The following is a 230,686-nucleotide window of genomic DNA, read 5'->3' as shown; positions in this document are numbered from 1 at the left end:
CGGAATACCTTCTTGGGTTTCTGCCACCTGAATATTTCCGATATCTTCGGTACTTCCAAGAAGCCCTTCGCTGCGAATAAAAAGAACAGTTTCTTTCTTCTCAATATAAGCACCTCCGGTATTTTGGTTATTCTTTTCCAACGCCCCAAAAACATCGTTGATATTGATATTGAATGCCTGAAGCTTGTTGGGATTAATGGCAATTTCATATTGTTTCAATTTTCCACCGAAACTGCTGACATCTGCTACTCCTTTCGTTCCCAGAAGCTGTCTTCTGACCACCCAATCCTGAATGGTTCTGAGTTCAGTTTCATCATAGACATTTTCATACCCTTTTTTGGCTCTTACCACATATTGGAAAATTTCCCCCAATCCGGTAGAAATAGGTCCCAGCTCTGGTTTGCCAATTCCGGCAGGAATATTGTCCTGAACAAGCTGTAAACGCTCCTGAACCTGTTGGCGTGCCCAGTAGACATCCGTTTTATCATCAAAAACTACAGTTACTAATGAGAGTCCGAAGCGAGAGAAACTTCTAAGCTCCGTAATTCCGCTAATGTTGCTGGTGGCCTGTTCGATAGGAAATGTAACAAGGCGTTCTATATCTGCTGCACCGTAAGAAGGAGCAGTTGTAATGATCTGAACCTGATTATTTGTGATATCCGGTTGGGCATCTATGGGTAGTTTGGTGGTTTCATAGACGCCAAAAAGGATGAGAGCCACTGTAAACAGAGCAATGATGAGTTTATTCTTTACAGAAAACTCAATAATTTTATTTAACATGGAAAAAACTATTAATTGATAACCCGGAGTGTCTTAAAAAAGCTGTATAGTCTTTATTTTTTACAATTGCAAGAGCTACATGATATCTAAGAATGTTTACCTGAAACTCATGTCCTTTATTGTAAACTTATCATCCTGAAAAATTTAAATAAAGTGTAGTAAAGACATCATAAGCAGAGTTATAATGCACGATAGGTTAAATTGATATGTAATAATAAATGGACTGCTTTAAGGTTAAAGCAATGTCAGTATAAAATCAATTAAGAAAGTCGTGGAGGCTGAAAAATTGGAGAAAGGGAATGATTGGAGAAATCTTTTTCCTTGTAGATACTGTTTTTCTTGGAAACAGTAATTTCTTTAGGTTTTTTTATTTCGAATGTAAGTTCCGGAAGCTGGGCATGTACAGTCAATACGATGGGCGGATTGATAAACGGCAGCTTCTGATCGGTATCCCAGTCAGAATCCTGTTTGTGATTATCATAATGTTCCATGACAAATTCTGATAAGCTTCCTTGGTATTCCATAAAATGTTCCACAAACATAGGTACCTTCAGTACTTCCCCCGCATTGGTGGTAGCCAGCACATACATCATCGAGCATAATATGGAGAACCATTTTAACATGAGTGCAAATATAAGGCTTAAATTTTTCTTAAACAGGCGCTGGTATTAATTTTTTGATAATTTTAGCCAGTTTAAAAGTAGTTTAAATAAATACTAGCTATTCTAATTAATGTTAGATTTATCAAACAAAAAATCATAGTTTTGACTTCAGTCTGCTTAGCGTTTCTTGGGAAATATTAAGATAGGAAGCCACCATCTTATTAGATAGCCGGCGTACAATAATTGGATTCTCTTCCAGTAATTGTTTGTATTTTTCAAGAGCATCCTGCACCATAAAAGACATCAGCCTTTTAGTGTTGGCAATACAGGCAATTTCAATATAAATTCTGTAAAACTTTTCCCATTGAGGGATAATGTCTAATAAATGATAAAAATCCTGATGGGTAATATAATATACCTCCGAATCTTCTACAGCCTGAAGAAGTTCATCAGAAGGTTCCGAAGTAATAAAGGTATGAAGCGCTGTAGCAAACTGATTTTCAAAAGCAAAATATCTTGTAGAATCCTGCCCCTCCTTATTAATATAAAATATCCGTAAACAGCCTTTTACAACAAAAAATGTTTTTTTTGGAGAATGAACATTGGTAACGAGAAGCTCGTTCTTTTTTAATTTGACAGGTTTGAAATAAGAAAGAATAACTTTCAATTCTTCATCTGTTATTGATATTTTGCTTTTAATATATGAAACTAATACGTCTTCCATTTATTTAAATCAGTCGCAGCAAATGTAGTAATAAATATGTTAAAAACTTACTGCAGTTCAAGCTTCTTAGGTGCTTTCAGATGATTTCCCTTCCGATTGCCCCGCTCTCCAATAGGAACATGCATATATTGCACAGGGATCCCATTGCAGGGTTGTTTTAAAATAAGTACGAAGTTCATCTACCGTTGTATATTCTGCGGCGATATACACATATTTTTTCAAATCTACGGGCGGAAATTGAACGGATTTTACAGCTTCTGCGAGCCGGCTTCCCCCTTCCGGATGAGGATTGTGTAACCATTCAACCGAAATATCTGCCGCGGAACACAGAATAAGCTCGTCTTCTTTATCTGCCACTTCCAATATTATTTTTGCTCTTACATACGAGGGAAGCTGTTCTGCTATGGCACAAATAACAGGCAGTGCAGTTGCATCTCCTGCAATCAGATAGAGATCTGCATCAGGAATTAAGGGCCTGGTGCTTTCTTTCATTGCTACTTCTAATACATCACCAGGACTGGCTTTTAATGCCCAGGCAGAAGCCGGACCGTTATCACCATGGGCGACAAAATCAATACTTAATTCCCGGTTTTCCAGATCAATCTTCCTGTTGGTATAGGTTCTGACAAGAGGAGTACTTTCTTCTTCAGCCGGAATAAAAATTTTATTATTAGAACCGGAGCGGACATTGGCGAGCAGTTCAGCCTGATTTTTATCGATTTCAAATACCACACGGATAAGGTGTGGAGTAATAAATTGTTTGTTTTTAACGATAAATGCAGAACGAATTTTTTTCGTTTTCTCTGCCTGAGTAATTATAGAATTTTCCATTTTTATTTTTTATTACATAGTAGAATAATCATAGACACAATACAGCTGATGCCCCCGAAAAGATAGACAGCCTGATAATCAAACCAACCGGCTATCAGTCCGGCAATTGGTCCTGCTAACCCTAATGAAAGGTCAACGAATGCTACATACGCTCCCAATGCTGTGCCTCTCATTTGTGGTTTTACTTTTTGAATGGCAAGAACTCCTAAAGCCGGAAAGACCAATGAAAATCCAACCCCTGTTAATCCACATCCGATAATGGCTAATGTTTTGGAAACAGATATCCAGATCAGCAGCTGTCCTGCCACTTCGATGATCAGAGAGATCAGAGCAATCTTAAAACCTCCGTATTTATCAGGAAATGAGGCAAATAAAATTCGGGTAAGAACGTAACATATTCCGAAAACCATAAAGGCAAGTGAAACATCACCCCAATTCTTTTGTGAGAAAAATAGAGCAATAAAAGAAGCAATACATCCAAAAGCCATTGATGAAAAAGCAAGACTCAGTCCTTGGCCTGATATTGCACCTATCACCTTGTAAAATGGCGTTCGCACATGATCTTTATCTACAGGAATGGAAGGGAGTTTTGCGGTAGAAATCCAGCTTACAAGCGGAAGTAAGGCTATAAGGATAAAAGCAGGCAGCAAATTATATTCTTTACTTAGCCAGATGCTGATAGGTGCTCCGATTGCAATTCCTGCATACATGGCAATACCGTTCCACGTCATTACTTTCCCTGATTTGGACTGTCCTGTCAGGCCTATTCCCCACGTCAATGCTCCGGTAACCAGGAAACTTTCACCCACACCATGGATGATCCTTGCTATTAATAGAAAGACAAGTGCCATCAGCGGATGAGTTTGAAATAGTAACGCTAGCACATAAACAATTCCGGCAATAACAGCCAATACCACACCGGACATTTTACTTTTCTTGGCTCCTTTTGTATCTGTAATTTTTCCGGAATATGCCCGGGTTAAAAGTGTTGACAGTGACTGGAGGCCGATGACAAGCCCCACAATAATGCTGTCAAAACCTAATGTGTTCTGAACAAACCCGGGAAGTACTCCCAATGCAACTCCTATCGTAAGGTAAACTCCAAATACCGAAGTAATAATGGGAGCGGTGGCCTGATAGAAATTAATAGTCTGCCCTTTTTCTAATGTTGTACTCATAAATTTTGTTTAAAATATTCGGGTGCAAATGTCTCTGTACAACAAATACTAAACTTTGATCTAGATCAAAAAAGGCAGAAAAAGGTTATTCAAAATCCAATAAACCGTCGGTAAGCTGTTTCCATTGTATTTTAGCGGCTCCCATCATTCCTCCGGCAGCGATAAGTAGATTTCTGATGGCATCAATGAGCTTGGCATTCAGATTAGGTCTTTCATTTCGTCCGTACACTGCGGCTTTTAAATGAGCGGGACTTTTTGATATCATAAAGGTAGAGCTTGCTCCGGAACTGTAAAAATGAGCAATATGGCGGTTTTTTTTATCTTCCGGATTTCTGGATGGTCTGCAAGTCATTGTTATACTTTCAGCAAAGCTGTTCTCGTAGAAGCAGATATCTGTAATCTCTACCCAATCATATCCTTTGGCCTCAGGTTCTCCCGGGCCCGGAATATCAATTCTGATAAAATCTCCTTTTTGTGGTTCACGATCTACAGGATGTCCGCTGAAATCATAAAGTTTAAATGCTGCGAATGCTTCCCCGCAGTAACTTTGCCATTTATTGACTGAGAAAAACCTCTCTTTTAATGTTTCAAATTTTAGCGACATGGAATCCTGATCAAATAGTTTTCTGGTTTCTGTATCATGGAAACCTCCGAATTTTTGTTTAGGAACTCCCTTAAATTTTTTTGGACTCATGCAATATGTTTTGGAGAAATTACGGCAAAAATTCTTTATATTTTTATGAGTAGAGTCACAAAAAAGTTAAACTATTGTTTGAACATTGTTTTAGAAAAGCTTTATTTTTATAATAATTCACTTCTTGCAGCTTCTCTGTTTGTCATAAAATACAGCATACAATTCATCAGGACGCGAATTATATTTAGCAGGATATGTTTTTGTATAAAGAATTTCGGAATCTTAAAGAAAACTAAAATCATTTAGAGAATAGTTATTTTTGCTTAAAATAAATAATTTTTAAAAAAAATGAGCTTATAATGTTTTGCATAATATGATTTTTGCTTATATTTGTGAATCGAAATAATTTTTTTTCATCATTTGTGTTTTTTTAAGGTCTCCATTCGTGGAGACCTTTTTGTATTCAATAATGTCATAATTGAATATTGGCTGTTGAAGTGGAAAATGATTTGAAATGTGAATTATATCATTTTTAAAATAACTTAATTGCTTTTCTATAAAGGAATACTCAAAGTTTTAAGATCTCGATAAGTCTCTTTTTCTCTATATTTCACCCGCCTCTGTAATTGCTTTAAACGGCTATTGAATTGTTTTAATAAAATCAGTTGGCCTGAACTGCATCACAGATTGAAAGCTTCTTGTATAGGACTGAACACTCTTGTACCCTACTTCATAAGCTGTTTCTGAAATCGTAAGATTCCCAGAACTTAAATGCTCCAGACTCTTGATGATACGAAGCATTTGCTGGTATTTGCTTAGGGTAAGACCTGTTTCTTTTTTGAAAATTCGCTCCAGTGTACGGAAAGATAAAAGGGCTTTATCACTTAGGTCTTCCATTTTGATTTCATTGCGGTAATGATTGTGCAGATGCTCTATGACTTTAGCAAGACGTTTATCTTTAGGAAGGCTGATATGAAATGTCAGAGAATGTTCTACAAACTGCGGAAGTTCGTTGAACAGTGCTTTCAGGAATAGGTTCTCATTATGATCCGAAGTCATCAGTTTAGACCATTTCTCTGCATATTTTATCATTTCCTTCAAAACTGGAGGAACAGAGAATACATTCACTTCATGGTAGAAAGGTTCTTTGGTACTGATCTCCGCAAACATGATCATCAGTTTGATCTTTTCAGAATGGGAATTTGTTTTGTGGACGGCATTTGGAGGTATCCATACAGCATGATTTTGAGGAAGGAGATAGATTTTTTCTTCAATAGTAATATACTGAAAACCATTCTCAACGTACACAAGCTGGCCTTTCTGATGGTGATGAAGAACATTATCATGAACCCAGTTTTCTTCAAACCATACGAAATAAGGCTTTTTCAGTTCATCTATTTTTATGCTGTCGTTAGCATTCATGTCGTTTCAGGTTAAAACTTTGGCAAAATTAAACAAAATTACTATGTTAATTTTGTTCAAAAGTTTTTATTATGATGAAGAGTGAAGTAAAAAAGAATGCTTCGTATGTTTTATTAATCATTAATGTTCTGGTAGTTATATTGATTTCCAGTAACCTCCGTTCTCCGATTGTGGCAGTTGCCCCTGTATTGGGCGAAGTAAGAGATGCATTGAAGCTGGATAATTTTCAGGTAAGTCTGCTTACCTCTATTCCACTGTTTATGTTTGCTGCATGTTCTGTGCTGGTGAGTAAGTTTTCTAATAAACTTGGAATCAGTAAACTTCTAATGTATTCTCTTATTATTTTAAGTTTTGGCTTATTTTTAAGAATCAGCGGATCTCTCTGGCTGTTGTTTTTAGGGTCTATATTCATTGGCTTAGGAATATGTATTGGAAATGTGGTCACTCCGGGATATGTTAAAAATAATTTTCCGAAGCAGATTGGTCTCATGACTGGGATTTTTGCAGTATCCATGAATCTTACTGCAGCTTTGGCTTCTGGTTTCAGTGTGAAAATCGGGGAACTGACTGGGTTTGGATGGAAAGGTTCTCTAGGGATTTGGTTGGTTATTGCTGCATTGGGTTTCCTTGTTTTAGCATTGGAGTTTATATTTAATAAAAGAAATCCGAGTCAGCCCAAAACGGCACTCAGTACTTCTGATTTTAATATGTTTAAATCTGCCCAGGCATGGAATATCAGTATTTTCATGGGGCTTCAGTCTTTATTCTATTATTGTCTGGTGGCCTGGCTGCCTTCATTTCTTGCAGATTTTCATATGCAGGGGGAAAGTTCCGGATGGGTTTTCTTTGTAATCCAGATTACGATGATTCCTGTGACATTCTGCTGTCCGATTATTGCCAGCAAGATGAAAGACCAGAGACTGATGATCCTTTTTATCTGCGCCCTGATGTTTGGAAGTACGATGATGTTTGTTTTCATGAAATCTCAGTGGATTTATGCGAATGCTGTGATCATAGGAATTTCCAACGGTTTATCTTTCAGTTTATCTATTCTGTTTTTTTCTACGAGAACGAAAAGCAGTATTAATGCTGTTAAGATCTCCGGAATGGCCCAGTCTGTAGGATATATGATTGCAGCTTTTGGTCCTCCGTTGTTTGGAAAGCTTCATGATTGGGATATTTCCTGGAACAGCTCATTTTATTTGTTAAGCTTTGCGGTATTATTGATGTTGTATTTTGGAATGAAGGCTGCAAGAAATAAATGTGTAGAAGATTAAAAATAATTATTAAATACAATAAAAAAGGATAGATTTTCGGTTCTATCCTTTTTTATTCTTGCTCTTTAAATTTTAACAGCATTATACAAAAGCAACCTTTCTTCGTGGGTTAATTATATAAAAATTCCGCCCAATCATTTTAACCAGAAGTTATTGGATTTCAATAAAGATGAATTGAAAGAACTGATTCATATTTTGAAGAAGGCGGAACAGGAGCTTTAAAGAGGATTAATACCAATTAGTAATCATTTGAATAAAAACCTTATAGGTTCCCAGAACCTATAAGGTACATTTAAAAAAATTAAAAATAATTATTACCAGAAGGGATCATTTATTCTATAAACTGATCCAGAACTTCAATAATATTCTGATATACAAAATCCAATTCTTCGGAGGTAATACAATATGGCGGAACCAGATAGATTACATTTCCTAACGGCCTCATAATAATCCCTCTCTGTAAGAATTCATTGTAAAGCTTCTTCCCTATTTCATTGAAATAAGAAGTACCATTCCCGGTTTTAAAATCGAAAGCTAAAATAGTTCCGATCTGACGAACCTTTTCTACATGAGGATGAAAAGCAAGTGCTTTCACAAACTCCGAATGTTGATGAGTGATGCGGTTGATATTCATTTGAGTTTCGTTTGTAAGTAATAGTTCCATACTGGCAAGAGCCGCTGTACAGGCTAAAGGATTAGCTGTAAACGAATGCCCGTGAAATAAGGTTTTATGACGATCATCGGAAAGAAAGGCATTGTAAATTTCATCAGAACAGGTCGTGATTCCCATTGGCATGGTTCCTCCTGTAAGTCCTTTTGAAAAACACATAATGTCCGGTTTTTCCGTAAGGTAATCAGCCGCGAAAAGCTTACCTGTTCTACCAAATCCTGTAAAAACTTCATCCTGAATCATAAGAATACCTTCTTCCCTGCAGTATTTCATCAGCTGGTTAAGATCTTCAGATTTATACATCAACATTCCTGCAGCGCCCTGAACTAACGGCTCATAGATAAAGCAGGCTACTTCAGCAGCCAGTTCTTTAATCTGTTTGCGCAGACTTTCCAGGTTTTCTGCATTGGGTGTGTCAATAAAAATAACTTCAAACAGCATGCTTTCAAAAGGTCTTGTCCAGAAGCTTTTTCCACTTACAGACATCGCTCCGAAAGTATCCCCGTGATACGCATTTTTAAAAGCTAAAATCTTCGTTTTCTTTTTCTCTTTATTGTATGCATATTGAATGCACATTTTTAAAGCAACTTCTACTGCTGTAGAGCCATTATCCGAATAAAAGACTTTCTCCTGACCAGCCGGAAGAAGCTTGAGTAAATTTTCCGAAAGTTTTACAGCGGGTTCATGCGTAAATCCTGCAAAAATAACCTGTTCCAGTGTATTTAACTGTTCAAAAACACGTTGTGCAATGTAAGGGTGAGAATGTCCATGTAACGTCACCCACCATGATGAAACGACATCCATATATTTTTTTCCTTCATTGTCATACAGGTAAATTCCTTTTCCTTTTACAATAGGAATAATATCATCAGCTGTTTTCATCTGCGTATAGGGATGCCAGTTGACCATTTTGTCTCTTTGCTGCAGGCTGATTTCTTTTGTTATTGTATTCATATATTGATGTAAAAAGTAATAATGAGTGATGAAATTGGATTTAACAATAATTTAGTTGAATAGGTTGAAATGTTGGATTGATACAAAGGCGCAAATTCATCATAGATTGCGAATATTTTAAGGCGCAAGGATTTAACATTGCAAATTTTAGCCTCTCACAGATTATGTAAATTAAGCAGATAACTATAAAAAAAATCTGCACTATCTCTTAAATCTTTGATTTTCTTGCGCCTTAAAAATATTTACATCTTTGCATTTTCGAACTTACATCTGCTTAAAGCAGTTTATAAAAATTCAAAAACAAATTTTATAATAAGTGCTATAATACCAGCAATCCAACTCATCACTCATTATTTTATCATTCATAATTTTCTAACAGCAAGTTTCTTTTTTCATCATTGGTTTCAATCCTAATGTCTGAAGCATCTGCATATCCTCAGAAACTCCCGGATTAGGCGTTACCAATAAAGTTTCTCTTTCTCCTGTAAAAATAGAATTAGCTCCTGCCATAAAGCACCATGCCTGCTCTGTTTCTGACATTTCTATACGGCCGGCGCTTAATCTTACCATAGAAGAAGGCATTACAATTCTTGCTGTAGCGATCATTCTTACCATTTCCCAGGTGTCTACTTTTTCATTATCCGCTAATGGGGTACCTGCTACTCTGGCTAAAGCATTGATAGGAACAGATTCCGGATGTTTTGGCATTGTTGCCAAAGTTAGAAGCATTGAAATTCTGTCTCTGTGGGTTTCACCAAGTCCGATAATTCCTCCTGTACACACTGTGATCCCTGCTTTTCTTACGTTATTTATTGTGTTAATCCTGTTATCAAAAGTTCTGGTAGAGATGATTTCTTCATAATACTGCTCAGAAGTATCCAGATTGTGATTGTAGGCATATAATCCTGCTTCCTGTAGTCTGACAGCCTGTTCTTCGGTAAGCATTCCCAGTGTGCAGCATACTTCAAGACCAAGATCGTTTACCCCTTTTACCATGTCAATTACCCTGTCAAAATCACGATTATTACGCACTTCACGCCATGCTGCAGCCATACAGAATCTTGAAGATCCGGAATCTTTTGCTTTCTGAGCGTGGGCAATTACGGTTTCTGTAGGTAATAAGGCCTGTACTTTGATATTCGTGTGATAACGGGCAGCCTGTCCACAGTATGAGCAGTCTTCAGGACATCCGCCGGTTTTGATGGATAATAAAGTGGATATCTGTACTTCGGAAGGATCATGCCATTCGCGGTGTATGGTGGCTGCTTTATAGATCAGTTCCATCAGGGGAAGATGATAAATTTCTTCAATTTCTTCTTTAGTCCAGTTGTTTCTCAATGTTGTTTTTGTATCCATTATCTTATTTTTGTTATTGTTAATTGCTTTGCAGCATGTTGTATAGATTCTTTATCCGTATTTTTGATTTCGGGAATCTTTATAATTTTTGCTTCTTTTTCGATAAAACTGCAGATTACTCTTTCTGTATCTTCCGGAAAATCTCCGTTAAGAATTAAATATTCCAACTGAATTCCTCTCTGTTGTAAAGCCAGGATTGAGAGCAAGCTATGATTGATGCAGCCTAAATAATTTCTGATTACCAATGCTGCCGGAAGACTTAATTCTTCAATCAGATCAATCATAAAAGTAGTGTCGGATATGGGTACCATAAGACCTCCGGCTCCTTCTACAATCAATGGATTTTCTGTTTCTGGTAATTGGAAATCATTCAGATTGATGGTAATATTTTCTTCTCTAGCGGACTGATGTGGTGATGCAGCCAGCTGTAAACGGTAAGTTTCCGAATGGCACACATTAGTATCTGTCCATTCTTCAATTTTATGCCTGTCCGTATAATGCAGATCTCCGGACTGTATTGGTTTCCAGTATTCTGCTTTAAAATGCTGAACCAAAACGGCTGAGCAAACTGTTTTTCCTATTTCGGTTCCTATTCCTGTTATAAATAATTTCATGGGTTTCGAGATTCGTGATTCGTGGTTTGAAAGTTTTTCGAGAAAATTGCTGTATTTCCCTTTTTTACCTTAAACAAATTCTTTAATAATTCCTGCCAGTTTCCTAATTTCCTCTTCTGTATTAAAGCTGTGAAGGCATATTCTCAACCGTTCACTTCCTTCTTTTACTGTGGGGCTATATATGGAGTAGGTTAAAAATCCTTCTTCAGATAAAGTGTCCTGTAATTCTTTTAATCTTTGGTTATCCGGGATTAGAATAGCCTGAACCGGACTTGTTTCTGCTGATGGAGATCGTAAATTTCGACTTCGGAAAATTTTAATATTATCCTGAAGTTTTACCACCAGTTCATGATGCTGATCTAAAAATTCATATCCTGTTTTTATACTCATCCACTGGAAATCCTGTGCGGAAGTAGTATAGATGAACGGACTTGCAAAATTGATCAGGTAAGATTTCACCGTTTCATTACAGAGAATTACCGCACCATGAGCTCCTAGAGCTTTTCCATAGGTCACAACTGCAGCTGAAACCTGATGTTGTAATTGATATTTTTCAATCAGTCCATATCCAAAAACTCCGAATGCGTGGGCTTCATCTACAATCAGAGAGGCTTTATATCTGTCGGCAAGTGCAGCGATTTCCTGAATAGGAGCAAAATCTCCTTCCATAGAATAAAGGCTTTCTATAGCGATATAACAATGTCCTTCCTGTCTTTTTAAAATATTCTCAAGATCTTCAAAATCATTATGCTTGAATTTCAATTTTTTAGCATTCGAAAGTTTGCAGGCATCGTGTACCGACCGGTGAATCTGTTCATCCACAATAACTACATCATGACGATTTGGAAGTGTGGAAAACAAAGCCAGATTTGCGTTATATCCGGACGGAAAAAGTAATGCAGATTCAAACTGATGCTTTTGAGCAATTTCATTTTCAACAGAAACTGCAATTTCACTATTCCCGCTGATTAACCTTGAACCAGTACTTCCGGAAAGCAGTTGAGGATTATTCATAACCTTTTGCAGCAGTAAATATTGAAGTTCTTTACTTTTTGCAAATCCCAGATAATCATTGGAATAAAAATCAATTCCATCAGATTGAAGCCGTAACCGTCTTAATGTTCCTTCCTCTTTTCTTTTGTCAAGAGATTCCTGAAAGCTAGAGCTATTGTTAAGCATAATTCAACTGAGCTACTTCCTGAGTAATAGCATTAATCCATTCTTCATGAAGTTCTTTTTCTATGGTCAGAATATGGTCTGCATGGTGTTTCCAGTCTGGAGAAAATTCATTGAGCTGATGGATCATTTCTTCCAGATGCCCTTCTTCTTCAAGAATAATAGATTTTACCATAATTTTGGAAGAAGCTTCAGTAAGTACCTGCTGATAAACGGGATAAAGCTCATCTGCACGAACCTCAATAGCATAAGTTACAAAAAGATAGGCTGCATATTTAATATCTATTTCATTAAGATTGAATGCTTTCTGAAGATAACGGCAGGCTTTAATATCCAATGAGTGAAGATATTGACTTGTTGCGATAGGTGCCAGAAGCTCTGTGCTTTCGTAGGTTTTGCAGAGTTCAGTATTTATTTTCCCGATCTGCTTTTTTAAATAATAAGCGTGGCGGTGCTCTTCAGCAGCATGTTTCAACTGGATCTGAGAAACCAGAGTAGGATGTTCACATTTTGATATTTTTCTTGCACCGGCATTTTCCATAAAAGAAAGTGTATTCAGCCATTTGGCGTGGGTACTTCCTTCCTGTACAATTTTTTTTAACAGCTGATGAAATTCCATAGATTTTTATTTTGATGTCAAAAGTAGTATATTGCCGGATGGTTACATGGTGCCAGTTTTGATATTATGGATAGTCCGGTTAAAATTCCTTACGAAAGTTTTATTAAGATTGATAGAAAATCAGAGACATCTATCTATTTACAGATTGCCAATCAGCTGATCAATGCGATTCAGAGAGGCTTTTTACCTTTCGGAACGAAGCTTCCCGGGACTAGAACCTTCAGTGAAATGTTGGAAATCCACAGAAATACAGCTGTTGCGGTGTACGATGAATTGTCGGCCCAGGGCTGGACGGAGAGTTTACCAAACAAAGGAACTTTTGTGATCGGAAAAGATCAGGAAAAACCTGTTAAATTGAACGATTTTGAGCAAAACAACCTTCAAAACTATCCAATTTCGACTGGTTTTTCATTTAAAACATCCAATATTCTAGATAATCCTTTTGAACATTCGGACTGTGAGTATGTATTTAATGATGGTGTGCCGGATATCCGTTTAACCCAAATCGGACAGCATTCACGGTTTTACAGTTCTATCCTGAAGCGTAAATCCAATCAGAAAGCTTTTGGGCATTATAATCATGACGGAAGTGAATTTTTTAAAGAACATTTATCCCAGTATCTGAATCTTTCCCGTGGACTTCCTATTTCTAAAAACAATCTGCTCATCACCCGAAGTACGGAAATGAGTATTTATATTGTTTCCGAAATTCTTCTTTCTGCTGGTGATACCGTATTGGTGGGAGCTTTGAGCTATTTTTCCGTCAATATGATCTTTATGAAAGCTGGAGTTGATATTGTTTCGATTCCCATTGATGAAGAAGGAATTATGGTAGAAAGCGTGCGGGATGCCTGTAAAAAGCAGAAAATACGGATGCTTTATCTGACACCTCATCACCACTATCCTACTACCGTTGCTTTGAGTGCTCAGAGAAGATTTGAGCTGTTAGAGCTTGCCAACGAATACGGATTTATTATTCTGGAAGACGATTATGATTATGAATTCCATTACGACAAAAGTCCTATTCTTCCCTTAGCCAGCGCCGATACGAATGGAATGGTGATCTATATCGGTTCTTTCGGGAAGTCTTTGGCTCCGGGGTTCAGGACGGGATTTATTGTTGCTCCTGAGAATCTGATGACAGAAATGCGTAAATATCTTGGAATTATAGACCGTCAGGGAGATATTCTGATGGAAAGAGCGCTTGGAGAGATGATTGCAGAAGGGGAAATTAACCGTTATCTGAAAAAGTCTTTAAAAGTCTATCAGGAAAGGCGTGATCATTTTTCTGCGTTGCTGGAAGAGAATCTTGGGGATCTTATTACTTTTCAAAAGCCTTCCGGAGGGCTTGCAATATGGCTGGAATGGAATATTCCGCTGAATCTAATGCAGTTGAGCCGGAATTGTGCGAAAGACAATCTTTTTATTCCAAAAACATTGCTGTATCAGAATAAAGGGCTTACGGCTATGCGTCTGGGATTTGGAGATCTTAATTTTGAAGAGATGAACAAAGGAATTGAAGTATTTTCAAAAAATGTAAAGGGATTGGTTGGGTGATTATAGTAGATTGCTTATTTCTTGGTTGGAAAACGTAAAGGCGCAAATAAGACCCAAAACAATATGTTTTAAGGCGTGAGGATTTTATCTGAGATAAAATTGATATTGTATATTTTTACTTTTGAAATCTTTTAAAAAGCCCCTTTACAGAGGCTTTTATTAATGATGAGAAGGAAAAATTACTTTGTTTTTCTTGTGTTTTGGTTTCTTCTTTTTCTTATTCAAATAAATAATAAAACCGGTAATCGGGAGTGATAGCGCGATTATGGCTGCCAGAAAATAAATAATTCTGGTCGTCAGTCCCAGGATACTTCCGGTGTGAAGATCATAATTTCTTTCTCTTAATGCGGTTCCATATCCGATATTTTTGTTTTTATACGATTGAGATTTTAAAATTTCTCCTGAATATTGATCAAAATTAAACTGTTCATTTCTATATTGCCTTCCATCGTAAGTCAGTTCAACATAATAAGTTCCTTCTTCCGATCTTGGGAAATTGACAAGTGCTGATCTTTTATCTTTCAATCCTTTTTCCATCGTACTTCCAATCAGATTGAGAATATCTTTACGGTTTGAAAATTCTTCGGAAGGGATAGTACTTTTGGCTTTCTTTTCTGTGGTAGTATTTCCGTTCAGTGTATTCTTTACCCATTTATCTACATCTTCAAAGCTCCATATCAATGCGGAATAAGAGATTAAAAGTAAAGGAATCACAGCGTAGAATCCCAACACATTATGAATATCATAGTTAATCCTTTTCCAATTGGCTGATGTTTTAATGAAAAACATTCCTTTTAGCATGCTTTTACTCATTTTTCGGGGATACCATATCACAAGCCCCGACAAAAGGATGACAGCAAATATCAATGTGGAATAACCGGTAATCATTTTTCCGATTTTTTCACCCAGCAGAAGTCTTCGGTGAAGATCCAGTACAATTTCAAAGAAGTCTTTTTTGGCATCTTCTACTTCCTGTACTTTTCCGGTGTAAGGATCTACATAGATCCGGTAATAATAAAGATAAGTTCCCCAATAGGTCCATGCTTCATCATTCATTTTCAGGGTACGGAATACATAGGTTCGTGAGGGATCAGAAGGCATCACTACTCTTTTAACTTTTAAACCTTCCGGAAGTACTTTTTCTGCTTTTTCCGTAAGTCCGGACAAGGAAAGTTTTTTTCTTCCAATGTTTTCAACGAAATATCTGTTGGGGTGAACAATATGTTTTAATTCTTCTTCAAAAGCCAGGATACATCCCGTAGCGGCCATGATAACAACTATAAGCCCGGACGTTAGTCCGAGCCATAGATGTAACTGATAGGCAATTTTTCTAAACTTCAGCTTCATTCTTAAAATTTAAAGCTTACCTCAGCAACAAAATTACGAGGCATCTGAGCAACTACCACTCCCTGCCCTGCAAAATATTGTGCATTACCCAGATTATTCATTTTAAATCCTAATCTGTATCTTTCTTTTTCAAGGGAGATGGAAGCATTTACTAAAGTATAGGCAGGGAATGCAAACTGTCCGGTAACGGTTTTATTTCCGGTAATCTGTTTTCCAACACGGTTTACTCCGAAACCAACTCCAAGTCCCTGAAGTCCTTTAATGGGAAGAATATAACTAATCCAAGAATTGAATACATTTGCAGGACCTGCAGATTCCGGACGGCGCCCATCTACAGCTGGATCTGCTTTTTCATATCTGCTGTGGTTGTAGGTATATCCGGCCATGATGTTTAATCCCTGAACAGGATTCATGATGGTTTCAATCTCAATTCCTTTACTTCTTTGTGTTCCATCCTGAACAACAATATTGTATTCTTTTCCGTCGCGGATTACGCCACTTCCTCTCTGGATGTTATCTACAAGAATATCGTAGTATCCAACGGTGAAATTAATTTTATTTCTCCAAAGATTTCCTTTAATTCCTACTTCCCACTGATTCGCCATCTGAGGTTTCATTTCTCCGCTATAGTCTGGCAACTGCTGTGCAACAGGTGCTGTATAACTAAAGCCGTTCATGTAGTTACCATAAGCAGATAACTGATCTTTAAGGATCTGGTATACAATTCCCACTTTTGGAGACCATGCGGTCTGATTGAAATCACCGGTACGTTTGTTATCATTCAAATTCAATTGTCCTATACTTTCATAATGATCCATACGTAAGCTTAAAAGCGTTATCAAACGGTCAGTAATATAAGTGACATTTGAAATATAAGCTCCATAAAGGTTGGATGCAGAATTATTTCTTACCAAAGGTGTTTTACCTGCCTGAATGGCTGTCTGGGTAAATGCCTGGATTTTTTGAAGGGCAAGATCCTTAGAAATATTTGGATAGCCTTCTAAGCTTTGTCCGTTGACATTATCAAAGACTACAATCGGGGAATGGTTATTATTGATCGTTTGATTCAGATAATCTAGTCCGATCAACACTTTATTTTTAATTTTCCCGATATTAAACTGTCCATTAAAGTTCTGCTGAATACTGGTAGAAGACGCTTCTGAGTTCTGCCACTGTACATTACGTTCCAGCATAGCATCACTGGTATTTCCTCTGATGAACTGATATTGGTACAGACCTTCTGTTTTTCTAAAGTTTCTTGAGAGTAAAGTCTGTGAAGTCCATTTATCTGCAATTTTGTAGACAGCCTCAGCTTTTACATTAATAGATGGAGCTTTTAAGGTCATATCATTGTTGGAGTAAGACCTTTTCCAGTCGAAGCCAAGTTCATCCGGATTGTGAGCGAAATAAGCTCTTGTTCTTGGAAGGAAAATAATCGGAGTGTTTGTTCCTTCATAATTGTAGATTTGAGCTCCTAAGTTGAACTTCAGCCTGTCATTAACCTGATAGCTTACAGTAGGAGCCACAAAGAATGACTTTCTGAATTCAGAATCTCTGAATCCGTTCTGATACTGATAAGCGGCATTTAAACGAAACAGCATATTTCTGGATTCTGTAATCGGACCGTAAACATCAGCCGTTACACGGTTCAGATTATAGCTTCCCATAAGATAAGAAGCCTCTCCACCGAAATAATCCTTAGGTTTTTTGGTTATCGCATTAATCAAGCCTCCAAAGGAAGTTACGGCACCTCCGTACAATGTTCCTGACGGTCCTTTGATCACTTCCAGACGTTCAAGATCGGCAGGATCAACTTCTCCGTTGGTGTTCGCAGGAACACCGTCTACCATAGATACTTTGGTAGGGAATCCTCTAAGGCTGTAGTAGAAACTTCCGTCTCCTGAGCCTCTTCCCGGGCTTCCCTGCATTTTTACCATACCCGGAACGTTTTTCAATACCTCTGAAATATCGTAAGTAAGCTGTTCCTTCATGATCTGCTGGTTGATGCTTGTGTAAGTCTGTGGATTTTCAAGAACTTTCAAAGGCATTTTAGCCACTGAAGTACTGTCTCTGTCCAAAAATTTATTTCTGCTCACTGCATATACGGTAATTCCCTCAATCACATTATTGTGCAACGGGGCATAGATCGCAGGGATTTCGTGGACATCTTTCTGAATGTGGATAGACTCTCTCATCAGTTCGATATCATTTAAAACCACCTGAAGCATATATTCTCCAGGTGGCACATTTTCAAAGTAATATTCTCCTAAATTATTGGTTTTTGCCTGATAAGACGTGTTGACAAGTCTTAAAACAGCATTTTTTACTGGTGCCTGTTCAGTCAGCATGATCTTGCCATGAATTCTGTCGCCCTGTTGTGCAGAAAGCGAGTTTGAAGATAAAGCAAGACCAAGAAGTAATATAAGGGTTTTAGATGTTTTCATGCTGTAATTTTTGTAACAGGGGATAGTTTATTTTACCGTTTTGTGATAATGGGAATGATTCTATAAATTCGGTGCGAACATATTGCGGGTTGATGCGTAGTTTATTTTTAATGGTTTCGGTGATGATCTGAGGATCAATATCCGGATTGGCATACAACACAACGATTTTTTTATCATTGGCATTCAGACATACGAAGGTATTGCCCTGCATTTCATTTTTAAGAATAAATTCTACCTCATCCAGATTAAGACGTATTCCGAAAAGCTTCATGATACGTTTTATTCTTCCGGTGATGTAATAAATTCCGTTTTCACCTTTTCTGGCGGTATCTCCGGTATGCAGTACGGAAGGCTGCTCATAAGTAGCAAGATCTTCCAGCTTATTGGCATAGCCTCCGAAAATACTAACATGAGAAAACAGCAATTCATCCGTTTCAGGATCAATTTTGAAGCTCCCTCTTTCTACCACATTTCCGATTGATGTTTCTTCTTCCAGCAATCCTTCTGTAGTAAGGTAAGCCATTCTTCCTCCTGCTTCCGTTTGTCCGTATTGTGCAAAGAATTCTTTTTTAAATTCATGACAATAAGAGAAAATCGTTTTTCTCAACTCCGCATTAATTACTCCTCCGGTATGGGTAAAATACCTCAGACTTGGCGAATCTTTTCTGAAAAATCCTATTCTGTTCAGGTTTTCATAAAGGAAAGGAACTCCGCCTAAAGTGCTGTATCCGTACTCCTCCATTTCGTCCCAGAATGCTTTCTGCATAATGTCCTTATCTGTACATACGATTCTTCCGGCACGCATACAGTTGGTAGTGAAAATAGAGAATCCGTATACAAAGTTGATCGGAACATTTAAAGGAACCACATCTGTTTCCTGAATCGGCATGTACTGAAGGATGCTCAAAGCATTCTGATAAAGGCTTTCATCAGATAATTTAACCAGCTTCGGTATACCTGTTGTGCCTGAAGTACTCAAAAGGATTTTAATATCAGGGTGAATGGTAACTTCACTCTTATAATCATCCTTTGCAAAGATGCTGATATGGTCTGAGAATGTTTTGAGACTGTATCCTTCAATGGCTTCTCTTTGTGGATCAAAGATGTATTTAGGACGGTATTCTGCCTCAATACGTTCCTTAAATTCCTCATGCAGTTTCTGTCCCAGTACCGCAATGGTGTGTGCTGTTCCATAAAAATTAAGCAGCACTTCAATACTTGACAGCTGATTGTCATTGTACAAAAAGAGCAGCCCTTTTTCTACCGGGTTTAAGCCTAAAGACCGGTACAGTGTTCCCACCGGTATTGTTGTACCGGTGGAAGCATCTGTAAACCCCAAGTTCTTGTTGGCAATTACATTTTCTAAAATTTTCATAGGCTTAGTTTTCTACGAATACTTCGTATTTTTTCATTTTTTCGCGAATCTTTCCGACGGTTCCCATCTCCAGAATATCGTTAAAATCAAACTTGATCTGATAGAACTGTTCAAGCGCTTCTACGATAAGAAGATGAGACATAGAATCCCATTCCGGGATTTCCTGATAGGTTAGTTTTTCATCTACCAATTCTTTTTTTATGGCGATGGCAGAGGCGATAATTTCATAAAATTCTTCTGTAGTGTTCATTTTAAATTTTTATAGTTTTCCATTTTCCATTTTTAAAAATCATTAGGAATAGCACAGCTAAAACAATTTCCGAAGAAACAATAGCGGTAAATATTCCTCTCAGTTCCCACTGAAATCTTACTCCTAAGAGATAAGCCAGAGGAAGCTGAATCACATAAAACATCACGAGGTACAGCAGTGTAACCTGCAGAATGTTTCCGGCCGCATTCAGAGCACGGCTGATCACCATGGTGAATCCTAATAGCAAATAAGCCATAGACACCACATGAATGTATTGCACAGCATATCTTGCTACTTCCGGTTCTGTAGTGAAAAATTTCACCACGTATTCCGCTGCAATCTGCCAGAATAGAGCTACAAGTACCAGATAAGTCATGTTGATGGTTCCTGCTCTCCAAACTGTTTTTTCTGCACGTTCAGGTTCTCCGGCACCAAGATTTTGGCCAGTAAGAACTCCGGCTGCATTTCCTATTCCCCAGGCTGGCATCGTTGCTACGGAAGCAATACGCTGGGCAATGATATATCCTGCAAGTGCTGTAGTTCCGAAAGTGGAGATGATCTTCACCATAATCAGCCAGCTGGATGTTGGAATGATATACTGAACCAATCCGCCAAAGGCTATTTTCAGAATCTTCTGCAATAAGGGTACATCAAGCTGAAGAGGAACTCTGATGCTGATGCTGGTTTTTCCGGACATCAATACGAAAGCCTGATATAAAACCCCTAAAAGCCTCGACAAAACTGTAGCATAAGCCAATCCCATCAATCCAAAAGCAGGAATAAATCCTAATCCGAAAACAAGGATCACTGCAAAAATGATATTGGAAATATGGCAGATCCAAAGTGATTTCATAGCAATATCAGCGTCACCAGCCCCTCTGAAAAGTCCATTTACAGACAAACGAAGAATCACAAGCCCGATACTCAGGAAGACCAGTCGTGAGAAAGAAACTCCCTCAGTTACTGTATTGGCATTGATTCCCAGAAAATCAACAATTTCTGATGCAAAAAAGCAGGAAATCCCACTAATAAGCACTGCAAAAAATAAGGCTAACAAGATGATGTATTGAGCTGTTCTGCCCATTCCTTCTTTATCTTTTTCACCAGCTCTTCTGGCGGTAAGGGTTGCTGCTGCAATCCCCAAACCTACTGCAATGGCATAAGCAAAGTTGATGTAGTTATCTGTAATTCCCACAAGACCAAGAACCTTGTCGCCTAATTTTGCGATAATCAATAGATTAACGCTCACAAAAACAGATTCCATGACAAGTTCCATCACCATAGGAATGGCAAGACTAAAGATGGAACGGTTGATACTTCCGGAAGTCAGTTCAACTTTCTTTCCAGCTATGGCTCCATACGTAAAAACCGCTCCTTCTTTTAGTATATGCAGGAATTTCCTCATACTGCTGCTACTGAATTTTTATTGGCAATCTGATACAGCGGATTAGGCAGTGCTCCGTCTTTTCTCGGTATGGCAAACGCCTTGTTTTCACTGTAACCGTTATTTTTCAGACGCAGACTGTTGATATAGAATCTTTTGAATGCAGGCACATACAGGTCGTACTTTTCGTATCGTTCCTGAAGGTGGGTATTCTCAACTTTATAATTTTCTACACAGTTGTGAACCAGTTCCCAGAATGTTTCTTCATTAAAGTTGGAATAGGTATGCAGAGCATTTGATAGATACCTGAAGAAAGCATCAAAAACTCCAAGCAAAATAAACAACGGGATATTTTCTTTATTGGAAGACTGAATCAAACCATCTGCAAGGTGTGCAGGAAGTTTTTCTCTTGCTTCAGTTGTTAAAACGATATCATCCACAAAATCTTTAATTACAATTCTCTGTGGAATGCCGTTTTTCAGAACAACCATAATGTTTTCTCCATGTGGTGTTACACATAGTGAATGCGTGTAATAAATGTGTAATAATGGAGTAAGATAGGCATCAAGATAGCTTTCAATCCATTCTTTGATGCTCACATCCGCTTTTTCTGCAAATGCCTGTACCAACGGAACTCCACTCTCATCTACATAAAGTAAAGAGGCCATGGTTACCATTTGCTCATCTTCTTTCAGGTAGTTTTCAGCACTTTCTCTCCATAATGCCCCAAGGAATTCATTATATTGATAGGGTACACTGGCAATAGCTCCATATTGTGGATGCAGATAGGTAATTGCAGCCTCTTCTCCTAAGAAAATAGTTTCTTTGTTCTCAAGGTAAGCATCGTCTTTTATCAATCCTTTTACCCAATCTGTAATGGCTGGAGCAATTTTCATCTGTTTAGGTGATAATCCTCTGATATTTCCTGTACTCAGAATAGAAACTGCTGTTTTCAGATATCTCTTTTTAGGATGATCTACATTGAATAAAGTACGGATGCTCTGCTGTGGGCTGTAAGTATCGCTACCCTCTCCTAATTGGATTAAAAGTCCGGAAGCAATATCTCCGGCAAAATGAATCTGAAGCTTGTGCTCCCACTGCCATGGATGTACAGGAATAAAATGATAATCTTCAACAATTTTTCCTTGACTCAATAGCTGCTGCTGAAAATCATTGTACAATAAATCCCCTATTTCGGAACGATAAAACTGCTCTCGGTCAATATGTTCCAAAGCCTGGAATGACGATCTGCTTTTATGAGAAGCCAGCCAGATTACTTTTAAATTTTCATCGGCTTCAGGAGCAAATGTTTTCAGATCACGTGGAGAAAAACCTAATCGGCTTTTGTTCACAATTACCCACGGGTGTCCTGTCATATTGTGCTCTACCGTCTGATAATCTGCATCAGCAAGCTCTTTTGAAGACATCACCCCTTTTGATAAGATTAAAGCATCACAATACAGCGTATGCAGTAGCTCTTCCGTGTATCTTGCAATGGTATATGGATCTAAATCGAATACAGACTGCATTTCAAGGAAAAAAGCAGCTACATCTACAAAAGATAGTGCTTCACCGTTTTCTGTTTTTGTAATACTGTCTTTATCAATATGCCAATAATCCATCATTCTTTCCTGACCACGGAAGCTGTAGGTAATATTTTCAACTCCTGTTTCAAGGGTAAAAACAGTATATCCGTCTTTATTTTCAAAGGTTACTACAGGTTTTAGAAGCTCTTCATGCATCAGTTCTGCGATGGTTTTGGCCATTAGGTTTCTATTGGCCTGATTCCAGTTTTCCTGGCTTACTGTATTTTTTAAGTTGGTGTTCATTGTATGATTAAATTTTGGCAGTTGGTAAATCAGCATATTTTTCTACATCAAAATCCTGGAAAGCAATTTTCTTTTCAATTTTATAATGCTCTCTTCCCAAAATATCATTGATGATGTAGGAATTACGGTACGCAGCCATTCCCAGATCCGTAGAAATATAGCTGTGGGTATGAACTTCAGCATGAAGCACATAGATTTCTCCTCCGTTGTGGTCTATTGAATAATTTCTGTTGATATCAAACAATCCACTGGAATTTCTTTTTATTCTTGACTGAATATTCTTTAAGAATGCAGGCTCGTGATAGCGGTATCCTGTTCCCAGAATCAGATAATCTGCTTCCTGATCATAAGGTACTTCCTGTTCCAGTTGTGTAAATTCAAGATTGATGAAGTCCGGGTTGCTGTTGTCTACTTTATTCAACTGACTGTTAGGAATAATTTTAAGATTAGGGTCAGCGTTGTCAATATTCAGATCATAAATAAAATCATAGATATCATTGATCAGATCGTAATTGATTCCTTTAAACTGAGCTTGCTGTTTGCTTAAAATTGTTTTTCTTGCAGATTCGCTTCTGTTGTAGAAATATTCTACATAGTCAGGTGAAGTAAGTTCCAGTGTCAGTTTGGAATATTCCATAGGGAAAAATCTGTCCGGACGGGAATACCATCCCAGTTGTGTTCCTTCATTCCTGTTTTGAAGAAGGTCATAAAATACCTCTGCTGAACTCTGCCCAGAACCGATAATCGCTATTTTTTTACCTTGAGTCAAAAGCTCTTCTTTTCTGTATAAATAAGAACTTGTATGAATAACACGTGAATCATCCTTCGGAATAAAAGAAGGAATATGAGGCTGTGTTCCTGTTCCTAAAATCAGTCTTTCCGTTCTGAAAACCGTAGTTTCTTTGGTTTTGGTATGAATGGTAGTTACATGATATAAACCACCTTCATAAGTAATATCAACCACCTGAGTAGAAAAACGGCATTGCGGAAGCTGTTCAATTACCCATTGGCAGTAGCGGTTGTATTCTTTTCTCGGAATGAAAAAGCTTTCACGGATAAAGAATTTGTAAAGCCTTCCGGTTTCTTTCAGATAATTCAAAAGACTTAAAGGATTCGTAGGATCAGCCATGGAAACGCAGTCGCATAAAAATGGGGTCTGCAGGGTTACATGATCAATCATCAGTCCCGGATGCCAGTCGAAACCATCTCTCTGATCTAGAAAAAGGGTTTTCAGTTCCGAAATCGGATTGGATAATGCGGCAAGTCCCAGATTAAAAGGGCCTATACCTATGCCTATTACATTGTATACAGCTTCGTTAGTCATTTTTTGTAATGTTTGTGGTGATTTGTACCTCTTTATTCTGTGGGAATTTTTCCCAGTACCATTCTCTGTAACAGAAGTTCAGATTGGCTTTTTTATGAGGCATTTCAATTACTTTTTCTACTTTGAATCCTACATGGGCTTTGTTCATTATAGATGCAAGAGAGTCTACAGATCCTTCTCCTACCATTTTTCCTACCTGTGGCTGTGCAAAAACATAGTCGACCATGGATTGTGTAGATGGGGATACAAATTTCTTTTTAGGATCAATAGGTGCAATGAACTGGTGTGTTCCATAATCTGTAGGCAGTACTTCATAATAATCGCCTACAATATCTCTACAAGCCCAATAAATCTCTATATTACAAGAAGGTTCATCGTTACCTGCGATGATATAACTGTGCGCTTCATCACTTGGAAGCATCAGCCTATAGTAGGTTTCCAGTTCGTCTATCGGCCAGTTCATCTGCCAGATTTTTATGGCATGTTCACGGTTGAACCATTCATGAAGCATTTCAAGGTCATTTTCAAGATCTATAGGACGCATACTCATGGTTACATCTTCTTTCTGGAAATACCTTTTAAAGAAAACTTCTTTCCCTTGAGGATGAATCAGCTGATCCGAGAAGAAATGCTTGTGAAGAAGGTTCGGAACTTTAGCATAAGAAATTGAGGAAGCATTCACTCCGCCGTCTACGTCAGACACTGCCGACTGAAGGTTTGATTTTACAGCCCAATATCTTTGATTCAATGCATAATCTGTCAAAGATGATGGTTCAGATTCATGAAGATTTTCAAACTCCCTGTACAGAATATGGATCAGTCTTCTTTCTTTAACCAATCCTGTTTTACCTATTGAAGCAATCAATGCGCTTAGGTTACTTACCAGAAGATGGTGAGAAATAATGTCCAGAAGACGCTCATCTCTGATGAAAAGATCTTCCACTTCAGGGTAATCTTTAATCAGGGATTCATATTTTCCTTTGAAACTTTCTTTGATCAGATAACCCTGTCCGTCTCTTACATAAACAGACTGAGGAAGAAGCTGATTATCCAACTGAACAAGTAGGTTTTGCTGATGCACTTCCGGCGCCATGCCTAATTGATTGTACAATCTGTTTAAAGGCGAAAGCAATAGATTGACATATTTCTCAAACCAGATAATGGCTGCTTTTTCTGTATCTATGCCTAGTTGATTCGCAACATTTTTAAAGAAATGTGTCGTAAAATTGAACCCTTCTGTAGATTCATCCTGACAAAGTCTTGCCAATAAAATGACTTTATCTTCATTTGAGAAAGGATTTTCACGGAGCAGTATATTCAGGCTGTCCATATTTTTTCCTTCATAATGAACGCTTAGCGTGGAAGGCTCCAGCAATAATTTAAAATTCGGGAAATTTTGTTCAAATGAAGCCTTTATATTTTGCCACCAGATCGCCGAAGCATATCCTCTGTTGAGATCTTTCATGCTGTTTGTTCTGACAGAACCTGTCATTAAAACATGCAGAGAAAATTTCAACATCCAGCAGAAATCCGGATTATATACCGTTCTTATAGAGGATGTTGCATAAAAGTCTTCTCCCAATGGCCCTATGTGAATGATTTTTCCCGAACCAAGCATTTCAGGATATTCTTCTGTTGATAAAAGATACTGTGCTTCCCATGGATGACATGGAACTATATAAAAATCATTTGTGTTTTCAAAATCGTAGCTTTCCGGTAAAGAAGTCCACTTTTCGAAGATTTCTTTTGCAGAAATTCCCGGAAGAGATTTTTCCGTGATGCAGTCTTTGTGAATCAGAAAGTAATCCAGCTGAAATCCTTTCCCGAATTCAGGACCATATAAAAACTGTTCTTCTTCAGAAAATCCCATTCTTGATTTGGTGAAAGGATGCAGATTGTGTCCTGCCGGAAGCATTTGCTCAGATTCAAGGAAAGAATACGTTAAAAGCTGGTCATCCTGAAGACAAGCTTCTGTTGTCTGTTCAAGATTTCTTAAGCTGCTTTGAATTCTTTCCACAAATTGTTGGAATCCTTTTTCATTGGTCGTCTCAGAAAACTCTTTGTAAACCAGCTCAGTCAGTTTTTGATCATTAACTTCAAATACTTCTTGATTTTTATGGTCTACAACCCACAAAACAGGTCCGTATTCATGGAAAAGAGTTTCAGAACGATAGGAAACCGGAGCAAATAAAAACAGTCCGCTTTTCTTCATTTCAAATCTCATAAACAATGAATAATCACTGTTCTGAAGAGCTTTTGCTGTCAGAAGATTATATTTCGGAACGCCCTGATAGAATTTTCCATTTCCTAGTTCTCTCAACATTCCGTTCAGCAGAATTCTGAAAGTAATTTCCCGGGCTTTTTCTCCCGTTTTATTTTTCTGAATTAAAGTCTTTTCCATGTTTTTTGATTGTGGTGAGAATTTGATAAATGTCTTCAGTCGTAGTGATCGGGTTCAGGAATGTAAACTTCAAATAGAAATTTCCATCCACTTTTGTACTCGCTACAAGGATTTCTCCGCTGTAGAATAATTTCATCTTGATGTACTGATTCAGGGCATTCAGATCACTGATTTCCGGATTTACATATCTGAAAACAAGAACACTTAAGTCCGAATCTGAAAGAAGTTCAAAATCTGCATCTTCAGTAATCATTGCAGCTGCATCTTTGGTAAGATCAATCACAGTATCTGTGTATTCTGCCAACTGTTCTTTGCCCATCATTCTTATAGTAAACCAAAGCTTTAAAGCATCAAATCTTCGCGTACTCTGGGTAATAGATTTATTGATCTGTGCCGGAATTTCTTCTTCGTCCATTTCTTTCGGATTCAGATAATCAGCGTGGTGTTTAAGAATCAACAGTTCTTTTTTATTTTTAACAATAAAAGCACTGCTGCTGATGGGCTGGAAGAATGATTTGTGGTAATCTATCGTTACAGAGTCTGCTCTTTCAATACCGTTGATCAGATCACGGTATTTTTCACTTAATAATAAAGCGCAGCCATACGCCGCATCTACGTGCATCCAGATATTATAGTGTTCTGCAATATTGGCGATATCATCCAGTGGATCAATATTTCCAAAGTCTGTAGTTCCTGCGGTAGCCACGATACCAATAGGAATATTTCCTAACTGTTCTTCTCTCTTAATGTATTTTTTCAAAAGAGAGATATCCATACGAAAACGGTCATCGGTAGGCACTTTAACAATGCTTTTCTCACCCAGCCCCATAATGGAAGCATTTTTCAGATTGCTAAAGTGAGATTTATCTGAAACAAATATTCTGAAACGGCTTGCCTCTGCCGGCAGACCATCCATTTTAATATTGTGATTATATCTTTTCTGAGAAAAACAGTCACGCATCATGACCAATCCCATTAAATTGCTCTGTGAGCCCCCTGCAGTGAAAACGCCATCGCTTTCATTCGTATTGTATCCAATATGACCAGCAGTCCAGTCGATCAGTTTTCTTTCCATAAAAGTTCCTCCTGCACTCTGATCGTAAGTATCCTGTGAAGAATTGATTGCACTTACAAGGATTTCTCCTGCCAATGCTGGTATCACTACAGGACAGTTAAGGTGAGCTACATATTGTGGAAGGTGAAAAGCTGTGGCATGTTTTACATAGATTTCATCTACTTCTGCCAGAAGCTCGTTATAATTAGAAAGTTTTTGATTAAGATCGATCTGTTGTACCATTCCTTTCATTGTTTTGGCTTCTATACCACTGAAAGGCTTGTTATTTCTGTAAAGGAATTCCTGAACCAGGTCTAAAGTACTGTTGACAGCATTACGATAATGATCATAATTGTCAGGATGAAAAATATTCCCAAAATTCCCCGAAATGTGAGGTGAAGTTGTGCTTGCGAACTCTTCTAGGGATATTAAATTATTGTTCATAAAAGTTTTGTAATGTGATTTTTTTAATCTGTGAGTTGTTGTGGTTTTTTTGATATACGATTATATATATCTGATAGTCAGGTTTTTAATTTTCGCATTTTTTATTATATTTTATTTGGTGATTACGGAATTATTACTAAATTTGACTCGACTATTGTTATTTAGAATAATTAAAAACAAAGATAAAAATTATTACTTAACACCAAATTTTTTTTAATGAATTCTACAGAAATTTTAGATAAAGACTGTTTAACAGCGGTAAAACTGCTTCCTACGGTCATAGAAGTCACTTCTCAGGAAAGAAGAATGATAAAAGATGCAGCACTGCATCTTCAGAAAAAGTATGACACTTATGAAAACCGTGATTTTATAAAGCATGTACATCAGCTGGCGTCTTATTTTCTACCGGAGAGAATTTTAAATATAGCGGCTGATTTTGCGAGTGACTTTTCAAAAAATCAATATGGTGCACTGATCTTCACAGGATTAATGGATATAGATCAGGAGAATATAGGCTCTACCCCTCCCAATTGGCAGGCAGCTGACTATTCAAAATTTAATTTATATGGTTTTGCGTGCGCACTTATTCACGGGGCACTTCCTTCAAAACCTGTACAATATTATTCACAGCGTAAAGGAGGCGGACTAATCCATGCCATCATTCCTGACGAAAAAATGAAGGAAACGCAGACTGGATCAGGGTCTTCAACAGATTTGTATGTGCATACCGAAGATGCGTTTCTGAAGCATCAGGCCGATTTTTTAAGCTTTATGTATGTAAGAAATGAAGAACAGGTTCCTTCTACTCTTTATTCTATCCGTTCTCATGAGTCTATCGGGGAAAATTACAGACCTCTTTTTGAGCGTATCTATAAAATTCCGAAAGATGCCAACCTGGAAACGGGAGATAATGAAGAAGAGACATTGGATTCTGTACTGTATGGGAATTATAGTCTTCCGTTTATGCGATTTGACGCTGCAGAACAGCTTTTTAATTCCAGCATAAGACAATCGGAGGAAGCACAAAGTACGCTGCATGAGTTCTGGGAAGAAGCCAGGCACTTGATTTACTCAGGATTTACGCCTCAGGCAGGAGATGTTGTCCTGGTAAACAATCACTTATGTGCTCACGGAAGATCAGCTTTTCGTGCGGGAGTAAGAAATATAGATGGCATTGAAGAGCCATGTGAGAGAAGAATCATGCTTCGTATGATGAGTAAAGTGAGCCTTATTGATATGAGAGCACATACACTTACAGAAGATCCGTTCTTTGTGATAGAGGAACATTTGGGTAAAAACTTTCAACACTTTTAATATGCTGATCTGTTAGCATTTTGAATATCAATCAATTGAAATCCTTTTTGAGTACTGCTCAAAAAGGATTTTTTATCTGATTTATCACTTAAAAATTTATTCTTTTTTATTGTTTAAAGAATCTGTCAAACAAAGACAGTTGTTCAGATAATGATCTGCTCCAATATTCAGGAACATGTCCGCCTAAAGATTCTGTGTAGAGATGCTGGAGCTTCATTTCTGTCAGTTTTTTATGAAAATTTCTATTCATGTTGATCATTTGAGTGTCTTCAGTACCGCAATCGAAAATATATTGCTGTTCTGCTCCTGCCATCAGTTTTATTTTACTGTCGGTAAGGAAATTGGGATTGATAGACTCCAGTGGTCCAAGAACTTTATTCACCATATATTTTTGATAGCCTTCTCCGAACGAATTGAAATCCAGCGCTCCGCAAGAACTTCCTACAATACCAAACGTTTTATTATAGGTAACTCCGATATTGATTGCTCCATAACCTCCCATACTCCATCCCAAAATTCCACGGAATTTTTTCTCTGCTTTCACAGGATAATTTTTATCAATAAATTCTACCAATTCTTTCCCAATAAAGGTTTGATATTGTGAATCTTTTACAATCGGACTGTCCACATACCACGAACTGTAGTTTCCATCCGGAAGTACATAGATTGTTTTAAGTTCCTGTGCTTTTTTTACCAGATCCGGAATATCCTGCTTAATGATTCTGTCCGGATTGCCACTGAAACCGTGGAGAATATAAACAGACGGATAGGTTGTATTAGGTTGAAGATTGGGGGTAATGATAACTGTTTTGATCTTTTTATTCATTTTCGGACTGAAAATTTCCTGATGAATAATTTTTTGTGCTGATAACTGAATACATGCAGTCAGTACAAATACAATGTTGATAAGCTTCTTCATGTTGAAAAGTGTTGAATTAATAATAGTCACAAGTTCTTTAATTATAGAACATATAATGTACCAATGATCTTCTGACAAAGCAAAATTCCGGCAGAAAAAGAACAAAAGCCTCAACATATGTTGAAGCTTTTGTTAATTTATTTTCCACTTAGATTTAGAAATATCAGTTGATTTCCTTTTTTATCCTGCTTAGCTGTGTAGGCGTTATTCCAAGATAAGAGGCGATGTGATGCTGTTTTAGTCTATTATAAAGAGATGTATTTTCAAGCAATTGCAGATATCTCTTTTTTGCTGTTTCGTATTTGAGAGAGACTTCCAGTGGTTCTTTTTTTACCACCCAATTTTTTTCCAGATAGTACATATGAAAAAGAGCCAGATCATGATGTTTTTCAAGTAATTCACGGTAGGCTTTTACGGGATACTGTATTACGGAGCAGTCTTCCAGTGCAATGATATTGAAATCACTGGGTTCATTTTTAATAATGGCGGCTGTGGAAGCTACAAAACTGTTTTCTTCAAAGAAAATTTTATAAATATTATTTCCCTGTTCATCCACTGTATAGTACCCTATTAACCCGGATTTGATGAAATAATAATATCTCGCCATAGAACCGGATTCCAGCAGAAGATCATTTTTGTGGTAATATTCTTCCGTACAGATGCCTAATAAGTCTTTAATCGCTTCTCCGGATAAAGGATAATACTGATTAATATGTTTTACAAATTCTGAATGGTTCATTTTTGAAATATTTCACCCTATAATATTACTATCTCTGGCAAAAAAGTTTTAGTCCAGTATTTTTTTCATCATCAGATCAGTCTGTTCTTCTTCTCCAAGTCTAAAAATATGCTTATCAAATTCAACGAATCCATTTTTCCTGTAAAAATTTAAAGCTCTCAGATTTTCCTCCCAAACCCCAAGCCACAGATATGACTTGTGAAGTTGCCGAGCTGTTTCTAAGGCCTGATTATAAAGAAGCTGTCCTACTTTTTTCCCATGATGGCTTTTCTTCACATAGATTCTTTCAATTTCCAGGCTTGTATCATCCTGAAGTTCTGTCTGTGCCTTACCAGAATTAACTTTCAGATAACCTACCGGATTGTCTTCTTCCCAGGCAATAAAGAAAAATGAATCAGGATTATTCAGCTCAGATTTAATCTTTTCAGTATTAAAGCTTTCTTCCAGATACTTTTTCATAGCTTCTTCCGAATTATCTTCTGCAAACGTTTCAGTGAAAGTTTGTATACCAATGTTTTGAAGTATTTCGAGGTCTTTTTCGCCGGATGTATTGATGATTATTGATGACATAACAGGTATTTATTGTTCTAATTTATAAATAAGATTTTTTATTTCAGGTAAGGTTAGTTCTGTTTTTGTTTCTGATGTTATTATATTTTTTAAAATTTTGATGTGAGCCGTCTTTAAAGCATCTTCGCTTTTCACTTGCTGATCGGGGATCACTCCTATATGTTCCCAGTTCTTTTGAGTGTTTAAAGCTGTTATTTTTCCTGCCGGAACAAGTAGTAAGTATTGATTTTGGATGATAAAATGATCTACAGGATTGGCTGCACCTCCTGCCTTTTCACCAATTATTTCGGCAAGTTTATATTGCTGCAAAAAATAGGCTACAGCTTCTCCGGCCGAAAAAGTCTTTTTACTGGTGAGAATATAGATCTTTTTATGAAGATATTTCTGTCCGGAAACTTTGGGTTGAGTACTGTCTACAACCGTTTTCTGATTATGTCTGAAATATGTGGTATAAAGATCTTTTTTTTGATCAAAAAAATAGCTTAAAAATAAAAGAAGCATCCCGTTTTCTCCACCTCCGTTTTCTCTGAGATCAATAATCAGAGAATGGGTATTGGCAACAAAATTCATAGCAGCGGCCAATGTTTTTTCACTGGCTTCAGGAGAGGCAAAACCTTTATAATTGATGTAACCAATATTACCCGGGAGTCTTTGAACTGTTTCAAATCCGAAATTTTCAAGACTATTGTGTTCATTGTTCAATTTCTCTTTTTCTTTCTCACTCATCTGTTTTTCAGGCATGTAGTTTTCGATATATTTAACGAAAAAATGTTCGTCTTTAATGGTTGTTCTTAACTTTTGAGTAAGAAGATCCGCAAAATCTTTTTTATTGAGGTCTTTAAAAGTTCCTTTTTTAAGTTCACTTTGAAATAAAGAGTCCACTTTTTTATAAGTTTCTTTATCAATATAATGACTTTTTACTTTTTCTGTAATATCAGCAAGCACTACTGAAATATCATTTTTCTGGGCACTCGAGAATAAGAAAGTAAAAAGGAAAAGCCCAACGCATAATTTTTTCATTGAAATAAGAATTTAATATTTCAACAAATGTATTTTAATGAGCTCTGTATGAATTGTAAAAATGGAAACTCAGATAAATAACCAAACATTATTTTGCTCAGTATCTACATTTTCAAAGAATTTCCCGGGACTTATTTTGGTGAGTTCTTTAAAATCTTTAATGAGATGGGATTGGTCATAAAATAGATTTTCGTAGGAAAGTTCTGTAAGATTTCTGGATTTTTTATTTGAAATCAAAACCTTGCGAAACCGCTGTATTTTTCTGAATTCTGAAGCTGGTTTAGCCAGATATCGTTGAGATATCTTGTTTACATATTGTCTTGTGATCTTATTTTTTGCAGCAATTTCTTCGATACTTAATTCTGTTTCAAAATCATTCAATATTGTATAAGCCAAATGTAAGTCCCTCTGCCGGAATCTGGAAAGACAATAATTTTCCAGAATTTCAATTTGTTTTTTCCTGTCAGATTCTTTTAAAACAGTATCCATAATATCTGTAAGGTCTGAAAGATTGATTTCCTGTTCCAGATCTTCGCTTTTATCAGCATTAAAAAAATGATAAATGCCTAACGGTTTAAAGTAGATTGTAACTTCATTAACCGATTGCCGATAAAAAATTTCAGTAGGAACAGAACATCTGAATACAAAATCAACCACTATATTCTCAGATGGGGATCTGGTAATTTCTACCCATCCTTTATCCTGAGTAACAGATACATCCTGACATGCTGATACGATAAAGTAATTATCTGGAAATGTAAGATATCTGACAGATTCCTGATCATCATCTTTTTCTATAAAATAATATCCTTGAATATAGTCTTTCAAAACAGAATGTACCGGTTCATAAAAAGTAACTTTCATAATAGGAGTAAAAATACAAATAGAAAACAAAATCCTGAAACTTTGTCCAGGATTATATTATTTATGAAAACAGTATTTTTTTAAAGGCTTCAGATGCCAGATGTACCTGTACGCTCCAGTCGTCTGCTGCGTCACTTCCTGCATCGTCTGAAATATATTTCAGACATAAAAACGGGATGTTTTCCTTTTGAGCAATCAGTGCTAATGGATAGGCTTCCATATCTACAATATTATAATCGGTTTCAGAGTGGTTCATTTCAAAACTATCACCACTTCCGCAGATTCCTTCTTTCAGGGTATCCATTCTAAGACCATATTCCAGTACAGGCGGCACTCCGGACAGTGGCGTTTCATATAGTTTAAATCCAAGTCCTCTTACATCCATATCACGCTGAATAAATTTTGTACAGCATACAACTTCTCCTTTATGGAATCCTTTACTTCCGGCAGAACCTAAATTCACAATCAGTTTAGGTTTTCTTGCGTGAATTTCTTTGGTTAGTTCAATGGCCGCGTTCACCTTTCCGATGCCGGTAATTAATTTATTTTTATCGTCGAAAACTGTTCCTGCTTCGGAATCTAATGCAAAAACAAAAAGGGTATCATCAATTGAATAATGAATTTCGTTGTTAATTTTTATCATTGAGAAATCAGATTTATACAGCTGGTGTCGCTGTAATACAAAGATACAAGACTCTATTAAATTAAAACCCCCAAAATAGTTTTATTTTGGAGGTTGATATCTTAAATACTGCATCCGTCTGCATCGCAGGAAGCTCCGCTCTCACCGGAAAGATCCTTAAACGGACTCACCGTTTCTTTGTAAGTCTGCTGAAGCGCATTCTCAAACGCTTCTACAGGCTGAGCTCCGGAAACAGCATACTTACCATTCAGAACAAAGAAGGGAACTCCGGAAATACCATTGTTTCTCGCCTCCTGAATATCCTGATTCACTTTATTATCCAGTTGATCTGTTGTAACTGCCTGTCTTGCTTCTTCCTTATCAATTCCCAAATTTTCAGCAATAGCCATTAAAACTTCTGTATCTCCAACATTTTTACCGTCAATAAAATGAGCAATAAATAATGCTTCTTCCATTTCATTGGACTTATTGTGCTTTTTAGCCAAATGAAGCAATTTATGAGCACTGAAAGTATTGGTGATCAGAGTTTTTCCAAAATCAAAATCAATTCCAGCTCCTTTTCCCATTTGAGTTACCTGTCCAAGCATTTGGGTAGCCTGAGCTTCGCCAACTCCTTTCTTTTCTCTGAAATACTGAATGGTATCCTGAGTTTTTTGAGGATCTAAAGTAGGATCCAGCTGAAAACTCTTCCACTCCACTTCTACTTCATCTTTGAAAGGCAGTTTACTTAAAGCCTCTTCAAAATTATTTTTTCCGATATAGCAAAACGGACACATTACGTCCGACCAGATTTCTATTTTCATTGTATTTAATTTTAAATCAAATTAATAGTACAAAGATAGTGTATTTATTTAATGTAACAAAAATTATTACAGTTTAATTCTGACAGGTGGAAAGTACCTGACTGCGCTTTTCCAATATGCCTTTTAAGATCATCATCAGAAATGCAAGTAGCCCGAAAACAACACCTATCCATGGAATATATTCTACTCCTTTTGTAACAATCACCCATCCTCCGATTGTAGTCCCCACCGTCACACCCAGATTTCCGAACGATGTGGCAAGACTATTGGCAAACTCCAGTGATTCCGGAGCTGAAGATATCATGTAAGTAGATGCATTCAAAAAACTTGGTGAATACAGAAATCCCCAGATTCCGATAACTGCCATCGTTGCCCATAAATTTCCATCAGAAAAATAAAGAAGAACGGGTACTAGAATGGTTCCGGAAAGAAAAATAGCGGTTGTGCCTGCCACATTTCTATTAAGCATTTTTCCGGCAACTCCATTGGCAAATACTCCAATAATCCCAAATAGCAGGAGCATATAGCTTACCATTGAAGTATCCATTCCTTTGGCCTTATTTAAATAATCTGCAAAATAGCTGTAGGTAGAAAACCATGCAGTAATCATAAAAAAGTTAGTCAGCGTACTCAGAATAAATGGAGGTTGCTTCAATATTCTGATCTGATTTCCATAGGATTTCTTCTCTTTTACAGGCATCGGAGGAAGAAGGAAATAAATGACTGCTATAGCAATCAGACTTACTAAAGTCTGTATCATAAATGAATACTCCCAGGACCAAAGCCCCGCAATCCATGTGGCAAAAGGAACCGTTGTGACCATAGCAATGGCAACTCCGTTAAAAACGATTCCCATAAGTTCATTCTTTTTTCGGTCATCTGCCTGAGATATCGCAACAGATAATGCAGTCGCAATATAGACAGGCTGAAGGAATGCAGGCAAAATTCTCACCAGCATCAGCAGCCAGAAAGGCGGTGAAAAGGAAGATACAAACCCTGTAATCAGAAACATGAAAATAGCAGTGAGCATTATTTTTTTACGATCAAAACCTGATGTAAGTAAAGTCATAAAAGGTCCTGTAAGAGCGATAATTAATGCAAAAGCGCTCAACAGATACCCTGCTTTGTCTATACTGATTTTATAATGTTCTGCAACTTGCGGGAGAATTCCGATCACACCAAATTCTGTTGTAATAACCGCTATAAATCCCAGACATCCAATGTAAGCGTATTTTTTCATGATGCCTTTTTTCTGTCAGAGTCTAAGTTTTGATAGGCAAAAGCAGCCATTTCATTCACCGCTGACTGTACTTCTTCCAACAGTTCTCCCATGTGCATAAATCCGTGAACCATATCTTTGTAAAGACTCGTTGTAAGCGTAATGCCTGCATTTTTCATATTTTCAGAAAGCTGTTTCCCATCATCAAGCAAAGGATCATGCTCTGCCAGAATGATTAATGTAGGCGGTGTTTCTTTAAAATCTTTGATCAAAACAGGAATGGCAAGAGGATTATCTTTTTCTTCTTCCGGAAGATAACCTTCCCATGCTTCTATACCACCTTGTTTATTAAGAACCGGCCCGTTTTCATAAGTTTCCCATGATTTTGAATTGAGCTGATTATCGGCTGCAGGATAAATTAATACCTGAAATTTCAGATGTTTTCCCATTTGGGTAGAAACAGCAGCAGCCAATGCTCCGCCAGCGCTATCTCCTATAATTCCTATTTTATCAGGATCAATTCCTAAAGATTCTGCATTTTCTATTACCCATTTTATACCGTCAAGAGAATCGTTTAAACCTGCCGGAAAAGGATGTTCCGGAGCAAGACGGTAATCTATAAAAATAACCACAGACCCGGTTTTATTAGCCAGTTTACGGACTACAGCATCGTGGGTTTCATATCCTCCAGCTATAAACCAGCCCCCATGAATATAAATAATAGCCGATGAATTCTGAACATCCTTTCCGTTAGGACGATAAATCCGAATGGGTATCTGATGGTTTTCCTGTTGAATCTCCAATTCTTCAATCATTGTAACGGGTTCTTTCTTACCACTGAGCTGAAGAGACATTGTTTCAAGATATTTACGGGCTCCGTCTAAAGAATCTTGTGGATTGAAGGGTTGTATTTTTTCTAAGTGATTTAAAATCTGTGTTATATTAGAGGTTAACTGCATTTTCATTTTTTATTTAAATTACTATTGTTTTTACAGGGAACGTGAGCGCTATTGTTCCTTACTGCCTTATAATTTCTGTTTTCTGTGTGCAAAATTAAATCTCAAACCTTACATTTGCACTGTATACAGCTAAATGTATGGTACTAACAAATTTGTAAGTAATGGGAAAGCTAAAAGAAAATTCAACGAATAATATCAACCGACAGTATATACAGGAATGCGATCTGAGTTATGCAGTATGCAAAATCGGTGGACGATGGAAACTAATTATTTTGAACAAATTAAAGGACGGGAAATTACGTTTTAGTGAGCTTAGAAATTCTATTTCAGGAATAACAGAAAGAATGCTTACCCTTCAACTGAGAGAACTGGAAAAAGAAAGCTTAGTAAAGAGGACGGTATATGCAGAAGTTCCGCCAAGAGTAGATTACGAACTTACAGATATTGCCCGTGAGCTTATCCCTATATGGAAACAGCTTGATGAATGGGGAGGAAAACACAGGGAATTGATGCAGGCACAGGAAGGTGCTGGAGAATAAAAATAAAAAAATTCGGGGATTTTATCATAGATAAAATCCCCGAATCTTAATAAGAATCAGAAATGCAAAACAAATTCTGATCCTAATCATTTCTAACATCTTATGCTTTATTGACTCTTTTACAAAACAGAATATGCGCTATCAAGGCTAATACCCCAAATACCGTTCCTACAAAACATACACCACTCCATTGGGCCTTTTGCCATGCAATAGAAGCCAGCCATGTTCCCAGTGATCCCCCTATGAAATAAGACACCATATAAACGGTATTCAGCCTGTTCACAGCGTTTGATTTAATAAGGAAATAATTGGTCTGATTCATAATATGGCTTGACTGTACACCCAGGTCAACAAGAACTACTCCTACAATCAGTCCCCAATACGTTTCTCCTGCAAAATACGTAAAACCCCAGCTTCCTATAACGATTAATAAAGAATACAATATAATCCGGTTAATATCCAGATACTTTTGCAATTTTCCTACTTTGGCTGCGGCTAAAGCTCCTACAGCACCTGCTAATCCAAAACTTCCCACTACAGATGATCCGGCGTTAAAAGGTGGTTTCTCCATGTGAAAAACCAATGTGGTAAACAATGCACACATAGACCCAAATGCCATAGCTCCACGGAAAGAAGCCAGCTGAAGAACAGGCTGTGTTTTAGCAAGGTGAGCAACAGAACGCATCAGTTCTTTGTACGTACCTTTAAAATTAGGAGACATTTCTGGAAGCATTTTATAGACAGCCAGCCAAACCAGAATCATCAGTCCTGCAGCAATACCAAACATGGCTCTCCAACCCCATACTTCTCCTACAATTCCTCCTATAAAACGGGATAGAAGGATTCCCAGCAATAATCCTGACATTACCAGTCCGATATTGGAGGATTTTTCTTTATCTGATGAAAGTTCTGCGGCAATGGGAACAAACAATTGCGGAATAACTGATGTAGCTCCGATCAGTAAACTGGCAGCATACAACATCCACAGCTCGGTGGCAAAAGTCATCCATAAAAGGGATCCAAAAACGAGAAACAGGTCTATTAAAATCAATTTCTTGCGAAAAAACTTATCACCCAATGGAACAATCAACAAGAGTCCCAATGCATAACCGATCTGGGTAAGTACAGAAATTTTACTCGCTGCACTCTCAGAAACCTGCAGTTCTTCTGAAATAAGTGCCAGTAAAGGCTGATTATAATAATTGTTGGCGACTACCAGCCCTGAAATAATGGCCATAAGCCAGATAACAGTCCGGGAAATACCAAGGGAAGAACTTTCCTGCATTACGTATAAAGTTTTTATTTGAATTGAAAGCTGTTTGACGGAAGATACCGCCGGATTTTTAAAAGATCAAAGATAATCATTAAAAAAAGAATTGATCCAATTCTTTTCTTTACGTTTTCATGAATAACACAGGATTTTGCGGTAAGTAGAATGATTTCAGTATTCTGCCTGTATGATTGTTTTTATTGATAATATATATCGACGAAAAACTTTTTGAATATTAGAAATATTAAGGAAATTTGCAGCATGAAAATTATTCCACTTAAAGAAGGCAATTTTTCGGCAAGCAAAACCAAAGACTTTACTCTTTTAACAGAAGAAAATTTTGATAAGATCGGAGGAATTAAAATGTCTGTTCAGCCGTTTCTTATCATCACTGAAAATGATTATATCCTTTTGGATGCTGGAATTGGGTGGAAAAATGAGTCTGGAAAAACTGTTATTTCAGAATTTCTGGAGAGAGAAAATATCCGTCCTGAGCAAATAACAAAGCTATTATTGTCCCATCTTCACAAAGATCATATTGAAGGAGCTGTAAAACTTACAGAAAATGGCTTTGAGGCTGCTTTTCCGAAAGCTCAGATCTATATACAGAAACGCGAACTTGATTTTGCAATGGAAAAGAAAGGCAATCCTTCTTTTGATTTTGATATGCTGGAAAAGTTGATTCAGCTCCCGAATATTACGTGGATGAATGAAGATCAGGGGAAGATTACTGATGAAATTTCCTATGAAGTGGTAGGCGGACACACTCCTTTCATGCAGGTTTTCTGGATCAGAGAAAATGGAGAAACGGTTTTCTACGGTGCTGATGATCTGCCACAGGCTTCTTATTTAAAGTATCATTTAGCCTATAAAAGTGATTTTGATGGCAGAAAAGCAATGCAGTTGAGGCTTAAATGGGAAAAAGAAGCAAGAGAAAACAATTGGAAAATTCTTTTGTATCATGATCTGGATAAAGCCATAATAAATATTTAAAACAGAAAAAAATGGTTTAAAATTCATTAAACCATTTATAAATATCAAATTCAGAAGGAATATTCAGTTTTTTTCTGATCCTGTTTTTCCTGTTTTGTATTGCTTTTGGGGTTACAAAAATGCAGGTTGCAATCTCTTTAGTTGTCATATTAAGCTTAAGATAAATACAAAAGATCAATTCAGAATTTTTAAGGGAAGGCTGTATATCGGATAACTTTTTAAAAAAATCAGGATAAACCAGTCTGAATTTATTCAGGAGACGAGGGGAATTAGATTTGGCCAATGCCATTATCTCGTCTTGTACAAGAATCTTTTGTTTTAAATCCTCTAAGTTAGTTTCAGGTTTTCTATTTTTCATAATACTTTTTCATCTCTACTTATTTCAGATGCAATAACTTTTGAGCATCAGTATAAAGTTTTTTTATCTGATCAATCTGTTTCCTGATAGTATAATACCGTAAACAAAATGATTTCTACATATTCAAAAATTAATTGTTTTTTTAATGTAATCTGATGATAAACAACATTTAGTTGTATTCAACAATGATTAAGTAAAAAACATTACCTATGAATTTCGGTTTATTTTTATAGTGGCAAAGAAAGAAAAAATGATTAAAATTTTGTTAAAACCGTGTACCACATAGATACCACGTTACATTTTGAGCTAAAATATCATAACTGCTTTTATAAACCCGTTTCTTCATTATCTGCTTTGCCATTTTCTAATTGTAAATGTAATAGGTTCCTATGTTTACTTTTTATGATCTGAATCAATGTTTTCAGCGTATTCATACCGAAAACAAGCAGAATGATAAATAAAAAACCGGGATCGAAACCCGGCTTTTTTATATGATAGTTTTAAAATACTGTCTTTATGCTTCTACTCCTGATTAAGCTGTCTCTGAAACTCTTCCAGATATTTAGCGATGTGAATTCCATCTGCCAATCCATGATGTGCCTCAATAGAAACCGGAAGATATTTTCTCCCCTCTTTGATATTGAATCTTCCAAAGGCAATTTTAGGAACTGATTCTGTGGTATTAAAATCTGTAGGATGCAGTATAGCACTGAACGAATTCCACGGAATGGTAGTATGTCTTACATGATCTTTCCCTAGTCTTTCATTACTTAATCTCAAACCTGAAGTCTCATGAACCCCTTTTATCTCCTCCTGCAAAGAAGCATTGAATGTTTCAAAATCGTCTGAAAAAGGAGTAAATGAAAAACCAAAAGTTCCATCCGGTCTTCCAATTGTACTGCCGGCATGAACAGTGTCAAACTGTATCACCTGCCCATCAATGATTCTGAGTTTTAATTCGTCTACTGTATTGACCGCCACCATAGATTTGTGAAAATAATAAGCAAAAAATGAATATCCTTTCTCTTTTGCTGTGTCGTACGCTTTTGTACAGTCTACTTCCGTTGTAAATCCAAAATAAGGGCTTGCCATATTAGAAAAAAATTCAAAATGTTCTTTTCTGTTCCAGTTGTCTATATCTACAATCTTCATTGATTCTTATTTGCTGCAAATTTCTGAAAGTTTCTCTGGTTTTAAAAACTTATGGATAGAAATATAATTAAAACTTAATTTTGCATAGCAGCTATTTGGTAGATATTTTGCTGCAAAATAGACGTATTCCACAATCTCATAGATATACATTCAAATAACTCCTTTCATTCAGGGGATGGATAACATAAAAACTTAATTAATAATAAAAGATAGACAATGGAAAAAATAGGATTCATCGGATTAGGAAATATGGGCCACCCCATGGCAAAGAATATTGAGACAGCAGGATTTCCACTTTCGGTTTACAACAGATCTTCTGAAAAAGCCAAAGATTTTGAAGAGAAGTCTTCAGTCTATACCCAAATTAAAGACCTGGTACAAAACAGCGATATTATATTCACAATGTTGACCAACGACAGTGCTGTAAAAGCGGTGTATGCAGAAATTCTCCCTTTAAACATTCAAGGAAAACTCTTTATAGATATGAGTACCATTTCTTCTGAAGCCTCAAAAGAAACCGCAGCTGCCCTGAAAATAAAAGAAGCTTCCTTTATTGATGCTCCCGTAGCGGGAAGTACCCAGCCAGCAAAGGAAGGAACACTGATCATTATGGCTGGAGGTGAGGATGAAGATATCCAACGCGCTATGCCTTACTTTTTGAAAATGGGAAAATCTGTAAAACATCTGGGTGAAAACGGAAAAGGAATTGCAGGAAAACTCTCTATCAATTATTTTCTATCCGCTATCTATCAGGGATTGGCAGAAACTGTTTTGCTGGCAGGAAAATTAGGAATTGAACGATCAGATATGTTGGAAATAATTAATGAAAGTGCCAGTGGAAGCGGTGCTACTAAAGTAAAAACACCTATGTTGATTGCCAACCAGTACGCTCCGGCATTTGCTCTTGATCTGATGCTTAAAGATATCCTTCTAGCCAAAAATGCGGGCGCAGACTATCCTTTATCCGAAGCTTTGATTCAAACCTATCAAAATGCCCATGACAAAGACTTTGGTCAGGATGACGTCATTGGGATCATCAATTATTTAAAAACAATAGAATAAATAAGGAGATCATGAATTACAAAGGAAATCATTGGTCTGCAAGAAAGATAGATCAGATTTATATAGTAAGCCTTAACAATCATTCCAATATTGTAGAAGCTTTAACAGACTTTATTCAGAATCAAAATATTCAGGCAGGAGAAGTTACAGGAATAGGAGCTGTGAGTGAAGCCACTCTCCGATTCTTTAATCCGGCAACCAAAAAATATGTGGACAAGACTTTCAAAGAACAGATGGAAGTCACCAATATTTCCGGAAACGTTTCTGAAATAGAAGAAAAACTAACTCTACACCTTCATATCACGTTGGGAAGAGAGGATTATACAGCGCTGGCAGGACATCTTTTGGAGGCGAAAATTCAGGGAGCAGCGGAATTTATTTTTTATCCGTTGAATACCAGAGTCGTGAAAATGAAGAATGAAGAAATAGGAATTAATCTCTATGATTTTGAAAAGTAGAGCTTCAATTGTGGTTGAAAATAGTATTTTTGATAAAATATTTATTTAATGTTTGAGGTCCTGCTTTCCCATATCGAAAATAAGGTTAATATTACGGACGAACAGAAGAATCAGATTCAGTCTTTCTTTACCCTTAAAAAACTTCGTAGAAAACAGTATCTGCTTCAGGAAGGAGATATCTGCAAATCACTGTCTTTTGTAAGCAAAGGTCTGCTGAAATCTTATTTTCTGGATGAAAAAGGAAATGAACACATCAATATGTTTGCTTTTGAAGGATGGTGGATTTCAGACTTCAACAGTTTTATCAATCAGGAAAAATCGGTACTGAATATTGATGCTGTTGAAGAAACTGAAGTCCTGATGATCACGTTGGAAAACTATGAAAAAATGATGTTGGAAATCCCTTTGATGGACCGTTATTTTAGAATTTTATACCAAAACAGCCTCGTTACAAAAGATTACAGACTCATTGTATCCAATAGCTATACCGCTGAAGAAAAATACATTCAATTGGCACAAAAGAACCCTGAAATGATCAAAAGAGTGCCTCACAATCTTATTGCCTCTTATCTTGGTCTTACTCCTGAAACTGTAAGCAGAATCCGTAAAAAGAATTCCTTGAATAACACTTGATCCAAATCAAGCGTAAAAACCTCTATCCAACCATAATTTTGTGCAAGAAATTTTACAATACTTATGGAAAATGTTGCATTGGTAGTAGGCGCTACCGGAATTACAGGAAGTAACCTTGCAGAAGAATTGGTTGCACAGGGCTGGACAACATACGGGTTATCCAGAAACCCAAATACAAATATCCCCGGTCTTCGTCCGATTAAAGCAGATTTGATGATTGAGCAGAACCTTGCTGAATCACTGGAAGGGATCTCTCCTACTCATATTTACTTTACCACATGGATGCGCAATGACACAGAAGAGGAAAACATCCGTGTCAACAGTATGCTGGTGAGAAATCTGTTAAATGTTTTATCCCCTAAAAAATCAGTTCAGCATGTAGCTTTGGTTACAGGATTGAAACATTATCTGGGACCCTTTGAGGCTTATGTTAAAGAAGGAGTTTTACCGGAAACACCTGTCAGGGAAGAACACCCAAGACTTCCCCTTCCCAACTTTTATTATGCACAGGAAGATGAAGTGTACAAAGCTTCAGAAAGAGATGGTTTTACATGGAGTTTTCACAGACCTCACACCGTTGTAGGATATGCAGTAGGGAATCTTATGAATATGGGAACCACATTGGCCATATATGCAAGCATCTGTAAGGAAACGGGAAGAAAATTTATCTGGCCTGGATCAGAAGCCCAGTGGAACGGTGTTTCTGATGTAACGGATGCCAGAATATTGGCTAAGCAATTGATCTGGGCATCCACTACGGAATCAGCAAAGAATCAGGCATTCAATATTGCTAATGGAGATGTTTTCAGATGGAAATGGCTATGGAAAAGGCTCGCAGACTGGTTCGGCGTAGAAACTGAAGGCTTCAGCGGTACGATAAAACCTCTTGAAAAAGAACTGGAAAATGATCAGGAAATTTGGACAGCCATTTCAGAAAAACATAATCTGAAAGAAAGCAATCTTGACCGTCTGTCATCAGCATGGCATACCGATCTGGATCTTGGAAGACCTCTGGAAGTGATGTGTGATATGTCTAAAAGCAGAAAACTTGGATTCACAGCTTATATAAGCACAGAAGATTCTTTTACAGATGTTTTTGAAAGATTGAGATCAGAAAATATAATCCCTTAATATAACATGTAGGAAAACGCAAAGACGCAGGAAAATCATAGATGATTGACAGATTCTCGTAGATTTTGTGATCAATCAACGGGCAATAAAATAATGCTTTGAAATATTCAGGATTAAATAACTTTATCGGAGATAAAATCCTTGCGACTTAAAATCAGCACATTCTACAGCCTTTCTTGCGTCTTTGCGTTTTCCAACAGTTAAATTATGGTATAATTTGTGTTTTTTATGGTTAAAAGTTATACCTCTGTAGTTGTCACCCCAAATTTCTTTTTAAAAGAAGAATAAAAGTGGGATAAATTCTCAAAACCCAGATCAAGATAAATATCTGAAGGTTTTTTATCCCTGTTTTTAATTAAATAATACGCTTCTTTCAATCTTCTTTCTTTCAGCCATTGTTTGGGAGTCATTTCAAAGGTCTTGCTGAAATCTCTTTTAAACCCCGAAAGACTGCGTCCTGTAAGCCTTGCAAAAGCATCTACAGAAACATTGAACATAAAGTTTTTGTTCATAAATTCTTTAAGATCAACTTTATGAGGTTCAGAAAAATCAAAAAGCAGATTTTTAAGATCATGATTACTCAATAACAGTAATTCTATAGCCTCTTTTACCTTTAAAACGGCCAGCTTAGGAGGTATTTCCTGCGTTTTATTAATGTAAGGGATGAGAGATGCAAAATAACTCTTAAAAAAATCACCGGGCTCAAAAAATAACCGCTGATTCCCTGGAAAATTGCTGTCTACGGTTATCTTGTTTTCAGTGGCATACTGTCTCAGTGTTTCATCATCAAGTGTGATTGAGATAAACTGATACTTTTCATGAGCAGAAGGATATTTAATAGTTCTGATCAGTTGATTTTTCCTGACCAGAACTACTGTATTTTCTTTGATCACAGTCTTACCTTGCTCATGAAAAGCATGGGTCTCTCCGGAGATCTGAAATCCCAGAAAATGGTCTGGAATAAATTCTTCATGCCCTCTGTAAGACTCAAAAGCACATGAATAAACCAGTTTGTCGAATATGATCTCAGAAGTATTTTCCATTGTACAAATATCTGAAATTTAAGCAATAGCATGAGCTCCTGCCTCTGCAATTTCTTTATCCTGCTCAGGAGTCCCGCCTGAAGAACCTATTCCACCAATAATCTTTCCCTCTTCATTTTTAAGGACAACACCACCTGCAATGGTTAAAAGTCCCTCATTTGAATTCAGCATTCCATATCCATGGATTCCGGTTTCTGAGATAATACTTCCCATTACATCACTGTCTACCCCGAACATCACAGCTGTTTTTGCTTTTTTAATGGCAAAATCGATCACTCCATAGACACTGTTCAGTCTGGCCAATGCAATAAGATGTCCCCCAGTATCCACCACAGAAATACTTACGGGAATATTCATAGATAACGCCTTTTCTTTGGCTGCTTGTAAAGCTTTTTCTGCTGTGTTATAATTCAATTCCATAGTATTAACTTTTTGCGGTCCATGCATCTGCCTGCAGCTGTTTTACAAACTCTTCGGTTTCTTTTGGATGTACATTTCTGAAATGACTTTCATCATCTAAAGCTACATTCACAATCACCTCCGCCATGGACAGAGGATCCAGTTGATGAGCTAAAGATTCGGCAGCACCGTCAAAAGCAGATTCCGGAGTGAAATTGATTTTCGGGTCATACCAATGGAAAATAGAATCCACACCCCTGTCATTGAAACCCGTTCCAAATACACCCGGATTACAAGTTGCAATCTTGATATTAAATGGAGCCAGTTCTGTTCTCAATCCTTCAGCAATAGATTCCAACGCATGTTTTGATGCACAATAAGCTGCTACATAAGGAACCGTCCATAAACCTCCCATTGAAGAGGTGAAAACAATCTTACCGCTTTTCTTTTCAACAAACTTTTTGATAAATCCCTGTGCAAGATTCAATGCACCAAATACATTCACTTCAAACATAGAGCGGATAATATCTACGGGTTGCTCTGCAATCGGGCCGCCTTCCATAATTCCGGCATTGCTGATGAGAATATCTATATCATCATATTTCTTTAAGATATAGTCTACATCTCTTTGGCTGGTTACATCCAGTTTATCCACTGTAAGATTAATTCCCTGTTCATTAGCTTCACGGATCAAATCACTCATTTGAGGATAGACCTGTGTAGTAGCAATTACTTTATGTCCTTTTTTAGCAAGATCAAAAGCAGCAATCTTTCCGAATCCACTTGCTGCACCTGTAATTAAAATTGTTTTACTCATTGTATTCTTTTTTAATGATGATACAAATTTCAGAGATTTAAGGAAGTTTAATATTGCTGCAGCGTTCAATTTTATATTGCTGAAAAGTTCAGGTGTTGCATTGAGAAAAAGTTTCCCCAAAATCATTCATGCAAAAGAAATTTGATTATTGTATTTCAAATGTCAATAATTAAAAAATAATCAATTTATTGTAAATTGGTTAAGTTTTTGAAGCTTATTCTCTAAACCAGTCACACCATTGAAATTAATCACATTTACCAAAAAAGGCATTTACTGTCCACAAGGGAAATTCTATATAGATCCATGGAGGCCTGTGGATATGGCGGTTATTACTCATGGCCATGCCGATCATGCCCGTTGGGGAATGAAAAAATACCTTTGTCACCATTTTACCAAACCTATTCTTCATCAGAGAATCGGAACGGATATCGAATGCCAGAGCGTAGAATATGGAGAAGTGATTACCATCAATGGAGTAAAACTTTCACTTCACCCTGCCGGACACATTATTGGTTCTGCACAGATCAGACTTGAATATAAAGGATATGTAACCGTCATCTCGGGGGATTATAAAGTTCAGGATGACGGCCTGAGCACTCCTTTCGAGCTGGTAAAATGCAATGAATTTGTTACAGAAAGTACTTTTGGTCTGCCCATTTACAACTGGCTTGAAGTTCCGGATTTAAATAAGAAACTTCAGAATTGGGTACTGAAGAATAAGGAAAACAATAAAACCTCTGTATTCATCGGGTATTCTTTAGGAAAGGCCCAACGTATTATGAAGGCAGTGGAAGAATTGGGAAAAATATACGTCCATTATTCCATCGGAAAACTGAATGAAGCCTTTGAAACAGTAGGAATTAATCTTCCTGAATATACCATTGCAGATTTCAGAGAACGTCCGAAAGAAGTTGAGCATGAAATTGTAATTGTTCCTCCTGCTTTACTCGACAGTAATATCATCAGAAAAATTCCTGATGCAGCTACCGCGATATGCTCCGGCTGGATGCAGGTTCGTGGTGCCAGAAGATGGCGGAGTGCTGATGCAGGCTTTGCAATGAGTGATCATGCAGACTGGAAGGGATTGCTCCAGACCGTAAAAGCAACCGAAGCTGAGATTGTACATGTTACACACGGACAGACGGAAGTTTTTTCAAAATATCTGAATGAAATTGGAGTCCGGGCAGACATTGTGGAAACCCTATTTGGTGAAGATGAAGAAGAATCTGAAAAAGAAACCCCTGAAAATCCGGAATCATGAGACATTTTGCAGAGCTTATCAACGCCTTGGAAACCACCAATAAAACCAATGCTAAAATTGATGCCATCATTGATTATCTGGAACGAGCTCCTGATGAAGATAAAGTATGGTTTATTGCCTTATTTACCGGAAAAAGGCCCAAGAGAAATGTAAATACCAATTACATGAAAGAATGGGCTTTGGAAATCACAAAACTTCCTTACTGGCTGTTTCAGGAATCCTATTCTTCCGTGGGTGATCTTGGGGAAACATTATCATTGATTCTTCCGCCTCCGCAGAAAAAAATAGAACGTTCATTATCAGAATGGATGAATGATATTGTCAGTTTAAAAGGCAAAACAGACTTAGAAAAAAAAGAATTCATACTGCAATCATGGAATGGTTTGGATTATACCGAACGTCTGATTTTTAATAAATTAATTGGTGGAAGCTTCCGGATTGGCGTATCAGATAAAACATTAATTAATGCATTAACCAAATTTTCAGGGCAGGAATCGAGCGCTTTGATGCACAGTTTAATGGGAAAATGGCTGCCGGATGAAGTTTCTTTCAAAGAACTTATTGATGCAGAAAATGTGAATCCTGACAACTCAAAACCCTATCCCTTCTGTCTTGCCTATCCTTTGGAAAAAGAAACTGAAGAATTGGGAAATCCTGATGAATGGCTGGTAGAATATAAATGGGATGGAATACGCGGACAAATCATTCGTAGAAACGATGAAGTCTTCATATGGTCAAGAGGTGAAGAGCTCGTGACAGAACAATTTCCGGAAATTGCAGAAGCAGTAAAAGCCATGAAAGGCAACTTTGTACTGGATGGAGAAATACTTGCAGTAAAAGATGGTAAAGTTTTAAATTTTAATGAATTACAAAAAAGATTAAACAGGAAAACTTTAACTAAAAAAATGCTTTCGGAAATTCCAATAGAAGTCTTTGTCTATGATTTATTGGAACTTGAAGATAATGATCTGAGAGAAAAACCAATTTCCGCAAGAAGAGCGTTGCTTGAAGAATTATTACTGAATGAAAATCCGGAACGCATCAGTATTTCCAAAAGTCTGGATTTTGAAAAATGGGGAGAATTAGATGCTATTCGTGAAAATTCAAGAGCCGTAAACAGCGAAGGATTAATGTTAAAACAAAAAAACTCACCCTACCATTCCGGCCGGAAAAAAGGAGACTGGTGGAAATGGAAAATCAATCCGTTTACCATTGATGCAGTGCTTATTTATGCTCAAAAAGGAAGCGGCAGACGAAGTGCCTACTACACTGATTATACTTTTGCCGTGAAAAACGGAGATAATCTGGTGACCATCGCCAAAGCCTATTCTGGGTTGACAGATAAAGAAATCATGGAAGTGAGCAGATTTGTGACCAAAAATGCTATTGAGAAATTCGGCCCTGTAAGAACCGTAAAAGCAGAACTGGTCTTCGAAATTGCTTTTGAAGGCATAGGTTTCAGCAATCGTCATAAAAGCGGTGTAGCCCTCCGGTTTCCAAGAATTGTAAGGTGGCGGAAAGACAAAACAGTAGATGAAATTGACTCTCTTGAAGAAATCAAAAAATTAATACAATAAAATTGGCAGCTTTTGAACATACCAACGGATTGAAGATCATTCAGCAATGGATGACCGATAAAGGCATTGCTCCTTTTAAATTTCAGTCGGAAACCTGGAAAAAATTTGGAACAGGTTACAGCGGAATGGTAGTTGCCCCGACAGGTTTTGGAAAAACTTTTTCGGTATTTTTGGCCCTAGTTTCAGATTTCCTGAATCATCCTGAACAATACAAAAAAGGTCTGAAAATGATCTGGATCACACCTCTCCGGTCTCTGTCCAAAGATATCGCAAAAGCCATGCAGGAAGCGATTGATGAGATAGGTCTCGATTGGGTCGTAGGAGTAAGAAATGGAGATACTGATCCGAAAGTAAGACAGCAGCAGGTAAAGAAAATGCCCGAAATTCTGGTTGTAACTCCAGAAAGCCTCCATTTGCTTCTCGCTCAGAAGAATCATGAAACCTTTTTCAGGGATATGAAATGTGTCACTGTTGATGAATGGCATGAATTACTGGGTTCAAAACGTGGCATCATGGTAGAACTGGCTATTTCACAGCTTAGAAAGTATGTTCCAAAGATTAAAATCTGGGGAATTACAGCTACCATCGGCAATCTTGATGAAGCCATGGAAGTGCTTATTCCGTATCCTATTAAAAAGACAAAAATCACAGCCAAAGAACACAAAAAAATAGATATTCTCCCGGTTTTTCCGGACGAAATCGAAATATTACCTTGGGCAGGACATCTTGGAAATAAACTTGCAGATAAAGTTGTTCCGATTATTCTGGAGTCAAAATCTACCATAGTATTTACGAATACCAGAAGCCAGAGTGAAATGTGGTATCAGCTTTTACTGGATGCTCATCCTGATTTTGCAGGCCAGATCGCGATTCATCACAGCTCCATTGATGCCCATTTGAGAATCTGGATTGAAGAAAATCTAAGTTCCGGTAAATTAAAAGCAGTTGTTTCCACATCATCGCTGGATCTTGGTATTGATTTTAAACCTGTAGATACCGTTATTCAGGTAGGATCTGCCAAAGGCGTTGCGCGTTTTCTTCAAAGAGCCGGACGCAGCGGTCACTCCCCTTTTGAAACCTCCAGAATCTATTGTGTTCCAACCCATTCTCTTGAACTGATTGAAGTTTCAGCTTTAAAAGAAGCAGTAAAACAGAAAGTTGTTGAGCCCAGAGAACCACAGGTCTTGTGTTTTGATGTGCTGGTTCAGTTTCTTATGACATTGGCGGTTGGAGATGGTTTTTATCCTGATGAACTGTACGAAAGAATTAAAAAAGTATATGCCTTTCAGGAAATAGTGGATGAAGAATGGAAAGCTGTTCTGGAATTTCTTACCATTGGCGGCAGTGTTTTAAAAAGCTATGAAGAATTCCACAAGATTGTTATTATGGAAGACGGCCTTTATAAAGTAACTTCAAGAAAAATAGCCATGCTTCACCGGATGAATATGGGGGTGATTGTGAGTGATGCGATGCTGAAAGTGAAATTTATTTCCGGAGGTTATATCGGAATGATTGAAGAATATTTTATTTCAAAACTGAAAAAAGAAGAAAAATTTATTCTGGCCGGACGTACACTGGAAGTGGTGATCATCAAAGATATGACGGTATACGTGAGAGCGGCCAAAGGTAGAGCTTTAGTTCCGAGTTATCTTGGTGGAAGGCTTCCTTTGAGCTCCAATCTGGGACATTTTTTAAGGGAAAAACTTTCACATGCTTTAAATCCGAAAGCTTCGGAAAAAGAACTTAAATTTCTGCACCCTCTTTTGATCAATCAGGAAAAAAATTCCCATATTCCCAAAGAAGATGAATTTCTTGTCGAAATGATTAAAAACCGCGAAGGATATCATTTGTTTATGTATCCTTTTGAAGGCCGCCTCGTGCATGAAGTAATGGCTGCTTTGATTGCTTATCGTATATCAAAACTAGCTCCTATCTCCTTTTCTATGGCGATGAACGATTATGGTTTTGAGCTGTTCAGTGATAAAGAAATCCCACTTAATGAAGATAATCTGCAGCAGATTTTAACCAGAGATAATCTGATGAATGATGTGATTGCAAGTATCAATTCTGCTGAAATGGCGAGGAGAAAATTTAGGGACATTGCCGTGATTTCAGGAATGGTGATTCAAAACTATGCCGGACAACAACGTTCCAATAAATCATTGCAGAGTTCGGCCGGGCTTATTTTTAAAGTACTGGAAGACCATGATTCCAATCACTTTTTAATAAAACAGGCCTATACGGAAGTCTTTAATATGCAGCTTCAGGAGCAGCGGCTTGTAGAAGCTTTTAAAAGAATTGAAAAATCTGAAATTATTTTAAAATATTCCCGATCCTTTACCCCGCTCAGTTTCCCGATCAAAGTAGACAGCTTAAGGCAGACACTTTCTAGTGAAGGGTTGGATGCGAGGATTAAGAGAATGCTGAAGCTGTCTGATGTAAGTGATCTTTTATAGTCAGTTTAATTACTTACAGCAGATACAAACTTACTTCTGAGAATGCTATAAAATATTTGATCATCGCAAAGATGCAAAGATCTTATCTCCGATAAAATTGAGTACCGTTAATTTTGCTGAAAGTCTTTGATTTTCTTGAACCTTTGCGAGTTTCAAACAACCATAAAATTAAATCTGTGTCTCTCATTTTAATCTTATTCTTAGCTTAATATTCTAAGTTAATTTTCTTGATAAGTTTAAATAATCATCGTAACTTAGAGTATACCTTCTTAGAAGTTGTAAATAAAATTTAAATAATGGAAAAATTGTTCTTGGTCCGTCACGGACAGTCACTGTGGAATCTGGAAAACAGATTTACAGGGTGGAAAGATATCGATATAACTGAAGCCGGCATTGAAGAAGCCAAAAAAGCAGGTCTTGCATTAAAAGGAGAAAGAATAGATATCGCTTTCACTTCGGCGCTCATCAGGGCACAGCATACTCTATCCATCATTCTGAATGAATTAGGAAATCCCAATATACCAATCGTTAAGGATAAAGCCCTAAACGAACGTTCTTATGGAAATCTGGAAGGATTAAACAAAGCAGAAACTGCTTTGAAATACGGTGATGAACAGGTTCATACCTGGCGTAGATCTTTTGATGTTGTGCCTCCCGGAGGAGAAAGTCTTAAAGATACGTACAACAGAGTGATTCCTTATTTTGAAAGTCAGATAAGACCCTTATTAAAAAAAGGTGAAAATGTATTGATTGTCGCTCATGGAAACAGCCTTCGTGCACTGATCATGTATCTTGAACATTTGTCTCCTGAAGAAATTTTAGAAAGAGAAATTGCTACAGGTTTTCCCCTGACTTATGTTTTTGATGAAAAGTTTCATGTAAGTCGGAAGGTCGGCTGATTCAATTAATATAACGTAACTTTAAACATTAAATTTTCTAGTATAAAACGTGTTTATAGCAACTAAAAGTATTTCTGTCCGAAACCATACTTTCATTCTGACCAATCAGCGTGCAGCATTCTGGGAAAAAGAAAAGGCTCTTATCCTTTCTGACCTTCACATTGGAAAAACAGCACATTTCCGCAAAAATGGTATTGCCCTCGCCAATCATATTATGAAAAGCGACCTGGAAAGATTATCAGCATTGATTGAATATTTTCAGCCTGAAAAATTTATTGTGGTTGGTGATTTACTTCATGCCGGAGATAATTCTGATGTGGACGAATTCTGCACATGGAAAAACCAATATTCCGGTATACAGTTTTATCTTATTGAAGGAAATCATGACCGGATATCAGAAGCGCTGGAGAAAAAACTATGCTTTCATCACAAATCTGAGTGGCTGGAAATAGATGGCATTACCTTTATTCACGATTTTGATACAGTAAGATCCGGATTCCAGATTACAGGACACATTCATCCCGGAATAGTGTTGAATTCTACTGTGAAAAATATCAGGCTTCCCTGCTTTGCTCACAGCGATAATCAGTTATTGCTCCCAGCCTTCAGTGAATTTACAGGACTGGATACTAAAAACCTGCCTAAGAATAGTAAATTTTTTGTGTTTACAGATGCAGAGATTTATGAAATTTAATAACCTTAGGTGTTAACTCTGGCAAATTTTGACATTTGAAAATGAGTGTCATTAAACAAAAAAAGGTTGAAATTTTCTTTAAATTGAAATCCATGTCAAGATTTTAAACGTTGACATGGATTGATAATTCAGATAAAATCGACTAGTAAAATCTTAATTTTTCTTGCTTAAACGGATACTGTACACTGTAATCAATACGGTAACTAACAGGAATAAAGCTCCGATCCATGGCGTACTTGCTAGTCCTAAAGAGGATGTTACAATTATTCCTCCCGCATAAGACCCAATCGCAATACCGATATTAAATGCAGCAATATTAATCCCAGAAGCTACATCCTCAGTTCCGGGAAGCTCCTTTTCTGCAATCTGTACCACTAATAACTGAAGTCCAGGCACGGAAGCAAATGATAATGCTCCTAAAAGGAAAAGTGTAATAATGCTTAAAACCGGACTGCTTACCGTGAAATAAAACGCAAGCAATACCAATCCCTGTGCTGCAAACATCCATAGAAGGGCTTTCAGTGGATTTTTATTCGCTACTTTTCCACCAATCAGATTTCCAAGGGCAATGGCAATTCCATAAATCAAAAGGATAAAGGTGACGGTTGACTCCTGAAACCCTGTAATTTTCTGTAAAATAGGTGACAGATAAGTAAAAACTACAAATGTTCCTCCATATCCCATGGCTGTCATTAAAAAGGCGAAAATCAGACGTCTGTTTCCCAGTACTTTAAACTGACTTTTTATAGAAGCTGTTTTTCCATTTTTCAGGTTATTGGGAACTAATAATAAACTGGCCATTAATCCGATAATTCCAAGTAGTGAAACGCCTATAAAAGTTGCTCTCCATCCAAAATGCTGTCCTATGAAAGTTCCTAGCGGAACTCCTGTTACAATGGCGAGTGTAAGCCCGGCAAACATAATGGAAATAGCGGTTGCTCTTTTCTCTTCAGGAACCAGTGAAGCAGCAATGGTAGAACCTATGGAAAAGTAAACACCGTGGGCCAATCCCGTAAGAATTCTTGCCAGAACTAATGTTATAAAGCTGGGAGCAATAGATGCCAGACCATTTCCAATGACAAATAGTATCATAATGGAAACCAAAAGCATTTTACGTGGAACTTTTGCTGTTAATGCCGTTAATATCGGAGCCCCGATAGCTACTCCTATCGCATAAAGGCTTACTAATAGTCCTGCTGAAGGAATCGTGATTCCAAGGTCAGAGGCTACGGTAGGAAGCAGTCCTACAATGACAAACTCTGTAGTTCCTATTCCGAAGGCACTTATCGTTAAAGCCCATAAAGCTGCAGGAAGACCTTTTTTAGCAGTCTGTGCTGCAGTATTCATCTGTATTTCTTTTTGATAATTCATTGTCTTGTATTTTGTTGATATTGACAAGGCAAATTTCCGGCGAATAATTATATTATAAAAATTATTTAAATTGTATCAAAGTATCATAATACTGATAGTTTTATTTTAAATTTAAAATTTGTTCCTTTGTAAAATAATCAGCATTTTTAATGAAGAAATCAGAAGCAACCCGTCTTACTATTCTCCAGAAAGCGTTCGAATTAATCTATGTGAAAGGTTTTCAGACAACAAGCATTGATGAAATTATTGCAACGACTCAGGTGACGAAAGGTGCTTTTTATTATCATTTTAAAACCAAGGATGAAATGGGTCTGGCCATTATCAACGAACTGATGAAGCCCAATTTCAGACGCAATTTTATTGAATCTCTTCAGAATAACAAGAATCCGCTGGACAATATTTATGAGATCATCTACAATCTCCTGATGGAAAATGACTTTTTAAAAGTTGAATATGGCTGCCCTACTTCTAATTTTATACAGCAAATGGCACCATGGCACGTTGCCTTTACTCAGGCTTTACACGAACTTTCAAAAGAATGGGAAAATGCTTTCGCAGAAAGTATTGAGCAAGGTAAGAAAAACGGAATCATCAGGAAAGACGTAAGTGCCAGAGAAGTGAGCGTTTTTGTTATTTCCGGCTATTGGGGCGTCAGAAATCTAGGAAAAGTTGAAAATTCAAAAGAAGTATATCTCATTTATTTAAAAGGACTTAAGTCGTATTTTGAAACTCTTCAATAATTTTTTTGACTAAAAACATACTAGTTAGTATGTTTTTATTATACCTTTGCTGTGTTCAAAAAAATACCCAATGTATCAAACCCTTACTTTTTTACATTCTCAAACCCGCTGGCTGGTTTTAATAAGCCTGATGTATGCCATTTTCCGTTCTTATAAAGGATATTCCTCAGACAGGAAATTTACCGGAACAGATAACTCTGTGAGACATTGGACTGCTACCATAGCTCATGTACAATTAATTATCGGAATGATATTCTATTTTAAAAGTCCTGTAATCCAATATTTCTGGAAAAATTTTGATGAAGCCAAAGAATCTTTTGAACACTTATTTTTCGGACTGATTCATATTTCATTGATGATTACAGCTGTTGTGATGATCACTATCGGTTCAGCTTTAGCCAAAAGAAAGCCTTCAGACAAAGACAAATTCAAAACCATGGGCATCTGGTTTTCTGTTGCACTGATCATTATTTTCATTGCTGTTCCGTGGCCTTTTTCTCCTCTAGCAAACAGACCTTATTTCAGATAATTATGATAGATTTATTGAAAACAAAAATCGGCAGGCTAAGAGTTCTGGCGATTCTGGAAGGCATTTCATTGTTAAGTTTAGTATGCATTGCCGTTCCTATAAAATACTGGATGGGAAACCCTTTATTAGTGAAACTATTGGGTCCCGTTCACGGAACATTATTCCTGCTCTTTCTGTTCAATACGCTGAGCATTGGTGTAGAACAGAACTGGAAGTTTAAAGAAATTACATGGAAGATCATTCTGGCTTGTTTCATCCCGTTCGGAACATTTTATATTGACCGGAAAATTTTAAGCAAGCTATGAAAAGCATTCTGATCATGTGCATCATAGCTATTACAGTATATGGTGCATATAAAATTTATCGTCTTCAGACCTTAGATAACGGATTGTCTGAACTGATAAAAAAAGGAGCAGTTATTCTTGATGTAAGAACTGAAAAAGAATATGAAACGGGACATATAGAAGGTTCAGTTAATATTTCATTAGGAACCATCAGAGAGCGGTATGCAGAATTAGATCCTGAAAAAACATACATCACAGTATGTTCACATGGACTTCGAAGTGTAAAAGCAGAAAATATCCTGAAAGAAAGAGGTTTCAAGCATATTTATAATGGCGGTGCCTGGAGTGATCTTCAAAAAACAATCCATCAATAAAATAAACCCTCCTAAGACTCTGTCGCGGGAGGGTTTTAATTTTTAAACTGTCTTATCGTTCAGCCATACAACTTTTTGCTCAGATGAATGCTCCTGCCCTATGATATCCCTATATAACTCAGGTCTTCGGGCTTTAATATACCTATATCCTCCTGCCTGACTAAGTTTTTCAGAAGTAATAACCACAGATTCAAAACTGTCTTCCCACGAACGGCATTCTGCAATAACATCTCCGAAAGGATCTATAATCATGGAACATCCGTTTTTCAACTGGTCATCATCCATCCCAACAGGGTTTGAAAAAACAATATAAGCTCCGTTATCATAAGCTCTTGACGGAAGCCATTTCATCAGCCAGTCTCTGCCTTTCATTCCTTCAAATTCAAGACGTAAAGACGTAGGATCTGCTACCCTGTTTTCCCAAAGCTGAGGATCTACAAATCCGGCTCCCGGCCTTGTGGAAGGAGTACACATTGTAACATGGGGCATAAAAATAATCTCTGCACCAAGAAGTCTGGTAGCTCTTACGTTTTCAATGATATTGTTATCATAGCAGATGAGAATGCCGCACTTCCAGCCCATGATATCAAATACACAATACTCATTACCGGGTGTAAGATGAGGATTGATAAAAGGATGTAACTTTCTGTACTTAGCCTTCAGTCCGGTTTTATCAACACATACATAAGCTTTAAAAAGATTATCATACTCATCTTTTTCAAACAATCCGGCTAATATGGTGATGTCATTCTGAGCCGCAATCTCCTGCAGTTTTTGAATACTATCCCCTTCCGGAATGTGTTCTGCAATGTCAAGAAGCTGTTCTTTAGAAAGTTTTCGTGCAAAAGTATAACCTGTAATGGAACATTCATGAAAAGCAATGACATGAGATCCCTGAGCAGCGGCCTGGCTGGCCAGTTTTTCTATGACTGACAGATTATAACCCTTATCACCACTTTTGTTTTCAAATTGTGCGGTTGAAATTTTAATATTCATTGATTTTTTTAAGCAAAACTAGATGACTCCGCTTATCAAAAATTGTATAAAACCGACATGATTGTTTTATAACTCAATGAAATTGACAGCCATTTTATTTTCTGTCTTCAAATACTGCTTGGGAGTAAGCCCAATACTGTTTTTAAATTCCCTGATAAGATGAGACTGGTCAGAGTAACCTGCTTCATAAGAAAGCATCGTCATACTTTTATCATCAATACTTTTATTGAGAAGGCTTAAAAAGTAATGGAGACGGGTAATATTGCCATATTTTTTAGGAGATATTCCCATATGAAATTCAAATTTCCTTTCCAGATGGCGTTCAGAATATCCTGTAAATTTTTCTAAGTCTTTAGATGATACAACGCCTTTATTTTGAAGAATATATTGCTGTGTGGCCGCTATGACATTATGATCCATGCTAATTGTTTCGGATAAAAATTCAGTAAAAAAAATATTCAGATCATTGATAACGGTCAAGGGATTCGTTTTCTTAAAAAGTTTTTCCTGAAATACTTCCAGTTTATCCTTTAAAACATCTTCTGCAGAGACAATCTGATTTCTAATTTCTTTGGCAGAAGTTTTTAAAAGGATATTTAAAAAATAGGGTTGAAATACAATGGCAATCAAGGAAAATTTTCCTTTTGAAAAAAAATCTTTATAACCATTTAGAGTTCCATAGAAAAAAGAAAGCGGCATCCGATCTTCTGAAATACCGGAATACAGATTTATATCTCCGGATAAAATAAGCCCGGAACTGCCATCAGTAAACAGCCGTAAATTTCTTATATCTCTTTCAGAATTTTCCAAAAAGATATAATGCCTGATAAAAGGAGCCAAATGTTTAGGCGGCGAAATCTGCATCCATCAAATGTACATAAAAACTTACTGGCAGAAAAAGAAACTATTTTAGTATTCAAATTCTCTCGCTGATCAGGAACGCTTATAAGTTTTTGAAAGAAATCCGTTCCAGATACCACATTTTATTGCCTTTTGGTCAGGTATTTGAATTGTTTAACCTACCCAACCACTTAAATATTATATTATGTCAACACAGAATCTCAGCCACCTTGAGGCAATTAAAAAAATCAAAGAACTGTCAGAAAATGCAAGAATATGTATGTTCTGTACAGAATTAGAAACCGTTCCTGTTAATTCAAGACCTATGACGTTACAGGAAACGGACGATAGCGGAAATCTCTGGTTTATCAGCAATAATACAAGTAATAAGAATTTTGAAATAAAAGAAGACCGCAGGGTACAGTTGTTTTTTATGAATAACGGTGATTCCCAATATCTTTCTATATACGGAGAAGCATCAGTTTATAAAGATAAAGCTACTATAGAAGATAAATGGTCTCCATTAGCTAAAGCATGGTTTGACGGAAAAGATGATCCCAATGTTACCATTATCCGTGTAGAACCTAAAGAAACCTATTACTGGGATACCAAAGCAGGAAAACTGGTCAGTCTTTTCAGTTTTGTAGCGTCAGCTATTACAGGTCATAAAACCAACAATTCTGACGGTGTAGAAGGAAATGCAACGATTTAGAAAATTCAAAATAAGCAATAAAAATCATCCTGTTCCTTATGTTTTCTAACAAAAATAAACGGCTCAAGAAATTGAGCCGTTTATAAGATTAATAATGCTAATTTTTCACATCTTCCATAGACGCTCCAAAATTAATATGAAGTACGTTCCCATTAGGAGTTACTAAAGCTGGCACAGATTTTACCCCTGCCTTTTCAGCATCTTCAATTTTGTTTCTGTCATTTCCTAAGTGGATAATTTCAACATTTTCCAAACCTATAAGGTTAGTAATATCATGTTCTGCACTGATACATACAGGACATCCTGCATGATAAAAAATGGATTTTTTCATAAGATTGTATTAATTAACAAGGGCTTTAATAATATTTTTTAATTCTTCAGTTTCTTTTTTCTGAAGAGGTTTTAAAGGACTTCTCAAATTTCCGCCGTCTTCACCCAGAATTGTAAGACCTGATTTTACAGCTCTTGGCAACCCTTTATTGACAATAAATTTTAAAAGGTCAAACTGTTGATAGAAAATAGTTTTTGCTTTTTCAAGATTTCCTTCCTCAATAGCATTATAAAGGCTGATAGTAAGCTCCGGAATAAGATTCGGAGCAGCGGTACACCAGCCTCTTGCTCCTGCAGAAAAGGCGGCCAGTGCCAAAGGATTAGAGCCGTTATAGAATGCCACTTCTTCTCCCAATTCTCTTCTCAAAGAGTGCATCCTCTGAACATCTCCCGTACTTTCCTTGATCATGGTTACATTAGGAATTTCAAGAAGTCTTTTTAACAAGGCAGGTGACATGTCTACTCCACTCGTTGCCGGATTGTTATAGGCCATAATTGGAATGGAAATTTTCCGGGCAACCGCATCATAATGAGTTACGATCTCATCATCTGTAAGTTTCCAGTAACTCATCGGAATAATCATAACCGCATCAGCGCCTGCTTTTTCTGCAAACTGAGCATGGTGAATCGTTTTTTCCGTGGTAAGATTTGAAACTCCTACAAGAGTCGGAATTCTTCCTTTTACCTGCTGTAAAGTAGCTTCCGTCACTTCTTCTTTTTCTTCATCAGATAAGTAAGGCATTACACCTGTACTCCCCAATGGTGCGATTCCATGGCTTCCGGAAGCGACCAGTCTTTCTACCAAATGTTTAAAAAGAGGAATATTTACTTTTTCATTTTCATCAAAAGGTGTTATGGGATAGGCAATAATCCCTTTAAATGGAACATTTTTCATGTTTTGCTGATTTAAAAATTTTAAATAATTTTAAACCATTAAGAAGACTTAAGTTGTTAAGAATATTTAATTGAGCTTCGCTTTGAAAAAGGAATCATACCTGTATCAATACAGTTTAACAATGACAGTATCTTAATAGTTTACATATTCATTATTAAAGATCTCTGCCTTCCTCTTCTCTCAATGCAACGCCTAGGTTCTGCAATTGAGGAGCATTTTCACAGGCAATATATTTGGCAGACTCTGTGTCGCTTAGATTCTGATGTTTGTGCCATGCCCATGAAGGAATATATACGGCATCTCCTGCTTCCCAATGTACCCTTTCATCTTCTACTTCGGTCCAGCCTTTTCCTTCTATTACAAATAATACTGTTTCATAAGTATGGCGGTGCCTGTTGGTTTGCTGCCCGGGAGTTAGTCCGCCAATCGTCATACTTACATTCTTACTCGGAAGATCTACAAAGAAAACCGGATGTTTCCTTTCTGTTGAAAACTGATTGTGTTCACCTGCATTTTCTACATTTTTATGAATTAAATGGCTTGGTTTTACATACTTTGGTCTTGCAAAAGTTTCGTGGAAATCTTTAGAACTGAATTGTTTCTTATCCATGATTTTTAAATTATTATGGTTTTGTGCTTTATTGCATGACAAAATTATTTTATATTTGGACTATTCAAATGATTCAGTTTTTATATAAATAGATAGTCCAGATGCTGCGCCCTTGGAAATTAGAATTAGAAATTGATAAAAAGCTTGATAAAGCCGTTTATCTACAGATTGCAGATACAATCATCAGCGATATCCGTTCAGGAAGATTGAAACCCGGAGATGCACTTCCTGGCAGCCGGAATCTTGCTCAAACCCTAAAAATCAACAGGAATACCGTAGTGGAAGCCTATCAGGTATTAATCAATGAAGAATGGGTGATTTCGAGAGAAAGGAAAGGTATTTTTGTATCGGAAAGACTGCCTCTTTTGCATGAAAGAAATCCTGAGATCATCCATAGTTCTCAGGATCAACAGGGAGTGACTGGTGGAATTTTAATCAATTTCGATGATGGTCATCCGGACAGCAAGATTGCCCCTGTAACAGAGCTTGCAAGAGCCTACAGGCAGATTTTCAGCATCAAGGCAAAGTGGCAGATGATGGGCTATGGAGATGAACATGGTGATAGAGAATTCCGCAAAATGATTTCCCAGATGCTCAACCATCAGCGTGGAATGCACATTCATGAACATGAGACTTCTATAACACGAGGCAGCCAGATGGGAATGTTTTTAACCGCCCAGACTCTTTTTACTTCCGGTGACAGGGTTATTGTAGAAGAGCCGGGATATCAGCCTGCATGGCGAGCTTTTGAATATGCAGGAGCACAGCTTTTACCTGCGCCTGTGGACAAAGAAGGAATCAGTATAGAAGTCATTGAAAAGCACTTGGCAACGTATGAAAATATAAAAGCAATATACATTACTCCTCACAGACAATATCCTACTACTGTTACTCTGAGTTTATCAAGAAGATTAAGATTAATAGAATTATCAAACCAATACAATATCACCATCATTGAAGATGATTACGATAATGAGTTCCATTTCGGCTATCGCCCTATCCTGCCGATTTCAAGCTTTCCGGAGCTTCAAAATTATGTGTATATCGGAACATTAAGTAAGGTTGTTGCACCAGCTTTGAGAATTGGTTACCTGGCCACGCCAAATCAGGAACTACTGATGAAAATTGGTAATTTGAGAAAGATTATTGATGTGCACGGAGATGTCATTATGGAGCAGGCCGTTCTCCAGCTGATAAAAGAAGGGGCTGTAAAAAAGCATATCAGAAAAGCAACTGTTCATTATAAAAACAAAAGAGATTTCGTTTTTGAATTGCTGAAAAAACATATGAAAGATGTTGCAGATTTCACACTGCCCGAAGGCGGGCTTGCCTTTTGGATTGTTCCTAAAGTACAGCTAGATTGGGATATTGTGACCGCTCAGTTATTGGGAAAAAATATTAAGATCATTCATCCGAAACAATATGGCCAGAATCATGTAAATGGTTTCAGGTTGAGCTATGGAGCTCTTTCTGAAGAACAGCTGGAACAAAGTATTCCTATTATTTCAGAAGTTTTTGCTAAATTTTTCTAATTCTTTTTGAAACGATTTACACAGTATAGATATGAAAAAATCTGTGGCTAAATCAGTAACCACAGATTTTATTATTGAAATCTATTCAACTTCAAAAACCGCCTGAATTTCAACGGAGGAATTAACCGGAATAGAGGATGCACCAAAAGTAGCTCTGGCATGTTTTCCTTTGTCTCCGAAAACTTCAACGGCCAGATCAGAAGCAACATTCATCAAATCTGCATGTTTTGTATAATCGTCTTTTGTATTGAAAATTCCTGTAAGCTGAACACATTGCTTTACTCTGCTCAAATCTCCTCCCACAGCTTCTTTCAATACGGAAATAACATTCAGCATGGTAACTTTTGTAGCGTCTTTTACCTGTTGTTCATTCAGTTCAACACCCAATTTTCCGGGATTGAGGATTTTTCCATCCTTCAAAGCAACCTGATTAATAAATACCAGATTCCCGGAACGGACAAACGGCTGGTAATTTCCTGCAGGTTTAGGAACTTGTGGAAGCATAATATTTTTTTGTTTCAGTATTTCATTAAAGTTCTGACGACTTTCAACAATAGATGCACTTTTTTTCGGACGGGTATCTTTCAGTGCCAATGCTATTTTTGCAAAGTTTTTTCCTTGAAGCTCAGCAATATTCCGTTCTCCTTTGGTAGGTCTCTCAACGTCTTTTAAAGAAGCCATACTTGTTACTCCTAAAACTGTATTTCCCTGTGGAATAGCCTTATTCAGCTCTTCTGTTCCACGAATTCCGTTAGATACCAGTACCATTCCGTGTACAGCAAGACTGTTCCAGAACGCCTGAAGGGCAAGCTCCTTTCCTGCTCCACTTCCTGCTGACATGAAAACCGTGGCTGGAACTCCTTCTAAAGCGTGATTGGTCCACAGTTGAACGGTTTTGGATAAAAACTCGCTCATTCCGGTACTGATATTCCCGAAATAAACAGGTGAGCCAAAGGCTATTCCATCATAACTGGTCAGTTCATCTACAGTTGCCACAGGCAGACTTTTCAAGCTGGGATTTTGTGATGCTCTGACTAATTTAATATAAGGAACTGCATTATTTTCACTTTCAATGCCTTTGGCAATCTCTTTGGCCAGTTCGTAAGTTCCACCATTGTCTGAATGGATAAGAACCAATATTTTAGCTTTATTTTGTGCCATAATCGTGGTATTAGATAATAAAATTAAAATAAAAAAAAGACATAGTTTTTTCATTCTGAATAAGATATAGGTTGTAATTTGTATTAATAATGTAGGTATTACATTGACAGTACAAAATTACTAATGGCGTTTTTATTAAATTTGCCAAAATATACATACAAAACGACAATATGAAATGTGGACTGATTGAAAAAACGGAAAGCCAGTTTGTAGATTCTATCGAAAAAGAAGCTTATGTATGGTGTGAAAAAAACTGGAAACATGATGATTATGAGCACACACACAACCGTGCCCAGGTTACGTTTGTAGAAGAGGGCTACCAGTATTTTCACATCGACCAGAAAATTTATCTTGTTCCACAGCATCATGTCATCTGGATTCCTTCAGAAAAAGCTCACAAGATAACTTCTGAGGCTCAAACGGTAAATCTGATGGTATTTCTGTTCAAATCTGTTTTTGATGATGAATTTTATCAGAATGTTCAGGTGTTTGCCGTTCCTCCTGTACTAAAGGAAATGCTTCTGTATGCCTCAAAATGGAATAAATCTCTGTACGAAGATGAAGAGCAGGATCTATTTTTCAAAGCTATTTTAAAAAGTCTTCCTAATTTCTGTAAGGAAAGCAGCGGCCTGGAAATCCCCGTTCCTACGGATACCAGACTGATTCCCGTATGCAATGATATCAATACCAATTTTAAATATAATCTGGACATCGATGCTCTGGCCGAAAAAGCACAAATGTCTGTGAGAAATCTCCAGAGAATTTTTAAAAATGAAACAGGAATTACCTTACAAAAATACCTGCAGCTTACAAGAATTTTAAAAAGTATTGAACTGATAGATACCAGACAGTACACCTTGAGTGAGGTTGCTTATAAAGTAGGTTATCAAAGTCTCTCCGCATTCACATCATCCTATTTTGCAATCATGCAGGTAAAGCCCAAACTAAATAAAAATCAAGGTGTTTCATCGTGAGGCATATCCACAGGTTTTGATTCAGGAGAACCCTTTTCACGAAGCCATACAGACAAAAGAACCAGAAAAGCTACAGCCAGAAATTCACTCTGCCAGTTCTGGAAGGATTCAAACCAAAACCTTGATTCTGAAATATACTGTATTGCCGTTATGACAGGTTTACTTTTCATCATCTGTCCATTATTAAAATCCTTAAGGCTCCCATAGAAATGTAAAATAAAACTCACCAGAAACAGGAATGCAAAAGCTAGTGACAATGAGTGTTTATAGATTCTCAGCCATATCCCTCCTTTTTTGACAGGCCATGGTGCTTTAGGGTGTGCTACAGGTTCTCGGTCAACATCTTCTTTGCCTGTCATAGATTTTGACTCACTAGAGCCTTTTTGTCTGAGAGAGACCGTTAGCAAAATATAAAGCAACATCTGAAGAAATTCGCTTTCCCAATTTTCAAACGTAGCCTGTATAAAATGACCACTATGGATGTATTCACTGATTTTTAGTGCAGACTGTCCGCTTTCAACAAGTTCTTTGTTCTCGGTCTTCCAGCCTGCAAAAAATTGTCCCGTGAGAAAGATGATCATCAGAGTAATCAGAACAATACTTAAGCTGTTGCGATAAAAGAAAGTGAAACGTGACATATTTCTGGGTTTAAAGGTTAAGATTTAAAGTTTATGAATCGCGCTTTTGATAAGGAAATACTTTCTGTAGATTCTTTGTTGTTGGTCCGGTAAGTATTTTTCCATTGACATTAAATCTGGATCCGTGACATGGACAATCCCAGCTCAATTCTGCACTGTTCCACCGAGTACTTCTAAAATAAATGCTGTTGTTTTCATATTTTAAATATTTGATGGATTCCTTTTTAACCGTTTACAATCAATCCTCCATTGGGATGAAGTACCTGTCCTGTAAACTGTGCGGCTTCAGTACTTGCCAAAAACAGAAAGCTGAAGGCTATTTCTTCCGGAGTAGCATTTCTCTCCAGAGGAGGTTTGTTAGGATTTTCTTCTTTTTCGTCAAATGTTTCTTCAGTAAGAGGAGTCGCAACAGGCCCGGGAGCAACGGCATTGACCCGGATTCCTTTTGGTTTTGCCTGTAATGCAAGTGAACGGGTAAAGGAAACAATAGCTCCTTTTGTTGCTGAATAATCAAGTAGTTCAGGATGTCCCTGATAGGCAGACACTGAGGTCGTATTGATGACAGAGCTGCCTTCTTTTAAATAAGGAAACACTACTTTTGTTAATAAAATCATCCCTACGATATTAGAATTAAAGGTCTGCCTGATATTTTTTTCTTCAAGTTGTTCAATGCTTTCCGCAGGAAACTGAACACCCGCATTATTGATAAGGATATCAATTTTTCCGAATACTGAAATAACGTTTTTCACGGTCTTTTCACAAAATTCGTAATCATTGATATCTCCTTGAAAAATGATGCATTTTTTATTCAGAGTTTCAATTTCTTCTTTTGTTTTTTCAGCATCATTATCGCTTGAATGATAAATAATCGCAATATCCGCTCCTTCCAATGCAAAAAGAAGTGCTACTGCCTTGCCAATTCCGCTGTCTGCTCCGGTAATCAAAACACATTTGCTTTCTAATTTTCCCATTTTATGATTCTTTTATTCTTGGGTTATCATTTTCTGAATTTCCAGTTTTCTTTCGTTTACAATAGATTATTATTTCAGGATTAAAAGCCTGTTAAGTTCACTTTTAAAACACCCTAAAATGAATTCCGTATAATACAGCTGGGCATTCAGAGCTTGTGTTTTGGGATGCAGTTCAAGTTTTTTAGTTAGAATAATTTCCCCTTTATAGGAGAATGAGAAATACGCAAAAATTTTATAACCGGAATTCCGGATGGGTGTGCAGTAGCCGGTTGTAGCAATAGACCAGTCTGATTCGTAAAGCGTGGCAACGTTTAATGCCATGGTTTGTACAATATTTTCTGAGACACAGTCACATTCTTCAGCTTCCTGTTGATTGACTTTTAATAATCTTACTTTCTCCGGTAAAGAATAGGCTGTCATGCCTCCCTTATAGAACATTGAGGCATTCGGCATCTGTGAAAAAGCCAGCTGCAGACATCCTGAAGTGACACTTTCAGCAATTGAAATGGTCTCATCTATAGACATCAGGGACTGGCTTATATATTCCAGGAGGTTTTGTTGAAAATTCATAATATTAATATTTTGAATGAGATTTAAATTAATTTGAGAAAATGAAAAAGAGGTTTAAAAAGCTGCTGAATGATTAGTACAGCAGCTTAACTTAAATATTTAATTGGTGTGAAGGATGTTATGATTAAGTGTTTCTCTCTATTTCAAGATCCCAGACTCTGTGTTTGGCAATAGCATTAATGAATTTATCTGCCGGTTTTCCGTCTTCCCATGTAATGATTCCGGGATCATCATACTGTTTGGCTGATACATTGGAATTCTGATAAAGAGCCTGTGTATCTGTACCAAAATAAATTGCCTTGCAATGTTTATATGCTTCATTGATGAAATGCAGTACCAAATGTTTATTTTCAGCAATTATAAGTTCTTTTACAGAATCTTCTCCCGGACAGATAACAAGAGCATCAAAACAGACACTCGCAGTACTTGTAAGAGAATGTTTAGGGATAAGCTCAGAACCATCTTTCAATCGTACAGGAGCAACACTTGGTGCAATCAGTTCAACTTTGGCACCTTCAGTTTCAAGTTTGGTTTTAAGATCATTGACAGCTCCTCCATCAGCACCGTTAGCCAAAATAAATCCTATTTTTCTGCTTTTAATAGTATTTTTAACGGTATCCTTCATGCTTAAGGCACTAGACACCTTGGTATCAGGCTCTCTTTCTTCACTCTGGAGCTCTACAATATTGCTGTCTGCCGGTAAACTCTGATTAGGCCATTCCAGTTTTTTAACTTCAACGCCTAATTTCTCTGCAACTTTACGGGCCAGAGACATGTCAATATAAGCCAATTGTCCTACCATTCTTTCTCTGATCTCCGGAATAGTTACTTTTGACAATTCAAAAATCAATGCATTCTGAAGGTGCATTTTCTCTGGTGTCGACTGGCTGTTGTAGAACAGTTTAGCCTGTGAATAATGATCCACAAAACTTTTACTCCTTTCTCTGATTTTCTCTCCAGAAATCCTCTCCTGCTGGGATATAAATCCTCCCTCAGACATCATAGCCTGAAAAGGACATCCTCCTCCGATAGAATTGGGCTCATAACTGCTTTTTCCTTTAACGATCTGCTGTCTCATATGACCGTCCCTTTGGTTGTTATGAACAGTATTGATGGATCTGTTGATTGGTATTTCGTGGAAATTGGGAGAACCCAGCCTTGACAGCTGTGTATCAGTATATGAAAATAATCTTCCCTGCAGTAATGGATCGTTCGTGAAATCAATTCCGGGGATAATATGTCCCGGGTGAAAAGCAACCTGTTCGGTTTCTGCAAAGAAATTATCCGGATTTCTGTTAAGTGTTAAAGTCCCTACGATTTCTACAGGAACTTCTTCTTCAGGGACCAATTTTGTGGGATCAAGAAGGTCAAAATCAAATTTGTGTTCATCTTCTTCAGGAATCAGCTGTACTCCGAAATCCCATTCAGGATAATCACCATTTTCGATGGCTTCCCACAGGTCTCTTTTGTGAAAATCAGGATCTACTCCTGAAAGAATCTGGGCTTCATTCCAGGCTACGGAATGTACGCCCAATTTGGGTTTAAAATGGAATTTCACGAAATGTACTTTTCCCTCTTCATTGATGAATTTGAAAGAATGTACTCCAAAACCTTCCATCATCCTCAGGCTTCTCGGTATAGCCCTGTCGCTCATTACCCACATGATCATGTGCATACTTTCGGGCATGAGTGAGATAAAATCCCAAAAGGTATCATGAGCGGAAGCCGCCTGTGGGATTTCATTATCCGGTTCCGGTTTTACAGCGTGTATAAGATCCGGAAATTTAATGGCATCCTGAATAAAAAATACAGGTATATTATTCGCTACAAGGTCATAATTCCCTTCCTCAGTATAAAATTTTATAGCAAATCCACGGGCATCTCTGGCCAGATCTGTACTTCCTTTACTCCCTGCAACGGTTGAAAACCTTACAAAAAGAGGAGTTTCTTTTCCCAGTTCAGTTAAAAATTTTGCTTTGGTGTAACCTGCAAGACTTTTAGTAAGCTTAAAAACGCCGTGCGCTCCGGACCCCCGAGCATGAACTACTCTTTCAGGAATCCTTTCATGGTCAAAATGAGTAATTTTTTCTCTCAGAATAAAATCTTCCAATAATGAAGGTCCACGTTCTCCTGCTTTTAAAGAATCCTGATTGTTATTGATCTTTAAGCCCTGATTGGTAGTCAGCTTTTCATTTTCATTGGAAGTACTGTGTAGGTCCAGCTGTTCTGCTTTTTTATTATGTTCGTTGGTTTTCATATTTATAAACTTTTTTGTGGTTGGTATATTTCAAAAGCAGTCCAATAAAGGAGGTGCTGCGGAATTAATCTTTTCTATTTTCGAGGATTTCAAGAAGCCTGTTGATATATTCTTCTTCCTTCAGAACTTTATAATAAGCCGTTTTAGCATACAAAGTGAAAGCAGGAGATTCAAATCTTATTTCGCTATCCATATCGGCTGTCTCATTTGTATTTTTGGTATGAAACTCACGGATATTAAGGATATATTCTTCCATATAAGTATCTATTACTCCTTTAAGAACTTCACATGTAGCATTATTTTTAATTTTTTCCAAAGACTTAATCAGAAAAGCGGTCACCCCGTAAGAATTGATAATGGGAGGAAATAAAGACTCATTCTCAATTGCATTATTTTTATCATTCAACCCGGAATGTTGTAAAGTGTCGTTTTCAAATGTCATATTCAAAAAATGGTATTAGTTATTAGAAGCTTTCAGATATTGTTCAAAATAATGGAGGTCGTTTTTATCTTTTATGGATAAATAAAACATGATCTTTTCCGGTTCTTTTAATCCAATACTGTTGAAGCAGTCGAAATGGGCAATTAATGCCTGTATATTTTCAATATCAATATCTTTCAGAATGATAAATAAAAGGAAGATATTCTCTCTGATCTCTTTAGCATAGATTGCTGCTCCACCCTCGAAACATTTTCCCGTGTGGTCTACTTTTATAAAATCTTTATGCCTCAGTGTTTTTATTATTTTCTGACAGTCCATATATTTTGATTTCATGATTAAAAAAAACCGTGCAGAATAAGCAACAAGGTTTATTGTATATTTTAATCCTCCTGTTCTGCATCAAAATTGATGGCTGTTTCTGCAATATCAGTAAGATGAGAATCAGTATCTTCTTCTTCCTGAAGTGTTTTTTTAAGAAGATCGGCTGCCTTATCTTGTCCCATAGTAATGGCTAGCTGAGCCAGCCCGCCATAAGTAGCAATTTCGTAATGTTCTACCTTTTGTGCAGCAATAATCAATGCGGCATCTCTAGTCGCAGAACCGTCTTCCGTTGATTTGATCACTTCTTCTCCTTCTTCAATAATTCCTTTGATAGCCTTACATTCTTTCTTTTCAGGCTTTTCGTCAATGAGCCGGAATACTTTTTCAAGACGTTTAACGTGTTTTTGGGTCTGAAGATGATGGTCTTCAAAGGCATCTTTCAGTTCTTCTGTTGTAGCAGCCTCCTGCATTTTTTCCAATGCTTCCAGAATGGCATTTTCCGCATAATAAATATCTTTAAGGGCGCTCACAAAGAACTTGTGAAGCGGTGAATTTTTCATTTCATCCTTGTTGATGATTGACTTCTCTGCTGCTCCTCTTTTGGTGGCAGAAACGGCGCTATTGGTTTCTAATATTTTGTTTGGCATGGTGTGAATGGTGTTTTATTTTGAAATGGATTACCTCTTTATATATGGCCAAAGAGGCAATCCTGGAAAAAGAATTATGAATTACGTCTGCCACCGAATCCGGAAAGACCTGAAAGATCTTCCGCCTCCGTGGGATGCCTGTTCGCCCATTCTGGCAATTCCTGTACGGTCTGCCTTGCTCATCGCTGCAAAACCTCTTTTGGAACTGCCGGAATCGGAACTACGGCCCGAACTATTACTGTTACTATTCTTTACTGATCTTGAATTAAATCTCCTCTTGAACTGCTATCTCTTGAATTTCTAGTATTCATAACTTAATTTTTATTATTAATATTTAGTAATATGGATTACCGCCCGTGACTAGTATTAGACGGCAACAATTGGGTGTTGGTAATTTCAAAATGATTAATAAAAAAAGCAAATGCTTTTTGACTTTCCTTTTACTAAGATTTAAGAATGCTCTTGAAAATTGTTATATCAAATGTACATAAAGAATAACTCACTTTTTTATGATCTGAGTCATGAAAAACTATATTAATATAAAATTTTGCGGTCTTTTAAGGTAAGCATACCCTCCTTTTCCATTTTCTTTAAAACTCTGATCACCGTTTCTACACGCAGTCCTACAAGATTGGCAATCTGCTGCCTTGTAAATGCAATGTGGAAACACTGATGGCAGTCTTCATCATGGTAGCTTTTAAGATAATCAAGTAAGCCTTTCAGTCTCTGCATGGGGTTTTGTGATGCCAGGCTCTGCATCATTTTTAATTTATAAAAAATTTCCTGTGAAAGACAGGCATTCATTTCCAGAGAAAGATCAGGATTTTTACTGATCATTTCAAAGAAATTATTTTTGGGAAGTCTTATAATACGGGAATCTTCAAGACATATGGCATTGATTGGATAGTCCTGATCAAGGAAAAGCATGGCTTCTCCAAAGCTTTGTTTCTTACCTAAAATATTATGAATGAATTCTTTTCCGTTTTCATTATAATTATTTAGTTTTACTTTTCCTTCACTGATCTGAAAATAATAAAGTGCACGATCTTCTTCTCTAAAAACTGATTCCCGTTTTTTATAATCCCTTTCTTCTGCACCAAAAGAGTACAGAAGATTTTCATCAATATTCATGCAGCTTATTGTTTTCATACTTCAGTAGATTTTAAAGGAAAAATTACAATTGTATACCCGAAACTGATTCTAATATAAAATCTTGCGATTTTCAATTCTCACAATTTTATTTCTCTCCATATGTTTAATAGTCCTTATAGCAGTTTCTACACAAAGACCTGTAAGACTCGCCATCTGCTGCCTTGTCAATGGGATTAAAAAAGAATAAGGAGTCAGGTCTTTTTGAGAACTCTTAAGATAGTCCATCAATCCCTTAAGCCGTATAGAAGGATTTTGAGATGATAGACTCTGCATCATAATGAATTTATAATAAAGACGTTCTGAAAGAAAGCTGTTTACCTCCATATACAATTCCGGAGATTGATTCAATAAGTTTAAAAAAAGAGATTTATGAAGCCTTAAAACACTGCATTCTGTGATGGCTTCAGCATTCATAGGATAAGGTTTATCTATGAAGAGTATAGATTCTCCGCAACTTTCCCCATCTGATAAGATATTTTGAATAAACTCTTTTCCTTCCTCATTATAATTATTAAGTTTTATTTCTCCTTTAATAATCTGATAATAATAGTTAGGAATATCCCCTTCAAAGAATATAGTTTCTGAAGGTGCATAGCGTTTCGTTTCTGCTCCCGCTGAAATCAAAATATTTTCGTCGATTACCATAATAGCTGTTTTTGAAATTGTTTTCTTCTTATTCTTAGTAAAAATATTATGGAATTTGTACATCATAATGCAAAAACTGAACCTTAATAATCAACAAAAAGGTTAAATAATGTTAATTTTTTTATTAATTATCATTCCTTTTATTCTTATCAATCTACATTTAATAACAAATCCATTTTATACTTACTATTTCGTAATTAAAAAAGACAAAAATTTATTACAACCTTTTGATTATGAAAGCTAAAAGCCTCATTTCTCTGTGAAATGAGGCTTTCTAAGGCAGTAACAAAAAGATTTATATGCGTTCTGATTTTAATTATTTCGCAAATTTTTTGGTTCCGGCAACACATAAGATTACCCCTACTGTAACACACAGCATTCCTATACTTACCTGCTCATGAAGAAGCCAGGAAGCTAATGCCAACCCAAAGAAAGGTTGAAGCAGCTGCAACTGGCCCACAGTAGCAATACCACCCTGTGCCAATCCTTTATACCAGAATATAAAACCAATAAACATACTGAAAATAGAAATATAAGCCATTCCAAACCAACCCTGAAAACTGACATTCTGAATATCATCAGGAAAATAAATAAAAAATAAAGGAATCATAATAGGAAGCGCCAATACCAATGCCCAGGAAATCACCTGCCAGCCGCCCAGTGTTTTTGATAGTTTGGCACCTTCAGCATAACCCATACCACATAAAATAACAGCAAGCAGCATCAGGATATCGCCAATGGGTGAAGCAGATATCCCTTGTGAAACAGCATAGCCAATCACTAAAAGACTTCCTACAATCGAAAAAAACCAAAATACAGGATGAGGTCTTTCACCACCACGCATTACTCCGAATACGGCTGTTGCCAAAGGAAGCATTCCCAAAAACACAATAGAATGGGCCGAAGTAAGGTATTGAAGAGCTAATGCTGATAAAAGTGGAAACCCTACCACGCAACCAAGAGAAACCAAGAGCAAAGGAGTTAACTGTTCCTTAACAGGGCGCTTTTCTTTACCCAGCCATAATACTATAAGAGCTAATATCCCTGCCACTGCTGCACGCACTATCGTCACAAAGGTTGGACTCATTTCCATTACAGCCAATTTGGTAGCAGGCAAACCTCCGCTAAATAATACTACCCCTATAAAGCCATTGATCCATCCACTTATATTTTCATCTTTTGATATTTGTTTTGTTATCATTTTATCGAAACTTTTAATTGATGGTTCAAAATTAGAAAGGATAAATTGATAAACACAGTATCAGTTTTGTATATTTGCATGAGCACAGTTTGAAATATGAACAAAGAATTTTTATATACAGAAATTGCAGACGGAATTGCAGAACAGATCAGGAATGGTATTTTAAAGGCCGGAGACAAGCTTCCTTCGGTAAGAATGCTATGTCATGAACATCAGGTAAGTATGAACACAGCCAAACGCGTTTTCCTGGAACTGGAATCCCAGTCTTTGGTAGAATCCAAGCCGCAGTCTGGTTATTTTGTGAGCCAGTTATTATCCACAAAACTTCCTTTACCGGAAGTGAGCCGTCCGTCATTGATTGCCAATAATGATGAACCGGATGAACTCATCAGTAAGGTATATGAAAATATGGGAAAAAAGGGCCTTACTTTTTTCTCTATTGGTATTCCGTCAGGAGATCTCCTGCCTCAGGCAAAACTGAAAAAAGAAATCGTAAATGCTATCAGGGAATTAAAAGAAGGAGGTACAGAATATGAAGAGCTCCAGGGAAATCTGAAGTTGAGAAGAATGATTGCCATACGTTCTTTGCAATGGGGTGGAAATCTGAATGAAAACGATCTTATCACTACCAATGGCGGAATGAATGCTTTGTCTTTCTGCTTAATGGCATTAGGCAAACCCGGCGATACCATTGCTATTGAAAGTCCTTGCTACCCTGGAATTCTGCAGCTGGCAAACGGATTGGGTCTAAAAGTACTGGAACTTCCTACCCATCCTACTACCGGAATAGAAATTGAGGCTTTAAAAAAAGTAATTCCAAAAATAGATATCTGCCTCCTCATTCCCAACTTCAATTCGCCTTTGGGAAGCTGTATGCCTGATGAAAATAAAAAAGAAATCGTAAAAATACTTTCAGAAAACAACATTCCGTTGATTGAGGATGACGTCTATGGAGATCTTTATTTCGGTTCTACCCGTCCGAAATGCTGTAAATCTTTTGATAAAGACGGGAGTGTGCTGTATTGCAGTTCTATTTCCAAAACTTTGGCTCCGGGATATCGTGTAGGCTGGATTGCTCCAGGAAAGTATAAAGATAAAATCATGAAGCTTAAGCTCCTGCATTCCACTTCCTCTATTTCAATTGTCAATGAAGCTGTAGCCAATTTTCTGAAATCCGGAAAATATGAAAAACATCTCCAGCAGCTCCGCAGAACCTTGCAAAACAATTATCAGAACTATGTTCAGACCATTGCGGAGTCTTTTCCGGAAGGTACCAAAACCAGCCGTCCACAGGGAGGATTGTCTTTATGGGTAGAATTTGACAAGAAGATACGGACAACAGAGTTATATGATCTGGCCATTAAACAAAACATAAGCATTGCTCCCGGAAGAATGTTTACCCTGCAGGAGCAGTTTGAAAACTGTATGAGACTCTGCATAGGACTTCCCTGGTCGGAAGATACCCAGGCAAAACTCAGACAGATTGGAAATCTTGCAAAAAAGATTTATTTAAAGTAAGGAAGATAGAGGCAGGAAGATGGAAGTTATTATAGTTTTAAGAATAGATGATGTCAATTCTTATTAATAAGGATGTTTAAATAATAACGATCAAGTTCTTTTGTGTTTACAGAACATCAGGCTTCCCTCTCTCATCTTCCAGCCTTTTTTATTTATTATCCGGAACGAAATTTTTTCTTGCCAGTTCTTTTCTTACACGGCTCAAACTCTCAGGAGTAATTCCAAGATAAGATGCAATCATCCATTGAGGAACTCTCAAAAGTAAATCCGGATACATTTTAATGAATTTCATATATCTTTCTTCTGCAGTCTCACCAAGCAAAGAGTTAATCCTGTTTTGAAGGCTTCTGATATGTTTCTGAAGAAGGAAATCACTTCTTTCAATACTGTTCGGAAACTGTTCCACTAATTTATTAAAGAAATCAGGGTGCAGAAACAGAATTTCTGAATCTTCAACCGCTTCTATATAATAAATGGATTTTTCATTAAAATAAAGACTGCTTCGGTCAGAAATCAGCCAGCTTTCAGGAGCAAACTGTATAATATGCTCTTTTCCGTTTTTATCAATGGAATACATCTTCAATAATCCTTTTTCTACAAAGAATATATGCCGGCATATCTCACCGTACTGAAGAAGAAACTGATTTTTAGGAATTTTCTTTACTTCATAGTGCAGGCTACAAGTGTTCACATTTTGAAGGGGAACATTTAAAACTTTGGCTAAATAATCATTTATATTCTTCATGATACAATCTGGCTTAAAGAAATATCCTGGTGTGAAGCATTGTTTAGAGGCTTTCCGTTCTCTATTACAATCAGCTGAGGACTTTCATGTCTGATCTCAAAATCTGCCGCTATTTTATTGGAAACAGATCTGTGGGCCAATAGGTCAAGATAATATACATTGACCGGCTGGTCTGAATTTTCAACTTCTTTTTCAAAGTTCTTCAGTACAGTTCTGCTGATAAAACAGCTTGTTGAATGTTTAAATATAGCAATTCTATTCTGAAAAGAGTCTTCTATAGCTTTTGTAAGATCTTCTTCAGACTCTATCTTTTTCCAGAATGTTTTTTGGTCAGGGGTTTCGTTTTTTCCACCGAATATTTTATCAAAAAAACTCATACATTAAATTGTTTTAGATGGTGATCAAGATGTTTGTATTCTAAAAATGTCCAGTCTTTTTCAGTCATTTTACCGAATAATCTGTGATCATCCGGCAGGTTGCTTTTTTCACAAGCTTCCCGGAATTCTTCCAGCGTTTTCAGCAGATTGGTTTTTGATGCATCAAAATCACACTCAAAATTAACGATTAGTTTTTGAAAAGTAGGCATGTTTCTGGGAATTCCATTATTGAAGACATACATTTCTGCTTTAGTGAATATCCCTATTGTCTTATACACGATGTTGATACGGGGAAGTTCTACTTTTCTCAAAGCTACCTGAAGAACTAGATCACAGTGCTTTAGCATTTGACATACGTTCATTTTCCCCCATCTTCCAGGGGAATTTTCAGATAACATGGAAATTCGGTCTACAATTTCCTTATAGTATATGGGATTATTAAGACGTTTTCTTACCAACCTTTTTCTATCTTCAGATTTTCAATATGAGTAAAATGATGATTACAGTGCCAAACGTATAAAGCAAGACTTTCTCTTAAATTATAATTCTTATTGTGCTCGGGATGATGAAAAGTTCTTTCAAACTGTTTATTCGTAAGACTTTTAAGAAGCACAACCCATCTCTGGTGTGTTCCTTTCAATATTCTCATAGCCGGTTTTACAGGCATATGAAAACTGTCCTGAAGCTCCGCCCATTTGGCTTCATCATAAGGTTTTATAGTAGGGTTATCCTCTGTAAGAGCCAGCTTAAAACGTATAAAACTATTCATATGACTGTCAGAAAGATGATTCACAAGCTGTCTTACTGTCCAGCCTCCTTCCCTGTAAGGAGTATCTAACTGGTCGTCTGTAAAATGTTCAATGAGGTTTTTTAGCCTGCCGGGAAAGTCTTTGATTACGTTGATGTAAGTATCCAATGTGGTATCACAGATATTTTCCGGAGCTTCAAACTGGCCTATTGGAAACTTTTTTTTCTCTAAATCACTCATTGCTCAAGGTTTTTTAATTTTTAAATATTGCCGTTTTGTCCGATCAATACCTTTGGGGACAATTTTTCGAAGATCATTTTGTGTAAATTTATCAAAAATTCAATAATTTAAAGTGAATAAAGCATTAATTGTACTTATAACAATTTATAAAGCTGAATATCACCACCAAATAAAAAGGCTTCAGTTCTATAAAACTGAAGCCTTTGTTATTGTAAAGCAGGTATTAATATCCGTGTAAATCAATACCTTCTGTTCTTTGTAAAGTTACTTTTTTTCCCATTTTCTTTTGAATCACTCTGAAATGCTGCAATTCATCATCTGTGAGAATACTAATTGCTGTTCCTTTCTCATTAGCACGTCCTGTTCTACCGATACGGTGAATATAATCTAAAGGCGAACGCGGCAATTCGTAATTGATCACACATGGAAGTGACTCAATATGAATTCCACGGCCAATCAGGTCTGTTGCAACCAAAATCTGGGCTCCGTTTACTTTAAACTCTTCCAGATTATTCCTGCGGGCTCCCTGTGATTTCTGGCTGTGAATAGCCACCGCCTTAATTTTATTTTTTTTAAGCTTTTCTACCAGGTTATCCGCAGATCTTGTAGACGAAACAAAGATCAAAGCCTTTTCTACCTTTTTTTCTTTAATCAAATAACGCAGGAAAGGGCCTTTATTTTCCGGTGAAACATGATATGCCAGCTGTTCTATATTATCAATTTCAACTTCTTCTTTTTTAATTTCGATAACAGTAGGATTGATAGACAGACGTTCTTTCATTTCCGAAACTTTATCATTTAAAGTCGCTGAAAATAAAGTAGTTTGTTTCACCACAGGCATCATCGCGAAAAGTTTATTCATTTCTTCTCCAAAACCCAGCTGAAACATTTTATCCGCTTCATCAATCACCAAATGCTGAATTCCTGAAATACTCAATGCATTATGGTCAATCAAGTCTAATAAACGTCCGGGAGTGGCAATAAGAACTTCTACCCCAAACATTCCTTTCATCTGCGGGTTGATAGAAACACCTCCATAAACAGCCATTGTACGAACCTCCCGTTTTAGATTTTCTGTAAAAGCTCTGAAAACTTCATCAATCTGAATAGCCAATTCACGTGTAGGAACCAATATTAAAACCTGAACATTACGGTCTTTTTTAACTTCAGCATTCTGTAGTTTTTCTAAAATAGGCATTACAAAACAAGCCGTTTTCCCGGAACCTGTCTGTGCAATCCCCATCAGATCTTTCCCCTGCAAAATAACAGGAACCGCCTGCTCTTGTATTGGAAATGGCTTTAAATATCCTAGTTTATTAACAGAACGAATAATATTGTGTGATAATCCTAACGATTCAAATGACATAAAATACTTATTTACTGCAAAGATAAGCTATTGATATTTGGTTTACACCTCAAAACCTAATACAGTACAGACAAAGTTTAATTATTTTAATTTTAATCCCTTCATTCAGGGGGTATTAAAAATTTACATTGCCGATTTGTCCGATAATTCGGGTTTGGACAAATTTTTGAAGATTAGTTTTGTAAATTTATCAAAAATTCGAGAAATCAAAATATGAAAAAAGCGTTAATAATAGTCGATGTACAGAATGATTTTTGTGAAGGCGGAGCCCTTGCAGTCCCTGGATCCAACGAAATTATCCCGTATATCAATCTTCTGATGGAGGAAAATGCATATGATCAGGTGGTTCTGACACAGGACTGGCATCCTGCAGGCCACAAAAGTTTTGCAAGCAGTAATGGCAGACAGGTTGGAGAAAGTATTATTCTAAATGGTGTTCCACAGTTTATGTGGCCGGATCATTGTATTCAGGGAACTTTCGGGGCAGAATTCCACAAAGATCTGAACAGAGACAAAGTAACCCATATTGTACAAAAAGGAAAAAATATAGAAATTGACAGTTACAGCGGTTTCCAGGATAATAATCACTTTATGAAAACCGGACTGGATGATTTCTTAAAATATCACGATATCCAACTGGTTGAAATCGTAGGATTGGCATTAGACTATTGTGTGAAGTTCACTGCCCAGGATGCTGTGGCCAACGGATATGTTACTTGTCTTCATTTCAACGGAACACGTGCTGTAAACGTAAAACCAGACAACGCCAGAGATGCCATCTACGAGATGATTGAAAAAGGGGTAACAGTTTTGGGGTAATGATTAATTATAAATTATGAGTTATGAATTTTAATATAGAAATTTTAGAACTCATAGTCTGATATATAAAAAGCGCAGAATTACTTTCTGCGCTTTTTTAGTCTTTACACTTAAATGTGCTGTTTAAAAGAATGAAATAAGTTACAAACCCGAATCCGTTATTCATCTATAACTCATAATTCATCATTATATTAAAGCATTTTAAGGTTATTTACTTCCAGTTCTGTAAGGATTCTCCAGTGTCCTCTCTTGATATTCTTCTTCGTCAATCCTGCAAACATTACTCTGTCTAAAGCTTCCACTTCGTACCCTAATCTTTGGAATATTCTTCTGATAACACGGTTCCATCCGATATGAATCTCAATCCCGATCTCATTTTTAGGTTTTCCCTCAATGTACGAAATCTGATCAACAACTGCTACACCTTCATCAAGACGGATTCCTTCTGCGATAAGACGTAGATCTTCCCCCGTAAGCTTTTTATCCAGCGTTACATGATAAATCTTTTTAGCATCAAAAGATGGATGCGTTAATTTTTTAGTCATGTGTCCGTCATTGGTCAATAAAATTACCCCCGTTGTGGAACGGTCTAATCTTCCAACCGGGAAAACTCTGTAAGGAGAAGCATTAGCTACAAGATCCATTACTGTTTTTCTGGCTTTGTCATCTTTCGTGGTAGAAATATAACCTTTTGGCTTATTCAAAAGTACATAAACCGGTTTTTCCGGAGTAATATTTTGTCCGTCAAAAACTACTCTGTCGGTTTTCTGTACCTGATAGCCCATTTCGTTAACTACTTTTCCGTTTACTTCTACCAGCCCCTGAGTAATAAGATCATCAGCTTCTCTCCTACTGCAGATCCCTGAATTGGCAATATACTTATTAAGACGGATAGTGTCTTTATGAACATCTTTGTCAATTTTATTTAACCTTCTTTTTTGTACAAAAGATTTTGCTCTGTCATCTCTTTCATCACCATTAGAGGGTCTTCTGCCATATTTCAGACTACCTCTTTCGTATTTATCTCTTGTATCAAAACTGTTTCCTCCTCTTTTTGGTTTTCCGAAAGATTTTCTCTCAAAACTCTCACTTTTATTCGTGATGTATGGTTTTCTTTCAGATTTTGAACCCATTTCTTCGTTGGAACCTTCAGAGCTGTCTGTATTTCTCTTGAAAGGCTTCTTGTCAAATTTTGAGTTAGACCCTCTATGTTCCGGAGCTGGTTTACCTCCGTCTTTAGAAAAAGGTTTTTTAAAAGGTTTTGATCCTGAAGAATTTCCAGATCTGGAAGCACGAGAATCATCAGAACTTTTCTTGGTTGAAATTCTTGGTCTCTTTGATCTGTCTGAATTATTATTATCTCTGCTCATTCTAAAAATTTCTGCAAAGATAGTAATTTAGTTACGAGTTAAAAATTAAGAATCATAACTTTGCACTATAGTTTACATTTTAACTTTACAAATATTAGAAGATGATAACAATATTAAACGATAATTTTTCTCAGCTTAACGAGTTTCTTCATGAAAAATCTTTCAGTAAAATTTTCATCCTTGTAGATGAAAACACTCATGAATACTGCCTTCCTATTCTTTTAGGAAATATGGAAACAGACCTTGGCTTTGAAATTTTAGAGATTGAAGCCGGAGAAGAAATGAAAAATATCCAGACAGCCAATCAGCTTTGGGAAATTCTTACGGAAATGCAGGCAGACAGAAAAGCACTCGTTATCAATCTTGGTGGTGGTGTGATTACTGATATGGGCGGATTTGTAGCATCTACTTACAAAAGAGGAATACAGTTCATCAATATTCCTACAACCCTTTTATCAATGTGTGACGCTTCCATAGGAGGAAAAACAGGGATTGATCTGATGCATTATAAAAATATGGTAGGAACTTTCGCTTTCCCGGAACAGATTTTTATTTTCCCTAAATTCTTAGAAACATTACCATTTAAAGAATTAAGAAGCGGATTCGCTGAAATGCTTAAACATGGATTAATTGCTGATAAAAATCATTGGAATCAGCTGATCCAGGTTCGTAAACTGGAGGTAGAAACGGTAATTCCGCATATTCAGACTTCTATGAAGATTAAGCAGAATGTTGTAGATAAAGATTTCCATGAACAGAATATCAGAAAAACTTTGAATTTCGGGCATACAATAGGTCATGCTGTGGAAAGTTTATGCCTACAGCAAGGAAATCCTATCCTTCACGGGGAAGCGGTTGCAATGGGAATGATTGCAGAAGCTCATCTGGCTTATCTGGAGAATCTTATTTCTGAAGCAGACGCAAATATGGTCATCGAAAATGTCCAGAGATACTATCCATACCTGGATATCAATGATTTTAAAGATGAAGATATCACGGCATTATTACTGAATGATAAAAAGAACACAGACAGTAAAATCAATTTTTCCCTGCTTTCCGGAATAGGTTCTTGTACTTATGACCATCAGTGCAGCCAGGAAAACATCCTTGGATCTCTGTCTTTTTATAGAAATTTGAATAATGCTTAACTATTTTTTAGAAAAATATAGTCGGTTTAAAAGGTAGTTTTAACAAAATTGTCAATTTAGACCCCTTCTAAACAAATGTTTATTTAAATCCATAATTAATTGATAAACAATTAATTATTTTAAAAATCACTTAAACACTAAGTGATTTTTTTATTGATTTTAGTCATAAAAAATATTTTTGGCAAGCAATTTGAAAGATACTCTGCGTCCAACTGAAAATGTTGAACAAGTAGTAAAATTTAAAATTAAGAAAGAGTAAAATTAAAAAATTAAAGTTATGAAAAAGTTAATTTTAGGATTAGCGTTAACTGCAGGAACATTCGCATTCGCTCAACAGACAGGAAACACATCTTCTAATCCAGTATCATTCGGGGTAAAAGGAGGAATGAACGTTTCTTCACTTTCAAAAGACAGTGGTCTTGATGATCAGAAATCTAAAATAGGATTCAACGCAGGTGTATTTGCAAATATTCCATTAGCAGCTTCTTTCAGCGTTCAGCCGGAGGTGTTATATTCACAATATGGTAATAAATCAGATTTTACCGCACTTGGAACAAAATATTCAGCTTCTACTAAGTTAGATTATATTGCTGTACCAGTGATGTTCCAGTATAATTTAATCCCTAACCTTTATGTTGAGGCAGGACCAGAATTTGGTTTCATGGTAAGCGCTAAAAACAAATTAAAAAATGAATCTAACGGAGATTCTACTACATCAGACAATTACAAAGACAATTTCAATACATTCAATTTTGGAATCGGACTTGGTGCTGGGTATTATTTCACTCCAAACCTAGGACTTACAGCAAGATATGTAGCAGGTTTAACAGATATCGCTAAAAATAGACCTAGCGGATCTGATGCTGTCAGAAACAATGTATTCCAGGTAGGATTAGCTTATAAATTTAAATAAGCTTACATATTCACTAACAAATTTTATATTCAATAGAAAAGATCAGATTATTTTTTTAATCTGGTCTTTTTTTTATCCTAAAACCTTGATCCTTTGATATAACATTAAACATATATCCCACACTGTTGATTTTATATCTGTTAAAAATATGATAAAGTCCCTACAGAAGGGGATTCACGGCATATAGTTTGTTGCTTTCCGAGCGTTAAACAATTTAAAATAAAACTAATCTATGAAAAAGATTTTTCTAGGCCTGGCAATTATCACAGGTACTTTTGCTTTTGCTCAGAACACTTCAACTGATGCTACTACTCCATCAACATCTTCTTCTAAAATCAAGTTCGGTTTAAAAGCAGGTCTGAACGTATCTAACCTTTCTAATATGGATATGAATTCAAAAGCGGGATTTTATGGAGGTGTATTTGCTAATATTCCTATAGCAAAGGATTTTTCAATTCAGCCGGAGGCTTTATATAGTGCAACGGGAGCAAAAGGAAAGGGAGGTGATGAGACCAAACTTAATTTAGAATATCTTTCTGTACCTATAATGTTTCAATACAATGCTCTTCCTAATTTATATGTAGAAGCAGGGCCACAGTTTAATTTCTTAATTGATGCAAGATTAAAGAAAAGTGCTTCTACCGGTGCTTTTAAAAGCGCAACAAATTCTTTTGACTTTGGAATCGGATTAGGAGCAGGCTATTACTTTACCAAAAACATTGGTATAAATGTGAGATATACTGCAGGATTATCTGATATTGTGAAAACAAGATACCAATACGGATATGACAGAACAGGATCTGTGAAGAACAGTGTATTCCAAGTAGGGATAAATTACAAATTCTAAAGCTTATTTAGCTTTTCTCGTTAAGTTTTTATAATTAAAGTAAGGCCGGGCTCAAAATGAGCCCGGCTTTTTTATACAAAAGAAAAAATTAACAGATAGAATAAGCATAAATAATAGATTAACAGTATATTTTGACTTTGGCACAACATTTGATTCTTAATGAAATGTTAAATAAAACTTAAAAACTATTAAAATATAAAACTTATGAAAAAGATTTTTTTAGGTCTTGCCTTAGTAGCAGGTACTTTCACTTTTGCTCAGAAGACTTCAACTTCTACTGCTTCATCTTCTCCAGTTAGATTTGGTGTAAAAGCAGGTCTTAATATTTCTACTATTTCTAACAGTGATTTAAATTCAAAAGCTGGATTTTACGGTGGGGTTTTTGCAAACATTCCAGTAGCACAAGACTTCTCTGTACAGCCGGAAGTATTATACAGCGGTTTGGGTGGTAAATATAAAGGTAACAGTGATCTAAAACTTAACACGGATTATATCGCAGTACCGGTAATGTTACAGTATAACCTGATCCCTAATCTATATGTAGAAGCAGGTCCTCAATTTGGTTTCCTTATCAGTGCTAAAGGAAAAGGTAACGGCGGATCTGTAGATATTAAAGACAATTTGAAAACTTTTGATTTCGGAATTGGTCTTGGAGCTGGATATTATTTCACACAAAATATCGGAGTGAATCTAAGATATACTGCAGGATTATCTGATGTCCCTAAAAACAACCCAGGTGACGCTTCTAGAAACGGAGTATTCCAGGTAGGTTTAGCTTATAAATTCTAAAAAACTGAGGTAAGCTTTTTAAAAGCAGCCTTCTAATCAATACAAAGCCGGATTAAATTTAATCCGGCTTTTTTATTATATTGATGTTTTTTGGCAAGAAATTTGCGTATGAGTAGTGATTGTACTTTATTCCGGAAATTTCCAACTTATGGCTCCTGTTTTTACAATAAAATAGGTGTTGGTTCAATTGATTTATCAATTGAATTTCAATGCTCAAATCTAACTATTACCATTATAAACTTTTTAACGTGAACAGCATTGGGTTGGTTAGCACATAAAATGCAAAGCATCATACAGGAGTGTATTTTGCTCAATAATTAGATACATTTTGATTTCAATAGAAAAAGTCAGGTTTATTAGTTTAAGCCTGACTTTTTCGCATATTGCATGATTTTTATCACTTCTCCCCTTTGTGGCAGATATTTTGCCGCGATGAGGAAAAATCAAGACTTTAAAATCATGAGAAAACTCTTTGTAGTAATGGCAGCGGTTGATGTTTTTTTACAATGCAAAGAGAAATGATAAAGTAAGAAATAATGCACTTCAGATTGGAGTTGCATATAAGTTTAAATAGAGATATTTATTATTTTCAAAATCAATACCGGGCTATAAATGGTCCGGTATTTTTATTTCAGGTCTTGAAAACAGCCCGGATACTTCGATATTTTTATAAGAATAGTTCCTGTTTTTTAATTATTTATCATTTCAATTATCTACAATAAAGCTTTCTGAGTCTTCAACTCTTTTCATAAAATATTCAGTTTGGCAGCATATTTATTCATTAAAAAGGGATAAATGATTGAAAAAAAAATCTCCAAAAGCCCCTTCGAATGCCCTATAAACAGGCATTTTTCAACTTTGGCAAGCAATTTGCAAAATAATTGGAGTCTGATTGAGAAATCATCCGACACACAAATAGTAAAATTAAAAAAATAAAATTATGAAGAAGTTATTTTTAGGATTAGCATTAACTGCTGGTACATTAGCTTTCGCTCAAGAGACAGAAACAAAAACAGTAAATGCATCACCACTAAAAAAAGATGTTCAACCTATTAGATTCGGGATTAAAGCAGGAGGAAACTCCGCTTATTTCAGTCAGCAGAAATTCGGGATCAATACTCAGCAACTAGGTTTTCACGCAGGTGCATTCGTTAATATTCCAATTTCAAAACAATTCAGCTTCCAGCCGGAGGTATTATTCAACCAAATGGGGGCAAAAGATGTAATGTATTCTACAGAAACGGACAATGGAGTTACGAATGTAAAGACTAAAGTACAGAGCAGAGTACAAATGAACTACATTTCAGTTCCATTAATGGTTCAAATGAGACCTATTGACAAGTTTTATATTGAAGCAGGACCTGAGTTCAGTTATTTCCTTAATGGAAAAAACAAAGCAGAATCTACTGTAGCAAGTACTACAGGTGGTGTTACTACCACTACTGCAAGTTCAAATTCTCAAGATATCGACAAAGATATGATCAACAAATTCAATTTCGGATTAGGTCTTGGTTTAGGATATGATATCACTTCCAACATCGGTATCAGTGCAAGATATGTAAACAGCTTAACCAAAATTGATAAAAGCAGACCTGCCGCTGAAAACAATAACAGAGTATTTCAGTTAGGCCTGAACTATAAATTTTAATTAACAGAACCAATTTTTTAACCCTAAGTGCAGTTATCTGCACGCATAAAATAGCCGGAAGAATTTCTTCCGGCTATTTATATTGATAGGTACAATATTTTTTTAGTTATTCGAATATTCTTGGATCATCGCTGATTACTCCGTCAATTCCCATATCCTTTAATTCCTTCAATCTTTCTTTTGTATTTACGGTCCATGGGATTACTTTCATTCCTAATAAATGGCATTCCTTTACCAATTCGGGAGTCACGAGATGATGTTCAGGACTGTAAATAGCTGGAGTAAAACTCAGGAACTTCATATCTCCTGCCACTCCGCTCAAATGATCGGGATACATTTTGAATTTTTCCACAGGAATGTTTTTAAAGTAAGCCTGCTGCTGAGCCAGTTTTTTATCATCCACTTTTTCTACCAGTAAAGCTGTCATGATTTTAGGATATTCTTTGTGAAGGATTTCCAGTGTTCTGGGATCAAAAGACTGAATGATCACTCTATCCTGGATCTTTTTCTCTACAATAACTTTCATCATCAGATCAACAAATTCTTTCGGTTCCGGATGAAATATGTTATCAGAGAAAGGACGCGTCTTTGTTTCTATATTATAAAAAGGCAATGGTCTCTTTAGTTCACGGGCATAAGCTTCACATGCATCTATGACCTCTGAAAAGAGAGGTTTCTGAGCCTTCATTTTCTTTTGATCGGGATAGTTATTAAGTTTTTTAAGGCCTACATCAAATGTCTTAATTTTTGCATAAGGCATTTCATAAATCTTATAATAAAAACCAGAGTCTTTTGGAATATAGGTTCCATCCGGCTTTGTAACCAACTCCGGCGAAAGGAAAGCATCATGGGAAAGAATGACCTTTTTGTCCTTTGTGATGGCCAGATCCATTTCCAGGGTTGTTATATTCATTTTTAAGGCATTCTTCATTGCCGGAATGGTATTTTCCGGATAAAGAGATTTCCCTCCGCGATGTGCCTGTTTATCGAAAGATTGTGATGTGTAAAGTTGGGCAAATACCAGAAAAATACCGGTGAAAAATGCGTTTTTCATATCCTGAAATTTTAATCTGGTAAAATTAAAACTCTACTGTATATTGTATAATACAGGAATATTAAGCTTTTGCTACATTTATAAAACAAAAGAGCCGGGTACAGACCCAGCTCTTCTATTTTTGTTATTTTCAATAAGAGATTAATTGAATAAATCTACCTCCTCTCCTTTTTCTACAGGATATTCTTCAGTAAAACATCCGAAGCAGTGATTTGCAGATCCTAAAATTTCTTTCAGGTTATCTATGCTTAAAAACTCTAAGGAATCTACTCCCAAATAATTTTTAAGCTCTTCTGTCGTCATATTGGCAGAGATCAGATCATCTTTGGACGGAGTATCAATTCCCAGATAACATGGTGCAATGATTGGTGGAGAAACACTTCTGAAGTGGATTTCCTTTACTCCTGCATCTTTTAGAATTTTAACAAGTCTCTTAGATGTTGTTCCTCGAACGATAGAGTCATCAATGATCACAACTCTTTTATCTTTCATTTCAGAAATGATCGGGTTCAGTTTAAGATTCACTACCCTTTCTCTCATTTCCTGTGTAGGAACGATAAAGCTTCTTCCGATATATCTGTTTTTGATCAAAACAGGACGGAAAGGTATTCCTGAAGCTTTAGAGAAACCAATGGCAGCAGGAACTCCGGAATCCGGAACTCCAATAACCAGATCAGCCTCTACAGGAGCCTGTTCCCAGATTTTCTCCCCAGATTTTTCTCTGATCTCGTATACATTGATATTTTCTAAAGTAGAGTCAGGTCTTGCAAAGTATATATATTCAAAAGAGCAGATTCTCTGCTTTCCTTTCGCCTCATCCATCATATAAGAATGAAGTTTTCCAGGTTCATTTTCATTGGTATAAATGATCTCACCAGGAAGGATATTACGTACATATTGAGCTCCTACAGCATCCAATGCCACAGATTCTGAGGCTACTACATAAGATCTCTCGTCTATAGCTCCCAAAACCAACGGACGGATTCCGTTGAAATCTCTGAATGCAAAGAATTTATTTCTGGTCATCCCTACTACGGAATAAGCTCCTTCGATCTTTTCCATGGTTGCTTTAATAGCGCCGCGTAGACCTAAATCAAGGTTTTTCTGGATCAGTCTCAGAATCACCTCAGAATCGGATGTAGCTCTGAAAACTACGCCTTCAGCCTCTAATTCTTGCTTTAATTCTTTGGCATTGGTAAGATTACCGTTGTGTGCTATAGAAAGTATAATCTGGTCATATTCGTTTTTCGCGAAAAATGGCTGGAAGTTATATTTCTTTTTATCTCCTGCAGTGGTATAACGGGTATGCCCAATTGCAGAATTTCCCATAAAAGTTTCAGGTTCCTGAATGTCTTTATAAACATCTAAAACCAGTCCTTCATCTTTCATATTGGTAATTCTTCCGTCTTTTAAAACGGAAATACCGCAAGCTTCCTGGCCTCTGTGCTGTAATGCAAAAAGCCCGAACTGTGAAAGAGAGAAAGTATCCAGATCATTATCCGAATACAAACCGAAGATCCCACATTCTTCATTGGGAGCATCCAGTCTTTCCTCTTCCTGAGTTCTGAAAAGATTTCTTCCGTAAGTCTGGGTTTCAAACTGTTTTAAATATTCACTTTTATGAATGTCTAAACTTTTCATTTCTATTTTTTCTAAATTAAAAGATTTAAAAATTTAATGATTAAAAGATTGCTGACTGCTTCATTTTTTAAATTATTAAATCTTTAAATGAATTAAATCTTATTTCTGTAAAAGATTTTTAAGACGGTTATAGATTTCAACGTAAGCCTCAGTAACTTCTCCTAAGTCTCTTCTGAATCTGTCTTTATCTAATTTCTTCATGGTATCTTTATCCCAAAGTCTGCAGGTATCAGGAGAAATCTCGTCAGCAAGGATGATTTCACCATCTGAAGTTTTACCTAATTCTATTTTGAAATCTACCAGGATTATGTTGATTTTATCAAACAGGTCGATAAGGATTTCATTGATATCCGAAGTCAATTCATACATTTCGTCAAGCTCTTCATAAGTAGCAGCTCCTAAGAAAACAGCATGGTGATCATTGATAAGCGGATCTCCCAATTCGTCTTTTTTGTAGCAGATATCGAAGATTGTTACCGGAGATTTGATACCTTCTTCAACTCCTAATCTTTGTGCCATACTTCCTGCAGAGTAGTTTCTTACCACCATTTCCAAAGGAATGATAGATACTTTTCTTACCAACTGCTCTCTTTCGTCCAATTGTTTGATGAAATGAGTTTTGATTCCTTTTTCATTTAAGTATTCAAAAATAAGGGTTGTGATGGCGTTGTTCATTTCCCCTTTAAGATCAACCTGACCTTTCTTTTGAGCGTTAAATGCTGTAGCATCGTCTTTGAAACGTACTACTACTTCATCAGGATTATCGGTTGCAAATACCTGTTTTGCTTTCCCCTCGTACAACATTTCTTTCTTTTGACTCATAATTTTACTTTCTAAATTGTAGTTAGATTTATTGATTTATTTTATTATTATTCCTGTTAAGACAGCCAGTCCAAAACTCAGCAGTGTACCAATTAATACATATTCTGTAAGCTTTCTCTGTTTTGCCTGTGCAAGGTCGCTGAATCTGAAAACAGATTTGGCAGCCACCATGAAACCTACGCCTTCCCAATGATTCACCATGATAAAAGTGAAGACCAGCAGACGTTCTAAAATTCCGATATATTTTCCGGCACTTGATAAAGATTCGGTTTGAATAGTGTTGGGGCCATCCGGAGCAGGTGTCCATGATGACAATAAGATTTTGATAAAAATAGATGCCGGTGTCGTAAGAAACAATGCTGCCATGATTATCTTTAAAAACTCCTGATTCTGCAAAAAGCTGAAGCTGAATTCCTGGAAATAAAAAGAAACTCCTGCAATCACCAGACCATGCAGTAACTGATCAATGAAAAACCATCTTTTCTTAGTCTTTGCATTTTGAAATGTAAGCTTGGCGGCATCAATAATGAAGTGAGTGATTCCTATCAGAACAGCTACCCACCAAAGTTTCAGATCCCAAAGAAAAATAAGACTTAATATGGTATGAATCAGAATATGAAAGTATAAAAACTTACTTTTTAGTTTATAGTTTTCCTTATCTGCAACCCATGAATTTGGCTGAAGTATAAAATCTCCGAGTAGATGTGCCAATATGAGTCTGATAAAGATCATGCCTATAATTCTGAGATTTTCTTTCTGAAATACTGATTGGTTTCCACGATGAGCTCATAGTTGGCTCGCTTCAGTCTCTGGCTTACAGAAGACTGTGAAATAGCAAATCTTTTAGCAAGATCTTCCTGGGTAATATCCTGATTCATGATCATTTCATGAATAATCTCTGCCGTAGCCATAGTCCAGTTGTCAAAATCTTTGGATGACCATTTCAACAGGATATTAAGATCCCTGTCCACCGGGTCACTGGATGTTTTGATTGCAACGGTATGCCCATCATTTTTAAGGTCATTAAGCAGTCTTCCGGAATGTACATAGGCTGTACCATTGGATTCTGTGATTTTCTCAGAAGAGAAACTTTCTTCACCAATACCGATGGCTATCCTTACATCTAAATTTTCCTGACTTTTAATAAGAGATTTTATGGCTAGAAACCGCCAGAAAACGTCATCAATATTGCATTTGAACTGGAACTCATCTCCTCTGTAGATTTCCCATGTGCCAGGAGCGCTTCCCCATCTTTCGAGAAGATTTTTAAGTCTGGTAATCCAAACTTCAGTGTCCGCATGCTGTGAATTTATAATATCACCGGTAATGACCGCTATCATACTGCAAATATAAGCATAATTACTTATAAATAAAAAATATAAGCAGAAACACTTATAGATATTGATTATTAGTGAATCTGCTTATATCGATTATGCAGTAACCATAAGGTTTTTAAGTCTTTAACAAAAAATATAAAATTATGAAAATGCAAAAAACTGATAAAACTTTTCTTATTACGTTTACTTTAACTCTACATTTCTCACTTGATTTTTAAGTAAGAAGCTGTTCCTGCTATCTGCTCATACCCCTCGTTCTCCTTTTTTCCTTTCATGATATAGGGTAACCACTTCTATCAGGGCTAAACCTGTACTTATCAATAATTTTCATTCTTTTAATAAATAATACCTATAAAAAAACCTCACAGATTTTAAGAACCTGTGAGGTTTGGTTTGTCACAAAAATGATATTATATAAATCCTGAGACTTTTTATTTTTTAATAAACTGATGTGCTTTCTCATCAAGTTTTAAGAAATACAATCCTGTAGGAATCCCTTGCACCGAAATACTTTTCTTATTTCTGAACGGATCTTTTTCTTTGTAGATCACTTTTCCGGAAAGATCTATGATCTGAGCTGTTTTTATCTTTTCCGTTTCTCCGTTTACATAAAGATTATCATAAACTGGGTTTGGATATATTGTAAATTCATTATTGGCAGTAATCAGTTCTGCAGTAGACAGTGTACCACCCAGATTCTGACAGTAATTAGCCGGATAAGAATCCCATTCACTGATATTAAATGTATCTGCAGGCTTATTGATGGTACTTTTTCTATATAAAGATACATTCCCGTTATTATTGGTAGTATATTTTACGCCTACAGCATCTATAGTAACCGTTTTATTATAAGCAAGTTCCACATAGTTTTGTCCTGCAAACAGCATAGGATCAGAAGCCGTTACAAATCTTGCCTGACCATTGGTATAGCATGATAAAGCAGCTTTTGGATTCAAAATAACAAAAGTTTCATTATTTCCAACTTTACCTTCCAGTTCATAGGTGTCCCCATTGTAAATAGCTCCTGAAGAATTGTTTTTAAACTGAATATTAATTCTGTAATTATTTAAATTAACCTCATGTCCGGTTTTATTAACAATTTCCAGAGCGTTATTCTTAACGAAATCTGTATTGGTCCCTGATATATATTTTGTAATCATAAGATCCGGAGCAAATGAATCCGAAGCAATTGTTGAAGCTGTAACTGTATTACTGAATGGAGACTCCAGATATGCTTTATCAAAAGCTTTCACAGTAAAAGCATAAGTTGTTGACGGGCTCAGGTGGTCTATGCTTATAGAATTTCCCTTTGTAACAGCTACGGGTGTTGCCGAACCATTCATATAAACTCTGTATCCTAAAACATCGGTATCGGGAGAAGCCGTCCAGCTCAGATTGACAAAATAAGCATTCTGCTGAGTTGAAACCAATGATCCCGGAGCCGCCGGCGCAACATTATCAGGCGTTTCGGACCAGATCATATCAATCCATTCAGGATGATCAATAAATGGATTTCTGTTTTTCTGTATCGTGTAGATGGCATTATTTCTGTCAATTTCTCTTTGCGAAACAGGATCTGCGGCACTCCATTGCTTCAGCATGGCAACGTAAGGAAGATCAACGGCTCTTTCTTCGGTTCCGTCAAGCGGACACTGATCTGTAGCCGGTGTTATGTTGGCTGATGTAGTATAAGCTGTATTAAATGACCCGAGTTTCCCCTCATACCTTACTGCAAAATACAGCAAAGTCCTTGCGATATCACCCTTAAATTCATTAATAGGTTCGTAAACTCTTCCGGTATAAGGATAATTTGGAATTGCAGCATTGGATATCCTCGAAGTATTGGTGAAAATATAATGATTTGTATTGTTTCCTATTCCATAAGGATAATTATTCCTACGCTGGTTGATGTAAGCATCAGCAGGAATAATAAAGTTCAGATCCGAATACATAGGATAGTCACTAATAGACGAACTTGTACTGAATGTGCTTTGCGGCATCATATGTTCCCTGTTATAACCTAAACCTTCTCCCCCTGCACCCGCTATTAATTGATCTGCTTTGTATTCATAAGCATCCTGTCGCGAAGGTATTTCCGAATAGATATCCAAAAGGTACTGAGTATTGGAAGCATCATGATCATAATATTTGTCAAGATCAGTCTGATTATAGAGCACCTTCAGATCATCATAATGCCAGTTAATCATTTTATCCGAAATAATATCGTGAAGTTTCGATTTCAGAGCATACCCTGTCAATCCAGCTGTTCCATCATAATATCCGGCAGGTGCCTGCGCAGAAATAAAAGAGGAAATTAAAATGATAGGAAGTAAAAATTTTTTCATGCCTTAAAAATTGGGAACCAAAATAGTGAAATAAAAAACGTAAAAGACTGAATATTTTATTAAGAAAACATTAATTCTGAAAATATAAAAAATTGAAAATTAAACGCATTACCGCTTAAATATTATGAATGAAATTATTTATTTTAGCATTCCATCAATTTGGTTATCTTTGAGCACTAACTATTATTATATGAATACAGAGACTATTGACAACATCAAAATGATAGCGGAGACGGCTAGAGAATTTGCAGAAAAGAACATCAGACCGAATATTATGGAGTGGGATGAAAGCCAGACTTTTCCAAAAGACTTATTCCACCAGTTAGGTGAGATGGGTTTTATGGGAATTGTTGTTCCTGAACAATATGGAGGTTCCGGGTTAGGTTATCATGAGTATGTTACTATTCTGGATGAAATTTCTCAGGTTGACCCATCTATCGGTCTTTCTGTAGCAGCACACAACTCACTTTGTACCAACCATATCTATGAATTTGGAAATGAAGAACAAAGACACAAATGGCTTCCTCAGCTGGCTTCCGGAAAAGTAATCGGAGCTTGGGGGCTTACAGAGCACAATACAGGTTCAGATTCAGGAGGAATGTCTACTACTGCTGTAAAAGATGGTGACGAATGGGTTATCAACGGAGCTAAAAACTTTATCACTCACGCTATTTCAGGAGACATTGCTGTAGTAATGACAAGAACAGGAGAAATAGGTGCTAAAAATAACTCTACAGCTTTTGTTTTAGAAAAAGGAATGCCTGGGTTCACTTCCGGGAAAAAAGAAAATAAATTAGGAATGCGTGCTTCCGAAACAGCAGAATTAATTTTTGACAATGTTCGTGTACCGGATTCCCACCGTTTAGGAGAAGTAGGTGAAGGCTTCAAGCAAGCTATGAAAGTATTGGATGGAGGTAGAATTTCTATCGCTGCACTAAGCTTAGGTACTGCGAGAGGAGCTTACAAAGCTGCTTTGAAATATGCAAAAGAAAGACATCAGTTTGGTAAACCTATTGCAGATTTCCAGGCAATCAATTTTATGCTGGCAGATATGGCTACAGAAATTGATGCTGCTGAGCTTCTTATCCAAAGAGCTTCTACCTTGAAAAACGCAAAACAGAAAATGACAAAAGAAGGAGCTATGGCTAAACTGTATGCTTCTGAAGCTTGTGTAAGAATTTCTAATAATGCAGTTCAGATTTTCGGAGGATACGGTTATACAAAAGACTTCCCGGCTGAAAAGTTCTATAGAGACTCTAAGCTTTGTACTATTGGCGAAGGTACTTCTGAGATCCAGAGACTGGTAATTGGAAGAGATATTACAAAATAACTTTAATTTTTAAAACACATACAAATGATTAAGCAAGCCTTATTAGGTGAATTTTTGCATGAAGCAGAAAACACGAGAAAAATTTTAAAAGCTATTCCCGACACTGCCTTAAACTGGAAACCATCTGAAAAAAATTGGACAACAGGCCAATTGGCCTCTCACATTGCTGAAGTATACAATTGGTACGAATCCACTTTCAATCAGGATATTTTTGATATGGGTGCGTACAAGTATGACAAAGGAGATATTTCCAAAGCAGAAAATATACTAGCAAAATTTGAAGAAAATGTTGCTAAAGCACAGAAAGTTCTTGAAAACTCGGATGAAAACACTTATTTTAATGAGTGGAAAATGGAAATGAACGGAAATGTACTTTTCCCTCCTATGCCAAAAGTTCAGGTAGTAAGAGCTTTTCTTTATAATCATTTGTACCATCACAGAGGAGAACTGGTTGTCTATTTAAGATCAACCGGAAATAAAGTTCCCGGACTTTACGGTCCTACTGCTGATGATAAATTCTAATTAAGGATTATATAAATATAGCAAGCTGTTTCATTTTGAAACAGCTTTTTTTATAGACAGGATGTAGAACGTGGTAACAGGTGTTAAAATTCAATTTACTAATATTGTTCGCATATAATTAAATAATTAACAGATTATATTGTCTCATTTTAATAAATTAACTTCAGCACTTTCACTTTTCTTTTATTAATAAGCTTTTTCAATTATATTCAATGTATTGCATAATATTTTAAAGTAACATTCTAAATATCCCTTAAAAAATTTTGTTTTTGATAATATATTTTTCATTAGCTTTGATATTCCACAATCAAATTTAATATTTAATATGAAAAAACAATTAACGCTGATTGGAATGCTCCTTATTTCAGGTATTTCTTTCGCACAGACTGACCGTCTTTGGTCTGAAGGTTCAAGAAAAACTTCATCAGAGGTTTTTGAAAACAAAACCGGCATCAGCAATCCTAAGGTTTACAACCTGGACATCAACGGATTGAAAAATGCTTTGGCAAGAGCTCCCAAAAGACTGGCTGTAGGCGAAAAATCAGAACTCATCATCTCTTTTCCAAATTCTGAAGGCAGAATGGAAAATTTTAAAGTGAGGGAGAATTCCAATTTTGCCCCTGAACTGGCAGCAAAATATCCGGATATCAAATCCTACGTAGGACAAGGTCTGGATGATCCTAATTCAACAGTCTATTTCAGTGTTTCTCCACTTGGACTGTCATCAATGGAAATTTATGGTGATAAATCTGCCGTATTCATTGAACCTTACACCAAAGATCTTTCCACTTATGTAGTGTACAGAAAATCTGACAAAAAAGACGATCTTAACAAATTTGAATGTACGGTAGTAGATGCTGCACAGAAAGGAGTTGCCAACTCTGCTCTTGCTGCAAGACCTAACGCTGATGATGCTAAACTAAGAACATTCAGACTAGCGTTATCCTGTACTGGAGAATACACTACTTATTTCGGAGGTACAAAGGCCCAGGCTTTAGCTGCAATGAACACCACAATGACCCGTGTAAACGGTGTTTTTGAAAAAGACTTCGCAGCAAGAATGGTTCTGATCGCCAATAACGACGCTGTAATCTACACCAATGCTTCTACAGACCCTTATTCCGCAGCTTCCGGAATGAGCAGCTGGAATTCTCAGTTACAAAGCACATTAACTTCTGTAATTGGTGAAGCCAACTATGACATCGGACACTTATTTGGTGCTTCAGGAGGTGGTGGAAATGCAGGCTGTATCGGCTGTATCTGTACAAACGGATCAAAGGGAAGCGGATACACCTCTCCAGCAGATGCTATTCCTTCGGGAGATAATTTTGACATCGATTATGTGGCTCACGAAATGGGACATCAATTCGGTGGAAATCACACATTCTCTATGAACAATGAAGGAACAGGTGTCAATATGGAACCGGGATCAGGATCAACAATCATGGGGTATGCGGGAATTACCAGCCAGGATATTCAGCCCCATTCTGATGCGTTCTTCCACGCAATAAGCATTCAACAGATCACCAATAACATTAAAGCTAAAACCTGCTCTGTTAATACCAATACAGGAAATTCAATTCCTACAGCGAGTGCAGGCTTAGATTATACCATTCCAAAAGGAACTCCATTCGTACTGACAGGTACAGGAACGGATGCTGACGGAGATTCTTTAACCTATATCTGGGAACAAATGGACAATGCTTCTTCTTCTCAAACAGGAGCAAGTTCAGCTGCCAGTGCAACAAAAGCTTCAGGACCGAACTTCAGATCATGGGTCCCAACAACTTCTCCTGCAAGATATTTCCCAAGAATGGCTTCTGTATTAACAGGCGCAACCACTACAGCTGGGTCTGAAATCACAGTAGAAGCTCTTTCTTCAGTGGCAAGAACATTAAACTTCAGATTTACCGTTCGTGATAACAAAGCAGGAGGTTCAGGAAATAATTCTGACGATGCTGTAATCACTGTTAACGGAACTGCCGGACCATTTAATATAACTTCTCAGAACTCAGCCACAACCTATGCTGGAGGAAGCTCTCAAACAGTTACATGGAACGTGGCAGGAACTACAGCTAATGGCGTAAATGCCGCCAATGTAGATATCCTTTGGTCAACAGACAACGGAAATACATGGACTACCCTATTGGCAGGAACCCCGAATGATGGTTCACAGGCCGTGACTATTCCTAATTCTACTACCACTACAGGAAGAATTATGGTAAAAGGATCAAACCACATTTTCTTTGATGTAAACAATGCCAACATTTCTGTAAATGCAGGTTCCGGAACTCCTGACACCGTTGCCCCTACGGCACCTACTCTTGCTGCTTCAGGAACTACTGCTACAACAACTAATCTTTCATGGTCAGGTGCTACTGATAATGTAGGTGTTACCGGATATGATGTATATCAGGGTGCTTCATTAATAGGTTCTACAGCTTCTACTACGTATACCGTAACAGGACTTACTCCATCAACAACGTATTCTTTCTCTGTTAAAGCAAAAGATGCAGCAGGAAATGCTTCTGTTTCCAGCAATACAGTAAGTGTTACCACTCTTGCAGGAGGAACCGTTTCATATTGTTCTTCTTCAGCATCTAATACAGCTGATGAAAGAATCGGAAATGTAACATTCGGATCTATTAATAATACATCTACAGGAACAGCTGGTTATGAAAACTTCACTTCAGTTTCTACCAATGTAACAAGAGGAAGTGCTTATACAATCTCTATTACTCCGGTTTGGACGTCTACAAAATATAGCGAAGCATATGCTGTTTATATTGATTACAACGGTGATGGAGACTTTACAGACAGTGGAGAATTGGCATGGACAAAAGCTGGTTCTACAACAACTCCTGTTACCGGATCTATTACAATTCCATCTACAGCAACTGTTGGATCTACAAGAATGAGAGTAATGATGAAATACAGCTCAATCCCTACTTCATCATGTGAAGCTTTCACTTATGGCCAGGTTGAGGATTACACTCTTAATATCGTTTCCTCAGGAAAAGGAGATCTTCAGAATACAAAAGATTTGATTACAGATATTAAGCTTTATCCAAACCCAGTTAGAGATATTCTTTATGTATCCAATACAACTTCAGAAGAGTATAAAATCTTCGATATGGGTGGGAAACTAATTGACTCAGGAAAACTTCAGAGAGGTTCTGTGAACGTAAGCAATCTAATTAAAGGTGCTTATATGCTTCAAATTGGAGAATCAACTAAAAGATTTATTAAAAATTAATAACTTTTAAAATTAAACGATGTGAAAAAACTGCCCTTTACAGGGCAGTTTTATTTTTATAAAATGTAAGATATTACATCAAATACATTTATGATTGTAATTAATTTCATAAAAATATTTTATTTAAAATAAAATAACTAGTATTTGAGTTTTTTGGTTTAAATTTATCGCACAATAATATTCTTTTATTGTACCGTTTACCCAGTTTGTATTTAAGGGAGCTCCGAAGTCGTTTTTTTGAACGTGTGATACAGTTGCTTCTCTCGACCCTATTTTGGCTGAATTGATCTTTTAACAATTTGATGCCATAAAACTGTTATTAAAGCAAATTCTGATCATTATTTTTTATTGACCGGAAAAACATTAATACAATTCATATCAGTATATCCACTTAAGATTTTTGTAAAGAATGATGTTTCACAAAGGTAGCCCCTTCTAATACCTCTTATTTTAAAATAATTTTAAAATTTTTATATGAAACATTTATTTAAGTACATCTTTTTTTTAACTGTTGCTTCGTTCTCTATTGCCTGTAATTCAGACAGAGATGATGAGCCAGACACCAACCCAGATGTCACCACAGTATTCTACAAAACTGCTGACGAACTGGCAGCAACTTATGACTCCAACAATATGATAAGCCAGACCATCAGAAACCAAGCCTATGATCTTTACAAACGAGGTAAATGGAGTGAGCTGGAATCACTTTTTAAGGCTAATAATTTAAATGGCGGGTGGCCACCTGCAAACGGAGGCTACAATATTGTTGACGATGTTTCATTACAAGTTGGGCAGAAATTTGACAGATATAGTGGAGCTGTAGGCAGTTACAACGGAACAGGGGTTCCTACTTTGGGAGGAAGCTTTACAAGTCCTATCATCAACGGATATACATATACATTTACCCAAAGAGCATTAAACCAGACTGAAGACAAGTACGATTTCTATTATGAGATTGATGTCTTGAACAATTCAATGCAGTTTAAAACTCAGACAGCAGACATCATTCCTTGGTTTAGCCAGGCGGGTAAAGGAAAGCAAACCATGTGGAAAATTCCGATTGACATCAACACAGGCTATCAGAAAACATGGAATAAACTGGCAGAAGAAGGCTACATAAAAGTTACCATCAAGAAAAGTCCAAGCGGAAAATATCCTAACTTAGTAGGCACAGTTATTCAGCCATAAATCAACTCAGATGTATTCAATATCAAAAAAAATAAACATTACAAAAAAGGCTTCTGTTACAAAAAGCACATTCATAAATGATGAAGCTCTTCCAGCAGCCATTACCACTTTTACCTGCTGTAATTGCGGTCATGAAAATAAAGTTGAAATAAAGCCCTACGAATCAGGATTTCCAATCTTCCAGGTGTACGATGAAGATAAAGTTGTATCCAAAGATGAATTATTAAAACACGGAATCGTCAACGAAACCTCTCAAAGAATGCTTCATTTTGGAGAATTAACAGTCAATGATCTTCCTACTTTATATTTTGGTACAGATTGCTCTTCCTGTGATTCAAAATACATCTGTGTATTCAGCTATGGAGAAAAACAACCGGGATTGATGATATTGAGTATCTCAGGCATCTGGAAATATGAAGAATTAAAATAATTGAATAGAATTAAAACACTTCAAAACAGAACCACAATTTTTACAGTTGTGGTTTTTTGATTTTTATAGATTAAGTTTTGTCAGATCAGAAAATATAAATTTTGCCCACAGATGACACAGATTTTTCACAGGTGCTTATGTTTAAAACATGACTATACATTGAATTTTGTTTTGAAAATTAAAATTCTTATGCATAATTATCCGTGAAATCTGTACTATCTGTGGGTTTATAAACATCGGACATTATAATTCTCCCCGCCTCTTTATTCATACATTTCCTGCTGTACATTTCACATTTTACAAATCCTTTTCTATCTTTGTGGGAAATAAAAAAATTCATGGATAAAATTGATAGTCTGAACCAAGTAGCAGAATTCCATACTACTTTCAAAGCCCCTATTTTAGATACCCCTCAAATTCCTTCTCCGGAAAGATGCAATCTTAGAGTAGAACTTTTACAGGAAGAATTGAACGAACTGAAGCAGGCCATTGCAGATAATAATATCGTAGAAATTGCAGACGCATTATGTGATCTTCAGTATGTTTTGAGCGGTGCTGTACTGGAATTCGGACTTGGCAGCAAATTTGTAGAGCTATTCAACGAAGTTCAGCGTTCCAATATGTCGAAGGCGTGTGATAATGAAGAGCAGGCAAAGGAAACCGTTGAATTCTACAAAGAGAAGGAAGTAGAATCTTTTTATGAAAAGTCCGGAGAAAAATTTAACGTTTACAGACAGGCAGATCATAAAGTATTAAAAAACAAATACTACTCTCCTGCTGATTTAAAATCAATTATCGAGAAATAATTATGAAAAAATTTATTACCAATATTGTTGTCTTTTCAAGCTTATTTTTAGCTGCACAACAGCTAAACGCTCAAAAAGTAGTAGTAAACCGCGAGGTTGAAACTCAGAAAGATGGCAAAATGCTTTTAGGAAACCAACTGAAAGAGCAGTTTTTAAAAGCTCCTTATGCAGATTGGTATGTAAAGGAACATGATGAATATGCTCTTGACCAAAAAGCAGTCAGTGAATTAAAAAAAGCGAAAATCGGTACGTATGATATTATTGTTTTTATGGGAACATGGTGTGAAGACAGCCACAGAGATTTTCCGAGACTGATGAAAATATTGGAAGCCGTAAATTATCCGGAAAATAAATTAAACATTATTGCCGTAAACCGTAAGAAAGAATCTCCTACCGGCGATGAAAGTCTTTATAACCTTCAGAAAGTCCCTACCGTTATCCTGAAAAGATACGGAAAAGAGATTGGAAGAATTGTAGAAATGCCTACTACAGGCTACATTGAAAGAGATTTGGTTGAAATTCTTAAAAAGAACGATTCCTCTGTTATTAAAGAAATTTTTAAATAGATTTTGAGAAATTATAGAACAATACTATCCTTTGCAGCCGGTGCCGGCGCTATGGTACTTCTGTTTTTTGGTCTGAAATCCTGTCTGAATTTTGGAACTAAAACTGAGCAGTCGGATTATTATATCCTGACCAATCAGATTTCCAAGATGAATAAAATGGTGGTTATGGAACAGAATACTTCCAGTATGCAGAAAACCAAAATGGGTTATGAAGTATTCGGGAAAGAAGTTTCCAGCAACAGCATTATTACTTATACAAAGACCAATGCACAGGTTTCTTATGATCTTAATAAAATGAAGATTGAAGTAGATTCCATCAATAAAAAACTGGTTATTACAGAACTTCCTGATGCTGAGATCAGAATCACTCCGAGTGTTGAGATTCAATCTTTAGATGATTCTTTTATCAACAGAATTTCGGAAAAAGATATTAAAAACGTTACTCAGAAAGCTAAGGAAACTGCAGAAAAATCAATTGATCAAAATCAGTTGAGAAGTGAAGGGCGTAAACAATTGATGGAAAACCTGAATAATGTTTTCGTTTTGGCAAAAGCTTTAAATTACACTATTGAGGATAAAACCGGAAAAATTGGTATTCTGGGACTTTAGGATAAAATATTTCTGTTTGGCAAACCCTTTGAATGATATTATCCATATTATTTAAAATTCAAAGTCATGGATAAAAAAGGAAAAACCAACAAAAAAGAATCTGCCAACACGGCAGAAACCCAAAAGCAAAACCAGGATTTCCAGAATATTCCTGCAGCATCCAAAAAAACCAATCCACCTGATATTGATAAAGAAGATATTCAGAAATCTTCAAAAAACAAGTCAGGAAAAACGGATAATACGAAATAGTAAAAATAGCTGATAAAGCTTATTAATAAGTAAAAATGAAAAGTTCCGCCTCGTATGAGACGGAACTTTTCTTTCTAACTATCTAAATGAACTTTTGTTTCTATACAATGGTTGATTTTCCGATCTTTATATTTTCAAAATTGTAATATGAATTTTCAGAATATCTGATATGGTCGGCAATAAAGCTTCCCACTTCACTTGTTGAATAATACTGTTTGGTATTAAGATCAATGGTAACATACTTGTTTTCAATAGCATGTTCTACAGATTGTCTTAATTTATCTGCTGCAACCTGTAAATTAAGATGATCCAGCATCATGGCCACACTTAAAATAGAGGCAACAGGATTGGCAATTCCTTTTCCTTTGGCCTGAGGATAAGATCCATGAATAGGCTCAAACAAAGCATTTTTCTCTCCTACCGAAGCAGATGGCAGCAATCCGATAGACCCTCCAATTACACTTGCTTCATCAGAAATAATGTCGCCAAACATATTTTCAGTCAAAATAACATCAAAATGCTTAGGATTAAGAATCAGCTGCATAGCTGCATTATCTACAAACATATAATCAAGCTGCACATCAGGATATTCTGGTGCAATTTCCTGGCATGTTTTTCTCCATAATCTTGAAGTATCCAGCACATTCGCTTTATCAATAAGGGTAAGCTTTTTCTTTCTTTTCTGAGCTTCCTGAAATGCCATATGCGCAATCGGAATAATATCTTCACGGCTGTATTTGCAGACATCATAAGCATACGCTCCGTCGGGATCTGTAAATTTTTCGCCAAAATAGATTCCGCTTACCAGTTCTCTGAAAATCTGGATATCAGCTCCTTCAATAATCTCTCTTTTGAGCGGACTTTTATCAATTAAAGAAGCATAGGTTTTTAGAGGACGAATGTTCGCAAACAACCCCAGCTCTTTGCGAAGTTTCAACAACCCTTGTTCCGGTCTTACTTTTGCTTCAGGATTATTATCAAAAACCGGATCACCAATAGCTCCGAAAAGTACGGCATCAGATTCTTTACAGATTTTTAAAGTCTCTTCAGGCAAAGGATTTCCTGTTTTAAAAATAGCTTCTGCCCCAATTAATCCATAGTCAAAATGGAATTTACATTGAAAAGCTTCAGCAATAACATCTAATATTTTAATGCTTTCACTGATGATTTCCGGGCCAATCCCATCGCCGGGAAGAACCGCGATTTTAAAATAATTGTTGTTCATTTGTTTTTTGTGTCTTTAGTTCAAAATTTGTGATCGTCTGCTTTCTGCTGATTAAAAAATCAATATCGTCATAGCCGTTTAGCAGACATATTTTTTTGTAAGAATCGATTTCAAAGGTTTCAGTAGTGTCTTTGAAGCTGATAGACTGTAGTTCCACATCAATAGCAATTTCATTGTCGGGATTTTCATTGATTCCTTCTAAAATTTCTTTTAAAAATTCTTCAGAAACTTTTACAGGAAGAAGTCCGTTATTCAGAGCATTTCCCTTGAAGATATCAGCGAAATAACTGGAAACAATTACTTTAAAACCATAATCCGTCAAAGACCAGGCTGCATGTTCACGGCTGCTTCCACAACCGAAGTTATTTCCTGCTACCAGAATCTCACCATCGAATTTAGGATTGTTTAAAACAAAGTCTGGATTAGGTTCTCCTGTATGAATATTGAACCTCCAGTCTCTGAACAGGTTTTCTCCGAAACCTTTTCTGTCTATACTTTTCAGGAATCTTGCCGGAATAATCTGGTCTGTATCTATATTTTCTGCCGGCAATGGAACTGCGCGGGATTTTAAAACAACTAATTTTTGCATGTACTCTTAATCTGTTTAGTTTAAACTTTCAAAAGCCGAAATTTTACCTTCTATTGCTGCTTTTGCTGCAGTAAGCGGACTGGCAAGAATCGTCCTTGCACCTTGTCCTTGTCTGCCTTCAAAGTTTCTGTTGGAAGTGGAAACACAATACTCTCCTTCCGGAATTTTATCATCATTCATCGCCAGACATGCTGAACATCCCGGCTGGCGGATCTGAAATCCTGCATCATTGAATATTTTATCTAAACCTTCCTCATAAATCTGTTTTACCACCTGTTGAGAACCGGGAACAATCAGTGCTTTTACAGCATCAGATTTGTTTTTTCCTTTAATATACTGGGCCGCAGAACGGAAATCTTCTATTCTTGCATTGGTACAGCTTCCTATGAAAACATAGTTAACTTTAATACTGTTAACTGCCTGTCCGGCTTCCAGTCCCATATATTTCAATGCTTTTTCTTCAGATTCGTTCTGAGGCGCCGGAATAACTTCACGGATTGAAATACCCATTCCAGGGTTAGTCCCGTAAGTAATCATTGGATAGATATCTGAAGCATCAAAACTTAGTTCTTCATCAAAAACAGCTCCTTCATCTGTTTTCAGGGTTCTCCAATAAGCTACTTTTTCATGCCAGTCTTCTCCTTTTGGAGCGAATTTTCTTCCCTGTACGTACTCAAAAGTGGTTTCATCAGGAGCAATCATTCCGCCTCTGGCACCCATTTCAATACTCATGTTACAGACTGTCATTCTTCCTTCCATTGACATTTCTTCAAATACATTTCCTGCATATTCACAGAAATATCCTGTTCCTCCGTCTGTTCCTATTTTTGAAATGATATAAAGAATCACATCTTTAGGCTGAACATTTTCATTCAATTTGCCATTGACTGTAATCCTCATTGATTTTGGCTTGTTCAACAGCAGACACTGGCTCGCAAATACCTGCGCAACCTGGCTGGTTCCAATACCAAAAGCAATAGATCCAAATGCTCCATGCGTAGATGTATGGCTGTCACCACACACAATACTCATCCCCGGCTGGGTAATTCCTAATTCCGGAGCAATGATATGAACAATTCCCTGATATTGATGCCCTAATCCGAAAAGCTCAATATTATTTTTCTTACAGTTTTCCGTAAGCTGTTCTACCTGATTTCTTGAAAGTTCGTCTCTAATCGGCTGTTCCTGATGCAAAGTAGGAACATTGTGATCTGCAGTAGCTACAATCTGTTCTGGTCTGAATATTTCCAGATTTCTGGATTCCAGTTCTGCAAAGGCCTGAGGACTTGTTACCTCATGGATAAGATGTTTGTCTATATAAATGATCTGAGGTCCGTCAGGAATGGTTTCTACCACGTGAGCGTCCCAAACTTTATCAAAAAGTGTCTTTTTACTGTTGTTCATTGTTTACTTTATCTTGATTTTACATCAAACCTATCCTATTTTTCTACTGAAAGAATCCATCATCATGCTTAGGTCATCGTTGCCTATTTCTTTTTTAAGGTCAGCAATTTTCAAAAATTCCTGATATAAATAATCAAGCTCATTTTTGGTAACCTCGTAACCGATATGCTTAAAACGATAAGCCAATGCCGAACGACCGCTTCTGGCTGTAAGAATAATTGAAGAAGCATTCACTCCTACTTCCGCAGGATCAATGATTTCATATGTTTCTCTGTTTTTAATTACACCATCCTGATGAATTCCTGAGCTGTGAGCAAAGGCATTAGCCCCTACAATAGCTTTATTGGGCTGTACAGACATCCCCATCAGATCAGAGACCATTGCACTCATTTCATTCAGCATTCTGGAATTCACATCGGTATGCAGGTTCAAATCTTTATGCTGTTTTAAAATCATGACGACTTCTTCCAACGCCGTATTACCAGCTCTTTCCCCTAATCCATTGATTGTACATTCAATCTGGCGGGCTCCGTTGATGGCTCCGGCAATAGAATTGGCAGTAGCTAGTCCAAGATCATTGTGGCAATGGCATGAAAGCACCGCTTTTTCAATTCCTTTTACATTTTCTCGCAGGTATTTTATTTTCTGACCATACTCTTCCGGTAGGCAATATCCGGTTGTATCAGGAATATTCAGCACAGTAGCTCCTGCTTTGATAACTGCCTCACAAACCTGTGCCAGGTATTCATTGTCTGTTCTCCCTGCATCTTCAGCATAAAATTCTACGTCTTCCACATAAGTTTTGGCATACCTTACAGCCTCCGTAGCTCTTTCAATAATATCTTCTCTTGTTGAGTTGAATTTATATTTAATGTGAGAATCGGAAGTTCCGATTCCGGTGTGTATTCTTGGTCTCTTTGCATACTTCAGTGCTTCCGCTGCGGTATCAATATCTTTTTTATTTGCTCTTGTCAGCCCGCATACTTTAGCTTTTCTTACCAGTTTTGAAATTTCTGAAACAGATTCAAAATCTCCGGGACTGGAAATTGGAAATCCTGCTTCAATGATATCAATCCCTAGCTCATCAAGCCTTTCAGCTATAATCAGTTTTTGTTCCGTATTTAGTTTACATCCCGGAACCTGCTCCCCATCTCTTAGTGTTGTATCAAAAATTTCAATTTTTTCGGAATCCATAAGTGAAGTTTTTTACTTAATTTTGGTTCAAAACTACTGTTTGCAATATTTTCTCATTTTCAATTTTTTTGAAAATTACAATATTCAACAGTTGAAAAAACAATCGTATCCATTTATTAATCAGTGTTTTAATTTATAAAAATTTACAATGGCAGAATTGCAGAAAGATTTTTTGTTTGTATTGGTAAAGTCATTGACCACCTCTGAAAAACGACAGTTTAAGTTATATGTGAACCGTCTCGGAATTAATGTAGATGCCAAATTTCTGCTGCTCTTTTCCGAAATGGATAAAATGAAGGAATATGATGAAAGTGTAATTATTGAGAAAAAAATCTCTACCAAACAACAGCTTTCCAATCTTAAAGCCCATCTTTACAAACAGATTCTCGTAAGCCTTCGTATGAACCCGAGCCATCAGAACTATAGAATTCAACTTCGTGAACAGTTGGATTTTGCCAATATTCTGTATCAGAAAGGACTTTACAAGCAGGCTCTAAAGATATTGGACAAAACGAAGCAGTCTGCACTGGAACTGGATGAAAAAAGTATCGCTTCTGAAATCATAGACCTTGAAAAAGTAATTGAATCACAATTCATTACCCGAAGTATTGAAGGCCGCGCCGAAGAGCTTATCAAACAATCTCAGGAGATCAGCAAACAGAATCGTTATACCACAAAACTGTCTAATCTTTCTCTAAAATTATATAGTGAAATGCTTACCCACGGCTATGTAAAAAATGATACAGACCGGCAGGAAGTGATGGATGTTTTTAATGCCCAAATTAAAAATATAGACCCTGAAAAGCTAAACTTCACTGAAAAACTTTGGTATTATAAAGCTCATGTCTGGAAAAACCAGCTGTTGCAGGATTATAAATATACCTTGAAATATGCTTATCAGTGGGTTGATCTTTTTCATAAAAAGCCTGAAATGATATACAGCCACCCGGTTTGGTATATTAAAGGGAATACGTATCTATTGAAGATCCTGTTTTTGTATGGAAATATTGATATTCTGGAGGAGCATTTCGCGAATTTTAATAAAATGGTACATGCGGAGAATTTTATCCAGAATGAGAATCTTCAGTCTCTTATTTTTCTTACCCATTATAATACGCTGATGAATATCCACTTTGTAAAAGGGGAATTTTTTACAGGAACCAAGCTTATTCCTGAAGTTGAATTAAAAATGGAAAAACTCAGAGAAAGAATTGATGAACACCATTTTATGATTCTCTATCTGAAAATGGCCGCTATGTTTTTCGGCAGTAAAATGTTCGAAAAATCGATTGAATATTCTATGAGGGTCATAGAGTCTAAGGGAAATGTACAGGAAGATCTACTGTTCCATACCAGGATTCTGATTTTAATGGCAAAATATGAGTCAGGCAATGATGAAGATTATGATGAATTTATCACTTCTACTTTAAAATTTGCTAAAAAAATGAAAAAGCCGGAAGAGTTCCATTTTGAGAGCATTCAGTTTTTTAAGAATCTTAATAATCAGGTTTTGGATCAAAGGCAGAAAGCATTTGAAAGTTTTGATAAAAAGCTGGAAGCGTTTTCTAAAAATGAATATTACAGACGGTCATTATTTTATATTGATATTCATGGATGGATCAAATCTAAAGTACAGAATGTAGATGTAATTGAAATTATCAAACAGAAAGTAAAATATAAAAGAAAGCATTAATTAAAACACACTAAAGAATTATATTTAAAACAATTACACTTATTTATCTAATGTAAAATTGAATACTAAAAACTGTTAGTTTTTTAAAAAATCTTTTGCTGATTCTGCTGTTGTTTTATTGCGTTTGTGCAATCAGCTAAATCAGCAAGAGAATAAAATTATCTTATATTCTGTTTTATTTATATATATTCTCAATAAAATTCAGAGCATTTCTATGGCTTATTTTTTCTAACAGTTCAGCTGAAAATCGTTCTTCAATTTCCTTATTAAGCTGTGGATATACAGATGCATTGGAATGTTCAGGGAAGAAAAAAGGATGACGGGATTTGTCCGGATGATCTTTCCAATAAAAATAGTCTGCTCCATAAGCAATACTGTCTTCTCCGCCAAGATCCAATCCATATTGGATGTGTTCATAAAGCCTCTTGGGATTTTCAAGATCTACATAATCCTTCACAAAATTAAGTCCAATCAAACCTTTTCTTTTAATGACTTCCTTCGCCAGTTCATCAGGAAGGTTCCTGTTGCTTTTATAAACAGATCTATAGTTAGAATGGCTTGCCAGAATAGGAATTGAGTAATTTCTCTGATCAATATAAGTGAAGATATCATAAGCCAGCTGATCACTTGTGTGTGCTAAGTCAATAGCAATTTTCCGGTCTGCAATATAATCGAGTAAAGCTTTTCCGTCATCTTTTAAACCTGCTGTTGCATTATTTCCACCTCCGAAACGGTTTTCAAGATGATGAGTAATGCCAATATAAAGGACTTTTTGGGTATTTTCAATAATAGCTTCCAGGTTTTTGAATCCGGAATCAAGACTTTGATTCTCATCACAGAAAGCAGATGCATTTTCAATAGATGCAATGACTCCTACTCGATTTTTATTTTCCGAAGCTTCATAATTATCATGATTAAAAAGGAAAAAATTCTCGTTTTTAATCAGGCTTGAAAATAATTTACTTTGTTCCAGGCCGTAAACTGTACTATCCGCTCCTGTTCCTGCATACATCGCCATGATCTGAAGTTTTACATTTCCATCCTGTAAATAAGGCAACGAACAGCCCAGTTCTTTATCATCAATTGTAGAACCGGATCCTAACAGGTAATAAAGCAAATCGCAGTGCAAATCAACATTTATAGTATTCATATTGAAGTGTAATTTGTTTGTTTTTAAAGAGTTTCAAAAAGAAAATGAGTCTTAATAGCAAGGAAATAAAAACGGGAAATTCTGAAGTATTTTTCTATGATAAACCGAATATGGAATTCGATGAGACAAAAACCAGCATCTTTTTTTCATTTTTTAATATTAATTCTCATTCTAAATATGTGCTAATATAGTATTTTATCTAAAAAATCCGTATTTTTGCATCTTAAAATTTCTTAGTAAACAATGATAAAAATTACACTTCCAGACAATAGTGTCAAAGAATTCGAGGGAGCAGTGACTCCTCTAGATGTGGCAAAATCTATAAGCGAGGGATTGGCTAGAAACACCATTTCCGCAATTGTTAATGACAAACAAGTAGAAACAACCACACCTATAACCACGGATTCTACGGTACAGCTTTTGACCTGGAATGATGATCTTGGAAAGAAGGCTTTCTGGCACTCTTCTGCCCACCTTTTGGCACAGGCTATCCTTGAGTTTTATCCTAATGCTAAGTTGACGATTGGCCCTGCCATCGAAAGTGGATTCTACTATGATGTAGATTTCGGGGATGAAAGCTTATCTGAAAAAGATTTTGAAAAGATTGAGAAAAAGATCTTAGAAAACGCAAAGAAAGGATCTACATTCTCTCTTTATCCGGTTTCTAAAGAAGATGCTTTAAAAACATATGCAGACAATCCTTACAAAGTAGAACTGATCTCTAATCTTAATGATGGAGAAATCACTTTTGTAACGCATGATAATTTCACAGACTTATGTCGTGGCGGCCATATTCCGAATACGGGAATTGTAAAGGCAGTTAAAATTTTAAATGCAGCAGGAGCTTATTGGAGAGGAAATGAAAAGAACCCTCAATTGACAAGAGTATATGGTATTTCTTTCCCTAAGCAGAAAGATCTTACTGAATATCTTGAAAGATTGGAGGAAGCTAAAAGAAGAGATCACAGAAAATTAGGTAAAGAACTTGGAATTTTTGCATTCTCTGAAAAAGTAGGTGCCGGTTTACCACTTTGGTTACCAAAAGGTACTGCTTTAAGAAGAAAATTGGAAAATTTCCTTTCTGAGGCTCAGAAAAAAGGAGGTTATGAATTCGTAATGTCTCCTCACATCGGAGCAAAAGAATTGTATGTAACTTCAGGACACTGGGATAAATATGGAGCAGACAGCTTCCAGCCGATCAAAACGCCGAATGAAGGAGAAGAATTTTTGCTGAAGCCAATGAACTGCCCTCACCACTGTGAAATTTATAAAACTTCACAATGGAGCTACAGAGATTTGCCTAAGAGATATGCAGAATTCGGTACAGTATACAGATATGAGCAAAGTGGAGAGCTTCACGGTTTAACGAGAGTTCGTGGATTTACTCAGGATGATGCCCACCTTTTCTGTACTCCGGATCAGCTTTCTGAAGAGTTTGAAAAAGTAATTGATTTAACTCTTTATGTTTTCAAATCATTAGGTTTTGAAGACTTTGTAACGCAGGTATCTTTAAGAGATCCTGAAAACAGAGAAAAATATATCGGTTCTGATGAAAATTGGGAGAAAGCAGAAAGCGCAATCATCAATGCAGCTCAGAAGAAAGGATTAAAAACAGTTGTAGAATATGGTGAAGCCGCATTCTATGGTCCTAAACTTGACTTCATGGTGAAAGATGCTTTGGGAAGAAAATGGCAGCTGGGAACCATCCAGGTAGATTATAACCTTCCTGAAAGATTTGATCTTCATTATATCGGAAATGATAATGAAAAACACAGACCGGTAATGATCCACAGAGCACCATTTGGTTCTATGGAGCGTTTCATTGCTATTTTGCTGGAAAATACAGCAGGTGATTTCCCATTATGGCTGAGCCCGGATCAGTTTATTATTCTACCGATCAGTGAAAAATATGTAGATTATTCAAAAAAAGTTTCACAATTTTTGGAAAATCACGATATTAGCGGTCAGATTGATGACAGAAACGAGAAGACGGGTAAGAAGATCCGTGATGCAGAATTGAATAAGATTCCTTTCATGCTTGTAGTGGGAGAAAATGAAGAAAAAGAAGGCACGATTTCTGTAAGAAGACGTGGAGAAGGAGATCTTGGAGTGATGAAACTGGAGGATTTCGTTGCTTACTTTAAAAAGGAGGCAGCCATATAATTTAAAATTAAAAGATTGAAGGATTCAAAAGTTAATATAGTAACGGAATTTTTCAATTTTTCAATATTTGAATCAAATTAAATTAAGTAATTAACCAATAAAATTATAATACAATAGCACAAAGATTTAACAACAGGGGCCCACAAAGACGTCCTGTACAGGAGGACTTACACTTGATCAACGATAAAATTCGTGTGAGAGAGCTTCGTTTGGTGGGCGATAACGTAGAGCCAGGAATTTATCCAATTGACAAAGCAAGACAGATTGCTGCGGACCAGGAATTGGATTTAGTAGTAATTTCTGATAAGGCTGAACCTTTTATTGCAAGAATATTAGAATACAAAAAATTCTTATATGAGCAAAAGAAAAAACAGAAGGAACTTAAAGCTAAGCAAGTAAAAGTGGTTGTAAAAGAGATCCGTTTCGGACCTCAGACTGATGACCATGATTATGAATTCAAGAAGAAGCATGCTGAAAAATTCCTTGAAGAAGGTTCTAAGCTAAAAACCTACGTATTTTTTAAAGGACGTTCGATTATCTTTAAGGACCAGGGAGAAATTTTGCTTTTAAAACTAGCTCAGGAACTAGAGCATGTAGGTAAAGTAGACCAGCTTCCTAAACTTGAAGGAAAAAGGATGATTATGATGATGAGTCCTAAAAAACCGGCAAAATAATTAAGTCATTATTTTACATATAAAACCTCAAAGCAATTTGAGGTTTTTTATTTTAAATACTTATAAGGCTTTACTATCCTTCAAAATCACCGCAATCATGCTCTGTAAAAAGGGGCAAAGCTTTTTGGGTGGTGAAATATTTGGATACTCTTTTGTTTTTTAATTCCAGTTTCTGGCCTTCTATTACCAATTCATAAACAGGCGCTTTCTTATCTATTTGAGTTAAAATATAAGTTCTTTCTGATGTTTTAAAAACAGTTTTGTTTCCTTCATTAGAGAATGAGAAATCACTGATTTCAAATGTATCTTTTTCATCGCAAACGTTTGTCCATATTATTTTATTCTTTGTGATGGATAAGCTTGCTAAATCGCATGAATAGCAGTTGCCGGAGAATTCTATCCCATATTTCTCATATACACTTGTGCTTTTACCATTCAATACATCAATAGGAACCAATGTAGAGAAATCACTTGGAATCTCTGATTTTGATTTATTATTTTTTTCCGGGCCAGATGCAGGTACCCGAGCTGTTTTCGCATCCGTAGAAGCCACTTTTTCCACTTTTTTTTCTGTAGCAGGTGAACAGGAAGCTAACAAAACAATCACAACTGAAAGGCTGGTTATTACGTTTTTCATTTTTTATAAATAATTTACAATACTTAGTTTATCGTTTGGTAAAATTGTCCAAATTCTGCCATTCAATATATCCCTGTTTTCGGCCATTTATTCCCTATATCAGGCGGTTTTGTTGGCTGCTGGTCTGAATACTGATACATTTGCCCAAAATAGAGAAAATGAAAATATTAAATCAAATCGTTATATCATCTATGGTTGTTTTTGTGGGATGCAATCAACAGAACAAAACATCAGAAATGAACAACATACGCCTGAAATTCCGTTATAGAACTTCAATAACTTCGTGCTTCCATCACTAAAAACCCCTGAAACCAGCCAGTGCATATGGTATTAAAGTCTAATATCTTTGCGCTAATATTTAAAGAGAACAATGAAAAAATTAAGTTTGACCATTCTTTTTTGTTTACTAAGTTTTATAACTTTTGCACAATCGCTGAAGGTAGTTATTAAACAGGACGGAAAAGTAATTAAACCTGTAAATGATGTCTACGACCTGAAAAAATCAACCTTCCAATTTGAAATTACGTCCTCCAATCTGGAAGGGTTTTTAGTGGGTGCCACTACAAATAAAGATATTTATGCCGGAGCTCTGGGCGTTTTGAACACCGAGATTCCCTGGTTTCAGAATACGGGTATGGCGGAGGAGCTGTATAATAAGGACAAAGAAATGTTTTTAATGGATTCGGCGCCTTCGTATTGGTATTATACTGATGCGAAAGATCATAGATTCGATAAAAATCCTAAAGGTAATGCAAAACAATGGACAGCTACACGTACCATTACTCGTTTTTATGACATCATGGTGGATCAGCCCATTGATTTAAAGGATTTTGACGGCAGCGTTTTCATATTAATGTATGAGCCTGCATATAACGACGAATATGATTTAGTAGGAAAGAAAAACCTGTTTCAGGCTGCTTTGAGGTTCAAAGATTAATGAGTACACACCCAATTATTTGATTATATAAAAAAAGGTCTGCTTTTACGATGTAAGCAGACCTTTTTGCTGGATGAATATTTTATTCGATCACCAAACCGTATTCTATGGCCAGTTTAATAGCAGAACTAAGATTAGAGGTTTGAAATTTTTCAATAAGGTTTTTTCTGTGGCTTTCTACCGTGTGCGGGCTTATGAAGAGCTTTTCTGCCATTTGATTGGTTGTAAGTCCTTTTGCTGCTTCGGCTAAAATTTCCTTTTCTCTTCGTGTCAGTTTCGGAACCTGATTTAATCCACCTCCATTTTTTTTCTCCAGAACAGACTTGGTTTGTGAGCATAAAAACCGGTTACCTGCATATACGGCAGTAATCCCTTCAAGGATTTCGGAAACCGAAGCATTTTTCTGAATGTATCCCAAAGCACCTTCAGCAAGAGTACTGTTAATTACAGGCAGTTCATTGTGAACGCTAAGCATAATAATTTGCAGATTTCCATACTTTTTCTTCAATGGTTTAATCAGTTCGATACTGTTGATATCTACCAGATTGATGTCCAGCAACAAAATATCGACTGCTTGTTTTGCCAGGCCTGCATTCATTTCAGAAACGTTTCTGAAACAATCTACAACATCTATCGTATTGCTGTTTCCTAAAATATTCTTCAGTCCTTCTAAGAGAAGTGGATGATCATCTGTTATGGCTACTTTTATCATGTTTAATGAATGGGAATTTGAAGTTCTATACTGGTACCAATATTCAATTCGGAGGTGATATTCATCGTTCCTTTTAAAAATTGGACTCTTAATTCTATATTGTGAAACCCTGCTGTTTTTCTAACATCTAGGCTTGTATGGTCGAAACCTTTACCATTATCTTCTACTGTAAGATTTAATAGGTTTTCTTCTTCACTTATCTGAACAATAATTTCGGATGTATCAGCATGTTTTATCGCGTTGTTGACCAATTCCTGAATAATTCTGTATATAATCAGCTGCTTTTCCTGTGATATGGAATTACTGTAATTGATAAATTCGGTATGGATCTCTAATGCATTATTGGATATGCGGGAAGCAAACTCCTGAATGGCTACTTCCAAACCGTATTTCGTTAATAAATCAGGCATTAAATTATGCGCTACCCGTCTTAACTCTTCTACAGCTCCATCAATCTGATCAATCGATTTTGAAATTCCCTCCTCTATATTTTCAGATTGATGAGGATTTAAATAAGACAGTTGATGTTTAGTTCCTGAAAGCAAACCTCCCAATCCGTCATGAAGATCACGGGCAAGACGGCCTCGTTCCTGTTCCTGCCCTTCAAGCAATGCTGTAAGTGTGGAAATTTTTGAATTTTGTTTCTCTTTTTCCATAGCCAGGGCATGCAATTCGTCTCTTTGTTTCATAGACTTAGCACGTTGCTTATAGGCATAGAGCAATAAGAGGATCAGAACAATAAAAAAGATAATAAAAAAAATGTAGTAAGTATTAATCTTTTCCTTGAATGCCAGTAGCTTTTTGAAATTATTAATATCGTTATTCTTCTGCTGGGTTTCCAGTTTTGCCAAACGAAGCTGCTGTTCTTTTTTCTCTGATTCAAGTTCTGAAAACTTCAGTCGTTCCCGTTGGTTTTCTTCCACCAGTTTTAAGTTGTTATAGACCTGTTCACGCTGTGCCCGAAGAATGTTGATCAACTTAATTTCCTGTGCTTTCTTGTCACTTTCCAGCTGCAGTTTTATATATTTCTGTTCTTGTCTCTCTTTATCAAACTGTGATTCTAATCTTTTGGTAATATCCAGTTTTTCCTGGTCGTAAACACTTTTGTATTTATCAACATAACTTTTATAAGAAGTCAACGCTTCTTTGTAATTCCCCTGCTCTTCACTAATTCTGGATAGAGATTCAAGAATAGATAATTCTATATTATGATCTCTCACCGGGCTTTTTCCAATCTCCATGGAGGCTTTTAAAAAATAAGATTTGGCTAAATCATAATTTTTATCCTGTAGAGCCAGTTCTGCCAGAATCCCAAATGAAGAAGCAATATGAATAGCATCACCGGTTTCAAGACTGACCTTATTGGCCAGCTGGGCATACTGCATTGCTTTATCGCTGTCAAAACCCGTATACAAATTCGCTAGGTTGATGGCAGCATAGGAAAGGCTGCTCCTGTTGAGCATGGCATCTTTATTCTTGTTAAAAGTTGTAATAGCCTGCAGATAATACTGTTCTGTTTTATTTCTCAGTTCCGTATTTGATGGATTTTGAATGTACTTTTGTTCATACACATACCCCATTCGCATATAAGCATCGAAGATAAGATTGGGGTCATTTTGTTTGGATGCTAACAGCAAAAACTGTTTGCTATATTTTTCTTCAAGCTGGTATTCATTAAGATTGGAATAAATAGTGGACAATTCTTTCGCTGCGTTGCCAAATCTCCCATATAGTGTAGAAGTAGTTGGCGAATTTTCGTAATAGTCAATGGCTTTCAGGTAAGCGGCAACGGCATCTGCCGTTTTATTACTACGTATTAGAATCCATCCCTTAGCATACTGTAAGTAGCCTTTCGCTTCATTGCTGCTCGTTTTTAAACTATACGCCCTTGCCATCTCCAGGCTTTTTGAAGATTCAGCTTCTTTATTATCCAGCCGGTAATTCATAGCTTGCACAGCATACAAAATGGTGGCATATTTCCCATCGGCCTGTTTTGCTGCAATGCGAATATTGGTTTCTAAAATCTGATAGGATCTGGATTTCAATTTATGGAAAAATAAGGCAGTAGCAAATTTGGGAGCCAGATTAAGCTGCTCTGCAGTATTATTTGAAGCATGGCTATATTCCTTTTCTAATTTGCTTAAAACATCCTGCGCCTGAGCAAAAAACGGACAAACACATAAAGTAAATATAAATAATAACCTGTACATCAAACCCTTATCTCTATTAAATTTCATTCCATTAAGGAACGTAAATATAGGTAAATCCCTGCTAATCTATTTCGAAACCATGCTTTTCAGCGAAAGATCTCCATTTCTGAAATTTCTTTTCATTTTTAAATACCGGATCTTCACCATAGTAATACACCAAACGTTGAGCTGCATATTCGTAGGCACTGTAAGCATTAGCTTGTTCAAAATACTTAATAGCTTTCTTCAAATCTGCTTTTACTCCCATACCAAGTTCGTAAATAATACCATAATAAATCCCTGAATAAGACTGATCATAGTCTTTCTTTAAATACACCAGAAGATTTTTATAATCTCTTAATTGGTAATAGATTTCTGAGATTTTATCGTAATTATAGTAGTATTTTTTCTCGGCTTTCTGATAAAAATCCAAAGCTTTATCATAATCCTGAAGTACATGTTCTCCAAAATAATACAGATCACCTAGATTGGCAAGCGCCATTCCGTCACCCAGCTCAGCGCTTTTTCCGTAAGCCTGAATCGCTTTTTTGATATTAAAAGAATACCCTATTCCGTTATGATACAAAGCCCCAATATTGTTCCAGGCTACAGGATGATTTTGCTGTGCTGCTTTTTCGTAATATGCAATTCCTTTTTGCGGATCAAATAATGATTCAATCTCAGGATCGGTGAGTAATATCCCCATTTCTACCCAGCTGTCCAGGTCGTCTTTCTGTGCAGATAACTCAAACAAACGAAGGGCTTCCTGATAATTTTGATTTTCTTTTGCGTCAAAAGCCATTTTTTTTATAATTCCGACCTCCATGAACTGTTCGGAGTTTTTACCAGCCCGGCTCTTCCAACGGTTATAAAAGGAAGTAAAATATTCTAAGTCTTTCCCCCGAAATGAATACCGGTCCAAATAAACAGCACCATACCCGGAAGTTTCTACCCTATGAATGTTTTTATCTTCATGCATTCTGAACATAGCTTCACCCTGATATAAAAATAACAGCCCTTCTTCCGTTCTATAATTTAAAGGATTGGAAATATAATCATACAATTGGGCTGACAGACCATTCTCAAAATCGAACAATTGATAACCTTCATTTTTTTGAATCGATAAAAATCCATTTTCCACATAATGAATCTGTTTAATTTCTGATTGAGGATTGATTAACCAACTCTCACTGTCTGCATCAAAAAGTCCTACTCCGGTTTTGGTTTCCAGGATAAAGACATTGTTTTTATATCCAACATTTGATTCTGCTTTTACTTTAATAATAGATTCATTTTCTAACAGGAACTGATGTTTTAAGGCGTGATAGATTTTCCAGCTTTTATCTTTACGGATTGCGAGAATTTCAAAATTATCTATTAAAATCAGCTGATCAGCATCGTCTATTATAAGGCTGCCTTTTTCATCTATTAACCTTCCTTTTTTGTCAAATTTATTCGGTTTAATCCAGAAGCAGGCACTTGTTTTTAAGATGCTGCCTTCTAAAAAATCACCCAGATAGTTTCCTTCTTTCGTATAATATTTACGTTTGCCGGTTCCTTTTTGCTTGGTAAAAAAAAGTTCAGGAAAATAATCGTACTCATAGGAATTTTCACTTTCAGCAGGAATAATAAGACCATTTTCATCACTGTAAACTCCAAATTTTCCGTCTTTTTCTACACTTAAGAATCCATAAGCTATCCTTTCAATTGCATCGTAATCAGCAGGAATCAGCCAGGTGTTTGAATAGATTTTTAAAATACCTGATTTTCCATTCACTTTTACTTCACCTAAAGGTTCCTGGGCAAAATCGAATACATCAAAAGCATCCTCATACACTGGAGGAATCCATTCTTTTCCATCACTTTGCAGGTAACCAAACAAAGTACCTTTCTGAACCACAGATATGCTATAATTATAGTCTGCTTCAAAAATATCATCATAAATGGCCGGAGCTAAAACAGCACCTTTTGAATCCTTCAGACCGAATTTTCCGTCTTCTTCAAATATAGAAGATGCGGCTTTTTTATAAGCAAGTTCTTCAAAATATCCCAATCCGTAATTAATCCAGTCGGTTTGTAAAATTTCGAGAAATGAGGAATATCCTGTTTGTGAGAACAGGGGATCTAACAACGAAAGATTCTGAGTTTCCACAGCTTTTTTATACAGCTTCTTTTTCTGCTGAATTTCCACCAGCCATTCCTTTGCCTGTACCTTATGTTTTTCTTCGTTCATGTTGAAAACATCCGTTGCATTCAATACGAAAGAGTCGTAAGGCAAGGCTTCCAGAAACTCAAACATTCTATTGACAGGTTCATAGTAAGCTTTTTTGTAATGCAGCTGATAGGTATCTGCCAGAAGATTGAAAAAATAACGCAGCTGAACAATTCCCTGGTTTTTATCAGAGAAAAACTCAACACCTTCCACTGTGATATCTTCTGCCAGCAGAGGATACAGCAATAATGGAATTTCGTAGTTCCATTCTCCTAGATAGGTATCGAATGTTTGATTCGATTTTTGATCATAATTGTATAGATAAATCCGGTGTGCCATTCGTTAAATTTTATTCCCCTGGAAAGCATTAAAACATTCCTGGTTATAATGATTGTATTGAAATTAAATAATCGTATTCTGTGAAGGAAAGTTTATCTTTCTCCTTTCGGGATCTTTGCAGCTGGAGAGCAGTATTAAAATGGTACCCAACAATGGGAAAACAAGAGTCTTATTCATTGCGCAGGTTTATTTCATTATTAATTTTCAAAGCATATCTGCCAATTGTTTTTGTATTATTTCTTCAGCAATTAGGTTTTGTTTTTTTCAGGCCAAAAAAGTCCAGGTATTTTTTAACCGGTTTTAGGTTTATTAATTTATTCATTGATTATCAACCGATAATTCATCAAAATATTGCTCAACTTATTACTTTTACAGCTTCTTCTTCACTCAATTTTATTTGGCTAGTGTTTTTACCCATACTTTTTTTGTAGTGTTTGTTCGAAATAAGAATTTATCTTTTAATTGGGTGTGAAAAAGAAAGCTATAAAAGTTATAAAATTAATGTTTATCTGAGGTCAACGTCTGTCAGTAAATTATCATTAAAAGCAATTTCATCACAAGATGCCGGCAGATACACATTCAAAAAATATCAAATTTTACTCATTTTCAAATATTTAGATTCTCGCAACGAAATTAAAAGTTTGCTGAGCAATAAGATTTGGATTTTCAGTTGGCTGATCGTTGATTCGATCTTCATACAATTCTATTTTTATTATTTTAACATTATCCGGGGTTTTGTAGGTTTCATCTTTTATATAATTATAACCCTGCACATCAGCACTTTCTTTACCTGATTTTTTCCTGATCTCAACATAATATTTCAGCATAATACTATTCCCTTTCTGTTCTCCTTTTTCAAAACGGATTGTCCTAACCTGATTAATGGTATGTCCGCCGGAACTGATATTTCCCTGTATCCTGAATTTCAGTGTTTCTTTATTTTTCGAAAGCATAAAAATCATCGGATCAAGGCGTTCTGTAACAGTTTTACGAGTTGTAAAAGTATGTATTGAATTCGTTCCGGGAACGTCTTTTGTAACCCGTTTGGCCTCAGAATAAATAGCAGAAACGTGTAGTTTCTGAGCATCGGTTTTACAGCCTGACAATGCTAAAAATGAGGTTAAAATCACGAGGTACTTCACCGTTTTATTTTTTAATAAATCTTCGAATTAAAGGTAATAAAAGCGATTGCATGAAAACATCCCTGATAACAGTGGTTTTTAGTTTATTTTTTTTAGGATCTACTCTATCAAATCTTTTAAGGCATATAGATTTCAGCCTGTTCAAACAGTATCATATAACAGTAAAATGCAGCTAAGACTACTCCGACAAGTCCGGCAATAAGAAATACAAGAATATAATACCGTCCTTTTTTATTCTTCTTTTGTATAGAATTAATAATAAAAGTGATGAGCATGCATAAAAATCCTGTTCCGAAAAATATAATCAAGACAGCAAGAAATAATAATCTTTCCAAGTGTAAGTCAGCAGATGATAGCATATTTTAAATTAAAAGTTTAAATTTTTGAGGCTGGAAAATGGGATCTCTATATTCTTTTCCGGAATAGATGTAACTAACTGGGAATTACTTTTTGTTTCCTGAGTACAAACTGGAACTGAAGTCAGCATAAAAAGGACACTGCATATTATTGTTTTCATACACCGAAATTTTATTCATTCTATTCATCAATATTAAAGAGAATTGAAAAACACTGCAATCCCGATTATCAGCTATATTTTCAATGTAGGTACAACTCTCAAGGGTTATTCTAAAACTGTTAGTTTGATGAAGACTTTTACCAGAAAATTAGATTTATCATATAACTGTCTCTTTTCAGAGGCGTTTTTTTTATATCAAACGATAAAATCATAGATTATAAAAGTTCGGATTGTTTTTTTTCGTATCTTTGCACACTATTATTCCTAATGTCCTTAGGGGTAACCAAAACAGATATTGATAACAAAAACAATAAAAAAGCAGAACAATGCCAAAATTAAAAACGAAATCAGGTGCTAAGAAACGTTTTGCTCTTACCGGATCTGGTAAGATCAAAAGAAAGAACGCTTACAAAAGCCACATCTTAACTAAGAAAGAAACTAAGCAGAAGAGAAATCTTACTACTACTTCTTACGTAGCTAAAGTGGATGAAAAAAGCGTACAACGTCAATTAGCAATTAAGTAGTTTTTATAAATCTATATTCGGTTTATAAGAATTCAAACCAAATTCAACATTTTAACCCTGAAACGGTGCAAATAAGAGTAACATCAGTTGCCGCCCTTTTCAAAAAAACAATTTAAATTATGCCAAGATCAGTAAATGCCGTAGCTTCAAGAGCTCGCAGAAAGAAAATTTTTAAGCAAGCTAAAGGTTTTTTCGGTAGAAGAAAGAACGTTTGGACTGTAGCTAAAAACGCGGTAGAAAAAGCAATGCAATATGCTTACCGTGGTAGAAAAGAGAAAAAGAGAAACTTCAGAGCACTTTGGATCACTCGTATCAACGCGGGAACTAGAGAGCACGGAATGTCTTACTCTCAATTTATGGGAGCTCTTAAAAAGAACAACATCGAACTTAACAGAAAAGTTTTAGCAGATTTAGCAATGAATCACCCTGAAGCTTTCAAAGCTGTTGTAGATCAAGTAAAATAATGTAGAATAGATTTTGTTATCAATATAAGTCCCGGGATTTCCCGGGATTTTTTTGTTTTATACCCTTCTCTTTCACATGTTTTCAGGTTAAAATTCAGCTTCAGCATCTGTTAATTTTGATGTATCATTAATAATATCTACTCGTTTGAATAATAACTTATTAAATTTTCAACATAAAATCATCAAAATGATAGAAAAATATAAACAAATACAATTCATTTAATGAATACCAACCTAACATACCAACAAACAGTATAAAAAGATATATTATTGTTAAAAAATCAAACAATTACAGTAAACAAGATTTAATTATCAATAATAAATAATGATTTATTGCTATATTTACAATTCTTAAAAATAAGTATCAAAAATGAAAAAAGCTGTAGTTTTTCTGCTGACTTCCATTGCACTGCAAAATATTGGTGCACAGAGTTTTATTCAGGCTTATAAAAACCGGGCTGATATGGTCACGCAAGCCAATATCAATACCAACCTCCAGGAATTTGCCGGGTTTGGAATAAAAAAAACAGGTACAACAGCTAATAATAATGCGCTAGACTGGCTTAAAAACAAATATCTGTCTTATGGATATACAGTCAATGATTTTTCTGAAGATGCTTTCACCTATGTGGGTAATCCGTCAAAAAACCTGATTATCACAAAAACCGGTACTTTATATCCCAACAAATATGTCATTATCTGCGGGCATTACGATACCATCGTAGGACCTGGGGTAAGTGATAATGGCAGTGGAACGTCTATTATTCTTGAAGCGGCAAGAATTCTGAAAAATATTCCTACAGAGTATTCTATCAAGTTTATTCATTTTTCAGGGGAAGAACAAGGTTTGGTAGGAAGTAACCATTATGTAAACAATGTAGCTTATCAGGGAGGCACAAAGGTTCTGGATATAAAACTTGTTTTAAATATTGACCAGGTAGGAGGCCTTATAGGAAATAATAACAATACCATCAACTGTGAAAGAGATGAAGGCGGAATGTCTTCCAATAATGCAATATCAAATACTATGACACAGGAGCTGATGACCTGCACCAGCCTCTACTCACCTCTGCAGACCAATCTTTCTCATGCTTACAGCTCAGATTATATGCCTTTTGAAGCTAAAGGATATACAATTACCGGATTTTATGAAACTATTCAAAGTAATAATGAGCATACGGTAAGTGACACCTATACCAATATCGACCCTGTATATGTCTTCAATGTCGGAAAAGCGGCTGTGGGAGCACTTCAGCATTTTGCTGTTGCCACGACATCGAATAATCTTTTAAACACCCATGAAGCTACGGCACAGAAATCAGCAGAAGAAATCAGAATTTATCCTAATCCTGCGAAAGATCTTGTAACAGTGGAGTTTCAGCAAAAAGTAAAACAATTCAAAATTGAGGTAAACGATATGGCGGGAAATACCGTTTTAATCCTTGAAAATCAGGAAAAAATAAATACTACAGGTTTAAAAAATGGAGTTTATACATTTACCATCAAGACTGATAAGGGAAGTACAACAAGGAAAATAATCATTAATAAATAATGTCAGGCCTGAAATACAGATGAAGGCTAATTTTATCAGTATTTCAGGTATTGCAATCATAAAAATGAAGAAAATAGCTACTTTTTTACTGGCTTCCATTGTCATGCAAAGTCTCGGAGCCCAAAGTTTTATTCAGGCTTATCAGGACAGAGCGAATATGGTAACTCAGACCAATATTACTACTTACCTTCAGGAGTTTGCTAATTTGGGGGTAAAGACTACGGGTTCAACGGCTAATGCCAACGCGCTTACCTGGCTTAAGAATAAGTACCTTTCTTATGGTTATACTGCCAGCCAGATGGCAGAAGATCCTTTTACCTCAGGAATTTATAATTCTAAAAACCTGGTCATTACAAAGACAGGAACAGTATATCCCAATAAATATGTCATTATCTGCGGGCATTTCGACAGTATTACCGGTTTGGGAATCAATGATAACGGAAGCGGAACTTCTATTATTCTTGAAGCAGCAAGGATTCTTAAAGATGTACCCACAGAATATTCTATAAAATTCATTCATTTTTCCGGAGAAGAACAAGGACTTTTGGGAAGCAAACATTATGTAAACAATGTAGCTTATCAGAGTGGTATCCGTATTTTGGATATTAAACTTGTTTTTAATCTGGATCAGGTAGGTGGTGTTATGGGAAATAATAACAATACTGTTTACTGTGATGAAGATCAGGGAGGACTTACCTCAAACAATGCAGCTTCTGCAACGGTGACCCAGGAACTGAGAAACTGTACTGCACTTTACTCACCTCTTCTGACAGCCGTGGATCCGGCAGCTGATACAGACTATATCCCTTTTGAACAGAAAGGCGAAGTGATCACAGGGTTCTTTGAGAGGATCAGAAGTACATATCCGCATACGGTAAATGATATTTTTGCCAATACAGATCCCGTATACATTTACAATATAGGAAAAGCATCTGTGGGAGCACTTCAGCATTTCGCAGTTGCTACAGGAACATTGGGAACGCACGAAGCTGTTATAAAAAACACATTGGAAACTGTAAAAATCTACCCAAATCCAGTAAAGGATGTCATTAATATTGAACTTCCTGATTCCGGAATCAAGAATTTCACTTTTGAAATTACCGACTTTCAGGGAAGATCTATTTTCAAGAGAACCAACGAAACAAAAATCAATGCTTCCGGATTGGAGAATGGTGCTTATCTTGGGATTTTAAAAGCCGGAGATCAGACTGTAGTAAGAAAAGTGATGATTGAAAGATAGTTCGTAATACAATATAACATTAAATTATAAAAACCTTTGAAACTGTTCAGAGGTTTTCCTTTTTTATCAATCATCAACATTAAAGCATTTACAACACACATATGTACTTCAATGCGAAATATATTGATAACATAGCAAAAGTTTCATTTTATTTTAAAACATTAAACACTTCATTGTGATTTATTTACTACATTAGTATTACCAAAATAATATCATATATGAAAAAATTTACAACAGTTTTATGCACTGCATTGATGATGCAGAGTATCGGGGCTCAAAGCTTTATCCAGGCTTATAAAGACAGAGCGGATATGGTCACCCAAACCAATATCACTACAAATCTTCAGGAGTTTAGTAATTTAGGAGTAAAAACTACGGGCTCAGTAGCAAATACCAATACATTGAACTGGATCAAAAACAAGTATCTTTCCTACGGCTATACTGCCAGTCAGATAGAAGAAAGTCCTTTTACTTTTGGAAGTACCAGCTCAAAAAACTTAATCATTACCAAAACCGGAACGCTTTATCCTAATAAATATGTTATTATCTGCGGGCACTTCGATACCATCTATGGCCCGGGAGTGAATGATAACGGAAGTGGAACTTCTATTATTCTTGAAGCCGCAAGAATTCTGAGAAATGTACCTACTGAATACTCAATAAAATTTATCCATTTTTCTGGTGAAGAGCAGGGATTAAAAGGAAGCAGCCATTATGTGAATAATGTGGTATACCAGGGAGGTGTCCGCAAATTGGATATTAAACTTGTCTTCAATCTTGATCAGGTAGGAGGTGTGAAAGGAAATAATAATACAACCGTATATTGTGACGAAGACCAGGGAGGAGTTTCCAGCAACAATGCAGCTTCCGCAGCTGTCACTCAACAGTTGAGAAATTGTACGGCACTCTACTCTCCTCTTCAAACTGCTGTGGATCCGGCAGAAGATACCGATTATATTCCTTTTGAACAGAAAGGTGAGGTGATTACCGGATTTTTTGAAAGAATAAGAAGCAGCTACCCTCACAGCTCTAAGGATACTTTTACCAACATGGACCCTGTCTATGTTTACAAAATTGGAAAAGCAACTGTAGGGGCATTACAGCACTTTGCAGCGGCTTCTACTACTATGAGCAAACCTGCTTCCAAAAACTCACTAGAAACCGTAAAAATTTATCCTAACCCAGCCAATAATATTCTCAATATTGAATTACCGGATGCTAAAGAAAGCAATTTCAGCTTTGAACTCAGCAATGCTATCGGAAGGACGATGCTTAAAGTAAATAATGAAAAGAAGGTTGATGTTTCCGGCCTTCAAAACGGAGTGTATATCGGAGTTTTAAAAGTAGGTGATCAGACTTTTGTTAAAAATATCATGATTGAAAGATAAAATATCTTCAGATTCAGAGTAAAAGAAATAGCAGGAGGACTCTCCTGCTATTTTTATAAAGGCCCAATATTCAGTATCTCATTTTACTTTAAACAGTTATTTTGTAATGCTAATTCTTTAATTTTAGAAATTATGTCTTCATCATTAATAAATCCATCATTGATATCTGTTAATAATTCTTCCAAAGTTACTTTATAAAGATCTGCTTCATTATGTGATAAAAAATGTATTATCTCTGCCAGAGCACTATCAAAATCTTTAAGTTCAAAATAGGATAAATATTTTATCTGAGAAGCTAATTCATTCTGTACATCATTTTGTAACAGTTTATCAGCAATGTCAATTGCCCAATCATATTCTTCCAAATGATACCTGCAATTTGCCATCAATAATAATCTGTAATTTTCAGATTTTGGAGATAATCTATTTAAATTATGCAACATTGTAACAGCAGCCATGTATTGCTCACTATCTATAAGATTTTTAGCTTTTTGTAACGGAGTCATAAGTTATAAGATATTGGTCTATTTTTTTTAATTAAAAACATTTATTTATTCCTGCCCTGAAGAATCTTCTCTATCTCTTCCAGTGAAAAACCTTTCGCTTTTAATAAAATCAAGAAGTGATACAAAAGATCTGCAGCTTCATTTTTAAAAAGATTTTCGTTATTATCTTTTGCTTCTATCACAAGTTCTACTGCTTCCTCTCCTACTTTTTGAGCCATTTTATTGATTCCTCTCTGATATAATGAGTAAGTATAAGAACCTTCAGATTTAGTATCTATTCTCTGAGATATTTTATCTTCAAGTTCATACAAAAATCCTTTAGCATCTTTTTCTCCGAAACAACTGAAACTTCCCGTATGACAAACCACATTCTTTGGAACCACTTTGATTAGAATGGTGTCCTGATCACAATCTATGTCCATACTTTTTACGGTTAAAAAATTGCCTGATTCCTCGCCCTTTGTCCAAAGTCTGTTTTTGGAGCGACTGAAAAAAGTAACAATTCCTTCTTTTTTTGTTTTTTCAAAAGCCTCTTCATTCATGTAGCCTAACATCAATACCTGCAATGTTCTATTATCCTGAATGACTACCGGAACAAGTCCATTATCTTTATTAAAATCTATTTTCATCGTACTTCTATTTTTTGAGTTTTTAGCTGTTGTTTTAAATCCTGAATGCCCATTTCATTAAAATGAAAAATACTGGCTGCCAGCCCTCCTGTAGCTTTTGTTTCATTAAATACTTTAACAAAGTCATTTGCCGTGCCTGCACCTCCGGAAGCAATCACAGGAATACTTATATTGTCTGAAACCAATTTTGTAATACGAAGATCAAAACCGTTTTTCGTGCCATCTCCATCCATCGAAGTCAGTAGAATTTCTCCTGCACCCAAACGTTCCGCTTCCTTTGCCCATTCCAAAGTATGAAGTTCTGTTGCTTCTCTTCCTCCTTTGATATGAACGAGGTCTTTATCACCAACTTGTCTTGTATCAATAGCCACAACAACGCACTGGCTTCCGAATTCTTTGGCTAAATCAGAAATAAGTGCCGGATTTTTTACCGCTGAGGAATTGATACTGATCTTGTCTGCACCTGCTTCCAAAAGCTTTCTTACATCTTCCACAGACGAAATTCCTCCACCCACAGTAAAAGGGATGCTGAGCTCTTTTGCAATATCTTTTACCAGTTCTATAAAGGTTTTTCTGTTTTCAATAGTTGCCGTAATATCAAGGAAAACAAGTTCATCAGCTCCTTCCTTCTCATACTTTTTAGCGAGCACTACCGGATCTCCTGCATTTTTAAGATCTTCAAAATTGACCCCTTTTACTGTAGATCCATCTTTTATATCCAGACATGGAATAATTCTTTTCTTAAGCATTTTCAATAAAATTTTGAAGTTGTTGTAAGTTTATTTTCCCCTCGTAAATTGCTTTTCCAATGATTGTTCCTGTACAGCCGATATCTTTCATTTTATAGACATCAGCAATCCCGGAAATCCCTCCACTTGCCACCAGCTGAACGGATGTTTTATATAAGATTTCAATGTAAAGCCCTGTTGACGGACCTTCCAGCATACCATCCTTTGCAATGTCAGTACATATAGTGGCCTGCATTCCTTTTTCCTGATATTGAAGAATAAAATCAATGATATCATTATCACTTTCTTCGAGCCATCCAGAGGTTTTAATCTTTCTGTTTTCACAGTCAGCCCCTAAAATAATTTTCTCAGCACCATATTTTTGCAGCATTTCATAGCAGAATTCTGGGTTCTGAACTGCAATACTTCCTAAAGTGATCTGTTTTGCCCCGGAATTAAAGGCTGTTTCAATATCCTCCTGAGTTTTTAAGCCTCCTCCAAAATCGATATGCAGCGAAGTAGAATTAGCAATATTTTCCAGAACCTTTTGGTTGACAATGTGCTTTGATTTCGCACCATCAAGATCTACTAAATGAAGAAACTGAATACCGAAACTCTCAAATTCTTTTGCTACTTCTACAGGGTCTTCATTGTATATTTTCTTTGTGCTGTAATCTCCTTTTGACAAACGGACACACTTCCCGTCGATAATATCAATAGCCGGAATTATTTTCATCATTATAAATTTATAAAGTTCTTAACGATCTGATTTCCCACCGTTCCTGATTTTTCAGGGTGAAACTGTACTGCATAGAAATTATCTTTCTGCAATGATGCACTGAATGGCAGGATATAATCACAGACAGAAGTTGTAAAGTCCGAAAGCTCACAATAATAGCTGTGAACGAAATAAACATCACCGCTCTTTTCAATTCCTGAAAACAGTGGTGAAGTCTGCCCTGAAACTGTATTCCATCCCATATGCGGAACAATATCCTTTGATGGAAATTTTCTGACATTGATATCAAAAATCCCCATTCCTTCTGTATCTCCTTCTTCATTTTCCTTGCACATCAGCTGCATGCCCAGACATATTCCTAAAACAGGTTGTTTAAGGCTCGGTATCAGGAGATCAAGTTCTTTCTCCTTCAGCAGTCTCATGGTGGATGAAGCTTCCCCTACGCCTGGAAAGATCACCTTATCGGCTTTCAAGATCTGCTCAGGATCATCTGTTATGACAGAATCAACTTTTAGCCTGTTGAGAGCATTCTGTACAGAGTTTACATTTCCTCCGTTGTATTTTATTATGGCAATCATATTTATAAACTTCCTTTTGTAGAAGGCAGACTGTAATTAGCATCAGATTGATTCACTGCCATTTTAACGGCTTTTGCAAAGGCTTTAAAGATGGACTCAATTTTGTGGTGTTCATTATCTCCTTCTGCTTTGATATTCAGATTAGATTTTGAAGCATCTGTAAACGACTTAAAGAAATGAAAAAACATTTCTGTAGGTACATCTCCTATTTTTTCTCTTTTAAACTCAGCATCCCAAACCAGCCATGATCTTCCTCCAAAATCAATAGCCACCTGAGAAAGACAGTCATCCATCGGGAGCAGGAAACCATATCTTTCAATTCCTTTTTTCTTTCCTAAGGCTTTTAAAACAGCTTCTCCCAGTACAATTCCTGTGTCTTCAATCGTGTGGTGCTCATCTACAGCAAGATCTCCGTTTACTTTAATCGTAAGATCCATATTTCCGTGTCTCGCAATCTGGTCCAGCATGTGATCAAAAAAGTGAAGCCCGGTTGAAATATCTGATCTTCCGTTTCCATCAAGATTGACTTCAATTTTGATATCTGTTTCATTAGTTTTGCGGGAGACTTTAGCCTTTCGCATTCCAGATTTTAAGAAATGATAAATCTCAGACCATTTGGTTGTAGACAGCTCAGCTTCCTTATTAAAGTTTTGATTAAGATAAATAGCTTTAGATTTAAGATTTTTAGCAAGTTGAACATCAGTACTTCGATCACCAATTACATAGGAATTTTCAAGATCATAATTGCCATAAATATATTTTTCCAGCATTCCGATTCCTGGTTTTCTGGTAGGAAGATTTTCGGATTCAAAGCTTTTGTCAATCAAAATATCACTAAAAATGATCCCTTCGTTTTCAAATGCCTGCAACATTTTTGTATGGGGTTTTATGAAATCTTCTTCAGGAAAACTTTCCGTTCCTAAGCCATCCTGATTGGTTACCATCACCAATTCATAATCTAACTCACTGACAATTTTCGCAAGGTTCTGAAAAACTCCCGGATAAAACTCAAGCTTTTCCAGAGAATCTACCTGAAAATCTGTAGGTGGTTCAATAATCAGTGTTCCGTCTCGGTCTATAAAGAGTACTTTTTTCATTGTTAAATACTTTTCAAAAGGCTAATTAATTTTTCATTTTCTGCACGGTTTCCCACATTAATCCTGATACATCCAGGAATAGCCGGATCTCTTCTGCTGGTTAAGACTTCCTCTTCCAGCATTCTTGTATACACTGAATCAACATTTTCCATTCTGATCAGAAAGAAATTGGCATCCGTTGAAAATATTTTAGAAATGCATGCAATTCCTTCAAACTGCTGTTTCAGCCATGTTCTCTCTTCCAGAATACGGCTTACGTTTTCCTGAAGTCTGTTTTCTTCATCCAAAGTTTTTAAAATAAGCTCCTGGCTCAATACATTTACGTTATAAGGTGCTTTTACCGTGTTGATCAGGCTGATAATTTCTTCAGATGAATAAGCCATTCCTACTCTCGCTCCGGCAATTCCCCATGCCTTAGAAAAGGTTTGCAGAACGATCAGATTAGCATACTTATCCAGCAGTTCCAGACTTGATTTTTTTCCGGAAAATTCTATGTAGGCTTCATCTACTACAACAATTCCGTTGAAATTCTGAAGATAGAATTCAATATCATCAATACAATTTCCGGTAGGGTTATTGGGTGAACATAAAAAGAAAATCTTCAATGAAGGGTCTTCGACCGTCTTTAAGAAATTATCTTTTACTATTTCAAAGTTTTCATCCAGATCCAGTTTCAAAACTTTATTCTCATTGATTGTTGCATAAAAACCATACATCGCAAAGGAAGGATTCATCATCAGAATGGCATCTTTTTTAGGCTCACAGAAAATTTTAATGATAAGGTCTATCAGCTCATCGCTTCCGTTTCCTATGGCAATCTGTGATGGAGAAACTTTTTTAAGCCCCGCAAGCTTGTTTTTAAGTCTTTTTTGGGTAGAATCCGGATAGCGGTTACATTCTCCGAATGGACTTTCATTGGCATCCAGCATTACCGGAGCATTGAATTCATTGTGATCTCTGAAACTGATGTAGGGTTGTAATTCTAATATATTTTTTCTTACTAAAGTTTTGATACTGTTATTTTTCATTGTATTATTTTTTAAGCTTCTTTTTGATAAACACAAAGGCGCGAAGTTTTTATCTTATTTTTTTAGGCGCAAGAAAATCTAAGATTTTCAGCAAAGGCATGTGTTTTATTTTGTGGTTCAATTATGCATTATTCAATTTTATCAGAGATAAAATCCTTACGTTTTAAAAAACACCTCAATTATACTTCTTTTGCGTCTTTGCATTTTCCAAAACTCATTATTTTAATCTTATGGATACTGCATTTTTGTGGGCAAACAGTCCTTCTGCTTCTGCCATAAGCTCTATTGTTTTTCCTAAATTCTGAAGACCTTTTTTTGAAAGCTGCTGAAACGTTATTTTCTTCACAAAGCTATCCAGTGATACACCGCTGTAATTTTTCGCATAGGCGTTTGTAGGAAGTGTGTGATTGGTTCCGCTGGCATAATCTCCTGCGCTCTCACAAGAATAGTTCCCAAGGAAAACAGACCCTGCATTCTGAACCTCCGGAATATATTTTTCAAAATCATTGATGGCCAAAATAAGGTGTTCCGGAGCATAAAGATTACTGAACTCAAGAGCCTCTTCCAGGGAATTTACTAAAATAAAAGAGCTGTTTTCCAAAGCCTGACCTGCAAATTCACCTCTCGGTAAATCTCTGATCTGATGATCAACAGCTTCTATCGTCTCTTCAAATACTTTAAGACTTGTGGTAATGAAAACAACCTGGCTATCACTTCCGTGTTCTGCCTGTGAAAGAAGATCTGCAGCACAAAAATCAGGAACTGCCTGCTCATCGGCTATGACAAGAACTTCACTCGGACCCGCCGGCATATCGATAGCGACTCCGTAACGCTGTGCATATTCTTTGGCAGCCACGACAAACTGATTTCCAGGACCGAAAATTTTATTGACGGCAGAAATGCTATCTGTTCCAAAAGTCATGGCTGCGACAGCCTGTGCTCCGCCTGTTTTAAAGATCTCTGAAACCCCGCAAAGCTTTGCCGTATAAAGGATAGCAGGGTTGATATTTCCATTCTTATCCGGGGGCGTACACAGTACAATTTCTTTACATCCAGCCAGATTTGCAGGCACCGCAAGCATCAGCACTGTGGAAAATAAAGGAGCAGTTCCTCCAGGAATATAAATTCCAACTCTCTCTACAGCACGGTTTTCACGCCAGCAAACAACTCCTTTCGTCGTCTCAATTTTCTGGATTTCCTGTTTTTGAGAGGCGTGAAATGTTGAAATATTCTCTTTAGCCTGTTGAATGGCTTGTTTCAACTCATCATTGATCTGCTTTTCTGCCTCCTGAATTTCAACATCAGAAACTTTTATTTTTTTAGTATCTGCTTTGTCAAATTTTCTGTTGAATTCTATTAAAGCTTTATCTCCGTTTTTTTCAACTTCTGTGAATATTTCTGTAATCAAACCTGAAATTTCTTTCTGCTCAAGGACAGGACGTTTTACCAAATCTTTCCAGGTGTCTTTTATAGGATATCTGTATATTTTCATTGTATTATTTCATTTTTTTAATCATTAAGCTATATGGCATTCAATTTTATTTTCATTGCGCTTTTGCGTTGACTAACATTCAGTATTATCATTTTTCTAAATAACCATTTTATCAATTGGAATGATTAAGATATCCTGAGCTCCATTTTCTTTCAGTTCGTCAATGACTTCCCAGAAGCGTTCTTCATCAATAACAGAATGAATACTGCTCCAGCCTTCTTCTGCGAGTGGAATAACTGTAGGACTCTTTAATACAGGAAGTACTTCGGCTACTTTCTGAATTTTTTCATTGGGAACATTCATCAGAATGTATTTTGAATTTTTTGCTTTTAAAACAGCTTTGATTCTGAATACGAATTTTTCAAGAATGGCTTCTTTTTCAGCCGATAATTGGGGAGTTTGAGCCAAAACAGCTTCCGATTTCAGCAAAGTGACTGTTTCTCTTAATCCGTTTTTGAATAATGTACTTCCGGAACTTACAATATCACATATTCCATCTGCCAGACCAATATTAGGAGCGATTTCTACAGAGCCTGAAATAACGTGAATGTCTGATACAATTCCTTTTTTTTCTAAAAAGCTTTTGAGAGTATTAGGATAAGAGGTAGCAATTTTTTTACCCTGAAAATAAGAGATTTCGTCGGTTTCCACTTCTTTGGGAACAGCCAGTGAAACACGGCATTTTGAGAAACCAAGTTTCTGGATTGTGGTAATGTTTTTACCTTTTTCAATCAGGAGATTTTCGCCCAGAATAGCAACATCTACCACTCCATCTTCCAGATATTGCGGGATATCTGAGTTCCGAAGGTACATGATTTCCATTGGAAAGTTATCTACTGAAACTTTGAGCTGGTCTTTACCATTGTTGACAAAGATTCCGCAGTCTTTGAGAAGCTGTAAAGATTCTTCGTAAAGCCGGCCGCTTTTTTGGATTGCAATTTTTAATTTACTCATTTTGCCTTTTTTGGGTCCGAGCAAATAAAAACTGATCTATTGAAATTTCTGAGAAGAATTCAGGAAACAAAAAAACCGCCTATTTACTCAGACGGTTTTAATTATTTTGATTTTAGCACATACTTATATCAATCAATTCCGCCTAACAGAGATGATGATGATAATGATGTAATGCTAAAAAAGTTGGTTTCATTGTATTGAATTATGATGCAAATGTAGGATTTATTTTTAAAATGCAAAGTTTTTTCAGATAATTTTTTGATAAAAACTCATAAGCTCCTTTGCGATCGGTTCATCATTAAACTTCTGAACAAACTCGAAACCCTTTTCCTCACGGCGTTTTCTCTCGGATTCATTTTCCCATAGAAATTTTAGTTTGGCCCGGATATCAAGATCATTGTCAGGATTCACATACACAGAGTCTTTTCCACCTGCTTCCGGCAGACAGCTGGTATTACTTGTAACTACGACAGTTTTGGAGAAAAGAGCCTCAATGACAGGGATTCCAAAGCCTTCAAAAAAGCTTGGATAGACAAAAATATCTGCCAGTTTATAAAGGCAAGCCAGCTCATCCATAGAAACTCCTTCGAGGAAGAGCACCTGCTTTTCCATTTTATTTTTTTTCAGGAAGCGTTCTATTCTCTTATAATATTTGGTCTTTCTTCCTACTACTACAAGAGGAATTTCTGTACCATTGATTGCTTTTACAACATTCAGAAGGTTTTTGCGCTCTTCGATGGTTCCAACGTTGAGTACAAATCTTTCGGGAAGCTGAAACTTCTCTTTTACAGCCTCCATCAGTTCCGGAGACTGCTGTTCTTTAAAAGCGTGATGACATCCCTGATAAATGACCTTAATCTTAGTTTCAGAAACTTTTAAATACCGGATGATATCTCTTTTGGTCTGTTCTGAGATAGCGATAATTTTATCAGCCGTATCAGCCGCTTTTTTAAATTTCCAGAAATGGATTTTCCTGTCAAAAAAAGAATAATACTGCGGATATCTTACAAAGATCAGATCATGAATAGTAACGACCTTTTTAATAGGTTTTAGATCCCATTTTAAAGGCAGTTCGCCGGATAATCCATGGAAAATATCAGCTCCCTGTTTTTGAGCATCTTTACCCATTTTCAGCTGGCGGGACAGATTTCCTTTTGAGGTTTCAATAAAATGAACATTAGGGCATTCCATAATATCTTTTCCTCTCTCCGATTTGTTTTTGTTGAGCAACAGATATTCGTTATCCGGTTCATATTCAGAAAGAATTCTTACGAGATCTCTCGAGTAGTTTCCCAGACCGGAGGTATTGTGGAAAAACCGTTTTGCATCAAAGGCAATCTTCATCGCTGTATCTGTTTTTGGAATTCCTGAAATGTACCGAATGTATGTCCTTTTTGTTTCAGCCATCCAACAAATGAATCAAACCTTTCTACCATATCTTTTCCTGAATTTTTTACAGTAAATCCAGGAAGCTTAAAGGCTTCATCTTTGATTTCTGCAAATTCCCACGGATGGAAATAAATATTCAGATATTTGTCTTTTTTCAAACTGTCCAAAGCCAGTTTTTTGTAGAAAAATAAAGGAAAATTGTGAAAACTTAACCAAAACAAAGGAATTCTGAAATTGGGTGAAACTGAAGCCGGAACCTGAGTTACATTTCCTTCTTTAAAATAAGTTCTGGATACTTTTAAATTATTATATCTTCCCGGCAAAAATGTAGGGTTGATGGATGAATTGTATGAATATCCTGCTTTTTCCACTTCTTTTTCATCCACAGGCATCATTCTCGGCATTCTTAATCCGGTAACCTTTGTGGAAAATAATTCTTCCAGTTTTTCTCTTGATTCCTTCAGGTGTTTGTTTTCAAATTCTGAATGAAACCATGTGTGAGAAGCCAGTTCGTGACCTTCATTTAACAACCTTTCGATAAGATGTCTGCTGTTTTCTGCAAAAACGACTGTGGAAAAGAAAGTTGCTTTAGCATTATGTTTTTTAAGGATATCGAGAATCCTCTCTAATCCTGTCTGTGAAATTGAAATCTGCTTTTCAAAGGGAATTTCACCCTTATATTCTAATGGCATATCAAATTCTTCAATATCAAAACTCAATAAAACCATTCTAAAAATTTTTGTTTTTAATAATATAATTAGGTCTGTCTTTCACCTGTTTAAATATTTTACCTAAATAAATTCCCATGATTCCGAGGATGATCAACTGAAGTCCTCCGAAGAAAACAATGGTCATAATCAAGGATGCCCAACCAGAGATCTCCGTTTTGGCAATAAATGAATGAATCACATAGGTACCATATCCGATTACTGAAAGTGCTGAAAATAAAAAGCCCAGATAAGCCGCCAGATACAGTGGTTTTACACTGAAAGCTGTGATTCCCGTAAAGGCAAAAGTGAACATCTTTTTAAGATTGTAGCTACTTTTCCCCGAAAGTCTTTCTGCGGCGGTAAAGTCGATTCCTATCTGTTTAAATCCCATCCAGCTTGTCAGTCCTCTGAGGAATAAGTCGTCTTCATTAAAGTTTCTCATTACATCCACTGCCCTAGCATCCAGTAATCTGAAATCTGAACCGCCTCCTTTCGTCAAATTAACGTCTGACAGACTTGATAAAAGCTTGTAAAATAAATCCGATGTCTTTCTTTTAAAGAAGGATATTTCCTTAGGATAAGTCCTGAAAGTAAAAACCACATCATAGCCTTCCTCCCATTTCTGAATCATTTCCGGAATAAGCTCTGGCGGATGCTGTAGATCTCCGTCCATCGAAATAACTGCATTTCCCTGAGCGCTGTCCATTCCCGCTTTTACGGCTGGCTGATGGCCAAAGTTCCTCGAAAACTCAATGAATTTCACTTCATCATATTGGTTGGAAAGTTCTTCCAGTTTTTGCTGGGTATTGTCTCTGCTGCCGTCATTTACAAATATGATTTCAAAGTCATAGCTGCTTAAACCATCAAAAACTTCTTTAATTTTCTGATGGATCATGGCAACGTTTCCTTCTTCGTTATAGGCGGGAATTACAATTGAAATTTTCTTCATATTTATTAATTCAGGCTGTAATTTCTCTCAAAATCTTTAGTTAGTAGCTCATAAGTTACTCTCAACCAGATTACAATACAAGGTACAGCTTTTAATGAATATTTGATGATATAGTTTTCTTTTACAAATTTCGGGAATAGATCGGAAGTTGAAAAACAAGTAAAAATAATGACAAAAACAAGCAATCCTATAATAAGCGGTGTTCTTTCTTTCTGAAGGAAAAACCAGATCAGGACTCCTACAACAGCAATAATGTAGGTTGGAGATTCTGAACTGGAGCTGAACAATACTAAAAACAGTAATGTTGAAGCCAGGATCATCAATTGGAAAGCATAGTGCTTATACTGCTTGATTCTGATATAAGGTAAGGCAAAAAGTGGTAATCCACCCGCTAAAAACACGAGATTAGAAATGGATGCATCTCCTAAGACTCTTCTTACAAAGCCCATCAGAGAGATATCCTGCATATTTCCTAATACCTGATTTTCATTATTCTTCTCTACGATAGACTGAAACCAGTCTGAATAACACTGAATCACAAACTGCGGACTTGAATACGCCATTGGAAGTACGAAAAACAATACTGCAATAGCTATTCCTGAAAGAATAAATTTGGCTTTATTTTTAATGAAGAAAAACTGCGTTAATCCTACAATTCCGTAGATTTTCACAAATATTCCTATTAAAATGGCGGTTACAGACTTTACTTCTTTTCTTTCGTAAATGTATACTGCAGATAACAGCAAAAGGCCTGTCAGTGCTACATTGAACTGCAGACTTAAAGCTGCCGTAATGTATTCCTGAAGACAAAGCAGTCCAAAAATTGCTTTTTTACTGTCTGAAAACGGCAGTTTATAAATACCATAGATGAAGATAAAAGTATTGGCAATATTCCAAAGAGAGATTCCGAGCCAATCCGGCATCATGGCAAACGGTGCAATCAATGCACTGAAAAATACACCATAATGATTTAAATCAAAATAAAGATCGGGATAATGGATAAATAAGTTTTTCTGATGAATAGTATTAAAGAATACGTTTTTAAAAATCAGGTAATTATTGATCGCATAATCTCCTCTCAGGTATTTGGAAATTGCTGTAACAACCGATATAATAAGATAAACCCCAAATATATATTTAGGGTTTAATAGTATTTTAAGGAATTTTTCTTTCAAGATTGTGGTATTAGCTTACAATATTAATCTTAAACAGCTACATTATTCTCTCTCAATGCATCATTCAGAGATGTTTTCTTATCTGTAGATTCCTTTCTCTGACCAATGATCAATGCACATGGTACCTGATATTCTCCAGCTGGATATTGTTTTGTATAGCTTCCAGGGATTACAACAGAACGTGCAGGAACTCTTCCTTTGATTTCGATAGGTGTATCTCCTGTAACGTCGATAATTTTTGTAGAAGCTGTCAATACTACATTTGCACCCAATACTGCTTCTTTTTCTACGTGAACTCCTTCTACAACGATACATCTTGAACCGATAAAGCAGTCATCTTCAATGATTACCGGAGCAGCCTGTAACGGCTCCAATACCCCACCGATACCTACACCACCACTCAGGTGAACGTTTTTACCGATCTGTGCGCAGCTTCCTACAGTCGCCCATGTATCTACCATTGTTCCTGAATCTACGTAAGCACCAATGTTTACATAAGATGGCATTAAAATAACACCCGGAGCAATGTAAGCTCCTTCTCTCGCCACTGCATGTGGTACAACTCTCACCCCTTTTTCAGCATAGTTTCTCTTTAAAGGCATTTTATCATGAAATTCAAACAGACCTACTTCAATAGTTTCCATTTTCTGGATCGGAAAATACATTACTACAGCTTTTTTCACCCATTCATTTACCTGCCATCCGTTTTCTGTAGGCTCTGCAGTACGAAGTTCACCTTTATCAACTAAAGAAATAACCTCTCTGATCGCCTTTTGGCTGTCTTCATTCTGCAATAATTCTCTATTATCCCAAATGTTTTCAATAGTTTGTTGTAACGACATGTTTCTTATTTAAATTAGTTTGAAAAATTATACCGGCCAAAGATACAAAAAAGTTCAGCAAAACGGTTTTTAACGTTATGCTTTTAATAAAGGCTCAGCATGCGATTCACCCTCTTTTTATAAGTCAGGTAAATTTGTCCGTGTGCTTTTACCAAATACTCCTCTTCAAGCCTTATCTGAATCTGCATTAAAATATTTCCAACCAAAAGAAAAACAAAAACAGTTACAGTTGGGATAACAAGAAAAAAACCAAAAAGACTCATTGTCATTCCAAGAAATATAGGATTTCTTGAAAACCTGAATAATCCGTGAGTTATCAATTCTGTTTTTGTTGTATTATCGATCCCGATCCGCCAGGAGTTTTTCATTTGAAACTGAGCTGTGATAACCCAAATTAAAGCCAGGATCATTAAAATAAATCCGAAATATTGAAAGACAGTATACTCCAGGAAAGTAATTTTAAAAACAGATGAAATATCGCCATAAAAAAATGAAAGAAGTATTACATAACAATGCAAACAGAATAATCTTAAAATACAATCCTACCAGCCCATATGCAGAATCATCCCCGGGCAGAACATTAGGGCTTTTACCAATCTGTTTGGCTACTTTGTAACTAATTCCAACAAAGGAAACAACAAAGAAAAGTATGAAATATACAGGAATAAAGAATCTGATGAAATTTGCCATATGATAATAGTTTTTGGCAAATTTGCTGAGTTTTGCGGTGCAATGCTATTGCAATTAATGGCAGAAAGATTATAATTTAAAACGAATTTCTATCTTCCGGAGTAGTGGTGAAAATTATATGAATTTTTAACGGAATGGCTAAAGAGTATGATTATATATAAGTTTTGGCTAGAGCCAACCGACAGTTTGATCTTTCATTAAATAGGCTAAAGCCCATTTCTATTGATTTTTTTAATTATTGATGAGATTTTCACAGAACTCTTTGGGCATGAAGATATGCCTTGTTCCAGTACTTTTCGTTCAGGGATGAAATCATTACTCCTTTTGAGGTAGAGGCATGGATGAACTTCACTTCTCCGTCAGGACCAATATCATGAACAATCCCTACATGAGACACCCTGCTTCCGCCTGCTGTTGCAAAAAACAAAAGATCACCGGGTTTTACGTCTTTAATATCGATATTTTTTCCTGCTTCAGCCTGATCAGAAGATCTTCTTGGAAGATTGAAATCATTTTCTTCAAACACTTTTACAGTGAATCCGGAACAGTCAAATCCTGATGGTGTATTTCCTCCGAATTTATAAGGAGTTCCAATGTATTTTTCGGCATCTTTCAGAATATCACTGATAGATCTTGATACGTTACCATCAAATTTTGAATCCAGTTTTCTGAGGTTCTCAGATTTGGCAACTGTTTTCGTATTTGATTTTTTATTTGTGGCACTTTTGGAGGATCCACAGGAAACTACAAAAACAGACGCTGCCAGTACAACAACTATCTGCTTTATTTTCATTTTTTGTTGAAATAATTCCGTTCCCATACTCTTCTGATTTATAATTAATTAACAAAATACATTACAAATATACAGTTTATATTTTAATTATAATATAACTATACTACAACTATATTATAAATATATGTTAAAATTTTGTTTTCAAGTATTTATTGGTATATTTGATCTCTATTTTGAAGATATGGCAACATATGAAAGTCTCATTACAATCACGGGTGCTGTAGGTGACCTTGTATTTTATAATCTGAACGGTAAAAATGTAGTTCGGAAGAAAAGCGGGTTCAATAAAGCTGCTTTTAAAAAAAGTCCGTCGTATGAGAAAGTCCGGCAGAACAGCTCGGAATTCGGGCACTGTTCCAAAATTGGGAAGATAATCCGGAAAAGTCTGGAAGTGTATATTAAAGAAGCAGGCGATCCACTCCTCTACCAGAAGTTTGCAAAGGTTATGACAACGATCAAAGATTTGGATATGGTTTCCGGAAGGGGAAAGCGAACGGTTGAAAATGGTTTAAAGACTGAAGAAGGGAAAAAACTGTTGAGAGAATTTCAACTAGGTACAGTCAATAATGTTTTGGATTGTGTGAGAATTGAGGGTCAAATTCTGTATAAAAATGATCACTGTACATCAGATCATGCAGTGATTTTAACTTTAAAATTAGATTCTAAAAATTATAGCATAGAAAATAATGAAGAAATAATCAGCTGGAATCACCAACAAGATAAGTCTTTTAAAAAATATTTTTCAGAAAACGATCTTCTTCTTTATTTTATAGTCCTTAAGAATGATCACGATGAGATTACCCACATGGGATTTGTTTAAATAAAAAAGTCTGCAGTAGATTCTGCAGACTTTTTTATTTTTTATTTCTTCTCTCCTTTCCAGGTCCCTGACTTGGCAGGTGTAGGAATTGAGTTGGACCAGTTTCCGTTTCCTTTTTTTTCTGTCGTTAGCGTTCCCTTAAAATCTCCCTGTGAAGGAAGTCCTACTCTTGCATTAAGATCTCCTGTCTCACTTAAATTCCCGGTAATACTATAGTTTTCATTATTAACATCGGAATGCATTGTTCCTACCACTTTACCACTCTCATCTACCACGAAGTTCCAAACTCCTTTATCATTTCCATCATAAGAACCTGACCATGTTCCTACATAGTCATAGATAGTATCATCATCAGAGCTGCAGCCGATAAATAAAAACGCCGTTAATAAAAGTAAAAAAAGTTTCTTCATAGTTTCAGTAGTTTTATAACCTAAAATCCTGTTATTCTCGATGTACTTCCCTCCTAAAAATTCCGTCACAGAGAATAGTGCTTAATATTTATTATTTTTTTGTTCCGTGCAAATCTACTAATTTTTTCATTCAAATTATCTGAATTTTAATTAGCACCCAATATGTTTATTAAAAAACAACATATTTCGGCTAAAATACAAATATTTTTCAAACAAATACAAGGTGTATAAATTTTGAGTTATTTAAAAAATGATCCCTGAAATTTGATATCAATCTATTCAGCATTCATTTATAATTAGTTTATACTAGATTTCAGATGATTTCTCTGCCTCTTTTAAAGATATTTCTTACCTTAGTGAAAAATTTAACCTTTTCAAAAAATAACATGAAAACAAAAACATTCTTTTTGGCAGCACTTGCTATTTGTGGGAGTTCATTAGCACAGGTTGGGATTAATACATCTACACCAACCCAAACATTGGATGTCAATGGCCTGGTAAGAGTAAGAGGACTTTCAAATGCTGAAAAAAAAATTGTTGCGGCGGATGCACAAGGAGTTTTAATCCTTATATCTCCTGAAGAGATTTTCGCTCCGAAAGCTTTATTGAACACTTCTACTTCTTCTACTGAACAAAGATTCACTGTCTACGAAGGAAAATGCTTTCAACCTACTGATAACGCTTCTTCCTGCACGGTTTCTTTAAATCATTACACTTCCTGTGCCGGATTTACCAATCCTGTAGATACCCAAATTATTGTGGGACAGGGCATCAATACAGGTAACGGACAGTTTTTAGGAACCTGGACAGCCCGATATGTTGACAATAAAGGATTCAGCGGAACAGCTGCTGTTGCCAACCAGACAGCACCGGATTATCCGAGAATCTCCTATCCTACTGCTAATACTGTAAACTATTTAGGAAGTGGTAACTTCAATGGTCAATGTAATACTGATCTTGTAACAACGATCAATCAGACCACCGGAGATATAAAAGTAGAGTCTGTAAAACGGAACATGTTTGCACATCTTGTGTATCTTATCAACATCGCCCGTTCCAGATCTTTATGATACTCGATATTTGATTTCAAAAAGAGACAGCTACAATTTATTTGTGGCTGTTTTTTTATCTAGAACTCAAACCTTTCGACTTAGCTCTTATTTTAGGCTGTATATAACCAATCCTATTCTTTGTTTGAACAAAAATATAAATACATCATTTAAAAATCGTACTATTATCATATGAAACAGATACTTACTGAAGAAACTTTTTCCTCACCACAATGGCTAAAAATAATCTGTTATTTTTTCGGACTTCTCTTAGTTTTGACCTCATTTGGTCTTCTCATGCAGAAAGACCTTCCACCGGAGATTATTTTTTTAGTACCATTACTTTTGCTGATCAGTATCAGTATGCTGATGTATACCAGGCTAAGACTTATCATTTCAAATAAGGATATCCGCTTTACAGGAGGTCTGAGACAGCATCAATTTCTCTGGACTGATATTACGGGAATAGATATGAAATTAGTCGGGAAATATCAGACTCCAATCTGTATTGTATACTATGGCAAAAAATCACTGGACCTCCATAGAGGTTTTTATTTAAAAAGACAGTTCAATAGAATCTTATCATTGTTGGAAATGAAGGCCGCACCTGAAATGTTTACAGAGCAATATCAAGCAATCTGTCATCAAATCAATTGATTTGCCCAAGCTACCCAACAGAAAAGCCCCCATCTGGAGGCTAAAACTATTGGATAAATGAAAAACTTATCCCAAATGTATGATATATTCATTCAGCCTTTTATGCGTACAATCATAATCAGCGATTTTCATTGCTCCTAATATTTTATATCTATGCTATTAATACAGAGGTGATAAGATTACAGGAAGATGAGAGACAAATAATAAGTCTAATTGATGATCTCTCCTTTGCTGTCATCTAATTTTTCACGAAACCTTTGAAGATCTTCAGGGTTAGGTTTTGTCCATTCTTTAACCTCTCCAATAATTTTTAAAGGCATTTCGGAACGATAAGAACGGGTGGGATTTCCCGGGAATTTCTTATCTGTTACATTGGGATCATTTTCATAGATGCCTATTGGTTCTACAATATATACACGCTCTACTCCATCGCCTTTTGCTAAAGCAGCAGCAAGCCCTGCTCCGTTAATCAAAGCTGTAAAATAGATATGATTCATTTTTAATTCTGACTTATAATTTGAGATTCCGCCCGCCGTCAATAGATCTCCAATCTGCAAATCTGCTTTTGTACCATGGTAAAATGGTCCTTTATCAGAAGGATGATTTTTTAATAACAATGCCAGTTCAGCATTCTTTTTTGACCTTTCCATATCTCCTAAATTCTCATAGCATCTGGAAATATTCAAATAAAGAGAAGGCAATGCACTTTTAACCGTATCATCATTTATTTTTAAAGCAAATTCTAAAGAGGTTTCAAGCCACTTCAAACGATCAGCAGGTATTTTTTGATGACGTGATACATAATGAGCAGCCAGAAATTTCTCATGATCATCTGCTGCTGCTTCCCAGGCCTGTAAAAACAGCTTTCTTGCTTCTTCAGGCCTGTCTTTATCTTCCATGCTCATCCCCTGAAGGCAAAGTTTGATAACATTATTAAAAGGCGAAAATTCCATGCTTTATTTTTTACTTGTTCCCAAATGTAGGTAAATATGGCAAAATAAAGGGCTAGTTTATCCAATTCTATATAAAAGCTTATTACAGATCTTAAACAGTACATATAATGAAGATGAGCCTTAGAAGATTCACCTTTTATTATTTCAGAAATATCAGTTATACAGATAATCCTTAATTGTTTTCAATACTCCAAAACTGTTGTTAGTAGAAGCTTCAAAATTAGCTATCTGCTTCACATTGGGATGGCCATTTTTCATAGTATAGGAATATTTAAACAAATAACGGGGTCAAACTTAGATGTTCATTAATAGAAAAATCAATATAGTTTATTTAATTCCTTTAAAGAAAAACAATTATCATCACTTCACAAGTCTTCCAGATTCCCCAAACGCTTCTGCTTCAACTGCTTATAAAATGAAGGGGAAAGTCCGGTGATTTTTTTAAACTGATTAGAGAGATGAGCCACACTACTGTAATTGAGTTTATATGAGATCTCTGTAAGGTTGAGTTCATCATACAGCAGTAATTCTTTTACCTTTTCTACTTTATTGATAATGATAAAATGCTGGAGCGTCATTCCTTTCACTTCAGAAAAGGTATTTGCAAGGTAGGTATAATCATATCCTAATTTTTCACTTACATAGTCTGAGAAATTTTCTTTTGGAAGTTCATCTGAATAATGAATCATTTCTATGACTACATTTTTTATTTTCTCTATCAGGATACTTTTTTTGTCATCTAATATCTCAAGTCCTGTTTTAAGCAAGTTTTCTTTCAGAATTTGTCTTAATTCAGCGCTGATATCATCCAGTAACTCTACAGTTCCCAAATCTACAATAGCATTTTTAATGCCCAGCCTTTCCAGTTCCTGATGGACAACCATTTTGCAACGTAAACTTACCATATATTTTATATACAACTTCATCCCCCTTACTATTTACACTGCCAATTATTTCATTAACAGATATTTACTCAAAGTTAATCTATTAAATCGGAAATATCTATGATTTATACAACAAATTGAAAGACAATTACAAAGCTTTCCTTTTTTAATGATTGAAATTTACAGTTAACAAAAAATATTTCACAATGTCAAAAGAAAAAGACGGAAAAAAGAAGTCAGATAAAACTCCACCCGCGAAATCCGCAAAAGAGAAACGGGAAGAAAAAATGAATAAACGAAGAGACAGGGAAAACGAAGCCCAAAATACCAGCAACTAAATGGTATCCCTGAAAAAAGACGGAATTATACTCAGAAAAACGACAATAGACTTTGAGAGTGAAGGTGTTTTAAACCCCGCAGTTATTAAGGATAACGGAAAAATACATTTATTTTACAGGGCTCTTGCAAAGAATAATTTCTCCAGTATCGGATACTGTATACTATCAGATTATAAGACTATAGAAACCCGGTTGAGCAATCCGGTTATTATCCCCGAGTTTGAATACGAAAAACATGGTGTTGAAGATCCAAGAATCGTAAAAATAGATCATTTATTTTATCTTACCTATACCAGTTATGACGGGATTAATGCACTGGGAACACTTGCTGTATCGGAGGATCTTAAGTCATGGCAAAAACGGGGAATTATTGTTCCCAAAATTCCATACAACAAGTTTAGATTTTTATCAGAATCCCAAGGTGAAATAGCAGAAAAGTACAAGCGTTTCAACAAACTCCCGCCTACTCATAAAAATGATAAAGATGTCTTCCTGTGGGATAAAAATGTGATATTTTTCCCAAGAAGAATTAACGGCAAGCTTTATTTTCTTCATCGCATAAGACCTGATATTCAAATTGCAAGTATAGAAAACATTGAAGATCTGAATCCTGATTTCTGGAAAGATTATTTCCTTCACTTTAAAGATCATATTATATTATCTCCCCAATATGAGCATGAAGTAAGCTATATTGGCGGAGGATGTCCCCCTATAGAAACCGAGCATGGATGGCTTTTGATATACCATGGCGTACATGATACCATTGAAGGGTATGTTTACAGCGCATGTGCTGCCTTACTTGATCTTGATACCCCTGAAAAAGAAATTTCAAGACTTCCTTATCCTCTTTTCAAGCCTGAAGAAGAATGGGAACAGAAGGGAGAAGTGAATAATGTCTGCTTCCCAACCGGAGCTATAACAGAAGGAGATACACTCCATATTTACTATGGAGCAGCAGATAAGAGAATTGCTGTTGCTTCTTTAAATATCCCGGAATTACTGAAGGAATTACTACAGTACACTTTATAACTGACTATTCTATACAGAATGTCATACTTTAAAATAGATATCAACATGAATAAAAATATAAAATCAGACGTGGAGGAAAAGACAAAAAGACGATCTGTCCAAAATAGGAAAAACACAATTAATCATAAACCTGAAATTATCTTTATAAGTACTTTTCCTCCTAAGGTGTGTGGTATTGCAACGTATTGTCAGGATTTAATAAAATCTCTTCAGATAAAGTTCAATGAATCTTTTAATATCATCATCTGTCCAATGGAAACTGAAGAGGAGCATCATCGATACGAAGAAAATCCTGAATATCGCTTAAATACATCTGATGCCATTTCTTATTTGGAGCTGGCTGATAAAATCAACAAAAATGATAAGATTCAACTGGTTATGCTTCAGCATGAGTTTGGATTTTTTACTGAGGCCAAAAACGGATTGCTGCTTTTTCTTCAAAATTTAGAGAAAGACGTCATCATTACTTTTCACACAGTTCTACCAAAACCGGACTGGGAGCTAAAAGAAAAAGTAAAAGAAATCAGCAGTTTCTGCAAATCTATTATTGTGATGACGGGTATTTCTGCGGACATCCTGTCCGCTGATTATGATATTCCGTCTGATAAAATTAAAGTAATCCCCCATGGAACTCACCTGTTACCATTTATTGACAAAATTTCACTGAAAACGAAATACGGATTTAAAGATAAAAAAGTACTTTCAACATTTGGTTTATTGGGTTCCGGGAAAAATATTGAAACCACTTTAGAAGCTCTGCCTGAAATCATTGCTCAAAATCCGGATGTAATGTTTCTTATTATTGGAAAAACGCACCCTGGTATCATTAAGCATGAAGGTGAAAAATATCGTGATTTTCTACAGGATACTATTAAAAGGCTCCATTTGGAAAAGCATACTTACTTTATCAATCAATATCTGCCTTTAGATGAGTTGTTAGAATATCTTCAGCTTACCAATATCTATCTTTTCACTTCAAAAGACAGAAATCAGGCGGTAAGCGGCACTTTTTCCTATGCAATTAGTTGTGGATGCCCCATTGTCTCCACTCCTATTCCACATGCCTTAGAAGTATTAAATGAAGACCTGGGAATTATTATTGATTTTGAAACTCCGAAACAGCTCGCTGCTGCCGTGAATACATTACTGAAAAATGAAAATACACAGGAAAGATTACGTTCAAACAGTTTGGAAAAAATGGCTCCCACAGCCTGGGAGAATTCATCTATTTCACACGCCTTATTATTTCAACAACACAGCAAAGACAACATGATATTACATTATACATTCCCCATCATCAATCTTAGCCATATCAAAAATATGACAACAGATTTTGGAATGATCCAGTTTTCTAGAATCAACAAACCTGATATAAATTCCGGGTATACCTTGGACGATAATGCCCGTGCTATGATTGTAGCCTGCAGACATTACGAACTGAACAGAGATGAATCTGACCTAGATTTAATCTCAACTTATCTAAAATTTATTAAATTTTGTCAACAACCGGATGGTAGTTTTCTTAACTATGTGAATCAAAACAAGGAATTTGCTCAGCAGAATTATGAAACCAATCTTGAAGATTCCAATGGAAGGGCCATCTGGGCACTGGGATATCTCCTTTCATTAAAGTCTATTTTACCCCAAGAGTTTTATGATGAAGCAGAATCAGCCATTGAAAAAAGTCTTTTATCTATTGAGAACATCCATTCTACCCGAGCAATGGCTTTTATCATAAAGGGACTGCATTATCAAAACTCTGAAAACAATATTCCATTATTGAAAAAGCTGGCTAATAGACTGGTAAAAATGTATCAGCATGAAAAACACAGAGACTGGCATTGGTTTGAAAGCTATCTTACCTATGGAAACAGTGTACTCCCTGAGGCTTTATTGTGTGCATGGATTACAACCCAAAACGAAATGTATAAGCAGATTGCCAATGAATCATTCAAATTTTTGCTTTCGAAAATATTTATTAAAGGCGGCATCAAAGTAATATCCAACAATGGATGGCTGCAGAAAGAAACGGTTAAAAGTCCTGAGTCAATTGGTGGTGAGCAGCCTATTGATGTTGCTTATACCATACTGGCCTTATCTACATTCTATAAAGTTTTTAAGGATGAAAAATACTTGCAGATGATGAGGAATGCTTTTAGTTGGTTTTTAGGAAAGAATCATTTACATCAGATTATTTATAACCCTGCAACAGGCGGATGTTACGACGGCCTTGAAGAGAAAAATGTTAATCTCAACCAGGGAGCGGAATCAACAGTCAGCTATCTCATGGCAAGACTCTGTTTTCCAAAATAACACCCTACGGTTATATTTATAGATACTTAATAGACGGTTATTTATGGAACTATAGTAATAAAGAGGTAAATTAAAAAAATAGCTATCAGTACAATTCCCTGCATAATATTAGTTCTGCCCGTTGCCAGTGAGACGGTAATAATAAAAAGCGATAGTCCCAAAAGTATTGTTGATTTGATATCTATCCCTAATGACATTCTTATGCCTGTTATTACAGATATAATAGCAATCGCAGGAATACTCAGCCCGATACTTGCTAAAGCAGAACCAAAAGCCAGATTTAATGAGGTTTGAATTTCATCACTTTTTGCAGCCCTGAATGCAGCCAACCCTTCCGGAAGGAGAACAATACCTGCAATGATAATACCTACAAGAGATCTTGGAGCACCCACCGAAACAACTATATGTTCAACATCCTTTGAAAGAAGCTTTGCCAGTAAAACGACTATTCCCAGGGATAAAATCAATAATATACAACTGATATACAATTGTTTTCGGGAAATCATTTCATTACTATTCTGTACAGGCTGGTTTGCGGATAGTTTATTTTGTGGAGAAATGAAAAAGCTTCGGTGTCTAAGCGTTTGGATCATGGTAAAACCGAGGTAAAGCGCTAAAGAAATCAAGGCGATAAAAAGCAATTGAAAGGATGTATATTCACCTCCGAGATGACTTACCGTATAATTGGGCAGTATAAGCACAAAAATAATGACAGAAGTAAGTGTTATCAGTGCAGTACTTACCCCCTGTAGTGTAAAGCTTTGTTCCCTATATCTTAAAGAGCCTATTACAATGCAGCTTCCAATGATTCCGGTAAGGATTATCATCACTGCCGCAAAAACCGTATCTCTGGCAAGGGTAATGGTTTCTAAACCTTTTGCGCCTATCATGATAGAAATAATAAGCCCTACTTCTATGACTGTAATGGCAAATGCCAGAAGTAAAGTCCCGAATGGTTCCCCCAAACGATGGGCAATGACTTCGGAATGATACACCGCAGCCAAAACACTTCCCATTAAAAATAAAGCAAGAATCACAGAGTAATACCCTGAAGAAAAAACAGAATTTCCAACATAAGAGAACCACGCCAGGATAGGAACCAAAAACGTCCACATCCATAAATATTTTTTTATATTCATAAAAAGCATTAATAATTTTTACAATTGAATTGTCTTTTGGAAAAAATCAACAGGCTTATATTTTCCTTTTCAAAACAGTTTTATTAATGATTTGAAGCAGACTAGAGATGATGATATACCGGAAATATTAAATAGTGAAAAGAAAAATGAGAGTCCGGATCATCAGCTCAATTTAGTTATTCAGCAAGGTACGAATAATCAACCACTTATTTGAAATTATATAGCAGTATTTTAAATTGCAATCTTTTCATAAGACTCAATAAATTCCATTACTTCATCAGAGCTGCCGGATTTTTTGTTGCTTTTATGAACAATCCTATCTCAGATACTCAAAAAATCTGTGATTTTTGTAAAAGTGTGATATCTGCAACATAAAAGAAACAATCTGTAATACAATAGATTATTAAACACCCAACTTTGTATTGTAGCAATGAAGTTACACTAAAATCCACCTTATGGACACAAACCACAATAAAGGCGACAAATCTTTCAAAATTCCTGAAGACTGGAATGAGCAGTCTAAACAGCTGAAAGAAAAATTCTCAATATTAACGGATCACGATCTGAAGTTTGAAGAGGGTAAAGAAAAAGAGATGCTTGAAAGAATCGGAAACAGATTAAGAAAAAACCGTGAAGAGGTTCTCAGTATTATCAAAGAAATTAATCTTTCATAAATTATTTTCAAGAACAGTTAAAACCTATGAAAAAGACATATTTATCAAAAGTTTTAGCTTGAAAAAGGGATGGGATATTAGACAGTTCTATCCCTTTTATTTACAATATCTTCTATTCTTTTATGCTTAAACAGACTGTGATGAATCATAAAGAACTTGAGAAATCAAAAGTATATATTACCCGCCAGATCGTAGAATACATTCCGAATTCTATAGTCAGCAAGACAATAATGGAAAAACTAACCGGCAATATCAGTGCTTTATCGTTTGACGACAAAGAAGGATTACCCGAAAAAATTTCTCCTTTTGACGCTGTTGTACAGATTATTGAAGGTAAAGCAGAAATCATTATAGACGGAGCTTCTTATTTTATGGAAGAAGGTGAATGCATTATCATTCCGGCCCATAAATCTCATTCTATAAAAGGAAATAAACGCTTTAAAATGATAGTAACGATAATAAAAAGCGGCTATGAATAATGTAGATACCATATCAGTTTTAACAAAAAAGATATTTAAAAAAACAGTTGAAATTCAAAAAGAATTTCCTGAACTGTATGATCTTTTAGACGAAACTCCATTATTTTTTTCTTTTGCAGAGAAAAATATTACGATCAGAGATTTAAGACAATATCTTATTTCCCTTATCAGACAGCAAAAATCCTTTGAAGAAGGGACAGCAAAAAAAAATAATATACAATAAACCCCAATGAAAAAGCTGACTAAGCATCCAAAGAGCAAATTGGGGCTCAGAAATAAAAAAAATATTTCAAGAAGGGCCTATTACTCGCAATTTGTCTCTCTATTTTACATCAGAAATACCAACATCACCCTAGAAAGAGACACAAAGGAAGTTCTTCGCATGTTAAAAGAATTACAGGTTCTCAATAACAAATCAAGATTGGTATTTAGTACTCACTGCAGTTTAAGCCAGCATAATCTGTGGCAGTCTGTTTTAGAAGACCTAAGTGATGATGTAAAATACATTAGAATACAGTTTGAATATATATTGGAGAATATTATTAAAAAAAATAAAATCAATTCACTTATATTCTGGCAGCAAAACAATGCCTATATAGATGAATGGGAAGAGAACTATAAAAAACTCATCCAACTGGCCACTGAAATTTTACCGGAAGAAGAAAGATTATCATGGAAGGCAACAATTTGCAATTTTTATGATGAAATTTTTTCTTTACTTATTCTACTTACCCGTGTATGTAAGCTAGAATTAGGCTTTCTGGAAAAGTATTCTACTAAAATCTTTAACAAAACCGCTATGGATATCATGAGGGATCTTCCTAAAAATTATACATTACAAGAAGCAAGGAAATATGAACATGAATATTTAAAAGTATTAACAAATTACAGTCATGAATTCTGCAGAAAAAATAATTTCTGGGACAACTTATTATATATACTTTCAGGCGGCATATACCAATTACCATCAGAACGTACCCTGCCTAAAAGGTGGACCAATATAAAAATCAAAGATAAGATTCCCCATAAAACGCCAAACTAAATTTTCATATTATTAAATATTTTTACAGTGAAAACAATACATCTTTTCCGGTTTAACAATTCAATTTTTCGCAAAATCCCTTTCTTCAAAGAAGAACATAGGCTTAAATCCGATATGACAGATATCGATTTAATGAATATTGAAATAGTAACCGAGTATATTGTTAAAGCCCATGACGATTTTACTTTCGAGAACACATCCAGAAATGATCTTTTGTCAATGTGCAAAAAAGCGCAGAAAACTATTGAGCATTATTTTGTTGCCGGGCTGAATGACTATGATTTTATTTGAATTAATTGTATTTACCAATTAAGTTATGATCAAATTAATAGAAAAATATAAAGAATGAAAACAAGTCATAAGACAATACCTGAAGTGAACAAAAAAGGAGAAGATATCAGAGAAGGGATATTTCTCCTTATAAACAGTTTTTATTTTTTAAAAGCCCATTCTTTCGTCAAATTTTCTGATATTTTTTAGATCAATATTTGATTCAGAGCACCTTTAAAGCTTCCTAAAATGAACTCAGTGTAATACAGTTGAGCATCCAGAGCCTGGATTTTATCATTAAGCTCAATTCGTTTGGAAAGGATGATATCTCCTTTATAGCTAAATGAGCAGAATGAAAAAATATGAAAGCCTGAATTCCTTGTAGAAGAGGCATAGCCGGTAGAAGATATTCCCCAGTCCGTTCCAAATGACATAGCGACTTTTGTTGCCATTATATCAGCCATATGCTGGGTCTCAAAATTATTTCCTTGCTCCTCAATGCGGTTACTGTCCAAAAACCTAAGCTTTTCTGGTAATGTAAATGCTGTTATACCACCTTTATAAAATAGACTTGAATTAGGCATCTGTGAAAAAGCCAGCTGTACTAATCCTGAAGTTACGCTTTCTGCTATAGATACCGTCTCCCCAATTGTAATGAGTGAGGTACTAATATAATCCAGTAAGTTTTGCTGGAATTTCATGATATAAATTTTAGTGTTAATATACTTTATAAATCCTTGTACATTGCTATCATCTTAAATAACATCGTAATCATCTACTGTTGTTGCAAAATAATGCTCAATAGTTTCTTCAGCTTTTTTACACATCGTTAAAATCTCTTCCCTCGGAGTCTCTTCAAAAATAAAGTCCTCAGGAACGCTGATAATAAACTCAGTCACTTTTTCAGTGTTCATTAAATCATAGGCCATTAAATCGTTAAGATTATCTATCCGGCATTCTTCCTTAAAAAATGGAATGTTACGGGAAATGGAATTTTTAAACTGAAAGAGATGTATGGTTTTCATGATTCAAATATTTTGATTAATGGAGACAACCCCCTGTCTCCTGGGTGGCCGTCAAGCTGCCTGTTATCTACCATCCCATTAAAGTAATAATCAGTTTCTATGAGATAGTGTTGGTGTATAAATATATCATTGCAGATATCTTATAGATAAAGGAACGAAGACTATAGCCTCTCGTCCCTTTACTTATTAAAATACTAAAACAGATTTACTATTTTGATTTTAATAGCTCATTGTGTAATTGAGTATCCAAGATATTTTTCACGGTTTATGCCTTATTCCTAATATTTATCCTTTTAGTTTATGCAACTTGTTGGCTTTGTAAAAATTTCTTTCTACAGACTACAGCATTCAGATTAAATTAACTGAATATCAGTATACAAATATGGGCATTCTTAAGTACAATATGCTACACTTATTTGTAGTATACTTACATAAATCACACCTTTTCCTGACTGTGAACAAAATTTATTTGACAGTAATAACAATATTGTAATTGCAGGATCTTTCTGGCATCTCAGATTCCAATTTTGGTACAGGAAATAATTCCATGACTTCTATTGTAAAGCAAATTTAAACTATAATTACAGCGCACTGCATTTAGCTACAAATTGCTCAAACTTCCGATCTGTATTTCGCAGGACCGGTCCATGACCAAAGCAGATAATGGATGGACTCAGTTTTGCCAGCTTCTGGAGCGATTTGATGTTGCGTTGCTGATCGGAGGTGAATATGTTTGGTGGAAGCCGCAGACCGGTCGCTGTCGTGAGCAGGTTCATATTGGTCGCTACATCTCCAATGATCAGCACACCGTCTTGCTCACGGAATAAAGAAATATGACCTGCCGAATGTCCTGGCGTCTCTATTACCCGAAAGTTTCCAATCCTATCGTTTTCAACTATTGTCCGTTCAACTTTGTGTCCCTGACCTGCCCAGTATTTTTGTTGAAGCTTTGCTATCCAATGTTGTGGATTTGGATATTCATTGGTTACCATACCCGTTTCGGTTCTAGAAACTTCGTCAGGATGACAGAGTAAAGATATTGCAAACTCAGCACATATCTGATCGCTACAGCCCTGATGGTCTGCATGGGCATGTGTCAGTATATGCTGATAAACAGGGATTTTCTGGAGAGCTTTCTTTATAGTTGTATATGAGCTCCGTATTCCGGAATCTACTAATACACCTTCGATAATATAGCAATTGATACTGTTTCGTGGCATCAGTGAAATCTGGAATACTTCAGGAGCAATTTGATGTAACATAGTTTTTTTGTGCAAATCTACAGCGCTGATCAGTATTCTATAAGGACATTTGTCCTATAATATGCTGGGTCTATGTATTTGTCCCTTTGCCCGTGTAAGCGATCGCTGCGTGATGCCCAGGTACGATGCCAGGTCCTGCGTCGCTATGCGCTGAACGAGCATCGGTTCGCTAGACAGGACATGGCGGTATTTATCCACAGCCGACTTATTATTGTAATTCAGCAGATAACGTTCCTTTTGTTTATACTCCTGCTCCATCACCAATTGTATAACTCCATTCCAAGCGGCCACCTGACCAAGCAGATGCTGATAGTCTGGATAGCTTATCCTATAAACTATGCTATCTTCTATAGCCTTTATACTCCTTCCGGATTTTTCCTGCGCCACAAACTCCGGAAACGAGGCAGCAAATTCATTTTCAAACTTGAAGCAGGTAATATTTTCCTTTCCTTCTTTGTCTATGGCGAATGCTTTTACGGCCCCACTAGCGATAAATCCAATATGACGGCAGATTTCATCTTCACGAATTAAAAAATCACCTTTCTTTAAACGGATCGGTTTGAAGAATTGCTCAGAAAAGTTGATTTCCTCGGCTAGTAGTCCTCCTATTGAGGATAGATAATTTTTAAATACGTCTGTCATTTCGCAATCTTTTTGTCATTCTATTTTCTTCTTTACCGTCTATAGATTACACAGCAAATCCAGCATACAAAACTAACAATTATTGAACATTTATTCATTAATGAATGTTTCAATCTGATTAACCATTCTGTTCGGAGTCTTATTATTCTCTATACTTACGGTAAAATAGTTCCCCTTTCCTGTTTTCGACTGTTATTTCATAAGATGCTCCTTGTGAAGCTGATGGTTTTTGATATTCCAAAGAAAGAAAACTCTGAAGGCTTTTAAACTGATGATAAAATACTGAATAAAAAGTCAGACAAATACAAAACTTTCGCAGATGAAATATTATAGCAACAAAAAAATACTGCAAGGTTTACACCTTGCAGTAAAGCATTATGTGTTTTTAGAATCGCTGAACTTTATTATGCTGATAATGGTTACAACATTAATTTTGGAATTTTACAAAATCCAGATAAAAAGCGGGATTTCCACCATTAAACCCAGTCGGAACTACGAAATTGGTTTTATGAGCAACTATAGAATAAACTCCGGGAGCCGCAAAATATAATACTCTGGTTTGATCTCTAGGCACAAAATTAATAGGATCAGGTCCAGCGCTACCACAGTATGATTTCCATACTTCGCCTACTCCAGGAATGTAAAACCAGTAATCATTACAAGTGGAAGTTATAGTAATTCCAGAACGGAAAAAATACCATCCTTTGGCAGGAATATTTACAGAAATTCCTGTTGGTAGATTATCTCCGCCTGAGTTTCCGGTAAAAGGATTAACCAATGTTCCCGTGTAAGATGTCCAGTTATCAGCAAATGCTGTAGTAACAGTGGATGACCATGTTGCCAAACCGTTGGCATCACTCGTTAGAACATAGCCCAACTGCTGGGTACCATCTTTAATCTGAAGAGCTCCATTAGTAGTTCCGTTATCAATAACAACTTTTGCATTAGATGCGCCAGACGGTACTGTATTGGTCCCCACCAGGACTTTTCCTGCACCGTTGATACTCAAATTGTTTCCTGCCGTTGCAATATCAGTAGCTTGAGAAAGAGTTCCTCCCAGTTTTACATCTGTACCTGATAAAGTAAGACCGTTACTTGCAGTAATATTGTTATTAATAATTGTTGTTCCACCGTTTCCGTTACCTCCCGCAAGTTCTGTTACTGTCATAAATCCTATTTGAGGATTCAGCTGAGCTGTTCCTGCTCCTCCTAATCTTACTTTTACAGAAGTATCAACCGTAGGTCTATAAATAGCATAGGCTTCCGGCTGGCCACCTATTGAAGTTGCAGGATAATTATTTATTGCATCAACAACTCCGGTAGTACTGGAAGGAAGAACAGAATTGTTTGAAGCATCAACCCATTCATAGACCATGAAGCCTCCCGCCAACGAGAACTCTGTAGCATGCAGCTGACAACGAAGCACATAGGTTTTACCTGCTTTCAAATTAAAAACACCGGCATTATAAGTAATGTTATTGGATGCAATTACAGATCCGAAGGTCACATCTGATCCGGTAGATACCGTTTGAATAGCATTGGGCTTGACAATTATATAATCTCCTGTAGAAGACGTCCCTGTTGAAAGTATTTCCCAAGTCGAAACAGCGCCCGTAAGCCCAGTATTAATTAATTCTATACTTTGATTTGCCGGCACAAGAACGCTGGGATTTCCATTAATGGTCTCCGGAGCTGCAGAATTTACTGTAATACTAAAGTTTGTATTGTTTTTAATCCTATAGATACGTCCTTTATAATTTCCAACCCCGTTGATTGCAGAAGGAAGATTAAAAACAGCATTGGAACTCCCATTATAAGAGACATGGAAGTCAGAGGAAGTCAAATTATAAGAGTTTGTATTGACTGCCTTATAATTTGCCGCTAATGATCCAGAGATATCCATAGTAGAACCTGGATTTGCAGTATTAATACCAACATTTCCTGCCTGGGCAAAAACAACAGCAGGGCTTAAAGCTAACACTGCAAAAAATAATTTTGTATAAATCTTAACCATTCGTTATTGTTTTATATATCTTAATTGATATTGTTATTACGGAGGTAAAGATATTCTAATATCTATGTAGAAGTCTTTGAATGCTGTGGAAATACATTTATCGTCTTGTGGAAAAATATCCACAAATGTAAATTCAAAGAATAGCTTGCTCAAACTAATGAACTGCTACTAAAAATATAGATCTATTCAACTTTTTTGATAATGGTCGCTGTATTCCAGATACAAAATATCTGATATTTTAAATATTTCGTAAAAGCAAAAATGGAAAAATTAAAACCCCATTTCTTCTGGTGATAGCTTCCTTTGGTATACCATCTATAGTTATTGCAACAAATTTTACAAGTTGATTTGAATATTTTGCTAATTAATTGGGAGATAAAAAACCCTGCAAAATTAAACTTGTAAAATTCTTAATTTAGTATTGAAAGAACTTTTAGCTACATTTTATAATATATTTAATAATCAGCATCTTTTAGTTTAATACAATTCCAATATTTGATCTCAGGTTAAAATTGTGGGTTTTAAGCATTAATATTTCCCTTAGAAGATTCATTTTTTTACATCCGACTAGAGATTGTTGATTTTAAGTCTTAAATGATAAGCCAGAAATGTAAATAATATAATATTTTAAAAATTCATTGGATAAACGTTTAACCAAATTTAATATCAACCATAAAATAAGTTAACAATTTATTCATATTAAAATCAATAAAATAGCATAACATTCTATAAATCAAATATTTAATTTTTCAATAAAAATTGCGCTAAAATACATTTTTTTCGTAAACCGCCAAAAAAACTTTACTATTGTTTTTTTACTATTTTATGAAATATTTTTGCCTTTTAAAAAATAAAATGAAAAGGTCTTCTATAAAAGATATTGCTAAACTGGCAGGAGTTTCCGTAGCCACAGTTTCCTATGTTCTCAACAGAAAGGAAGGACAGCGTATCAGTGAGGAGACCCGGAAAAAAATTTTTGAAATTGCTGAAACGATTAACTACACTCCCAATAAGATAGCAAAAAGCCTTAAAACTAACAAAACAAAGCTTCTTGGATTAATCGTTGCAGATATCTCCAATGATTTCTATTCTCATATGGCAAGAAATCTGGAAGATAAAGCTTTAAAATTAGGCTATACCCTGATCATTGGCAGCTCCGATGAAAATGCAGAAAAATTCCAAAAACTTACTGAGCTTTTCTCACAGCAACAGGTGGATGGAATGATCGTTGCCCCCGTATCCGGTTCAGAAAGAACACTTGAAAACCTTATCAGCATTAAATATCCAATTGTAACTATTGACAGATATCTCAAAGAGGTTGCCATTCCTGGAATTACAATTGACAATCAGGAAATAGCAGAAAACACAACCAGCTTACTTCTTAATAAAGATTTTGATAAAATAATCTATGTAGGCTACAAAACTGAGCTTCCCCACCTCCTGGACCGCCAGCATGGTTTTGAAAAAGCGGTAAGCCTTTCCAAAAAAACAGTTGAAATACAATATCTGTTGGTTGGGTTGGAAAATATTGCACAGGAAGTACATTTACAGCTTGAAAACAGGTTGGGGAAAAAACCTGAAAATACAGCATTGTATTTTTCCAGTAATAAACTTGCAGTTGCAGGGCTTTCCTATATTGTTAAGAATAATATAAAAGTCCCGGAACAGGTCTCTATAATAGCATTTGATGAAACGGATGCATATGACCTTTTTCCTACCGAGGTCACCTATATCCAACAGCCTATTGAAGAAATGGCTGAAGAAGCTATTAAGCTCTTGGATGGACAGATCAACAATTATATATCAACTGGAAAAAGGATAACATTATCTGCAAAACTGATTCCTAAAGCATCTTTAAAATAATCAACTTTAATAAAAACATTTTTTTTAAACATTAACTTAAACGTTTAACCTAATATGATAACAAATAAAATTAACTATGTCGTATGCTTTGGAGAGGTTCTCTGGGACATCTTCCCTTCCGGATCCAGAGCTGGTGGCGCACCATTTAATGTTGCCTACAATCTTTTCAAAATGGGAATTGATACCAAAATGCTTAGCAGAATTGGCAATGACGAATTAGGACACAGCCTTCTTAATCAAATTAAAAACTGGGGAATAACAACCGATTTCATACAGCTGGATGAGGAAAAGGCCACAGGAACAGTACTTGCTGATTTTGATGAACAGGGAGAAGCGGTCTATGACATTGTAAAAGAAGTTGCCTGGGACTATATTGAATCTTTGCCCAAACATAAGGACCTTATTCAGAATTCAGAAGCATTCGTTTTTGGAAGTCTTATTACCAGAAGTGAAGTGTCTCAAACTACACTGCTGGAACTTTTAGAATATTCAAAATTCAGGGTTTTTGATGTCAATTTCCGTCCACCTTTCATCGATTTTGATTTCATTAAAAAATTATTGCATAAAGCTGATCTTGTTAAGATGAATAAGGCAGAACTCAGAAAAATTTTTGAATTTCTAGGTGAAGAGTATATAGATGAAGATACAAGCATCAGACATCTTCAGGCTTATTTTAACCTGAATGAAATTGTTCTTACCAAAGGAAGTAAAGGTGCCAGATATTTTGTGGGAAATACCGCTTATAATTTTCCGGCAGTTCATATTGAAATTGCAGACACTGTAGGAAGTGGAGACTCTTTTCTGGCAGGATTCCTGTCTAAAAGAATTCAGGGTAGATCACCGGAAAAGATTATGAAACAGGCAACATCATTAGGAGCATTTATTACTTCAAAGTCCGGAGCATGCCCGGATTACTCCTATGAAGAATTCAGAGAATTCAGAGAAAAGAACAGCTGTAAAACCTCTTAAAAAACAGATTATATGAATACTCCAAAATTTACAGATAAAAAATACTATATCGTCCTATCCTTTGTTACGTCATTATTTTTCTTCTGGGCTATTGCGCTTACCATGGGAGATGTACTGAATAAGCATTTTCAGAATGTCCTTCACATTTCAAAATCCAAATCAGGACTGGTGCAGCTTTCCATTTTTGGTGCATATGCACTCATGGGGATTCCGGCAGGTCTTTTTATGAAAAGATTTGGTTATAAATTAGGCGTAATATTAGGGCTTTCATTGTTTGCACTGGGATCTTTTTTGTTTATTCCGGCAGCCAACACTTCTTCATTTGACTTTTTCAGATTAGCTCTTTTTGTTCTCGCAATGGGAATGGCAACTCTTGAAACAGTAGCTCATCCCTTTGTAGCAGCTCTTGGAGATGAAAGGACGAGTGATCAGAGAGTTAACTTTGCTCAGTCATTTAATGGTCTGGGAGCCATTATAGGCCCGCTTTTAGGTGGGTATTTCATTTTCGGAGCTCCTGATTCCGGAACAGGATCTCTGGATTCTGTAAAAAATCTTTATACATGGATTGGTATTGTGATTCTGGTGATTACCGTTATTTTCAGTTTCATCAGAGTACCGGATCTCAAAGATCCTCACGCAGAAGACATCCTTATTTCAGAAAATGAAAAAGGTGAAGATTTATCTGTATCAGATCCTCATGCACCACTCTATAAACAGAGACATTTTATATTTGCAGTCGTTGCCCAGTTTTTTAACATTGCCGCACAGGGCGGAACATGGGCGTATTTTATCAATTACGGTGTCGAAAAAATGCACCTCCCGGAGATACAGGCTTCCTATTATTTTTCTCTGAGCATGGCCATGATGATGATTGGCAGATTTATTGGTACATTCCTGATGAGATTCATCGCTCCCAACAAGCTGCTGGCTATCTTTACAGCATGCAATATTATTCTGTGTCTGATTATTTCCCAAAGCTTCGGATGGATATCATTTATCAGCCTTATTTTGCTCAATCTGTTCCTGAGTGTAATGTACCCCACCATTTTCAGTCTTGGATTGAAAAGATTAGGTTCAAAGGTTCAGCAGGCTTCATCTTTCCTGGTTATGGCGATGTTTGGAGGAGCTGTTTTCCCTCCGATAATGGGTAGAATTGCAGAAAAAGATATTGCACATGCATACCTACTTCCTATTCTCTGCTATGCGGTTATTTTATTATTTGCATTAAAATATTACAAGCCCAAAACACTTAAATAATTCCTATGAAAACAAAGCTTTTATTAGCCTGGTGCATTTTACTTGTATGCATCAGCAGGGGAATTAATGCCCAGATCACAATCACGAACAAAAAATTTTCCTTTGGGACAACCGGGAGAATCGGAGCTGGCTATTCTCCGAATGCCGATGGAAAGACAGGAAGACAGTTGAATCTGAATAACCAGGGATCTTTAGGAGGCAGAATGGATCAGGGAGATTATGTTGATTTTTTACCTGCTTTTCATTTCTCCCCTGTTGTGAACGGTGACAGCTTAAAAAGTACAAAGATTGATATGCAGGCAAGATTAAGCTTTTATTCCGGGGGAACTTTTCTGGGAAATGTGGATTCAAAATCCAATCAGGGGATGATTGTTGCCTTACCGGAAGCCTTTGTTGAAGCCAGAAATATTATGGGAAGTGACTGGGATATCTGGGCAGGTTCAAGATGGCTGAGATATGATGACATTCACATTGCAGATTACTTTTATTTTGATGACCATTCGGCAACCGGCTGGGGAGTAAGACATAAAAATACAAGGTTTTCTATGTTTTTCCCGGCAGCTATTGATACTGCAGCTAACAACTCGACTCCATACTCTTATACCAATGTGATCAGCGGATCAAAAAACCTTATATACAGGCAGAGAGAAGTATTTGTTCTGGAGCAGACACTGCCATTTAAAAATACAAAACACAAGCTGAAATTGATGGCAGAATTTCATCATGTAGAAAAATCAGGAGAAAATTCTGTAGAACAGTACCCTTCAGACCGGGGTTGGGTTTTTGGAGCTAAACTCAATTCAGATATTACAACAAAAATACCGGGTTCATTCAATCAGTTTTCTATAAGATATGGAACTGGGATTGCCAACGGCGGAGATAATGGAAATACGCAGACATGGCGTACTTATGGAGCACCTGATGAAATCACAAAAACATACAAAGGTGCCTACTCTTTTACAATTGTTGAGCATTTACTATGGAATATTTCAAACCGATGGTCGCTTAATCCCTATGCCGTTTTCACCAAAAGTAAAGGTGGATCATACAGTAATGATAAGGCTTTGGACTATTATAGCCGTGAAATTTTCAACCGGAAAACAGAGTTTAATACCGGAATAAGGGCCACTTATTATTTTAATAACTGGTTTCATATTCTTTCCGAGCTCCATTATGCAACACGAAAAAACGGAATGCAGGATGCTGCATCCATGATGAAGCTTGTTTTGGCTCCCCCAATTGTTCCTACGGCAGAACGAAGTGTCTGGGCAAGACCCCACATCCGCTTTATTGCAGAAGTATCAAGGTATAATGATCAGGCTATGAACAGTCTTTATTCACCGTTTTTACAGCAGTCAGGAGCAAAAAGATTCGGAACTTATTTCGGTATACGAACAGAATGGTGGATTTTTTAAAAATAAAATAAAGAAAATATGATGAATATAAAACTAGGGGCTTCCCTACTCTCCTGGATCACGCCGTTATGGAATGCAGAATCAGGGAAATATGCTATAGAAAAAACCGCTCAGGCCGGGTTTGATCTTATCGAAATACTGCTGCCGGGTTCAATGGATTTTGATGCTGTCACAGTAAAAAAACAGCTGAAAGAAAATCATCTGGAAGCCGTATGTTCACTAAACCTTCCCAAAGATGCCCATATTGCGTTTCATCCTGAAACAGCAGAAAAGCTTATCAAAAAAGCAATCGATAAAGTTGATGAACTGGAAACCAATCTGCTGGCCGGAGTATTGCATAGCGGAATAGGTGTCTTTACCGGAAAAACACTTACAGAAAACGAAAAAGAAATCATTGCTGAAGTATGGTGCAACGTGGCCGATTATGCACAAAACAGAAATGTTGATATCGCTATAGAACCTATTAACCGTTATGAGTCCTATGTTTGCAACACTGCAAAAAATGTCCTGGAACTTATTAAGAAAACAGGTAAAAATAACCTTTTCCTTCATCTTGATACCTTTCATATGAATATTGAGGAAAACAATTTTTATGACCCAATTATCAATTCCGGAAAAATGCTGAAACATATTCATGTTACAGAATCTCACCGGGGTATGTTGGGAGAAGGAACTGTAAACTGGAAAGAATTTTTCTCTGCACTGAAGGAAATCAATTTTGAAGGAAATTTGGTTCTTGAAAATTTCAGCTCCTCAATTCCGGGAATGCAGGAAAAGGTTTCTTTATGGCAGAAATCACCTTACGATGCACAGGAGCTTGCTGAAGGAAGCCTTGCATTTTTAAAGAAACATATGAAAAATTAAATCATTACTAAAACAATGAAAGTTATTGTTCTGCCTTTATTTGTGAAAGGTCAAGACCTAGTTTTGTAAATTCCTCTATTCCTTTATCAGTAATATAATAATGACGATCAGCCGGATTATCCTTGGTAATCCAGCCTTTCTCAACAAATTGCTCTAAAAGAAGCTGTCCTAATTTACCGCCAATATGCTCATAGCAGGCTTTAGCGGGTTTTCTTCCGGTTGATTTGTTCATTTTCGTATTGGGTTATAGTTTTTATAGGATGTATTAATTAAGATGAAGGTAATCCTTAATTGTTTTCAGCACTCCAAAGCTGTCATTGGTACAGGCTTCAAAATTGGCTACCTGCTTTACGTTCGGATGGGCATTTTTCATGGCGTAAGAATACTTAGCATTCTTCAGCATTTCTATATCATTCATATAATCACCAAAAGCCATCGTATTTTCAGGAGAAATACCCAACGATTTTTGCAGTATTTTCAGAGCATTTCCTTTGTTAATATCTTTATTCATAATATCAAGCCAGTATTCTCCGGAAACAACTACTTCCAGACCGAATTCTTCAAATCTTTTAAGAGCCGGATACAGATATTTTTCAGCACCTTCAGGATGATAAATTGCTATTTTAAAGGCTGTATCATCAATTTTTTCCGTAAGATCATCTTTTCTCATATTTTCAGTATAGTACTTTGAGAAAAAGTCTACAAACTGCTGATCTTCGGTTTCGTAATAAGCCATTTTTTTTGCTGACAATACCGCTTTCGCACCCGGTATTTCACGAATAGCTTTGATGATCTCAACAATATATTTATATTCCAGTATATCGGCAAAAAGCTCCTGATCTTTATAGATAACATAGCCGCCATTTTCAGCGATAAAACCGATCTCACTTTCTATTTCTCCGAAATAATGGGTGATGCCGGGCATCTGTCTGCCGCTTGCTGGGACAAACAGAATATTTCTTTTTTTCAGTTCTTTGTAAACATCCGAAAATTCAGGGCTCATTTCATGGCTGGAATTGAGGAATGTCCCATCCATGTCCGTCACAATTAATTTAATCTGTTCCATAATTTTATTGGGAAAAGCAATTGTATGTATCAGAATCACAATTTGCTTATTCTTTTTCAAAGATATTGATTTTATTATTTTTTCTTGTAGTGAATGGTAGGAAGGTTTCTTAATATGGCTGCGCTTTGTTCCGGAGTAATGTCCCGTTGAGGCTCTGCCAGCATTTCATAGCCTACCATAAATTTCTTTATTTCTGCACTTCTGAGCAGCGGGGGATAAAAATGCATATGAAAATGCCATTCCGGATGTGGTTTTCCATCTGTAGGTGACTGGTGGATTCCCGCAGAATAAGGAAATGACGTTTCAAAAAGATTGTCATAAATTGTGGTCATGTTCTTGATAATCAAAGCAAAAGATTCTTTTTCTTCTTCAGAAAATGCCGCAATATTTTCTCTTTTCTGTTTACTGATAATCATCGTTTCATATGGCCATGATGCCCAAAACGGAACCAATGCTGTAAAATGTTCATTTTCTGTGACGATGCGTTCTCCAGCCGTTATTTCCTGCTGAAGATAATCTTCCAGTAATGTTCTGCTATTTTTTTCAAAATAGAATTTCAATTGATCCTGGGTTTTCTGAACCATAGCCGGAATTGACGACTGTGCCCATATCTGACCATGCGGATGAGGGTTACTGCAGCCCATAACACTTCCTTTGTTTTCAAAAATCTGAATGTAATTGATATGGTCCAAAGCAGCCAGTTCATTAAACTGCTCCTGCCATATATCCACAACATTTTTTATCTGTTCCACAGACATTTCCGGTAAAGTAAGACTGTGATTCTCAGAAAAACAAACCACCCTGTTGATTCCGCGTTCCGGAAGAAGGGTAAAAAAACCGGAATGTTCTTCAGAAAAATCAATTTCTTCATTAAGCAATGCCCCGAAATCATTATTAAAAACATAAGTCCCTTTATACTCAGGATTTCGGGCTCCATTAGCACGGATATTCCCGGAACACAGATAGCAATCCGGATCGTATACAGGTCGATTTTCTTCTGTAATATCTTCTTTCTGTCCCTGCCATGGTCTGTTTGCCCGTTGTGGAGAAACCAGTATCCATTCATCCAATAGAGGATTGTATCTTCTGTGGGGATGCTTATTACGGTCAAATGATGTATTCATTGGTGTATTCTTTTATCCCATCGGAAATTTTAACATGATAAACTTTCATCTGAATATTGAAATTTTCAAGATATTTTTCACTGATGATCCGGATCACTTCTTCAGCTTTATTTTCCTGAATCAGGTTGATGCTGCAGCCTCCGAAGCCACCTCCCATGATTCTCGCTCCCAGCACTCCTTTCTGCTGTAATGTATTTTCCACTAAAAAATCAAGTTCATTACAGCTGACTTCAAATTCTGTTGAAAGCCCGGCATGGGTTTCTGTGAGAAGTGTTCCCAGATATTCAATATCTCCTTCTGAAATAGCTTTTGCAGCCATTTCCACTCTGTAGATTTCTTTAAGAAGATAGAGACATCTTTTATATGAAATACTTCCCATTTCTTCTTTTACCATATCAAGCATTGCCAGCGTAAAATCTCTGAATTTTTTGGTTTCCGGAAAGTTTTTCCATAAAACTTTCTTCCCGTTTTCAACATCTTTACGTCTTTCATTATAGCCGGATGTCAGATGGCTATGCTTTACACAGCTGTCAAAAAGCAGCAGGCTGTATCCTTTAAGGTCAGCATCGAAATATTGATGCTCCAGTGAATTACAATCGAGCATAATCACTTTGTTCTCTTTTCCAAAAACGGAGGCAAACTGATCCATAATCCCGCACTGAACTCCTGCAAAAGAATGTTCCGACTTCTGCCCGATTACAGCAATATCTTTTTTTGAAATCTGAAGATCAAAAAGTTCGTTGAGGATATAAGCAAATCCACATTCAAGGGCTGCTGATGAAGAAAGCCCTGCTCCCATCGGAATGGTACTGCTGAAGACAATTTCCATCCCACAAAATTGGTTTTCCGGCTTTTGCAACTGACTGAAAACTCCCAAAATATAATTCATCCACATCTGCTGTACCGGTTTTACCTCCATCGTGACATCAAATGTATATTTTTCTCCAAGGTCTTTGGCAACAATTGTACACAGATTAGTCTGAGGAGTCTTACAGACAGCAAAACAGATGTATTTATCTATGGCAGCAGGCAATACAAAACCATCGCTGTAATCTACATGCTCACCGATAATATTAATTCTTCCGGGAGAAAGGAATATATGTTCGGGTACTGATTTGAACTCAGCTTTAAACTTTTTTATAGTTGCATTAATTAACTGTTCATCCATATCAATCTTTTCTGATAAAACAGATCTTAGGTGATCTAAAGAATAAAACTACTGAATTTATAACAGAGATTATACTTTTCCTGCCCAACCTTATTTCATTTTTTGTGAATCTTTGATGAACTGATCTAATCCTGAATCTGTGAGCGGATGTTTAAGAAGAGAAAGTATAGGGGCCAATGGACAGGTCACAACATCAGCACCAATCTTTGCACAGTTGATAATATGCATACTGTGTCGGACAGAAGCTGCCAGTATCTGTGTCTGAAAAGCATAATTGTCATAAATCGTCCTGATTTCTGAGATCAGATGAAGGCCGTCTGTAGAAATATCATCCAGCCTTCCCAGAAACGGAGAAACATAGGTGGCTCCTGCTTTGGCAGCCAGTAATGCCTGGCCCGATGAGAAAACGAGAGTACAATTGGTCTTTATTCCCTTTTCAGAAAAATACCTGATGGCTTTGATTCCATCCTTAGTTATAGGAACTTTTACAACAATCCTTGGATGTAATGCGGCAAGCTCTTCTCCTTCTTTAATCATTTCTTCGAAAGTAATTCCCAATACTTCGGCACTTACATCCCCATCCACAATATTACAGATTTCAAGGTAATGATGATGTATATTTTGCTTTCCTGAGATCCCTTCTTTCGCCATCAATGAAGGATTAGTAGTTACACCGTCCAGAACTCCAAGGGCATTGGCTTCTTCTATCATCGCCAGATTGGCGGTATCAATAAAAAATTTCATAGATATTATTATTGTTTATAAGTGTTAAATTTACACTTATATTTTGATAAATCATCATGAGAATATATTTTTTTACTGGTCTTCAAAAAACTATTCCATGAAGTAATTAAACTCTTTCCTGTACTGAGAAGGGCTTTTTTGGATATACTCTTTAAAAGTCTTATTAAAATAACTGAAATTATTAAACCCGGATTCAAAACAGACTTCTGTAATGCTCAAAGGCTGCTCCGCCAGAAGCTTAAGCGCATGGGTAATTCTATATTCATTTACAAAACGGGTAAAGGTCTTGTTGGTGATTTTTTTAAAATAACGGCAGAAAGACGGTACTTTCATATTGGCGAGATCAGCCACATCTTCCAGGGTAATGGATTCTTTGAAATGGTCTTTTACGTAATTAAATATAAGATTGATTCTCTCATTATCTTCAATCTGTGTCTGAAGATAATATTTTCCTGCATTTAAGATTCTGTAATCCTGAGTAACAGACAGCTCATCCAATATTTTCAGGAATCTGCACAGCTTGTCCAAAGAGGAAGCTTCATGCATTTCAACAATCTCTTTTCCGATTGCTTTTTTCACGTCTTCTCCAAATACTATTCCTGCCTTGGACTTTTCAAGCAAAGCAGAAATCCTCTGCATCTCCGGTATGCTCCAGATAGGTTCTCCTAAAAAATCAGACTTAAACTGAATAACCATTTCATACTCATTATGTGTATTCTCGTTGGTAAGCCCGCAGTGCGGAAGGTTGCTTCCTATCAAAACCAGGTCTCCATCTGAAAAATAAGAAATACTGCTTCCGATCTGTCTTTTTCCAGAGCCTTTACAGACAAAAATCAGTTCAATTTCAGGATGATAATGCCAGACATGTGATTTTATATTCTCATTGGTCAGGAATTTCAGACTGGTAAAGCTACTTCCTAAAGTTGGCCTTATGGCTTCAAAAGATGGGCTTACAAGTTTCATAGGACAAAATAAATAATTTCATATGTAAAATTAACAAATAACACATCAATAATAACAATTAAAGTTAATATAAGACATAAATGTGAAAATTTAATTATAGCCTGAAAAATATTACTGCCATAGATTTGCAGTATCAATTCTAAAAGCCTTAATCCATGAGCACATTATTAAAAGCCGTATTTTTTGCAGGATCTTTATTGTTTTCAGCAAATGTAATGAGTAAGGACAGAGATTTTTCCCTTTCCTTTGGAAACGTACAAGACAAAACATTGAACTTTGAGCTTTCAAATGCCAGAAGTGTATCTGTTTTTGTTTATAACAATGCACATGATGAGCTATTTTTCGAGAATCTTGCAGATGGAGATCATGTAACAAAGACTTATGATTTTCAGAATTTTACCCCCGGAACTTACTATCTGGTAGCAGAATCGGAAGTGAAAATAGAGAAATACAGGATAAAAATCAGTGCTGATAATGTTATGGAAGTAGAAAAAGCACCTGTAAGTGCTGTCCATAAGCCTGAATATACCATTTCCGGGCATATGGCAAAGCTTCACATGTCTGACGTGAAAGGCACAGTAAGCATTTCGGTATCTGATCTTTCCAATACAACTTATTATACATCCAGCAGAAAATCCGAAGACGGAAAAGTGGATATCACTTTTGATCTTGATCCCAAAACAGCAGACCAATATATCATCCGGGTTGAAGAAAACGGAAATGTGTTTAACAAAATAATTTCTCTCCGATAAACCGGAATATATACAGATAGATTGACATATCGATCATTCCAAATTATTTTGGATTAAAATTTTACTTACAGTTTATTGTTTTGAGGCAGCTCTCATTTCCGATCCGGAAAAGAGCTGCCTCATTTTTTTAGTTGTGATGTGCCATATCCAGCTTAATCTTCTTAAGATCTTCCAGTTCATGAACAGGGCGTTCAATATCATAAGGAATCGGTTTTTTGGAAAAAGTCTGGAAATACAGCAGGCAGGCATCTTTCCACCATACCGCATCCCTGGACTGAATTCTGAGTTTTGACTGAACATCAGCAAATCGCTGTTCATCTATATAAGGTTCCATCCTATCCCATATTTTCTGATAATCCCTTACCTTTTTCACTCCGGAATCATAAGTATAGCACAGCTCATCCCACAGCGTTTTTCCGTCTTTCATTTTATAATCCCATGGAACATGATGAAACCAAAGGATAAGATTTTCCGGGCAGGTTGAGATATTCCCGTATCTTTCATTAAGTGGTGGAAAATACTGTGAAACAGCATTACTTCCTGTTTTTGTTCTGTTAAAACCCAATCCCAGTGCATCAGCTTGATGGTAATAGACTGGTGACCAGTCCGGTCTTCCGCCTTTATAATCTCCCCATGGTTCAGGACCGTAGTGATGACCTCCCGCAAAGATATGATGTAATCCCAAAGGCATCATATAGTCCACGGCAGTTTCTCTGGAGGAAAGCATGATCTCCTTTACCGGATTCAGGAAGTTCTCATCATCTGTAAACGTCATTTTAATCCACTCATCTGCAATCTGCTCTGAGCTCAGCTGGTGATTCCATGCCAGCCTCCCGAATGCATACCAGTTGGCCTGTGCAAAATGATGGCCCGTCCAGTTGGTATCTTCTCCGATATTGGCAACGGCAGAAATAGCTGTAATTTTTGCAGGTCTTAAAGTACCATCTGTAATTTTAGCAATGGTGGATCCTTGCCCGTCAGAATAAGTATCGCTTTCCAATGTTTCTTTGAATAAAGGCGCCAAATAAACCAGATGATTTGAAAAGCCCAGATATTCCTGAGTGATCTGAAATTCTACCATTTCAGAAGTTTTTTTCAAAGCACCAAAAAGTGGATTAAAAGCTTCACGGGGCTGAAAATCAACCGGGCCGTTTTTGATCTGAATGATCACATTATCTCTGAACTTACCATCCAGAGGAACAAACTCAAGATAAGCCTGTTTGGCTCTGTCATCCTTGCTTGGGCTATATACAAATGCTCTCCACATTACAATTCCATTGTAGGGTTTCAATGCATCAGCCATCATATTGGCTCCGTCTGCATGAGTCCTTCCGTAATCCTGAGGTCCCGGCTGCCCTTCGGAATTGGCTTTCACCAAAAATCCTCCGAAATCTGGGATCAGTCTGTAAATTTCAGCAGCTTTATCTTTCCACCATTTTTGTACATCTTTATTCAATGGATCTGAATTTTGCAATCCACCCAGAACTTTTGGTGAAGAAAAATTCACGGAAAGATATACCTTTATGCCATAAGGTCTGAAAATATCGGCCAGAACCCTTACTTTTTTAAGATAGTCTTCTCTAAGCATATTGGGCGATGCATTCACATTATTCAAAACAACGGAATTGATTCCTACTGAAGCATTGGCTCTTGCATATTCTTCATAGCGTGGAGATATCTTACCAGGTAAATCTTCCCATTTCCAAAGGGATCTTCCGGCATAGCCTCTTTCAATACTTCCATCGAGATTATCCCAATGATCCAGAATTCTTACATCGTATGAAGGTTTTTCAATACTGTTTACATGAGACAGATCAGCTTTTGTCTGCTGCAAGCGTAAAATATGATAGACACCATATAACAGTCCTATTTCTTTGCCTGCAGAAATAACGATTTTTTCAGGCATGGAAACAATTCTGTAACCGTCTTTCAGATTTTTATCTTTATTTTCCGTACGAAGTTCCACCGTTTGTCCCTGCCAGTGGCTGCTCAGCTCTTTTCTGGCAATGTTGAGCGTAGGGCTGCTGCCTTTGGAAATGATCTTATCTGCTGATATTCCATGTTTTGCAGGAAACCTAAGCCATAGCTGACTTCCGTCCTCTGCGAAAATCAGTAGCGGAATCATCAGAAAAAAAAGGATATAGAGTCTCAGATATTGCATTGAAAAATTTTAAATAATTAAGAATTTCTATTGCTGGTCTTCAAGACCTTCAATTGTTTTGATTTTACCTTCATGATCGTATTCCAGTTCAATTACTTTCATACTTCTCAGCCATGTTTTACCGCCACTTGGAATAGAATCATGGAAAAACAGGTACCATTTCCCTTTGAATTCCACAATACTGTGATGGGTAGTCCATCCTACCACCGGAGTAAGAATTTCACCCTGAAAAGTAAACGGACCGTAAGGATTATCCCCGGTTGCATAGCAAATCAGGTGAGTGTCACCTGTAGAATAAGAAAAATAATATTTGCCGTTGTACTGATGCATCCATGACGCTTCAAAAAAGCGGTGCTTATCACCATGAAGCAGTGGTTTTCCATTTTCATCGATGATGACAACGTCTTTAGGAGCTTCAGCAAATTGAAGCATATCATCGCTTAGCAAAGCCACCTTTGAATGGATTGCAGGCTCGTCATTTTCAGGAATTATTGCAGATTCAAGTGCCTTATTATCTCTGTAGCGCTGCAATTGCCCACCCCATATTCCTCCAAAATACATATAATATTTCCCGTTATCTTCAAAAACGCAGGGATCAATACTGTAGCTTCCCATCATCGGATGTTTTTCAGGAATGAAAGGCCCGTAAGGTTTGTCACTTACTGCAACACCGATTCTGAAAATATCATTCTGATCTTTCAGGGGAAAGTACATATAATACTTTCCGTCTTTAAAGGCTACATCGCAATCCCAAAGCTGTCTTCCCGCCCATGGAATATCTTTTACCGAAAGTACTACGCCATGATCTTTAATTTCTCCGCTGTCTACATCATCCATTGAGAAAACATGGTAATCATTCATATCGAAATGATCCCCGTTATCATTTTCTTCAATTCCGCTTTCGCGGTCATGAGAAGGATAGATATAGATTTTATCTTCAAAAACGTGAACGGAAGGGTCTGCCATATAATCTTCCGGGAATAAATATTTTGATTTTTTCATTAAGTAAAAATTCTGTTGTTTTTAATTTTTCTCTGCAAGTTTTATTATTTTTTCTACCACAGGTTTTTCCTTGTCTTTTCTGTCAAAAAGTAACGGATAATCTGTCCTGCCTTTCACAGGAAAATCATTTTTCCAGGACTGCTTGTCGGTAACTCCCCATAAGGTTACTCTTCTTATTTTATCTTTGTGTTTCAAGAACAGACCAAAGAAGTCAAGGTAACGTTTTTCCCATTTCATTTCTACATCATTGGGAAGACCTTTTGTGTAAGGGTTCATTTCTTTCTGATAGGCAACAGTATCTGAAACATTGGCAGAACTTCCCCAAGGAGAAGGCAGCGCACTAATTTCCAGTTCTGTAATATTGACCTTAACTCCTGCATTGGAATAAGCCAAGATTGCTTTTTCATATTCATCCATGGAAGGTGTATCCATGCCGACATGAGCCTGCATTCCTACTCCATCAATACGGATTCCTCTTGATTTAAGTTTTTCAACCATTGCAATGACTGTTTTTACCTTTTCAGGATACCATTCATTATAATCGTTGTAATATAATTCTGCATTGGGATCGGCCTCCTGTGCATACTGAAATGCCAAAGGAATAAAATTTTCACCCAGAATTTCGTAAAATTTACTTTTTCTATAGGTTCCGTCTTCAAGAATCGCTTCATTGACCACATCCCATCCTTTTACTTTTCCTTTGTAACGGGAAACTACTGTTGTAATATGATTTTTCATTCGTTGTTTCAATACTTCCGGAGAAACATCCTTTCCGTTGCTGTCTGTAAAAAACCATTTTGGAAGCTGGGAATGCCAGATTAACGTATGTCCGATGATGAACATATTATTTTTCATCCCGAAATCAACAAATTTATCGGCATCATCAAAGAAGAACTTTCCTTCCTGAGGCTGCAAGAACATAGATTTCATGCAATTTTCGGCAACAATAGAGCTAAACTGTTTTCTGATGATGGCTACTGCTTTCTGATCTGTACCGTCAATCTGAGGAAGACTCATCGCAGTTCCAATGTAGAATTTATCCTGAAATGCTTTTTTTAAAGTACCGTCAGATTTCTGTGCCGACAGACCTGAAGCGGTAATTGCTGCCAAACCAATTAAAATACGTTTCATATTGTTAGTTTTATTTTCTTCTTTCAGCCAGATCTTTTTCAATCTGAACTTCCATTTTTTTGTTGATTTTATACAATAAAAGCAGTCCGCAGGCAATGAAAAACGGAATGGACGGAAATATGCTCACGAGCATCTTCGCTCCTGCTGCCACTGTTTCAGGCTGAATAACCTGCTCATTTCCATGTACTGAAATGTATCCATATTTTCCAATGATCAAAGCTACCAGAGAGCTTCCGATGCTGAGACCCACCTTAAGTCCTACCATCATAGCCGAGAAAATAATAGCTGTTGCCCTGCGGTTATTCTTCCATTCCGAATAGTCGGCGACATCGGCAATCATAGCCCACAAAAGCGGAGTACTGATTCCGTAAAAGAATCCGTGTAAAATCTGTGACAAGAACATAATTCCCACTGCTTTCGGAGGATAGAAGATAAAAAACAGAATAAAAAGTGTAGAGATGAATAATGAGGCAATAAAAGTATCACGTTTTCCAAATCTGTCTGCAAGTTTTTTAGAGAAGGTAATGCCTACAATCATCATCACAATTCCTCCTGCATTAAACAATCCGAATCCTGCAGACTTTGGATCTTCTCCGAAGAAATTCATCCCTGCAGAATTAAAAAATGCTGTAATGGGTGAAATAAAACTCTTCAGAGCATTTTCATCCACATAATTATTAAAATAATATACATAAGATCCTCCCTTCATTGCCAGGGTGATAAATATAAATGCTGTCACGGTAAGCATAATAATCCATGGCCTGTTTTGGAATAAATCTTTTAGATCTTCTTTCAAGCTTGATTTCTGCTCCGGCTTAGGAATGATTCTTTCTCTGGTCGTAAAAAAGGTGATCAACAGCATTACAGATCCGATTACAGCCAGCCATGTCATCACGGTTTCAATTCCCTGTGCTTTGTCTCCATGGCCTACATATAAAATAATAGGCAGCATAAAAACCTGTACAAAGAACTGTGCAAACATCACAGCTACAAAACGATACGAAGAAATACTGTTACGTTCACTCATATCTCCCGTAATAACCCCGCTCAAAGCTGCATAGGGTAAGTTATTGGAAGCATATAACAACAATAATAATGAATAGGTGACCGCAGCATAGATCATTTTGCCCTGATAAGAAAAATGAGGGGTACTGAAGGCTAACAGTGCAGCAATACCAAGCGGCACAGCGGTAAATAAAATCCATGGGCGGAATTTCCCCCATCGCGAGCTTGTACGGTCTGCCAGGGCTCCGATAAGCGGGTTAAAGCCAAATCCGGCAATTAAACCTACGGTAAGGGTGATGACAGAGGCATCCTCTGGTTTTAGTCCGTAAATATCTGTATAAAAATAGGTCAGGTAGGTAACTAAGGTTTGAAAAACAAGGTTGGCCGCCAGATCTCCCAGGCTATACCCTACTTTTTCTACTACCGATATTTTTTGTGGCTGATTATCCATTGATTTTGATAAGGTTTTCTATGTTAAATTAATTTTTTTCTGTTGTAAAAGGTGAAGCAGGCAGCCCGCTTGTATTTTTAAGATTGCCGTCTGGGTTGTCTGCCCAATCATAATGTACATTGACAGGATTGGTGATCTGATCATTCCAGACAATGACTTTATTACCTTTTGCTACTGCTTTTGCCCATTGATAACGGCCGTCTTTCTGCTGTATGGCAAAACCTTTAAGGCTTCCCTGTACCAGATCATCTGTACCAGGTTTAAAGGATAAAATAATGGTATTACCTTCTGTTTTCATTGACTGATAAACGGGTCCGTCAGCTATGATTTTTTTGCCTTCTCCGATTTTCAAGGCCTGTAAAGCCAGCCTGTCACCCACTGCTTTTTTATTGAGCGGATGAATATCGTTCCATTCTCCCACGTCAATAGCTACTGCAAGTCCTGTGTAAGGAATATTGAGAGAAACCTGTCTCTGCTGCTCTCTCAGTTCTGCCCAACCACTATCCAGAGGTTCATCTTTTTTCTCCATAAAATTAGCCAGCTGTACAATGAAGAACGGCAGGTCATTCTTGTTCCATTTTGAACGCCAAAGTGAAATCATTGTTGATAACAAATCTCCGTATTCTTTTGGCTTTCCTGTATTGCTTTCCCCCTGATACCAGATAAATCCTTTGATTTTATAATTGATCAGCGGGTTAATCATAGCATTATAAAGTCCTACCGGTTTCCAGCGGATAAATGTTTGTCCGGGAGCCATTTTTTCCATTTTTGCTCCTATCTTATATTTCCACTCGCCTTTAAGGTCTATTTTTTGTCCGTCAATTTCTAAGTAATATGGTTTATCAGCAATAAACTGTCCTTTTCCGCTGCCATTGATGACTCTTACCGTAATGACGTTCTTTCCTTCTTTTAAAACACCTTTGGGAATGTCATACCAGCGTGGCGGATATTCATAGGTTACATTTCCTACTTTAATTCCATTAATATAAGTAATATCAGCATCTTTTATTCTTCCCAGATTTAAAAATGCTGTTTTCTGGTCTGCTCCTTTAGGCAGGATAATTTCTTTACGGAACCACACCGAACCGTCAAACGGACCTTCCTGATCTTCCCATGAGCCCGGCACCATCATGGTTTTCCATCCGGAATCATTGGTGTTATCCTTTTCCCAGTGCTGATTGAAACCAATGTCGCTCTGATCCAGCTCTGCATACCATGCTTTACTTAGTGACTGTTCCTGGGATTCTGTAGATTTTATCAGGTCATCATTTTTCCATTTTTCTGCTTCAGCCAGGTATTCCGGGTATTTTTTCAGTGATTTTTCATCCATCCAAGCCTGAACCGGAGAGCCTCCCAAACTGGTATTAATGATTCCTACAGGCACTTTATTTTTTTCATTCAGTTCTTTGGCAAAGAAATAAGCAACCCCAGAAAAATCAAGTATCGTCTGAGGATTTGTACTTTCCCATTTCCCGCCGTCAAGATCATTTTGCGGAGCTTTAAAATTGTATTTCTGCGGAACCGTGAAGAATCTTATATTCTGATTATTGGCATTTTTAATTTCATTTTCATACAGAGGTGTCAGCCTGCGCATCGGAAGTTCCATATTGGATTGTCCTGAAGCCACCCACACATCACCAATAAGAATATCTTTAAGGGTGATCTCATTAATTGACATGGTATACGGGCCGCTGGCTTTAAGTTTTGGAAGCGTTAGAGACCAATTGCCATTCTGATCAGCTGTAGCATTATAGGTTTTACCGATAAACTTAACCCTAATTTTTTCTCCTGCATCTGCATATCCCCAGATTTTCAGATCCTGGTTTCTCTGAAGGATCATTCCGTCTGAAACCAAAGCAGGCAGCCTTACTTTTGCATCAAAACTGCAAATGGCTGCAAGAAAAAATAATAAGTATAGGGTTCTGTTTTTCATGGAAAAAATCTGTTTTTATTTTTAGTTCAGCTTTTATTGCTTTTCGTATTTTCCTTTAAGTAAACGGACTTCGATGATTTTAGCGGTCATCAATTTTTCATCTGCCAGGAATTTTACAGTTAGATTTTCTTTATTCTTTTCTGAATCAGGTATCGGAACGGCCAGATATTGTGGTGAACTTCCGGATTTTCCTTCCAGATTTTGAGTCATGATTTTTTTACCGTTGATCTCAATATTCAGCGTACGGTTGGTATTCGCATCAAAATACAGAACGTAAAGGTATGAAGCATTTTTCCCGTTATTTTTCATCTGGTAACTGAACCAGCCTTTAGCATCGCGGAAATGACGGTCTTCCATATATCCTGTGCCAGAGTCTTTGCTTTCTATAAAATGGTCTGATTCCGGCTGCTGTTCGCCCAATTGGATTTTATCTACTGTGATCATATCCAGCTTTCTGGTTTCCGCTTCTTCTTTTGCCTTTTGCTTCAATGTATTCTCTATTTCGTTTTTGTCAGCCTGAGGCCAGTACAGAATATATCTTTCTGCATGAATACTGTAAAATGGCACAAGATCTAAACCTTTTCCAAATTTTTCCGACGGATAAAGCCCTGTAACCGCAAAGTTGAGCGGTTTATTGTTCAAAGGTGTAACATGGCTGACCACCTCGGAAGAATTTCCAAGGATAACTGGAATTTCGTTTAAAGGAATCTGCGGACCATGAGCAATATGGCCGCCTCTGCTATCGTCCGCAAGAAGTCCCTGTTGGTTTTCGGTACCGTATTTTGCGGCAAGCACTACAGGACCGTATTTAAATGCATAATAATTGGAATGGTCAGGAAGTTGTTCTGCAGATAGATGCATGGGTAAAATCATTTTCACCACATCTCCTTTCTTCCATTTTTTAGTCAGCGTAAAATAGCCATCTGAACCACGCTGTACTTTTTCCTGCTTTCCATTGATCAGAATTTTTACTTCTGAAGGAGTGGTCCAGTCCGGACATCTCAGTTTTAAATCAAATTCTGACTTTCCTGCAGCATCAAAGATCAATGTTGTTTCAGGAACTTCCGGGAAGTTATTGACCTGACGAAGCACTACTTTTTCCTTTTCCCATGTCAATGTGGAAGGGATAAACAGGTTCACATATAAATCCTTATCTGACCGGGCATAAATCATTTCTCCATATTTGGCATGATTTTCCATTCCGGATCCTACACAGCACCAGAAGCTGGTCTGAGGTTGTGAATAAACACGGTAGTGTCCGGGACGCATTGGCGTAAAGTACACAAAACCTCCCTGATCATGATTTTCTGTGGAAAGGATATGATTGTATAAAGCTTTTTCGTAATAATCGATATAGTAAGATTCAGGCAGTGTTGCATAAAGCTCTTTGGTAAGTTTGAGCATATTATAGGTATTGCAGGTTTCCGGACCTTCAATACTTTTTATCATACTGCTGAAATCATTGACAGGGTTAAAATGTTCACTGACACTGTTGCCTCCAATAACTGAAGATCTTTTCCCGGTAACGTTATGCCAGAAAAAGTCAGCGGCATTACTCCAGGACTCGTTATTTTCAAGATCGGCAATATGCTTGTATCCGATTACTTTTGGAATCTGTGTATTCGCATGAAGCCCTGTAAGTTTATCTTCTCCTGCTAAAAGAGGAGTAAGGATAGCCTGATGGGAAAAGCGGTGAGCCAGCTGCAGATATTTTTTGTCATGAGTGATATCATAAACATCCGCAAAAACTTCGTTGAGTCCTCCATGTTCACTGCGCAGCATATCCTGTATCTGTTCATCAGAAAGGTCTGAAACTTCATTCATCATCCAATCTGTGAGTCTGATGAGCATTGCTTTTGCTTTTTCATTTTTGGCATACCAATATGCATCGCGTAATCCTGAGTACAGTTTATGAATATTATACAAAGGCACCCAGCGGTCATTCAAACCAAAGCCTGAAGCTCTTATATTTCCTTGTTTTATTTCTTTCCAGATCTTTTTTCCATCGGGAATTCCTGAAATGTATCCGTCCGGAGATTCTTTCTGGCAAAGTTCCAATTCACTGATCATGTAATCAACCCTCTCTTTTATTGTTATATCTCCTGTAGAAGCATACATCAGGGATAATGCTGAAATATAATGCCCTCCTATATGCCCGTCCAGACCTGTATTTTCCCAGTTGGGATAATTTTCGGATTTTGGTCTTAAACCAGCTTCTTTCAGATAGGGAGCCAGCAATCTGTCCGGCTCCATCGCCATGAGATATTTCCGGTCTGCCATCATGGCTTTATTGAAAACACTCTCTGATAACCTTACAGTTTCCAAAGGAAAATAGTGAATTCTCTCCTTCACCTGCGCTGAGGTAAATGAAACAAAACACAATAAAAGAACTGAAAGTTTTGGGGTCATAGATAAATGTTAATTCAACATTTCTAAAGTAATGGAAAGAATCTATATACGAAACATTTTTTGAGTCCGGTTCATTCATTTTTTCATTTTAAACCTTTCATAAAACCCTATAAACAGACAAAATTGCAATACCTTATCATAAAAAACAAGATAATCAATTTACAAAAAAACGAAACCGAAAAATCATACGATTCCCTATGAAAATGAATTCAGGGTATATTTTAGTGAAAATTTAAACAATATCAATGATACCTTATCGTATTTTTAACGTTAAGCCTATTTACATGATAATTATTAACCCAAATCCTATTTTTAACATAATTTTAACATTTGATTCATGAATAATTAACCTGATTTCAGTGATATTCTTCATTTTTAGTGATTGTTTTATCTCCCAAAATATCTTTAAGAAATAATTTTAATGAAATAAATGAATGCTTATTCAAAAGTGTATGAATCACATTTATATAAAATTGTATCTATAAAAGCTTTACCTTTGTCATAAAATATAGAAGATGACTGAGGATTACTCACAATATCCCAAACACCTTGTCGCTGTTGACTGTATTATTTTCGGTTTTGACGGTGAAAATCTTAAAATCCTTTTAGTAAAAAGAAATTTTGAACCACAGATGGGCGAATGGTCACTGATGGGTGGTTTCATTGGCAGTGACGAGACTTCTGATGAGGCGGCCAATAGGGTTCTTTATACGCTGACCGGTCTTGAAAATATTTATCTTGAACAACTGAAATGTTATACGGAAATTAAACGTGAGCCGACAGCCAGAATCATGTCTATTTCCTATTATGCACTGATCAATATTGAAAAAGATATTCAGATCAATGAGCAGTACAGTGCAAAATGGGTTGAGCTTCAGAAAGCACCTGACCTTATTTTCGATCACAATGACATGGTAAAGGATGCTGTGGCCAGACTGAGAAGAAGGGCTTCCACAGGACCTATAGGGTTTGAGCTTCTACCTGAAAAATTCACGATGAAGGATCTTCAGAATCTCTATGAAGCCATTTTTGATGAAAAATTTGATAAGCGGAATTTTACCAGCAAGATCAACAGTATGGATATCCTTGTCAACACCAATAAAAAGGATATGACCTCATCCCGAAAAGGCTCTTTTCTTTACCGCTTTGACGAAAAAAAATATAATAAAAAGATCTCACAGGGGTTTATGTTTAAAATTTAAAACCTGTTTCAGAAAATTAACAATTTAGAGTTGTAAAAAATTCCGCATACCTTTATTAAAATCTCACATAAGTGAGATTTTTTTTATGCTCTTGTGAGAAATTTCAAGCAGGGCAAAAAGTTATTTTGTCTTTTTTTAGAATTATCATAATAAAAATTTATGATAAGGTTTTTTCTTTTTCCCTACCACAAAATACATTATGATTATATATTTTATAATTCTATTTATGATATGTAATTTTTTGTTAATTTTTAATAAATTATTGGTTTATATTTAACATTATACGTATTTTTATATAAAACTAATAACCATATTTAACTATAACTTAAATTTTAATAACCTCCACGCTTACATACGTAGGAACCCAGAAAAAGAGAAGAAAAAGATTTTCAACTCGGAAACTGAATAGAAATGGTTCCATTGTTCTACCGAGACCAGTGTTGAAGAATTAGATAAAGAAAGCCGGGAGACAAGCCGTTAGTCGGTTTAATAGAATATAACAGCAATTCTTATTCATACCCAGCGTCAATAAATTAAGAAGTTTTACTTATCTGCCCAAAACTCCTGTGCAGGGTTAGGGAATCGAGATATTGATGGCTAAAAAATACCCAATCTTTAAATATATAAATTATGAGAACAAACAAAATGTGGCTACTTCTAGCCTCTCTTCTGTTAATCATCCTTTCAAGCTGCTCCCGGATGGAAGAAAAATTTTTACAAGAAGAATCTGATCAAAACCTAAGTGCTAGCGCAAGAGCATTGGCAGCAACACCAATGCTGCATGTTGGAGGCAGATACCTTAAAGATCCCTGCGACAATAATGTTGTCTTACATGGTGTTGCCATAACTCCCAGCCCCTGGTTCAATGGCTGTCAGTATGGTGCTAATTCCGGCTACTGTACCTGGGATAATTACAATGTGCAGGGTGCTCTGAACTATAATAAGGCTGTCATGAATAAACTCAGCAGCGCTGGTGATGGCTGGTATCTCAATTACATCCGCCTTCACATTGATCCGTATTGGACCAATGATCCCGGACCGGCTATCCCTGAGAACGATATCTCAAGATTCAATTATAACCGCCTGGTTACTTATACTGATCAGGTGATCATCCCATTGATCAACCATGCCCGAAGTCTAGGAATGTATGTCATCCTGCGTCCACCAGGCGTATGTCCAAATCGTATTGCTGTGAACGATGCCTATCATAGCTATCTTAAAACCGTATGGACCTTTTTGTCGCAACATCCGGGCCTAAAGAATGCTGACAATGTGATGTTTGAATTAGCCAACGAACCGGTTGAGATTCTGGGAACAAACGGCACATGGGGATCGACAGGAAACGAGCACTTTGCAGCACTCAAAAATTTCTTTCAGCCATTGGTTAACATCATTCGCAACAATGGAGCCAATAATGTTTGCTGGATACCAGGTACAGGCTGGCAATCGCATTATCAAGGTTATGTCAATAATCAGATCACCGGTGGTAATATTGGTTATGCTGTTCATATCTATCCGGGTTACTGGGGTGGTCTCAACAACTATCTATCCTTTCAGAACGCATGGAATGTCAACGTTAAACCGATTGCAGACATTGCACCGATCGCCATTACCGAGACAGACTGGGCACCACAAGGATATGGTACCTTCGGCATTGGTAACACTGGTACGGCAGGTGGAAGCGGATTTGGTGCCAATTTAAAATATATCGTGGATCAGTCGGGCAATGTAAGCTGGAATGTTCTTGCCCCGGATAATCTCCTCCACAAAGGCGATCCTAATGCAGGAACGGCCTACAACAACGATTGGGAAGCCTGCGCCGCACCAGTTAAACAGTGGTTCCAGCAATATGCATCCTCCAACTATCCAGTTGGAAACTGTAATACAAACAATAGCCTGGTCAACAATGGTATTTACGAGATCGAGTTTCAGACTGATGCTAACAAAGTACTTGATCTGAAATCCGGAGAGGATACCAACGGCGCAGTGTTAAGACCATGGGCAAGAAATGGTGCTTCTGCACAGCGATGGGTTGCCATTGACGCAGGTAATGGATACTGGCGTTTTGTATCTAAAGCCAGCGCAACAAATCGCTGCATTGACCTGGCAAGTAACAGCAATACACTGGGAACTTCAATCCGTCTTTGGCAGAATTATAATAATGATGCACAGGCATGGCAGGTTGTCGCTGTCTCCAATGGTTATTACAAAATCCTATCCAAGGTGGATCCTACACGTGGCTGGGATATTCCCAACTGCACCATGGATGGCAATTCAAACTTGCACCTTTGGGATTATTACGGTACATCCTGTCAGTTGTTCAAGTTCAAATATATTGGGATGAACTAGTGCGTTAGAAACATCTAAGACCCAAAAAAAATAGGATGCTTTTCAGCATCCTATTTTTTATTATTTCATGTTTCAGTACACGGTTCAATCTACCAAAACCTTACATATAAGGCAGTCAGTAAAAGCAGTGTCATCACGATCAAAACTAAAGTTCTGTTGTCCACTTTAAACATCGTTGCATCAATGGCAAAGGCTTTAGGATTTACTTTAGGACCCGCAAGACTGATGAGTATCATGGCAATTATTGTGATAAAAAAGGACCATCCCATATTGATCAGGAAAGGAATCTCTGTAATGGTATGAACCACTCCATTCTCCAGCTTTTCATAAGTGAATGCCGTATACATCCAGGTTTCTTTTCCGAAAATACCCACAGCAAAACTGTTGAAGAAAATGGCCAGGACGAAACCTAAAATCACTCCTACCAAAGCAGCAGTACCTGTTGTTCTTTTCCAGAACATTCCCAGAAGGAACATGGCAAACACTCCGGGACTGATAAAACCTGTGTATTTCTGGATAAATGTAAAGCCTCCTTCTCCACCAATCCCCAAAACGTCTGTCCAGGTAAAGGCTAATGCTACCATCATCGCAATAATAATAACCCAGCGGCCTGTTCTCACCATCTGAATTTCGGTGGCGTCTGTTTTAAGGTATTTTTTATAGATATCCAGCGTAAAAATGGTTGAAATACTGTTTACTTTTCCAGCCAGTGAAGCCACAATCGCTGCTGTCAACGCTGCAATGGCCAATCCTTTCAATCCTACTGGTAAGAATCCTAATATTGCAGAGTAGGCTCCGTCTTTCACTCCGTTGAATCCCGGAAGGTGTCCTTTGGAATATAATACATACGCTGCAATTCCCGGAAGCATAACAATCACAGGCATGAATAGCTTCAGAAAACCGGCAAATAAAATTCCCGTTCTTGCTGTTTTCAGATCTGCCCCCAAAGCTCTTTGGGTGATGTACTGATTACAGCCCCAATAGTTCAGGTTAACAATCCACTGACCTGCAAAATACATGGCCAGACCTGGTAACACGACATACTTCTGTACATCAAGGTTTTGAGGCATTGCCAAAGTAGTGGTCGTAGTTGTTGGTTTTTGAAGAATCAGCTTAAAGTGCTGCGGAGCCTCATTGATCAGGGTATTGAAACCAGCCAGAGCATTACCTACTGCAGCTCCGTTGATTCTCTGGTCCACAATCTGTAAAGCCATATAAACCGTTGCAAAGCCTCCGATAATAAGCACTGCTACCTGGATAACGTCTGTATATCCTATCACTTTCATCCCTCCAAGACCGATCAGAAGAGCCATAAGCAAAAGGGCGATCATAATACCGTGAAGGTGTTCTCCTCCCAACAAAGTATCAATAGCAAGAGCTCCAAGATAAAGAATGGAAGTAAGATTCACGATAACATACAGAAACAGCCAGAACACTGCCATGATCAATGAAACAGATTTGTTATACCTTCTCTCCAGAAACTGAGGCATAGTATAGATCTTATTCTTAAGATAGATCGGAATAAACCAGACCGCAATAATGATCAGCGCAAGGGCAGCAATCCATTCATAGGCGGCAACGGCAATTCCGACAAAGAAACCTTCACCGCTCATTCCGATAAACTGTTCAGCAGAAATATTAGAAGCAATTAAGCTGGCTCCGATAGCCCACCAGGTCAATGACCCTTCGGCAAGGAAATAATCTTTACTTCCTGTAGATTCAGACTTTTTCTTTTTATAAATCCATAATCCGTAGGAAGCTACCACTACGAAATAGATCAGGAATATGATGATATCAATAGTTGCTAATTTTCCCATAGTTTATTTTTTAACGGAGAATTTATAGATGGTTTTAGACTGGTACTTCTGTCCGGGCTTCAATTCTGTAGAAGGGAAAGAAGGCTGATTTGGCGAATCCGGGAAATGCTGTGTCTCTAAGCAGAATCCTGTTCTGAATTCATTTTTGCCACCGGTTTTGGTATCAAACTTTCCATCAAGAAAATTCCCGGAATAAAACTGTACACCAGGCTCATCGGTGAAAACTTCCATCAGTCTTCCTGTACCCTGGTGATATACTTTGGCGATGCTTCTGAGTCCTTTTCCATTCAGAATCCAGTTGTGGTCATATCCTTTTCCTTTTTTCAGCTGATCATCGTCTGCATTGATTTCTTTTCCGATGGGTTTTGAAACAGTGAAATCAAAGGGAGTATCTTTTACTGCTTTCTGTTCGCCGGTAGGAATCAGAGTTTCATTCACAGGTAAAAACTTATCTGCATTAATCTGCATTTCATGATCGGTAATCGTTTTTGTAAAATTTCCGGACAGGTTAAAATAAGAATGTTGGGTAAGATTTACTACTGTAGGCTTATCCGTCTCAGCCTCGTAAGAAATTTCCAAGGCATTATCGTCTGTAAGCGTGTAAAAAACGGTTGTGGTCAGTTTTCCCGGATAACCTTCTTCACCGTCTGCACTGGTGTAAGATAATTTCAATGTCGGAAATTTTACATCCTTTACAACTTCAATATTCCAGAATCTGGTATGAAATCCTTCTTTTCCTCCGTGAAGGCTGTTGGGTCCATCATTTTTATCAATTTCGTATGCTTTACCCTCCAGTGAGAATTTTGCATTAGCAATCCTATTGCCGTATCTTCCGATCAAAGCACCGAAATAATAAGGGTTGCCATCAAAATATCCTTCGGGTTTTGTAAAGCCGAGTACCACATCTTCATATTTCCCGTTTCTGTCCGGAGCGGTTAAAGAAGTGATAATTCCACCGAAGTTGATGACCTCAACTTTCATCCCGTTTTTATTGGTCAGCGTGTATTTTTTAATAGAATCGCCTTTTGACGTAACTCCATAGTCTGAAGTAGAAATGTTCTCCATTTTTCCTGAAATATCCTGTTTATTATTTTCTTTTTTACAACCGAAAATAATTAAAAATAATAAAATAAAAATGCCGTTATATGTTGTTTTTTTCATAATTATTTACATATTTTTTACAATTAATTAACGATAATACATTTCATTCCAACGAAGTGTATTTTTAAAATCACGTATTTTGGTATCTTCATCAATTACTAATGATTCAATTCCTGCTATCTCAGCAAAATCTTCCAGTTGCTCTGCTGAAATATTTTCACTGTAACATGTATGGTGTGCCCCTCCTGCAAGTATCCAGGCTTCTGCGGCCGTATATAAATCAGGAAGAGGTTTCCATAAAACTCTTGCTACCGGAAGTTTTGGCAGCTCTTCTGTAATTTCCAATGCTTTTGTTTTGTTGATCAGCAGTCTGAAATGGTTTCCAAAGTCCATCAGGGCAGCGTTCAGAGAATCAATATTTCCTCTGGAATTAAAAACAAGACGAACCGGATCTGCTTTTCCCCCGATTCCCAGCGGATGGATCTCACATGAAGGTTTTCCGGCGGCCAGCACAGGATCTACTTCCAACATATGGGAGCCTAAAATAGAAGGATTGGAAGGGTCTAAATGATAGGTATAATCTTCCATAAAGGCGTTTCCACCTTCAAGGCCCTGCCCCATTGTTTTCATGGCACGTACGAGTGCTGCTGTTTTCCAGTCTCCTTCTCCTGCAAATCCGTATCCTTTCTGCATCAGGCGCTGCACGGCAATTCCTGGCAGCTGCTCCAGCCCGTGAAGGTCTTCAAAGGTATCTGAAAATCCTTTAAATCCTCCGTCTTTTAAAAATTTTTCAAGTCCTAATTCAATTTTTGCGGCGGTGTGCAGTGAATTTCTGTTGGCTCCTCCTGCCAAAAGAGATGCAGCCATGTGATAAGAAGATTCATATTCTTCCATCAGACTATTTATTTCCCCTTCCCCTATTGAATTGATAACTCCGACAAGGTCACCGATTCCCCAGGTATTGACTGAAAAGCCGAATTGGGTTTCAGCTTCCACTTTATCTCCATCTGTTACGGCTACAAATCTCATATTATCCCCGAAGCGTGCAAATTTAGTTCCCTGCCAGTCGTCCCAGCCTGCAGCAACACGACTCCAGTCACCGATCTGCTTCTGAACTCTTTCTTCTGACCAGTGCCCTACCACTACTTTTCTGTTCTTTCGGAGCCTGCTTACCATAAAACCAAATTCACGATCCCCATGAGCCGCCTGGTTGAGATTCATAAAATCCATATCCATCGTAGACCATGGAATATCTCTGTTGAATTGGGTATGCAGATGCAGAAGAGGTTTCTGTAAAATTTTTAATCCCCTGATCCACATTTTAGCGGGTGAAAAGGTATGCATCCACGTAATTACTCCTATGCAGTTTTCTGCATGGTTAGCCGCTGCAATGGTTTCAAATATCTCTTCGGTGGTTTTTACCGTTGGCTTTACAATGATTTTTACCGGGATGAAAGAAGATTTTTCAAGTTCTGCCACAATTTTCTGTGAGTGGTCTGCTACCTGCGCCAGTGTTTCTGGTCCGTATAAATGCTGACTTCCTGTGATGAACCAGACTTCTTTGGTATTGAGAGGTGTTAACATAATTTTGTTGATCGTTAATAGTTGTTTATGTTGAAGTGTTTAGTGTTTAAATTCCTGTCCGTAATAAGCATTCTTGCCGTGCTTACGTTCATAATGTTTTTTGATGAGTGAGTCTTTCAGTCGTTCCGCATCAGGGTTTATCTGCCTGGTGAGATAAGCCATTTCGGCAATGGTCTCCAGCACTTTGCTGTTGTAGACTGCTTTCTCTGCATTTTTACCCCAGGTAAACGGACCGTGATTGCCAATAAGAACCATTTCTACTTCTTCCGGAGAGAGCTGTTTTTCTTTAAAGCATTCCAGAATCTGGATTCCTGTATTGTATTCGTAGTTTCCTTCAATCAGCTCATCCCGCATAGGTGGAGCGCAGGGAATATCTGTTGTTAAATGGTCTGCATGGGTGGTCCCGAAAACAGGAATATCCATTTGTGCCTGTGCCCACGCTACGGAATAGATGGCATGAGTATGCGAAATCCCACCGATATTTTCCCAGTTTTTATACAGGTAAGCATGTGTTTTCGTATCGGAAGAGGGTCTGAACCTGCCTTCAATGACATTGGCGTCAAAGTCTAAAATCACCATATCTTCCGGCTTTAAAATGTCATAAGGGACACCGCTTGGTTTAATGGCAAAAATGCCTTTATCACGGTCTACAGCACTTACATTTCCGAAAGTATAGACCACCAGCTTCAGGGCATCCAGCTGCATATTCGCTTCATAACATTCTCTTTGGAGTTCTTTATAGGTATTCATTTTAAGTGTCATTCAAAAAGTTAAAATTGATGAATCAGAAATTCTGAAGTTCTTTCCTGTTGTTTTTCAGTTTGGTATTGTATTCTACAAAATCAGCGAGCTTCTGGTATTGCTGCATTAATTCTCTGTAGTGCTGTACTTCTTCCGCTTTCGGCTGGTATTCCGCTTCAAATCCGGAACCCATTTTCATACTCGCTTCCTGAACGGTAGGATAAATCCCTGCTGATACAGCAGCATAAACAGCAGCACCCAATGCGGGAGTCTGATCTGAAGCAGCTACCGCAATTGGCATATCCAGAACATTAGCCAGCGTCTGCATGATAAACGGCGATTTCCTTGCTACTCCTCCGATTCCGATCACTTTATTGATTTTCACCCCTTCCTCTTCAAAACGGTCAACGATCTTTTTAGCTCCGAAACAAATGGCATTAACCAAAGCTTTGAAAATATGGGGAGCTTTTGTTCCCAGAGAAAGCTGGCTGATCGCTGCTTTGAGTTCCTGGTCTGCATCCGGTGTTCTTCTTCCGTTTACCCAGTCCAATGCAATCGGAACACTATCTGAAAGAGGAATTTTTTCTGCTTCAAGGGTTAATTTTCTGATAAGCCCTGCCTCCATTTCATCTGAGAGCTTTGTCTTCTGTTCATCTGAAATACTTTCAGATTGCATCATAACCTGGTGAACCGGCCACATCAGGATATCTTTATACCATGCCAGAACATCTCCAAAGGCGGACTGTCCTGCTTCAAGCCCTATCAGTCCGGGAATTACGGAGCCGTCAACCTGTCCGCATATTCCTTTAACTGTTGTATCCCCGATAGCTTCTTGTGAGGCCACCATAATATCGCAGGTAGAAGTTCCCATGATCCTGATCAGTGTATTTTCTTCCACCCTGGCTCCTACTGCGCCTGAATGGGCATCAAAAGTTCCTACTGTAATAATGGTTTGGGTTGTAAGACCCGTTTTAGCGGCCCATTCTTCATTCAGATATCCTGCTATTTCATCTGAAGTATACGTTTCCCGGTATAACCTTCCTCTGAGCTCTCCCAGAGAAGGATCTAGCCTGTTGAGAAACTCTTCAGAAGGCAGACCATCCCATGACTCGTGCCACATGGCTTTGTGACCTGCTGCACAACGGCTTCTTTTGAAGGTGGCCAGGTCTTTATGATCTGATAAAAGGAAAGTCAGATAATCACAGTGCTCCATCCAGCTATAAGCCGCATTTTTTACTTCTGCATCCACTCTGCTGATGTGTAGTATTTTGGCCCAGAACCATTCTGAAGAGTAAATACCGCCTTCATATTTTGTATAATCTTCTCCACCCCAGGTTCTTGCAAGGGTATTGATTTCTTCGGCTTCGCGGATAGCGGTGTGGTCTTTCCATAAAACCATCATAGCATTAGGATTCTCTTCAAATCCGGGAACCAATGCTAAGGCTACTCCATCACTTGTTACAGGCAACGGTGAAGAGCCTGTAGTATCAATACAAATACTGACAATCTGCTCCGGCGGTATCCCGCTTTCTCTTACTACTTCTGAAATGGTTTTCTCCAGGCCTTCCATATGATCTGAAGGATGCTGTCTGAAACTGTTGACTGAGGGGTTGCAATATCTGCCTTCTTTCCATCTTTGGTAATAACTGACTGAAGAAGTTATTTCCGACCCGTTTTCAGTATCAATAAGGACGGCCCGTACGGAATCTGTACCATAGTCCAGCCCGATAACATATTTTTTCATGGTGGTGAAACGTTTTTGATTATTGGAGATTTTAAATTCTCCTGATGAGATAAAAACAAATATAAGATTCTATTTTAAATAAATGTAAAAAACACACTTATTTTCTATAACATGCTACATAACAGTTTATTAAATTATTTTCACCTTTAAAATAACCAGAGAATTGGCTGGAATCTCTGTTGAAATTTTACCTTTTTTAGCTTCTGAATTCTCCTCTTTGGGTTTCACAGGTTCAGCATCGAAATTATTTTCACTGGAAAGCTGTGGGGCAGACAGAAGAATTTGGGTCACTTTTTTACCAATTTTCAGAGTTCCGGGGTTGATATTTACCATTTTTGCCTGAGTATCAGTATTGATCATTTTAATAATGATCTCATGAGTTTTAACATCCTTTACTGCTGTAGCATATAACTTCTCCTGGCCGGACACAGCTTTTCCGTTACTTTCTATTTTCAGTAAATCTGTTCCTTTATTGTTGGAGAATAATTTCTGAATATAATAATTGGGAGTGGCGTAGGATTTCAAATTATTGAACCAGATGAGATCGGGCGTCCACTGCCAGCCATCAACATGGGCAAAAAGCGGTGCGTAGGAAGTCATATAGACCACATCTGCATTTCTTTCAAGTCCGGTCATGAAAGCGGCTTCTGAAAGGGCTGTCAGCCAGTTATTTTTATTATCAGGTTTTACCACTCCTACTGATTGGGCAGCGTATTCTCCGGCGAACACTTTTGGTCCGGAACGGTCATAGTGATCATATCTGCCTGCATTTTTCATAAACCATTCGGGAGAATTGTAATAATGCTCATCTACAATCTGCGCATTAAGCTGCTTCAGTTCTTTCCAGCCATATTCGAAGAACTCGCCATCGGGTGACGGTCCGCTTCCGGAGATGATCTTAATGTCAGGATATTTTGCATGAATGGCTTTTTCAAATACTTTATAGCGTTCGATATAATCTGCTCCCCACTGTTCATTTCCCACTCCGATAAATTTTAAATTAAAAGGCTTTGGATGCCCCATTTCAGTACGGATTCTCCCCCATTTTGTTCCGGAATCTCCGTTGGCAAATTCAATCAGATCCAAAGCATCCTGAACATAAGGATCGAGGTCTTCCATTTTGACCAGTTCTGCTGTGTTGAACTGGCATGCCATACCACAACTCAGAATAGGAACCGGTTCTGCACCCAGATCTTCGGAAAGCTGGAAATATTCATAAAATCCCAGCCCGAAAGACTGTCCGTAATCCGGTGTAAGACGATGCGGAAATCCTGTACTCCATTTATTGATAAGATATTTACGGTCTGCCACATTTCCTATTGTTTTTTTCCACTGATAGCGTTCTGCCAAAGTTCTACCTTCTACAATACAGCCACCCGGAAACCTCAAAAATCCGGGCTGCAAATCATATAGTTTCTGAACGAGATCTTTTCGTAAGCCTCCTTTTCTGCCTTTCCAGGTATCTTGAGGGAAGAGGGAGATCATATCCATGTTCACGATGCCGTTTCCGGTAAATGTAATTCGCAGTTTTGCTTTTTCTACAGTTTGTGGTGATTTAAAAACGGCTGTATATTTCTGCCATCCCTTTCCTTTTATGAGCGTGGAAACTGAAGAAATTTCCTTTCCATTTTCATCAACAAGACTTGCATTTACCGCAGCAATATTTCCTGAAACATTCTCCAGGTCAAAACTGAAATCATATTGTTCTCCCTGATGAAGCCCTATTCCCCTGAATCCTTCATTTTCCAGAATGTAATTTTTATCATTGAAAACGGTAATTCGTGCGTAATTTTTATTGGTCTTGGAAGGGTCAGAATAAATGGTCAGAAACCCGGAATCCAGATTAGGAGAAAGTGTTTTTGTGTTAGGCTGTTTCCAGCCTGTAAATGGTTCGTCAAATTCAAAGCTCCGGTTTTTAATCAGTTCCGCATACAATCCGCCATCTGCTGCAAAATTGATGTCTTCAAAGAAAATCCCATACATGGTGGGTTGTATTTTAACAGGTGCAGGAGTTTCTTTCAGATCCAGGTTATAAGTACGGATCGTATTACTCTGAGCCGAAAAAAAAGCAGCACTCAGAGAAATCGCGATTGAGAATATTTTATTTTTTGTTGTCATAGATCGTATATTTTGAAGCTAAAGCATGTCTCAATTTGTCCTGAATCAATTTTATTTTACTTTTAACGGAATACTTTTTAACCCCGTATCATCAGAAGTTCCACCATAAAAAATGGTATAGTCACCGGGTTTTGAAACCAGATCATCTGCTTTTGCATCGTAGAACGCAAATGAGTCTTTGGAAAGGATTAGCTGAATATTTTTTGTTTCTTTAAATTTGATTAAAGCTCTTTCAAAGGCTCTTAACGTTTTTACCGGGGCCTGGGAATTATTATTTCTTTTGATATATACCTGCACTACTTCTTCGCCGTCTCTATCTGAAATATTGGTGACCGGAATTGTGATCATCACATTTTCATTGGTACTGATTGTATTTTTGCTCAGTTTTGAATCTCCGTAAGCAAATTTTGAATAGCTCAAACCATGCCCGAACGGATAAAGAGGCTTTTCCGTCATATAACGGTACGTTCTTCCCTGCATATCATAATTTTCAAATCCTTCGTGCTTGCTTGTCTTTGAAAGAGCGTTATCCAGCTGTGCAAGGTTTTTGTAAAAGGTAATGGGTAATTTTCCGGAAGGGTTATAATCTCCTGCCAAAACATCTGCTACAGCCGTTCCTCCGGACTGTCCGCCATACCAGGCGTTCAACAGGGCATCATAATTTTTCTCATCCTGTTCCAATCCCAGAGCGCTTCCGGTACAAAGAACAAAAACAACAGGTTTTCCGGTTTTTCTAAGCTCCGCCAACAGGTCCCGCTGGACTTTAGGAAGGGCTATCGAAGTTTTGTCACCTCCTCTGAAGCCTTCTGCATTCACCATCATCTCTTCACCTTCCAGACTTGGAGAAAGTCCGCCTGCAAAGACAATGACGTCTGCATTTTTCACCTTTTCCCTCACCGAAGCAAAATTAACAGGGTCTTTTCTATACACTTCAAAACTGATGCTTACATATTTTCCTTTTTGTGTATGACGCAGTTCTATCTGGTATTCTTTTCCTTTTTCCATTTTTACAGGAAACTCCGAAGGATGTCTTGCATCAGGGCCTTTTCTTGTTGCGATTTCTTTCCCGTCCACAAAAAGAGTATAAATATCAGAAGTGGAAGCAGAAAACACAACCTCTCCTGTATAGGTACTTTTGAAAACCCCTGAAATGATAGCTGAGGTATTTTCTCTTCCTACATTGGGCGCAAGCTGGGTTCCTCCAAAGCTGTTGTAGCTGATGGCGGTGGAATTTACGGAAATGTTTGCCGGCTGGCCTTTGAATTCATTGTTATTAAAAAACGCTACTTTCATTCCTTTCGCGCCGTTTTTCTGACTGATGAAATTCTGATAGAGTGAGGTTCTGGACGAAGGATCTGTTACTTCACTTCCTTTTTCGTAGATAATTTCAGCATTTGGAAATTTGGTTTTGATTCCGTCTAAAATCGTGACAATTGAAGAAGGGGTTCCGTTATAGTTTCCTAACTGCATCAATCCGTCATTGGCATTTGGTCCTACAACGGCAATTTTTTTAATACTTCTGCTGAGAGGCAGAATATTCTTTTCGTTTTTCATCAGCACAATTGACTTTTGTGCCATTTTCAGTGCCTGCTTTTTATGTTCTTCAGAATCGACTACAGAATAAGGAATTTTGTTCCAGTGAACAGACGATTTCGGATCAAGCATTCCCAGCTCAAACCAGCCTTTCAGGATTCGGCGCATCGACTCATCAATATCCTTTTCGGTAATCAGTCCGCTTGCAAGAGATTTATTCAGATTGTTATAGGTATCTCCGCATTCCAGATCCGTAGAATGTTTCAGGGCATCTGCTGCGGTTGTTTTTTCGTCAGGATGAGTGCCATGGTATTTTTTCTGAAAAAAATCAGCCAGTGCCCAGCAGTCTGAGACCACCATTCCGTCATACTTCCATTTTCCACGGAGAATTTCAGTAAGCAAAGTATTATTGGCACAACATGGCTGGCCGTCAAAAGCATTGTAGGCACACATTACTTCTCTTACGTTCCCTTCCTGAACCAATGCTTTGAAAGCGGGAAGATACGTCTCATACAGATCTCTTTTAGAAATTTCTGCGTTATAGGAATGACGGTTCCATTCCGGTCCGCTGTGTACCGCAAAATGTTTGGCACAGGCGTGGGTTTTAAAATATTTTGGGTCGTTTCCCTGCAGACCTTTTACTGCAGCAACGCCCAGAACAGAGGTAAGATAAGGGTCTTCACCATAGGTTTCCTGGCCTCTTCCCCATCTTGGGTCACGAAAAATATTGATATTGGGTGTCCAGAAAGTAAGTCCTTCGTACCGCCCTGTTTTTAAGGCCTCATCAAAAGATCTGTTGTATTTTGCCCGTGCTTCATCAGAAATCATTTCAAAAGTTTTAAAATGCTCCGGAACATCCCATGTGGCCGCCATCCCGATAGCCTGTGGAAAAACAGTAGCTGTTCCTGCTCTTGCCACCCCGTGAAGTGCTTCATTCCACCATCCGTAGGCAGGAATTTCAAGGCGCGGAACTGCCTGGGAGTTATCCATCATCATTCCTATCTTTTCTTCCGTTGTGAGTAAATTAAGAAGGTTCTCTATTCTTTCATTAACCGGGAGATCCGGATTCCTGAACGGGTATTTATAATGGCTCTGAGCGAATAATAAAGGTGCCGCCAATGTTGCATATAGGGTTAATACAATTCTTTTCATAAATATTATGGTTTCAATAAAGTCCTAAAAGCTTTTGTGACTTTTGCGGTTAATAATTTTTAACTACAGATTTCACAAATTTTCACAGATGACTGTATATATTTTTTTAATGCTTCTCTGTTTCAATTTTTATTTTAATCCATCATCGAATGGAATATAGATAAAGCCACCATAAGCTGATCTTATGATGGCTTTGGATACAATTTACTCTTTGACAAATTTTTGTTTCACCACTACATTATTTTTTTGAGTAACCTCAATAAAGTAAATACCAGCCGGGAAATCTGCAATATTAATATTGTTTTTTCCTGAATTTATTTTCAATCCGGATCTGATGACACTTCCTTTTCCATCAAAAATATTGGCAACAGCTTCTGAAAAATCAGAATCAATAAAAAGATCTGCTTTTACCGGATTAGGATATATTTTCACACTCTCTTTTTTGGCTTCAGCAGGAAGATTCCTGGCACTTAACGATCCAAAATTTAAAGGAAGAACGTTGGCTGAATAGGCATTCTCTTCTGTAAGATAGGCTTTGAAAGATCCTATTGCAGGTTCACTTCCTGCAGTTACTTTATAGAAGCCTGTTACTCCGTTTTCTGTTTTTAAAACATAGGCATTGGCCGGAACCTTGATGCTCTGATAGACACCGTTCATCTGATTGACCGTGATTGCTTTGGGCGTGGAAACATTTCCTGAACCGTTGAAAGTAATATTTCCTGTAGCATTAATGATTACCGGAGTATTTGCAGGAATGATTCCATTTGAAATTGCAGTACAGTTGATATTACTTGCATCCGGAGACATCAGATAAGCAGTAACTCCGGAAGGTATATTAGCCTGGAATGGCAAGATCAGCACGTCATAACCATTAAAGGTACGGCTGTAAGAAGCTGTATTGGCTGTGAAGTTAAACGGCACCTGAAAATCCATACCCTGGCCGGAAAGGACAAGATTTGAACAAGCTGTACCTGAAATCACATTATTGGCAGATGAACTTACGTTTGAATTCACATAATAAATGCTATTAGTGTTAGCACTCATAGGCTGCCAGTTATTGGAGGAAGTAATTCCTGCTGCATTTCTGAAGTCTACAGAAGTGTAGTAGCCATTTTCCAGCGCATCCATCAGATAGCTGTCGCTTGCGGAATAGGTCCCTCCAAATTTAGAAGCAATTTCATTACCCACATTGAAATAAACATCTCCCAGATTAATCGTAAGCACAGAGCTGTAATTGGAATTTCTCAATCCTAAAATTCCTTTGCATCCGTCTGTAAGCACCTGTCTTGAAATATCTAATGTAATATCGAAGTTTCCTCCCTGTGGAAAATTAATCTTGCCATAATTATATGATTTTGTTATGCCCTGACTGTTAATATAGTATAAAGTTGTATTGTCTGAGTAACTTTGTCCCGCCGTTGTATAGCTGTTTACATGCAGGATCAGTTTATTGTACCTGTCATTAAGCTGAAGATATCCGTTAACCGCAGTCATATTATTACTGATAAGGGGGCTTGGATTGGAGAACGTCACCGTTGTATTGCTTATATTGAATCCTGTACCAAAAGCTGCACTGGTAGGAGTTTGTGTTTCAATTTTATTATAATGAATATCTCCGCCTGTCATGAGAGAAGCAGGTCTGTCACCACTTTTATTAAAAACGAAAGTCATAACACTGGAAGGGCTGATATCAGCAGTAGGCCGGAATGTTGCCGCACTCAAAGAAATAGGTGTGCTCACCATATTGGATTGTGTATTAGTCAGTACTTTTGTTCCTGAAGTCGTGTAAAAAGGCAGATCAACTTTTAAACTATAGGAGTTCTGAGAAGGGTTGATGACCATAAGAACAACCTGGTTTCCATCCTGGGAAATATAGGAAGATCCCTGTAAAACTCCGGTTTTGTCATCCCATTTGGCTTCTATTCTTGTTTTGCCAGTTGTATATTTGGCATAATGTGAAAGGATATAGCCTCTTTTAGTCATTACGCCTACGGTAGTTCCGTAAGTTCCGTCACCCATCAAGCCATAATAACGTTTGGCAGAGTAATGGATCCATGCATTAATATTTCCCAGTAATGCATTGTTGACACTGCCTGCAAAAGTAAATGCATCTGTATTCCAGCTGAAATCACGGGCCGGCTGTGTGGATGAAGAATTCCAGTTGATCAGATATTCTGTCTGCCAGATTTCTTTGTTGTAATTCTGGAATTGTTTGTAGGTAGACTGCATAAGCCCGTATTGATGCCCGCCGTACACTTCGAAATTGGCCATTGCCGAAGGATCCAGCAAAGCACTGGCAAAATTATCCGTAAATCCCACACTTTCCGGGGCAATCACTTTACAATTGATAAGCTGTCCGTAATTCTTGATGAAAGTGGTAATTTGCGCAGGAGTCCAGATACATCCCTGATACTGTGCCATTTCATCCGGTTCATTTTGAATGGAGATATAATCAAGCTCTACTCCGTTGTTCTGGAGATAGGTAACAAAGCTGTTAAGATAAAGCGCATAATCCTGGTAATTTTCCGGCTTTAAATATCCGATCTGCTGTACTCCATTGGTATCGGTGTACACTGCATTTACATGGTTGTTGGTTTTCCAGGCTGCAGGCATTGTCCATGGCGAAGCAAAAATGGTAAGCCCCATTGATTTGGCAAGCTGTGCTGTAGCCAATACGGAGCTCCAGTTGCTACTGTTTTCGGGAATATACAGCCTCATGATATTGTATCCGCCTTCACTGGAAGCCCCCCAGAGATTCTGAATTTCTGCTGTAGACATATGGTTGTAAGCAAACTGAGGGCTGCAGACAAATCCTCCGAATCCTCTGATTTTCTGATAAGCAGTATTCTTATCAATTTTCACTGTAGTAAGCTGGCCTTGCAGCATCAGACTGCAAAACAGAGCTATAGAATGAATGGTAACAAGACTTAAAATTTTTTTCATAATGTTTTGGTTTAAATATTCGTGATTTTGTGTGTAAACAATTGAAATAAAGGCAATAGAATCCCCCTCAAGACAGTTAATTTTCAAAAACCATCAGGAAAATACCCCGAATTATATCAGGCAGCGATCTGTTAAATAAAGTTGCTTACAAAATCATCCGCTGTTCTTTTTCTTCATTCTCTGTCAGGGAACTGTATTTTAGATTGGAATGTGAATTAAGATTACTGATTCATAATTAAAGTGTTGTTTCTTATTAATATTGTTATTTAGTTAACATTTCACTTTCGGGAGCGCCCAGATAAGAAGGTTTTAAACCTCCGGTATTGATCAGTATTTTTTCCAGGACAATGCCAGGTTCAAGCACTCTGAAGCGTAAAGTATATTTTCCTGCCTTTTGAATCAAATGCTTTGTTACGGATTTAATAATATGTTCGGACTGCCATTTTCCCAATTCCCCTTTGTAATGGCCATTGAAGTTGACAATTTGCGGAGTTTCGTTGTCAAAAGAAATTTCGTAGCGGAGTCCTTTATTATGATTAAAATTTAAAGTCGGAGCTAATAATAATTGGACTTCAAACTCCCCTTTTGATTCAAAATTGATATCATATTCCAGCCAGATATTTTCATCGCTTTTAGGATATGCATTCTGCGGAAATGTTGTCACTCCCGACTTTGTTTTTCCGAAATCAGGAATCACTTCCCAATGGATTCGGTCAGAATTGCTCATTCTTGCAAAATTTTCTGCTTCAATGGAAACATAGCCGTTTTTCTCCTGAAATATTTTTTCTTTCGAAGCATTATCATTGTAAACATAGGTAACTTCAGGCATTATGTTTTCCTTTCCGTCTGCCCATGTTTTGTATCCTATTCTCATCTGGTCCATCATGTGCTGCCACTTCCCACCGGCAATCACATTATTGTATTTATGATCCAGATAAGCATTTCTCTCAAAACACTCTTTTACCTTATCTGCGTAATAATTTGCTTTTAAGTCATATTGAGCTGCCAGTTTCCTGTTTTTTGCTACGGCATAGTACATTTCATACAAATTACTGCATGCATCAATCGGGTACAGAACCAACTGATAATAAGCATCCTGATATTCGGCAGGAATCTGTTCTTTTAACCGTAAAGCTTCTATGGCCAATTCTCTGTAATCATTTAAAACCGTTTCAAATTCATTGTAATTCTGAAGGCTGTACGTTTTACTGTCAAGGGTTTCAGGCGTTACTCTTCTGTTGTATTTGGCATACAGATTAATCATCCCTGCAATTTCTCTTGCGTGTTTATCTCCAAACTGCTGGGCAACCCATTTTTCGGTATACTCGAAAAGATTTTTAGTGTTAAACTGCTTTGGATTCCAAGCCATTTCCAGGAAAAAACTGATCGGAAACTCCATAGGTTTTAAATCTCCAACATTCACTACCCAAAGCTTATCTACTTTATGTTCATAGGAAAGATTCATCTGTTCCCAGACTCTCTGGATGGGACTGATGTTAATCCATTTGGAGTTTCTCGGGCCGCCTACATAATCAAAGTGGTAATAGATTCCATAGCCTCCTTTATGCAAAGGTTTTGAAAGGTCCGGAAGCTTTCTTACATTTCCCCAGTTATCATCACAGAACAGCAGGATCACATCATCCGGAACCCTCATTCCTTTATCATAGTAGTCCTGAACTTCTTTATACAATGCCCAGACCTGGGGCGTTTTCTCAGCCTTTTTCCCCGTAACATCAGCAATGATTTTACGCTGGTCTTTTACGATTTTCTCCAGCAGAGAAATATTGGTTCCCTCTCCCATTGCTTCATCACCATCACCCCGCATTCCTACTGTAACGAGCTTTTCCCAGTTTTTGCTTCTTTCTATTCCGGATTTCCAGAATTTCTGTAAAACTTCAGCATTTTTAGAGTAATCCCAGACATTCAGCAGATTATTTTTTTTGATATACCTGTGCCAGTCGGTCTGTGCCAAAGCCATAGGTTCATGGTGAGAAGTTCCCATGACAATACCCATTTCATTCGCTAACGGCCCGCTCAGAGCATCATCGTCATAAAAAGCTTTTCCCCACATTGCCGGCCAGATATAGTTTCCTTTAAGACGCAGGATCAGCTCAAAAACTTTTTCGTAGAATTTACTGTTTACTCCGCCAAATGTTGCTCTGGCCCATCCTCCAAGCGAAGGTTCCTCGTCATTAAGGAAAATACCACGGTATTCTACAGCAGGCTCACCATCGGTATACATTCCTTTTTTGAAATATAAATTTTCTTTTGCCGGAACCGGAACATCTGCCCAATAATACCATGGTGAAACACCTATCTGCTGGGACATTTCATAAATTCCATAAATCGTTCCCCTTTTATCACTTCCTGCAATCACGATGGCTTCAGAAACTCCCGGAAAAGGATTACTGACATTCTGAATGATATATTTTTCTCTTTTCCCTGTTAATATTTTTCCATCCAGCTTTTTTTGCCTGATTAAATCATCAATGGCTTTGCTTTTACCTGCTTCCCCAATAATAATGATCATTCCGTTCACTCCAGGGTTTTGGGAAATAAGATGAGGCTGAACACCGGTTACTTTTTGAAAATCAGATTGAAGATTCGCAACAGCACGCAGAATTCCTTTATCCGAATCACTGTCTGAAAAAAGCATCAAACCTGAATTGCGCTCTTTCAATACCACCGAATTTTCTGTTTTGGCAAAAGAAATAAATGGTTCGGCTGCTTTTACAAAAAATATAAACAACAACGTAAGAAACAGCGAAATGTTTTTTGTAAAATTCATACTATATCTTTTTGATTTTAATTTTTAAATAAGTTCAGATCCACAAATTCTCCCATTCTTTTGTAACCGGCTTCATTGGGATGAAGAAAATCATGGTCGTGCATATCGTTTAAGATGACTTCCGGATTTTCACTTTGCATTTGTTTTGCAAAATCTATGACGGCATCAAACTTCCCGCTGTTTCTGATCCAGTCGTTTACTTTTTTCCAGGCCTCGATACGGAAAGGCTTGTCGTAGAATGACCTTCCGAAAGGAAGAATCGTTGCTCCGTACACTTTGATTCCGTTAGCATGTGCCTTATCGATCATCACCTGGTAAGCGGCAATCAGTTCTTCTGTTCTTTTGGAGGCGTCATCAGGATCTCTTGTTCCTCCCAGATCATTCACTCCTTCCAGAATGATCAACCATTTTACGCCCTGCTGATTGAGGATGTTATAATCAAAACGGTCTAATGCTGTAGGACCCAAACCTCCTCGCACTACACAATTCCCACCAATTCCGAAATTAAGGACACTTACATTTCTGGTTGAAGGATTTGCCAGTAACCGCTCCGAAAAAATATCCGGCCAACGATTCTGTCTGTTGGTTCCCGATCCTCTTCCGTCGGTAATGGAGTTTCCCATAATAGCCACCGCATGTGAGGGTTCACTGGTCTTTACATCGATGTTAAAAAGCGAATACCAATGATCTGTTTTTACAGGATTTTTTAATACTGCTGAACTCGCCTGCTCACCTTTAACAATAAAAGAGGTTGTTCTTGACCCCGGATGCCCGGTGACAGATTGGGTTACTTTTCCATAGGAAATTGTAATAGCCAGCAACGAATTAGGCTTCAGGTTAAAGTTCACTTCATCAGAATAAATATCAGATCCGGGAGCAATTTTAAAATTGTTTTTCTTCCCAAACGTTAATGATCTGACAGTAGCTGCATCTACATTGCTGCTATCAGAAGGCACGGCAATAGAAACGGCTTTTACTGCAAGGCTGTCTGTAGAATACCTATTGGAAAAACGTAACCGCAATTTTTTTCCACCCACAGATACACGCACAATCTGACGCATGGTGTTCCCCGAAAGTCCCGGTTCCGGCGGAAGGTTTTTGGGTTCCACCAATTGGGGAGCCGTTGCCCAGGTAGTGAGCCACTGATCTTTGGATGAATGCTTCTCCAAACTCTGGGAGGAAGAGCAGGAAACCAAAAATCCCGAAATGATAAAGATGTATAAGTTTTTGAAGCGCATTTTTTCTGTTTTTTCGTTTTATCAACCTTTAATTTCTTACTACAAATCCTCCGTCGGAGATTTTCTCAGTTCTGATAAACGGTTCTGCAGGCAAAACCCAAACAACGCAATAAGAAAAGTATTTTTAAATGATTCATAATCAGTTTATTTAACCTTAAAAAATCTGTATTCTTTTAATCTCTTCAAACCTTATAGGTTTTAAAAACCTATAAGGTTTACTTCTTTAATTTTTCAGTACAAAACCACCCTGCGACTGAATTTCAATCGTAAAATCTCCTTTTACATTCACTTTTACTTCTTTCTCTGATGAATTTCCTTTTGCATCATCATTGATAAGTTTCAAGTTTTTCCCGGCGAACATCGGCAGTTTTATTTTCAGTTTCCGGGATTGCTTCTCAGCATTTACGCCTGCCACATACCATTCATCCGCATGTCTTCTCGCAACCACAGCATATTTCCCGGGATAGCCGTCTATGAAAACTGTCTCATCCCAAAGTGTCGGAACTTCTTTCATAAAACTGAGCTGAAATTCCGGAGCATCGGTCAGGTTATTCGGCATTACACCAAACATCTGAACAGGATTTTGAAACAGGACTGCTGTAGCCAGCTGAAAACCATCTGTTGTATGTCTTTTATTTTTATCCCTGTTGGATTCCGTTAAATATTTATTGAGGAAAGTACCTCCGAATTCCATACTTCCCACTGTATTTCTGATGAAAGGATGAAGTGTGGCAAAAAAAGCTTCCTGTTTCCGTACATCTTCTGAGAAATAAAGCATTTCTGAGGCAAGAACGGCTTCGCTTCCTGCGTAATTCGGGTACATCACTTCCCAGCCTCTAGGTACAGTAGCCCCGTGAAAAATAATGGTTAATCCAAAATCATTGGCATCTGACAGAATATCTTCGTAAAGACGCATGATTTCCTGTTTGTCTCCTCCTAAGAAATCTACTTTCAATCCTTTTACGCCTGCTTCTTTCAGCCATTTCATTTCTTTTTTCCGTTCAATGGATGAGCTCATTTTATTTCTAGGCCCCATGGGCGCATCATTAGCCGCACCGTTGGAATTATACCAGAGCAACACGCCTACATTTCTGGATTTTGCATATTGAATAAGGTTTTTCATTCGTTCTTTTCCAATATTTTTATCCCAAAGTGCATCCATAAGAATAAACTGATATTTCAGCGCAGCAGCAAGGTCTATGAATTTCACCTGATCATCATAGTTCATACTTTTATCCTGCCAAAGAATCCAGCTCCATGTAGATTTTCCGAACTGATAGTCCTGTGAAGGCTCATACATCGGATCTACCACATCAAAAGGAATGGTAGTTTCTACAATGGGTTTCAGGGAGCTGCCTACTGTAATTGTTCTCCACGGCGTCTTTCCGGGAAGTGAGACTGCTGCTCCGATACTTCCGAAACCGTTATTTTCAGCAATGTTCGGATAAGCTACTTTGTAAAGACTTTTTTCTGCTGTGGTTTCAAGGTGTGAAGCACAATACGAACTGTTCACTCCTGTCTCGGAAAGCAATACCCAACCTTCATTTCCGATATGGAACAGACCAGGGAAAACGTATCCGTAATCAGACGACATTCCCATCTCAGCATCGGCTTTATAACCGCTTTCGTAGCTTGGTGCTGTACGGGCAAAACCTGTCATTGGCTTCATCATAGGTGAAAGAAAAGTAGTTGTCTGTATCGGGAATCTATAACCTGTAGTTTCTGATTGTACCACAACACTCAGCCGTTCTTTCATGGGTGGAATATTGTAGCGGAAAGCAATATTGTTGTTGCTGACCTGAAATTCAATGTTTATTTGATGTTGGTCTGCATTGATGAAATTAACCGATAAAGTATTTGCCTTATAATCAATCTCAGATTTTTTGATCTTTGCATTTGTGTATTTCTTAGAAACCAAGTCTTTTTGGCTGTCAGTAAATTTCAGATTCTTTGAAAAATCGGACTCATTGGTTACCAAGCCCAGCGGGGATTTTTCAAGCATTATTTTTTCCTGAAGGATAACATTATACCATGCTTTTCCATCTTCTGAAAAGACATGAAGCTTCAGGTGTCCATCAGGGCTTGCAACTTCTGCTACCTGTGCAAAACTTTTGCTGATCAGAAAAAAACTGAATAGTAGATATAAAACTTTTTTTCTCATAATTAATTATTTTCAAGAAAGGTCCAGTAATCGAAATACATAATATCTGTTGAGGCTTTGCCATTGAATACAAAGTACAGATCATGAACACCGGTAATCTTTTCGGTAATCTGAACTTTTACCGTTTCCCAGCGGTCATCTCCACCCGTCATCGGAACCTTTACCGTCGCGGCAACCGGTCCGTTCACAGCATCCAGATGAATGGTCATTGTGACGTCACTGTTATGGGTAGTTCCTACCCTTGCAGAGAAAGCACTGGCTCCTTTTTTTCGGAAATCCACATTCTTTACACTGGTATAAGCACCATTTTTCTTTGCTTTGATGAAAACACCAGCCTCTTTATTCTGATAAGATTTTACATTTTCTGACCAGGCAATCATTTCTGCCTGATTGAACGAATAGGGATTAACTGCAGCAATAGCTTTTGTAATTCCATTGGTCATTTTAAAGGGTGAAATAGAGCCATCTTTATTGAAAGTAAGCTCTTCCAGACTTACCGATCTTGTAAAACCGCTTCCGCCCGGCAACGCACCATTGTGATAAAAGAAATAGGTTTTCCCCCGGAAATCAATAACACCGGGATGATTGGTGAATGACTTTCCTTCAGCAGGCATGATAATTCCTCCATATTTCCAAGGGCCTTCTGCTTTTTTGCTGGTAGAATATCCTATGAATTCAGGAAGCGGACCACCCGGCCAGAAAAGATAATACAGATTTTTTCTTTTGTACAGCCACGGGCCTTCTTCATATTTTGTTGGTCTTTCCGGATTGGGTTTTCCATCTCTTTTTCCAAATGATTCTTCTGTCATCGGAACTTCTATGATGTTTCCGGAATAGGAAATCATATCTTCATTCAGCTTGACATATTTCAATTTGGGATTTCCCCAGTACATATGGGCCTGGCCTTCATCATCCACAAAAACTGTAGGATCAATATCACCCCATTCGCTCTGAACCAGAGGTTTTCCCAGCGGATCATGGAAAGGCCCAAACGGACTGTCGCCGACAGCAACCCCTATAGCGCCTTTGTTATTGGTTTTTGACCACATCGGGATATACATAAAAAATTTCCCGTTCCTTTCTATACATTGTGCGGCCCAAGCATCGCGTTTTGCCCAGTCAAAATCTTTATACGAGAGAATTGTCCCATGGTCTGTCCAGTTGACCATATCATTGGTGGAATAGACTTTCCAGTCGTTCATGGTAAACCAGGTGGACTCATCTTCATCGTGTGTGGTATACACATACAGTCTATCATTATAAACCATCGGTGCGGGATCTGCAGTATAATTGGTCTGAATGATAGGATTCTGAGCAAATCCCATCGAAAATAAACCTACTATAGCAATGCAACTGATATGTATTTTGCGGATATTCATAGAACAGAGAATTTGGATGTAAACTTTTATTCTGACTTCAGCATGAGATTAATATCTTCCTGCTTTATGGGTTTGAAAAGAAGTTGTGAAAACAGATACAGATCATTTTTCCAGACTTTGAAATCGTGGCCGCCCGGTTCTACATAAAAAATATGAGGAATTTTATTTTCTGTAAGATAGTCGCTTGTTCTTTTGCTGAAAGGCATCAGTCTGTCCTGATCTCCACATGAAATCCAGAGAAGCTTTAATTCCTTAGCTTTGGATGGATCCGGAAGAAGAAGCTGGGGCTCTTTGGTATTCGGAGCTGCGGAAAAGGCACCTATCCAGGCGAACCTGTCAATATTTCCCAGCCCGAAATTCAGGGTCTGCACACCACCCATAGAAAGTCCCGCAATGGCTCTGTCGTTTCTGTCTTTTTTTACCGGATATCTTTTTTCAATAAATGGAATCAGATCATTCAGCAGGTCTTTCTCAAATGTTGCAAAAGCCTCTACTTTATCTTTTGCCATGATATCTCCTGTTGCTCTGTCATCTTTCATAGCCCTTCCGTTAGGCAGTACAACAATCATTGGAGTAAGTTTTCCTTTGGCATACAGATTATCTAAAATAATATGGGGATTTCCGTTTCTGAACCATTCTTTTTCATCTCCCCCAATACCATGAAGCAGATATAAAACAGGATACTTAGTGCCTTTTTTGTATCCGGGAGGAGTATACACCAATGCTTTTCGCGTAGTACCAACCGTTACTGAAGAATATTGTATGGTATCAATCTTTCCGTGTAGAATTTCTTTTTTCTCCGTATCAAAATCCTGTGGTACTTTTTTCTCAAAAACTTGCGCAGAAATAAAAACTCCTGACAGCATGAAACTTAATGCTAATACAACTGATTTATTCATGATTTTTTATTTGTATTTTTAACACTTATTATTTCGGATAAAAAAATAATAACATATTATTTTATGTACATAGTTCCGCAGACTTTTCTCTGACTTTCTGACTTTTATTACTATTTCTATTTTCCTGCTTCATTGACTCTGAAAAAATCTACATCTATGAATCCTCCGGTATTTTTAGTGGCATAATTAAAAATTGCAAACTTCGACCCCATAAAAAATCTACGGTAATCAAAAATCATTTTATAGTCTTTTGCCATTTCCGTCCAGTTTTTCTGATCGGTGCTGTAATAAAAGTCTGCAAGATCTTTCCCAAGGTTAAAATTGGCATCAATACGAAGGAAAACCTTATCTGAGTTGATACGAATGCGTTTTTTTTCTTCTTTTTTAACCTCCGTAATGGCTTTTGTTTTACTATCCAGGCTCACTTCATTGGTTGAAAAAACGATAAATTTTTCATTACCCTCCTTCATTATTGACAAGATACCGGAATCACCGTTGAAAGCGCTGAAACCCGCAACATCTCCATCTTTCATTCCTTTAAGATCCATCGCGACAACCGCTGAAGAAGTCGGACCTTCCATTCTCTGGGTTAAAGTATTGGGTGCCGCGTACAGATTGTCTACGACTCTGCTCGTTTTCAGTCTGAGAAATCCTTTTCTTTCGGATAAAGACCATGCTTCATTCACCGGATTATGATTCCACTGCCACTGGATCTTCATTTTTTTGTCAGAAAACTCATCACTTTCCACCAAATGATTTTTTGCTTTGAATGGCGGAAGAGGAACTTCACCTTTCAGAGGAACTTTTCCGTTATCTCCCAAGACCGGCCAATCGTTTTCCCATTGAACAGGCAATAAAATCGGGACGCGCCCTACTCCATTTCTGTCCTGGAAAATAAGAGAATACCAGTTTCCGTTCTTATCATCTATTAAAGCTCCCTGACCTGCATAGGAAAATCCTAAAAAATTGTCTTCCAGAATTACTTTTTTCTCATAAGGGCCTGCCACTTTATCCGCTCTGTAGATTACCTGACGGCGTTTTCCGTTTCTGGGCCATGAAATCATCATCATGTAGTATTTTCCGTTTCTTTTGATGATCTGATTTCCTTCCAGAAGTCCGGTTTCCGAAGCATCTTTCTGAAACACTTCAGTTCCATCCGGATTTCCTATGACCTCTTTAAAATCAGGACTCAGTTCAAAAACTTTGTTGGAAGTGAAAACATATACTTTGTCATCATCATCAAAAAACAGAGAAGCATCATGAAAATGCCGTGTTCTGGTGATGAGCTTCCAGTTTCCTTTTTCAGGATTATCCGTCACATAGAAATAAGATTTGAAAGGTTCATCATTCGGAGAAAATAAAACATAGTATTTTCCTTTATGGTAGCGGATTGAAGAAGCCCATTGGCCTCTCCCGTAAACCGTTCCATTCAATAGATTATATTTTGAATTATCATTTAAAGTATCAAAAACATAACCTGACATTTCCCAATGTACCAGATCCCTGGAGTGCATCACCGGTGCTCCCGGCATCAGATGCATTGTGGTACTGATCAGGTAAAAATCATTTCCGTTTCTGGTAATGGATAAATCCGGTGCATCAGCCCATATGATAGGATTAGTAAACGCTGTACTCTGTTTTCCAGAAGGATTTACCTGGGCTGAAAGAAGATTCAGCCCGATAAACCCCAATAAAGAAACTATATAAGATTTTTTGATTTTCAAAATGTACTGTGATGTTTGGTTTTTAATCTTAGTTTTTTTAATTAAAACATTTATGCAACAAATGAATGTTTTTTCTATGTTGTCAGACCTCCCATATTCATAATGACAAAGGTCTTTCCTACTATTCCGGTACGATATCATTGGAAGAGGTACTGTACAGGCCAATAAGGCTTCCTGTAAAACCTCCCGCCACATCAGTAGAAAGAATATCCCCTGAAACCGGTCCTCCTAGATTTTTGTAGCTCTTACCATCCACAGAATAATTAAAGCTATTTTCATCCTTATCAGCCACCACCTGCAGTTTAACCGGTTTGGATAATGAAATTTTCTCGCTTGCAATTAACTTTGATTCTCCTTTTTCGGTTCTTTCCAATACGATGTAGAAATCTTTATCCTTTTTTGTGATTCCGAAAACATAATTGAATTTTTCACTTTGATAACAGGTAATTCCCGCCAGCTCTTTTTCTGATTTAGGCTTAAAATCAAGGGTTACAGAGGTTTCAAAAGATTCATGCTGTAATCTGTGGAACAGTGCTGAAACCGGGGCCAATGCTTTGATATTGGTTGCAAAAGGATTTACTTTCACACCGTTTTTGGTAATATTGATGAAGCTTTCACGAGGTCCGCGCATGGCAATCCATCGGTAATCAAGATTTTTATCTGTCAGCTTATCGGCATAGGTAAAGTTTCCGTTGGGAAAAAATCCGTTTTGTCCGTTGTGATTCTGAGCTCCTTCAGGCAATTTCAGTTTTGGTTTCATCGGAACCAGCCCGTTTTGGAAAACAGGATAGGTTCCGCTCCAGTCAACCGGAAGAATGAACGTTTCACGGCCTTTGTTAACACGGTTTTTCTCGTTGGGACGTATCGCCAGAAATACTCCGTAATATTGGCCATTTGGTGTTTTCACCAAATCTGCATGGCCCGCCCAGTCTACCTTTTCTTTTCTGTCTTTTGGGAAATAACGCTGTGTCAGAATCGGGTTATTACCCGCCGGAACATAAGGTCCTTTTGGAGAATCAGACATAAAAATAACTTCGCTGTGATTCCCTCCAGTTCCTCCTTCTGCACACATCAGGTAATATTTACCGTTCTTTTTGTAAATATGAGGGCCTTCAATCCAGATCGGTTTTTGGGAAAGATCAACTCCACCGTTGACAATAATTTTATCCGAACCAGGCACGACCTGGTCTTTTTCGAGATCATATTCCCAGATTTTAATGACGCGGTGGCCGTTGTACTGCTCGGTACCTTGTGGTGGAGCATCGTTGTGAACGATATATGCTTTTCCATCATCATCAAAGAAAATAGCCGGATCAATACCGTCAAAATTCAGTTTCTGAACTTCGCTCCATCCTTTTGACGGATCTTTTGTTTTTACGACCATATTTCCAATACCTCCCGCAAACTGGGTAGTGATCATATAAAAAGTGTCGTTGTGCCTGTTGTATTTGATGTCCGGCGCATAAATTCCGTGCGAAACACCTGATTTTTCAACTTTAAGCTGTGAAGGTCTGTCCAGGACGTGCCCTACCTGTTTCCAGTTCACCAGATCTTTAGAAGTAAAAATCGGGACGCCCGGGAACATTGAAAATGAGGAGTTAACGAGATAATAGTCTTCCTCTTTTCTGGTAATGCTGGGATCGGGATAACATCCCTGAAGGATCGGCGAGTAGAACTCATCCGGCTTGAGAGGGTTGTCATTATATATTTTATCATTTCCGTGGTAAGTAAAGTCGGAGAATGTTTGGGCAGAAATAGTAGTCACTGAAAGTAAAGCCGCTGCCGCAAGGACATGAGTTTTATTCCTGAAAAAAGTTAAATCCATTATATTCTGTTTCATTGTTATTCTTTTTTATAGTTTTTAATATTTTGCAATTTTTAAGCTTAATTCTATTCTAAACGGTTTTCCTGCGGTTGATGATTTTAATCAATCCCCAGGCTGTAATGTAGGATATTCCAGCTATGAAAAATATGATATTATAGCCTCCGTTGATATTTCCTGATTTTTTAAAGGTATCGAGAACGATTCCGATAAAAAGAGGAAAAATAATTCCTGCTGCTGAGCCGAGCATACCTCCAAACCCTATCACAGAGCTTACATAATGATTAGGCAGGTGATCCCCGACCGTAGTCATAAGATTGGCTCCCCAGCCCTGATGCGCAGCCGTAGCAAGAGCTATAATCAGGGTAATCAGCCACATATTATCTACATATTTTGAGAACATGACCGGAACAACCATCAAAGCAAACAGTAACATCGTAAAACTTCTTGCTCTTCCGATTGCCCAGCCTTTTTTGATCAGAAATGATGAGAGATATCCTCCGCCGATACTTCCGATCGTGGTTCCGCTGTAAATAATAATCAACGGAAGGGATGGTTTTGTTAAATCCATTTTGAACACATCCGAGAAATACGCCGGAAGCCAGAACATGAAGAAATACCAGATAGGATCAGTTAATATTTTACCAATAGCAAATGACCATGTTACTTTATATTTGAGTAATTCCGATAAAGGAATTTTGGTTTTCTCCTCTGTTTTTTCAGCCTGATCACTTTTTATGTATTGAAGTTCTTCTTTGCTGAGGTTTTTTGTTTTTTCCGGTACGGCATAGAATTTCCACCAAAGGATAATCCAAACCATACCCAAAGCACCAATCCACACAAAAGTCTGCCTCCAGCCGTAATGCCCGAGAATGAAAGGAACCAGCAGCGGTGCTAAAATAGCTCCTACAGTTGCTCCCGAGTTGAAAATCCCTGTTGCCAATGCCCTTTCCTTTTTTGGGAACCATTCAGCCACAGATTTGATGGCGGCAGGAAAGTTTCCGGCTTCACTGATTCCCAACGTACTTCTCGCTATGATAAATCCTACTGTACTTTTGACAAACCCATGTCCTATAGAGGCAAAGCTCCATACAATAAGGGAAACAGCATACCCGATTTTTGTTCCCACCTTGTCTATAAACCTTCCCATGGCCATGTATCCGATAGCATAAGTAGTGGTAAATGCCATTACAATATAGCTGTAATCTTTTTCATCCCAGCTGAATTCTTTTTCCAGAACAGGTTTCAGCAAACCCATTACCTGACGGTCAAGATAATTGATCGTAGTGGCGAGAAAAACGAGAGACAGCATCCACCATCTTATATTTCGGTTGTGAGGGGTCTGCATTTAGTTATGATTAAGTTGTTGTAATAAATCCTTTGTTTTCAGAGTCAGTTCTTCTTCATTAAAATCTTTTCCGATGAGCGAACTGCCCAGTCCTACTGCTATGGCACCACCATTGAGCCATTCCGTGATATCTTTATAATCAGCATGGATTCCTCCGGTTGGCATAAAATTCATTCCCGGAAAAACAGGTTTCACAGATTTGATGTAATTCTTTCCTAAAGCGTCTGCCGGAAATATTTTAACCAGTCTTAAACCGTTCTGATACGCGATATTGATATCAGAAGGGGTAAAGCAGCCCGGAATCAGCAGGATATTTCTTTCGAAAGAATATTTCACCAATGCTTCACTGATAACCGGTGTAATGATAAAATCTGCCTTTGCATTGGCAAAATCATCCATTTCCTCTATGTTTTTTACCGTTCCAATTCCTAACAAAAGACCGGGAAATTCTGTATGGGAAATTGCTTTCAGCTCTGTAAAATTTTCCAATGCCTGATGACCGCGGTTGGTGTATTCTATTACACGGATTCCTGCTTCGTATAAAGCTTTTATGATATTTTTTGAGACTTCAAACGATTCGTTATAAAATAATGGAACTATTTTATGGTCTTTTATTTTCTGTATTATTTCATTCATAATTTTTCGATATTAATGCTTTCATCAATGGTATCTCCCTTTACAAAAAGCTTTTTAAAAGCAACTTTTGCGGCATCCTCAAGGATCTGCTGATCAGGATTTCCTTTTAAAATTCCATGAACCAAAGCGGCCATGAAAGAATCACCACTTCCTACTCTTTCTTCAATTTTGTCTGCATTATATTTTTCTGAAATCAAAAGCTGTTCACCAGCAAATAAGGTGGCAAAGTAATTCACCTGTTCTCCATTTGTAAAGCGGAACGTATTGGCAATACTTTCTACATTTGGAAATTGTTTCCGGATTTCCAAAGCTGTTTTTCCAGCCTGTTTCAGAAGATTTTCATCATCAAAATTTCCGTTAAGCTCATATTCAATGGGAATATTCAGGAACTGCTCAACAGACCAGATATTTCCCATGAGAACGTTTACAAAAGGCATCAGCTCTTTAATTGTATGAGGACTCTGATTTTGCCAGAGTAACGCTCTGTAATTCAAGTCGAGAGAAACAGTAATATTTTTTGCCCTGGCTTCTTTCATGATATGTAAACATTTGCGAAATGCATGATCACTCAAAGCCGGTGTGATGGTGCTGATATGCAGCCATTTTACATCTGAAAATATTTCCTCATCACTGAATGCTTCAAAATCCGATTGGGTAAAAACAGACGGAAAGCGATCGTAAACCACCGAAGCATTCTGCATATCTCCATCGGAAGAAAGATAAAATGTTCCTATTCTCCCTTGAGTTTTTCCTGCCAGAACTTCTATTCCTTTATTTTTAAGTTGAAATTCTAATTGGTTTCCAACAAAATTCTCAGGTAAAGCTGTTAACAATTTCACAGAATTTTCCCACTGGGAAAGTGCTGCCGCTACATTGTATTCAGCTCCGCCCACATAGATTTTCAGAGACTGCTCATTGAGCCAGTTTCCTTCGGAATCCGGAGCAAAGTGGAGAAGCAGTTCTCCGAAACATAATATCTTAGACAAATCCTGCATGGTATTAGATTTCAAAATAATTTTTTGTATTGTGATAACAGATATCCTGAATGATCTTTCCAACCCATTTTTCATCATCGGGAAGGAGACCTCTTTCCATCTCATTTCCGAACAGATTGCATAAGAGCCTTCTGAAATAATCGTGTCTTGAGAACGACAACAGACTTCGGGAATCGGTAAGCATACCGATAAAAGTGCTGATTAATCCAATATTTGAAAGCGTATTCATCTGTTTTGTCATTCCGTCAAGCTGATCCAGGAACCACCAGGCTGCCCCAAACTGTACCTTAGATCTGATTCCTCCTTCGTTGAAATTTCCGGCAAGAGCTGCCAGAACTTCGTTAAATGCCGGGTTTAAATTGTAGATAATGGTTTTGGTCAGTTTTCCTTCTGTGTTGAGTTCATCAAGCAGAATGCTCAGTCTCTGTGCATGATATTGTTCTCCAATAGCATCATAACCTGCATTGGCACCCATTTTTCTGAACATTTCTGAATTGTTGTTTCGGGTTGCCCCTACATGAAATTGCTGCACCCAATCTTTTTCTGCGTACATTTTGCAAAGCTCTTTCAGCATATAACCGCACAAGGCTTCGGGATCGGAAAATGATGAGAGATTCCCCTTAAGGAATTCAGAAAATTCTTTTTCAAGGCTATGATTCCATTTCGTAGTATCCGGGAAATATTCAAAGCCATGATCGGCTACTTTTGCCCCTGCTTCCACAAAATAATTGATTCTGGACTGGAGTGCATTCAACAGATCATAAGCTGATGTAATTGGAAATCCGCAGACTTTTTCAAGCTTTTTAATTCCTGAAATATACTGTTCAGGGTTAATCATATTAATATAGGAATCAGGGCGGAAAGCCGGAAGAACAGCCGTTTTAAAGCCACTCTCTTTTAAAGCTTTATGATGAACGAGATCATCAGCAGGATCATCTGTGGTACATAAAGCCTCCACCTTAAAATTCTGAAGAATGGATTGTGGCAGAAAACCAGAGGTCTGCAGACTTTCATTCATCTGATGATACACTGCATTTGCATTTTTTGGCGATAAATATTCGCTGATTCCAAAAGGATTTTTTAATTCCAAGTGGGTCCAGTGAAATAATGGGTTACGAAGTGTATAAGGCACGACTTCTGCCCATTTCATAAACTTTTCCTGGTCTGAATCCTGCCCTGAAATAAACTGTTCATGAACTCCAAAATTTCTCATAGCCCTCCATTTGTAATGGTCTCCGTCCAGCCAAATAGCCGTTGGAGAGCGGAAATTCTGATTGGCAGAAATAACGTCCGGTTCAAGGTGATTGTGATAATCGATAATCGGCATATCTTTAGCATAGCCAAAATACAGATTCTCTGCCTTTGCTGATTCCAGCAAAAACGATTCTCCGAAAACTTCTTTATTTTTAATGGAATTACTCATTATTTACTTTTACAATTCAGAATTTTAATTCTCTTTAGGTATTCAGACTTTAAGAAAGTCAACATTTAAAAAACAGGACCTTACATGAAACCATTAAGGTCCTGTTCATTGGATATGAAGAAATTAGTTTTTTTATACTCCGCTGAATGCACTGAAACCTCCGTCAACAGGAATCAGTGCTCCTGTGATGAAACTTGCGGCATCTGAACATAGAAACTGTATAACACCATTCAGTTCTTCTACTTCTCCAAATCTCTGCATGGGTGTTTTGGCGATTACTTTTTTGCTTCTCTCGGTTAAACTTCCATCAGGGTTCAGGAGAATGGCCCGGTTCTGATCACCAATAAAAAATCCCGGCGCCACTGCATTAACACGTATTTTATCTCCGAATTTCAATGCCAGATCAGATGCAAGCCATTGTGTGAAGTTGGTAATTGCAGATTTAGCTGCAGAGTATCCGGCGACTCTTGTAATAGCTGAGTAAGCAGCCATAGAAGAAATATTAATAATGCTTCCGTTTCCCTGCTCTGCTATTACTTTTCCGAAAACATAACTTGGATAAACAGTTCCGTTGATATTGAGATCAGTAACGTCATTCCATCCTTTGATGTCCATATCAAAAAATGATTGTTCAGGAGATAAGGTAGCTGTGGGAATATTTCCGCCGGCTATATTGAGCAAAATATCAATCCTGCCATATTTTTCTTTTATTTTTTCTGAGGCGGCTTCAAGGCTTTCAATATCCATCACATTGGCTTCTACAGCGAGTGCCTCTCCTCCCAAGTCTGTAAGCTCTTTTACACGGGCGTTCAGTGTTTCCTGGTTTCTTCCCAATGCGATAACTTTTGCTCCGGCATCGATAAAACTTTTAGCAAGACTACCTCCCAAAACGCCTGAAGCCCCTGTGATAACTGCCACTTTGTTCCTAATACTAAACAGGTCTTTCATTTTACTTTTTACTATTTATTACAAACGCAGATTAATTTTTCTGTAATTCCGACTGAACTGCTGCCATTACTCCTTCTATCTGTCCCAATGCCAGCATTCGTCCTAAAAATGAATAACCGGGGTTATATCCTTTATCAATATCTTCTGTTAAAAGTCTTCCGTGATCAATTCTCATGGGCAGATCTGGATTTTCTTTTTCGAATACACGGATTACTTCTATGAGCTTTCCTCTTCCTCCCAAATGATGAGCTTCGATGAAATCCCCGTTTTCAAAGACATTTGTACTTCTCAGGTGAACGAATTTAGTCCGGTGGGCAAATTTCTGAGCCAGTTCCGGAACATCATTCTGAAGGTTGGCACTTAAAGAACCTGCACAGAAGGTCAATCCGTTGTGAGGATTATCAACAGCTTTCAGAAGCCAGTCAATATCTTCTTCATTGGTTACTATCCTTGGTAAGCCCAGTAATGAAAATGGCGGATCATCAGGATGTACACACATCTGAATATTCCATTTTTCACAGACAGGCATTATTTTTTCAAGGAAATATTTCATGTTCTGGCGAAGCTGGTTTTTATCTATACCATCATACAATGCCAGTAAATTTTTGAAAATAGCTACCGGATTATCATCTCCTTCTTTGATGTTTCCGTTAACGAATCCCTGTGTTTTTACAATGACAGAGTCTATCAGAGCATTGTTATCTTTTTCTGTTAAGGTATTTTTTAATTCTTCTACCTTTTGAAGGATCTGTGGGTTATAATCATTTTCTGCTCCTTCTCTTTTGAGAATATGAATTTCGAAGTATGCGAACTTGGCTTTGTCAAAATAAAGTGATGATGAACCGTCTTCCCATTCATGAAAGAGATCGGTTCTTGCCCAGTCTAGAACAGGCATAAAGTTGTAACAAACTGTTGTAATGCCTGCTTTACCCAGATTTTCAAGGCTTGTGATATAATTTTCTATTAAAGAGTCACGGTCTTCACCTCCGTATTTGATCGCTTCGCTTACGGGAAGACTTTCCACAACAGACCAGCGAAGTCCGTGGCTTTCTATATAGTTTTTATAATCATTAATAGCCTCCAGATTCCAGATTTCTCCGTTTGGGATATCATGCAGAGCAGAAACAATTCCTTCTACTCCTATTTGACGAAGCGTGCTGAGTTCTATTTTGTCTTTTTTGCCAAACCAACGCCAGGTTTTTTCCATATTTTTTAAAATTTAATTCAGTTAAACAAAGCAGGTGCTTTCACACCTACTCTGTTACTGATATGAATGAAGAATGAAATTAGTTGTATCCGGGGTTCTGGTATTTTGCCTTAATATCTGCAGATACTTCCATAGCATCAATCTGATTCTGAGGAATTGGTCTCAGATAATGAAAAGGTTTTATCGTTCTTGTAACCGTCTGCGGATTGTGATCTCCATAAGAAGCTCCTCCGATCTGATAACTGGCGGCATAATCTCCCCACTTCTGAGTACGCACCAGATCATACCATCTGTAGAATTCTCCGTAATATTCACGGGATCTTTCTGCAAGAATATAATCGATGGTGATTGCAGAAGGTGTGGCAGCAGTCATAGCTACACTGTTATCTGCTACATAAGCGGTATTTTGGGCATTATTGAATTTCCATTTTCCGGCACGGGCACGGATAACATTGATAAGGTCTCTGGCTGTCATAGCTCCTGAAGCTCCTTTTACGGCTGCTTCCGCTGCAATAAAATAGAATTCTGAGAATTTGGCAACACTGAATGGACGGGTTAATCCTGCATTCGGATATCCTAAGCCGTTCGGATCATCAGTACGATAAGTTCCAATTTTCCATAAGCCAGGGTATACAATTCTGCTGATTCCATTCGGTGCAATTACCCAATCTGCTCTTCCTGACAGAGTTCCAGCACCTACCCCGCTTTGTCCTGCTCCTGAAGGATAAGAAGGAGTCTGGCTGTCATCATTAAGGAAACTTAAAATGGCTCCTCCGGGCTGTACAGGCAGATTATTGGCATTATAAAGTACAGGAACCGTTGTTAACCCTGTTCCATTTTTGTTCCAGTTTCCTCTGTAAGTGGTTACAAAAGTCCCATCATAACGGGAATCGTTGGTTTTATCTGCAAAAGTATTTTTAATAACTCCCAAAGTAGGACACATACGAACCCACGGACGTCCCAGTGGCTGTGCCGCTTCTCTCTGTACTCCACTTACAACGTCTGCCCCAGCCCACGCTGTCGTTTTACTGCTTTTGATGGCTGTGTAGTTCCATGTCTGCATCCATGCTGCAAAATTATCCGGCGCCCAGCCTGATCCAAACCCTACAGGGTCACTTTCATTATAGTATGTGCTTGACTGCGTATGGTCTGCATAGAGCATAGATTCAGTATTTCTGTCATTTGAACCTACATTGACATCATAGAAAGTAGGCTGAAGCGCATAAGGTCCGGGATTGTTGATTCCTTCCATTGCAATATCATAAGCCTGCTGAAAATACCACTGGGCATTGTGCCCGTCAGGATCATTTCTTGTCGCTTCGGGATAAGTTGGAATATTGTTGGGATTCTGCAGCCACCATCCATAGGTAAGATAAGCTTTGGCAAGCATAAGTCTTGCTACATTTTTGGTCACACCTCCTGTTACCCTTGGTGAGGCAGGCAGATTCTCAATAGCTTTTTTAAGGTCAGCAAAAACTGTTTTTGTATAGACTTCCGGAACAGTACTTCTTGCAGAAGTTGTGGATGGCAGAGTGTTATATTTCAATTCTCCTGCACCTAAATCCAGAGGAACTCCTCCATAGGTCTGCACCAGCATGAAATAGTAAAATCCACGGAAGAAACGGGCTTCAGAAATCATAGATTCTGCGATTCCGAAACCGGGCCCTTTTTCAATAATTCCGTTGGCAGTATTGATATATGGGAAGACTGAATTCCAAACCATGCTTGTAGGAAACGTATTGGAATTAATAATACCATTTCCGGACATATCGAGCTCTTTAAAGTTACCATCAGCACTTTGTGCCCATGTAGATTCGTCAGTTCCATTCTGACAGTTACTCATAAAGTATCCATTACCGTACAATAATCTCAGCTGTCTGTATAAAGCTGTAAATCCCTGATTAACTCCATCTGGTGTATTAAAATAATCAGCTGTATATATTGCTCTTGGCTGCTCATCAAGAATTTCGTTACATCCTGTAAATGTTAAGGATAAAAAGATTGCTCCTAATAGCAGTTTTTTGTTAAAATTTATCATGACAGTACAGTTTTAAAAGGTTAAGTTTAGTCCCATTAAGTAATTTCTTGTAGAAGGGTTATTGGTTCCAATAACAAGCTGGCGGTTTTGATATCCGCTTACTGCCTGGTTTTCATTTCCAAAAGAGTTTGGTTCCGGATCCATTCCTGAGAATTTGTGATAAGGAGAGAATAATACTACAGGATTGGTTACAGTAAAGTAAATTCTTAAGCTGGTGATTTTTAAATCCTTTAAAAAATCTTTATTAACATTATAGCCTAAGGTAATGGTGCGAAGCTTAAGATAAGAAGCATCAAACATTGCCAACGTAGAAGAATATTTCGGATTATCTCCACTCAAATGACGTCCTGGACGAGGAAAATAGGCTCCAGTATTATCTTCTGTCCAATAATCTACATCCACATTATTTCCTCTTCCTGTTAATCTGTTAAGGTAACTTGCAGATCCATAAATGGTACTTACCAGAATTCCGCCATGCTGGAAAGCTCCTACTGTGCTCAGTTCAAAATTCTTGTAAGCAAAGCGCATATTAAATCCTCCCTGGAATTTCGGTGCTGTATCAAAGATCTGTCTGTCGTCCGGTCCTATTGCTCTTACCGGCGTTCCGTCAGCATTATAACCTCCGGTGTAAAGCACTTTAATAGATCCTGTAACATCTGCAGCAGTTCCCGGCTCCAGAATATTCTGATAAGGGTCACCAGCCTGCCAAAGACCGATATACTGATAATCATATAATGAATTAATATTATGTCCTACAAACCATAAGTTATTGACATCACGTGGTGTTCCGGATGCAAGGGATAAGATTTTGTTTTTATTGGTATAAAAATTAACTCCAGCCTCCCATGTAAACCCGTCCGGATTATCAAAAATAATTCCGTTTAAAGAAACTTCCAGCCCTTTATTTTCTGTTTCCGCTACATTGGAAACAATTGATGTCCAGCCGCTTGTTGCCGGAAGGCTTTTCTGTGTCAACAGGTCATATGTATGGGTTTTGTAATATTCCACACTTCCTGTAAGGCGGTTGTTCAATATTCCGAAATCTACTCCGTAGTTTTGCGTTTTTGAATATTCCCATCCTAAGTTCGGGTTGGGTGGTTGATTTCCATAGATCCCTGTACTTCCTGCACTTCCATAATTATAAGGAGCTACATTAAATCTTCCCATGGTAGAGTATGGATCTACTGCCTGATTGGAAGTCTGTCCCCAGCCGGCTCTGAATTTAAGGAGATTAATCACTTTGATATTCTGCATGAAAGATTCGTTGGTAACATTCCATCCTAATGATAGTGCGGGATAGGTATGCCATTTGTTTCCTGGAGCCAGCCTGGAAGATCCATCTGCACGAAGTGTTGCTGTAAGCATATACTTGTTATCATAAGTATACATAATTCTTCCCATGGCTGAAAGCAGGCCTGTTTTCCAATAAACCTGGTCTTCAGGTCTTACGGTAATATCAGCCTGAGGCGACTGTCCTAAGTTATAATACTGGAAAAAATCTGCAGGGACATTCTTTGCACTCATGTATGAGCTTGTATACTTATTTTCTTCTGCGGAATATAACGCTACGGCATTAACCTTATGCTTACCAAATGTGCGGTCGTAAGTTAAAAGGTTCTCCAATACCCAGTGATAGGTCTGGTTGTTCCCTTTTCCTGCCGCTGAGGGCCCCAGAGGATTCGTATTAAAGACTCCTACACCGGTGTAATTTCCACTGTTTGAAGTACGGAAATCCAATCCTACATTTAACCTGTATTTTAATCCTTTAATTGGTAAACTTGCCTCCCCGTAAAGATTGTTATAGGATGCAAAAGATTTGGTTTCATCAATATATTTATCCGCCAGGCTCTCTAAATTTCTTCTGGTATAAATCCATGTCTGATCAATGCCACCTGCTGTACTCATTACTCTCTTCGGGCTTCCATCCGGATTGTAAGGATTGGCAATGGGAGAATATCCCAGAACTGCTCCCGGATTTACCCCATTCCCTTCCGAAATCGAATAGTTTGTATTGGTCGTAAAACCGAATTTAAAGATGGATCCTACCTGCTGGTCAATGGCCATTCGCAGGGCAAATCTTTCATAACTTTGGACAGGAATTAACGCATTTTGCTTGAAGTATGATAGACCTACATTATAGTTTCCTCCTTCTGTTCCGCCTGAAACACCAATATCATGGCTGGTCATCATGGCAGGCTTATAGTACAGGCTTTGCCAGTCTGTATTAACACTGTTATTTTCATCAACCCCGTTTGAATATAAAGGCGTTGTATTTCCTGCAGGAATTGCATAAGAACGCAGCTGCGCAAACTTAGGACCATCCATCATTGGATATTTTGAAAACAAAGTCTGAACTCCTGTAAACGTATTGTAACTAAATTTGGGTCTCTGCCCTTTTGCACCTCTGTTTGTCGTAACGAGAATCACACCATTTGCCCCTCTGGACCCGTAGATCGCTGTAGCAGAAGCATCTTTCAGAATATCAATACTTTTGATATCACTTGAGCTTATATCTCCCAGTGATCCCACAAAAGGAATACCATCCAATACAATCAACGGGTTGTTATCTCCTGTCAGAGATCTTGTTCCCCTGATACGGATCTGCATAGCAGCCCCTGGTTTTGTAGAGGTTTGTGAGATATCTACACCTGCCGTTCTTCCCTGTAATGCCTGAGTAATGTTGGCAGAAGGTACTTCACGCAGGGCATCTCCTTTTACAGTGGCTACAGAACCTGTTACGGCTTCTTTTCTCTGAGTTCCATATCCTATTACAACAACTTCATCTATTTTATTTTCTTTAGCTACTGTATCTTTCTTAACCTGTGAATATGCTATGCCGGAAGGCAATAAAGTCATTGCAAAAAATAGTGCCGCTCTATTGCTTTTATTGAAATAAAATCGGTTCATAATTATTATTTTAGTATTAGTTGTTGAATAAAAGGCTGTTTAATAATTATAGTGTATAAAAATCCTTAGTGTTTATAAGCCTTTTATTTTTTTATTATATATACATATTCACGATGGCTTCAAACAATTCCTGTTTTCCGCTTTTTGGCTGTGGTTCGCCGATTTCGTGAGCGATTCTCTGAAGATCTTCCAGTGTAAGCGTACCCTCCTCGAATGCTTTTCCATTTCCTTTATCAAAAGAGGCGTAGCGGTCTGTTTTTAGCTTTTTGTAATCTGAATTTTCAAGGATATCTGCTGCCGCAAGAAGACCTTTGGCAAAAACATCCATTCCTGAAATATGAGAAATGAATAAATCTTCAGCATCAATAGAATTTCTTCTGATTTTGGCATCAAAGTTTACGCCTCCGGTTCCCAGACCTCCTGACGGAAGCAGTACAAGCCATGCCTGAACCATGTCATAATAATCTAACGGGAACTGATCCGTATCCCAGCCGTTCTGATAGTCGCCTCTGTTCGCATCAATACTTCCTAAAAGCCCTGCATCAACAGCAACCTGAAGTTCATGTTCGAACGTATGGCCCGCCAATGTAGCATGATTAACCTCAATATTCAGTTTGAAATCTTTGTCTAATCCGTAATGTCTCAGGAACCCAATTACTGTTTCAGAGTCATAATCATACTGATGTTTCGTAGGCTCCATTGGTTTGGGTTCGATCAGGAAAGTTCCTTTAAAGCCTTGTTGGCGTGCATAGTCTCTTGACATAGAAAGGAAACGGGCCAAATGATCTTTTTCACGTTTCATATCAGTATTTAAAAGACTCATATATCCTTCTCTTCCACCCCAGAAAACATAATTTTCACCTCCCAGTGCTATTGTAGCATCTATTGAATTTTTCACCTGTGTTGCTGCACATGCCACAACATCAAAATTTGGGTTGGTAGATGCTCCGTTCATGTATCTTTCATGCGTGAAAACATTCGCTGTTCCCCATAAAAGCTTTATTCCTGTTTCCTGTTGTTTTTGTTTTGCATATTCAACAATAGTCTGCATATTTTTCTCGTAGTCTTTCCAGTTACTGGCAGGGTCTACCAAATCGATATCATGGAAGCAGTAGTAGTTGAATCCCATTTTAGACATGAATTCAAAGCCCGCATCCATTTTGTGCATTGCTCTGGTCACAGGATCATTTCCGATATCCCATGGGTGGTGGATTGTAGGTCCTCCAAATGGATCGCTTCCGTTTGCACATAAGGTATGCCACCATGCCATTGCAAATCTGGTCCAGTCTTTCATAGGTTTTCCCATTACGATCTTTTCAGCATCATAATAACGGAATGCCAACGGATTCCTGCTTTCCTTCCCCTCAAATTTAATTTTTTCAATACCTGTAAAAAACTCTTTTGTACCTGTTAAAGTGTTCATATTTATTTGATTATTTTTAATTTGTTTTTTTAATTTTTGCGTAGAGATACCCTTCTCACTGATTCTTAAGAGTCAGTAAGCGGATGAAAAATGCTGTTGTAACTTTTCTAGATTATTTCGTTAAGATGATGTTTCCATCTGGCATAGGCTTCTAAATATTGTTCTTGTTTTTCGTGTTCAGGCTCTATCACCGCTATTTTTTCAAGTGAAGAAAATGCTTCTCTGGAATCTGAGTAAAATCCTATTCCCATTCCGGCAGCTCTTGCCGCTCCTACCGCTCCATCAGTATCATAAAGTTCAATGACTGCGTTGCTGACGCTGGATAACGACTGACGAAAAATTGAACTTAAAAACATGTTGGCATTTCCTGCACGGATCACCTGGATATCCATTCCGATATTTCTCATGATATCCATTCCGTATTCGTAAGAGAATACAATACCTTCCTGCGCTGCACGCAAAATATCTCCCTTAGAATGTATGTTGAAATTAATTCCGTGGATAGAACAGCTTGTATCCTTATTTTCAAGCACTCTCTCGGCTCCATTTCCAAAGGGAATAATACTTAATCCTTTTGAACCAATAGGTGAAAGTGAAGCCATGTCATTCATATCACCATAAGAAGAAAGAGAGGTTGCAAAATTATGTTTTAGCCACGAGTTTAAAATTCCGGTTCCATTGATACACAATAAAACTCCCAGTCTGATCTGTTCCGGTGTGTAATTGACGTGGGCAAATGTATTTACCCTTGATAATTTATCATATTCCAGCTGGTCCAGAACTCCATATACCACTCCTGAAGTTCCTGCTGTAGAGGCAATTTCTCCCGGATTAAAAACGTTCAGGGAAAGAGCATTGTTAGGCTGGTCTCCTGCCCTGTATGAGATGGGCGTTCCTTCTTTTAAGCCTAATTCTTCAGCCGCAATGCTGGAAACGGTTGCCTGGATTCCAAACGTGGGTACGATTTCAGGAAAAAAGCTTTTCGGGATTCCATAGTAATTAATAATATCTTCCGAAATACAGTTGTTTTTAAAATCCCAGAAAATTCCTTCCGATAATCCCTCGATGGTCATTCCTATCTGCCCAGAGAGTCTCATCGCAATATAGTCTCCAGGGAGCATTATTTTATCTATCTTTTCAAAAATTTCAGGTTCATTTTCTTTTACCCATGCAAGCTTTGATGCTGTAAAATTTCCTGGCGAATTCAACAGATGTGAGAGACATTTTTCTTCTCCTATTGTTTTAAAAGCTCTTTCACCATAAGGTACAGCACGGCTGTCACACCAGATAATGGATGGTCTTAAAAGGTTCTGATCCTTATCTACCAGAATCAAACCATGCATCTGCCATGTGATTCCAATTCCTTTAATATCTTCAGCATGTACTCCGGATTCATGCATAACAGCTTCATGTGCCAATTTCAGATTGATCCACCAGTCGACCGGGTTTTGTTCTGCCCATCCCGGATTTATAGCAGTGATTTTCATTTCTTTTTTGGGAGAAAATTCAGAAGCAATCACTTTTCCACTGGATGCCTCAATGAGACACACTTTCACAGAAGAACTGCCAATGTCATAGCCTAGTAAGTACATAATTTTTTAAAAAGGTTATTTTATAAGTTTTGTATTGTTTTTCTTGTAAATCTTAGCATCAAATCTGTAATATCTTGCTGCGCGGTGAGATACATCTTTTTGAATTTCGTCTAGAGGAACGATATAGGGGAATGAAGATATTTTTTTATGGAAATTCTTAATATCAATATTCTTTTCATTTAAAGCGCTATAGAGCTGATAGAGCTGTCTTATGGTAAATCTTTTTGGCAGCAACTCAAAAATAATGGAGAAATCAGATTCAATCCATTTTCTAATCTCCATCAGAGATTCATTGATAATTTTGTTATGATCAAAAGGCAGTAAAGGAACTTCATCAACAGGATACCAATCTACGGTATCATATTTTGTACTGTTGATCTTGTGATCTATTTTACAAAGAGAAAGGTAGGCAACTGTAATGATCCTGTCTATATGATGTTTGTATTCCTGATCCATCCATTTAATATCATGTGCATTGCTTGCTCTCATAGGATCAGCAAAGCATTTGAACTGTTTGAGAACCATTTTTTTTATCCCTGTAAGTTCATGAAGTACTCTTTGTGCAGCATCATCTACATCTTCATCACTGAAAATCAAACTTCCGGGAAGTTTGATCTGTTTTTCTAACGGTACATCATCAACATGGCGTTGTACTAATAATATATTCAACCGGTTTTCATGGTCAAATCCAAAGACAACACAATCTACAGAGACATAGGTATGGATAAAGTTCTGATTCATTAGTTCGTTAACATTTTGGTAACATTACAAATATAAAAATTCATCTGAATAAAAAAAATAAATCCTCCACTATCTACTGCTTATCAATACATTACATATCGAATTTTAATGATATCAATTGTATAAAAATTATGATAAGGTTATCATTAGTTTTACACTTACTTATTTCATAAGACATGAATTCACAATTAATTGCAATATCAATCAGCACAAAAAAAAAATTTAATTTTCAGAATAAATATTATGATAAGAAGAATCAATTTTTTTTTCATTTTGCTTGAAAAAAAAATGTAAAAAGCACACTTTTCATTGTTAAAAACCATATAAATAACCACTTTATTTTACCAATTTTACTTCTCTGGAACTAAAGTTTTGCGAAACAATGAATTTATAGACCAAAATTATTACCCTTCATAATATTGATTTCAGGAACAGTTGATAGCACTTAAAGGAAATATTCAGAACTTTCCGAAAGAAGCCGGAGAAGAAAAGAAAAGCGGATACGGTTTTCTCGAGGACTTGTATTTTAGCCATTAGTGCTCTTTCAGAAATTTAAAATAAATAGACTACAATTCTAATAAATAAAACCGCCTTTAAAAGCGGTTTTTCTCTATAACTTCTGTTCTAATATAGATTTATTTTTTTCTAAAACAATCTGTTATGCAGGGATCTTAAGGCCTCTACCTTGTATACAGATGGAACTAATAATGAAATATTATTCTCACTTCCTCCATAGGAAATCATTCGTATTGGAATATGTTTTAACGCTTCCGAGACAATGGTTGCATATCCATGATTATTTTTTCTGAAGTCTCCTACAATGCATATGATCGACTGTTCACTGTCAATTTCAACTGCTGAAAAGGAGTTCAATTCTCTTATAATTTCAGAAAGATTATCCGTTTGGTCAATTGTAAGCGATACCGCTACTTCAGAAGTAGTAATCATATCTATAGGTGTTTTATACCGTTCAAAAATTTCAAAAACCTTTCTCAAAAAGCCATAAGCCATCAGCATACGGGAAGATTGAATACGAATTGCCGTGATCCCATCCTTAGCGGCAATTGCTACAATCTGATTTTGATTGGTTGTTTCTCCTGAGATCAACGTTCCGGCAGCAGCAGGATTCATTGTATCTAATAATCTTACAGGAACATTATATTTTCTTGCAGGGAAAACGCTTTGTGGATGGAGGATTTTGGCTCCAAAGTATGATAGTTCTGCCGCTTCATCAAAACTGAGTCTGGCAATAGATTTTGTATTCTGAACATATCTCGGATCATTATTATGGAATCCATCAATATCCGTCCAGATTTGGATTTCTTCTACCTGCAATGCTGCTCCCAGTAATGAAGCTGTGTAATCAGAGCCTCCCCTTTGCAGATTATCAATTTCACCTTGAGCATTTCTGCATATATATCCTTGAGTAATAAATAGGGTTTCTTCCTGATATTTTGCAATTTCAAGACCCGCCTGTTTTCTGATGTAGTCAATATCGGGTTCTTTATCTTCGTCAATCAACATAAAGTCTAACGCTGATAGTAATACAGACGATATTTCTTTTTCCTTTAAATATAAGTGAAACAGAGTTGTTGAAATAATTTCACCTTGTGCAAGAATAATACGTTCCGCACTGGAAGTGAAGTTTTTATTTTTGAACTGATAAAAAAGATCAAAAATTTTACCAATAAAAGATAAAGCTTCCAGAATCCCTCCTTCAGTCTTAAATAATTCATTTACAAATTTTTTATATTTTTCATATAGTACATCAATATGTTTGTAAGCTCCTTCAATATCTTTGTTCTCATACAGCTCCGATAATTTCACCAAATCATTTGTGGTACCGGAAACGGCTGATAAAACAACCAGATGTTTGTCCGAAGCCTGAGATCTGATAATGGGTAATAACTGTTCAATCCTTTCCGGGCTTCCTACCGAAGTCCCACCAAATTTCAATACTTTCATAATAAATTAAATTGTTAAAATTTTTTCAAAAAAAAAGAGCTTGTCGTGATGACAAGCTCCTGTGTATTTAGTTTCTAACCAATAGGAAAATGACTCACGACGTTCGACGTAAGTACTGTTTCTTTCCTTTTTTTAAGTTAGATAATATCATTTTCTTTTTTGCTGGGCAAATATACAATTTTTTGGTAAAAAAAATACAGATATAAAAGCTTATCAAAAAAATTAAAAAGAATATTGTCTGATCAAGAATATGATTTTAGTCTGCTTGGATTCTAATCATATTTCAAACAGGATTTTAAATTTGCTGATAAAAAAGAACTAAAAACAAATAAAACACATCCATTAAGCTTCTAGTAAGGAACCTGCCCTTTCTTCAGTTTAAGTACTACCCGCTGAACATATGGCAGCAGCAAAACAATTATAATAACGCATAACACCCCAGCAAGCATCAGGTTATAATAATCACGGGTAGCACTTACCAATACCTGTTCTTTTACCAGACTGTTCAGATATCCGGCAGAAGAATTCTTTGCAGTATAAATATCATTCCCAGCATTCATATACATCTGATAAGTATTCTCCAGAGTAATGGAAAGCTGGGGATTTGTTTCATTCACATTTTCACGTATTTTCTCTGTGGCTGCACCTTTAGTATATAACTGAAGTTCATTATTAAGTGCTAAGCTTGTCGTAAAACCGGTAAACCTTGCGAGAATACCAACCAGTGATGCATTGGCAGCAATGTTTGGGGGAGCCGCAGAAATGGTAAAAGATACAATTGGAACAAATAGCACTCCTGTTGCAAAACCATAGATAAACAAAGCGGGAATAAAATCACATGTCTCCCCCTGAACGGTTACAAAGAGCAACATATAGACATAAAACAAAGCCATGATTCCAAAACCTGCAATAATGATCTTTATCAGGTTATAACCCATAAGAATAAAGCGGGAAATTACAAACATTCCAATCACGGTTCCTGCAATTACCGCCATCCATATGGGAATTGTACTGAGAGGGTCATTTCCCAGAATGATTTCCAGATATCCATAAGCAAGCCCGGTACTTCCTTTAAAAATGTAAAAAGTAAAAAGCAGCAATAGACCAATAACAAAATTCCTCGTTTTAAAAATATGAAGGTTAATTAACGGACGTTTTAATTTGAGTTCCCTGCTTATAAAAATAAAAAGAACCAATACGTTAAACAGACTTAAAAAAGCTATCAAAGGACTGTCCAGCCACCCCAGCTGTCTCCCGTATACCAAAATGTATCCTAATATGAGAATAAAAGTTATATAGAAAAGATAACCTATCCAGTCTACCTGATAAAGCGGAATTTTTTTATGAAACCTTGCTTTCCCATTCATTGTAACCATCACCATACCCGTTAAGATTACCAGCAGTACAATTAATCCGTAAAACAACCAGTTGAAATCAAAAAAATAAAGCACTATGCTGTAATAAATTGAATATAGAGGAACTGAAATCTGTATACCGCCATAAAGTACGGTGTATCCTATTACCCTTGCCCGTGCAGATTCTAAACGTGGAAATATCATGTTCAATACAATTCCGGACATCAGAGCGCAGGTAATTCCCTGAATGAACTGGACCACTATGAAGATCATCCAATTCCTGGTATAGAAACAGATCAGTGAACACAACGCATTCACAGCAAGTGCCGTCAGAAGATATTTACGAGGAGAAAAGTACTTCACAATACGAAAATCCAAAGCCAGAAAAGCCACCGTAGATCCATAAATAACAACCATAGCATATTGAATATCCGTAGATTCCACTCCGTAAAAACCCATTATTGTTGCCGGATTGGTATATAAGGCAAAGCTATAAAGGCAGGTCATCAATATGGTAAATATCACTGATCGTGCTACCCATTCGGATACCCAATTTTTAAAAACAGGAATTCTATGTGCTTGCATCATTAGTCATTTATAACATCAACATTGGCGTTCATTCCTGCAGAAAAGCGAGTTAACTTTCCTGGACTATCGGTCAGTTTTATCCGGACCGGAATTCGCTGTGTAATCTTTACAAAGTTACCTGTGGCATTATCAGGCGGCAGAATCGAATAACGGGAGCCAGTGGTCGGAGAAAGAGATTCTATAGTTCCATTCAATTTTTCACCTGGAAAAGCATCTACTTCAACCAATACTTTCTGCCCCGGCTTAAAATTACTAATCTGTGTTTCTTTAAAATTGGCAATTACCCATTTCGCCTCTGAGCTATTTACCATAAAAGCAAGCGTTTGTCCAGGCTGCACCAGCTGTCCTTCCTGAATTGTCTTTTTGCCAATCTGTCCATCAAACGGAGCCGTAATAACGGTATATTTGATATCCAGCATCTGTCTTTTCAATAAAGCTTCTTTAATTTTTATTTCCGCATCTATTGCAGCGCGTTGTGCTCTGATATCATTAAGTTTAGATTCGGCAACCCGTAATTCGGCTTTCGTCTGTAGGTAATCGGACTGATTAATAGCCAGTGAGGCTGTTACATGATCAAACTTTTGCTGTGTTGTTGATTCATCAGCCAGCAGATTTTTATAGCGCTGATACTCTCGCTGCTGTTGCACCAGTTTCGCCCAGACACCAGAAAGCTGTGCTCTGATAACATCAATGCTTTTGGTCTGTGTTTCTTCATTGGCTGTGAGGATCGGCTGTTTAGCTCTTGAACTCATTAATTCTGCCAGTGCTGCATCTCTTTTCATTCCGTATTC

General features: G+C 37.1%; 210 protein-coding genes (2 of these 210 running past the window's edge). 65 read left to right on the top strand and 145 right to left on the bottom strand.

The window, feature by feature from the left end; genetic code table 11:
* From KIK00_RS04420 to KIK00_RS04390, 7 genes are all read right to left on the bottom strand, one after another.
* A protein-coding gene (locus KIK00_RS04420) for a CusA/CzcA family heavy metal efflux RND transporter (protein ID WP_255815358.1) crosses the window boundary here: on the bottom strand, nt 1-780 show its 5' end (the start). 3,558 nt of this gene lie to the left of the window's left edge; only the first 780 of its 4,338 coding nucleotides appear in the window; it begins with the start codon at nt 778-780; its stop codon lies off the left edge, out of view.
* A gap of 260 nt (nt 781-1,040) precedes the next feature.
* Entirely contained in the window at nt 1,041-1,403 is a 363-nt protein-coding gene (locus KIK00_RS04415; RefSeq protein ID WP_255815357.1) for a hypothetical protein, read from the bottom strand.
* A gap of 133 nt (nt 1,404-1,536) precedes the next feature.
* A complete protein-coding gene (locus tag KIK00_RS04410) occupies nt 1,537-2,106 on the bottom strand; it encodes a Crp/Fnr family transcriptional regulator (protein WP_047423014.1) in 570 nt (189 codons plus the stop codon).
* A 66-nt stretch (nt 2,107-2,172) separates the two neighbouring features.
* Complete coding sequence (locus KIK00_RS04405; protein WP_255815355.1) at nt 2,173-2,937, bottom strand: siderophore-interacting protein; 765 nt, start codon at nt 2,935-2,937, stop codon at nt 2,173-2,175.
* A 2-nt stretch (nt 2,938-2,939) separates the two neighbouring features.
* Nucleotides 2,940-4,115, bottom strand: coding sequence for an MFS transporter (locus KIK00_RS04400; RefSeq protein ID WP_255815353.1), 1,176 nt, complete (start codon nt 4,113-4,115; stop codon nt 2,940-2,942).
* An 85-nt stretch (nt 4,116-4,200) separates the two neighbouring features.
* Nucleotides 4,201-4,809, bottom strand: coding sequence for a hypothetical protein (locus tag KIK00_RS04395; RefSeq protein WP_255815351.1), 609 nt, complete (start codon nt 4,807-4,809; stop codon nt 4,201-4,203).
* A gap of 579 nt (nt 4,810-5,388) precedes the next feature.
* Nucleotides 5,389-6,171: an AraC family transcriptional regulator gene (locus KIK00_RS04390; RefSeq protein ID WP_255815350.1), complete on the bottom strand. Its 783-nt coding sequence runs from the start codon at nt 6,169-6,171 to the stop codon at nt 5,389-5,391.
* A 71-nt stretch (nt 6,172-6,242) separates the two neighbouring features.
* Here KIK00_RS04390 and KIK00_RS04385 point away from each other — a divergent pair, with 71 nt between their 5' ends.
* Nucleotides 6,243-7,448, top strand: a complete 1,206-nt coding sequence (locus tag KIK00_RS04385) for an MFS transporter (protein ID WP_255815349.1) — start codon at nt 6,243-6,245, stop codon at nt 7,446-7,448.
* Nucleotides 7,449-7,779: 331 nt separating this feature from the next.
* Here KIK00_RS04385 and bioA read toward each other — a convergent pair whose 3' ends face one another.
* The 5 genes from bioA to KIK00_RS04360 all read right to left on the bottom strand — a co-directional run bounded on the left by bioA (nt 7,780) and on the right by KIK00_RS04360 (nt 12,837).
* A complete protein-coding gene (bioA, locus tag KIK00_RS04380; RefSeq protein ID WP_255815347.1) occupies nt 7,780-9,072 on the bottom strand; it encodes an adenosylmethionine--8-amino-7-oxononanoate transaminase in 1,293 nt (430 codons plus the stop codon).
* Between the two features lie 372 nt (nt 9,073-9,444).
* Nucleotides 9,445-10,428, bottom strand: coding sequence for a biotin synthase BioB (bioB, locus tag KIK00_RS04375; protein ID WP_255815345.1), 984 nt, complete (start codon nt 10,426-10,428; stop codon nt 9,445-9,447).
* Entirely contained in the window at nt 10,428-11,042 is a 615-nt protein-coding gene (bioD, locus tag KIK00_RS04370; RefSeq protein ID WP_255815342.1) for a dethiobiotin synthase, read from the bottom strand. Before bioD ends, bioB begins: the two co-directional genes overlap by 1 nt.
* Before the next feature lie 69 nt (nt 11,043-11,111).
* Nucleotides 11,112-12,221, bottom strand: a complete 1,110-nt coding sequence (locus KIK00_RS04365; RefSeq protein WP_255815341.1) for a pyridoxal phosphate-dependent aminotransferase family protein — start codon at nt 12,219-12,221, stop codon at nt 11,112-11,114.
* A complete protein-coding gene (locus KIK00_RS04360) occupies nt 12,214-12,837 on the bottom strand; it encodes a hypothetical protein (protein WP_255815340.1) in 624 nt (207 codons plus the stop codon). The genes KIK00_RS04365 and KIK00_RS04360 overlap by 8 nt, the downstream gene beginning before the upstream one ends.
* Nucleotides 12,838-12,903: 66 nt before the next feature.
* On the opposite strand from KIK00_RS04360, the gene KIK00_RS04355 reads away from it, so the two are divergent.
* Nucleotides 12,904-14,394: a PLP-dependent aminotransferase family protein gene (locus KIK00_RS04355; protein ID WP_255815339.1), complete on the top strand. Its 1,491-nt coding sequence runs from the start codon at nt 12,904-12,906 to the stop codon at nt 14,392-14,394.
* Nucleotides 14,395-14,553: 159 nt separating this feature from the next.
* Here KIK00_RS04355 and KIK00_RS04350 read toward each other — a convergent pair whose 3' ends face one another.
* From KIK00_RS04350 to KIK00_RS04310, 9 genes are read right to left on the bottom strand one after another with little or no spacing between them, the layout of a single operon-like run.
* Nucleotides 14,554-15,741 carry a PepSY domain-containing protein gene (locus KIK00_RS04350; protein ID WP_255815338.1) on the bottom strand — a complete coding sequence of 396 codons (1,188 nt, stop codon included), beginning with the start codon at nt 15,739-15,741 and terminating at the stop codon, nt 14,554-14,556.
* Nucleotides 15,742-15,743: 2 nt separating this feature from the next.
* Nucleotides 15,744-18,185, bottom strand: coding sequence for a TonB-dependent receptor (locus KIK00_RS04345; protein ID WP_255815336.1), 2,442 nt, complete (start codon nt 18,183-18,185; stop codon nt 15,744-15,746).
* Nucleotides 18,172-19,560 carry an AMP-binding protein gene (locus KIK00_RS04340; protein WP_255815334.1) on the bottom strand — a complete coding sequence of 463 codons (1,389 nt, stop codon included), beginning with the start codon at nt 19,558-19,560 and terminating at the stop codon, nt 18,172-18,174. The genes KIK00_RS04345 and KIK00_RS04340 overlap by 14 nt, the downstream gene beginning before the upstream one ends.
* Before the next feature lie 4 nt (nt 19,561-19,564).
* Nucleotides 19,565-19,810: an acyl carrier protein gene (locus tag KIK00_RS04335; RefSeq protein WP_047374822.1), complete on the bottom strand. Its 246-nt coding sequence runs from the start codon at nt 19,808-19,810 to the stop codon at nt 19,565-19,567.
* A gap of 1 nt (nt 19,811) precedes the next feature.
* The gene (locus KIK00_RS04330; protein WP_255815333.1) at nt 19,812-21,215 is read right to left on the bottom strand and encodes an MATE family efflux transporter; all 1,404 of its coding nucleotides are present in this window, start codon (nt 21,213-21,215) and stop codon (nt 19,812-19,814) included.
* Nucleotides 21,212-23,023, bottom strand: a complete 1,812-nt coding sequence (locus KIK00_RS04325; RefSeq protein WP_255815332.1) for an IucA/IucC family siderophore biosynthesis protein — start codon at nt 23,021-23,023, stop codon at nt 21,212-21,214. The genes KIK00_RS04330 and KIK00_RS04325 overlap by 4 nt, the downstream gene beginning before the upstream one ends.
* Before the next feature lie 7 nt (nt 23,024-23,030).
* Nucleotides 23,031-24,347 (bottom strand): lysine N(6)-hydroxylase/L-ornithine N(5)-oxygenase family protein, encoded by a 1,317-nt coding sequence (locus tag KIK00_RS04320; protein ID WP_255815331.1) that lies wholly within the window; start codon nt 24,345-24,347, stop codon nt 23,031-23,033.
* Nucleotides 24,340-26,748 (bottom strand): GNAT family N-acetyltransferase, encoded by a 2,409-nt coding sequence (locus KIK00_RS04315; protein WP_255815330.1) that lies wholly within the window; start codon nt 26,746-26,748, stop codon nt 24,340-24,342. Before KIK00_RS04315 ends, KIK00_RS04320 begins: the two co-directional genes overlap by 8 nt.
* Entirely contained in the window at nt 26,720-28,246 is a 1,527-nt protein-coding gene (locus tag KIK00_RS04310; RefSeq protein WP_255815329.1) for an aspartate aminotransferase family protein, read from the bottom strand. The genes KIK00_RS04315 and KIK00_RS04310 overlap by 29 nt, the downstream gene beginning before the upstream one ends.
* Nucleotides 28,247-28,462: 216 nt before the next feature.
* On the opposite strand from KIK00_RS04310, the gene KIK00_RS04305 reads away from it, so the two are divergent.
* Nucleotides 28,463-29,560, top strand: coding sequence for a TauD/TfdA family dioxygenase (locus KIK00_RS04305; protein WP_255815328.1), 1,098 nt, complete (start codon nt 28,463-28,465; stop codon nt 29,558-29,560).
* Nucleotides 29,561-29,666: 106 nt separating this feature from the next.
* Here the strand turns inward: KIK00_RS04305 and KIK00_RS04300 are convergent, their stop codons facing one another.
* The 9 genes from KIK00_RS04300 to KIK00_RS04260 form a co-directional block, all read right to left on the bottom strand.
* Nucleotides 29,667-30,479: an alpha/beta hydrolase family protein gene (locus tag KIK00_RS04300; RefSeq protein ID WP_255815327.1), complete on the bottom strand. Its 813-nt coding sequence runs from the start codon at nt 30,477-30,479 to the stop codon at nt 29,667-29,669.
* 163 nt (nt 30,480-30,642) lie between these two features.
* The gene (locus tag KIK00_RS04295) at nt 30,643-31,218 is read right to left on the bottom strand and encodes a Crp/Fnr family transcriptional regulator (RefSeq protein ID WP_255815326.1); all 576 of its coding nucleotides are present in this window, start codon (nt 31,216-31,218) and stop codon (nt 30,643-30,645) included.
* A gap of 48 nt (nt 31,219-31,266) precedes the next feature.
* The gene (locus tag KIK00_RS04290) at nt 31,267-31,788 is read right to left on the bottom strand and encodes a GNAT family N-acetyltransferase (protein WP_255815325.1); all 522 of its coding nucleotides are present in this window, start codon (nt 31,786-31,788) and stop codon (nt 31,267-31,269) included.
* Nucleotides 31,789-31,797: 9 nt separating this feature from the next.
* Complete coding sequence (locus tag KIK00_RS04285; protein WP_255815324.1) at nt 31,798-32,808, bottom strand: S41 family peptidase; 1,011 nt, start codon at nt 32,806-32,808, stop codon at nt 31,798-31,800.
* A 69-nt stretch (nt 32,809-32,877) separates the two neighbouring features.
* Complete coding sequence (locus KIK00_RS04280; RefSeq protein ID WP_255815323.1) at nt 32,878-33,672, bottom strand: AraC family transcriptional regulator; 795 nt, start codon at nt 33,670-33,672, stop codon at nt 32,878-32,880.
* Nucleotides 33,673-33,733: 61 nt separating this feature from the next.
* Complete coding sequence (locus tag KIK00_RS04275; RefSeq protein WP_255815322.1) at nt 33,734-34,315, bottom strand: nucleosidase; 582 nt, start codon at nt 34,313-34,315, stop codon at nt 33,734-33,736.
* A gap of 101 nt (nt 34,316-34,416) precedes the next feature.
* Nucleotides 34,417-35,118, bottom strand: coding sequence for a DsbA family oxidoreductase (locus KIK00_RS04270; protein ID WP_255815321.1), 702 nt, complete (start codon nt 35,116-35,118; stop codon nt 34,417-34,419).
* 73 nt (nt 35,119-35,191) lie between these two features.
* Nucleotides 35,192-36,358, bottom strand: a complete 1,167-nt coding sequence (locus KIK00_RS04265; protein WP_255815320.1) for an MFS transporter — start codon at nt 36,356-36,358, stop codon at nt 35,192-35,194.
* The gene (locus tag KIK00_RS04260; protein WP_255815319.1) at nt 36,355-37,302 is read right to left on the bottom strand and encodes an alpha/beta hydrolase; all 948 of its coding nucleotides are present in this window, start codon (nt 37,300-37,302) and stop codon (nt 36,355-36,357) included. The genes KIK00_RS04265 and KIK00_RS04260 overlap by 4 nt, the downstream gene beginning before the upstream one ends.
* Before the next feature lie 155 nt (nt 37,303-37,457).
* On the opposite strand from KIK00_RS04260, the gene KIK00_RS04255 reads away from it, so the two are divergent.
* The gene (locus KIK00_RS04255; RefSeq protein ID WP_255815317.1) at nt 37,458-37,835 is read left to right on the top strand and encodes a helix-turn-helix domain-containing protein; all 378 of its coding nucleotides are present in this window, start codon (nt 37,458-37,460) and stop codon (nt 37,833-37,835) included.
* A 100-nt stretch (nt 37,836-37,935) separates the two neighbouring features.
* Here KIK00_RS04255 and KIK00_RS04250 read toward each other — a convergent pair whose 3' ends face one another.
* Nucleotides 37,936-39,120, bottom strand: coding sequence for an MFS transporter (locus KIK00_RS04250; RefSeq protein WP_255815316.1), 1,185 nt, complete (start codon nt 39,118-39,120; stop codon nt 37,936-37,938).
* Between the two features lie 246 nt (nt 39,121-39,366).
* Here KIK00_RS04250 and KIK00_RS04245 point away from each other — a divergent pair, with 246 nt between their 5' ends.
* Nucleotides 39,367-40,098 (top strand): MBL fold metallo-hydrolase, encoded by a 732-nt coding sequence (locus KIK00_RS04245; RefSeq protein ID WP_255815315.1) that lies wholly within the window; start codon nt 39,367-39,369, stop codon nt 40,096-40,098.
* 16 nt (nt 40,099-40,114) lie between these two features.
* Here KIK00_RS04245 and KIK00_RS04240 read toward each other — a convergent pair whose 3' ends face one another.
* On the bottom strand, nt 40,115-40,456 hold the full coding sequence (locus KIK00_RS04240; RefSeq protein WP_255815314.1) for a hypothetical protein: 342 nt from the start codon (nt 40,454-40,456) through the stop codon (nt 40,115-40,117).
* Nucleotides 40,457-40,978: 522 nt separating this feature from the next.
* The gene (locus tag KIK00_RS04235) at nt 40,979-41,608 is read right to left on the bottom strand and encodes a chloramphenicol acetyltransferase (protein ID WP_255815313.1); all 630 of its coding nucleotides are present in this window, start codon (nt 41,606-41,608) and stop codon (nt 40,979-40,981) included.
* Between the two features lie 216 nt (nt 41,609-41,824).
* On the opposite strand from KIK00_RS04235, the gene KIK00_RS04230 reads away from it, so the two are divergent.
* The 4 genes from KIK00_RS04230 (at nt 41,825) to KIK00_RS04215 (ending at nt 44,892) form a co-directional block, all read left to right on the top strand.
* Complete coding sequence (locus KIK00_RS04230; RefSeq protein WP_255815312.1) at nt 41,825-42,670, top strand: NAD(P)-dependent oxidoreductase; 846 nt, start codon at nt 41,825-41,827, stop codon at nt 42,668-42,670.
* Nucleotides 42,671-42,681: 11 nt separating this feature from the next.
* Complete coding sequence (locus KIK00_RS04225; RefSeq protein ID WP_255815311.1) at nt 42,682-43,128, top strand: PPC domain-containing DNA-binding protein; 447 nt, start codon at nt 42,682-42,684, stop codon at nt 43,126-43,128.
* A gap of 48 nt (nt 43,129-43,176) precedes the next feature.
* The gene (locus KIK00_RS04220; protein ID WP_255815310.1) at nt 43,177-43,761 is read left to right on the top strand and encodes a Crp/Fnr family transcriptional regulator; all 585 of its coding nucleotides are present in this window, start codon (nt 43,177-43,179) and stop codon (nt 43,759-43,761) included.
* Nucleotides 43,762-43,824: 63 nt separating this feature from the next.
* Entirely contained in the window at nt 43,825-44,892 is a 1,068-nt protein-coding gene (locus KIK00_RS04215) for an SDR family oxidoreductase (protein ID WP_255815309.1), read from the top strand.
* A gap of 239 nt (nt 44,893-45,131) precedes the next feature.
* Here KIK00_RS04215 and KIK00_RS04210 read toward each other — a convergent pair whose 3' ends face one another.
* Genes KIK00_RS04210 through KIK00_RS04200 form a run of 3 tightly spaced genes read right to left on the bottom strand, consistent with a single transcriptional unit; the run spans nt 45,132 to nt 47,151 of the window.
* Nucleotides 45,132-45,935, bottom strand: a complete 804-nt coding sequence (locus tag KIK00_RS04210; RefSeq protein WP_255815308.1) for an AraC family transcriptional regulator — start codon at nt 45,933-45,935, stop codon at nt 45,132-45,134.
* 18 nt (nt 45,936-45,953) lie between these two features.
* Nucleotides 45,954-46,355, bottom strand: a complete 402-nt coding sequence (locus tag KIK00_RS04205; protein ID WP_255815307.1) for a heme-binding protein — start codon at nt 46,353-46,355, stop codon at nt 45,954-45,956.
* Nucleotides 46,356-46,359: 4 nt separating this feature from the next.
* Nucleotides 46,360-47,151, bottom strand: coding sequence for an SDR family oxidoreductase (locus tag KIK00_RS04200; RefSeq protein ID WP_255815306.1), 792 nt, complete (start codon nt 47,149-47,151; stop codon nt 46,360-46,362).
* A 238-nt stretch (nt 47,152-47,389) separates the two neighbouring features.
* Between KIK00_RS04200 and KIK00_RS04195 the strand changes: the two genes are divergently transcribed.
* The 5 genes from KIK00_RS04195 (at nt 47,390) to pdeM (ending at nt 54,038) form a co-directional block, all read left to right on the top strand.
* Complete coding sequence (locus tag KIK00_RS04195) at nt 47,390-48,412, top strand: ligase-associated DNA damage response exonuclease (protein WP_255815305.1); 1,023 nt, start codon at nt 47,390-47,392, stop codon at nt 48,410-48,412.
* A complete protein-coding gene (locus tag KIK00_RS04190; RefSeq protein WP_255815304.1) occupies nt 48,409-49,989 on the top strand; it encodes an ATP-dependent DNA ligase in 1,581 nt (526 codons plus the stop codon). Before KIK00_RS04195 ends, KIK00_RS04190 begins: the two co-directional genes overlap by 4 nt.
* Nucleotides 49,990-50,039: 50 nt before the next feature.
* Complete coding sequence (locus tag KIK00_RS04185) at nt 50,040-52,445, top strand: ligase-associated DNA damage response DEXH box helicase (RefSeq protein WP_370647744.1); 2,406 nt, start codon at nt 50,040-50,042, stop codon at nt 52,443-52,445.
* A gap of 296 nt (nt 52,446-52,741) precedes the next feature.
* Entirely contained in the window at nt 52,742-53,344 is a 603-nt protein-coding gene (locus KIK00_RS04180) for a 2,3-diphosphoglycerate-dependent phosphoglycerate mutase (protein ID WP_255815302.1), read from the top strand.
* A gap of 49 nt (nt 53,345-53,393) precedes the next feature.
* Nucleotides 53,394-54,038, top strand: a complete 645-nt coding sequence (pdeM, locus tag KIK00_RS04175) for a ligase-associated DNA damage response endonuclease PdeM (RefSeq protein WP_255815301.1) — start codon at nt 53,394-53,396, stop codon at nt 54,036-54,038.
* A 153-nt stretch (nt 54,039-54,191) separates the two neighbouring features.
* On the opposite strand, the gene KIK00_RS04170 is transcribed toward pdeM, so the two are convergent.
* On the bottom strand, nt 54,192-55,409 hold the full coding sequence (locus KIK00_RS04170) for an MFS transporter (protein WP_255815300.1): 1,218 nt from the start codon (nt 55,407-55,409) through the stop codon (nt 54,192-54,194).
* A gap of 149 nt (nt 55,410-55,558) precedes the next feature.
* Between KIK00_RS04170 and KIK00_RS04165 the strand changes: the two genes are divergently transcribed.
* From KIK00_RS04165 to KIK00_RS04150, 4 genes are all read left to right on the top strand, one after another.
* Nucleotides 55,559-56,149, top strand: coding sequence for a TetR/AcrR family transcriptional regulator (locus KIK00_RS04165; protein WP_255815298.1), 591 nt, complete (start codon nt 55,559-55,561; stop codon nt 56,147-56,149).
* 70 nt (nt 56,150-56,219) lie between these two features.
* Complete coding sequence (locus KIK00_RS04160) at nt 56,220-56,678, top strand: hypothetical protein (protein ID WP_255815297.1); 459 nt, start codon at nt 56,220-56,222, stop codon at nt 56,676-56,678.
* A 2-nt stretch (nt 56,679-56,680) separates the two neighbouring features.
* Complete coding sequence (locus KIK00_RS04155) at nt 56,681-56,983, top strand: DUF3817 domain-containing protein (RefSeq protein WP_255815296.1); 303 nt, start codon at nt 56,681-56,683, stop codon at nt 56,981-56,983.
* Nucleotides 56,980-57,336, top strand: coding sequence for a rhodanese-like domain-containing protein (locus tag KIK00_RS04150; protein ID WP_255815295.1), 357 nt, complete (start codon nt 56,980-56,982; stop codon nt 57,334-57,336). Before KIK00_RS04155 ends, KIK00_RS04150 begins: the two co-directional genes overlap by 4 nt.
* A 42-nt stretch (nt 57,337-57,378) precedes the next feature.
* Here KIK00_RS04150 and KIK00_RS04145 read toward each other — a convergent pair whose 3' ends face one another.
* Nucleotides 57,379-58,332, bottom strand: coding sequence for a nitrilase family protein (locus KIK00_RS04145; RefSeq protein WP_255815294.1), 954 nt, complete (start codon nt 58,330-58,332; stop codon nt 57,379-57,381).
* 66 nt (nt 58,333-58,398) lie between these two features.
* On the bottom strand, nt 58,399-59,196 hold the full coding sequence (locus KIK00_RS04140) for an AraC family transcriptional regulator (protein WP_255815293.1): 798 nt from the start codon (nt 59,194-59,196) through the stop codon (nt 58,399-58,401).
* Between the two features lie 181 nt (nt 59,197-59,377).
* Here KIK00_RS04140 and KIK00_RS04135 point away from each other — a divergent pair, with 181 nt between their 5' ends.
* A complete protein-coding gene (locus KIK00_RS04135; RefSeq protein ID WP_255815292.1) occupies nt 59,378-59,884 on the top strand; it encodes a pyridoxamine 5'-phosphate oxidase family protein in 507 nt (168 codons plus the stop codon).
* Nucleotides 59,885-59,981: 97 nt separating this feature from the next.
* Here the strand turns inward: KIK00_RS04135 and KIK00_RS04130 are convergent, their stop codons facing one another.
* The 3 genes from KIK00_RS04130 to KIK00_RS04120 form a co-directional block, all read right to left on the bottom strand.
* The gene (locus KIK00_RS04130; RefSeq protein WP_255815291.1) at nt 59,982-60,215 is read right to left on the bottom strand and encodes a conjugal transfer protein TraF; all 234 of its coding nucleotides are present in this window, start codon (nt 60,213-60,215) and stop codon (nt 59,982-59,984) included.
* A gap of 9 nt (nt 60,216-60,224) precedes the next feature.
* A complete protein-coding gene (locus tag KIK00_RS04125; RefSeq protein WP_255815290.1) occupies nt 60,225-61,109 on the bottom strand; it encodes a dihydrodipicolinate synthase family protein in 885 nt (294 codons plus the stop codon).
* Nucleotides 61,110-61,263: 154 nt separating this feature from the next.
* Nucleotides 61,264-61,719: a cupin domain-containing protein gene (locus KIK00_RS04120; protein ID WP_255815289.1), complete on the bottom strand. Its 456-nt coding sequence runs from the start codon at nt 61,717-61,719 to the stop codon at nt 61,264-61,266.
* A 101-nt stretch (nt 61,720-61,820) separates the two neighbouring features.
* Between KIK00_RS04120 and KIK00_RS04115 the strand changes: the two genes are divergently transcribed.
* Nucleotides 61,821-63,251 carry a PLP-dependent aminotransferase family protein gene (locus KIK00_RS04115; protein ID WP_255815288.1) on the top strand — a complete coding sequence of 477 codons (1,431 nt, stop codon included), beginning with the start codon at nt 61,821-61,823 and terminating at the stop codon, nt 63,249-63,251.
* A gap of 81 nt (nt 63,252-63,332) precedes the next feature.
* On the opposite strand, the gene KIK00_RS04110 is transcribed toward KIK00_RS04115, so the two are convergent.
* Nucleotides 63,333-64,466 carry an Atu1372/SO_1960 family protein gene (locus KIK00_RS04110; RefSeq protein ID WP_255815287.1) on the bottom strand — a complete coding sequence of 378 codons (1,134 nt, stop codon included), beginning with the start codon at nt 64,464-64,466 and terminating at the stop codon, nt 63,333-63,335.
* Between the two features lie 116 nt (nt 64,467-64,582).
* On the opposite strand from KIK00_RS04110, the gene KIK00_RS04105 reads away from it, so the two are divergent.
* The gene (locus KIK00_RS04105; RefSeq protein ID WP_255815286.1) at nt 64,583-65,386 is read left to right on the top strand and encodes an AraC family transcriptional regulator; all 804 of its coding nucleotides are present in this window, start codon (nt 64,583-64,585) and stop codon (nt 65,384-65,386) included.
* Here KIK00_RS04105 and KIK00_RS04100 read toward each other — a convergent pair.
* From KIK00_RS04100 to KIK00_RS04055, 11 genes are all read right to left on the bottom strand, one after another.
* On the bottom strand, nt 65,368-66,024 hold the full coding sequence (locus KIK00_RS04100) for a DUF6766 family protein (RefSeq protein WP_255815285.1): 657 nt from the start codon (nt 66,022-66,024) through the stop codon (nt 65,368-65,370). The genes KIK00_RS04105 and KIK00_RS04100 overlap by 19 nt on opposite strands.
* 31 nt (nt 66,025-66,055) lie before the next feature.
* Nucleotides 66,056-66,172 (bottom strand): ubiquinol-cytochrome c reductase iron-sulfur subunit, encoded by a 117-nt coding sequence (locus KIK00_RS22885; protein ID WP_370647734.1) that lies wholly within the window; start codon nt 66,170-66,172, stop codon nt 66,056-66,058.
* Between the two features lie 76 nt (nt 66,173-66,248).
* The gene (locus KIK00_RS04095; RefSeq protein WP_255815284.1) at nt 66,249-66,995 is read right to left on the bottom strand and encodes an SDR family oxidoreductase; all 747 of its coding nucleotides are present in this window, start codon (nt 66,993-66,995) and stop codon (nt 66,249-66,251) included.
* A gap of 69 nt (nt 66,996-67,064) precedes the next feature.
* Complete coding sequence (locus tag KIK00_RS04090) at nt 67,065-67,565, bottom strand: CinA family protein (protein ID WP_255815283.1); 501 nt, start codon at nt 67,563-67,565, stop codon at nt 67,065-67,067.
* 124 nt (nt 67,566-67,689) lie between these two features.
* A complete protein-coding gene (locus tag KIK00_RS04085) occupies nt 67,690-69,822 on the bottom strand; it encodes a catalase (protein ID WP_255815282.1) in 2,133 nt (710 codons plus the stop codon).
* A 64-nt stretch (nt 69,823-69,886) separates the two neighbouring features.
* Nucleotides 69,887-70,264: a hypothetical protein gene (locus KIK00_RS04080; protein WP_255815281.1), complete on the bottom strand. Its 378-nt coding sequence runs from the start codon at nt 70,262-70,264 to the stop codon at nt 69,887-69,889.
* 15 nt (nt 70,265-70,279) lie between these two features.
* Nucleotides 70,280-70,582, bottom strand: a complete 303-nt coding sequence (locus KIK00_RS04075) for a hypothetical protein (protein ID WP_255815280.1) — start codon at nt 70,580-70,582, stop codon at nt 70,280-70,282.
* A gap of 62 nt (nt 70,583-70,644) precedes the next feature.
* Complete coding sequence (locus KIK00_RS04070; RefSeq protein WP_255815279.1) at nt 70,645-71,232, bottom strand: ferritin-like domain-containing protein; 588 nt, start codon at nt 71,230-71,232, stop codon at nt 70,645-70,647.
* Nucleotides 71,233-71,766: 534 nt separating this feature from the next.
* Complete coding sequence (locus KIK00_RS04065) at nt 71,767-72,381, bottom strand: Crp/Fnr family transcriptional regulator (protein WP_255815278.1); 615 nt, start codon at nt 72,379-72,381, stop codon at nt 71,767-71,769.
* Nucleotides 72,382-72,432: 51 nt separating this feature from the next.
* On the bottom strand, nt 72,433-73,029 hold the full coding sequence (locus KIK00_RS04060) for a Crp/Fnr family transcriptional regulator (protein WP_255815277.1): 597 nt from the start codon (nt 73,027-73,029) through the stop codon (nt 72,433-72,435).
* Between the two features lie 316 nt (nt 73,030-73,345).
* Nucleotides 73,346-74,230 carry a DMT family transporter gene (locus KIK00_RS04055; protein ID WP_255815276.1) on the bottom strand — a complete coding sequence of 295 codons (885 nt, stop codon included), beginning with the start codon at nt 74,228-74,230 and terminating at the stop codon, nt 73,346-73,348.
* Nucleotides 74,231-74,326: 96 nt separating this feature from the next.
* Here KIK00_RS04055 and KIK00_RS04050 point away from each other — a divergent pair, with 96 nt between their 5' ends.
* Nucleotides 74,327-75,748, top strand: a complete 1,422-nt coding sequence (locus tag KIK00_RS04050) for a PLP-dependent aminotransferase family protein (RefSeq protein WP_255815275.1) — start codon at nt 74,327-74,329, stop codon at nt 75,746-75,748.
* A gap of 148 nt (nt 75,749-75,896) precedes the next feature.
* Here KIK00_RS04050 and KIK00_RS04045 read toward each other — a convergent pair whose 3' ends face one another.
* From KIK00_RS04045 to KIK00_RS04025, 5 genes are all read right to left on the bottom strand, one after another.
* Nucleotides 75,897-76,493: a Crp/Fnr family transcriptional regulator gene (locus KIK00_RS04045; protein ID WP_047374905.1), complete on the bottom strand. Its 597-nt coding sequence runs from the start codon at nt 76,491-76,493 to the stop codon at nt 75,897-75,899.
* Complete coding sequence (gene ytxJ, locus KIK00_RS04040) at nt 76,490-76,870, bottom strand: bacillithiol system redox-active protein YtxJ (protein ID WP_255815274.1); 381 nt, start codon at nt 76,868-76,870, stop codon at nt 76,490-76,492. The genes KIK00_RS04045 and ytxJ overlap by 4 nt, the downstream gene beginning before the upstream one ends.
* Complete coding sequence (locus tag KIK00_RS04035) at nt 76,867-77,232, bottom strand: DUF1569 domain-containing protein (protein ID WP_255816651.1); 366 nt, start codon at nt 77,230-77,232, stop codon at nt 76,867-76,869. Before KIK00_RS04035 ends, ytxJ begins: the two co-directional genes overlap by 4 nt.
* A gap of 89 nt (nt 77,233-77,321) precedes the next feature.
* On the bottom strand, nt 77,322-77,858 hold the full coding sequence (locus KIK00_RS04030) for a YfiT family bacillithiol transferase (protein ID WP_255815273.1): 537 nt from the start codon (nt 77,856-77,858) through the stop codon (nt 77,322-77,324).
* Nucleotides 77,859-78,081: 223 nt separating this feature from the next.
* A complete protein-coding gene (locus tag KIK00_RS04025) occupies nt 78,082-79,224 on the bottom strand; it encodes a DEAD/DEAH box helicase (RefSeq protein ID WP_255815272.1) in 1,143 nt (380 codons plus the stop codon).
* A 213-nt stretch (nt 79,225-79,437) separates the two neighbouring features.
* On the opposite strand from KIK00_RS04025, the gene pncA reads away from it, so the two are divergent.
* The gene (gene pncA, locus KIK00_RS04020; protein WP_255815271.1) at nt 79,438-80,043 is read left to right on the top strand and encodes a bifunctional nicotinamidase/pyrazinamidase; all 606 of its coding nucleotides are present in this window, start codon (nt 79,438-79,440) and stop codon (nt 80,041-80,043) included.
* A 191-nt stretch (nt 80,044-80,234) separates the two neighbouring features.
* Here the strand turns inward: pncA and KIK00_RS04015 are convergent, their stop codons facing one another.
* Entirely contained in the window at nt 80,235-81,176 is a 942-nt protein-coding gene (locus KIK00_RS04015; protein ID WP_047375767.1) for a pseudouridine synthase, read from the bottom strand.
* Between the two features lie 338 nt (nt 81,177-81,514).
* Here KIK00_RS04015 and aroB point away from each other — a divergent pair, with 338 nt between their 5' ends.
* From aroB to KIK00_RS03990, 5 genes are all read left to right on the top strand, one after another.
* Nucleotides 81,515-82,561 (top strand): 3-dehydroquinate synthase, encoded by a 1,047-nt coding sequence (aroB, locus tag KIK00_RS04010; protein WP_255815269.1) that lies wholly within the window; start codon nt 81,515-81,517, stop codon nt 82,559-82,561.
* Nucleotides 82,562-82,838: 277 nt separating this feature from the next.
* A complete protein-coding gene (locus KIK00_RS04005; protein WP_255815268.1) occupies nt 82,839-83,474 on the top strand; it encodes a porin family protein in 636 nt (211 codons plus the stop codon).
* 232 nt (nt 83,475-83,706) lie between these two features.
* A complete protein-coding gene (locus KIK00_RS04000; protein ID WP_255815267.1) occupies nt 83,707-84,321 on the top strand; it encodes a porin family protein in 615 nt (204 codons plus the stop codon).
* Between the two features lie 204 nt (nt 84,322-84,525).
* Nucleotides 84,526-85,110 carry a porin family protein gene (locus KIK00_RS03995; RefSeq protein ID WP_255815266.1) on the top strand — a complete coding sequence of 195 codons (585 nt, stop codon included), beginning with the start codon at nt 84,526-84,528 and terminating at the stop codon, nt 85,108-85,110.
* Between the two features lie 940 nt (nt 85,111-86,050).
* Complete coding sequence (locus KIK00_RS03990; RefSeq protein WP_255815265.1) at nt 86,051-86,758, top strand: porin family protein; 708 nt, start codon at nt 86,051-86,053, stop codon at nt 86,756-86,758.
* 106 nt (nt 86,759-86,864) lie between these two features.
* Here the strand turns inward: KIK00_RS03990 and KIK00_RS03985 are convergent, their stop codons facing one another.
* The 6 genes from KIK00_RS03985 to KIK00_RS03960 all read right to left on the bottom strand — a co-directional run bounded on the left by KIK00_RS03985 (nt 86,865) and on the right by KIK00_RS03960 (nt 93,957).
* Nucleotides 86,865-87,812 (bottom strand): glycerophosphodiester phosphodiesterase family protein, encoded by a 948-nt coding sequence (locus tag KIK00_RS03985; protein WP_255815264.1) that lies wholly within the window; start codon nt 87,810-87,812, stop codon nt 86,865-86,867.
* Between the two features lie 141 nt (nt 87,813-87,953).
* On the bottom strand, nt 87,954-89,453 hold the full coding sequence (purF, locus tag KIK00_RS03980) for an amidophosphoribosyltransferase (RefSeq protein ID WP_255815262.1): 1,500 nt from the start codon (nt 89,451-89,453) through the stop codon (nt 87,954-87,956).
* 99 nt (nt 89,454-89,552) lie between these two features.
* Nucleotides 89,553-90,275 carry a phosphoribosylaminoimidazolesuccinocarboxamide synthase gene (gene purC / locus KIK00_RS03975; protein WP_027372243.1) on the bottom strand — a complete coding sequence of 241 codons (723 nt, stop codon included), beginning with the start codon at nt 90,273-90,275 and terminating at the stop codon, nt 89,553-89,555.
* Nucleotides 90,276-90,311: 36 nt separating this feature from the next.
* A complete protein-coding gene (locus KIK00_RS03970; RefSeq protein WP_255815261.1) occupies nt 90,312-91,007 on the bottom strand; it encodes a DUF3307 domain-containing protein in 696 nt (231 codons plus the stop codon).
* A 2-nt stretch (nt 91,008-91,009) separates the two neighbouring features.
* Nucleotides 91,010-91,615 carry a SatD family protein gene (locus KIK00_RS03965; RefSeq protein WP_255815260.1) on the bottom strand — a complete coding sequence of 202 codons (606 nt, stop codon included), beginning with the start codon at nt 91,613-91,615 and terminating at the stop codon, nt 91,010-91,012.
* Between the two features lie 428 nt (nt 91,616-92,043).
* Nucleotides 92,044-93,957, bottom strand: coding sequence for an endonuclease (locus KIK00_RS03960; RefSeq protein WP_255815259.1), 1,914 nt, complete (start codon nt 93,955-93,957; stop codon nt 92,044-92,046).
* 190 nt (nt 93,958-94,147) lie between these two features.
* Between KIK00_RS03960 and KIK00_RS03955 the strand changes: the two genes are divergently transcribed.
* From KIK00_RS03955 to KIK00_RS03915, 9 genes are all read left to right on the top strand, one after another.
* Complete coding sequence (locus KIK00_RS03955; protein ID WP_047422917.1) at nt 94,148-95,287, top strand: acyl-CoA dehydrogenase family protein; 1,140 nt, start codon at nt 94,148-94,150, stop codon at nt 95,285-95,287.
* A 24-nt stretch (nt 95,288-95,311) separates the two neighbouring features.
* Nucleotides 95,312-95,809 carry a DinB family protein gene (locus KIK00_RS03950; protein ID WP_255815258.1) on the top strand — a complete coding sequence of 166 codons (498 nt, stop codon included), beginning with the start codon at nt 95,312-95,314 and terminating at the stop codon, nt 95,807-95,809.
* A 325-nt stretch (nt 95,810-96,134) separates the two neighbouring features.
* Entirely contained in the window at nt 96,135-99,065 is a 2,931-nt protein-coding gene (locus KIK00_RS03945) for a reprolysin-like metallopeptidase (RefSeq protein WP_255815257.1), read from the top strand.
* A 474-nt stretch (nt 99,066-99,539) separates the two neighbouring features.
* Nucleotides 99,540-100,253 carry a glycohydrolase toxin TNT-related protein gene (locus tag KIK00_RS03940; RefSeq protein WP_255815256.1) on the top strand — a complete coding sequence of 238 codons (714 nt, stop codon included), beginning with the start codon at nt 99,540-99,542 and terminating at the stop codon, nt 100,251-100,253.
* Nucleotides 100,254-100,263: 10 nt separating this feature from the next.
* A complete protein-coding gene (locus tag KIK00_RS03935) occupies nt 100,264-100,683 on the top strand; it encodes a hypothetical protein (RefSeq protein WP_255815255.1) in 420 nt (139 codons plus the stop codon).
* 338 nt (nt 100,684-101,021) lie between these two features.
* On the top strand, nt 101,022-101,489 hold the full coding sequence (locus KIK00_RS03930) for a nucleoside triphosphate pyrophosphohydrolase family protein (RefSeq protein ID WP_047374946.1): 468 nt from the start codon (nt 101,022-101,024) through the stop codon (nt 101,487-101,489).
* 2 nt (nt 101,490-101,491) lie between these two features.
* Nucleotides 101,492-102,055, top strand: a complete 564-nt coding sequence (locus tag KIK00_RS03925) for a thioredoxin family protein (protein ID WP_255815254.1) — start codon at nt 101,492-101,494, stop codon at nt 102,053-102,055.
* A gap of 3 nt (nt 102,056-102,058) precedes the next feature.
* Nucleotides 102,059-102,664, top strand: coding sequence for a DUF4230 domain-containing protein (locus KIK00_RS03920; protein ID WP_255815253.1), 606 nt, complete (start codon nt 102,059-102,061; stop codon nt 102,662-102,664).
* Between the two features lie 66 nt (nt 102,665-102,730).
* The gene (locus tag KIK00_RS03915) at nt 102,731-102,913 is read left to right on the top strand and encodes a hypothetical protein (protein WP_047384965.1); all 183 of its coding nucleotides are present in this window, start codon (nt 102,731-102,733) and stop codon (nt 102,911-102,913) included.
* A gap of 100 nt (nt 102,914-103,013) precedes the next feature.
* On the opposite strand, the gene leuB is transcribed toward KIK00_RS03915, so the two are convergent.
* The 4 genes from leuB to KIK00_RS03895 are packed head-to-tail and all read right to left on the bottom strand — an operon-like array spanning nt 103,014 to nt 107,325.
* The gene (gene leuB, locus KIK00_RS03910) at nt 103,014-104,138 is read right to left on the bottom strand and encodes a 3-isopropylmalate dehydrogenase (RefSeq protein ID WP_255815251.1); all 1,125 of its coding nucleotides are present in this window, start codon (nt 104,136-104,138) and stop codon (nt 103,014-103,016) included.
* A complete protein-coding gene (gene leuD / locus KIK00_RS03905; protein ID WP_255815249.1) occupies nt 104,119-104,727 on the bottom strand; it encodes a 3-isopropylmalate dehydratase small subunit in 609 nt (202 codons plus the stop codon). The genes leuB and leuD overlap by 20 nt, the downstream gene beginning before the upstream one ends.
* 15 nt (nt 104,728-104,742) lie before the next feature.
* Nucleotides 104,743-106,131: a 3-isopropylmalate dehydratase large subunit gene (leuC, locus tag KIK00_RS03900; protein ID WP_255815248.1), complete on the bottom strand. Its 1,389-nt coding sequence runs from the start codon at nt 106,129-106,131 to the stop codon at nt 104,743-104,745.
* Nucleotides 106,132-106,161: 30 nt separating this feature from the next.
* A complete protein-coding gene (locus KIK00_RS03895) occupies nt 106,162-107,325 on the bottom strand; it encodes a 2-isopropylmalate synthase (RefSeq protein WP_255815247.1) in 1,164 nt (387 codons plus the stop codon).
* Nucleotides 107,326-107,473: 148 nt separating this feature from the next.
* Here KIK00_RS03895 and KIK00_RS03890 point away from each other — a divergent pair, with 148 nt between their 5' ends.
* On the top strand, nt 107,474-109,018 hold the full coding sequence (locus tag KIK00_RS03890) for a hypothetical protein (protein ID WP_255815246.1): 1,545 nt from the start codon (nt 107,474-107,476) through the stop codon (nt 109,016-109,018).
* A gap of 175 nt (nt 109,019-109,193) precedes the next feature.
* Here the strand turns inward: KIK00_RS03890 and KIK00_RS03885 are convergent, their stop codons facing one another.
* Nucleotides 109,194-110,168, bottom strand: a complete 975-nt coding sequence (locus tag KIK00_RS03885) for a dipeptidase (RefSeq protein ID WP_255815245.1) — start codon at nt 110,166-110,168, stop codon at nt 109,194-109,196.
* A 243-nt stretch (nt 110,169-110,411) separates the two neighbouring features.
* Here KIK00_RS03885 and thrS point away from each other — a divergent pair, with 243 nt between their 5' ends.
* Both thrS and infC read left to right on the top strand, forming a co-directional pair.
* Nucleotides 110,412-112,331: a threonine--tRNA ligase gene (gene thrS, locus KIK00_RS03880; RefSeq protein ID WP_255815244.1), complete on the top strand. Its 1,920-nt coding sequence runs from the start codon at nt 110,412-110,414 to the stop codon at nt 112,329-112,331.
* Between the two features lie 173 nt (nt 112,332-112,504).
* Complete coding sequence (infC, locus tag KIK00_RS03875) at nt 112,505-113,005, top strand: translation initiation factor IF-3 (RefSeq protein ID WP_185097810.1); 501 nt, start codon at nt 112,505-112,507, stop codon at nt 113,003-113,005.
* 73 nt (nt 113,006-113,078) lie between these two features.
* On the opposite strand, the gene KIK00_RS03870 is transcribed toward infC, so the two are convergent.
* Nucleotides 113,079-113,642, bottom strand: a complete 564-nt coding sequence (locus KIK00_RS03870; RefSeq protein WP_255815243.1) for a hypothetical protein — start codon at nt 113,640-113,642, stop codon at nt 113,079-113,081.
* Nucleotides 113,643-114,012: 370 nt separating this feature from the next.
* Here KIK00_RS03870 and KIK00_RS03865 point away from each other — a divergent pair, with 370 nt between their 5' ends.
* Nucleotides 114,013-114,579 (top strand): NusG domain II-containing protein, encoded by a 567-nt coding sequence (locus KIK00_RS03865; protein WP_255815242.1) that lies wholly within the window; start codon nt 114,013-114,015, stop codon nt 114,577-114,579.
* Between the two features lie 82 nt (nt 114,580-114,661).
* Here the strand turns inward: KIK00_RS03865 and KIK00_RS03860 are convergent, their stop codons facing one another.
* The 5 genes from KIK00_RS03860 to KIK00_RS03840 form a co-directional block, all read right to left on the bottom strand.
* Nucleotides 114,662-115,291, bottom strand: coding sequence for a response regulator transcription factor (locus tag KIK00_RS03860; protein ID WP_255815241.1), 630 nt, complete (start codon nt 115,289-115,291; stop codon nt 114,662-114,664).
* Nucleotides 115,292-115,293: 2 nt separating this feature from the next.
* Nucleotides 115,294-117,528 (bottom strand): histidine kinase, encoded by a 2,235-nt coding sequence (locus KIK00_RS03855; protein WP_255815240.1) that lies wholly within the window; start codon nt 117,526-117,528, stop codon nt 115,294-115,296.
* Between the two features lie 34 nt (nt 117,529-117,562).
* Nucleotides 117,563-120,031, bottom strand: coding sequence for a tetratricopeptide repeat protein (locus KIK00_RS03850; protein WP_255815239.1), 2,469 nt, complete (start codon nt 120,029-120,031; stop codon nt 117,563-117,565).
* Nucleotides 120,032-120,645: 614 nt separating this feature from the next.
* A complete protein-coding gene (locus KIK00_RS03845; protein WP_255815238.1) occupies nt 120,646-121,173 on the bottom strand; it encodes a hypothetical protein in 528 nt (175 codons plus the stop codon).
* A 116-nt stretch (nt 121,174-121,289) separates the two neighbouring features.
* Nucleotides 121,290-121,532, bottom strand: a complete 243-nt coding sequence (locus KIK00_RS03840; RefSeq protein ID WP_255815237.1) for a hypothetical protein — start codon at nt 121,530-121,532, stop codon at nt 121,290-121,292.
* Nucleotides 121,533-122,016: 484 nt separating this feature from the next.
* On the opposite strand from KIK00_RS03840, the gene rpmI reads away from it, so the two are divergent.
* The 5 genes from rpmI (at nt 122,017) to KIK00_RS03815 (ending at nt 126,858) form a co-directional block, all read left to right on the top strand.
* Nucleotides 122,017-122,214: a 50S ribosomal protein L35 gene (rpmI, locus tag KIK00_RS03835; protein ID WP_002979658.1), complete on the top strand. Its 198-nt coding sequence runs from the start codon at nt 122,017-122,019 to the stop codon at nt 122,212-122,214.
* A gap of 119 nt (nt 122,215-122,333) precedes the next feature.
* On the top strand, nt 122,334-122,678 hold the full coding sequence (gene rplT, locus KIK00_RS03830; RefSeq protein WP_034694451.1) for a 50S ribosomal protein L20: 345 nt from the start codon (nt 122,334-122,336) through the stop codon (nt 122,676-122,678).
* Between the two features lie 370 nt (nt 122,679-123,048).
* Nucleotides 123,049-124,230, top strand: coding sequence for a M28 family peptidase (locus tag KIK00_RS03825; protein WP_255815233.1), 1,182 nt, complete (start codon nt 123,049-123,051; stop codon nt 124,228-124,230).
* 64 nt (nt 124,231-124,294) lie between these two features.
* Complete coding sequence (locus tag KIK00_RS03820) at nt 124,295-125,470, top strand: M28 family peptidase (protein WP_255815232.1); 1,176 nt, start codon at nt 124,295-124,297, stop codon at nt 125,468-125,470.
* A gap of 218 nt (nt 125,471-125,688) precedes the next feature.
* A complete protein-coding gene (locus KIK00_RS03815; protein WP_255815231.1) occupies nt 125,689-126,858 on the top strand; it encodes a M20/M25/M40 family metallo-hydrolase in 1,170 nt (389 codons plus the stop codon).
* Nucleotides 126,859-126,941: 83 nt separating this feature from the next.
* Here the strand turns inward: KIK00_RS03815 and KIK00_RS03810 are convergent, their stop codons facing one another.
* The 17 genes from KIK00_RS03810 to KIK00_RS03730 all read right to left on the bottom strand — a co-directional run bounded on the left by KIK00_RS03810 (nt 126,942) and on the right by KIK00_RS03730 (nt 141,184).
* A complete protein-coding gene (locus KIK00_RS03810) occupies nt 126,942-127,364 on the bottom strand; it encodes a hypothetical protein (protein WP_255815230.1) in 423 nt (140 codons plus the stop codon).
* 41 nt (nt 127,365-127,405) lie between these two features.
* Entirely contained in the window at nt 127,406-127,993 is a 588-nt protein-coding gene (hisIE, locus tag KIK00_RS03805; RefSeq protein ID WP_255815228.1) for a bifunctional phosphoribosyl-AMP cyclohydrolase/phosphoribosyl-ATP diphosphatase HisIE, read from the bottom strand.
* Entirely contained in the window at nt 127,990-128,742 is a 753-nt protein-coding gene (hisF, locus tag KIK00_RS03800) for an imidazole glycerol phosphate synthase subunit HisF (protein ID WP_255815227.1), read from the bottom strand. The genes hisIE and hisF overlap by 4 nt, the downstream gene beginning before the upstream one ends.
* Entirely contained in the window at nt 128,735-129,457 is a 723-nt protein-coding gene (gene hisA, locus KIK00_RS03795) for a 1-(5-phosphoribosyl)-5-[(5-phosphoribosylamino)methylideneamino]imidazole-4-carboxamide isomerase (RefSeq protein WP_255816650.1), read from the bottom strand. The genes hisF and hisA overlap by 8 nt, the downstream gene beginning before the upstream one ends.
* A 2-nt stretch (nt 129,458-129,459) precedes the next feature.
* On the bottom strand, nt 129,460-130,038 hold the full coding sequence (gene hisH, locus KIK00_RS03790) for an imidazole glycerol phosphate synthase subunit HisH (protein WP_255815225.1): 579 nt from the start codon (nt 130,036-130,038) through the stop codon (nt 129,460-129,462).
* A gap of 2 nt (nt 130,039-130,040) precedes the next feature.
* Nucleotides 130,041-131,135, bottom strand: a complete 1,095-nt coding sequence (gene hisB / locus KIK00_RS03785) for a bifunctional histidinol-phosphatase/imidazoleglycerol-phosphate dehydratase HisB (RefSeq protein ID WP_255815224.1) — start codon at nt 131,133-131,135, stop codon at nt 130,041-130,043.
* Nucleotides 131,136-131,137: 2 nt separating this feature from the next.
* Nucleotides 131,138-132,163 (bottom strand): histidinol-phosphate transaminase, encoded by a 1,026-nt coding sequence (gene hisC / locus KIK00_RS03780; protein WP_255815222.1) that lies wholly within the window; start codon nt 132,161-132,163, stop codon nt 131,138-131,140.
* A gap of 217 nt (nt 132,164-132,380) precedes the next feature.
* Nucleotides 132,381-133,655 (bottom strand): histidinol dehydrogenase, encoded by a 1,275-nt coding sequence (gene hisD, locus KIK00_RS03775; protein ID WP_255815221.1) that lies wholly within the window; start codon nt 133,653-133,655, stop codon nt 132,381-132,383.
* 96 nt (nt 133,656-133,751) lie between these two features.
* Nucleotides 133,752-134,609, bottom strand: a complete 858-nt coding sequence (hisG, locus tag KIK00_RS03770; protein ID WP_255815220.1) for an ATP phosphoribosyltransferase — start codon at nt 134,607-134,609, stop codon at nt 133,752-133,754.
* Between the two features lie 246 nt (nt 134,610-134,855).
* On the bottom strand, nt 134,856-135,953 hold the full coding sequence (locus tag KIK00_RS03765; RefSeq protein ID WP_255815219.1) for a glycosyltransferase family 1 protein: 1,098 nt from the start codon (nt 135,951-135,953) through the stop codon (nt 134,856-134,858).
* On the bottom strand, nt 135,950-136,726 hold the full coding sequence (locus KIK00_RS03760) for a polysaccharide deacetylase family protein (protein ID WP_255815218.1): 777 nt from the start codon (nt 136,724-136,726) through the stop codon (nt 135,950-135,952). Before KIK00_RS03760 ends, KIK00_RS03765 begins: the two co-directional genes overlap by 4 nt.
* 1 nt (nt 136,727) lies before the next feature.
* Nucleotides 136,728-137,657, bottom strand: a complete 930-nt coding sequence (locus tag KIK00_RS03755; protein ID WP_255815217.1) for a glycosyltransferase family 2 protein — start codon at nt 137,655-137,657, stop codon at nt 136,728-136,730.
* A 5-nt stretch (nt 137,658-137,662) separates the two neighbouring features.
* Nucleotides 137,663-138,832, bottom strand: coding sequence for a glycosyltransferase family 87 protein (locus KIK00_RS03750; RefSeq protein ID WP_255815216.1), 1,170 nt, complete (start codon nt 138,830-138,832; stop codon nt 137,663-137,665).
* Nucleotides 138,833-138,861: 29 nt separating this feature from the next.
* Complete coding sequence (locus KIK00_RS03745; protein WP_255815215.1) at nt 138,862-139,674, bottom strand: 2,3,4,5-tetrahydropyridine-2,6-dicarboxylate N-succinyltransferase; 813 nt, start codon at nt 139,672-139,674, stop codon at nt 138,862-138,864.
* A gap of 83 nt (nt 139,675-139,757) precedes the next feature.
* Entirely contained in the window at nt 139,758-140,084 is a 327-nt protein-coding gene (locus tag KIK00_RS03740) for an isoprenylcysteine carboxylmethyltransferase family protein (protein ID WP_255815214.1), read from the bottom strand.
* Nucleotides 140,085-140,133: 49 nt separating this feature from the next.
* Complete coding sequence (locus KIK00_RS03735) at nt 140,134-140,364, bottom strand: hypothetical protein (RefSeq protein WP_255815213.1); 231 nt, start codon at nt 140,362-140,364, stop codon at nt 140,134-140,136.
* A 250-nt stretch (nt 140,365-140,614) separates the two neighbouring features.
* Nucleotides 140,615-141,184, bottom strand: a complete 570-nt coding sequence (locus KIK00_RS03730; protein WP_370647733.1) for a C40 family peptidase — start codon at nt 141,182-141,184, stop codon at nt 140,615-140,617.
* 154 nt (nt 141,185-141,338) lie between these two features.
* On the opposite strand from KIK00_RS03730, the gene KIK00_RS03725 reads away from it, so the two are divergent.
* Complete coding sequence (locus KIK00_RS03725; protein ID WP_255815211.1) at nt 141,339-141,977, top strand: hypothetical protein; 639 nt, start codon at nt 141,339-141,341, stop codon at nt 141,975-141,977.
* A gap of 41 nt (nt 141,978-142,018) precedes the next feature.
* Here the strand turns inward: KIK00_RS03725 and KIK00_RS03720 are convergent, their stop codons facing one another.
* The gene (locus KIK00_RS03720) at nt 142,019-142,387 is read right to left on the bottom strand and encodes a hypothetical protein (RefSeq protein ID WP_255815210.1); all 369 of its coding nucleotides are present in this window, start codon (nt 142,385-142,387) and stop codon (nt 142,019-142,021) included.
* Nucleotides 142,388-142,773: 386 nt separating this feature from the next.
* Here KIK00_RS03720 and KIK00_RS03715 point away from each other — a divergent pair, with 386 nt between their 5' ends.
* Together KIK00_RS03715 and KIK00_RS03710 are read left to right on the top strand one after the other, a co-directional pair.
* Nucleotides 142,774-143,457 (top strand): hypothetical protein, encoded by a 684-nt coding sequence (locus tag KIK00_RS03715; RefSeq protein ID WP_255815209.1) that lies wholly within the window; start codon nt 142,774-142,776, stop codon nt 143,455-143,457.
* A gap of 171 nt (nt 143,458-143,628) precedes the next feature.
* Nucleotides 143,629-144,093 carry a hypothetical protein gene (locus KIK00_RS03710; protein ID WP_255815208.1) on the top strand — a complete coding sequence of 155 codons (465 nt, stop codon included), beginning with the start codon at nt 143,629-143,631 and terminating at the stop codon, nt 144,091-144,093.
* Nucleotides 144,094-144,302: 209 nt separating this feature from the next.
* On the opposite strand, the gene arr is transcribed toward KIK00_RS03710, so the two are convergent.
* From arr to KIK00_RS03695, 3 genes are all read right to left on the bottom strand, one after another.
* Nucleotides 144,303-144,743, bottom strand: coding sequence for an NAD(+)--rifampin ADP-ribosyltransferase (arr, locus tag KIK00_RS22880; protein WP_370647743.1), 441 nt, complete (start codon nt 144,741-144,743; stop codon nt 144,303-144,305).
* A gap of 456 nt (nt 144,744-145,199) precedes the next feature.
* On the bottom strand, nt 145,200-145,304 hold the full coding sequence (locus KIK00_RS03700; protein WP_255815206.1) for a hypothetical protein: 105 nt from the start codon (nt 145,302-145,304) through the stop codon (nt 145,200-145,202).
* 107 nt (nt 145,305-145,411) lie between these two features.
* Nucleotides 145,412-145,972 carry an AraC family transcriptional regulator gene (locus tag KIK00_RS03695; protein WP_255815205.1) on the bottom strand — a complete coding sequence of 187 codons (561 nt, stop codon included), beginning with the start codon at nt 145,970-145,972 and terminating at the stop codon, nt 145,412-145,414.
* A 164-nt stretch (nt 145,973-146,136) separates the two neighbouring features.
* Here KIK00_RS03695 and KIK00_RS03690 point away from each other — a divergent pair, with 164 nt between their 5' ends.
* From KIK00_RS03690 to KIK00_RS03680, 3 genes are read left to right on the top strand one after another with little or no spacing between them, the layout of a single operon-like run.
* Nucleotides 146,137-146,268: a hypothetical protein gene (locus KIK00_RS03690; RefSeq protein WP_255815204.1), complete on the top strand. Its 132-nt coding sequence runs from the start codon at nt 146,137-146,139 to the stop codon at nt 146,266-146,268.
* The gene (locus KIK00_RS03685; protein ID WP_255815203.1) at nt 146,269-147,297 is read left to right on the top strand and encodes a pesticidal protein Cry7Aa; all 1,029 of its coding nucleotides are present in this window, start codon (nt 146,269-146,271) and stop codon (nt 147,295-147,297) included.
* A gap of 45 nt (nt 147,298-147,342) precedes the next feature.
* Nucleotides 147,343-149,610, top strand: coding sequence for a glycosyltransferase (locus tag KIK00_RS03680; protein WP_255815202.1), 2,268 nt, complete (start codon nt 147,343-147,345; stop codon nt 149,608-149,610).
* A 41-nt stretch (nt 149,611-149,651) separates the two neighbouring features.
* On the opposite strand, the gene KIK00_RS03675 is transcribed toward KIK00_RS03680, so the two are convergent.
* Nucleotides 149,652-150,749, bottom strand: a complete 1,098-nt coding sequence (locus KIK00_RS03675) for a calcium:proton antiporter (protein WP_255815201.1) — start codon at nt 150,747-150,749, stop codon at nt 149,652-149,654.
* Between the two features lie 455 nt (nt 150,750-151,204).
* Here KIK00_RS03675 and KIK00_RS03670 point away from each other — a divergent pair, with 455 nt between their 5' ends.
* From KIK00_RS03670 to KIK00_RS03650, 5 genes are all read left to right on the top strand, one after another.
* A complete protein-coding gene (locus KIK00_RS03670) occupies nt 151,205-151,423 on the top strand; it encodes a hypothetical protein (protein WP_255815200.1) in 219 nt (72 codons plus the stop codon).
* Nucleotides 151,424-151,563: 140 nt separating this feature from the next.
* On the top strand, nt 151,564-151,902 hold the full coding sequence (locus tag KIK00_RS03665) for a cupin domain-containing protein (RefSeq protein WP_255815199.1): 339 nt from the start codon (nt 151,564-151,566) through the stop codon (nt 151,900-151,902).
* Nucleotides 151,895-152,125 carry a hypothetical protein gene (locus KIK00_RS03660; protein WP_255815198.1) on the top strand — a complete coding sequence of 77 codons (231 nt, stop codon included), beginning with the start codon at nt 151,895-151,897 and terminating at the stop codon, nt 152,123-152,125. Before KIK00_RS03665 ends, KIK00_RS03660 begins: the two co-directional genes overlap by 8 nt.
* Nucleotides 152,126-152,131: 6 nt before the next feature.
* Complete coding sequence (locus KIK00_RS03655; RefSeq protein WP_255815197.1) at nt 152,132-152,944, top strand: hypothetical protein; 813 nt, start codon at nt 152,132-152,134, stop codon at nt 152,942-152,944.
* A 132-nt stretch (nt 152,945-153,076) separates the two neighbouring features.
* Entirely contained in the window at nt 153,077-153,235 is a 159-nt protein-coding gene (locus KIK00_RS03650) for a hypothetical protein (RefSeq protein ID WP_255815196.1), read from the top strand.
* Between the two features lie 185 nt (nt 153,236-153,420).
* On the opposite strand, the gene KIK00_RS03645 is transcribed toward KIK00_RS03650, so the two are convergent.
* The 5 genes from KIK00_RS03645 to KIK00_RS03625 all read right to left on the bottom strand — a co-directional run bounded on the left by KIK00_RS03645 (nt 153,421) and on the right by KIK00_RS03625 (nt 158,157).
* Complete coding sequence (locus KIK00_RS03645) at nt 153,421-153,915, bottom strand: CinA family protein (RefSeq protein ID WP_255815195.1); 495 nt, start codon at nt 153,913-153,915, stop codon at nt 153,421-153,423.
* Between the two features lie 54 nt (nt 153,916-153,969).
* Nucleotides 153,970-154,239 carry a heme oxygenase gene (locus KIK00_RS03640; protein WP_255815194.1) on the bottom strand — a complete coding sequence of 90 codons (270 nt, stop codon included), beginning with the start codon at nt 154,237-154,239 and terminating at the stop codon, nt 153,970-153,972.
* Nucleotides 154,240-154,820: 581 nt separating this feature from the next.
* Nucleotides 154,821-155,501, bottom strand: coding sequence for an MBL fold metallo-hydrolase (locus KIK00_RS03635; protein WP_255815193.1), 681 nt, complete (start codon nt 155,499-155,501; stop codon nt 154,821-154,823).
* 54 nt (nt 155,502-155,555) lie between these two features.
* Nucleotides 155,556-156,143 carry a Crp/Fnr family transcriptional regulator gene (locus KIK00_RS03630; protein ID WP_255815192.1) on the bottom strand — a complete coding sequence of 196 codons (588 nt, stop codon included), beginning with the start codon at nt 156,141-156,143 and terminating at the stop codon, nt 155,556-155,558.
* Between the two features lie 427 nt (nt 156,144-156,570).
* Nucleotides 156,571-158,157, bottom strand: a complete 1,587-nt coding sequence (locus tag KIK00_RS03625) for a hypothetical protein (protein ID WP_255815191.1) — start codon at nt 158,155-158,157, stop codon at nt 156,571-156,573.
* An 855-nt stretch (nt 158,158-159,012) separates the two neighbouring features.
* Between KIK00_RS03625 and KIK00_RS03620 the strand changes: the two genes are divergently transcribed.
* The 5 genes from KIK00_RS03620 to KIK00_RS03600 are packed head-to-tail and all read left to right on the top strand — an operon-like array spanning nt 159,013 to nt 164,525.
* Nucleotides 159,013-160,020 carry a LacI family DNA-binding transcriptional regulator gene (locus KIK00_RS03620; RefSeq protein WP_255815190.1) on the top strand — a complete coding sequence of 336 codons (1,008 nt, stop codon included), beginning with the start codon at nt 159,013-159,015 and terminating at the stop codon, nt 160,018-160,020.
* A 54-nt stretch (nt 160,021-160,074) separates the two neighbouring features.
* Nucleotides 160,075-160,989, top strand: a complete 915-nt coding sequence (locus KIK00_RS03615) for a carbohydrate kinase (protein ID WP_255815189.1) — start codon at nt 160,075-160,077, stop codon at nt 160,987-160,989.
* Between the two features lie 12 nt (nt 160,990-161,001).
* Nucleotides 161,002-162,246 (top strand): sugar MFS transporter, encoded by a 1,245-nt coding sequence (locus KIK00_RS03610; protein WP_255815188.1) that lies wholly within the window; start codon nt 161,002-161,004, stop codon nt 162,244-162,246.
* Nucleotides 162,247-162,251: 5 nt separating this feature from the next.
* Nucleotides 162,252-163,661 carry a carbohydrate porin gene (locus KIK00_RS03605; protein WP_255815187.1) on the top strand — a complete coding sequence of 470 codons (1,410 nt, stop codon included), beginning with the start codon at nt 162,252-162,254 and terminating at the stop codon, nt 163,659-163,661.
* An 18-nt stretch (nt 163,662-163,679) separates the two neighbouring features.
* Nucleotides 163,680-164,525, top strand: coding sequence for a sugar phosphate isomerase/epimerase (locus tag KIK00_RS03600; protein ID WP_255815186.1), 846 nt, complete (start codon nt 163,680-163,682; stop codon nt 164,523-164,525).
* A 22-nt stretch (nt 164,526-164,547) separates the two neighbouring features.
* On the opposite strand, the gene KIK00_RS03595 is transcribed toward KIK00_RS03600, so the two are convergent.
* The 6 genes from KIK00_RS03595 to KIK00_RS03570 form a co-directional block, all read right to left on the bottom strand.
* Nucleotides 164,548-164,757 (bottom strand): ArsR family transcriptional regulator, encoded by a 210-nt coding sequence (locus tag KIK00_RS03595; RefSeq protein WP_255815185.1) that lies wholly within the window; start codon nt 164,755-164,757, stop codon nt 164,548-164,550.
* A 33-nt stretch (nt 164,758-164,790) separates the two neighbouring features.
* A complete protein-coding gene (locus tag KIK00_RS03590) occupies nt 164,791-165,591 on the bottom strand; it encodes an HAD family hydrolase (protein ID WP_255815184.1) in 801 nt (266 codons plus the stop codon).
* 74 nt (nt 165,592-165,665) lie between these two features.
* On the bottom strand, nt 165,666-166,715 hold the full coding sequence (locus KIK00_RS03585) for a UDP-glucose--hexose-1-phosphate uridylyltransferase (RefSeq protein ID WP_255815183.1): 1,050 nt from the start codon (nt 166,713-166,715) through the stop codon (nt 165,666-165,668).
* A complete protein-coding gene (gene galK / locus KIK00_RS03580) occupies nt 166,699-167,883 on the bottom strand; it encodes a galactokinase (RefSeq protein WP_255815182.1) in 1,185 nt (394 codons plus the stop codon). The genes KIK00_RS03585 and galK overlap by 17 nt, the downstream gene beginning before the upstream one ends.
* Nucleotides 167,884-167,973: 90 nt before the next feature.
* Nucleotides 167,974-168,627: a fructose-6-phosphate aldolase gene (fsa, locus tag KIK00_RS03575; RefSeq protein ID WP_255815181.1), complete on the bottom strand. Its 654-nt coding sequence runs from the start codon at nt 168,625-168,627 to the stop codon at nt 167,974-167,976.
* 90 nt (nt 168,628-168,717) lie between these two features.
* Entirely contained in the window at nt 168,718-169,590 is an 873-nt protein-coding gene (locus KIK00_RS03570) for an AraC family transcriptional regulator (protein WP_255815180.1), read from the bottom strand.
* 155 nt (nt 169,591-169,745) lie between these two features.
* Here KIK00_RS03570 and KIK00_RS03565 point away from each other — a divergent pair, with 155 nt between their 5' ends.
* Complete coding sequence (locus KIK00_RS03565) at nt 169,746-170,342, top strand: hypothetical protein (protein ID WP_255815179.1); 597 nt, start codon at nt 169,746-169,748, stop codon at nt 170,340-170,342.
* Between the two features lie 127 nt (nt 170,343-170,469).
* Here the strand turns inward: KIK00_RS03565 and KIK00_RS03560 are convergent, their stop codons facing one another.
* From KIK00_RS03560 to KIK00_RS03535, 6 genes are read right to left on the bottom strand one after another with little or no spacing between them, the layout of a single operon-like run.
* The gene (locus KIK00_RS03560; protein WP_255815178.1) at nt 170,470-172,503 is read right to left on the bottom strand and encodes an alpha-glucuronidase; all 2,034 of its coding nucleotides are present in this window, start codon (nt 172,501-172,503) and stop codon (nt 170,470-170,472) included.
* A 27-nt stretch (nt 172,504-172,530) separates the two neighbouring features.
* Nucleotides 172,531-173,505, bottom strand: a complete 975-nt coding sequence (locus KIK00_RS03555) for a glycoside hydrolase family 43 protein (protein ID WP_255815177.1) — start codon at nt 173,503-173,505, stop codon at nt 172,531-172,533.
* 21 nt (nt 173,506-173,526) lie between these two features.
* A complete protein-coding gene (locus tag KIK00_RS03550) occupies nt 173,527-174,636 on the bottom strand; it encodes an endo-1,4-beta-xylanase (protein ID WP_255815176.1) in 1,110 nt (369 codons plus the stop codon).
* 10 nt (nt 174,637-174,646) lie between these two features.
* On the bottom strand, nt 174,647-176,092 hold the full coding sequence (locus KIK00_RS03545; RefSeq protein WP_255815175.1) for an MFS transporter: 1,446 nt from the start codon (nt 176,090-176,092) through the stop codon (nt 174,647-174,649).
* Nucleotides 176,093-176,120: 28 nt separating this feature from the next.
* Nucleotides 176,121-178,025 (bottom strand): sialate O-acetylesterase, encoded by a 1,905-nt coding sequence (locus KIK00_RS03540; RefSeq protein WP_255815174.1) that lies wholly within the window; start codon nt 178,023-178,025, stop codon nt 176,121-176,123.
* Between the two features lie 33 nt (nt 178,026-178,058).
* A complete protein-coding gene (locus tag KIK00_RS03535; RefSeq protein WP_255815173.1) occupies nt 178,059-180,434 on the bottom strand; it encodes a glycoside hydrolase family 127 protein in 2,376 nt (791 codons plus the stop codon).
* Between the two features lie 515 nt (nt 180,435-180,949).
* On the opposite strand from KIK00_RS03535, the gene KIK00_RS03530 reads away from it, so the two are divergent.
* Both KIK00_RS03530 and KIK00_RS03525 read left to right on the top strand, forming a co-directional pair.
* The gene (locus KIK00_RS03530; protein WP_255815172.1) at nt 180,950-181,636 is read left to right on the top strand and encodes an NUDIX domain-containing protein; all 687 of its coding nucleotides are present in this window, start codon (nt 180,950-180,952) and stop codon (nt 181,634-181,636) included.
* A 630-nt stretch (nt 181,637-182,266) separates the two neighbouring features.
* Complete coding sequence (locus tag KIK00_RS03525) at nt 182,267-183,985, top strand: RICIN domain-containing protein (RefSeq protein ID WP_255815171.1); 1,719 nt, start codon at nt 182,267-182,269, stop codon at nt 183,983-183,985.
* Nucleotides 183,986-184,074: 89 nt separating this feature from the next.
* Here the strand turns inward: KIK00_RS03525 and KIK00_RS03520 are convergent, their stop codons facing one another.
* From KIK00_RS03520 to KIK00_RS03380, 29 genes are all read right to left on the bottom strand, one after another.
* On the bottom strand, nt 184,075-185,802 hold the full coding sequence (locus KIK00_RS03520; protein WP_255815170.1) for a sodium/solute symporter: 1,728 nt from the start codon (nt 185,800-185,802) through the stop codon (nt 184,075-184,077).
* Nucleotides 185,803-185,805: 3 nt separating this feature from the next.
* Nucleotides 185,806-186,963, bottom strand: a complete 1,158-nt coding sequence (locus KIK00_RS03515) for an aldose epimerase family protein (protein WP_255815169.1) — start codon at nt 186,961-186,963, stop codon at nt 185,806-185,808.
* A gap of 27 nt (nt 186,964-186,990) precedes the next feature.
* Nucleotides 186,991-188,487: an L-arabinose isomerase gene (araA, locus tag KIK00_RS03510; RefSeq protein ID WP_255815168.1), complete on the bottom strand. Its 1,497-nt coding sequence runs from the start codon at nt 188,485-188,487 to the stop codon at nt 186,991-186,993.
* A 39-nt stretch (nt 188,488-188,526) separates the two neighbouring features.
* Nucleotides 188,527-189,237 carry an L-ribulose-5-phosphate 4-epimerase gene (locus KIK00_RS03505; protein WP_255815167.1) on the bottom strand — a complete coding sequence of 237 codons (711 nt, stop codon included), beginning with the start codon at nt 189,235-189,237 and terminating at the stop codon, nt 188,527-188,529.
* 34 nt (nt 189,238-189,271) lie between these two features.
* The gene (locus KIK00_RS03500) at nt 189,272-190,972 is read right to left on the bottom strand and encodes a ribulokinase (protein WP_255815166.1); all 1,701 of its coding nucleotides are present in this window, start codon (nt 190,970-190,972) and stop codon (nt 189,272-189,274) included.
* 129 nt (nt 190,973-191,101) lie between these two features.
* Nucleotides 191,102-193,090: an alpha-L-arabinofuranosidase C-terminal domain-containing protein gene (locus KIK00_RS03495; RefSeq protein WP_255815165.1), complete on the bottom strand. Its 1,989-nt coding sequence runs from the start codon at nt 193,088-193,090 to the stop codon at nt 191,102-191,104.
* Nucleotides 193,091-193,141: 51 nt separating this feature from the next.
* On the bottom strand, nt 193,142-195,775 hold the full coding sequence (locus KIK00_RS03490; protein WP_255815164.1) for a glycoside hydrolase family 3 C-terminal domain-containing protein: 2,634 nt from the start codon (nt 195,773-195,775) through the stop codon (nt 193,142-193,144).
* 204 nt (nt 195,776-195,979) lie between these two features.
* Entirely contained in the window at nt 195,980-198,718 is a 2,739-nt protein-coding gene (locus KIK00_RS03485) for a T9SS type A sorting domain-containing protein (protein WP_255815163.1), read from the bottom strand.
* A 262-nt stretch (nt 198,719-198,980) separates the two neighbouring features.
* Complete coding sequence (locus KIK00_RS03480; RefSeq protein WP_255815162.1) at nt 198,981-201,506, bottom strand: glycosyl hydrolase 115 family protein; 2,526 nt, start codon at nt 201,504-201,506, stop codon at nt 198,981-198,983.
* Between the two features lie 17 nt (nt 201,507-201,523).
* On the bottom strand, nt 201,524-202,744 hold the full coding sequence (locus KIK00_RS03475; protein ID WP_255815161.1) for an SGNH/GDSL hydrolase family protein: 1,221 nt from the start codon (nt 202,742-202,744) through the stop codon (nt 201,524-201,526).
* Nucleotides 202,745-202,967: 223 nt separating this feature from the next.
* Nucleotides 202,968-204,905: a glycoside hydrolase family 97 protein gene (locus KIK00_RS03470; protein WP_255815160.1), complete on the bottom strand. Its 1,938-nt coding sequence runs from the start codon at nt 204,903-204,905 to the stop codon at nt 202,968-202,970.
* Between the two features lie 2 nt (nt 204,906-204,907).
* Nucleotides 204,908-206,284: a glycoside hydrolase family 43 protein gene (locus tag KIK00_RS03465; protein WP_370647732.1), complete on the bottom strand. Its 1,377-nt coding sequence runs from the start codon at nt 206,282-206,284 to the stop codon at nt 204,908-204,910.
* Between the two features lie 26 nt (nt 206,285-206,310).
* Complete coding sequence (locus KIK00_RS03460) at nt 206,311-207,183, bottom strand: esterase family protein (RefSeq protein WP_255815159.1); 873 nt, start codon at nt 207,181-207,183, stop codon at nt 206,311-206,313.
* Between the two features lie 116 nt (nt 207,184-207,299).
* A complete protein-coding gene (locus KIK00_RS03455; RefSeq protein ID WP_255815158.1) occupies nt 207,300-208,907 on the bottom strand; it encodes a glycoside hydrolase 43 family protein in 1,608 nt (535 codons plus the stop codon).
* A gap of 121 nt (nt 208,908-209,028) precedes the next feature.
* Nucleotides 209,029-210,747 carry a glycoside hydrolase family 43 protein gene (locus KIK00_RS03450; RefSeq protein WP_255815157.1) on the bottom strand — a complete coding sequence of 573 codons (1,719 nt, stop codon included), beginning with the start codon at nt 210,745-210,747 and terminating at the stop codon, nt 209,029-209,031.
* A gap of 55 nt (nt 210,748-210,802) precedes the next feature.
* Nucleotides 210,803-212,077, bottom strand: a complete 1,275-nt coding sequence (locus tag KIK00_RS03445) for an MFS transporter (protein ID WP_255815156.1) — start codon at nt 212,075-212,077, stop codon at nt 210,803-210,805.
* A complete protein-coding gene (locus tag KIK00_RS03440; protein WP_255815155.1) occupies nt 212,078-212,713 on the bottom strand; it encodes a bifunctional 4-hydroxy-2-oxoglutarate aldolase/2-dehydro-3-deoxy-phosphogluconate aldolase in 636 nt (211 codons plus the stop codon).
* The gene (locus KIK00_RS03435) at nt 212,710-213,723 is read right to left on the bottom strand and encodes a sugar kinase (protein ID WP_255815154.1); all 1,014 of its coding nucleotides are present in this window, start codon (nt 213,721-213,723) and stop codon (nt 212,710-212,712) included. The genes KIK00_RS03440 and KIK00_RS03435 overlap by 4 nt, the downstream gene beginning before the upstream one ends.
* Nucleotides 213,713-215,131, bottom strand: coding sequence for a glucuronate isomerase (uxaC, locus tag KIK00_RS03430; RefSeq protein ID WP_255815153.1), 1,419 nt, complete (start codon nt 215,129-215,131; stop codon nt 213,713-213,715). The genes KIK00_RS03435 and uxaC overlap by 11 nt, the downstream gene beginning before the upstream one ends.
* A 132-nt stretch (nt 215,132-215,263) precedes the next feature.
* Nucleotides 215,264-216,079, bottom strand: a complete 816-nt coding sequence (locus KIK00_RS03425) for an SDR family oxidoreductase (RefSeq protein WP_255815152.1) — start codon at nt 216,077-216,079, stop codon at nt 215,264-215,266.
* Between the two features lie 31 nt (nt 216,080-216,110).
* Complete coding sequence (gene uxuA / locus KIK00_RS03420; protein ID WP_255815151.1) at nt 216,111-217,286, bottom strand: mannonate dehydratase; 1,176 nt, start codon at nt 217,284-217,286, stop codon at nt 216,111-216,113.
* Between the two features lie 79 nt (nt 217,287-217,365).
* Nucleotides 217,366-219,324, bottom strand: coding sequence for a RagB/SusD family nutrient uptake outer membrane protein (locus KIK00_RS03415; RefSeq protein WP_255815150.1), 1,959 nt, complete (start codon nt 219,322-219,324; stop codon nt 217,366-217,368).
* Between the two features lie 12 nt (nt 219,325-219,336).
* Entirely contained in the window at nt 219,337-222,231 is a 2,895-nt protein-coding gene (locus tag KIK00_RS03410; RefSeq protein WP_255815149.1) for a SusC/RagA family TonB-linked outer membrane protein, read from the bottom strand.
* Between the two features lie 94 nt (nt 222,232-222,325).
* Nucleotides 222,326-223,654: a xylose isomerase gene (gene xylA / locus KIK00_RS03405; protein WP_255815148.1), complete on the bottom strand. Its 1,329-nt coding sequence runs from the start codon at nt 223,652-223,654 to the stop codon at nt 222,326-222,328.
* A gap of 107 nt (nt 223,655-223,761) precedes the next feature.
* Entirely contained in the window at nt 223,762-225,246 is a 1,485-nt protein-coding gene (locus KIK00_RS03400; RefSeq protein WP_255815147.1) for a xylulokinase, read from the bottom strand.
* A 15-nt stretch (nt 225,247-225,261) separates the two neighbouring features.
* Nucleotides 225,262-225,987: an NUDIX domain-containing protein gene (locus KIK00_RS03395; RefSeq protein ID WP_255815146.1), complete on the bottom strand. Its 726-nt coding sequence runs from the start codon at nt 225,985-225,987 to the stop codon at nt 225,262-225,264.
* Nucleotides 225,988-226,632: 645 nt separating this feature from the next.
* Nucleotides 226,633-227,952, bottom strand: coding sequence for an aspartate kinase (locus KIK00_RS03390; protein WP_255815145.1), 1,320 nt, complete (start codon nt 227,950-227,952; stop codon nt 226,633-226,635).
* A gap of 350 nt (nt 227,953-228,302) precedes the next feature.
* Nucleotides 228,303-229,895, bottom strand: a complete 1,593-nt coding sequence (locus tag KIK00_RS03385) for an MFS transporter (RefSeq protein ID WP_255815144.1) — start codon at nt 229,893-229,895, stop codon at nt 228,303-228,305.
* Nucleotides 229,895-230,686, bottom strand: partial view of an HlyD family secretion protein gene (locus KIK00_RS03380; protein ID WP_255815143.1) — the 3' portion only. It continues 255 nt past the right edge of the window; 792 of the gene's 1,047 nt are visible here — the last part of the coding sequence; its start codon lies beyond the right edge, outside the window — the gene reads right to left on this strand; its stop codon occupies nt 229,895-229,897. The genes KIK00_RS03385 and KIK00_RS03380 overlap by 1 nt, the downstream gene beginning before the upstream one ends.

This window comes from Chryseobacterium sp. MA9 (genome assembly GCF_024399315.1).
In the GTDB taxonomy this organism is placed as follows: domain Bacteria; phylum Bacteroidota; class Bacteroidia; order Flavobacteriales; family Weeksellaceae; genus Chryseobacterium.
This window is presented reverse-complemented; position numbering and strand designations above follow the sequence as displayed.

Excerpts from the sequence above, each read along its gene's own strand:
- KIK00_RS04415 (WP_255815357.1), bottom strand. The coding sequence starts at position 1,403 with ATGTTAAAATGGTTCTCCATATTATGCTCGATGATGTATGTGCTGGCT.
- KIK00_RS04410 (WP_047423014.1), bottom strand. The coding sequence starts at position 2,106 with ATGGAAGACGTATTAGTTTCATATATTAAAAGCAAAATATCAATAACA.
- KIK00_RS04405 (WP_255815355.1), bottom strand. The coding sequence starts at position 2,937 with ATGGAAAATTCTATAATTACTCAGGCAGAGAAAACGAAAAAAATTCGT.
- KIK00_RS04400 (WP_255815353.1), bottom strand. The coding sequence starts at position 4,115 with ATGAGTACAACATTAGAAAAAGGGCAGACTATTAATTTCTATCAGGCC.
- KIK00_RS04395 (WP_255815351.1), bottom strand. The coding sequence starts at position 4,809 with ATGAGTCCAAAAAAATTTAAGGGAGTTCCTAAACAAAAATTCGGAGGT.
- KIK00_RS04390 (WP_255815350.1), bottom strand. The coding sequence starts at position 6,171 with ATGAATGCTAACGACAGCATAAAAATAGATGAACTGAAAAAGCCTTAT.
- KIK00_RS04385 (WP_255815349.1), top strand. The coding sequence starts at position 6,243 with ATGATGAAGAGTGAAGTAAAAAAGAATGCTTCGTATGTTTTATTAATC.
- bioA (WP_255815347.1), bottom strand. The coding sequence starts at position 9,072 with ATGAATACAATAACAAAAGAAATCAGCCTGCAGCAAAGAGACAAAATG.
- bioB (WP_255815345.1), bottom strand. The coding sequence starts at position 10,428 with ATGGATACAAAAACAACATTGAGAAACAACTGGACTAAAGAAGAAATT.
- bioD (WP_255815342.1), bottom strand. The coding sequence starts at position 11,042 with ATGAAATTATTTATAACAGGAATAGGAACCGAAATAGGAAAAACAGTT.
- KIK00_RS04365 (WP_255815341.1), bottom strand. The coding sequence starts at position 12,221 with ATGCTTAACAATAGCTCTAGCTTTCAGGAATCTCTTGACAAAAGAAAA.
- KIK00_RS04360 (WP_255815340.1), bottom strand. The coding sequence starts at position 12,837 with ATGGAATTTCATCAGCTGTTAAAAAAAATTGTACAGGAAGGAAGTACC.
- KIK00_RS04355 (WP_255815339.1), top strand. The coding sequence starts at position 12,904 with ATGGATAGTCCGGTTAAAATTCCTTACGAAAGTTTTATTAAGATTGAT.
- KIK00_RS04350 (WP_255815338.1), bottom strand. The coding sequence starts at position 15,741 with ATGAAGCTGAAGTTTAGAAAAATTGCCTATCAGTTACATCTATGGCTC.
- KIK00_RS04345 (WP_255815336.1), bottom strand. The coding sequence starts at position 18,185 with ATGAAAACATCTAAAACCCTTATATTACTTCTTGGTCTTGCTTTATCT.
- KIK00_RS04340 (WP_255815334.1), bottom strand. The coding sequence starts at position 19,560 with ATGAAAATTTTAGAAAATGTAATTGCCAACAAGAACTTGGGGTTTACA.
- KIK00_RS04335 (WP_047374822.1), bottom strand. The coding sequence starts at position 19,810 with ATGAACACTACAGAAGAATTTTATGAAATTATCGCCTCTGCCATCGCC.
- KIK00_RS04330 (WP_255815333.1), bottom strand. The coding sequence starts at position 21,215 with ATGAGGAAATTCCTGCATATACTAAAAGAAGGAGCGGTTTTTACGTAT.
- KIK00_RS04325 (WP_255815332.1), bottom strand. The coding sequence starts at position 23,023 with ATGAACACCAACTTAAAAAATACAGTAAGCCAGGAAAACTGGAATCAG.
- KIK00_RS04320 (WP_255815331.1), bottom strand. The coding sequence starts at position 24,347 with ATGACTAACGAAGCTGTATACAATGTAATAGGCATAGGTATAGGCCCT.
- KIK00_RS04315 (WP_255815330.1), bottom strand. The coding sequence starts at position 26,748 with ATGGAAAAGACTTTAATTCAGAAAAATAAAACGGGAGAAAAAGCCCGG.
- KIK00_RS04310 (WP_255815329.1), bottom strand. The coding sequence starts at position 28,246 with ATGAACAATAATTTAATATCCCTAGAAGAGTTCGCAAGCACAACTTCA.
- KIK00_RS04305 (WP_255815328.1), top strand. The coding sequence starts at position 28,463 with ATGAATTCTACAGAAATTTTAGATAAAGACTGTTTAACAGCGGTAAAA.
- KIK00_RS04300 (WP_255815327.1), bottom strand. The coding sequence starts at position 30,479 with ATGAAGAAGCTTATCAACATTGTATTTGTACTGACTGCATGTATTCAG.
- KIK00_RS04295 (WP_255815326.1), bottom strand. The coding sequence starts at position 31,218 with ATGAACCATTCAGAATTTGTAAAACATATTAATCAGTATTATCCTTTA.
- KIK00_RS04290 (WP_255815325.1), bottom strand. The coding sequence starts at position 31,788 with ATGTCATCAATAATCATCAATACATCCGGCGAAAAAGACCTCGAAATA.
- KIK00_RS04285 (WP_255815324.1), bottom strand. The coding sequence starts at position 32,808 with ATGAAAAAATTATGCGTTGGGCTTTTCCTTTTTACTTTCTTATTCTCG.
- KIK00_RS04280 (WP_255815323.1), bottom strand. The coding sequence starts at position 33,672 with ATGAAAGTTACTTTTTATGAACCGGTACATTCTGTTTTGAAAGACTAT.
- KIK00_RS04275 (WP_255815322.1), bottom strand. The coding sequence starts at position 34,315 with ATGATAAAAATTAACAACGAAATTCATTATTCAATTGATGATACCCTT.
- KIK00_RS04270 (WP_255815321.1), bottom strand. The coding sequence starts at position 35,118 with ATGAAAATAGAAATCTGGTCGGACGTAATGTGTCCGTTTTGCTATATC.
- KIK00_RS04265 (WP_255815320.1), bottom strand. The coding sequence starts at position 36,358 with ATGAAAAAATACGCTTACATTGGATGTCTGGGATTTATAGCGGTTATT.
- KIK00_RS04260 (WP_255815319.1), bottom strand. The coding sequence starts at position 37,302 with ATGAAAATGCAGTTAACCTCTAATATAACACAGATTTTAAATCACTTA.
- KIK00_RS04255 (WP_255815317.1), top strand. The coding sequence starts at position 37,458 with ATGGGAAAGCTAAAAGAAAATTCAACGAATAATATCAACCGACAGTAT.
- KIK00_RS04250 (WP_255815316.1), bottom strand. The coding sequence starts at position 39,120 with ATGCAGGAAAGTTCTTCCCTTGGTATTTCCCGGACTGTTATCTGGCTT.
- KIK00_RS04245 (WP_255815315.1), top strand. The coding sequence starts at position 39,367 with ATGAAAATTATTCCACTTAAAGAAGGCAATTTTTCGGCAAGCAAAACC.
- KIK00_RS04240 (WP_255815314.1), bottom strand. The coding sequence starts at position 40,456 with ATGAAAAATAGAAAACCTGAAACTAACTTAGAGGATTTAAAACAAAAG.
- KIK00_RS04235 (WP_255815313.1), bottom strand. The coding sequence starts at position 41,608 with ATGAAGATTGTAGATATAGACAACTGGAACAGAAAAGAACATTTTGAA.
- KIK00_RS04230 (WP_255815312.1), top strand. The coding sequence starts at position 41,825 with ATGGAAAAAATAGGATTCATCGGATTAGGAAATATGGGCCACCCCATG.
- KIK00_RS04225 (WP_255815311.1), top strand. The coding sequence starts at position 42,682 with ATGAATTACAAAGGAAATCATTGGTCTGCAAGAAAGATAGATCAGATT.
- KIK00_RS04220 (WP_255815310.1), top strand. The coding sequence starts at position 43,177 with ATGTTTGAGGTCCTGCTTTCCCATATCGAAAATAAGGTTAATATTACG.
- KIK00_RS04215 (WP_255815309.1), top strand. The coding sequence starts at position 43,825 with ATGGAAAATGTTGCATTGGTAGTAGGCGCTACCGGAATTACAGGAAGT.
- KIK00_RS04210 (WP_255815308.1), bottom strand. The coding sequence starts at position 45,935 with ATGGAAAATACTTCTGAGATCATATTCGACAAACTGGTTTATTCATGT.
- KIK00_RS04205 (WP_255815307.1), bottom strand. The coding sequence starts at position 46,355 with ATGGAATTGAATTATAACACAGCAGAAAAAGCTTTACAAGCAGCCAAA.
- KIK00_RS04200 (WP_255815306.1), bottom strand. The coding sequence starts at position 47,151 with ATGAGTAAAACAATTTTAATTACAGGTGCAGCAAGTGGATTCGGAAAG.
- KIK00_RS04190 (WP_255815304.1), top strand. The coding sequence starts at position 48,409 with ATGAGACATTTTGCAGAGCTTATCAACGCCTTGGAAACCACCAATAAA.
- KIK00_RS04185 (WP_370647744.1), top strand. The coding sequence starts at position 50,040 with ATGACCGATAAAGGCATTGCTCCTTTTAAATTTCAGTCGGAAACCTGG.
- KIK00_RS04180 (WP_255815302.1), top strand. The coding sequence starts at position 52,742 with ATGGAAAAATTGTTCTTGGTCCGTCACGGACAGTCACTGTGGAATCTG.
- KIK00_RS04170 (WP_255815300.1), bottom strand. The coding sequence starts at position 55,409 with ATGAATTATCAAAAAGAAATACAGATGAATACTGCAGCACAGACTGCT.
- KIK00_RS04165 (WP_255815298.1), top strand. The coding sequence starts at position 55,559 with ATGAAGAAATCAGAAGCAACCCGTCTTACTATTCTCCAGAAAGCGTTC.
- KIK00_RS04160 (WP_255815297.1), top strand. The coding sequence starts at position 56,220 with ATGTATCAAACCCTTACTTTTTTACATTCTCAAACCCGCTGGCTGGTT.
- KIK00_RS04155 (WP_255815296.1), top strand. The coding sequence starts at position 56,681 with ATGATAGATTTATTGAAAACAAAAATCGGCAGGCTAAGAGTTCTGGCG.
- KIK00_RS04150 (WP_255815295.1), top strand. The coding sequence starts at position 56,980 with ATGAAAAGCATTCTGATCATGTGCATCATAGCTATTACAGTATATGGT.
- KIK00_RS04145 (WP_255815294.1), bottom strand. The coding sequence starts at position 58,332 with ATGAATATTAAAATTTCAACCGCACAATTTGAAAACAAAAGTGGTGAT.
- KIK00_RS04140 (WP_255815293.1), bottom strand. The coding sequence starts at position 59,196 with ATGCAGATTTCGCCGCCTAAACATTTGGCTCCTTTTATCAGGCATTAT.
- KIK00_RS04135 (WP_255815292.1), top strand. The coding sequence starts at position 59,378 with ATGTCAACACAGAATCTCAGCCACCTTGAGGCAATTAAAAAAATCAAA.
- KIK00_RS04130 (WP_255815291.1), bottom strand. The coding sequence starts at position 60,215 with ATGAAAAAATCCATTTTTTATCATGCAGGATGTCCTGTATGTATCAGT.
- KIK00_RS04125 (WP_255815290.1), bottom strand. The coding sequence starts at position 61,109 with ATGAAAAATGTTCCATTTAAAGGGATTATTGCCTATCCCATAACACCT.
- KIK00_RS04120 (WP_255815289.1), bottom strand. The coding sequence starts at position 61,719 with ATGGATAAGAAACAATTCAGTTCTAAAGATTTCCACGAAACTTTTGCA.
- KIK00_RS04115 (WP_255815288.1), top strand. The coding sequence starts at position 61,821 with ATGCTGCGCCCTTGGAAATTAGAATTAGAAATTGATAAAAAGCTTGAT.
- KIK00_RS04110 (WP_255815287.1), bottom strand. The coding sequence starts at position 64,466 with ATGAAAAAACTATGTCTTTTTTTTATTTTAATTTTATTATCTAATACC.
- KIK00_RS04105 (WP_255815286.1), top strand. The coding sequence starts at position 64,583 with ATGAAATGTGGACTGATTGAAAAAACGGAAAGCCAGTTTGTAGATTCT.
- KIK00_RS04100 (WP_255815285.1), bottom strand. The coding sequence starts at position 66,024 with ATGTCACGTTTCACTTTCTTTTATCGCAACAGCTTAAGTATTGTTCTG.
- KIK00_RS04095 (WP_255815284.1), bottom strand. The coding sequence starts at position 66,995 with ATGGGAAAATTAGAAAGCAAATGTGTTTTGATTACCGGAGCAGACAGC.
- KIK00_RS04090 (WP_255815283.1), bottom strand. The coding sequence starts at position 67,565 with ATGAATTTTCAACAAAACCTCCTGGAATATATAAGCCAGTCCCTGATG.
- KIK00_RS04085 (WP_255815282.1), bottom strand. The coding sequence starts at position 69,822 with ATGAAAACCAACGAACATAATAAAAAAGCAGAACAGCTGGACCTACAC.
- KIK00_RS04080 (WP_255815281.1), bottom strand. The coding sequence starts at position 70,264 with ATGACATTTGAAAACGACACTTTACAACATTCCGGGTTGAATGATAAA.
- KIK00_RS04075 (WP_255815280.1), bottom strand. The coding sequence starts at position 70,582 with ATGGACTGTCAGAAAATAATAAAAACACTGAGGCATAAAGATTTTATA.
- KIK00_RS04070 (WP_255815279.1), bottom strand. The coding sequence starts at position 71,232 with ATGCCAAACAAAATATTAGAAACCAATAGCGCCGTTTCTGCCACCAAA.
- KIK00_RS04065 (WP_255815278.1), bottom strand. The coding sequence starts at position 72,381 with ATGAAAACAATAAGCTGCATGAATATTGATGAAAATCTTCTGTACTCT.
- KIK00_RS04060 (WP_255815277.1), bottom strand. The coding sequence starts at position 73,029 with ATGGTAATCGACGAAAATATTTTGATTTCAGCGGGAGCAGAAACGAAA.
- KIK00_RS04055 (WP_255815276.1), bottom strand. The coding sequence starts at position 74,230 with ATGATAACAAAACAAATATCAAAAGATGAAAATATAAGTGGATGGATC.
- KIK00_RS04050 (WP_255815275.1), top strand. The coding sequence starts at position 74,327 with ATGAACAAAGAATTTTTATATACAGAAATTGCAGACGGAATTGCAGAA.
- KIK00_RS04045 (WP_047374905.1), bottom strand. The coding sequence starts at position 76,493 with ATGAAGAATATAAATGATTATTTAGCCAAAGTTTTAAATGTTCCCCTT.
- ytxJ (WP_255815274.1), bottom strand. The coding sequence starts at position 76,870 with ATGAGTTTTTTTGATAAAATATTCGGTGGAAAAAACGAAACCCCTGAC.
- KIK00_RS04035 (WP_255816651.1), bottom strand. The coding sequence starts at position 77,232 with ATGAACGTATGTCAAATGCTAAAGCACTGTGATCTAGTTCTTCAGGTA.
- KIK00_RS04030 (WP_255815273.1), bottom strand. The coding sequence starts at position 77,858 with ATGAGTGATTTAGAGAAAAAAAAGTTTCCAATAGGCCAGTTTGAAGCT.
- KIK00_RS04025 (WP_255815272.1), bottom strand. The coding sequence starts at position 79,224 with ATGTCATTTGAATCGTTAGGATTATCACACAATATTATTCGTTCTGTT.
- pncA (WP_255815271.1), top strand. The coding sequence starts at position 79,438 with ATGAAAAAAGCGTTAATAATAGTCGATGTACAGAATGATTTTTGTGAA.
- KIK00_RS04015 (WP_047375767.1), bottom strand. The coding sequence starts at position 81,176 with ATGGGTTCAAAATCTGAAAGAAAACCATACATCACGAATAAAAGTGAG.
- aroB (WP_255815269.1), top strand. The coding sequence starts at position 81,515 with ATGATAACAATATTAAACGATAATTTTTCTCAGCTTAACGAGTTTCTT.
- KIK00_RS04005 (WP_255815268.1), top strand. The coding sequence starts at position 82,839 with ATGAAAAAGTTAATTTTAGGATTAGCGTTAACTGCAGGAACATTCGCA.
- KIK00_RS04000 (WP_255815267.1), top strand. The coding sequence starts at position 83,707 with ATGAAAAAGATTTTTCTAGGCCTGGCAATTATCACAGGTACTTTTGCT.
- KIK00_RS03995 (WP_255815266.1), top strand. The coding sequence starts at position 84,526 with ATGAAAAAGATTTTTTTAGGTCTTGCCTTAGTAGCAGGTACTTTCACT.
- KIK00_RS03990 (WP_255815265.1), top strand. The coding sequence starts at position 86,051 with ATGAAGAAGTTATTTTTAGGATTAGCATTAACTGCTGGTACATTAGCT.
- KIK00_RS03985 (WP_255815264.1), bottom strand. The coding sequence starts at position 87,812 with ATGAAAAACGCATTTTTCACCGGTATTTTTCTGGTATTTGCCCAACTT.
- purF (WP_255815262.1), bottom strand. The coding sequence starts at position 89,453 with ATGAAAAGTTTAGACATTCATAAAAGTGAATATTTAAAACAGTTTGAA.
- purC (WP_027372243.1), bottom strand. The coding sequence starts at position 90,275 with ATGAGTCAAAAGAAAGAAATGTTGTACGAGGGGAAAGCAAAACAGGTA.
- KIK00_RS03970 (WP_255815261.1), bottom strand. The coding sequence starts at position 91,007 with ATGATCTTTATCAGACTCATATTGGCACATCTACTCGGAGATTTTATA.
- KIK00_RS03965 (WP_255815260.1), bottom strand. The coding sequence starts at position 91,615 with ATGATAGCGGTCATTACCGGTGATATTATAAATTCACAGCATGCGGAC.
- KIK00_RS03960 (WP_255815259.1), bottom strand. The coding sequence starts at position 93,957 with ATGAAAAAATTTTTACTTCCTATCATTTTAATTTCCTCTTTTATTTCT.
- KIK00_RS03955 (WP_047422917.1), top strand. The coding sequence starts at position 94,148 with ATGAATACAGAGACTATTGACAACATCAAAATGATAGCGGAGACGGCT.
- KIK00_RS03950 (WP_255815258.1), top strand. The coding sequence starts at position 95,312 with ATGATTAAGCAAGCCTTATTAGGTGAATTTTTGCATGAAGCAGAAAAC.
- KIK00_RS03945 (WP_255815257.1), top strand. The coding sequence starts at position 96,135 with ATGAAAAAACAATTAACGCTGATTGGAATGCTCCTTATTTCAGGTATT.
- KIK00_RS03940 (WP_255815256.1), top strand. The coding sequence starts at position 99,540 with ATGAAACATTTATTTAAGTACATCTTTTTTTTAACTGTTGCTTCGTTC.
- KIK00_RS03935 (WP_255815255.1), top strand. The coding sequence starts at position 100,264 with ATGTATTCAATATCAAAAAAAATAAACATTACAAAAAAGGCTTCTGTT.
- KIK00_RS03930 (WP_047374946.1), top strand. The coding sequence starts at position 101,022 with ATGGATAAAATTGATAGTCTGAACCAAGTAGCAGAATTCCATACTACT.
- KIK00_RS03925 (WP_255815254.1), top strand. The coding sequence starts at position 101,492 with ATGAAAAAATTTATTACCAATATTGTTGTCTTTTCAAGCTTATTTTTA.
- KIK00_RS03915 (WP_047384965.1), top strand. The coding sequence starts at position 102,731 with ATGGATAAAAAAGGAAAAACCAACAAAAAAGAATCTGCCAACACGGCA.
- leuB (WP_255815251.1), bottom strand. The coding sequence starts at position 104,138 with ATGAACAACAATTATTTTAAAATCGCGGTTCTTCCCGGCGATGGGATT.
- leuD (WP_255815249.1), bottom strand. The coding sequence starts at position 104,727 with ATGCAAAAATTAGTTGTTTTAAAATCCCGCGCAGTTCCATTGCCGGCA.
- leuC (WP_255815248.1), bottom strand. The coding sequence starts at position 106,131 with ATGAACAACAGTAAAAAGACACTTTTTGATAAAGTTTGGGACGCTCAC.
- KIK00_RS03895 (WP_255815247.1), bottom strand. The coding sequence starts at position 107,325 with ATGGATTCCGAAAAAATTGAAATTTTTGATACAACACTAAGAGATGGG.
- KIK00_RS03890 (WP_255815246.1), top strand. The coding sequence starts at position 107,474 with ATGGCAGAATTGCAGAAAGATTTTTTGTTTGTATTGGTAAAGTCATTG.
- KIK00_RS03885 (WP_255815245.1), bottom strand. The coding sequence starts at position 110,168 with ATGAATACTATAAATGTTGATTTGCACTGCGATTTGCTTTATTACCTG.
- thrS (WP_255815244.1), top strand. The coding sequence starts at position 110,412 with ATGATAAAAATTACACTTCCAGACAATAGTGTCAAAGAATTCGAGGGA.
- KIK00_RS03870 (WP_255815243.1), bottom strand. The coding sequence starts at position 113,642 with ATGAAAAACGTAATAACCAGCCTTTCAGTTGTGATTGTTTTGTTAGCT.
- KIK00_RS03865 (WP_255815242.1), top strand. The coding sequence starts at position 114,013 with ATGAAAAAATTAAGTTTGACCATTCTTTTTTGTTTACTAAGTTTTATA.
- KIK00_RS03860 (WP_255815241.1), bottom strand. The coding sequence starts at position 115,291 with ATGATAAAAGTAGCCATAACAGATGATCATCCACTTCTCTTAGAAGGA.
- KIK00_RS03855 (WP_255815240.1), bottom strand. The coding sequence starts at position 117,528 with ATGAAATTTAATAGAGATAAGGGTTTGATGTACAGGTTATTATTTATA.
- KIK00_RS03850 (WP_255815239.1), bottom strand. The coding sequence starts at position 120,031 with ATGGCACACCGGATTTATCTATACAATTATGATCAAAAATCGAATCAA.
- KIK00_RS03840 (WP_255815237.1), bottom strand. The coding sequence starts at position 121,532 with ATGCTATCATCTGCTGACTTACACTTGGAAAGATTATTATTTCTTGCT.
- rpmI (WP_002979658.1), top strand. The coding sequence starts at position 122,017 with ATGCCAAAATTAAAAACGAAATCAGGTGCTAAGAAACGTTTTGCTCTT.
- rplT (WP_034694451.1), top strand. The coding sequence starts at position 122,334 with ATGCCAAGATCAGTAAATGCCGTAGCTTCAAGAGCTCGCAGAAAGAAA.
- KIK00_RS03825 (WP_255815233.1), top strand. The coding sequence starts at position 123,049 with ATGAAAAAAGCTGTAGTTTTTCTGCTGACTTCCATTGCACTGCAAAAT.
- KIK00_RS03820 (WP_255815232.1), top strand. The coding sequence starts at position 124,295 with ATGAAGAAAATAGCTACTTTTTTACTGGCTTCCATTGTCATGCAAAGT.
- KIK00_RS03815 (WP_255815231.1), top strand. The coding sequence starts at position 125,689 with ATGAAAAAATTTACAACAGTTTTATGCACTGCATTGATGATGCAGAGT.
- KIK00_RS03810 (WP_255815230.1), bottom strand. The coding sequence starts at position 127,364 with ATGACTCCGTTACAAAAAGCTAAAAATCTTATAGATAGTGAGCAATAC.
- hisIE (WP_255815228.1), bottom strand. The coding sequence starts at position 127,993 with ATGAAAATAGATTTTAATAAAGATAATGGACTTGTTCCGGTAGTCATT.
- hisF (WP_255815227.1), bottom strand. The coding sequence starts at position 128,742 with ATGCTTAAGAAAAGAATTATTCCATGTCTGGATATAAAAGATGGATCT.
- hisA (WP_255816650.1), bottom strand. The coding sequence starts at position 129,457 with ATGAAAATAATTCCGGCTATTGATATTATCGACGGGAAGTGTGTCCGT.
- hisH (WP_255815225.1), bottom strand. The coding sequence starts at position 130,038 with ATGATTGCCATAATAAAATACAACGGAGGAAATGTAAACTCTGTACAG.
- hisB (WP_255815224.1), bottom strand. The coding sequence starts at position 131,135 with ATGAAAAAAGTACTCTTTATAGACCGAGACGGAACACTGATTATTGAA.
- hisC (WP_255815222.1), bottom strand. The coding sequence starts at position 132,163 with ATGAAAAATAACAGTATCAAAACTTTAGTAAGAAAAAATATATTAGAA.
- hisD (WP_255815221.1), bottom strand. The coding sequence starts at position 133,655 with ATGAAAATATACAGATATCCTATAAAAGACACCTGGAAAGATTTGGTA.
- hisG (WP_255815220.1), bottom strand. The coding sequence starts at position 134,609 with ATGAGTAAATTAAAAATTGCAATCCAAAAAAGCGGCCGGCTTTACGAA.
- KIK00_RS03765 (WP_255815219.1), bottom strand. The coding sequence starts at position 135,953 with ATGAAGATTGCCTTTGATGCAAAACGGTTTTTCCACAATACCTCCGGT.
- KIK00_RS03760 (WP_255815218.1), bottom strand. The coding sequence starts at position 136,726 with ATGGTTTTATTGAGTTTTGATATTGAAGAATTTGATATGCCATTAGAA.
- KIK00_RS03755 (WP_255815217.1), bottom strand. The coding sequence starts at position 137,657 with ATGAAGAAAATTTCAATTGTAATTCCCGCCTATAACGAAGAAGGAAAC.
- KIK00_RS03745 (WP_255815215.1), bottom strand. The coding sequence starts at position 139,674 with ATGTCGTTACAACAAACTATTGAAAACATTTGGGATAATAGAGAATTA.
- KIK00_RS03740 (WP_255815214.1), bottom strand. The coding sequence starts at position 140,084 with ATGATCCTGGCTTTAATTTGGGTTATCACAGCTCAGTTTCAAATGAAA.
- KIK00_RS03735 (WP_255815213.1), bottom strand. The coding sequence starts at position 140,364 with ATGGCAAATTTCATCAGATTCTTTATTCCTGTATATTTCATACTTTTC.
- KIK00_RS03730 (WP_370647733.1), bottom strand. The coding sequence starts at position 141,184 with ATGGGAACGGAATTATTTCAACAAAAAATGAAAATAAAGCAGATAGTT.
- KIK00_RS03725 (WP_255815211.1), top strand. The coding sequence starts at position 141,339 with ATGGCAACATATGAAAGTCTCATTACAATCACGGGTGCTGTAGGTGAC.
- KIK00_RS03720 (WP_255815210.1), bottom strand. The coding sequence starts at position 142,387 with ATGAAGAAACTTTTTTTACTTTTATTAACGGCGTTTTTATTTATCGGC.
- KIK00_RS03715 (WP_255815209.1), top strand. The coding sequence starts at position 142,774 with ATGAAAACAAAAACATTCTTTTTGGCAGCACTTGCTATTTGTGGGAGT.
- KIK00_RS03710 (WP_255815208.1), top strand. The coding sequence starts at position 143,629 with ATGAAACAGATACTTACTGAAGAAACTTTTTCCTCACCACAATGGCTA.
- arr (WP_370647743.1), bottom strand. The coding sequence starts at position 144,743 with ATGGAAAGGTCAAAAAAGAATGCTGAACTGGCATTGTTATTAAAAAAT.
- KIK00_RS03700 (WP_255815206.1), bottom strand. The coding sequence starts at position 145,304 with ATGAAAAATGGCCATCCCAATGTGAAGCAGATAGCTAATTTTGAAGCT.
- KIK00_RS03695 (WP_255815205.1), bottom strand. The coding sequence starts at position 145,972 with ATGAAGTTGTATATAAAATATATGGTAAGTTTACGTTGCAAAATGGTT.
- KIK00_RS03690 (WP_255815204.1), top strand. The coding sequence starts at position 146,137 with ATGTCAAAAGAAAAAGACGGAAAAAAGAAGTCAGATAAAACTCCACCC.
- KIK00_RS03685 (WP_255815203.1), top strand. The coding sequence starts at position 146,269 with ATGGTATCCCTGAAAAAAGACGGAATTATACTCAGAAAAACGACAATA.
- KIK00_RS03680 (WP_255815202.1), top strand. The coding sequence starts at position 147,343 with ATGAATAAAAATATAAAATCAGACGTGGAGGAAAAGACAAAAAGACGA.
- KIK00_RS03675 (WP_255815201.1), bottom strand. The coding sequence starts at position 150,749 with ATGAATATAAAAAAATATTTATGGATGTGGACGTTTTTGGTTCCTATC.
- KIK00_RS03670 (WP_255815200.1), top strand. The coding sequence starts at position 151,205 with ATGGACACAAACCACAATAAAGGCGACAAATCTTTCAAAATTCCTGAA.
- KIK00_RS03665 (WP_255815199.1), top strand. The coding sequence starts at position 151,564 with ATGAATCATAAAGAACTTGAGAAATCAAAAGTATATATTACCCGCCAG.
- KIK00_RS03660 (WP_255815198.1), top strand. The coding sequence starts at position 151,895 with ATGAATAATGTAGATACCATATCAGTTTTAACAAAAAAGATATTTAAA.
- KIK00_RS03655 (WP_255815197.1), top strand. The coding sequence starts at position 152,132 with ATGAAAAAGCTGACTAAGCATCCAAAGAGCAAATTGGGGCTCAGAAAT.
- KIK00_RS03650 (WP_255815196.1), top strand. The coding sequence starts at position 153,077 with ATGAATATTGAAATAGTAACCGAGTATATTGTTAAAGCCCATGACGAT.
- KIK00_RS03645 (WP_255815195.1), bottom strand. The coding sequence starts at position 153,915 with ATGAAATTCCAGCAAAACTTACTGGATTATATTAGTACCTCACTCATT.
- KIK00_RS03640 (WP_255815194.1), bottom strand. The coding sequence starts at position 154,239 with ATGAAAACCATACATCTCTTTCAGTTTAAAAATTCCATTTCCCGTAAC.
- KIK00_RS03635 (WP_255815193.1), bottom strand. The coding sequence starts at position 155,501 with ATGTTACATCAAATTGCTCCTGAAGTATTCCAGATTTCACTGATGCCA.
- KIK00_RS03630 (WP_255815192.1), bottom strand. The coding sequence starts at position 156,143 with ATGACAGACGTATTTAAAAATTATCTATCCTCAATAGGAGGACTACTA.
- KIK00_RS03625 (WP_255815191.1), bottom strand. The coding sequence starts at position 158,157 with ATGGTTAAGATTTATACAAAATTATTTTTTGCAGTGTTAGCTTTAAGC.
- KIK00_RS03620 (WP_255815190.1), top strand. The coding sequence starts at position 159,013 with ATGAAAAGGTCTTCTATAAAAGATATTGCTAAACTGGCAGGAGTTTCC.
- KIK00_RS03615 (WP_255815189.1), top strand. The coding sequence starts at position 160,075 with ATGATAACAAATAAAATTAACTATGTCGTATGCTTTGGAGAGGTTCTC.
- KIK00_RS03610 (WP_255815188.1), top strand. The coding sequence starts at position 161,002 with ATGAATACTCCAAAATTTACAGATAAAAAATACTATATCGTCCTATCC.
- KIK00_RS03605 (WP_255815187.1), top strand. The coding sequence starts at position 162,252 with ATGAAAACAAAGCTTTTATTAGCCTGGTGCATTTTACTTGTATGCATC.
- KIK00_RS03600 (WP_255815186.1), top strand. The coding sequence starts at position 163,680 with ATGATGAATATAAAACTAGGGGCTTCCCTACTCTCCTGGATCACGCCG.
- KIK00_RS03595 (WP_255815185.1), bottom strand. The coding sequence starts at position 164,757 with ATGAACAAATCAACCGGAAGAAAACCCGCTAAAGCCTGCTATGAGCAT.
- KIK00_RS03590 (WP_255815184.1), bottom strand. The coding sequence starts at position 165,591 with ATGGAACAGATTAAATTAATTGTGACGGACATGGATGGGACATTCCTC.
- KIK00_RS03585 (WP_255815183.1), bottom strand. The coding sequence starts at position 166,715 with ATGAATACATCATTTGACCGTAATAAGCATCCCCACAGAAGATACAAT.
- galK (WP_255815182.1), bottom strand. The coding sequence starts at position 167,883 with ATGGATGAACAGTTAATTAATGCAACTATAAAAAAGTTTAAAGCTGAG.
- fsa (WP_255815181.1), bottom strand. The coding sequence starts at position 168,627 with ATGAAATTTTTTATTGATACCGCCAATCTGGCGATGATAGAAGAAGCC.
- KIK00_RS03570 (WP_255815180.1), bottom strand. The coding sequence starts at position 169,590 with ATGAAACTTGTAAGCCCATCTTTTGAAGCCATAAGGCCAACTTTAGGA.
- KIK00_RS03565 (WP_255815179.1), top strand. The coding sequence starts at position 169,746 with ATGAGCACATTATTAAAAGCCGTATTTTTTGCAGGATCTTTATTGTTT.
- KIK00_RS03560 (WP_255815178.1), bottom strand. The coding sequence starts at position 172,503 with ATGCAATATCTGAGACTCTATATCCTTTTTTTTCTGATGATTCCGCTA.
- KIK00_RS03555 (WP_255815177.1), bottom strand. The coding sequence starts at position 173,505 with ATGAAAAAATCAAAATATTTATTCCCGGAAGATTATATGGCAGACCCT.
- KIK00_RS03550 (WP_255815176.1), bottom strand. The coding sequence starts at position 174,636 with ATGAAACGTATTTTAATTGGTTTGGCAGCAATTACCGCTTCAGGTCTG.
- KIK00_RS03545 (WP_255815175.1), bottom strand. The coding sequence starts at position 176,092 with ATGGATAATCAGCCACAAAAAATATCGGTAGTAGAAAAAGTAGGGTAT.
- KIK00_RS03540 (WP_255815174.1), bottom strand. The coding sequence starts at position 178,025 with ATGAAAAACAGAACCCTATACTTATTATTTTTTCTTGCAGCCATTTGC.
- KIK00_RS03535 (WP_255815173.1), bottom strand. The coding sequence starts at position 180,434 with ATGACCCCAAAACTTTCAGTTCTTTTATTGTGTTTTGTTTCATTTACC.
- KIK00_RS03530 (WP_255815172.1), top strand. The coding sequence starts at position 180,950 with ATGACTGAGGATTACTCACAATATCCCAAACACCTTGTCGCTGTTGAC.
- KIK00_RS03525 (WP_255815171.1), top strand. The coding sequence starts at position 182,267 with ATGAGAACAAACAAAATGTGGCTACTTCTAGCCTCTCTTCTGTTAATC.
- KIK00_RS03520 (WP_255815170.1), bottom strand. The coding sequence starts at position 185,802 with ATGGGAAAATTAGCAACTATTGATATCATCATATTCCTGATCTATTTC.
- KIK00_RS03515 (WP_255815169.1), bottom strand. The coding sequence starts at position 186,963 with ATGAAAAAAACAACATATAACGGCATTTTTATTTTATTATTTTTAATT.
- araA (WP_255815168.1), bottom strand. The coding sequence starts at position 188,487 with ATGTTAACACCTCTCAATACCAAAGAAGTCTGGTTCATCACAGGAAGT.
- KIK00_RS03505 (WP_255815167.1), bottom strand. The coding sequence starts at position 189,237 with ATGAATACCTATAAAGAACTCCAAAGAGAATGTTATGAAGCGAATATG.
- KIK00_RS03500 (WP_255815166.1), bottom strand. The coding sequence starts at position 190,972 with ATGAAAAAATATGTTATCGGGCTGGACTATGGTACAGATTCCGTACGG.
- KIK00_RS03495 (WP_255815165.1), bottom strand. The coding sequence starts at position 193,090 with ATGACAACAAAAAATAAAATATTCTCAATCGCGATTTCTCTGAGTGCT.
- KIK00_RS03490 (WP_255815164.1), bottom strand. The coding sequence starts at position 195,775 with ATGAAAAGAATTGTATTAACCCTATATGCAACATTGGCGGCACCTTTA.
- KIK00_RS03485 (WP_255815163.1), bottom strand. The coding sequence starts at position 198,718 with ATGAAAAAAATTTTAAGTCTTGTTACCATTCATTCTATAGCTCTGTTT.
- KIK00_RS03480 (WP_255815162.1), bottom strand. The coding sequence starts at position 201,506 with ATGAATTTTACAAAAAACATTTCGCTGTTTCTTACGTTGTTGTTTATA.
- KIK00_RS03475 (WP_255815161.1), bottom strand. The coding sequence starts at position 202,744 with ATGCGCTTCAAAAACTTATACATCTTTATCATTTCGGGATTTTTGGTT.
- KIK00_RS03470 (WP_255815160.1), bottom strand. The coding sequence starts at position 204,905 with ATGAGAAAAAAAGTTTTATATCTACTATTCAGTTTTTTTCTGATCAGC.
- KIK00_RS03465 (WP_370647732.1), bottom strand. The coding sequence starts at position 206,284 with ATGAATATCCGCAAAATACATATCAGTTGCATTGCTATAGTAGGTTTA.
- KIK00_RS03460 (WP_255815159.1), bottom strand. The coding sequence starts at position 207,183 with ATGAATAAATCAGTTGTATTAGCATTAAGTTTCATGCTGTCAGGAGTT.
- KIK00_RS03450 (WP_255815157.1), bottom strand. The coding sequence starts at position 210,747 with ATGAAACAGAATATAATGGATTTAACTTTTTTCAGGAATAAAACTCAT.
- KIK00_RS03445 (WP_255815156.1), bottom strand. The coding sequence starts at position 212,077 with ATGCAGACCCCTCACAACCGAAATATAAGATGGTGGATGCTGTCTCTC.
- KIK00_RS03440 (WP_255815155.1), bottom strand. The coding sequence starts at position 212,713 with ATGAATGAAATAATACAGAAAATAAAAGACCATAAAATAGTTCCATTA.
- uxaC (WP_255815153.1), bottom strand. The coding sequence starts at position 215,131 with ATGAGTAATTCCATTAAAAATAAAGAAGTTTTCGGAGAATCGTTTTTG.
- KIK00_RS03425 (WP_255815152.1), bottom strand. The coding sequence starts at position 216,079 with ATGAAAGACCTGTTTAGTATTAGGAACAAAGTGGCAGTTATCACAGGG.
- uxuA (WP_255815151.1), bottom strand. The coding sequence starts at position 217,286 with ATGGAAAAAACCTGGCGTTGGTTTGGCAAAAAAGACAAAATAGAACTC.
- KIK00_RS03415 (WP_255815150.1), bottom strand. The coding sequence starts at position 219,324 with ATGATAAATTTTAACAAAAAACTGCTATTAGGAGCAATCTTTTTATCC.
- KIK00_RS03410 (WP_255815149.1), bottom strand. The coding sequence starts at position 222,231 with ATGAACCGATTTTATTTCAATAAAAGCAATAGAGCGGCACTATTTTTT.
- xylA (WP_255815148.1), bottom strand. The coding sequence starts at position 223,654 with ATGAACACTTTAACAGGTACAAAAGAGTTTTTTACAGGTATTGAAAAA.
- KIK00_RS03400 (WP_255815147.1), bottom strand. The coding sequence starts at position 225,246 with ATGTACTTACTAGGCTATGACATTGGCAGTTCTTCTGTGAAAGTGTGT.
- KIK00_RS03395 (WP_255815146.1), bottom strand. The coding sequence starts at position 225,987 with ATGAATCAGAACTTTATCCATACCTATGTCTCTGTAGATTGTGTTGTC.
- KIK00_RS03390 (WP_255815145.1), bottom strand. The coding sequence starts at position 227,952 with ATGAAAGTATTGAAATTTGGTGGGACTTCGGTAGGAAGCCCGGAAAGG.
- KIK00_RS03385 (WP_255815144.1), bottom strand. The coding sequence starts at position 229,895 with ATGATGCAAGCACATAGAATTCCTGTTTTTAAAAATTGGGTATCCGAA.